A 230,686-nucleotide genomic window follows, 5' to 3' on the forward strand; every position below is an offset into this window, starting at 1 on the left:
AATTCGGTTTCTCTTGAATTGCTTTCATTTAGAACGACTAGTTTACCACTTTTTGTCATATTCCCAAGGGGGGAAATTTAGTAATACCAATCTATCGTTCACTGAAATAGTAAAAATGTTTACTTATTATGGAGATATAGAAGCGCTCGGTGATAAGCCAAGCGCCAATTGAAATGCTTAAGCAAAGAAGCCTTGTTTGCTTACGGCGAGATGCGCGATGGCCATTAGTACTAATGTTGCAGCGCCTAGCGCCAAGTATTTGGTCTTTTTAACACTTGCTTTTGCAATTACAAAACCCAGCGCAATATAACCAAACACTAAAACGATTTTTTGTAGCAGCCAAGGTTGTTGTGCAGGATTCAGCCCCGCCGTTACCGCCAAAATAACAGCCGTAACTAGCAATAAAGTGTCTACACTGTGGCTGGTAATAAACACACCTTTATTTGTTGCTAACTTACCAGAGCCCAAACGCGAAAACGCGCGAGTGTAAAATAGTACAATACTCAATACCACAAATAATAAGTGCGTATGTTTTAACGCCATGTAATCCATATCATTCTCTAATCAGGGAAACGTTGTAGGATCAATTCTAACTCATTAATACAACGGTTGAATACATCTACGAGTTTAGGGTCAAAGTGTTTTCCCTTTTGCGCAGTAATCTCTTTTTGCGCATCTTCTTGGCTCCATGCCTCTTTGTAGCAACGTTTATGGCGTAAGGCGTCATACACATCGGCTAGTGCCACTATACGACCATAAAGGTGTATTTCATCGCCTTTTTTGCCTTTCGGATAACCGCTACCATCCCATTTCTCATGGTGGTCTCGAGCGATTAACGCGCCCGCACTGACAATCTCGCGACGAGAGTCTTTTAATAAGTCAAAGCCTTTGTCTGTATGAGTTTGCATGACTTTCCATTCTTCATCATCCAGCTTGCTAGGCTTATTTAAAATCGTGTCGGGAATACCAACTTTACCCACATCGTGCAGTGGTGAAGCCATTTTCACCAGCTCAGCCTCTTTATCAGAAAGCCCCATTTCTTTGGCAAGCGTATGACAAAGATATGCCACCCGCTTCACATGATTGCCAGTATTGGTTGAATGAAGTTCAAGTGCTTCACTTAAACGGATCACCAACTCTTGCTGAGTATCTTCAATTTCGGCTTGTAGCTGTACATTTTCGTACGCAAGCTGCATATTCTGGGCAAAAATATCAATTAAATGACGCTGGGTTTCAGTCAAGAACTCAGGGATCCCAGACACAAACAGCATTGAGGCGTGATTGTAGTCACTGGAGCAATACGCAAATAGATAATTATCTTTGTATACAATGTCTTTATCTTGTAGTGCTTTTAAGCAAGCATCCATTTGATCGCTGCTGAGCACTTCCGAAATTGGCTTACCCTCGCTACTTTCAAACTCTCCACGCCCTGCAAATACAACCAGTTGATCGTTCGTTTGACCAGCTTCTTTACCCGCTGCAAGTGATGTGGCATACATAGCTTGGTCGACCGTGCCTATCAGCGAAGTAAGTTGCTGTAGCACGCCCTCAATAAAGCTCTCAATGGAGTGAGTTGCGAAAATATCACGAGAGGCTTTAATGATTTTCTCAAGCCCTTGTCTTGATTGGTCTATAGCAAGAATGTCACGATATGAACGCAAACTCGACATCACCACAGTAAAGAGTTTTTGCGCGGTGAGTTCTGTTTTCGACTTATAGTCATTGATATCATAGTTAACGATAACTTGACGCTCTGGTGCTTGACCTGGCTGGCCGGTCCTCAAAATAATACGGATATGGTTATTTTTGGCAGTTTCACGAATGTATTTTGCGACCTGCAAACCCGCATCGTCGGTTTCCATAACCACATCCAGCAACACCACCGCAGCATCGGGATTGGCATCAACGATTTTCTTTGCTTCTTCACCGGAATAAGCGCTAATAAATTCCAGACGCTTCTTTTGAAACTCAAAGTCACTCAGTGCCAATTTTGTCACTGCATGCACTTCGGGCTCATCATCGACAATAATGACCTTCCAAGTGCCTACTTTTTCAGGTTCAACTACGTCAGCGGGTTCGTCTGAAAACAAAAAATCATCCATATTGCGGATCCTATTGAAGCGCCTAACTTTCGTGTGAGTTCGTAACTTTACGGTAACACTGCCAAAGTCACTCTATCACACCCTGCCATATCTTTTATTGTAAGTATATTAATATACGCCATTTCTGCAAAAAACTGTTGGATCTTATCTGCTTGCTCAAAGCCATGTTCAAGTAGCAAATATCCCCCCGAGTTCAGGTGTAGCTTGGCCGTCCTGATGATATGAAAAATATCAGCATAGCCATTGTCATCCGCAACCAGCGCGCTGAGCGGCTCAAATCTCACATCACCTTCTGACAAGTGATGATCGGCTCTATCAATATAGGGTGGATTACTCACAATCAAATCAAACTTTTGCTCTGCAATTGCGCTAAACCAATCACTTTGCAAAATCGACACGTTATCGAAGCCCAACTGAGTTTGGTTAGACTTCGCAAGCGCCACGGCGTCTGCTGAAGCATCTAGCGCAGTGATCTGCCAAGCGGGATATTCACTCGCCAACGCCAGAGCAATCGCACCTGTACCTGTGCCTAAGTCTAGCACCTGAGCGTCATTTGGCATATTGAGTGTTAAAACATGCTCGACCAGAGTTTCAGTATCTGGCCTTGGGATAAGCGTACTGTTGTTGACTTTTAAAGGCAGGCTCCAGAACTCCCTTTGACCTGTAATGTGTGCCACGGGCTCTCCCGAAACACGGCGTGCGATACATTCTTCGAATCGCTGCAGCTCTATTGCAGAAAGCTCCGCTTCGGGCCAAGTAAAGAGATAAGTGCGGTTTTTATCGATAACATGGAGCAATAACACTTCGCTATCGAGCTTTGCTGACTCGGAATGTGGTAGCAGCTCAGAGGTTGCCCAAGTAACGGCTTGGGCAATGTTAAATGTTGACATTAATCGCTTTCGCTCATTGCTGCTAGCAGATCAGCCTGATATTCAATAACCAGCGGGTCGATAACAGCACCCAACTCACCAGAGATCACTTCATTAAGGCGATAAAGTGTCAGGTTGATACGGTGATCGGTTATACGGCCCTGCGGGAAGTTGTATGTACGAATGCGCTCAGAGCGGTCACCGCTACCTACTAGATTACGACGTTCAGAAGCTTCTGCTGCCGCACGTTTTTCATCTTCAGCTTGCTGTAAACGCGCACTTAGTACAGACAGTGCTTTCGCCCTATTTTTATGTTGTGAACGTTCGTCCTGACATTCAACCACAACGCCTGTCGGCAAGTGAGTGATACGAATAGCAGAATCGGTTTTGTTGACGTGCTGACCACCGGCACCTGACGCACGGAAAGTATCCACTTTTAGATCCGATGGATTAATTTCAATGGCTTCTGCCTCTGGGATCTCTGCCATCACGGCAACCGTACACGCAGAGGTATGAACACGGCCTTGAGATTCGGTTTCAGGAACTCGTTGCACACGGTGAGCGCCGGACTCAAACTTAAGTTTGCCATAAACTCCATCGCCGCTTATGTTAGCGATCACTTCTTTGTAGCCACCGTGTTCGCCTTCGTTAGCGCTCACGATTTCAACGCGCCACTTTTGCGTTTCTGCATAACGGCTATACATACGGAATAAATCACCAGCAAAAATCGCCGCCTCATCACCGCCCGTTCCCGCGCGCACTTCCAAGAATACATTGTTATCATCTTTTGGATCTTTTGGTAGCATCAATACTTGAAGGTCATCTTCAAGCGCAGCAATGGCAGCTTTTGCTTCTTTATACTCTTCCTGTGCCATTTCACGCATGTCAGGATCCGAGTCTTTTAGCATTTCTTCAGCAGTTGCAACGTCTTCTTGAGCCTGTTGATAGGCTGTAAACGCTTTAACTACGTCTTCTAATTCTGAAAACTCTTTTGACAAGGCGCGAAAGCGGTTCTGATCGCTAATCACCTCAGGCGAGCTTAGCATCGCTTGAACTTCTTCATAGCGCTCTACTAAGGTTTCTAACTTACGATATACAGACTCTTTCATTTACTCGTTATTCCTGCTCAATACCTAATGTTTGCTTGAGTTGCGCTAACTTATCTATATCGCCTTCTTTCGCAGCCTCTTGAATGGCGCGTGTTGGAGCGTGTGTTAGTCGATTACTCAGCTTATTTGCTAATTCAATAATAATTTTATCTGCTTCTTTGCCCGATTGTAGCTGATTTAGTGCTTTGTCCACGAGCTCATTTTTAATTTCTTGCGCGCTTTGTCGATACTGCCTAATGACATCCACTGAATGCAGCGAACGTTGCCACTCGGAAAACTCTTGCGTGCGTGTATCAATGATTTGCTGCGCTTCGATGGCCGCTTGTTCACGGCTGGCCAAGTTTTCATTGACTATTGCCTGAAGGTCATCGACTGAATAAAGATAAGCGGCATCCAACTCTGACACTTGGCTTTCGATATCGCGAGGAACCGCAATATCGATAAATAACATTGGCTTATGACGACGCTTTTTAAGCGCTTGTTCGACTACTCCCTTACCTATTATTGGCAAGGTGCTCGCAGTAGAACTGATAACAATGTCTGCGCTTGGCAGCGCATCAGGCAACTGCGCCAGAGAAATAACACTACCGCCAACTTCTGTTGCTAGGTTTTGTGCACGCTCAATTGTGCGGTTTGCTACGGTGATTGACTTTGGATTGTGCTGTGATAAGTGCTTAGCGACTAACTCAATTGTCTCACCAGCACCGATAAGTAACACCTGAGTTTTATCCAATTGACCGTAAATATGCTTTGCCAAATTAACAGCGGCATACGCCACTGAGACAGCACTTGCACCAATATCAGTTTCGGTACGCACTTGCTTCGCCACCGAAAAAGTTTTTTGGAATAAGCGTTCAAATGTTGGCTGAATTGCATGGTGCTGTTTGGCTGTACTAAAAGCTTGTTTAATTTGGCCAAGAATTTGTGGCTCACCTAAAACCAATGAATCAAGACCGCAGGCAACTCGCATTAAATGGTTCACCGCATCCTGATTCATATGCACATAGACATTTTCTGTTAAGTCTCGTTGCTCTATGTTATGAAAATCTGACAACCAACCGAGTAGTGCTTGGGGATCAGCAGACTCAAGGCTACAATAGATCTCGGTTCGATTGCAGGTCGACACAATCACAGATTCTTTAAACTGCGAAGAATGTTGGAGTTGGTGCAATGCTTCTGTAAGCTGTTCTGGAGAAAACGCCACTTTTTCACGTAATTCTACAGACGCGGTTTTGTGATTGATACCAAGTGCGATGATGGTCATAGATGCCAGTATTGCTCGAGCCCTGCTTTAAAGCTGGCAATTTTACCAAAAATCAATCGAATATGGAAAGTAAGGAAAGACCTTTGAGACAACTTCATTTGATTTTACTCATATTTTTATTAATTTTAACCGGTTGTGCGCAACAATTACCTCAGCAAAACGTAGCACAAGACTGGCAATCTAAGCTAAAACATCAAAAGAATTGGCAAGCGAGAGGTAAACTTGCATTTATTGCCCCAGACAATCGTCAATCAGCTAACTTTAATTGGTATTTAAAAGAAGAGAAACAAAATCTGATTTTAACCAGCTTTGTTGGCACCCGCATATTCGAACTAGAAGAGTTAGACACGCACTCAGAGCTGACCTTTGAAGACAATGTCCATAAAGGCATGGACAGTAGCGACTTGGTTAAGCGGTTAAGTGGCCTCTCTCTTCCGGTCAATCAAGCCCCTCAATGGCTAACAGGCTTAGTCGAAGCACCAGCCAGCACACTTGATGACCTTGGCAGAATAAGCAATGCACAGTGGCAGAGCCCATCAGGCCGAGTGTGGCAAATCACCTATCAACAATATAAAATGCAAGATGGAATGTGGCTACCTAGCCGTATGAAACTCTCATCGACCAATATTGAGGTCAAAGTATTAATCACTTCATGGCAGTTTAAATGAAGACATTGACGCTAAGTGCTCCGGCAAAATTAAATCTTTTTTTGCATATCAATGGCCGTCGAGAAGACGGCTACCATGAACTAGAAACTTTATTTACTTTCTTGGATTTTGGTGATGAATTAGCATTTACGCTAACCAGTAACCAGCAAGAAATCGTCATTTGTGGTGACACCGCAGGTATTCTACTCGAAGATAACCTCATTTATAAAGCCGCCAAAATTCTTGAGCCCTATAAAAAAATTGCGGCTGGTGTCGACATCCACTTAAATAAACAGCTTCCTATGGGTGGAGGTGTTGGTGGTGGTTCATCCGATGCTGCCACGACTTTATTGGCACTCAATATGCTGTGGCAATGTCAGCTTACTATCCCAGAACTTGCAAAACTCGGTCTCCAACTAGGCGCCGATGTGCCTGTTTTTGTTGAAGGTAAAACAGCCGTAGCCCACGGTGTTGGTGAGCAACTTGAGCCCATTGACATCGCTCAAAAATGGTATTTGGTGGTTGCCCCACCCGTTCATGTCAGCACCGCATTAGTTTTTACTCACCCAGACTTACCACGCAATACACCAAAGCTAAAAAGCGGCTGGAAACTCTCGGATACGGGCAACGACTGTCAAACTCTTGTCAAAAAGCTTTACCCCGAGGTTGAAAAGACCCTCGCGTGGTTGCTAAAATATGCACCAACCAAAATGACTGGTACTGGAGCTTGTTGTTTCGCGGAGTTTGAAAATCGTGAGGCAGCGCTGCGTGTGCTCGAAATCCTACCTTCATCTTGGCAGGGCTTTATTGCCCAAAATACAAGTGAGTCAATTTGTCATCGACAATTGCGCGCTTGGCAAAACTAGAAGTAAATTGTTTAAGTTAGCTTGTTTTGACTTTTTTATTTCATGGTCATTGCATGTTAGTCCAAAAAATTCAGTGCCTGAGGAACCCTACCGTGCCCGACATGAAGCTCTTCGCTGGTAACGCAACACCTGAGCTAGCTCAAAAAGTTGCAAAACGTTTGTTTATTGAGTTAGGTGATGCCGTTGTTGGCCGTTTTAGCGACGGTGAAATTAGCGTTCAAATCAACGAAAACGTTCGTGGTTCAGATGTATTCATCATCCAATCAACATGTGCTCCTACAAATGATAATTTAATGGAGTTAATCGTCATGGTTGATGCGCTACGTCGTGCATCTGCTGGTCGTATCACAGCCGTTATTCCTTATTTCGGTTACGCACGTCAAGACCGCCGAGTGCGTTCTGCTCGTGTTCCAATTACTGCTAAAGTTGTTGCAGACTTCCTTTCAAGCGTAGGTGTCGACCGTGTTCTTACCGTTGACCTACACGCAGAACAAATCCAAGGCTTCTTCGACGTACCTGTTGACAATGTATTCGGTAGCCCAGTGCTAATCGAAGACATGAAAGAGCGTAAGTTCGAAGATGTAGTAGTAGTTTCACCTGATATCGGTGGTGTGGTTCGTGCTCGTGCGATTGCAAAACTGTTAGATGATAAAGACTTAGCGATCATTGATAAGCGTCGTCCACAGGCTAACGTTTCTCAAGTTATGCACATCATTGGTGATGTTGCTGGTCGTGACTGTATCATTGTCGATGACATGATAGATACAGGCGGTACTTTATGTAAAGCAGCCGCAGCACTTAAAGAGCACGGTGCAAAGCGCGTATTCGCTTACGCAACTCACCCAGTACTTTCGGGCAATGCTGCGGAAAATCTACGTAACTCTGTTATCGATGAAGTTATTGTGACTGATTCAATTCCACTTTCTGATGAATTGAAAGCGCTTGATAACATCAAAGTATTGACACTTGCGGATATGATGGCTGAAACAATCCGCCGTATCAGCAACGAAGAATCAATCTCTGCGATGTTTCAACATTAATCAGCAGCAAAACTGATTAGCCAAAAAGCACCTCTGGTGCTTTTTTTGTTTTATAGGTTTCATTGCAAGTGCGTTAGTGGTATATTGGCGCGCCTTTTTTAGGCAGGGAGCTTGGTCGCGAGCTCTCTGACACATTAACTTAATTATTTTGGAGACATCCATGTCTGACTACAAATTTGACGCTGAAGTACGTTCTGACCTAGGTACTGGTGCGAGCCGCCGCCTACGTCGCGCAGATAAAGTTCCTGCAATCCTATACGGTGCTGGTAAAGATGCGGTTTCACTAACTTTTGATCACAACAAAATTTTGAAAGCGCAAGAAGACGAAGGTTTCTACACTCACATCCTAACGCTTAACATTGGCGGTGAGTCTGTTGAAGCAATTCTTAAAGATATCCAACGTCACCCGTACAAGCCTAAGATCACTCACTTAGACTTCCAACGCGTTGATGCTTCTCAAAAGCTTCACACTAAAGTTCCTGTTCACTTCATCAACGAAGAGAAAGCGACTAAAGGTGGTAACACTATCGTTCACCAACTAACTGAAATTGAAATCACTTGTCTTCCAGCAAGACTTCCGGAGTTCATTGAAGTTGACGTAGCGACTCTAGCTGTTGGCGAAACTCTACACCTTTCTGACATCAACCTTCCAGCTGGTGTTGTTTCAGTTGAACTTGCTAAAGGTGCAGATCACGACCAAGCAGTTGTTTCAGTAAACGCTCCTAAAGCAGCTCCTGCTGAAGAGTCTGCTGAAGACGCAGCTGAGTAATTATTCAGGTGTTAACACCTTGAATAATATTCAAATGCTTGTGGGCCTGGCTAATCCAGGCCCCGAATACGCAAACACCCGTCATAACGCTGGCGCTTGGTTTATCGAAGAACTAGCCAGAAGATACAACTGCCTCCTAAAACCAGACACTAAGCATCACGGCCTCACAGGCAAAGTGCTCATCAATAACCAAGAGTTTAAGTTGCTGATCCCTACTACTTATATGAACTTAAGTGGTAAAGCGGTTGCGAGTCTTGCCAATTTTTATAAGATCCCCGTCGAGAGTATTCTAGTTGCTCACGATGAAATGGATTTAGAACCCGGTATCGCCAAACTCAAAAAAGGCGGTGGTCACGGCGGCCACAATGGCTTAAAAGACATTATCGCTAAAATGGCAAATAACAAAGAATTCATGCGATTGCGCGTTGGTATTGGTCACCCAGGACACAGAGACAAAGTCACAGGGTGGGTTCTAGGCAAAGCACCACAAGCTGATCAAGAAAAAATTGATGCCGCTGTGGATGAAGCAGTTCGATGTATGGAAATACTCGCAAAAGACGGTGTGTTAAAAGCGCAAAATCGACTACATTCATTTAAACCGTAACAGTTCACTGCTGCGATTGATTGAGTAATACCTAAGCTTCTCGTTCGCCATGATGCGGGCTTGAGATAATACGGTAGAAATTTAGGAATAAACACTATGGGTTTTAAATGTGGCATTGTTGGTTTACCTAACGTAGGTAAATCTACTTTATTTAATGCGTTGACTAAAGCGGGCATTGAGGCCGCGAACTTTCCTTTTTGTACTATCGAACCGAATACCGGTGTAGTACCAGTACCAGATGCTCGTCTTGACCAGCTAGCTGAAATTGTAAATCCTCAGCGTACTATCCCAACTTCAATGGAGTTTGTAGATATTGCCGGTTTGGTAAAAGGCGCATCAAAAGGTGAAGGTTTAGGTAACCAGTTTTTGGCAAACATCCGTGAAACGGATGCTATCGGTCATGTAGTTCGCTGTTTTGAAAATGAAAATATCGTTCACGTAGCGGGTCAAATCGACCCTGCTGAAGACATTGATGTTATTAACACTGAGCTGGTACTTGCAGACATGGATACTGCAGATCGCGCAGTTTTACGTAACGCAAAGAAAGCGAAAGGCGGCGATAAAGACGCGAAATTTGAACTGGTTGTACTTGAAAAAGTAAAAGCGCACTTGGACGAAGGTTTAACGCTTCGCTCACTTGAGCTAAATAAAGAAGAAGCTGCAGCAATAAGCTACCTAAACTTTTTAACGATCAAGCCAACTATGTACATCGCCAATGTTAACGAAGATGGCTTTGAAAATAACCCATTTCTAGACAAAGTGCGTGAAATTGCGGCTGCAGAAGACGCGGTTGTGATCCCAGTATGTGCAGCAATTGAGGCTGAACTTTCTGAACTTGAAGACGAAGATAAGAAAGAGTTTATGGATGACTTAGGCTTAGAAGAGCCGGGCCTGAACCGCGTAATACGTGGTGGCTATGAGTTGTTGAAATTGCAAACTTACTTTACAGCTGGCGTAAAAGAAGTACGAGCATGGACTATCCCTGTTGGCGCGACAGCACCGCAAGCTGCAGGTAAAATCCACACAGACTTTGAACGTGGTTTTATTCGAGCACAGACTATTGGCTTTGATGATTATATCGAGTTCCGTGGTGAATCAGGTGCGAAAGATGCGGGTAAAATGCGTCAAGAAGGTAAAGAATACATCGTAAAAGATGGCGATGTGATGAACTTCTTATTTAATGTGTAACCATAGTTACTACACGCTATCGCAATAAAAGGAGCTTCGGCTCCTTTTTAGTTTTATCAACTCTGCTTTTTAATCAAATAGCGCCTTTTCTTCAAAGCAAGTTATAGACTCTAAAGGAATAAAAATTCACAGGCATTGTTAAACATTTGCAATTGCCCTGCATGATTTGATATAAAAACAAGCCGTTTCGCTTAATTTATCTGCAAACAAACTGTGTTAGCAGATTTTTTGCAAAAAAGGTGTTGACGGCTTGGGGGCATATACGCATAATACGCCCCGCATCAGCGATGATGAGAAGTTAAATAGATGGCTATGTAGCTCAGCTGGTTAGAGCACATCACTCATAATGATGGGGTCCCCTGTTCAAATCAGGGCATAGCCACCATATTTTAACTACTACCAAAACTTATCGTTTTGTTGTTGCAAAAAATGTGCAGAAGTAGCGGAATTGGCAGTTGTCTTGATATAGACGCTGGATTTAGGTTCTAATAACTAATGCCAAAAGATGTGCGGAAGTGGCGGAATTGGTAGACGCGCTGGATTTAGGTTCCAGTATCTTCGGATGTGAGAGTTCAAGTCTCTCTTTCCGCACCATGTTCTTGATTGGAACTAAAACAATCAAATTTTCGTTGGAGTATCGCCAAGCGGTAAGGCAGCGGGTTTTGATCCCGCCATTCCCAGGTTCAAATCCTGGTACTCCAGCCATCTCTTTGAGATGTTAGCTACGCTGTGCGGAAGTGGCGGAATTGGTAGACGCGCTGGATTTAGGTTCCAGTATCTTCGGATGTGAGAGTTCAAGTCTCTTTCCGCACCATGTTCTTTTAAATCAGAACTCAAAAGATTTTATTTCGTTGGAGTATCGCCAAGCGGTAAGGCAGCGGGTTTTGATCCCGCCATTCCCAGGTTCAAATCCTGGTACTCCAGCCAATGGCTATGTAGCTCAGCTGGTTAGAGCACATCACTCATAATGATGGGGTCCCCTGTTCAAATCAGGGCATAGCCACCATTTACAAATGCGGAAGTTTTGGAATTGGTCGATGTCTTAATATAGACGCTGGATTTAGGTTCTAATAACTAATGCGAAATGATATGCGGAAGTGGCGGAATTGGTAGACGCGCTGGATTTAGGTTCCAGTATCTTCGGATGTGAGAGTTCAAGTCTCTCTTTCCGCACCATGTTCTTGATTGGAACTAAAACAATCAAATTTTCGTTGGAGTATCGCCAAGCGGTAAGGCAGCGGGTTTTGATCCCGCCATTCCCAGGTTCAAATCCTGGTACTCCAGCCATCTCTTTTGAGATGTTAGCTACGCTGTGCGGAAGTGGCGGAATTGGTAGACGCGCTGGATTTAGGTTCCAGTATCTTCGGATGTGAGAGTTCAAGTCTCTCTTTCCGCACCATGTTCTTTCAAGTAGAACTCAAACTCTTGAACTTACCTCTATTGCTGGGTATCGTCTCGACACGAAGTGGAAGCGGTAAGATAGCCTAACTCAAATCTGGGCTAAATAAGATTTGAACTTACCTCTATTGCTGGGTATCGTCTCGACACGAAGTGGAAGCGGTAAAATAGCCTAACTCAAATCTGGGCTAAATAAGATTTGAACTTACCTCTATTGCTGGAGTATCGCCAAGCGGTAAGGCAGCGGGTTTTGATCCCGCCATTCCCAGGTTCAAATCCTGGTACTCCAGCCATCTCTTTTTGAGATGTTAGCTATAAATAGAATATCTACTGTGCGGAAGTGGCGGAATTGGTAGACGCGCTGGATTTAGGTTCCAGTATCTTCGGATGTGAGAGTTCAAGTCTCTCTTTCCGCACCATTTAGTAACAATCTCTTTCCTATCTATTCATTCCTAGCTCATTTTTCTAATGTTACTTTTAAACTTTCTTCATGTTAGGAAAGAAAGTGCTAAAGTCTTTATTTCTTTTATTCTCATTAATTATTTTCAGTATACCTAGCTTTGTAGAAGCAAGTGCTAGCTCAATTTGCTCTCCATCACACATAGAAATCGCACTCAAGCACTTTAGCTACTGTCAGCCCTCAGAGCAGGCAAATAAAGTTTCATTCCAAACTTTTACTAACGATACCTACTCAGTTGTGATTAACGACAACTCTTCTGAACTAACGTTAAGCTGGATAACTGGCGCTACCGCACTTGCTGGTCTACCGAACAAGTATGATTTAACACCTCTTGAGTTTATGACACGAGCTTTCAATGGCACCTTTGATATACAGAGTGAAGACATGCAGAAAGTCAGTGCTGAGCTTGGCGTTATAGACGAAGCAAATGTATTTACCGCTACTCACGGAGCAAAACATATTTTTTCTTCTATCAGACCTTCAGGAGTTCAAACTGCTTACATTTTGCAGCCCAACCGTGATTGGTTATTAAGGCTAGATGGCAAATTTGATATTAATACATTGATGTATGTCGTCGATAAGCTAACACTGATGAGATAATCTCGGCACTAAACAATGAAGCGTGCAGTAATACCAATTTATCCTAATACTTGCTCCTTCAAAAATATCACTTAATTAAGTAAATTGGTGTAACACGCTCAGTGTAGAGAACAAAGATTAAAAACCAACACCTCCCATGGCGTGCTTAAGCACTTCTTTCTTTAACGGCCCAGCTTTATTCGCCACATTCAGAGCCAGATTTCTCAAATGCTTTAACGGTGTTACTTGATTCGAAAAGCCAAAATAACACGCATCCATCATACTCATCATCAAGAGATTGTCTTTCCTACGCTTTGACTCGTAGTGATGTAGTGCACTGATGTCACCAATATCTTCTTTTGACTCAATCGCTTCAGCAAGCGCCGCTACGTCTTTAAAGCCAAGGTTTACTCCCTGCCCTGCTAATGGATTAATGGTATGAGCTGCATCTCCTACTAATACCACTCGTTCGCTCACGTACTGGTTGGCATGCTGCCTTGCTAAAGGAAAAACCGCCACTTCTTCAATCTCAAAGTCACCGGGTAGCTCAAAAAATGCAGCTTTTACTTCTTGTTTTAGCGCCTGCTTATCTAGTTGCTTAAGTAAATTGAGTTTATTGCCGTTGTCATACCAAATCAGATTGGCATACGGATACTGCATAGGTAAAAAGGCAATGGGACCTGATGGCTTAAATTGCTGCCATGTTTTTTCTTGTTGCGGTGCGTCGAGTTTAATCAGCAGCCCCATACAATGTTGCTCATATTGCCAGCCTGTCACGCCTATGCCACTCATTTGTCTGACGATGGAGCGACCTCCATCAGCTGCAATTAATAAATCGGCGGTAAAAGATGCAGCTTGATACTCAATCGTCACAGAATCATCATTATGAATAATGCGCTTTGGGCTCCCCTCAGGTGAAACCACCTTGATATCAAATTCCTCGAACTGCTGCCACAAAGCAGCTTGAATGAGGTTATTCTCAATTAAGTGGCCTAAGTGCGAGGCGTTTAGCGCTTCACAATCAAATACTAATTGTCCAGGCTTATCCTCATAGGCTTCTAGCTGCTTGTAAACCGCGGCTCTGGTGTTTCTTAACACAGGCATAGCACCGAGCTCATCTAGTAACTGCTCGGAAAAGCGATTGATAGCAGAAACGCGAATATCTACCTTATCACTTGAGAGTATTGCACCTGGTGAGATGGGAGAATGTTCAATAATGGTTACATCAACACCTTGCTTCGCTAGCTTAACGGCACACGCCGCACCAACCATGCCACCACCGACTATCAGAGCCTTGTTTTTCATGCCATATTCCACTTAATTGAGTCTGTACGCATTGTAACGCATATAAAAACAGATGTTTGCTTAAAACACTCTGTATTGATCCACATTTTGAAAGTTAAAATCTATACTTGGCTAGACAAGATAGGTCATATAAAATACGCGTCCTTTAGGCATAATGATATCAATTCAGCATCGCCTGCACGAGAAACGCGTAGTGCTAAACACCGAGTTGTAAACGAGGCAATATTTAAATGAGTAAAAAACTGCATATTAAAACCTGGGGTTGTCAGATGAACGAGTACGACTCCCAGAAAATGGCGGATCTTTTGGATTCAACAAATGGCTATCAGCTTACAGAAGAAGCTGAGCAAGCTGATGTGATCCTACTCAATACTTGCTCGATTCGTGAGAAAGCACAGGAAAAAGTATTCCACCAACTTGGTCGTTGGAAACTACTAAAAGACACAAACCCTGATCTTGTTATTGGTGTTGGTGGCTGCGTAGCATCACAAGAAGGCGACACCATTCGTCAGCGTGCGCCATTTGTTGATATCGTGTTTGGACCACAAACATTGCACCGTCTACCAGAGATGATCAAACAGGTGCAAAGCAAAGAAGGCTCCGTTGTCGATATTTCATTCCCTGAAATCGAAAAGTTTGACCGTTTGCCAGAGCCAAAGGCTGAAGGCCCGAGTGCATTTGTTTCGATTATGGAAGGTTGCTCTAAGTACTGTACTTTCTGTGTTGTACCCTACACGCGTGGTGAAGAAGTAAGCCGACCTTTAGATGATGTGATCCTTGAAGTTGCTCAGCTTGCGGAGCAAGGTGTGCGTGAAGTGAACTTGCTTGGCCAGAACGTAAATGCTTACCGTGGTGAAATGCACGATGGTGAAATTTGTTACTTCTCTGACTTAATTCGCTACGTTGCAGCAATTGACGGTATTGACCGTATTCGTTATACAACATCTCACCCTGTTGAATTTACACCAGATATCATTGAAGCCTATGCGGATGTGCCAGAGCTTGTTGACCATTTACACCTACCAGTGCAAAGTGGTTCAGACCGTATTCTAAACCTAATGAAACGCGGTCATACTGCGCTTGAGTACAAATCAACAATCCGCAAGCTACGTAAGATCCGTCCTAACCTAAGCATGTCTTCAGATTTCATCATTGGCTTCCCAGGCGAATCAAACGCAGACTTTGAAGCAACGATGAACCTGATTAATGATATCGGTTTTGATATGAGCTTTAGTTTCATCTACTCAGCGCGACCAGGCACGCCAGCAGCAGACTTACCTGATGATGTTGCAGAATCAGAAAAGAAAGAACGTCTATACATCCTACAGAACCGTATCAACCAAATGGCGCAGGATATTAGCCGCAAGATGCACGATACCGAGCAGCGTATTTTGGTTGAGGGCCCATCGAAGAAAAACCCAATGGAACTGCGTGGAAGAACTGAAAATAACCGCGTTGTAAACTTCGAAGGTCCACACTCAGTGATCGGCCAATTCGTCGACGTACGTATTACTGAGGCGTTACCAAACTCGTTACGTGGTGAGCTTATCCGTACTGAAGCAGAAATGGATTTACGTCGTGACGTAAAACCGTCGGATATCTTAAATAAAGCCCCACAAGAACCTGAAATTAATGAATTAGGTGTTGGTACTTTTACCCCCTAGCATTTTTAAATTGTGCGCTAGCTTCGGCTAGCGTCGTTTTTATAGGAAGACATTTTGAGTAATCAGATAAAGAATATAGAAATTTACTTAGAACCCGCAGATAATCACCGCCTTTCTTCACTATGTGGTCCGTTCGACGAAAATCTAAAACAAATAGAACGTCGCCTTGGAGTTGAAATCGCGCACCGTGACAATTGGTTTAAAGTGACCGGACAAGCGGTAACGGCAAAAGCAGCTGTGGATATTCTAAAATCTCTATATGTTGATACTCAGCCTGTGAAAGGAAAAATGACAGAAATTGAACCGGATCAGGTTCATCTGGCCATCACAGAAGCGAACGTACTCGAACAAGACGCCCCAACCGTATGGGACAAAGAAGTCTATATTAAGACTCGTCGCGGTGTGGTTAAGCCTCGTAACCCAAATCAGAGCCAATATGTTGCTAATATCTTAACTCACGATATTACCTTTGGTGTTGGTCCTGCTGGTACAGGTAAAACCTATCTTGCTGTTGCAGCAGCGGTTGATGCGCTAGAACGCCAAGAGATCCGTCGCATCCTACTCACTCGTCCAGCGGTTGAAGCTGGTGAAAAACTGGGTTTCTTACCGGGTGATTTAACACAAAAAATCGACCCTTACCTTCGTCCTCTTTATGATGCCCTATTCGAGATGCTTGGTTTTGAAAAAGTTGAGCGCTTAATCGAAAAAAATGTCATCGAGGTTGCACCTTTGGCATATATGCGTGGTCGAACACTCAATGACGCGTTTATTATCTTGGACGAGAGCCAAAATACCACGACTGAACAAATGAAGATGTTCCTAACGCGGATTGGCTTTAATTCAAAAGCGGTGATCACCGGTGATATCACGCAAATCGATTTGCCTCGCGGTGCGCGCTCTGGACTTCGCCATGCGATAGATGTGCTCAATGATGTAGAAGAAATTTCATTTAACTTCTTTAAATCTCACGATGTAGTTAGACACCCAGTGGTTGCTCGTATCGTCGAAGCATACGAGAAGAAAGAAGAACAAGAGCGTCTTGCTAAAGCTGAGAAGCATCAAGCGAAACAGCAACCTTCTGAGGAATAAACCATGGACTTAATGCTAGATTTGCAATTGGCTTGTGAATTTGACAACTTGCCTTCCGAAGCACAATTCCAATTATGGGCAGAACATGCATTAACGCAATTTCGCGAAGAAGCAGAATTAACTATTCGCATCGCTGACGAGCACGAAAGCCAAGAGCTCAATAGCCAGTACAGAGGCAAAGACAAGCCAACCAATGTGTTGTCTTTCCCATTTGATGCGCCACCGGGAATTGAGTTGCCACTTATTGGTGATTTAGTTATCTGTCCCCAAGTGGTATACCAAGAATCCATAGAGCAAGAAAAGACCTTTCATGACCACTTCGCCCATATGGTTATCCATGGTTGCTTGCATTTACTTGGATTTGACCATATAAATGAACAAGACGCGGTAGAAATGGAAACAATAGAGAAGCAAATTCTCGCATCTTTGAATATCGCAGACCCTTACAGAGACGATTGTTAAATTAACGGAGCAGACACAACTAATGAGCGACGATAACTCGCAAAGTAGTCAGGGTTCTTCTAGCAAGACCTGGCTGGGACGCATCACACAGATGCTGCAAGGGGAACCCCAAAATAAAGAAGAACTGGCTGAAGTCATCGCTGATGCGCAAGAGCGCCAGTTGATTGACCCAGAAACCAAAGACATGATGGAAGGTGTACTCAGCGTTTCAGAGCTGAAAGTTCGTGACATCATGATCCCACGTTCGCAAATGATTACACTTGATGTAGATGAGCCGCTCAGTGCTCAACTCCCTATGATGGTAGAATCTTCACACTCGCGTTTTCCTGTGATTTGTGAAGACAAAGACCATGTAGAAGGCATCTTACTTGCCAAAGATCTCTTACCTTTGATTTTGCGTGAAGAGAGCGATTTGCCAAGTATCCGCGAATACCTTCGTCCCGCAGTGGTCGTGCCTGAAAGTAAGCGTGTCGATACTCTGCTCAACGAATTCCGTCAAAAACGTTACCATATGGCCATCGTGATTGATGAATATGGCGGTGTGTCTGGACTGGTTACTATCGAAGATATTCTCGAAACCATTGTTGGTGAAATCGAAGATGAACATGATGACGACGAAGAACAACAAGATATTCGTCAGCTATCCAAACATGTTTATACCGTGCAAGCACTCACGCCGTTGGATGAATTTAACGAATTCTTCAAAACCAGCTACGACACCCAAGAAGCAGATACCATTGGTGGTATCATTCTTCATGCATTTGGCCACATGCCAAGCCGCGGTGAAACCATAGACATAGATCCCCTTCAGTTTAAGGTAACTAACTCCGATAACCGGAGGATCTTACAAATTCAAGTAAGTGTACCTAAATCTGAACATGTTGAAGACTCTAGTATCTAACCTGAGTAATCTCGCAAAAGATAAGTTTGCATGGCTGGCACTCATTTCTGGCTGTGCACTTACTTTTGCTTATTCCCCTTTTGGTTTTTGGCCTATCGCTTTTGTTAGCTTGATTATAGCGGCTTGGCTTACCGATAAACCCAGTCCAAAGCTCGCGGCCAAATATGGCTTTTTATTTGGCTTTGGCTGGTTTGCACTTGGCATAAGCTGGGTGCATGTCTCTATCGCTGAATTTGGTGGTTTACCCTTACCTGTCTCGGTGCTGTTGATGGCATTGCTATGTGCTTATCTTGCCATCTACCCGGCATTGGCATTTGCTTTTGCCAGCTACTTTTCTCGCACACCATGGCAACGGGTGCTGGCACTTGTTGCGGGTTTTGCCATTACAGAATGGCTGCGAGGTCACATGCTCACAGGCTTCCCTTGGCTTAGTTTTGGTTACACGTTAACTGACTCGCCATTGAGCAGCTTAGCCCCTTGGATCGGTGAATTTGGCTTAACATTACTAGTTATTTTAGCGACAACAAGCCTTTACTATCTACTTAAACAACGTGCGATTTATCTCGCTATAGCCTGCTTTGCTGGCATTGCAGGTCTATACAGTGTGCCAGTCACTCAAGGTCCATTGAAATACTCGGGAGATGAAATCACCACTTTGCTTGTACAAGGTAATATCAAGCAGAGTCTGCGCTGGGAGCCTGAGCAGTTTTGGCCGACCATGTCTAAATATCGAGATATGACTAGACCTAACTGGCAAGGCGTTGATTTAGTGGTGTGGCCGGAAGCTGCTATTCCTGAATTTGAAGATATCGCCTACCCATTTTTAGAAGGGCTGGACAAAGCCGCCGCGTTTAATGGCACAGCGCTGATAACGGGCATTCCCGATTATCAGTTTGATACCAGAACCGCGTACAACACGCTGATCACGCTTGGTAAAAAAGAAAAAGAAGACAGCGAAGGGCAATATCACTATCTGCACAAAAACCGCTACCAGAAGCACCAATTGTTGCCTATTGGTGAGTTTGTACCGTTCGAAAACCTATTGCGCCCTATAGCGCCTCTTTTTAACTTAGCGATGTCGTCATTTACTCGAGGTGATGCGGTACAACCAAACCTACTTGCGAACGGTTTGCATGTGTTACCCGCTATTTGCTACGAAATCGCGTTTAGCGAGCTTGTCAGAGGTAACTTTACCTCTGAGTCAGATATTCTTTTTACTGTGAGTAACGACGCCTGGTTTGGAGATTCCCACGGCCCGCATCAGCATATGCAGATCGCTCGGATGCGTGCCTTAGAATTACAGCGCCCATTAATTCGAGTAACGAATAATGGTATCACTGGTGTTTACGATCCACTTAGCAAAGTTCAGCATGCCATTCCACAATTCGAAGCCAATATACTGAAAAGTGATGTAAAACTCATTAGTGGAGTGAGCTGGTATGCAGAGCATGGTAATCGCCCCGTCTGGTTTATTGTCGCTTTTATTATGCTGATACTCACCGCTGCAAAGGTAAAGCCCATAATGCTTAAGCGATTTGAACGCAACTTTTTGTAGTTGCGGTGATGTACCTACCGCGATGTAAAATCGCTCCTACACTCGATATATAGCCTCTGGTGGGAGCCGCTTTACGCGGCGAGCTTTTGTTCCATATCGCGATGTAAAATCGCTCCTACAGGCAATATAATATCTGGTAGGAGCCGCTTCACGCGGCGAGCTTTTGTGCCGTATCGCGATGTAAAATCGCTCCTACACTCAATATATAATCTCTGGTAGAAGCCGCTTTATGCGGCGAGCTTTTATCATATCGCGATGTGAAATCGCTGCTACACTCGATATATAACCTCTGGTGGGAAGCGGCTTTATGCGGCGAGCTTTTATACCATATCGCGATGCAAAATCGCTCGACACGCGATATATAACCTCTGCCGGGAGCCGCTTCACGCGGCGAGCTTTTGTGCCGTATCGCGATGTGAAATCGCTCCGACACGCAATATAATATCTGGTGGGAGCCGCTTTACGCGGCGAGCTTTTACTATATCACAATGTGAAATCGCACCGAGTATATGACCTCAGGTTAAGAGCAGGTTTTTGTTATTACTCACAAGGTAGAATCACACTCACTTTCAGGCCACCTAAATCGCTGTGTGCAACTGTAATACTGCCGCCATGCAATTCAACCAACTTTTGACAGATTGATAAACCTAAGCCAGAACCACCAAGGTCTCGGCTTCGAGACTTGTCGCACCGGAACAAACGTTCAAACAACCGGCCCAACGCTTCATCGTCCACACCGGGGCTCGAATCTTCAATAACACATTGAATACGGTTGTGCTGATTTTGATAGCGAATTTCCACAAAGACTTCTCCAGGCTTGTCGGTATAATTCACACTATTACGAGCTAAATTATTGAATATCTGAGCGAACCTAGTCACATCAATGTCGATCTCCAGCGTATCAGGGAGTTCAATATTGGCATTAAAATCAAGTCCTTCATCTGTCACGAAGTCATCAATATCTTCAACAAGGCCAATAAATGTGTGCTTGGCATTTACGCGCTCTAACGCTAAGTTTAGGCTGCCAGTATCCGCCTGCGCGAGTTCATAGATGTCTTTAATTAAGGTATTAAGTGTATCGAGACGGCGGTTAAGCACCTTGTAGCTCTGCTGCGGATTTTCCACCAAATTATGTTCCAGAGATTCAATATGCAACTTAAGTACGGTAAGCGGTGTTCTCAATTCATGAGAAATATCTGCCAGCAATTGCTGTTTTAAGTCTAAAGTTTTATTAAGTAGCTGCTTCTCGAGCTCCAGTGCGCGGCGTTTGTTTCTCGCAAGTAATAAAAATGCGCTCAACAGAATGACCAACACTCCTACCACAGCAGCTGTTACTATTTGTTGTACACGCTGCTCAGCCTGCTCCATATCACGCTGTGTTTTCAAGCTTTGTAGTTCATACTGATTCTTCTGGTATTCAGTGTCCAGCTGATACGCCAAAGCTTTTTGACTGGCTTCTTTTTCAAGCTGAGAAACCTTGGACTCCGCGTACTGTAGGTGATAATTAAGCGCAGTTTCAAAGTCGCCTTTTGCGCTATATGCGTCCTTTAATACACGTAATGCTGTTTCCTTGAGGCCAAGGTAGACCTCATCTTGAGCAATAATTTGCTCCATACTTTGAATGAAGAAATCAGCTCGCTCTGGTAAAACAATTTGTGCGTAAGTTGTCATCGTCTCTTGATAAAGCACTTTGCTTTGTATCGGATCGATTAACTCAAGTGCCTCTTCAACATATGCTCTTGCTTCAACTTTTTGATCTTCCCTCAATTTAAGCTCAGCTAAATTACTCAGCGCCCAACCTTGATTTCTAATATGTCCGTGTTCCTCAAATATCGTGAACGCCTTTTTAAAGGACGCCTCGGCACTGCTATATTGGGCTAGTTTTTTTTGCTCTCGGCCAATGCGGATCAAAGTATAGGCTGAGTAAACCACATTACCCGCTTTAACGTCATAGTCATAAGCGGTTTGGTAGGCTTCAAGCGACTTCTCATGGTCACCGATGACCTGATGAGCGCCTCCTAAGTTGTAGTAAACTTGTCCGAGTAATACTGTATTTTCCTGCTCTTGGCTTTTCAGTACCGCAATTGATCGCTGTAATAATTCAAGTGCCTTATCTGGTAACGAAAGATCAGAATAAACATCTGCCAACTGAGTGTTCGCAGACACCTGTAAGTCTGGAAATTCATACTTTTTTGCCACTTCTATAGAGAGCTCGTAACTCTCTATAGAATCTTTATAACTACCATTGTTTTTGTACGCAGCGGCCCGAAAGCGATAGGCGTGACTTAACAGCCGATACATATCAAGCTCAGATAGCTGCGATACGGCTAAGTTTAAGTAACTAATCGCGTCGCTAAATTTCCCCTCTTTGAGCATCAAATCTCCATACGTTAAGGAGTATTTAGCTTCATAGTCAGGCAAATGATGTGTGAGTAACACTTGCTTAAAACGCTCAGCCCATTTATGTGCCTGTTCGAGCTGAAAAGCATTTTTGAGTGCTACCGTAGTTTTATGGTGAACATCTGCAATTTCTTCTGGCGTTAAATCCGACTCTAATACTTGGTCAACGTTTTGAAGCGCATTATTTCGCGTTTCTTGCTGCTCTATCTCTTTGATAAAAGCGTCATATAACCGTTCATTGGCGCAAATAAAGGGGCTAAAAAGCAAAAAGAAACTAAGCAGCAGTATTTTATAAACCAACACGGTACCGTCCTTTTATTTTAGTTATTATTGACTACAAAAAAGCGAGGAATATACCTCGCTTTTATTTTCTATTTTTACTATTTAAAACCAGTAAGGTTCACTAAGCATAGAAGACTGTCGACTTTGCTCCATGGCACTTATCAAAAAGTCAGATTTTTGCTTGAGCCATGCCTGCACTTCCTGTAATTCGTCTGCATTTTGGTTTTGGCAAAGCTGATATAAATACGCAAGAGTTTCTAGCTCGTATATACCATAAACGATATCAATCCAAGGCGTTCTAAACGCTTTGCGCGCTTCTTTATCGTAAAGCTTGCCCAGACAGTTACCGCTTAGTAGCGTGTTTTCTAGCTTTATTCTCACCTGCAAATAATCTCTTTCAGAAAGCGATTTATCCTGTGGAAGCAAGTTTTTAAGTTCTTGCCAGTCTTTATCAAATAATTGGCTCGCGATTTCTGTGACGGGTAGCTCAGCTGCACTTAGTGCTTTTTGATCCCAATTTTTACGCCATGCTCTATCAACAAGCCAACGAGTGAGAGAAAGGATCAAACGGTTATAACGAGTACAATGAAATAAATCTTCAATGTCCGTCGGTGTCGGCTGAACATCTTGCAAATCGGTAATGACCTGCGCCAATTCTGGAAACTGATTAAGTTTCTTATGATAAGCATGACGCTTTGAGGTATAGGTTTTTAAATGAATCGCATTTTCGACCCAAGCAAGTTCTGACAGCAACCATTTTAATTCGTTACGAATACTCTCGGTCGAGCTTTTATCAACAATGTCATCGAATAACCAAAACGCGTGACGAATAAGCGAAACTCCATCAATAACGCGCTTTAAAGTCTTGAGACTCGGTTTATTAAAATAGCATTGCTCGTGTTTCTGGACGAACTGAATACCATAGCTGACCGTCGCTATGAGGGCTTGCTCTTGTGTTACCTGAGATTTTAGCGGTACAAAACCTATAAACTTATTTGGTTTTAGAGGCTTATCATCGGCAATTCGATATCCCCTAGCAGCTTTTGAGTATAACCCCAAACGCATACCTGCTTGCTTAATTAGGTGGTCGGCTAATAAGAAAAGATCTTCTTTGTTTCCTTCAACTAGCTCAATTTCAAGCTCATTGATTGGCTCCATCTTCCCTTGGGCTGATATTTCCCCTTTATCCAACACTACTTCGATTTTAGTTCCTGAGTCCGTTTCGATTAACCAAGTACGACGAATGAAATTCGTACTGAAGACCGGAAATATGTTCTCTGCGATAGACTCAAGCTGCATGCCATGAGGCCAAATATTCGCGTCAAACGCTAACAAGTCAGGACGTCCTGACTGAATAGGTAAATTGTACTCAGGTCGTTGATGTAACCCTCCTACAACTTCTCCCGCAAGTTTGATGGTTTGCTCGCATTCATCATTGCAACAACGCGTTCTTAGGCCGATATCTAGCGCACGCAATTCACGATTTGGCGTGTCAAAGTAGGCGTTAGTTAAGTTTTTAGCAGGCTTGTTAGTGACCGTTTTTGCAAACTGTGTGATGAGTGCAGGGATCAGCGGAACTTCATTATCTGAAACCAAAAATTTCAGTTCTATTTCAGTGTCCATTAGGGCTGTGTTTTACCTATTTGTCTAAGGGAGGATCAAAATATACAAAGGAGGCAAAGTTTGCAATCTTTTTATCCGATGATAACTGCTTCAAACATGAGCTAAATCAATAGATAGTTGGGCTAATTTCGCTGAACATCAACGGATTAATAACACCGTATCATTGCGTTAAATGTTGCAATTTTCATTATGTAATCAATCATTTCACCCCATTCAAAATAAACAAAGCCTTGCTATTAGGCCGCGAAATCCCTACTATTTTGTAAACTTTACGACCCAAAGAATAAAAGGCCAACGCATGTTCAACTTTAAGCAATTTATCATTGCGAGCCTGCTCTTCACCAGCTTTGTAAGCTTTGCTGAAGAGCCAGACGAAAATAGCGCAGCAAACGCGACAACACCAAACGGCTATATTAGTGACAATCTTTTTATTTACATGCACACAGGTCCAAGTAAGAACTATCGAATTTTAGGTTCTGTTGATGCTGGTACGCCAATCACTATTTTGAGTGGTGCTAACGACGAGTTTGTCCAAATCAAAGATGATAAAGCAAGAGAAGGTTGGGTAGAAAGTAAATTTGTCACCACGGAGCCAGGTTTAAAGCAACAATTAGAAACGGTTAACCAAACCTTGGTGGAAACTCAAGAGGCACTAAACGATGCCCAGCAGCAACTTCCCATGTTGCAGCAAAACAATACCAATTTACTAGCTGAGAATGCTTCACTTCAAGACACTATATCAGGGCTTGAAAAGCAGCTACAAGATGAGCGTCTAGCACAACAGCAAAAAGTCCAAAAAGAACAACACCTACTGCTCACTTACGGTGGTATCATCGGGATCAGTGGCATTATTATCGGTGTAATTCTGACGCTATTTTTATCTCGTAGAAAACGCTACGACGGCTGGTAACTGGTTATATACCTATTGAGGTTAGATAACTTCGTCACTGACGGTGCATCTAAGCTTTCTTGTCAAAATTAATGGGGTGAATTGTTCAATTCGCCCCACTCTAAATACAGTTCTAAAAATAACCTTTCTCTACTCCGAATATCAGCGTATTAAAAAGCCCAACCAAGTAACATGGATATATCGTGCAAATTATGCTCATATTGAACTACGCCTGTGTTGTCATATTCTTTCGATTCTTTAATATTCAAAAGAGAGTACTCCAAACCAACATAAAGATTATCTGTTAGTCGATACTCAACACCTATCGAGGTATAAATATCATTACCGCTATCACCTGAACTATTGCTGCCTGTAGGAACCAACTGTGCAGGGATCACATCTTTGTATTGCCAATGTGCCATTCCAACTCTTATATTTGCATTAATATTGGTAGACACCTCAATCTCTCCCTTAATCCCCAACCGTAGAGATTCAGTATCAATAGGAAACCTGGCTCTATATGAGTAGTCATATGGGTTTTGATAGATTCCAGAGTGTGTGTTAGAAACATGAACGGAATATTCAGCTAGTGACTCTCCATGAAAATGTTGTGCGACTTCAAGTGCTAAACGATCTGTAAGCCCAACACCGAGCCTCAACCCCCATGAATCAGAATTAGCAGATGGCGCACGCTTATATCCTAAATCAGATTCTTGCTCAGCATAAAATTCATTATTGGCTTTACCAAAAAGTACTTCTGAAAATATGGCAATATCAGCCTTCGCGTACATAGGCAACGATAGTACTGCCAGTCCAAATAATTGTTTTTTCATTATCACATCGGTGTTTAAAGATTAAAAAGGAAGCAATATTTAGTTTGAAATATTGAAGTGAAAAGCGGGCGGAAGTATACACTGAATATAAAAAATTTAAACAAGGTGATGATTGAAAGTTTGGCGATACTTTTTAATTTAAAAAGTTAAAGAATAAATAAAGGCCGGAAAAATTCGGCCTTTATTTATTCCATCTAAAACGTATTAGACTGAACTCTTTGCATTAATTTCCCCCCAAATGCCAGACTCAGTAACTCCTTGCACTTTGACCTTATCGACTTCGAATACAGGCTCTTTCCCTTTTGCTCTTTGCTGATGATAATCAGCCGTCACCGCCAAGATAGTGGGAGTAAGACGCACGATGGCAATAACATTAACCACCGTCATTAAACCCAATGCGATGTCGGCAAGATCCCATACCTGTTTTAGCGTTGCCGAAGCGCCCCACAACATCATAGACAAGTAGCATGCGGTGTAAATTGAACGGCCAACTTTATTATCCAGATGAAATAAGTGTAAGTTACTTTCAGCATAGGCGTAATTAGCGACTACAGAGGTGAAAGCAAACAAAGTGATCGCCGCCGCAACAAAGTACACGCCCCCAGTTGCTAAATGCGCGGTCATCGCAGATTGTGTTAGCCTTATGCCTTCCATCTCACTGCCAATATCTATGTCTGCCAATAGAATTATGACAGCAGTGCAACTGCACAAAACGATGGTATCAAAGAATACGCCCAGCATTTGAATATAACCTTGGGTCACGGGGTGATTGGGAATTGGCGACGCACTGGCCGATGCGTGCGGTACACTACCCGCTCCCGCCTCGTTAGAATAGAGCCCGCGCTGAATACCATTTTTGATAGCTGCGCCAAGTGCGCCTGCGCCCGCTTCTTGCAAGCCAAAAGCTGAAAGCAAAATATCTTTGATCATGGCAGGGACTTGAGAGTAATTCATCACGGTAATAATAATGGCCGCAAGGACAAAGACTAATCCCATTACTGGCACTACCTTTTCAGCAAATCGTGCAATCGCTTTGAAGCCACCAAGAATAATAGAGCCAGCGAGGACTGTGATCACAATACCTGAATATAAGGTTGGAATATCAAACGCATTGTTGAGCGCATCGGTGATGGTATTGGTTTGCATCGCGCTAAAGGTAAATCCATATCCCAAAAACAAGCAAAAGGCGAAGCATACTGCAAACGCCCGACTTCCCAATCCCATGTGAATATAATAAGCAGGACCACCTCTAAACTCACCTTGGCTATCACGCACTTTATAGACTTGCCCAAGTACACTTTCGGCAAAGCCTGTTGCCATACCCAAAATAGCTATCATCCACATCCAAAATATCGCACCACTGCCACCAAGAGAGATAGCAACTGCAACACCTGCAAGATTACCAGTTCCAACTCGAGCTGATAGCCCTGTGCATAAGGCTTGAAATGAACTGATTGTATTGCTATCACCCTGACTGCTGCCCCGTAACAGGCTAAACATGTGACGAAACTTTACAACTTGTATCCCTCGCAAAAGAATAGTGAACCAAAACCCTGCAAATAGCAGGATATAAATAAGTATCTGGCCTTCTCCCCATAAAAGCCCATTGATACTCTTAACTGCACTTTCAAACATAGGCGATTCCTGTTTTATTATTATTTGCCGTTTATCTAGGGCCTGTTGACCTTCTTAAAAGGTCAACAGGCCCTAGTATTATTTAACGGTTATTTAAATGGACTCCAGCAATCATACAACGCACCGAGCCACCTGCGGCTTCAATTGTCGGTATATCAATAGCAACTAGCTTAGCTGACTTTTCAATGACAGCAATTTGCTCAGGCAACAACGCCTGATAAGCCGTTGTGGAAAGCGCGAGTATGCGTCCCATACTGCCTTGCAACTCAATCGCGTTGCCGCAAAAATGTTGGATCTGCTGATAAGATAGCGCAATCAGGGTGTGGCCGCTTTGCGTAAAACGGTTAATAAGCTGTGCCCGCTGATATTCTGGCACCATATCTAGGCATATCATGGCGAAATCGGTGGCGACACACATTAAGACATTGGTGTGATAGACAGGCACTTCATTCTTATCATAGGCATTAAATATTTCTGCCTGTAGTCCCAACTGCTCACAAACCTGATTAACTAACACGGCGTTAGTGCGCTTGGACTCTACCGCATAGGCCACTTTTGCTTGATGATCGATAACCATAGAGCCGGTGCCTTCAAGGAATACTTCTTCAGCGGTTAGATGACTATAATCATTGATGTTTGTCACCTGATAGTGAGCACTCAGAAAATCAATAATATCGCGGCGGATCTCCAATCGTCGATTCAAAGCGTACATAGGATAAATCGTTAACTGACCATCGTTATGCGTCGAAAACCAGTTATTTGGAAAGACCGAGTCTGGCGTGTCTGTGGAGGTATCTTCAAATAAGTGTACTTTCACGCCAGCCAATTCTAACGCTTGCACGGCGTTGCTGACCTCAACATAGGCTCTGTTGTTAGGGTTGTTTTCACTGCATGCTTGCTGAAATGCGTTATCTTGCATGGTTTGCGGGTTCGAAGTGAAATGGTGTGGGCGGATCATCACCACCGCTCGTGGTGCTTGAAATATCGTTGTCATACTGCACTCATTATTTGATTTGGACCTTGTCATACACAATATCAGTGTAACCACACCATAAGACGATTTAAATGCCAAAATCTTATACAATTAGTGCAATTTTCTATCACTTTGCTAAGTTGAATTATACAAATAGACTAATCATGACAAAAACCACAAAGCTGTACTATGACTCCTTACTTATATGATGCGCTTGACAAAGCCTTGATTGCTGAATTGCGCAAAGATGGCCGAGCAGCCATTTCAACTTTAGCCACTACGCTCGATGTGTCTCGCGGAACCGTACAAAACCGTTTAGATAGACTCATTTCCAGTGGTGCAATTCTAGGCTTTACAGTGCGGGTTCATGAATATATCGAGTCCGAGCTGGTGCGCGCTATCATGATGATAGAAGTGATCGGTAAATCCACTACTCAAGTGATCAATGCACTGCGTGGGATCCCCGAACTCAGTAAAATTCATACCACGAACGGGGCATGGGATTTAATCGCTGAAGTGCAAGCTGCTAACCTCAGTGAATTCGATGGTGTACTGAGGCAAGTTCGAGAGATTGATGGCATTTTAAATAGTGAAACCAGTATTTTGCTATCGAGTACGTAAAGCTCGATAGCGTTGTTTATCTAGATCAGGGTGATGAGTCGACGGTCCGAAATAAACTAAATCAGCCATGACACATTTCAACACTTAACCTAATTTACTGCTAAATTATATTATCCCCTTCTTCTGGGCTTCGAGCATGTTCAGCTTGTTCTCTGATCTCATCTGCATCGCTACTTACATCGTCAATATCCGCATCTACTGCTGTTATTGTGGGTTTATGCTTTTGTTTCACGGAGGCTCCGTTGCCACTCGAATTACTAGTCGCTTCTTTAATTGATCCTGATGTTTCATTATTTGCAGCTATAATTATCCGCTCTCTAGCATCGTCAGGCATGCTAATTCCCTGTTCGGTAAAGCAATTAACGGTTTCTCGCATAAGTTGAGACGCCACTTTTATCGGACTATGTTGTTCGCTATTGACCCAAAAATATATAGTAAGATTGATAGTCGCGGAGCCTAATGCTTCGAGTAGAGCCTGTGGTGGCGGGTCGTTTAAAACCGCACTTTGTTCTTTAAGTAAGTCAATTGCAATTTGCTGCGTCAGGCGAATATCGTTGTCATAGCCAATACCAATCTTAAAGTGTCCACGTGTTTTGGGATTGGCAGTAAAGTTTTTAATTACATTCTTGTAGACGGTAGCATTGGGTATTTGAATGTGATTGCCATCGTAATCAACTAAGGTGGTTGCGCGGGCAGTGACTTTTTTAACGATCCCCAAACGGTTATCGACTTCGATAACGTCATCAATTCTAAATGGGCGCTGGACACTAAGTAACATACTCGAAATAAAGTTCTCAGCGATATCACGAAATGCAAACCCAAGAATAAGACCGACAAGCCCAGTGCCACTCATTACTGCAACTGCAAACTCACTCAACCCAGCCAAACGCAAAAAGATATAAATACCAAAAAATATGACTAACACGCTGATAAAACGGCGAGTGACTAGATGTAATAATCGACTTTTACTGACATAACCTATGGGTTTAATCAAAAGATAAGAGATTGGCCTTGCTAAATAATAACAAAGCACAATAACCACAACTCCCAGCGCCAGAGCAGGTAATAATTGCCATGCAGTTTGTAAAAAGTGCACAACTTGTGTGCTTAAACTTAGCGTATCTGATGTGCTCACGGCTTCAGTCGCTTCGCTAGAAGCTGCCGTCTGAATCATATTAATAATTTGATTTTTAATAAGATTATTGATTTCCATATTGCACTCTTTGGGTTTTTATTGACAAGATCACGAGTTAACTAGTAGCAAATATAACGCCAAACGAGATTGGCAGACCTTTTGCTGTATATCACTTTAGAACAACAGGCCCAGAATTGATTTAGGAAAGACCAATGGCAGCTCATAAACATGGCTTTAATGCAGATAGGCCAAGTGATATTCCAGCACTCGGTTGGTGGGATGTCAGTAAACGGCTATATCACAGCTTATCCCAGGATAATTTATCTCTGGTTGCCGCTGGAGTGGCATTTTATGCCCTTCTGGCAATATTCCCCGCATTAGCAGCCGTCGTTTCTATCTACGCCTATTTTTCTTCTCCTACAGAAATGGTTGATCAGCTACTGCCGCTAATAGAGCTCTTACCAGCATCCAGTCAAGAAATTATGTTGCAACAACTCAAGGCGCTCACTCAAAAATCGCAGGCGAGCCTAAGTCTAGGTGCTATTTTTACCCTCTTTTTAACAATCTGGAGTAGCAGTAAAGGCTGCCAAGCGTTGATTACAGCCTGCAACATTACGTATCATGAGCACAATAAAAGGCAGTTTTTGCAAGCGCTAGTGGTGCGCTTTTTGTTTTCTGTGGGGGCGATTTTCGTCGCGATTGTGGCACTGTCTATTATCGGAATTTTACCGATTGTGCTTAACCTCGTAGGATTTACCACAGCACTGGACTCTGTAATACAGCTAATTACTTGGTCTATTTTAGCGGTACTATTTCACTTTTCCTTAGCGTTTGTTTATCGTTACGCGCCTCATCGCAGAGCCGCAAAATGGCGCTGGATAACACTCGGCTCGTTTACCGCAACCGGCTTATGGATCTTAGCGTCATTGGGATTTTCATATTATGTCGCGCAGTTCGCTTCTTACAATGAAACTTATGGTTCATTGGGAGGTGTCGTCATTATGATGATGTGGTTATACTTGAGTGCATACATCATTATTTTTGGTGCTGCATTAAATGCCAGTGCTGAGCTACAAACTTTAAAAGATAGTACCGTTGGGCCAGCAAAAACCAGAGGACAACGAGGCGCATTTGTGGCTGATAATTTGACGACAAGACAACGTAAAGAAAAGGAGCCTCATTGATAATAGCATCAATATCAATAGCTCACTTTCACGATTTAAATTTTGCTTAGATTACTCAGCAGCAAGTTGAGCGTCGCGACCAAAATACACTTATGAGAACATAAACCAAATAGCGAAAAGATCAACAAGCCCTAATTCAACAAATTAAAATTAGAGAGGCTCTTTATTTTTTGCTTGATTAAAGTGCTCCCATGGCCCCACAATCGCCAATGTTGTCGTTGGTGAGTACACATTAACAAATAAAGTCTTGCCGTCTGGTGAAAAACAAGCACCGGCGAGCTCAGTTTGCTTAGCTAGCCGTGCAAAATTATAGAGTTCTCCCTCTGGTGTTACGCCTCTTAGATAGTTATCTACAACATCGGAATACTGATCCTCACAAACAATTAAATGTCCTTGTGGCGACACGGTAAGATTGTCACCAAAGTTATAGAGAGACTGGCTAGCGCTTTCCACGAATAAAGACAACTTTCCTGGATTGAGACGTTCTTTTTCTGTTCCCTCAAACTCAGATGGCTGATACTTCATGATTTGCCCTAGCTGCTTTTTTCCGCCATTGGTACAACAAAAGTACAGCTCGTTTTCACCCCAATGGATCCCTTCACCTCGAGCAAATAGCGCGGCTCCACTTCGATAAGCACGGATCCGTAAATCGTCTTTAGCACTTTGCGGGTCGTCCAAATTTATCCACTCAACGATAAACTCCTGATGAAGTGGCATCGCTTTTTTATTCCAATTTCGACTATCAAATTGCGGGCTTTCTTTCACAGCCAACGCTTGTAGTTTCCCGCCTTTGTGGAGCTTTGCTTTTTCGTTTGGAATAAAGCGGTAAAACACACTGTCTCCCCGGTCTTCCGTGAGATAAACAATACCTGTTTTGGGATCAACAGCAGCAGCTTCATGATTAAACCGCCCCATTGTTTTTAGAGGTTGTGGCTTAATTAAACCCTTTGCAGTCGCTGGTACTTCAAAAATATATCCGTGATCTTGTGTAAAACCATCATTTTTAGTTGCAGTTGTTTCTTCACAAGTAAGCCAACTCCCCCAAGGCGTTATTCCACCAGAGCAGTTACGAATAGTGCCAACCAAGGATAAATATTCTTGTTCTTTTTGGCGTGTTTTTAGGTTATAGACAATATGACTTGTGCCACCTGGAAGTGCGATGCCTGAGTCATTTGTATCAAAAGCAAGCTCACTTTTATGCTGGCGAATACTGTTCTCGGCTTTTGCTAAATCTGTTGGTTTCAATTCATGATTGCGGACCAATGCAACTCGCTCTCCATCTAAAGCAATACAACCCATACCATCGGCTTTGTCAGGTACAGTAAAACCATCGGACATTTTATCTCCAAGGCTTGATACTATTTGATAACTGAAACCTTGGGGCAAATCGAGTAAACCATTGGGGTCGGTGATCAACGGTCCATACCCAGCTATCATTGTGTTAAAGTCTAATAGTGACACTCTGCCAAATGCGCTTTTAGAAAGGCCGATAAATGCGAGGGTGCCAGCCCCCCTTAAAAACCCTCGACGTGAAACCATAATTTCTCCTGCTGATCGTAGTCGTGTCGGTAATAATCTCGTGCTACATATAGATAAGATTTATGTTGTTGTACAACTCAGTGACTTGTGTACCTGTGTGGCTTTAACCAGCAGGTACACAATGGTTTAACCTGCTAAAACTAAAAATAGCCGCGAATACCAAGCGCGAAACTGCGTCCCGGACGAGGGCCTATATCTTTTAAGAATGAACTATGTACTCGTGCTTCTGTATCCGTCAGATTGCTCCCTCTAAGATAAATAGAGAGATCTTGATTTAACACAGAAAGATCATAAGAGATGCTAGCATCAACTAAGGTATATCCGTCGGTCGCGGTCTCTTCTGGTGCAATCCGGTCCTGCTCTTGATATCGAGTAATGTGGATATGTGCACTGAGATTATCCGTCTGATAGCTTAACTGCGATCCAAAGCGCAGAGGTGGTGTACGAGGTAAATCGCCGCCTTCTTCTAATCTGGCGCGCACAAAGTCAGAGAAAACATCAACTTTCAACTCGTCGGTCAATTGCCAAGCAACTTGCGCTTCAAAACCGTGCAAAACCACATCATCTGTCTTGAATAAATAAATAGGTAATTCGGAAGCATGATCGTGCTCATGTTCATGATTGTGGTCGTGACTATGGCCGCTCTGGGCGTACAACCCAGTTTCTATTTGATAGTAGTAGTTATCTACTTGGTTGTAAAAAGCGTTAAAAATAAAGCCTATATCACCTTGGGTTTTTCGCAGTGTAATATCAATATTGTGCGACTTTTCTAGCGCTATGCCTTGCTCATCGAGTTCAAAATGACCGTGCTCATCCATTTTGAACAACGCTCCTACCTCGTAAGTGCCAGTTCCTATGTGAGGACCAAAGGAAAATAACTCCGATGAAGAAGGAGCGCGTTCAGAGTGTGAAACAGATAACCCCAGGTTATAATTTTGCGCAAAGTCCCATACAAGACCCGAAGATAAACTGACAGGGGTAAACTGATGCTCAACCGCATATACCTTTGTTGCTTCTGAATCGTGACCGATGTGGTCATGCATTTCAGCATCGTGCGAGTGGGCATCAATACTCGGTAAAGGCACATTACTTGCGGTGATCTCCACTTGCTCAATACGACCACCTAACTGCACTAAAAAATCACCAAACCGCCTTTCCTCCATTACCCCTATCGCAAGTGTTTGGGTATCAGATGGCGGCGTAAACGCCTCACTACCTTGAGCCTCAACATCACTGTGTTTGTAATGTAAGCTTACGCCACCAGTCCAAGCGGACAGAGGCTGATGTAGTAAATCAACCTTTAACTCATTGGTATCATTCTTAAATGTTGTTCCAATCATGCCGTGCTCAACTTCAGCATGTTCATACTCTGTAAAACCAGCACGCACATTCACTTTATCAAGCCAACCTTTGTTAAACTTGTACTCGCTTAATAGTTGCACTTTTGTTTGTGCTAAGTCGGCAAAAACCTGCTCTTCAGCCTCATTATGTGCTTCTTCATCACCATGCGTATGCCCCGGAATGCCGTATTTGCGGTTAAATTTCTCAACAGCCACACCGACATAACCTTGGTCAAATAAGTAACTTGAGCCAACAGTAAAACCATCAGACTCTTCAGCACTATTTGCTACTTTATAGTGATGTTCATCATTGTCATTCCCTTCACTATGCTCATGAATTTCAGCAGGAACAGGTACTTCGTAATCATTAGATTCTCGCCAGAATGCATCAACATATAAGGCCACAGAACCAATACCCGATGTCGCATTAAACGAGGCTGTATTTTGGTCATCAACAGAGTTACTTTCCAGATTCCATTCTCCGCGAGTTGTATTATCGGTTGGCACTCTTGTATCGACGACGTTAACCACTCCCCCAATCGCACCGCTACCATAAAAAAGAGTTGCAGGTCCTCGCAACACCTCGATTTGTTGAGCCGTTGAAGCTTCGGAGGCGACTGAGTGATCAGGACCAACTCTAGATACATCACTGACATCTAATCCATTTTGCGTCACCAACACTCGCGGGCCACTCAAACCTCGAATAATTGGTGTGCTTGCTACTTTGGCGTGAAAATTTGTATTGACGCCAGGCAGTTTTTCTAAGCTATCCCCTAGTGTAGCGGTTTGCTGTCGACGCAATGTTTCACCTGACAAAACACTAACTGGAACTGCCGATTCCATCGCTGACATATGTACAGGAGTAGCAACAATATCTATAACTTCTATTGGAGAACGATTTAACATTAGCATTGCGTTTTTAACGCCACCTTGCTCCAGAGTGAGCGCCTTATGCAGATGAGCAAAACCAGGTGCTCTTACATGGATTTGTTTATTTCCAAGCCCAACACCCGAAATTTGAAAATGACCATTGTTATCTGTGAGTACGCGAATATCAGTTCCTTCGACCTCAATTGATGCATTTGCAATCCCTTTACCAGCTTTATTGACGACTGTACCTTCTATAGACTTTGCTACAAGGCTTGGTGGTAACAGTGCAGCAACGAGCAAGGATATTGTTGATAGTTTAGACATAACGACTCCAATAAATGTTATATTGTATCGATTATGCTTGATATGTTATATTGTATCAACAGTTGAATGGATTATGTCGTCATTGCCGTGAACAAAACTCAACGAAACTTTATTCTCAAACAGGCTCAAGCAAAATGCCAATCGTTAGGGCTGCGTTTAACTGAAAAACGACAGGGCGTGCTTGAAATATTATTGCAAACAGTCGAGCCGCTATCAGCGTATGAACTTACTAGCAAATACAATAAAAGCACCAACTCTCCTATTCTAGCAATGTCCGTGTACCGCATTCTTGAATTCTTAGAATCAGTCAATCTGGCACACCGGATCCATTCTGCAAATAAATATATAGCCTGTAAGAGTCTAGATGGTGCGTGCCATCACCATCTATCCGTGATCTTAGTCTGCAAATCCTGCCATCAAATAGAAGAAATAGATTCTGTTCAAGAGGCTGCCAAGCATCTATTTAAAGCGGTAGAAAGCACTGGATTTTCAGCTGCAAATGCACGCTTAGAGTTGCCTGGCTTATGTAACCTTTGCAAAGCCAAACTTGACAAATAGGTCCCTACAATATGAAAAACACACTGATAAAAAATGCAATTGTGGTCAACGAGAATCAATCACAAGAATGTGATGTACTTATCGTTGATAACAGAATAAACAAAATTGCAAGCTCAATAACTGCGCAGCCAAATGACAATATTGTGGATGCGACAGGTTATTTTCTACTCCCTGGAATGATAGACGACCAAGTACATTTCCGTGAGCCCGGCTTAACACAGAAGGGGAATATAGCCTCAGAATCGAGAGCTGCTGTGGCAGGTGGTATCACCAGCTATATGGAAATGCCAAACGTAAGCCCTGCGACTACAACCATTGAAGCTCTTGAACAGAAATACGCGATTGCGTCTAGAAGCTCGCTGGCAAACTATAGTTTTTACTTAGGGGCAACCGAAGATAATTTAGAACAAATAAAACGTTTAGATGCGAAGAAGTACTGTGGTGTTAAAGTTTTTATGGGGGCATCAACAGGCGATCTACTCGTTGAGCATCCACAAGCACTCGACGCAATTTTCAGAGAAAGTCCAACCCTAATTGTCACCCACTGTGAAGATGGAAGAGTGATTGAAAAGAATTTATCCATGTGCATCGGACGCAGTGGCAGTTTAACAATTCAAGATCACCCCATCATTCGTGACGTCGAAGCGTGTTATTCATCCTCTTCGTACGCTGTATCTTTAGCGAAACAATATCGTAGCGATTTACATGTACTGCATATCACAACAGAAAAAGAATTGAGCTTATTCCCTTCAGGCGATATTCGCGACAAACATATTACGGCAGAAGCATGTGTTCATCATTTGTGGTTCAGTCAAGAAGATTACGCACAGCAGGGTAACCTAATAAAATGCAACCCAGCGATTAAAGCGAAAAGCGATCGTGATGCTTTATTAGCAGCGGTACGAAATAATCAAATAGATATTATTGCTACTGATCACGCGCCTCATACTTGGCAAGAAAAGCAACTCCCCTACCAGCAAGCACCTGCGGGTTTGCCTTTAGTTGAACATGCATTGTTAAGCTTGCTCGACCATGTGCATCATCAGCGTTTATCTATAGAGCAGCTCGTTGAGAAGGTGGCACATAATCCAGCGTTAAGATATCACATTGTAGATAGAGGCTTTATTCGTGAAGGATACTATGCTGACTTGGTACTCGTGAACCCTCATCACGAAACACCCACTTGCCATCAGAAAACACACTATCACTGTGGCTGGACCCCGTTCGACGGTCACCGTTTTTCAGCAAAAGTTTTAAAAACTTGGGTGAATGGCAGTCTCGTTTATGACGGCCAACAACCGCTTAATACACCCACAGCCGCTATGCCACTAATTTTTAATCGCTAGGGCATGTTTACCTTTCAAGTTTGTTTTTGCAGCAGTTTGATTGGTATTTGTACAAGGCAGAGCCTGCGTAGCATAGTTATTCTACGTGAGTCAGGCGAGAACACAGTAGAAATGCTAATCAAGCGCTGCCCTTTGGGTTCACCTGAGTGCGCTTTGTTCATTGTTGCTCAACTTTTGCCTAGATTACTAGGCGGCAAGTCGAGCGTCGCGACCAAAACACACTCAGGAGAACAAAAATCAAACAGCAAAGTTCAACAGGCCCTAGAAACCTCGCCGGAAATAAATATGACAGTATCTTTACCTGATGTTGCCTCTGGGCAACTTGCAACAACAGCCTTACCGCTAAAGTGGGTGGGTATGGAAAAAATTGCCATACCTTTAGAAGTGGAAATATCAAGCACTTCCAGCCAAAGAGTTAACGCTCTTGCAAATATTTTTGTTAGTCTTGATAAACCTGAGGCGAAAGGGATCCATATGTCCCGGTTATACATTCGCTTGAGAGAGATACTAAGTACGACTCCTTTGAATATTAAAACGATTGAAGCGTTATTAAAAGAGTCGGTTCAATCTCAACAAGGATTGAGCAAAGCAGCCAAGCTTGAGTTACAGTTTGAAGTAACCATAGATAAACCAGCATTGTTGAGCGATCAATTCGGCTATCAAAGTTACCCTATCACGCTTAATTGTGAGTATATAAACTCAGAGCTTAGCTATGAGTTATCACTTACTATTGCCTATTCAAGTACCTGCCCTTGTTCAGCGGCACTTTCTAGACAAGCATTAAGTGAAGAGATCGAAGAACAGTTTTCCCAACAGATGATTTCAAAACACGAACTAATGACGTGGATAACCTCTCTACAAGGGAGCATTGCCACACCTCATAGCCAGCGCTCTTTCGCTTACGTAACGGTAAAACTAACTGAACGGACGTTGCCACTCATTCCAAGCCTTATAAAAGCGCTAGAACAAGCCATTGGCACGCCAGTTCAAACTGCGGTAAAACGTGAAGATGAACAAGCATTTGCGAAGCTAAATGCAGAAAACCTAATGTTTTGTGAAGATGCCGCACGACGAGTCAAACAATTTTTAGAGCAAAACACACAGTTTGTTGATTATTGGTTCAAAATTGAACACCAAGAAAGTTTGCATGCTCACAATGCTGTCGCCATTGATAATAAGTTTCCGGCCCAAAAACTGACTTAAGAAACACTTATCTGCCTAAGATGCAAGAATCACGATACCGCCATTATTATGCGATAAAACACAACTAAAAATACACAATAGATACACTATAACATTACATCAAATATTGAGAAGTTTATGAAAAAAACCATCATCGCCGTTACAATTTACTCCACGCTTTTTGTCTCTGGTTGTTCAAATTATACAACGGAGGTGGCATCTACCGTGCCTAAGAAAAGTGAATCAGTCCGTCACAATCCACTGTTCAAAGCCAGTACTTTAATCTATCAAACCCCAATGTTTGACCAGATCAAAGATGAACATTTTATGCCTGCATTTAAGCTGGGTATGGCAGAGCACCTCAAAGAAATCGAGCGTATTGCAACTAACCCTGCAGCGCCTACGTTTGAAAACACCTTAATTGCAATGGAAAAAAGTGGTGCACTGCTAAAGCGAACCAGTAGCGTGTTTTTTAACTTAATAGGCACAGATAGCTCAGTAAAGCGTCGTCAATTACAAAAAGAGCTAGCCCCAATGCTCGCAGAACACCGCGATAACATCAATTTGAACGCCGCATTATTTGACCGTATAAAGTCGCTTTATGATAATCGCAACACACTCGAACTGGACTCAGAATCAAAGCGTTTATTGGATGTTTACTACACCAACTTTGTGCGAGCTGGCGCAAAACTAAGTGCTGAAGATAAGGAGAAAATTCGCAAAATCAATGAAGAGCATTCCTCTCTGACTACCCAGTTTTCACAAAACCTATTAGCAGAAACGTCTGCCATATCAGTGATTGTTGATGATAAAGCCGCATTAGACGGTTTAACAGAAAGACAAATTCTTGCCACTAAACGTGCGGCTGAAGCTGCAGGACATAAAGACAAGTACTTAATCGGTATTACCAACACCACTCGTCAACCTATTTTAGCGTCTTTAACCAACCGAGCACTTAGGCAACAGATTTGGCAAGCTTCTGCTTATCGTGCTCAGTCAGGTGATAATGACAACACTCAAATTATCATTCGGCTGGCACAGCTAAGGGCCGAAAAAGCAGCGCTGTTAGGGTATAAAAGCTGGGCAGACTACGGCCTAGAAAAGCAAATGGCTGGAAACCCTAAAGCAGTTTACAACATGCTTGGCAGCATGGTGCCGGCCGTTGTTTCCAACGTGGAAAAGGAAGCAGCAGATATTAAAACGCTTATTCAAAGCGAAGGGCACTCGTTCGACATCAAACCTTGGGACTGGGCATACTACGCTGAAAAAGTTCGTCAATCTCGTTATGATCTGGACGAAACAGAAGTGAAAAAGTACTTCGAATTTAATAACGTCTTAGAAAATGGTGTTTTTTATACCATGAATAAGCTGTACGGCGTAAGTTTCAAAGCTCGCCCTGACTTACCTGTGTATCATCCAGATGTTAAGGCTTATGAACTGTTCGATAACAATGGTGAAAGCCTCGCGATATTCTTTGCCGACTATTTTGCAAGAGAAGGTAAACGTGGTGGAGCTTGGATGAATTCATTTGTAGGGCAATCTAAGTTATTAAACCAAAAGCCTGTGGTTATCAATGTCATGAATATTGCAAAGGCACCTGATGGTGAACCAACCTTTGTGAGCTACAGTGAAGTGACAACTATGTTTCACGAAATGGGACATGGCTTACATGGGATGTTTTCTGACGTAAAATATCCGAGTCTTGCTGGAACCGCTGTTTCTCGTGATTTTGTTGAGTTTCCCTCAACCTTTGAGGAAGACTGGGCTGCACACCCTGAAGTTATCAGTAACTATGCAAAGCATTACCAAACCGGGGAGCCTATCCCAAAAACACTGCTTGATAAAGTGATCCGCTCACGAACTTTTAATATGGGCTACGATACATTGGAGTACATGGCATCTGCGCTCTTAGATATGGAGTGGCATACAATTTCACCTGAGCATGCACCCACTGATATCAATGAATTTGAACAAGCGGCACTGAAGAAGCATGGAGTCGCCCTCGATTACGTTCCACCGCGTTATAAATCAGCATTTTTTGCGCACTCTATGGGAGGCGGCTATTCTGCTGGTTACTATGCTTATATGTGGAGTGAAATATTAGCAGCCGACGCCTATGCATACGTGCAAAAGCTCGGTGGACTTAAACTTGAAAATGGCGAAAAATATCGTAAACATATTTTATCGGTTGGTAACTCAAGACCTGTAATGGACTCTTACAAAGCATTCCGCGGAAAAGAGCCAACGACTGAAGCGCTATTAAAACGCAGAGGACTAGCCCCTAAATAACCATTTAGTTTACCCAGCCAAAAAGGGAAGCTGCTATGCTTCCCTTTTATCAATCTTATACCAGTTGTATTAAGTAAATGATCTATCTTGAAGCGGGAAAATAGCTTTAGTAGCACCGCTCTCGCGTCCTGCTACCGCTAAGGTACCTATATCCATATAGGCAAGGCAAAAATTTTGCTATTTAGTTGTTCTAAATGAGAAATTTTTAACGAAGCTAATATGCTATTTCACCCTTCAAATTGATTAGAGAATTAATTCAATTGGTATTAAATACAATACCGAGCAAACAAACTTGCAACGGTTGCAGCGGTTGGTTTGCCATGTTGCCAATCGCCACCTTCAACACCGCTACCTGCAATATCCATATGTACATACGGAATTGGCAACTCAGCATTACAACCATGCTTGTCTAAACCACCAACAATTGCCAAAAATGCCATTGGGAATTGGTGACCACGAGCGGTAACCGCCGATGGAGCGTTGTTGCTCGATAGCACATCATCCGCAAGGGTGCGTGGTTTTACAAAGTCATAGTCTTCGCGTCGGCTACGCGACACTTCCGCGCAGTCAGCCCATAAGTCGCCCATATCTGCAATCTTGCGAGATACTTGCGCTGCTCGTGCAGGACCATTCTCAACGTAAGCACTGTAAGGACCCATAGCGCGCGCCGCATGACCTGTCAGTGTTGCAACCGTAAAGATCTCAGGGTTTTTCTCACCCAGAGCTAAGTCTTTCGCTTCGCTGAGTAAATCCCCCATCGCCAAGCGACCTTCCGCATCGGTGTTACCAATACGAACACGAACCCCTTCCCTGCTCTCAATGATTTCATCCGGCACGAAACAGTCAGAACCAATCGAGTTACGAACCACGGCAAGGTAAGCAATAACCTTAACGCCTTTTGGCTGATACTTGGCAACCGCTTCCATAAAACCAACCACTGAAGCCGCACCACCTTTATCTCGGCTCATGCCCGCCATAAAGCCACCTACTTTAAGGTCGGCACCACCGGTATCGTAAACAAGACCTTTACCAACAAAAATAAGAGTACGCTCAACATCACCTTCAGGCTCGTATGCCATTTTTACAACACGAGGGTGATGGCGTTCAACGGCGTAAGAGGCACGCGCCACCGTGCTTAAAAGTGGATACTGCTCATCCATAATTTTACGATCAGCGATAACTTCAACGCTTACCGCTGAACCTTGGAACAGCTCAACGCAGTAGTCAGCAAAACGAGGCGGTGCCATGCGCTCAGGTTCTGTACCACACAGATCACGCGCAGCATATTGGCCTGCAGCGATTGCGCTTAGTTGATCGCAGCATTGTGCTGACGCTTCAAAAACATAAATCGCTTCGATTGGTTCAATCGCTTCGCCACGGTACTCACGTGCCTCTAATGGCTGCCATAAGCCTTGGCATGCACCTAAAAAGCTTACAGCACGCGCATTTTCGTAACGATCATCGGCAGGCACATTAACAACAGCAAGCACAGGTTTTACCGCACCAGCCGCTTTCGCTTCTAAAATACCAGCCTTTGCCGCTTCAAAATAACGACGAACGTCATCGTAATCTCTGTCTAGTGATCCGGTTGGCGCAATCACCAAACGCTTGCCAGGTACTTTGTCCGAAACAAGCAGGCTTGCCTTTTGTGCAATGCGTGCATCAACGGCTAAAAATGGCGCAGCAACTTCATCAAGCTGTGCACTGCCGAGATTTTGGATATCATGAGTAACAACAACGATAGCATCTGCATCGCTTTCAAATAGGGTGTTACAAGGTAATGCGATTGGAAAAGACATAAAAACGGCCCTTTTCTATATTAGAATTAGGGCCGACTATAGGTGATTTGTGGTCAAGTTCCAAGGGAACTACGACATATCACGGGCTTCATCTGGTTTCGCTTTGGTTTTGCTGATCACAGACCAAGCTTCTAACATGACTAAAATACTGACCACTAGCACGATAACGTCAAGCACAACCAACAACCAATTGCCTTTTTGATAGTATTCACCTAGCTTGATCACACCAGCAAAAAACGCCATTACCAGTACAAACACCATAGGGATCAAGGTGTACTTAGCAGGACGACCTAGTTTGATAAGGTATACTGAGATAACCAACAAAGTTAAGCTTGCCAAGATTTGGTTGGTTGAACCAAACAGCGGCCAAATTACCATGCCACCGCTACCTGAAGCACCACCAGCACCAAAGGCAAGTAACAAGCAGCATCCTACAGCAAATAAGGTTGCGACAATACCGTTATTGAGTAGTTTGATATTATAAATTTCACCCCACTCTTGAATAATATAACGCTGAAGTCTAACGCCAGAATCCATAGTGGTGCCTGCAAAAAGTACAACCATAACGGCAAGTAAGGTTGATGCGATTTCAACTGGTAGTCCCCAACCTGTGCTGATAAGGTTTGAACCCCCATTAATAAAGGCTGATACGCTACCGGCACCAAGATGACTATAAATTTCGTGCCACTCTTCTGGCGATACTGCGAGCATCACACCACTTACGGCGACCAACGTAATAAGTGCTAATGAGCCTTCACCAACTGCACCTAAGTAGCCGACAAAACGGCCGTCTTTTTCTTTATCTAGTTGTTTAGAACTCGTTCCCGACGAAACAATACCGTGGAAACCAGATACCGCACCACAGGCAATCGTTACGAATAATAGCGGGATAATACTTGGGGTATTCTCCACGGTTTGGGTATTAAATGCAGGCGCGGTGATATCTGGCATCACTACAAATACCGCACCGTATAATAAAACCAAACCAACCAGTAACTGCATACCATTAATAAAATCACGAGGTTGTAATAGCATCCAAACTGGCAGCAATGACGCCACGGCAGCATAGATAAACAGAATGATGATCCAATTAGCTTTATCACTTAGACCGAACATTTCGGTTGGTAAGGTAATCGGCATACTACTGCCCATATAAATGGTCGCGTAGAGCACAATAACCCCGATAATACAGAGCGGTACTAGCGGCACTTTTCGTTTAAGCAATTGACCGATGATAAGTGCCACGACAATAGCAGACCAAGCAGGGAATACCGCATTTGGGTTGCCCACGAAGGAGTTTGCGATCACCACGCCGAACACGGCATTCACCATGAGCAGCACAAGGAAGACCACAATCATAAACAATGAACGAGTGCGCTTGCCAATTACGCTTTCAGACAAAGCGCCCATCGACTTACCTTTATGGCGAGCACTTGCCCATAGCGCGCCCATATCATGGACACCCGCAAAAAATATAGTGCCAAATACCACCCAAAGTACCGCAGGCACCCAGCCCCAATACACGGCGATAGCAGGACCAACAATTGGTGCAGCACCTGCGACTGAAGTAAAGTGATGCCCCCACAATACCACTTTGTTAGTGGGAACATAATCTACGCCGTCCTCAAGTTCATGAGCCGGCGTGACAAAGTTGTCATCCATTTTAAATATTTTTTCAGCAATAAATTTGGAATAGACAAACCATCCAAATAACATCCCTATGATGCCGAAGAGTACGATCATTATGGATTGCATAATGCTTACCTCTTGTTGTTGTTTTAATTACACGCAGTTGGCGTGATTAGTTTGTTGCACGACAACTTCGAAGCTAGCACAAAATAAACTAATTGCAGTTATCTTTTAGTCTAGGTAGGTCAGAATTAGCCATCAAAAAGTCCCAGTTGAGCATGAGTGTTAGATTTTTCATTTAGCCCTAAGTGCAAACCCACGAGGCGCACAGGTTTAAACTTTTGCCGTGCCATCGCTTCAATCAATAGCTCTTCAAAAACCGGCAAGTCAATATGCTGGTATTGGCATTCTTTGGTGGTTTGGGTGAAATCGTAAAACTTCACTTTAACGCCAAGCTTATTAAAGCCGCGCTGTAAATAAGGCTGTGCTCGGCGAGTCAGTTCAGGTAACAACTTTTCTTTTATGACTTGCTTTAAGGTATCAAGGTCGAGCGTGTCTTCTGCAAATGTGGTTTCAACGCCTATCGATTTGCGCACTCTGTCGGTTTCAACTCGGCGCTCATCAATACCTTGACAACGCCGCCATAATACAGTGCCAAACTTGCCAAATGACTGGCGTAACTGAGTTTCAGACAGTGCCTTAATATCTCGGCCATACTCAAGTCCCATGGCAAGCAAACGTTGTTGAGTCACTTTACCTACACCTGGGATTTTTTTGAGAGGTAACGCATCGATAAAAGCGCTCACTTGGTGAGGCGGGATCACACACTGACCATTAGGCTTGTTTTCATCGCTGGCAATTTTGGCTAAAAACTTGATTGGCGCAATTCCCGCCGAAGCTGTAAGGCCCGTTTCAGCAAAGATATCCGCTCGTATCTGCTCGGCGATAAGCGTTGCACTGCCATTACATTGCTGACACTCAGTAACATCTAGATAAGCTTCATCTAAAGACAGTGGCTCAATTAGCTCAGTATAGCGGGCAAAAATAGCGCGAATTTGTTGCGATATTGCCTTATAGACCTCCATTCTCCCAGGTACAATCACCAGCTGAGGGCAGAGTTTTTTCGCTTGATAATTCGACATGGCCGAGCGCACGCCATATTGCCGAGCAATATAGTTAGCTGTGGATAGCACCCCGCGATGGCTACGACCACCAATCGCCATCGGCACCTTTGCAAGCTCGGGGTTATCGCGCATTTCTACTGATGCATAGAACGCGTCCATATCAATATGAATAAATTTACGCACGCTAAAAACACTGTCTAAATAAACAGTGTTTATTATGTGCTAATTTTCCAACTGTTGCAATCTTGAACGTAGGCCTTAGTGTTCTAAGCTATACTTGTGTGGATGTCTGTTGCAACTTGCACTGCAAAACAGAGATAATGCTAACAATATCAATACTGTTCAAAGTACTAAATCCGTTACTTTGACTTTATCTAATCATTCAGCAATCAGGAGCCTGCATGGAGTACTCACGACTTGGTAGTAGCCCACTTGAAGTTTCACGCATTTGTTTAGGAAGCATGACTTGGGGCGTACAAAACAACCAGCATGATGCCGACGAGCAAATCAATTATGCACTAAGCCGTGGTATTAACTTCATTGATACCGCTGAAATGTATGCGGTCCCTCCCTCACCTGAAACCTACGGTAAAACCGAAGCCATCATTGGCAATTGGTTAAAGCGCCATCAAGAAAAGCGCGAAAAACTTGTACTTGCCACAAAGATTGCGGGAAGCGGTTTGCCTTGGATCCGTGAAGGCGGCCCTATTACGGGACAATCAGTGATCCAAGCGGTGGACGATTCGTTAGCGCGCCTGAATACCGACTATATTGACCTTTACCAACTACATTGGCCAAACCGTACTTCACCGCACTTTGGTAAACAATGGCCTGGCATGGTTCCTCTGACTGCACTTGACCGCGACGAAGAGCGCGCGGGCATGCTAGATATTTTGGAAGGCTTAGCAAGCTGTATTCAAGCAGGTAAAATTCGCCATTGGGGTCTTTCTGATGATACACCTTGGGGCATTCACACTTACCTTAATTTGGCGATGCAGCACAACCTACCTAAGCCGGTTTCAATTCAAAATGAGTTTAGCTTGCTACATGCCAAAGATTGGCCTTACTTGATTGAGACTTGTGTAAACGAAGATATTGCCTATTTACCTTGGTCGCCATTAGCTGGGGGAATGCTAAGCGGTAAGTATTTAGGGGGCGCAAGACCTGAAGGTAGCCGCTGGACTTTGGTACAACGGCAGGGCTTATTCAGAGATACGCAATTAGCTCAAGAAGCCGTTGCAAAATATCTAGAAATCGCCAAAGAATTTAATATGACTGCGGCGCAGCTGGCGCTAGCTTGGTGCGACCAAGTAGACGGGGTGACTTCAACCATAATCGGCGCGACAACCATGGCGCAGCTTAAAGAAAATATCCAAGCGTTTGAACAGCCGCTATGTGCAGAGTCTTTAGCCGAGATTGATACGGTATTTAAAGCGTACCCCTCTCCGTTTTAATATCTTCTTTCGCGATACGCCGCTTTTACGCTAGCGTATCGCATTGTAAACCCATCCTTGTTAACTAGATCGAAGTTAAAACCCCATGCAAAGCTTAAATAACACCCCAGTCATTCCGCTTCAAGGCAGCTGCTTTACCAGAAAGACCACTCGCGCCATTGTCCTTAGAGGCAACGACATCCTTATGCTTTACACCAAACGTTATGACGATTACACCTTGCCAGGTGGCGGCGTCGACGAGGGTGAAAGCTTAGAAGCAGCATTGGAGCGCGAGCTAAAAGAAGAAACGGGTGCAGTATCCATCACAGGGTTGACGCCGTTTGGCCGCTATGAAGAGTACCGCCCTTGGTATAAACCCGATCATGACAATGTGCATATTATTTCTTATTGCTACGTTTGTGAGATTTGTGGCGAATTTGATGCGCCAGCGATGGAGGATTATGAACACGCCAATGGTATGAAACCGGTGTGGATCAATATAAACCAAGCCATCGCGCATAACGAAGCAAAACTCAATGATGCGAATAACAAAGGGATGTCCGTTTTACGTGAACTCACCTTGCTAAAACATATTTCCGCGCAATTAGTCACAGATTAATTTGCCTATTGAGGGAACAATTAAGTCTTTATTAAGCTCTAACTCCGCATGACTCAAGGATTTAATAAGAATAATGCGGCTGCTCCAACACAACCTGATTAGTTTCACCATTATCGCCTCTATTGTGCTGCATCTACTGCTCGGCTGGTATCTGCAGCAAAGTATTTATATCCCCTCAAAGCCTATAGAAATTAAGGCAATGAAAACCTATTTGGTTATTGAGCCTGCCAAGCCCAAGATGGAGCGTATTGGGACACCGACGATAACTGAAGATAAGCCAGTAGAGAAGTTAAAACCGACGTTGCCGGACGATACGGTTGAAATACTAAAAACTGCGCAAACGGAACCAAAAAAACCTGCGATTGAAAGTAAAACAAAGCACATAACCAAAGCAGCGATCGTCACGCAACCTAAAAAGCTAGATCATCGCAAAGCAATCTCTCAATTTCGTCAGCAACTTTTAGAACGCGCTCCGAGTGACGCTGTACTCAGCCAAAACCAAGAAAAGCCACAGCGGCTCACCGTGCCTAAAACACATCAAACCACCGCTGCGAGCATGCAAAGGGAGCAACTCGAGTCTACGTCTCAATATACAGTCTACCGTGAAAATGGCCTATGTTACGCTGAAGTTAGGCCCGATCCGAGCATTCCTACACCGGAAGGATTAAATAAGAATTGGCGTACTGCGCCTCGCCCTTGCGATGGCGGAGCCATTAAAAAAGCCTATGATGCCGCGATGAGTAAATGGCTAAACAAACGCTAATCTTGCTATCATAAAGCAAATTTATTGCTATGAGCCCGTTATGGAAAAAGTCACCATTTTAGTCGACGCCCAGAATGTTTATTACACTACCAAGCAAGCCTACCAAACAGGCTTTGACTACAATGCGTTTTGGCGCAAAGCAACGGCTAATCGCGAGGTATATCAAGCCATTGCCTATTCCAGCGAACGAGGTGACGATAAACAAAGACAGTTTCAAAATATCCTGCGAGCAATTGGCTTTGAGGTGAAGTTAAAGCCTTATATTCAACGTGCCGATGGCTCGGCGAAATGTGATTGGGATGTTGGCATTACCATTGATGCCATGGAGTGTGCGTCTGGATCCGATGTAATTATTCTAGTAACTGGCGATGGTGATTTTGATTTACTCGCAAGTAAACTCAGAGATAAATACCATACCCGAGTTGAAGTTTACGGCGTGCCGCAGCTTACCGCTGCTTCTTTGATCCGTGCTGCCAGTGAGTTTATACCAATCGAAAACGAGTTATTAATTGGCAAGAAATAAGCAAGCAAAACCCCTTTGATAGAAGGAGCTTTGCTTGTTTGACGAATTTGTCATTTTTGCTAGCTTAGCCGCGCAATAAACGCGTTTTAATCCGATAAGTAATATTCCACGCTCGTCACGACACGCACAATTTTTATCTGTGGCGTATTACTGTCTCTATCGCGAATACTAAATTGTCCTTGTCTTGCCGATTTTATTTTGCCAAGCACAGAGTCAGAATCTTTAGCAAATTTTACCGCCACTTCTCGAGCTTTTTGTGTGGCTTCTTGCACCATTTCAGGCTTAATATCATTAAGACCAGTAAACAAATATTCAACTCGGTTTTGATAATCATCTTTAGTGATGGCAATACCTTGTTTGGCCAGTTCACTTAACTGCCCAAGTGCTTGCGATACTTTATCTGGATTATTAGAGTACACAGTCACACCGGCTTTCGCTACGTAGCGAAACCCTTGATTATTTTGACCGTACTCTTGGGCGTACTTATCAGTAATAGAAGGCGCTGATATGGACAGCTCTGATGCATCAAAGCCTTGCAAGGTCAAAAACGCACGAATAGCCGCATTTTTCTTTTCCGTGCGCTCTACCAAGGCCTCCAGATCGTTATCTGCATCACGATAAAATACGGGCCAAATCACCGTGTCTGCTGTTACTTCCTTTTCCGATAACCCTTTTACACTTACCGTCCGTTCCATTCCCTTCACTTCTAGAATGGTCGATTTTACCATCCAGCCACTTACTACCACCGCCAGTGATAGTAAAGCCGCAGGAGCCAAATATTTAGTCATAGTAGACATATCTCTGTCCTCAACGTTACGCCTCAGTCATGGTTTTCAAACAATTATAATGGGGATAGATCAAAGTCTACCTTAATTGCACTCGAAAACTGCGAGCAAAATGGTAGAGTGTTTCGTATGAGCTGTGGCTGAACTAGGAAACAGTATGAGCGTAAAGCGTATTAGCCAATTTTTTAACCCCCAATCTATCGCGGTGATTGGCGCCTCTAACAATCCTGATCGCGCCGGCTTTATCGTAATGCGTAACTTGCTACAAGGCGGATTTAAAGGGCCCATTATGCCCGTCAGTCCAAAGCACACCGCCGTGCATGGGGTGCTTGCCTACAGTGCCATCGAACAGTTACCCAAAGTCCCTGATCTCGCCGTTATTTGTACCAATAAACAAACCTTAGTGCAAATCATCAATGAACTTGGTGATATTGGCTGTCAACATGCAATCATCATCGCAGCAGGTCTTGATAATCAGCACAAACAACAATTAAAAGAAGCTGCCAAAATAGCGAAGGTCACTTTACTTGGTCCTAACTGTCTCGGTTTACTCATTCCTCACTTGGGTATTAATGCCAGTTTTTCTCATACGGTTGCAGCGCCCGGTAAGCTTGCATTTATTTCACAATCGGCGGCGGTATGTTCAACCATACTGGACTGGGCACAACATAAAAAAATTGGCTTTTCTTACTTTGTTTCTGTCGGGGACTGCCTTGATATTGATTTCGACGAACTACTTGATTTCCTTGGACGAGATCCAAAAACCCAAGCTATTTTGCTTTACATTGATAATATCGATGATGTAAGGCGCTTTATTTCCGCAGCTAGAGCCGCGGCATTTAGCAAGCCCGTCATCGCCATAAAAACAGGAAAAACCAAAGCTGGTGCAATCGCTGCGCTGAATCACACCGGCGGCAATACCTCCGATGACGCGGTTTATGATGCCATGTTCCAACGAGCAGGCATGCTAAGAGTAAACGATCTTAGGGAGCTCTTTGCTGCCACTCAAACCCTTGCTTTACATCCCAAACTGCTGCAAGTAGAACAGCTGACCATTTTAACCAATGGCGGCGGCCCTGGTATCATGGCAGTGGACACCTTACTACAGAACTCAGGCAAACTGGCAGTACTAAGCGAGCAAACCAAACAAGCGCTCAGCGCCTTGATCCCACAAACGGATCATGCTTGTAACCCTGTAGATATTTTTGGTGATTCCTCACCACAGCGTTACCAACAAGCACTAGAGATTTTATTAAAAGCTGACGAAGTCAAAAATTTACTGATAATTCATACTCCATCAGCGCTTGCGCCAAGTACCGCTTATGCTGAGATCATTGCGCAGACGCTAGCCAAAATTCCAAAAATGGCACGTCCTTATGTGATGACAAACTTCATGGGTGAAGAAGCGGCATACGCTGCAAGACTTGTATGTGCAAACGCTCAGATCCCAACTTATCGTACCCCAGAAGGTGCTGTTGGCGCCTTTATGCACTTGGTAAGCTACCGCCGAAACCAAAAGCACCTTACGCAAACGCCAGAATCCTACAGTGACGAAGGGCAGCTACAACACCTGCAAAGCAAACGTTTAATCAATGACTTTTTAAACTCAGGCGCCAATAAACTCGCGACCCATTTGGCCTCCCAAGTGCTGGCTAATTACGATATAGAATGTATAGAGACGCAAATAGCACTCACCCCCTCAGAAGCAAAAGAGCAAGCTCAACAATTAGGTTTTCCCGTTGCACTTAAACTGATAAGTCATGATATTCCCTCTAAATCGGAAGTGGGTGGGGTTGTACTTAACCTCAACGACGCCGAAGAAGTAGAACAAACCGCATTTTCGATGTTACTACGGATCCGTGAGGCAGCCCCCGAAGCTGAAATAGAAGGCTTCTCTTTGCAACGCATGGCAAAACGCGCTGGTGGACAAGAATTACGGATAGCGGTAAAAACAGAACCCGGTGTTGGCCCTGTTATTTTACTGGGGGAAGCGGGCACTGGGCTTAATTTCTCGCAAGCAGCGGTGGCATTACCACCTTTGAATATGAACCTTGCAAAGTACCTGATTGCAGCCGCCCATGATAAAGGCTTTATCAAAGAGCGAGCGCTGCCTGAAAAGGTCGATAAATACCGCCTGTGCGCCCTACTCACTCGTGTCTCTCAAATGGTAGTCGACCAACCTGATATCAGTGATATGGAACTCAACCCTATTTTAGCCTGCTCGGGTCAGTTTCAAGTGCTCGACGCCAGCATTACGCTAAGGCGATACGAGCCGGTATCTGGACGTAAACGCTTAGCCATCCGACCTTACCCTCGGGAGTTGGTAAAATCCGTGACATTAAAGAATGGTCGCCCTGCAACCTTAAGACCTATTCGTCCTGAGGATGAAAGAGCACACCAAGAGTTTGACCAGTCTTTAAGTAAAGAAGATAGATACCGCCGTTTTTTTGGCGAGCTGCCACAATTTAATCATGAACAGCTCGCCAAAATGACGCAAATTGATTACGACAGAGAAATGGCGTTTATTGTCACGGTCCCTAACAAGTCCAGCTATCAAACGCTTGGAGTATCACGCGTGTTGATGGACCCCGATAACCAAGTAGCTGAATTCGCAGTGGTTGTGCGCTCAGATTGTCAAGGACTTGGGCTTGGAGGAATACTCATGGAAGCTGCTATAAAACACTGTCGTAAACAAGGCGTGCAAAGTATAGAAGGGATCACCCTCCCAGAAAACAGCGGTATGATAGGACTTGCCAAAAAGCTTGGGTTTACCGTATCTCGAGATTTTGAGGAAGGCACCATTCAGATGGTGTTAAACTTAAACTAAATACAAAAAAAAGATAAGGGATGTTGGCAACTTGATGCAACTTCACATCAGAGAAAAAACGGCTGCGGTACTTGAAGCCACAGGACAATATCGTAAGCTTGGTCGCGCAGTCGACATCTTCCTTATTACCCTGATTTTAACCAATGTCGTTGCTATCGTGTTGGAATCTGAGCGCGATTTAGCAAAGGTATACCATCATTACTTTCTCACCCTGGAGCTAGTCAGTGTGGCTATCTTTGCCGTCGAATACTTACTGAGATTTTGGTGCTGTGTCGATAAGCTTGATTATCGCCATTTGGATATACCCAATTGGAAAAAACGCCTAAAGTATCTGATATCGCCGCTGGCAATCATTGATCTCATTGCTATTTTGCCTACCATATTGATGGCCTTTATCACTTTTGATCTGCGCTTTTTGCGTGTTATCCGATTACTTAGGATCTTTAAGCTAACACGCTACTCTCGGGCCATGCAATTGCTGCTCGCAGCATTTAAAGAAGAGTCGAGCTCACTGCTTGCCGCCTTTTTTATCATGAGTGTGGTGCTAATCATGGCCTCTTGCGGGATTTATCTTATTGAACACGATGTACAACCGGATAAATTTGGTTCTATTCCTAAAGCTATGTGGTGGGCGATGGCCACTCTAACTACCGTGGGTTACGGCGATGTAGTGCCAATCACCCCACTCGGGCAATTCTTTGGTGGTCTTATCACTTTACTCAGTATGGGCATGGTCGCAATCCCTACAGGTCTTTTGGCCTCAAGCTTTGCCGACCAAATGCGCAAACGTCGAGATGCATTCAACGAGGCTGTGCTGCATGCATTAGTCGATGGCGATGTCGATAAAAGCGAAAGAGCCCATCTAGAAGCGCTACGAATTGAACTTGGTTTAAGTCAATTAGAAGCAAATCAAGCGATTAAACTAATGAGTAGTCAACGTGTCCATCATATGTACTGTCGTCACTGTGGCAAAAAGCTGTAACCAAAGAGGCTACAGCGATTTTTCAGTGAGTAATTGCGCTACTTGTTCGCCACTAATCGCCGAGCTGAAACGGTAACCTTGATAATAATCAACTTGCTCGGCTTTGATACGTTGATACTGGAGGTCGTTTTCCACTCCTTCTGCAACACATTTTAGTCCTAAACCATGAGCTAAATTCACGCATGAGCGTATAATTAAATAGCTTTCTGGATCTTCTGCAATTTGTTGCACAAAGCTTTTATCTATCTTGATGACATCCACTGGTAACTGTTGCAGGTAAGTCAAAGAGGCGTACCCCGTACCAAAGTCATCCATGTAGATTTGGCAGCCAAGTGCTTTAATTTCTCTCATCACCTTTGCCGCGCTGTCAATGTTAGACAGTAAGGCACTTTCCGTTATCTCAAAAGCCACAGAGCGACCCGACACTTTGCTGCGGCTCAGTGCTTGTTGAATATTATCGACTAAGCTTGAGGATTCAAAATCAATGGCTGATAGATTAATAGATATATATAAATCGCGCTCAATAGTTTGCCAATGTCTCAATTCAACCAATGCCCGAGAGAGGGTTTGCAGGGTAAGTTCAGTCACGACGCCAGCATGCTCAGCTGCAAGCGCATATTCCTGAGCACAAAACTCACTATTTTCCGGCCAGCGTAATAAGGCTTCAAACCCAAGCAGGGTATCGCTCTGCACATCAACAATAGGTTGATAGTAGTTACTAAACTCACCATTTTTTAGCGCCCTCATAAGCGCTTGTTCGACTTCCCGAGAACGTCTGACCTTACCATTCATCTCTTCGCGGAAAAACTGATAACTAGAGACTTGTTGTACATTGACATGCTCAAGTGCCGCCTTTGCTGCTTGATTGAGCTCAAACGCATCAGACGCATCATCGGGGTACATAGCAATTCCTATCGCAGGTTGCATCAGTACAGTATGTCCAGCGACCTCCAAAGGTGTACTAAACGAGTGAACTAAACACTCTACATATTGATGCACCTTTTCAGGGTTGTCGAGATGCTCCATCAGCACATAAAATGACTTGTCGTGCCCCGTTGCTAAACTGTCGAGTTCACGGAAGCAACAGCGTAGCTTTTTTGCCAGCAGCGGAAGCAGCTCGGCCACAAAGTCTGCACCATAAATATCGTATAGATTCTGTAAGCGATTGAATTTAATCACCAGCAGCGCAAAATGTGTCTCTTGAGCCTGCGACTGTTTGATTGCATGCTGCACTCTATCCATCAGTAATGCTTTATTCGGCAACTTAGTTTGTAAGTCGTAGTTAGCGAGCTGATATAATTCTTTTTCAGTGCGCTTCTGTTGGCTAATATCGGTTAGCACTACAACATAGCTGTGGAGCTCACCATCACCATTCGCCACAGCACTTATCTTAATGAGCACATCTCTTTCGTCACCATTCGGCAGGCTAACAACTTCCTCAGAACTTAAGTGCTGGTGTACCTCCAACGCCAGCGTTTGGCGTAGATACATCATCCGTTTTTGTCTCGACATACCAAGCTTGACGGCGGTGCTTGAAGGCGGGATGGAGTCGAGATTAAAGGCATTTTGCATCGCCCGATTACATGCTTGAATATGAAGTCTTTTATCTAAAATCATGACCCAATCACGGGTCTGCTCAAATGCTGCACCAAATAGTGCTGCGCGCTCTTCGAATAAGCGTTCACGGGTTAAGTTAGTATAGGTGCCCGCAACTTGTGTTGGATTTCCCTCATCCCACTCAAGCACCTTGCCAAAGTCCTTATACCAGCGCCACTGACCTTTGCTGTCTTTTAACCGATAGGTACAATCAATAAACCCTTTATCAGTCGTAACAAATTCCAGCCACTGTAAGCGGAACATGGCTCTATCCGAGGGGTGAATCTTTTGCAGATAGTCATCTAAACCAACACTCTCAAGCTCATAATCGAGCTCATTAACCAATCGAGGTTGATAGATTAAGGTACTTCCAGCATGCCACTCCCATACACCTGAGTTACTACCTTCAAGTGCCATCTTCAACCTAGCTTCTCGGTCTTGTGTTTCCTTATGAGCGGCAAGAATAAGTTGTTCAACACGGTACTTCCGATAACTCCAAAGAGACAATAGTAGGAGCGTAAGAAACACATACCCCGTGAGCGCAACGGGTGAGCGCCATGCTGGGTAGTTCACATTAATTGTTAATTTTGCAGGTGGCGTGTAATCTCCAGTTAACGGATCTTTGGCCCAAACTTTTAATGCATATTCGCCTGGATTAAGCTTAGGAAATACCACGCGATTTTGGTTGCGACTTAGGATCTTCTGCCCACCGGATATTTGGTATTCATAAATGATCCTATCTTGATAGCTAAACGCCATTGCTGAGAAAGACACTTCAAGCCCAATATCATCATGTTCAAGTTCAATATGTTCAAACTGCTTTAATCCCGCCTTTTGGTTTGGACGAGAAATAAGATCCACACTGGTGATATTTACATGGTCAAGCAGTGGTTTTTTAGGGCGGTTGTCATCGGGAGAAAACACCACAAACCCTTTCAACATACCATATGCTATGCGACCATCTTTTAGCATCACAGACGCGCCGCCATTAAACTCGTTGGAAAGAATGCCATCTTCGGTTGTGAACTGTTGTAAGTGCAAATTATCTGGGTCTAGACGCCAAATGCCTTTGTGAGACGACATCCAAATCATTCCCTCTTTGTCTTGGCGCATTTCATACATTAAGGTGTCGATTTTATGGGCTTTTAGATCAATATTGTAGATAGGCTCATAACCATCTAAAGTCATGCCTATTAAGCCAAACGACGACAATGACAGCCACAAAATATTATTTTTATCTATGGTGTAAGTGGTGATATCAACCGCTAAATGTTTATTTGCCCTAGGAGCCTTGTAAATCTCCGTTAAGGTTTCAAGTTGTGGATCATATTGATACAGCACCCCAGCGTTGTAATAAAGCGGCTTAGTAGGATCATTAGGTAAAGGAGGGTAAAAGCCATAGGTCAGAAACGGATCTACTTTTTCAAATGATTGAGTTAAATGCTTTAACTCTGCTGTATTAATATCATAAACAAACATGCCAATGTCGCTATTGACGAAATAAAACTTACCGTCTGCTAATAGCTCACCGCCCTTTGCAAAAGACGTTAATATTTCCTTATCTTTAGCATTATTCGCTTTTGGCCTTTCAAGCTCATGTGTGATTGGGTCAAATACAAACAAACCCTTACCCGTGGTTAACCATAACTTATTTTGATATTCAGCAATCTTCCATATAATAAACTCCGAGAGAATTTCATCTCCCAAGTATCCTTTTAAAAACTGCTTGGTTTCTCTTGTTTTTGGGTTGTATCGTGTTAAGCCATCATTGGTTGCTAACCATAAAAATTGATTGGATTCATGCATCGCCCACACATTACTGTGTGAGAAACCTTCCCCTTTGACAGTGAGATCGCTGACATTATCAAACGCCAGCGTGCTATCTGGTAAGTAAAATGCGCCATCTTCTTTGGTAGCAACCCAAAGCCCACCATAGTTATCTTTTACGATATCGATAATGCTGGTGTTGGATGGCAAAAATATACTTGAAGATAACCGTTTGTCTCGTACAGCATTACCATCCTCAATGTGATAATGCACCAACCCTTTATCAGTACCGAGCAGCAAAGTATGCTTATCATGTCTAAGCATTTTCCAAATATTAAGTTCTGGCAGTAGCGTTTTAAACGGTACTTCGGCATCAAAGTCTTTATTTAACATGGAGATGTCTAGTTCATACATTCCTTGAACTGCGCCAACAAGCAAAGTGTCTTTATTCAAAGTAAATAGAGACTTGGTATTCATTTGATAAGGGTGCGTTACTGGGGAGAGGTGCTCGATCGCTCTTAATGTTTTCGTTGGTAAGTGATAAGCGAATAGACGTTCGGAGGTCGCGATAAACAAGATATCATGATGGTGGTAAACTGCCCGAATAAAGCCGCTTTCTTCATCCAAAGGAAGCGTCACCTCACTCTCGAGCTTGCCACTGTGAATATTGAGAATAGCGACATCATTAGTGCGCACAACCCACATGTGGTCATCGTCTTTAGTTAGAATAATATTGACCAAATTGGAATAGAATTCATCTTCGGTAGAGGGTGGCTCAATGTATTTTCTGTACTCATCTTTTGCGGGATCATATCGCAAAAGGCCAGCAATCCCCGTGGTGATCCAAATCCCGCCCAAATTATCCTGGTAGATGTAGTTCACTTGTACTTTGTCCAGAACCCCGTCGGGTCCATTCACATCTAAGACCTGATAACCATCATAACGATTGAGGCCTCCCTCTGTGGACAGCCACAAGTAACCTTGCTTATCAATAAGCAGAGTATTGACGTAACTTTGTGATAAGCCTTCCGCAGGTGAAAGTCGGGAAATTTGGGCCGCACTTGCCAATGTAGAAAATAGGTAAATGCAGATTATAATGCACAGGCGAAACATAAAAAGCCGAAGTTGTTAACTAGACGTAATACATTGCCATGAGTTTACGATTTTGTCCAAGATAACTAGATAAGCGAGAAGCAAGTTCAGGAGGTAATTCTCGTGAATTGCGTTGAAACCCAAGGGAGAGATAAAAGTCACTTAAATGGCAATACGCAAAAGTATAAATTATCTGTCGTGACTGCTCACTGCGAAACTGCTTAATTGCGGATTCAATGAGTGTTTTCGCGATACCTTGGTTTCTGCGCTGTGGCGCAACATAAACGCCAACAAGCAACCAGTTGCCGTCTACAGGTTGCAAACGGCAAGCTGCGATAATTTCACTGCCATCTTTTACCACTGACACTTTGTCGTGTTTTGCAGCACGCCCACGAACTCGGTGTGCATCATAAAATTTATTTACAAGCGGCGTCATAATAGCCGGAAGCAATTCAACTTTATACATTAAGCAAGCATTAGGCTCAGGTAATATTCAAATTTTTGCTTTAGCGTGTCCTGCTCCGATAGCGGCCTTTGATTAATCGTGTCATAAATAGCCTCCCTGCTTTTTTTGCCTCGTTTAATTTGATAAGCCCAAAACGACGCTTCATATTCAAGTTGAATTTGGTACTTTTCTTGTCTGGGCAGCAAACACAGATTATAGCTCATTACACATCATTCAATTTTCAGCAAAGGATAGACCAAGTGTATCACAAGCCACTACCGCTATTGCAGCAAAATCGAGTTTTATCTGGTTTTGAGTAAAGCGTGATACTGTGCCTTTTATTGTAAAAATTATGTATACTTAACGACATTACAACTTTAGGGTAGCGCATCAAAGGAGTTGGATTGAAAGCGGTATTACTGTGTTTATTATTGATAGTTTCGACTGTGGTTCATGCAGCCAATGACATACCAAATGTGATGCGCTTCAATAAGCCACCACAAACCCCCCAAGCACGCTATGTAATAGAACTCATGGGAATGGTTTATCATGAACTTGGCGTAGAGCTACGCCTTGAAGAATTTAACCATAAGGGCTCTTTAATTGCAGCTAATGCAGGTAATTTAGATGGGCAACTGGCTCGCGTTGCCAGTGTTGAAACAGAGTATCCGAACCTACGACGGGTTGACTACGCTTTGTTTCAGTTTAACTTACAATTTTTAAGCCTTTGCAGCCACTGTGATCTAAAAGCGGTTAGCTCTTTGACCATCCGAAGCGGCTACCCCGTAGCCACGGCCTATTTGGCTGAACACCATATACAAGCTTATATTATTGATGTTAAAAGTGCGGTGACACAACTCAACCTAGTTGTGCAACGGCAGGTTGAAGGCGCGCTTATTCTTGACTTTCATTTGAAGCCGCATTTAAAAAATATCAACGAAGAAACATTGCAAATAAAAAACTTAGCTGTTGTTGAAAGTTTTCATTTTGTGCATAAACGCTATGAGCATTTAATCCCACTTATCAAAGCAAAACTAGAAGAGTTTGAGCATGAAGGAATAATAGAAATGCTTAGAGCTAAATATCAAATTTAAAGTTCTCTGCTGTTTGATCATCAGCTTGATCCGCTTTTGATTTACGTTGCAAGTACCGTTTGTAACGCTGTTGACACAACGCAATAACTCTACGTTTTTGCTCGTTACTAAGATTATTCCACTCAAAACGCTCCTCTCGACTACGATAACAACCTTTACAATAGCCGCGATTATTTACCTGACAGATCCCCTTACACGGACTTGGGATCTCAAATATCTCAATTTGTTCCATGTACACTCAACACCTTTGCCCCTTGTCTAAGCATACTGGTTAGAAACTAGTCTGCCAAGGTTATAAGGAGCGAGTTACAACCTTGGGCCCCAAAAACAAAAAACCCAGCGCGAGGCTGGGTTTTTGAAAAGCTTAGAAAAACTTACTTTTTCTTCACGGCTTTTTTGTTTGGAAGGTCAGTAATTGAACCTTCGAAGATTTCAGCAGCTAGACCAATTGACTCGTTCAGCGTTGGGTGAGCGTGGATAGTAAGCGCTAGGTCTTCACCATCAGCACCCATCTCTACTGCTAGGCCGATTTCACCAAGCATTTCACCAGCGTTGATACCAACCATAGCACCACCGATCACACGACCTGACTCTTTATCAAAGATAAGCTTAGTTGAACCTTCAGTACGTGCAGAAGCAATCGCGCGACCAGAAGCCGCCCACGGGAATACCGCAGTTTCAATGCTTAGACCTTGCTCTTTTGCTTCTTTCTCAGTCACACCAACCCAAGCAATTTCTGGATCTGTGTATGCAATTGAAGGAATACATTTAGGATCGAAGTAGTGCTTCTTACCAGAGATAACTTCAGCAGCAACGTGACCTTCGTGAACCGCTTTGTGTGCAAGCATAGGTTGACCTACGATGTCACCGATAGCGAAGATGTGATCAACGTTGGTTTTCATTTGCTTGTCAGTGCTGATAAAGCCACGCTCATCAACATTTACGCCCGCTTTGTCAGCGTCGATTAGCTTACCATTTGGTGTACGACCAACAGCAACTAGTACTTTGTCATAACGAACTTGGCCTTCTGGTGCTTGCTTGCCTTCGAAAGATACGTAGATACCGTCTTCTTTCGCTTCAACAGCAACCACTTTAGTAGAAAGCATCACGTTAAACTTGTCTTTAACGTACTTTTGGTAAATCTTGATAACGTCTTTGTCAGCCGCAGGTACTAATTGATCAGCAAACTCAACTACGTCAATTGCTGAACCTAGTGAACGGTAAACAGTACCCATTTCAAGACCAATGATACCACCACCTAGTACAAGTAGCTTTTCAGGCACGTCTTTAAGCTCAAGTGCACCAGTCGAATCAATGATACGATCATCTTCAGGAATGAAAGGTAAGCTTACAGGCTGAGAACCTGCTGCAATGATTGCATTATCGAAAGTTACCGTCTTCGCGCCGTCAGCACCTTCAACCGCAATGGTGTTAGAACCTGTGAACTTACCGTAGCCGTTAACTACAGTAACTTTACGCATCTTAGCCATACCGCTAAGGCCGCCAGTTAGCTGACCAATTACAGACTCTTTCCATGAACGGATTTTGTCTAGGTCGATTTGTGGAGCACCGAAAGAAACACCGTGAGAAGCCATTTCAGCTGCATCGTCGATTACTTTTGCAACGTGAAGAAGGGCTTTTGAAGGGATACAACCAACGTTCAAGCACACACCACCTAGCGTGTCGCGAGATTCGATTAGTGTAACGTCTAAACCTAAGTCTGCTGCACGGAATGCCGCAGAGTAACCACCAGGACCACCGCCTAGTACAACAACTTGAGTTTTGATTTCGTTGCTCATGTTATTACCTTAACTGTTATTTGAACGGGTTTACTCGTCGAGAGTAGCCGACCCAAAGTGCCTGCCAAACACCCGATTCGGGGCACAGGGCAGAGAGAGTTATTATTGCTCGAAAGTGTATCATTCACACTCTCTATTGTCCCGCCTAAATATCAAGCGGAACAACAAAATACAAGAAAACCGCATCACCTAAGTGATGCGGTTTCTATTCTTACATTACTAACTGGCGAATATCGCTTAGGTAGTTTGCAAGTGTCACAGTAAAGCGAGCTGCTAGTGCGCCGTCAATGACACGATGGTCGTATGAACAGCTTAGCGGCACCATTAGGCGCGGCTCAAACTCTTTACCATTCCATTTCGGTTTGAAGTCTGACTTAGACACACCAAGAATCGCCACTTCAGGAGCATTAACGATTGGCGTAAACGCCGTACCGCCGATCCCGCCAAGGCTTGAGATAGTGAAACAGCCACCCTGCATGTCAGAAGATGTCAGCTTACCATCACGTGCTTTCTTAGAGATTTCCATCAACTCGCGTGATAACTCAATGATGCCTTTTTTATTCACGTCGCGAACAACAGGAACTACAAGACCGTTTGGTGTATCAACTGCGATACCGATATGAACATACTTCTTCAGAATTAAGCTCTCACCATCTTCAGATAGTGAAGAGTTAAACGTTGGGAAGTCTTCAAGTGCTTTTGCAGCGGCTTTCATCACGAATACTAATGGCGTGATCTTCACACCCATTTTCTTCTTCTCAGCAAGCACATTCTGTTCTTTACGGAACGCTTCAAGCTCAGTGATATCGGCTTCGTCAAACTGTGTAACATGTGGGATTTGTACCCAGTTACGGTGAAGGTTTGCACCTGATAGCTTATTGATGCGAGAAAGCTTCTTCTCTTCAACTTCACCAAACTTGCTGAAGTCTACTTTTGGCCAAGGAATAAGACCAAGTTCACCGCCACCGGTGTTGCCGCCTTTTGCGACTTGACCAGACTCAACTTGCTTAACCAGCTCTTTCACGTAGTTTTGTACGTCTTCTTTTAGTACACGGTTCTTACGACCTGTACCTTTAACGCGAGCTAGGTTAACCCCAAACTCACGCGCTAGACGACGTACCACAGGTGATGCGTGGGCATATTGATCATTGGCCACAAAATCATCTTTTTGTGCAGAAGCTTTTGGTGCTTCAGATTTCGCCGCTGGAGCCGCTGATTGCGCTGGCTTTTCTTCAGCTTTAGCTGCTGCCTGAGGTGCAGGTGCCGCGCCTTTCACTTCGAATACGAAGATTAAAGAACCCGTTGATACTTTATCGCCAGCATTAACTTTGATGGCTTTAATCGTACCTGCGAACGGTGCTGGCACTTCCATTGAGGCTTTGTCGCCTTCAACCGTAATAAGCGATTGCTCTTCTTCAACGCTATCGCCTACAGCAACCATGATTTCAGTGACTTCAACTTCGTCACCACCGATATCTGGTACGTGTACTTCTTTTTCAGCTGATGCTGCTGGCGCTTGTTCCTGTGCTGGTGCTTGCGCTTCAGAAGCTGCTGGCGCATCACCGCTACCTGCAACTTCAAAAGTGAAGATCAATGAACCCGTTGACACTTTGTCACCCGCGTTGATTTTCACCTCTTTGATAGTACCAGCGAAAGGTGCAGGTACTTCCATTGAAGCCTTGTCGCCTTCAACCGTGATAAGTGATTGCTCTTCTTCAACAACATCACCAGCTGCCACTAAGATTTCTGTGACTTCAACTTCATCGCCACCAATATCTGGTACATGAACTTCTTTTACTTCTGTTTGACCTGAAGTGCTGGCTTCTGGCTTGGCTTCTTCCGCTGGCTGTTCTGCAGCTGTTTCTTCACCTGCTGCTTCAAAAACCATAATCAAAGAACCTGTCGAGACTTTATCGCCTTCGGCTATTTTGATTTCTTTCACCGTACCTGCCACAGAGGCAGGTACTTCCATTGATGCTTTGTCGCCTTCAACCGTGATAAGCGATTGCTCTTCTGCAACCGTGTCACCTACGCTTACTAGGATCTCGGTTACTTCAACCTCATCGGCACCAATATCTGGAACATGAATTTCGATTGCCATTACTCGTCCTCTTATGCGTAAAGTGGGTTAGTTTTGGTGGTGTCGATATCAAATTTCTTGATAGCGTCAGTCACAGCTGATTTTTCAATCTTGCCTTGCTTAACTAGCTCACCAAGTGCAGCAACTACTACGTAACCTGCGTTCACTTCAAAGTGACGACGTAGGTTTTCACGGCTGTCTGAACGACCGTAGCCATCTGTGCCAAGTACTTTGTAAGATGCGCTCGGCATAAATGCACGTACTTGATCAGCATAGTTTTTCATGTAATCGGTAGCTGCAATTGCTGGCGCATCACCAAGCACACTCGTGATATAAGGTACTTTTTGCTCTGCTTCTGGATTTAGCATGTTAAAGCGCTCAGCATCTTGACCGTCACGAGCAAGCTCGTTGAATGACGTTACAGAGAATACATCAGAACCGATACCGTAGTCGTCGCTTAGAATTTGCGCCGCTTTACGTACTTCGTTCAAGATAGTACCAGAGCCCATTAACTGAACCTGTGCTTTGTCGCCAGTGTAGCTTTCAAGCTTGTAAATACCCTTACGAATACCTTCTTCAGCGCCTTCTGGCATTGCAGGTTGATGGTAGTTTTCGTTCATGAGCGTTAGGTAGTAGAACACGTTCTCTTGCTCTGGACCGTACATACGACGGATACCATCTTGCAAAATAACCGCTACTTCAAATGCAAACGTTGGGTCGTAAGAAATACAGTTAGGCACCGTACCTGCTTGAATGTGCGAGTGACCGTCTTCGTGCTGTAGACCTTCACCATTTAGCGTTGTACGACCAGCGGTTGCACCAAGTAGGAAGCCGCGCGCTTGTTGATCGCCCGCCATCCACGCCATATCACCTACACGTTGGAAACCAAACATTGAGTAGTAGATATAGAACGGGATCATTGGTAAATCGTTGGTGCTGTATGAGGTTGCCGCAGCCACCCATGATGACATTGCACCTAGCTCATTGATACCTTCTTGTAGTACCTGACCAGAGGTTGCTTCTTTGTAGTAAGAAACAATATCGCGGTCTTCAGGCTTGTAGTTTTGGCCATGTGGGTTATAAATACCGATTTGACGGAATAAACCTTCCATACCAAAAGTACGTGCTTCGTCAGCAATAATAGGTACGATATTTTTACCGATGCTCTTATCTTTTAGTAAGATGTTTAATGCACGAACATATGCCATCGTTGTAGAAATATCACGCTTTTGCTCTTCTAGAAGCGGTTTGAATGCATCTAACTCTGGTAGCGTTAACGTTTCTGTGAAATTAGGCAAACGCTTAGGCGTGTAACCATGAAGGGCGTTACGGCGAGCATGTAAATACTCGTGCTCTTTTGAGCCCTCTTCCAGCGTTAAGTATGGTAGGTCTTGTAATTGCTCGTCAGACACTAAGTCATCTAGACCTAGACGTGAACGTAGATGCGCTACGTGCGTCATGTCCATTTTCTTAACTTGGTGAGCAATGTTCTTACCTTCAGCCGCAGCACCCATGCCGTAACCTTTTACCGTTTTAGCTAAGATAACTGTTGGACGACCTTTGGTGTCTTGCGCCGCTTTAAACGCCGCGAATAGTTTAGACGGCTCGTGACCACCGCGCTTCAACGCAAAGATTTCTTCGTCAGTCATATCAGCAACCAATGCTGCAGTTTCTGGGTAACGACCAAAGAAGTGCTCGCGTACGAACGCACCATCTTTTGATTTGTAAGTTTGGTAATCGCCATCAACTGTTTCGTTCATCAGTTGTAGTAATTTACCTGTGGTGTCTTTAGCCAGTAGTTTGTCCCAACCAGAACCCCAAACCACTTTGATCACGTTCCAACCAGCACCTTTAAATAGGCCTTCTAGCTCCTGAATGATCTTACCGTTACCCATTACTGGGCCGTCAAGACGCTGTAGGTTACAGTTGATTAGATAGCATAGATTGTCTAGCTTTTCACGGGCAGCGAATGAAATTGCACCACGTGATTCTGGCTCGTCCATTTCACCATCACCAAGGAAGGCATAAACGCGTTGCTCAGAGGTGTCTTTTAGTCCACGGCCATCTAGGTATTTAAGGAAGCGCGCTTGATAGATAGACGCGATTGGACCTAGACCCATAGAAACCGTTGGGAACTGCCAGAATTCAGGCATTAATTTAGGGTGTGGGTATGAAGAAATACCGTTACCGTCTACTTCCTGACGGAAGTTGTCTAGCTGTTCAGCGCTTAGGCGGCCTTCGACAAACGCACGAGCATAAATACCCGGAGAAATGTGGCCTTGGTAATATACTAAGTCACCACCGTCCTTCTCGTTTGGTGCACGGAAGAAGTGGTTGAAACACATTTCATAGAATGCAGCTGACGACTGGTAAGAGGCCATATGCCCGCCCAGCTCAAGATCTTTCTTCGACGCACGAAGTACGATCATGATCGCATTCCAACGGATGATAGAGCGAATACGACGCTCAAGGTTCACATCCCCTGGATACGCAGGTTCTTGATCTGCTGGGATAGTGTTGACATAGTTAGTCGTAGTGCCTGTTGGCATATCTACGCCATCAAGACGCGCTTGCTCTAATACTTGCTCTAACAAGAACTGAGCGCGCTCTACGCCTTCTTCTTTTACGACCGACTCAAGCGCCTGTAACCATTCTTGGGTTTCTAGCGCGTCTACGTCAATTTTATTGACTTCAGACATATGGAGTGTTCCTTATGTTTAAAATACGAATTTATTCTATTTGTGCCAATTCTTACTGAATCAAGCCCGATTACTGCTGTTTTGTTCTACGCAGTGAGCGCTCTATTCGCGAACGCTCTTTACCGGCTTCTAATAACGCTTCTTCGATAAAGGCTAAGTGGGCGTTACTAGCAAGTCTTGCTTGTTCAGGATTACCATTGATCACCGCATCTAATAACAACTTTCTGTGCTCACCGAGCTGCTCACTCACGTCTGATTTTTGCACCAAGACGGTTAAGTTTTGCAGCACGTTTTGCTCAAGCAATGACTGCATCCCTTTTACAAGATGAAGCAGGACGACATTGTGCGACGCTTCTGCAACGGCAAAGTGAAAAGCATTAATTGCCCTTGCCTTTTGCATCAGGTCATCACCTATCTGTGCTATGTTGTCAAAGCTTTGTTGTACCTTTGCAAAGTCATTCTCTGTGCCCCTGAGCGCCGCATAGTAGGCTGCAATGCCCTCTAGTGCATGACGGAACTCAAGTAAATCGAACTGAGATTCAGGGTGTTTACTGATCAAGTCGAATAATGGATCAGTTAGCCCCTCTTCGAGCTGATTCTTAACATACGTACCACCACCTTGACGACGGGTTACAAGCCCCTTTGCTTCCAATTTCTGGATAGCCTCACGTAGTGATGGACGCGACACTTCAAATTGCTTAGCTAGCTCACGCTCAGGCGGCAACTTTTCACCCGGTAATAACGAGCCCTCGAGGATCATATTCTCAAGCTGTTCTAGTATTACGTCCGATAGTTTTGCTGCTTTAATCTTTAAAGACATTGAAATAACGCCAATTTTTTATGATGTGACCTAGCCAGACTGCTGACTTATTTTAATCAATTTGGTAAGAATTAACTTCATAGGTAAATTGGTCATACCAAATTTGCACAATACGTTATCAAAATCCATGACAACTGTCAAAATTCAGCCCAATTCAATAAATAGCTGAGTGTAAAAACAACAGTTGAAGTGCATAAACTTTAACCAAGAATTAGCAAAATTTAAAAGGTGATTTAAATGGTCAGACCAGATGGTAATATTCTATTTAACTCTAAATAAAACTATCAGAAAGGCGCTTTGGATAGGCAAGTCTTAATCTAAAGCAGCCAATGAGATTCAAGATAGCCTTTACGGTTGTTGGCTGCAAAGCATGCTTTAAAAACCACTGAATACACCATTAGGCTTTACGTGTAATAACATTCTTTATGCTTGATATATCGTTAAAATAGGCAACAGGCTATGAAAAATATTAAAACCGAATTTGGGTTCTCACTTATGAATGATTTTGCAACGAATCAGGACATTATTTGGTTTTAGCAAAGCCAAAAAGCAATCAATCGGTAAACACACGAGAGCAGCGAGCACGATATTGAGCAACATAGTCTTCATCCCCCCACAGCTTTTTAAGCCCTTCATTATACAGTTCGACATATTCACTGTGATGCTTATTAATAAGCAAATAGCCTTTTTGAATAAAAGCCGGGACCGCTTGCGCCACTAATAACTGGGCTTCTTGAGCTGGCAGCTCCTGCTGATAGGATTTCGCCGACTTTTCATCCATAACCATTATATCTGCACGGTTTCGTAGGATCAGTGCCACATTTTTACTGGTATACGTGGCGTATGAGGTTTTGATTTCAAGCGTCTCTATCGCCTCTAGCATAGAGGGCGGATAAGTTAATCCTTGATTGAGCAACAACCTAAATGGCTTAAGATCTGCGTAACTCGTATAGGTAAATGCTAGATCTCGATGATGATAAAAACGTGCTGTTTCTTCGGTAAGTGGATATTGTGTATAAATATAGTCTTTGCTCCTTTGCTCACTATAATACCAATAGGCGCTACCAATGTAAGCCGCCTTCATACCTTCTTGATAAGCACGCTCCCAAGGCATAAATAAAAACCGAACTTTAATATCAGAGAGCGCAAAGACATCTCTGATCACCACAGCCACACAACCTTGATCTTGTTTTGTTTGATCTAAGTACGGCGGCCATTGCCCCGTCGTAATATTCACCTGAGCCTCGAGTGCGCTCGTACTCGCACAACACAGCAAAACTAACGGCCAAACCACTTTCATCTGCATACTCTGTTATTTTTTCAAAAAGTATAGGCAACGAATTAAGTTATGGGTACATTGTTGTAGAAAAAAGAATGATACATAAAGCAAGCAATACACTTTATGACACACTAAACTGACTGTTATTTAACGGTTTGGGAATAAGTAGATAATCAAATTACCCATTGCCAAACTTACCGATAATCGAGTATAACCAAAGTCTCCGGACAGGTATTACACAAGGATATCACTTTGGTTTGGCGGATCTTTGTCCTACTATTTATCATCACACTGATATTGTTTGCACTTTATTTTATCTATCCAAGTGCAGCAGCAAACTCGATGAGGTCTATCAAACCTTTATTGACGGAATTTGGCATACAGCTAGACACCCATACCGAAAAACATTTAAGTCAGCCAGACATCACTCCTCACCTAACGGTTGCATCACCAAAAGCAACAAGACAACAGCTATCTGAAGTACCAGACAAAACCTTTTATAGCCTAAACGGACACAGTGATATTGTTAATATGTTCAGTGGTATCTCAACACCTACCTGCGGAGCACTAAAGCGCGAGGTATTTTCCTTGCAAACACAATTCAACGACATTGAGAATTTTAAACTTAATCTAACGGGTGAACCCGTGAGCCCTTATGTTGAGTATCAGGCGCAGCAAGCTCTCAACGTGGTGTATATGATGTTTAAGCACTTTTTTAACCAATTAGCGCATAAAAAAGCCTTATCTCCCATACAATTGAACATGCATATTACCGCCAATGATACTGACTACAATGAGTTAATTCTCTCTCGCGATGCAGAGCCAGCCGGTACTTTAGGCATGTACTTCTTGTTTCAAAATCAGGGCTTTATTAATGGCAGTCGCACTGAGGAAGAAACGCTAAGAACACTTATCCATGAGTCCGTGCATGCCCTAGTTTTTTACTATTTCGGCGTAACCCCTCGCTGGGTAACAGAAGGCTTAGCCGAGTATTTTGAGCACCTAAGAATTACCGATACGGGTCAATTTTCGATTTACCTCTCTGATGAAGACTGGTTGACAAAAGAAGGGATTTTGAAATCCCGCTTTGCCAAGCTTGATATTAACACCCTATTCAATAGCGAAAATCAGTGGCAAACCATGCAAAGTACCACCTTATATGCCAATAGTTACCTGTTTACGGGATTTATGGTCGAGCACAACAGCAACGCTTTTTTCGAGTATTTACGACAAGAAAGCAGCAATCCGTGCAATATTGTACCTGCACAAAACATCGAACAGCTCTTTCGTAACTTTAATGAAAACGTCGAGTCACAATTTGAGGGATGGCGCAGCACGCCTCGCCAAATTCAAAACGGCGCATGGCAATAACTCTCCCTATTTAATATCAAAGTGCATCCATGTGCTCCTCGTCCATTCTTTTTAAACGACGAAAAAGAACGAACCAAGAAAACGTCGCCCCAACATCACACTTAATCCTCAAACCTTAAGCCGATATATAATACCAATTGCACTAAGTCTCCAATCAATTTGAAGGGTGAAATACCATATTAGCGTCGTTAAAAATTTCTCATTTAGAGCAACTAAATAGCAAAATTTTTGCCTAGCTACTAAAGCTATTTCTCCGCTTCAAATGGCTCATTTACCTAATACAATTGGTATCGCAACCGTCTTGTAAGGCACGTCCATGATACCTGACAAGACTTGGCCGACATCCTGTCGGCACATTGCATATCGGCTTATGCTTTTCGGGTGTGATGGAGGGGGAATAAAGTTGCTTGTAAGATCTTCTACGATTTCAGCAAGTAAGTTGTTTGTAACAGCTAAAATAAACTATCAGCATAGCCTCCTAACTCACGGTGCAAATAGTTTTGTGGGAGGCAGTTCACCTGCCGAGAAGTATGATTTTCAGGTAAAGAGGAACAGCCCTTTCTTTTACGCAACGATTCTTTGGGCATCAAAGAAAAGTAGTTCGTGACCCATGGATGGGCCTCGAAGCCTGCCAGAAACGCGGACTGACTTAACTCATAGTCTCGAATAACTGAAGAAATCACCTTCCATGGTACGTCTCATCGCGCATATTATTTCGGCACACTTAGCAAATATAACAGTTGTAGCAAAGACCCTTCACAAACCGCCGCGTCGGCATTTTCTACCACTTTTGGCTTACCATGGATCGCCACACCTAGTTGGGCTTTTGCCATCATTACTAAGTCATTTGCGCCATCACCTATGGCAACAGTTTGAGTCATTGGGATCGCATACTGGGTTGCAAGTTGACCTAGCACTTCCGCCTTTTTGTCGGCATCTACGATATCACCTTGCACTTTGCCGGTAAGCTGCTCATTTTCCACCTCTAGAGTATTAGCAAATACAGCGTCTAGTTGGAGTGGCTCAATCAATGATTCTGCAAACCATGTAAAGCCACCCGAAGCGATGGCAAGGTGCCAGTGATGCTGCTTGAGCGCCTGACACAACAGTTCTATGCCGAGCATTAGCGGTAAGTTTTCTTTTAATGATTGAATTTGTGATAACGGTACGCCAGAGAGTGACGCAACGCGGCGATGTAGGCTTTCAGAAAAAGAGAGTGCACCCGCCATCGCCTGTGCGGTGACAGAAGCCACTTCGTCATATCGGTCGGCCAATCGAGCAATTTCGTCAATACATTCAATTTGAATTGCGGTGGAGTCCATGTCCATCACAAGTAGCCCCGGCTCTTCTAGAGTAGGTGCTTGTGTTATCACCGCACCTTGCGTATTAATGCTTTTGGCAAAATTTCTTACCTCAGCCTTACTCGGCAATTGCGATGCATTAAAGCGAATACCTAAAGCAACGGGGAGCTGTTCATGAGGTTGATATGCCGTAAAATAAGCCTGCTCGATAGCAAATGTTCGAAGAAATTTAGCAACTTCTACAAGGTGTTGTAATTCTATATTTGGGCCAAAAAAGCATATTGATTGAGTCGTCGTCTCAGGTAGTTGATTTACTTGAGTGAGGCTTGTGTTACCTTGGTAGCTATACCAGCGCGCTAGCGCCATGTATTCCTGAATTGGTGTGTTTAGTTCACTATTAGCGAATTGAATGATTGACGACATAAGTTGCTCCTTGATAGCGTTAAGCCGATTTTTAACATGATTGCGCTAAGCTGTCAGCACTGGACCTTAGCAAAAGCGGGCAATATGCGATAAATATGAAAAATTTACATGTATTAGAAGTGTTAAACTCGACCAGAGGACGCAGATTATTTCGTTTATGTATTGCTGCGGCTTGCCTGATCATGGTGACATGGCTTGCGTTTAATACCAGTTTTGAATCTCATCGCTTGCTCCATAACGGTGCAGATCTTACTGCAAGAAGCCTCACCAAGCAGCTCGCAAAAAATGTGGCATTGCCTCTTTCTCGTAGTGATACGCCAAGGCTGAGCGCTCTGGCAAATCACCTCGCTGGCGATGACTTTGTACTTCAAGTTGCGATTTATGATTATCAAGGGCGCTTTGTTGTGGGGAGCGACGGAAATTCCTCACCCACAGATTATCAGCAGCTACCTCAAACCTTACCGGGACTCAGTAAAACCAAGAGTATTATTTCTGAACCCGTTTATACGCCCACCGGACAGCCTCTTGGGTTCGTCAATATGGTCTATTTAACAGAAGCTGCCATGTCACAAAGCCACTCGCATTTCCACGAACTTGGACGAGTCGTTTTGCTGATGCTAGTGATCACAATGGTGTTCACATGGCAAATAGGACGGGCATTAAAACGCTGGGAAGTAAAACGTAAAATTCGCAAGAAAGTAAAAATGCTACCAGCGCCAGACAAAAGTAGTAATAAATTAGAACAAGGCTAACGCTGTTAGCTGTGTAAATAAATTGATAATATAACAACCAACATAAAATAAGAATTAATGACAAAGGATATGAACAGCAAGCTTTTTGTTACCCCAAAACCAAATCCAAATGCCGAACTTAGGTTATTTTGCTTCCCATATGCTGGTGGCTCTCCCACTATATTTTCATCTTGGATCGAAAAAGCAAATGACAATATTGAACTCGTTTTTGTTCAGCTTCCTGGGCGTGGCGCCCGTCTCGTAGAGCCAGCCATAGATAACATGTCCGATGTAATTGAAGAGCTGATGTTTTACCGTGACTATCTTACCAGCAAGCCATTTGCATTTTTTGGTCACAGCTTGGGCAGTCGTATTTCTTACGCTTTGGCTTCTCAATTACTCCTAGAAAACTTACCAACGCCTCAAAAAATATTCGCATCCGCAAGCCGCGCGCCACATTGCAAGTCCGGTAAACGTATCTTGCATGCTTTGCCACACGATGAATTTATCGCTGAGCTTCGTGACTTAAATGGCACGCCAAAAGAAGTGCTCGAAAGCAAAGAATTGATGGAGCTACTTATCCCTTTGCTACGCGCGGATTTTAAAATCGCAGATACCTATGTCGCAGAGCAACGAGCCTTACCGCTTCCCATTCATGTATTTCATGGCAGCGATGACGAGATAGTAGATGAGCATATTGCAGCTTGGCAAGAGCTAACGACACAGCCATATCAGCTTACCGAATTTGCCGGTGGGCACTTTTTTATTCACCAATACGCTGATGAGGTGATCTCAATTATTAATCAGCAATTGGCTTAAGTAGCTTTAATGCTATGCCAGAAAAGCATAAAGATCGCCGGGTAAACCGGCTCCTACACCTGCTTTTCTATTGCTGCTAAGTATGGTTTTATATCGCGGTAACTGCGTAAAGATCGCCGGGTGAACCGGCTCCTACACCTATTTTTCTATTGCTGGTAAGTATGGTTTTATATCGCGGTAACTGCATAAAGATAGCCGGGTGAACCAGCTCCTACACCTGCTTTTCTATTGCTGGTAGGTATGGTTTTGTATCGCGGTAAAAGCATCAAGATCGCAGGGTGAACCGGCTCCTACACGGGTTATCTATTGCTGATAGGTATGAGTTTATATCCCATTTATGATATTGACTCGTAGGTCGAGATTTATCTCGACATCATCAATTTAGCTCAAGCCAAACAACTGTGTGGTATTTCGATAGAGCGCTGAGACAAGCTCGCTTGGTGTTTCGCTTCGATATTCACAAAGCCTGTCAAATACTTGGACGACTCGCTTGGGAGAGTTCGGCTTCCCTTGATAACCATGTAACGGCATCGACGGCGCATCGGTTTCCAATACAAGACTTTCAAGCGGCAACTGTGATATTACCTGCGCTGTTTTCTCGCCTCTTGGGTAGGTGATTGTGCCACCTACTCCGAGCTTAAAACCCTGACCGATATAATATTCAGCCTGCTGTTTTGAACCTGAAAAGGCGTGGATCACCCCACCATACCGTGGTTTAACACGTTTAAACGCAGCGGCAATTAAATGATGACTTTTACGGTGATGGACGATTAGCGGAAGCTTTACTTGATTACTCAGTGCAATATGCGCTTCAAACAGTGCAATTTGCCGTTCAAGCGCATCACAGGTTGTATCAATGCCGCACTCTCCTATCGCACACAGTTGGGTACGATTGTGTATGACATGCTCGACCAACGCAGTCATATCGTCGTCCCGATGTTCGCCAATAAAATAAGGATGTAACCCCGCGGCGATTTCACATTGAGGATGATGTGCTTGAAACTCAATAAGCTCAAGAGACTGCTTAAGGGTAACGCCGGGCACCACGAAGCGTTCAACACCATTGCTGTGGGCAGCTTTAATATGCGTAGCTAAGTCATCTGCCAACTCGTTAAAGTCGAGGTGACAGTGACTATCTATAAAGGCGAATTTATGGATTGAGCCGCTCAATTTCCCAACTGCCGTCGGCTTGCTTGACATACATAAAGCGATCGTGAAGACGGTGTTCTCCACCTTGCCAAAACTCAACTTTAGTCGGTTCCACGCAATAACCGCCCCAAAAATCAGGTAGTGGGATTTCGCCTTTAGCGAACTTGTCTTTCATGCTACTAAAGGTTTGCATCAAGGCTTGGCGAGATGACACAGGGCGCGATTGCTGAGACGCCCACGCTGCAAGCTGACTTTCTTTTGGTCGTGATAAGAAATACTTGGCAACACGACTGGTTGGTAACGGAATAGCTTCACCGTACACGATAACCTGACGCTCAATTTCATGCCATGGAAAGTGTAAGCATATCTTGTTGTTTTGCTTTAATTCTTGCGCTTTGCGTGAACCGGTATTGGTAAAGAAGACAAAACCGTCCTCGTCTACATGCTTGAGTAAAACAATGCGTTGAGACGGCTGACCATGCTCGTCAACCGTAGCAACAACCATCGCAGTTGGGTCAGTAAACTTGGCATCAATCGCCTGCTGCAACCAGGTTTCAAACTGCGCAACGGGTGTGTCTTTTAGCATCTCACGACGTAAACCGTCTTTGGTATATTCTCTGCGAATGTCTTCAAGTTTCATCACAATTTCCTTAACAAAAAAAGCCGCTATAAAGCGGCTTTTAGTATACCTTAATGCAAGTTAAAACGAACTTACATTTGCTCCATCACTTCAATACCAAGCAAATCTAGGCCGGTTTTCAGTGAGTTAGCAACCAGATTACATAACACTAGACGACTTTCACGGACGTCTGCTGCTACATCATCTTTCAAAATTGGGCACGCTTCATAGAATGTCATATACAAGCTCGCGAGCTCATATAAATAACTACATAATACGTGTGGCGTTGCTTCGCTGATCATCAGATCAAGTACTTCTTCAAGTTGCAGCAGTTTAAGTGCAAGTGCCTTTTCCTGCGGTGCTTGAATTTGAATGCAACCAGTTAGGCTGGCGCTATCCATGTTTGCCTTACGGAAAATACTACGAACACGAGTATAGGCGTACTGCAAATATGGCGCTGTGGCTCCTTCAAAACTCAGCATCGTATCCCAGTTAAAGATATAATCACTGGTTCTGTGTTTTGACAGATCGGCGTACTTCACCGCACCAATACCCACTTTACGTGCTATTTCTTGGCGTGCTTCATCAGATAGGTCAGAGGCTCTATCAGCAAGCTTTTCTGTCGCACGACTCACCGCTTCATCAAGTAAGTCTGATAACTTCACCGTACCGCCAGTACGAGTTTTAAACGGTTTGCCGTCGTTACCCATCATTGTACCGAACAGGCTTGGCTCGTAGCTAGTTTTGTCTTTTAAAAGACCCGCTTTACGTGCTGTGATCTCAACTTGGTTGAAATGTAAGCCCTGACGCGCATCAACAAAAATTAGGATACGATCAACATCTAGCTCATTTGAGCGGTAATCACAGGCTGCTAAATCAGTCGTCGAATATAAGAAACCACCACCTGATTTTTGCACGATAAATACGGAAGGTTCACCGTCTTTATTTGCCAATTCGTCAAGAAATACAACTTGAGCGCCCTGATCTTCAACCGCAATGCCTTTCTCTTTTAGCAGCTCAATCACGCCAGTAAGACGGTCGTTGTAAGCACTTTCTGCCATGATATCATCACGCGTAAGCGTCACGTTTAGTTTACCGTATACTTCTTCAGAATGTTTAACTGAGGTGTCGATAAACATTTCCCATAGCTTCTTACAATGCGCATCACCGCCTTGTAGTTTTACTACGTAATCACGGGCTTTATCGGCAAAACCAGCTTCGTCGTCAAAGCGCTTTTTGGCATCACGATAAAAGCTTTCAAGATCCGCAAGGGCGACGTTTTCAAGGTCAACACCTTGGTTCAGCAAATCTTCAAGGTGTGCTATCAACATACCAAACTGGGTACCCCAGTCACCCATATGGTTTTGGCGAATAACAGTGTCACCACGGAACTCAAGGGCACGCACTACGGCATCACCAATAATAGTTGAGCGCAGGTGACCTACGTGCATCTCTTTAGCAAGGTTTGGCGAAGAAAAGTCGACCACAACTTTGTCAGGTGTAGCATGTTCAGCAACACCTAGTTTGGCATCATTATTTGCCGCTTCTAGGCTTGTGGCTAAAAACTCAGGCTTGAGGTGAATATTAATAAAACCAGGGCCTGCGATTTCTGTTTTTTCAGCAAGTTCGGCAACGTCTAGATTATCGATGATCTTCTGCGCAAGCTCTCTTGGGTTAGTTTTTAGTGCTTTAGCAGCCCTCATCGCACCGTTAATTTGATAGTCACCAAACTGTGGACGCGTGCTTTGTGTTACCGCAGGGTTTGTACCTTCAGGGATACCAGCCGCTTGCATCGCAGCATTGGCTTTTTCAATTAAAATACTTTTGATGTTCATCTGTTTTCCTTTAATGCGCAGCGATTAGTGTTCACGAGTTTCATGGAACTTCACGTCAGGGTAACGTTCCATCGATAGGTTCAGGTTTACGCGGCTTGGTGCGATATAAGTTAGGTTATCACCACCATCTAGTGCCAAGTTTTGCTCGCACTTGCGGCGGAACTCTGCCATTTTCTTCTCGTCATCACAGCTTACCCAACGCGCGGTTTGAACCGTTACGCTCTCGTAAATTGCATCAACGTTGTATTCAGACTTTAAACGTGCCACAACCACATCAAACTGTAGCACCCCAACCGCACCTACAATCAGGTCGTTATTGATAAGTGGTCTAAATACCTGTACTGCACCTTCTTCAGAAAGCTGTACCAACCCTTTAAGGAGCTGTTTTTGCTTCAGTGGATCTCTTAGGCGAATGCGACGGAATAGCTCAGGCGCAAAGTTTGGAATACCACTAAATTTAAGCGTTTCACCTTGTGTGAAGGTATCACCAATTTGAATAGTACCGTGGTTATGTAGACCGATAATATCACCCGCGAACGCTTCTTGAGCACGCTCACGGTCACCCGCCATAAAGGTTACTGCATCTGCGATACTGACTTGTTTACCAAGGCGCACGTGGTTCATCTTCATGCCCTGGCTATATTTACCAGATACAATACGCATAAAGGCGATACGGTCGCGGTGTTTTGGATCCATGTTTGCTTGGATTTTAAACACGAAACCAGAGAACTTTTCTTCATCGGCTTTTACTTCACGCTCATCAGTTTGACGCGGCAGTGGCGTTGGCGCCCACTCGGTTAATCCGTCAAGCATGTGGTCAACACCGAAGTTACCAAGTGCCGTACCAAAGAATACAGGAGTTAATTCGCCAGTTAAAAACAATTCACGGTCAAACTCGTGCGAGGCACCCATAACTAACTCAAGCTCTTCTCGAAGTTGTTCCGCAAGGCTTTCACCCACGGCGGCGTCAAGCTCGCTGTTATCTAGCCCTTTGATCACGCGTTTGTCTTGGATCGTATGACCTTGACCAGTTTGGTACAAAATCGTTTCATCACGGTGAATGTGATAAACACCTTTAAATTCTTTACCACAGCCAATTGGCCAAGTCACCGGCGCACACATGATGTTCAGCTCGGTTTCTACTTCATCAAGTAGCTCCATTGGGTCACGAATATCACGGTCCAATTTGTTCATAAAGGTAACAATTGGCGTGTCACGTAAGCGCGTTACTTCCATTAATTTACGAGTACGGTCTTCTACACCTTTTGCTGCATCGATTACCATCAAGCACGAGTCAACAGCGGTGAGCGTACGATAAGTATCTTCAGAGAAGTCTTCGTGTCCCGGAGTATCTAGTAAGTTTACTAAGGCATCATTGTATGGAAACTGCATCACAGAAGTTGTTACCGAGATACCACGCTCTTTTTCCATTTCCATCCAGTCAGATTTGGCGTGTTGGTTTGAGCCACGGCCTTTAACCGTACCGGCTTTTTGTAACGCCTTTCCGAATAAAAGTACTTTTTCGGTGATGGTGGTTTTACCCGCATCCGGGTGCGAAATAATCGCGAAAGTCCGTCTTTTTGAGACTTCCTGAGGAATTGAAGCGTTTGACATCGGTTAAAATCTTCTCTTATTTTGAGTACAGTACAGAGGACTGTTTTCTGCCCTACTCAGGCTATGAATATCAGTTAATCGTCTATTTTCGCTTATCTTGCCAAGATACTCAATCGCAGAGCGATTTTTCTACGATATTTATTCTGTTTTATCGCAAACGATATGACTGAACTTGCCTAACTCATGCGCAAATACCCATACAATTGAGTATGTGGTTCTTGTATTTTTGTAACAAACAAAATAAAGTAATAACGATTTGCATTTAAATTAGTAACGGATGTACGTAGTTGTGCCTACCTCACACACAAAAGCTTTGCGACTGCAATCCCCTGACGTCGCGTCCTTAAGTTCATGTTTCCTTGTTATTGCTATTCATATCGGAGGCATTGCTTTTGCGTGGACAACTACCTCAACACCTGAGCCAATAGAAATATCTTCTCAGCACTCAAGTATTAAGGGCAAGTTTATCAACTTACCAGCGCAAACAAAGGAAAGCACAGTTCAGCAATCTGAACCTGTTGTAGAGCCTGAGCCTGTTGTAGAGCCTGATCCTGTTGTAGAGCCTGAGCCTGTTGTAGAACCTGCTCCAGTCAGCTCCGCAGTCCAACCAGAACAAAAAGATGTTAGTAACACAGCTGAGGCGGCCACCACTTCTCAGGATCCGAGTTTACCGCCAGGACTTGTATTGCCGCACATGAGTGACGCTAATGCATTAAACAATCCGGCACCTATTTACCCAAGATTATCCCGTAAATTTAAAGAACAAGGGACAGTCTTATTAAAAATTTATATTGAAGCGGACGGCAGCGTCTCTGAGATAGAAATACATGAGTCGAGTGGTCACGGTCGCCTAGATCAGTCTGCAAAAGCAACTGTAAAACACTGGCAATACCAACCGGCAACTCAAGACGGACAAGCGATCGGTTATTGGTACCTACAGCCTGTCAATTTTGCATTAAATTAAATAAGGAACAGTCATGGAGAACCCATACGGAATCGCCGCCATGTGGGCACAAAGCGATATCGTCATTAAAGCAGTAGCGTTTAGTTTGCTGTTTATGTCAATCGCAACTTGGTGCGTCATATTAATCAAAGGCATTAAGCTTTATAAATTAAAACAGCCACTTGTTGGCTCCAAGCAGTTTTGGCACGCACAAGATGTGCAGTCAGGTATTTTATTACTCGAAACGCCAACGGGCCAAGCAACGCCCTTTAGTTCACTGGTCAACGAAGGCATGCATGCCAAGGCACATCATGAACAACACAAAGAAGATTTGCATGGTAATTTACCTATCGCTGAATGGTTAACAGCCAGCTTACGGACTTCTATTGACGAAAGTAAATCGGAACTACAGAGTAACTTAGCGATACTTGCTTCCATTGGTGCCACCGCGCCCTTTATCGGCTTGTTTGGCACGGTATGGGGTATTTACCATGCCCTGATCAGCATTGGCGTTAGTGGCCAAGCAAGTATCGACAAAGTGGCAGGTCCTGTAGGTGAAGCATTAATTATGACCGCTTTTGGCCTTGCCGTCGCTATCCCTGCGGTATTGGGTTACAACGCACTCACCCGGGGCAACAAACGCGTCGTGAACCGCCTGAATCACTTTGCTCACGAATTACATGCATTCTTACTGATGGGCTCTGCACCAAGTGCAAACGCAAAGCGCCCAGTATTTAAGACCGTAGGAGGCAAATAATGGCGTTTGGTCAGGGGTTTGAAGATGACGAAGAGGTCATGGCTGAAATAAACATGACACCTCTTGTGGATGTTATGTTGGTATTGCTGATCATTTTTATTATCACCATGCCTGTGATCACTCAGTCTATTGAAGTGGAGCTGCCCAAAGCAGCCTTGCAAGAAACCAGCGCAGAGATATTGCCCGACAGCGTCTCTTTGATAGTACAAGCAAATGGTGATATTCAATGGCAACAGCAAGCCATTACGCTCGCGCAACTTCAACAACGTTTAGTGGAAGTTGCCGCACAATCACCGCAGCCTCCGATCCAATTACAAGGAGCTGCCAAAGTTCCCTATGAAAAAATAGTCGAGGTTATGGCACTGGCGCAACAATCGGGCGTTAACTCACTGAACTTTGTGACGCAAACCAAGTAATAAAAACCAAGATAGCGCTAAGCGGGGTGTCGCCTTGTTATAGCGCTATGAAGATAGATAAATAGACAGAACTTAGCTTTTTTAACACAGTGCAACGGGCAGAGATTAAGCACTAAACGACGAAGGATCTCGTTAGACAGTTTAAATACGAATTAATTTCATAAATATTTAAATAAATTAAATTCTCACTCGTCTAATCCAAAACATAATTTTAGTTGAGCTTCTGATAGTCATACCAATTTGCTTAATTAAGTGATCTATTTTGAGGCGAGAAAATTTTGTCGATAACAAGGCGAAGGTTTTTCTATTTAGTTGTTCTAAATGAGAAATTCTTAACGCAGTTAGCGTCAGGTTTGCTCCTTCAAATTGAGCAAGTATTAAGACTAATTGGTATTAATAGCGCCCTGTCGGTCTTGACGCTCAGCAGGCCCTAGGACAATAGCAGTAGCTGACCGTAACTGTGAGGATTAAGTATGAACAACACATCTCGCTTTTCATTAGTAGGTATTGGCTTCGGACCTTCTAATATTGCACTAGCAATCGCACTTCGCGAGCAAGGTCTAACGGATTGGGCTAACCATGCCTTGTTTATGGAACGTCAGCCAGAGTTTTCATGGCATAAAAATATGATGCTCGAAAACACCCACATGCAAATTTCCTTTTTGAAAGATCTGGTCACTATTCGTAATCCTAAAAGTGAATTTACGTTTATTAACTATTTGCACCAAAAAAACCGCTTAGCAGACTTTATCAACCTGCAGACATTTTTCCCAAGCCGGCATGAATTTAACGACTACTTAGCCTGGGCGGCTTCACATTTTAAAGATCAAACCAGCTATGGCGAAACCGTATTTGATGTCCAACCGATTATAGAAAACGAGCAAGTTGTTGCACTACAAGTGCACTCTAGAGGTGTTGATGGCAGTGAAAAAGTCGTCGAAACAGATAACCTAGTCGTAAGCATTGGTGGCGGTGGATATATACCAAAACAATTTAGAAAGCTGGCAGGCGACACTCGCGTATTCCACAGTAATGATTACAAAGTCGCTATTGAAGCAAATAACACAGCTAAGAAAATTGCCGTAATTGGCGCAGGTCAAAGTGCCGCCGAAATATTTATGGATTTACACGGCCGCGCAGATGATAACCAAGTCGACTTTGTTATTCGTGCAAACTCTATTAAGCCATCGGACGACAGTCCATTTGTAAATGAAATTTTCAACGCAGAATATACTGATAAGGTTTTCTCTAAATCCGATATCGAGCGCGAAGCCTTCTTAAAAGAATACCGCCAGACCAACTACGCCTGTCCTGACTTACCACTTATCGAACAAATTTATGGTGTATTTTACGAACAAAAAGTACGCAGTCACTATCGTCATCGCTTCCTTTCAAGCACAGAGGTCGCGGCGGTTGATGCGGACGAAAACGGTATTCATTTAACTCTCACAAACCGCAAAACTGGCGACACTAAAGTATGTACCTACGATGCGGTAGTGCTAGCAACAGGCTATGTACGTGATCAGCACAAAACGCTATTGGCGCCTTTATCGAAATACTTAGGTGACTTTACCGTAGGACGCGACTACCGCATTCAAAGCACGGAAGACTTTAAACCGAATATTTTCTTGCAAGGCGCATGCGAAAGTTCCCATGGACTGAGCGATACCTTGTTATCAATTTTGGCAGTCCGTAGCCAAGAAATTGGTGAGGTACTTAAACAACTAAAACAAACATCAACGCCTCAAGTTACTGATAACACGGCGCTAGTGGACTAGCCTCGAACTAAAACGGGTGATTGAGAAAAGCTCTGCTCAATCACCTCATAAATAAATCTGCTTCTCAAAAATAATAAGGAGTCTTTGTGAAACAACAACGCTCAACCCCATTGTTAACCCTATCACCCATTGCTGCCGCCATTTTAGGTTTAACACTGGTATCAACTGCACATGCTGAAGGTAACTCGCCAAGCAAACTAAAAGCGGTTACCGTCAATGCTGATGCCGACCAAGAAACGGCAACAGGTCCGGTTGAAGGTTACAATGCACGCCGCAGTGCAACTGGCTCAAAAATCGATGTTGCAATAATTGAGGTGCCACAAACCATCAATGTTGTCACCGCAGACAAAATTGAAGCCATCGGCGCAACGCGTGTGACAGAAGCATTATCATATACCGCAGGTGTAAATACCGCACCTTGGGGTGACTTACCACAATACGATTGGTTATACATTCGTGGCTTTGATGCTTATGCACCTGGTTTCTACCAAGATGGTCTACAGATCCGTAACAGTGGTAACTGGGGTTTATGGCAGACCGAAAGCTACGGTATGGAGCGTATAGAAATTCTTAAAGGCCCCTCTTCAGTATTATATGGTCAAAATGGCCCAGGTGGCGTCGTTAACCTAGTTAGTAAAATGCCAACGCCATTTTCGCAAAATGAGCTGCAGATCAAGCTTGGCAATAACAGCCTCAAACAACTAGCCGTTGATATGTCAGGTCCAATTGACGACGATAGCGAGTATTTATATCGCGTGACAGGCTTAACCAAAAAGTCTGATTTGAGTACCGATCCACTAGAAAACGATCGCGACTACTTAGCCCTATCAATGACTTGGCAACCAAGTAGCCAAGGGAAAATCACCTTTTACTCACAGTATTACGACATTGAGTCTGGCGCTGCTTGGCACGCCTACCCAACAACAGGTACTATTTTACCGAACCCTAACGGCCAAATCCCGTTTTCAACATTGATTGGTGAGCCTGATTTCAACCGCTACAACCAAGAACAGTGGGTAGTAGGTTATAAAGGCGAGTATCATTTCAATGACAGCTGGCAAATCAAGCAACACGCACGCTATGCGGAATTTGACGTTGACTATGGCATCATTTGGGGTAAATGGGCGCAAAAAAATGCTGATAACCCAAATGACCCTGAAAACTTCCGTTACTTAGCCCGTACTCCACTATCAAGTAAAGAGGAAGTCAGCGGCACCACTATCGACACGCATTTGATCGGTCAATTTTCACACGGTAACGTAGAGCATACCTTACTCATTGGTGCCGATTATCAAGATACTGAGATTGAAGTGAGAGCGCGCTACGGCGGTGTGTTAGCTGATCTTGATATATTTAACCCGACTTACGGCTCAAGTGTGATCCAGCCTGAACCTAACATCAAGGGTATTTCCAAGCTAGAGCAGTTTGGTATTTATATCCAAGACCAAATCAAAATTAATGAGAAGATCATCGTTTCTTTGGCTGGTCGTTGGGATGAAGCAAAACTAAAAAATGAGACGCTAGAAGGCCAAGTAGACCCGACATCAGTGCGTACAGACAGAGAATTTAGTGCTCGCGCAGGTGTTGTTTATTTAGCTGATAACGGCTTAGCTCCTTATTTTAGCTACTCTGAATCTTTTGCACCGACGACCAATGTTGACCCTGCTACCGCTCGCCCTTTCTCACCTGAAACAGGTAAACAATACGAAACCGGTGTGCGCTATCAACCAAAGGACTCAACTTCAAGCTATAGTGCAGCGGTATTTGAGATTGAACGTAGTGACTTCACTCAGTGGGTATGGACAACCGAACCTGCTGGCTACAAACAAACCGGTGCCGTCGTTGTGCGCGGTTTAGAGTTTGATGCCTTTGTGCAACCAACTGAAAAAATGAACTTAACCGCTTCTTACGCTTATATTCCAAAAGCGGATGTCACTGAAAGTGGTCTAGATCCAAGACTTGCTGACGAAGTGGGCAAACAGGATAAAGCCGTTTCAAAGCATCAGTTTAATATCTGGAGTGACTACCAACTTACCGACAACTTCACTGTAGGTTTAGGTGCACGTTACACAGGAAGTAACAAAGGTACTGGTGAAAAAGCACCTAAAACCGTGGAGGGTTACACCCTGTTTGATGCCATGGCAAGTTACGATCTGGCACAATGGCGCTTTGCACTGAACGTACGTAACCTAACTGACAAAAAGGTTATCGCTTCATGTGGCGCGACATCATGCTCTTATGGCAGTCTCCGAAACATCGCATTAACTGCAACTTACCAATGGTAAGTGCTAGCAACTAGATAAATTAACTCTCGCAAAAACGGCGCTACTCAGCGCCGTTTTTATACCAATTGTATTAAGTAAATGAGCTATTTTGAAGCGGGGAAATAGCTTTAGTAGCAAGGCAAAAATTTTGCTATTTAGTTGTTCTAAATGAGAAATTTTTAACGAAGCTAATATGATATTTCACCCTTCAAATTGATTGAAGAATTAATTCAATTGGTATTATTTCCAAAGACAAACCTAAAGATAAAAATAAAGCGACTTATAGCCGCTTTATACTTTAACTTTAAACTTCGCTAGACACGTTCTAATACGGTGCGCTCTTTAACCACCGCGAAATGCCCAACATCCAAGTCGTGAGACGAAACACTTTGGCTATTCAACCATTCGTACCACCATGCTTTATGCGCTTGCTCTCGACCTTTCATCCAAAACAGTTCGGCCTTACCGGTGTAAACAGGTAGCGTCTCAATATTGACAGCAGCCAAGAATAACGGCTGGAAGGCCAGATATAAATGGTATAAGTCTTGAGCCGTTAACTGTCCGTAACCCGTCATAAACTCCGTCCTTGGGTGCTCAAACACTTGTTTCATCAACCTTTGAATGTCATCACTTGATATCAGCTGTTGAGCAGAGCATTCAGCCAGCGTACTTTGTATTTCAACGTCTTGCATCAAGGCAAACCCACTTTCTTCGCTCAGTAATAAGCTAAAGAAGGTTTGTAGCTGCATCAGTGGGCCTATTTGCTCTGCCAGTGTTGAGCGCTGTGCACTTGCATGAGGTGGCGAGTAAGGGTCAAGTAAAAGCAGCTGCTCTACTTGCTCACCTTGTTGTTCTAATTCAGCGGCAATAGCGTGCGCCAATACGCCACCTAAAGACCAACCACATAAACGGTAAGGTCCATGAGCTTGCACTTTACGAATTTCGCTCAGATGTGATGCCACCAGCGCAGATAAATCAGCAGCTTGCCCAGTTAAGGGATCAGGCTGATAGGTCAGCCCGTACACTGTGCGCTTGCCATCGAGATGCCTTGCCAAAGTGGTGTAGTCCAACACTTTACCAAAACCATCATGTAAGCAAAATAGCGCACTTGCAGCGGCTGATTTTTGATTCAGTGCGATAATAGGCTCGCTACAAAGTGTATTTCCGGAGCCTGTAGTGCCTTGCAACTCAGTTAACTGCAAGGCTAACTGGCTCAGATCCGCAGTTTCAAACATGTGTTTTACCGCCATTTCAAAACCACGTTGGCGCATCAATGACACCACTTTTAGACACGCGATAGAATCGCCGCCAAGCGTAAAGAAATTAGCAAAACGACTGATATTATTGATACCTAAAACCTCAGACCAGACTTGCGCCACACTTTGCTCCATATCGTTTATTGGCGCAACAAACTCTCCGCTATCTTGCCAAACCGGTTCCGGTAAAGCGTCGCGGTCAATTTTACCATTCGGGCTAAGTGGTAAGCGTTCAAGACTCATAATGCTGTTTGGCACCATATAGTCGGGTAAGACTTTGGCTAAGATGCTTTTTAGCTCATCACTTGACTGTACTTGTTGAGACTGCACATAGCCAACTAAACGGTCGCCTGACGGCGAAGGCTTTGCCAATACAACAGCTTTTTGAATACCGCTAATACTTGCAAGCTGAGCTTCAATTTCTTCAAGCTCAATACGCAGGCCTCGGATCTTAACTTGGTGGTCGAGTCGACCCATGTATTCAATCAGCCCTTCTTTATTCCAACGCACCAAATCACCGGTACGGTAAAGGCGACCACCTGATGCAGATATCGGATCGGCAATAAATCGCTCTGCGGTTAAGTCAGGACGGTTAAGATAACCTCGGCTCAACCCTACTCCGCCTAAATAGAGCTCACCTACTACCCCTTGAGGAACTGGCGTCAAGTATTCATCGAGTACATAACAGCTGGTGTTTGAGATAGCACGACCGATTGGAATTGTGGTTCGTGGCGCTTGCGTAAACTCCCAGTTGGTCACATGAATTGTGGTTTCTGTTGGTCCATATAAATTATGTACCTTGGCATCTGGCAACGCGGCGAACATGCGTTGACGAAGTTCCGGTGGCGCAGCCTCTCCTCCTACCATAATGTTACGTAAATAGTTCTCTTCACTGGGGTTTGTTTGCTCAATAAAGGCTTGTAGCATCGTAGGTACAAAGCTTGCGGTTGTAACTTGTTGCGCCTTGATAAGTGCAATTAGCTTGTCTGGATCTTTATGATCTCCGGGTTCAGATACCACAATGCGGCCGCCTTGACTCAGTGGGAAAAATAGCTCCCAACAAGAGACATCAAAGCCAAACGGCGCCTTATGTAACACCGCATCTTCCCGTGTAAGTTGATACTCGCGCTGCATCCACTGCATACAGCTAACCAGTGAGCGGTGACTAATAGCCACGCCTTTCGGTCGTCCCGTCGAGCCGGAGGTATAAATCACATAAGCTAGCTGCTCAGGGTGAGCATCGACAATGAGATTATCTTGGCTGTATGGCGCTAAGTCTATCTGTTGCCATACACACTGCATGATCTGCTCAGGGAATGGCGGCAGTGCATCTACCCCTTCAGCATGAGTCAATAGCCACTGTACGCCACTTGACGCCACAATATATTGCAGACGCTCTGCTGGATAATCTAAATCTAGTGGTACGTACGAGGCCCCCACTTTCATGATTGCCAACAGACTTATCACGGTTTCAACACTACGCCACATGCCCACAGCGACTCGGCTTTCTATACCCACACCTTGTGATTGTAGATAATGCGCCAGCTGGTTTGCTTGTTGGTTAAGCTCAGCGTAACTCACATGATTGTTTTTAAATGTCACGGCGATAGCGTCAGGCTGTTTTTTCACCTGTGCTTCAAATAAGCGGTAGACCGCTTGCTGGGTGTTCTCTTTGATGGGGTTTTCACTCCACAAGCGCTGAGTTTGCCACGCATTGTCAGTCAACGCTTGCCAATCACCTAGCGGCTTTAGTTCCGGCTCTGCGACAAGCTGAGTCAAAGCATTCAGTAAATAGCCACACAACTGCGCAGGTTCAACACTCGGTAGTGTTTGCGCTACGATGTTAAAGCCATCTCCAGCATCGTCAATAGAAACTCCAATAGGGTAATTGGTGCGTTCCTCACCGCCAAACACTTGCCAGCCATCATCGGTAACATAGAGCTTTTTCGAATCACCATGTTTGTGCGCATTTGGGCTATAACGATAATTCAACAGCGTCGAAAACAACGGCGTTCCTTTCGCTACGCTGCTGCAAGATTGTGCTTTGGATAAGCTCGCACTTTCATGGCTAATAAGCGCAGTTAACAGTTGCTGCGCTTGTTGCAATCCTGATTTAAGATCTGCTTGGCGCAATCGAAAACGGATCGGCAATGTATTGATAAACATGCCAACAGCCCTATCGGCGCCTTCTCCACCTTGTGAGCGGCCAAACATCACCGTGCCAAATACCGGATCATTTAGTCCGGTCAGCTTTTGTAGCACCATCGCCCAAGCTAGGTGGAATACCGCAGCAGCACTGGTGTTTTGCTTTATGGCAAGGTGGCGCACTTGGGCGGCCAGTGTCTCAGGTACGGCAGTTTCGTGGGTTAGAATGTCCTCACCTGTCCCCTTAATATCTAACAATCCAAATGGCGCAGTTGGCGTTTCTATGTCCCCTAATAATTCACTAAAGAAGGTATTTTGCTCCGCTTCGGCCTCTGGATTTTGCTGCGCTAGCGCCACAAAACGTCTAAATGGTACAGGCTCTGGCAGTAGCGCTGCATTACCCGCTAAAATCATCTGCACTTCTTCAACGAGTACTTCTAAGCTAGTGTGATCCATCACTAAATGATGACTCGGCAATTGCAACCAGCAGGTCTCGTCTTGCACTTCGGCAATAGCAATGGCGGCAATTAAAGGCGCACACTGTGTGTTTAGCCTAAAGTGAGTTGGATCTACGGCCTCATTTAAGCGTCTTGCTGCTGCCGTTAAGCCTGCCTCATCAACAGCTAGTGGCGCGTCACAGGCACAATCTAACCACTTGATTTCTACTTTGGCCTGACGCTGCACGACTTGCACAGGCTCTGGCAAACCCTGCCAAAAAATGGCTGTACGCAGAATATCATGGCGGGCAATAACAAGGTTAAGCGCATCAACAAATGCACTTAGCTGCGCGCGGCTTTCAAAACGTAATAGGTTAGGCGTAATGTAAGCGTCGCCTTTTTCTTGCAAAGTATGGTGGAATAAAATTCCCGACTGCAGCGGCGCCAGCGGATAAATATCTTGGACATTTTGTACGCCCCCATCTACTTGCTCGACGACTTTAGCTATCTGATCATTATCCAGCCTGACCAATGGCAGCATTTCACTGGTGATAACAGCGGTATCCGTCGCAATCCCTGACCATGCGGTTTCTGGTGCTGCATCTTGGCGGTATGGCGTAAGGGCAGCCGCGAAGTGTTTGAGCACTGGCTGACTAAATAAGGTTTTCACTTGTGCTTGCCAACCAGCTTGGCGTGCACGCTCCACCAGCTTAATCGCCAACAGTGAGTGGCCACCTAACGAAAAGAAGTTGTCATCCCTGCCCACTCGCTCAAGGCCGAGTAAATCTGCCCATAGGTGTGCAGTCATGGTTTCAGCCTCACCTATCGGTGCGCTGTATTCCTGCGCTTTGGCCCATTGTGGCTCAGGCAAAGCTTTGCTATCAACTTTACCATTGGCTGTCAGTGGCATTTTATCTAACACCACAAACGCATTGGGCACCATATAATCCGGTACATTTTCACCAAGTGCTTGAGCTAATTGCTGCTCATCTTGAATATTACCGGTAACATAAGCGACCAATTTATCGCCGGTCGCCAAGTGTTTCACTAATACTTTGGCTTCGCGCACTTGAGGTAAGCGTCTTAACTGCTCAGCAATTTCACCCAGCTCTATTCTAAACCCTCTGATCTGTACTTGATCATCGCTACGACCTAGGTATTCAATCTCACCGTTTTGATTCCAGCGCGCCAAATCACCAGTGCGGTACATCCTTTGGCCATTACCTAACACGCTGTCTGCAACAAAACGTTCGGCGGTTAAATCTGGTCGGGCAAAATACCCTCTGGCCAGCTGGATGCCTCCTATGTATAACTCTCCAGTAACGCCCTCTGGCACGGGGTTTAAACTGGCATCTAAAATATAGGTATGGGTTTGTGAAATACCTTGGCCAATAGGCGCTAAGCTTCTATTGTCGTTAATAAAAGGCCAGTGGGTTACATGAATTGTGGTTTCTGTTGGCCCATACAAGTTGTTCATCACAACATCAGGCAGTGCCTTGTATGTGTCACGGAATAATTCAGCAGGCACGGCTTCACCACCACACATGATATGCCGCAGCGAGGTGCATTCGGCCACATCAGGTAGCTCGATAAAGGCCTGTAATAAAGCAGGAGGAAATGAGGTTATTGCAACGCTTTGTTGTTGGATAAGTCGCTTCAGTTCGAGCGGATCGCGTTGGTCACCAGGTTTTGCAACCACCACCGACATCCCTTCACTCAGAGGGAAGAAAATCTCCCAGCAAGACACATCAAACCCAAAAGCGGCTTTGTGCAATACCGCTTCCTCAGGTTGTGGAGAATATTGTCTTGCCATCCATGCCATGCAGTTACTCAGTGCACGATGGCTGATCGCAGCCCCCTTCGGGCGACCCGTTGAGCCCGAAGTATAAATCATATAAGCCAATTGCTCGGGATGAATAGCCACGTCAAGCGGCTGGGCTGACAACGTTTGCCAAGGCAATTGTGCTAAGTTGACGACAGGCAAAGAAGCCAAATGGTGTGTGATCTGCGTATCTTTCAGCACCTCGGTTAATTTCGACTGTGCGTCAGGGTGAGTTATAATGGCTGTGAGTTGACTATTTTCTGCGATGTAAGCCAGTCGCTCTGGCGGATAATCTTGGTCCATAGGCACAAAGGCTGCGCCAGTTTTTAACACGCCTAATAACGTCACTACCGTATCCATACTGCGCTGTAGCGCCACACCGACTCTATCTTCGCGACCAATATTTAGGCTTTGAAGGTGCTGCGCAAGCTGATTTGAACGTTCATCCAGTTGTTTATAGCTCAAGGTTAAATCTGCAAATACCGCTGCCACTGCATCTGGCTGGGTGTCAGCCAAACGGCTAAACTTTTGCTGCACTGGGGTGGTGTCTTCTAGTTGTGGATTTAACCCCCAACGCTGCCATTGCTGCGTTTCACTATCGTCTAGCAAGTTAATGTCACCAAGGGCCATAGTCGGCTCAGTGAGCAAGGCAGCAAGCACCCGCTCAAAGTGCTGACTCATGCGAACAATGCGTTGCGTGGAGATGGCCTTTTGATCGTAAGTAAAAGTTAAAAAGCAAGCGCCCGCTCGGTTTTCATGAGCATCTAATACCAACTCAAACTGCACTTCTCCTGTGGTTGCAGGCAATTCACCCACTTTGAGCCCTGGCAACTGTTGTAACTGGCTTAAATCACCAAACTGATAGTTAAACAATATCTGAAATAACGGATGCACCTCACTACTTCGCTCAGGTTGCAAGGCTTCAACTAATTGCTCAAAAGGTAAATCTTGATATTCTTGTGCTCCAAGTGTGGAAGCCTTTACCTGTGCTAAAACCTGTTGCAATGAAGTGCGGCTGTCAAAGCGGTTATCCTGCACTTGGGTGTTGACGAATAAGCCGACCAAATTGGCGACTTCAGCCCGTTGTCGATTCGCGATTGGCGTACCGACACGGATCTGCTCCATCCCGGTATAGCGCTGTAGCAATACCTGAAATGCCGTCAGCAATACCATGTAATGAGAAACCTGATGGCTGGTGGCAAAAGTACCTAGCTGCTGCGTTAAGCTCTGTGGTAATTGCCAAGCGTGTGAGGCACCGCGAGCATTGCCGTGCTCTGAGTGTTGAGCTAAACCATTATCCACCTTTAGTTGTAACACAGGCTGTTCGTCACCGAGCTTTTGCTGCCAATACGCTAACTGGCGCTCAAGCTCACCGGCCGTCATCCAGTCTTTTTGCCATTTAGCATAATCACCATAAGCAATATTCAGTGCCGGTAACGCTGATTGGGCCAACTGACTCGATAAATCTCCCGGTGCAATTTCAGCGCTAAGCAATTGGCTATACAGCGCGGCAAATTCTCCCACTAAAATCTGTAATGAACCACCATCAGCAATAATATGATGTAGTACCACCACCAGTTGATATTGATTTGGCGCAAGCGTGAGTAATCCCACGCGGATTAAGTTGCCTTGGGTTAGATTAAACGGTGTGATTAACCATTGCTGACGCACCGCATCAATGTTATCACCCGCTCCTACCTCTACCTGAAAATCATTGGCAATCTCGATTGGTAGCACCTGCTGCTTTACCTCAGCATCAACTTGTACAAATTGCGTGCGAAGCGAACTGTGACGAGCAATTAATAGCTGAAAAGCACGTGTCAATGCACTCAGGTTTACCTCACCTTCAAGCTGTAATCCCCCAGTGATGTGATACGCTGCACTGTCTGGGTCTAAATGCCATAAAAACCATTGACGTTGCTGTGCATAAGACAGCTCAGCAGCCTCAGCTGAGTGATGAAAAGGTAAAACGGGAAACTGACGCATGTTCAGCCCATCGGCTTGCACCTTTTGATAGACCAGCTGACGTTTTTCTTGAGGTAACTGATGAAAGCGCTCAGCAATGCGTTGGATGACCTCACTGCTCATTATAGGTTCTCCATAAATGCTTCTAAGTCGAGCAAGGCATCTTCTTGCTCTGGATTTGTTTGTGCTGAAATAATTGCAGCTAAGTCTTTTAGTATTGGATTAGCAAAAGCATCGCGCACCGCAATGTCTACACCAAATTGTGCTTGGATTTGGCTCAGGGTTTCCACCGCAAGTAAAGAATGTCCGCCAAGTGCAAAAAAGTTGTCGTCACGTCCGACTTTTTCAAGTTGCAGCACCTGCTGCCATATCTTGGCCAGCCCACTTTCGATTTCACCTTGTGGTGCCGCAAACGTTGAAAATTGTTGTAACGATGGCTCAGGTAAAGCTTTACGATCTAGCTTGCCATTCACGGTGAGCGGCAATTTTTCAAGCTGCACAAACACACTAGGGATCATATATTGCGGCAACTGAGTAGTAAGTTGCGAGTTAAGCGTATCAGGCTCAAGCTCAGCGCCATTTGCTAGCACCAGGTATGCCACTAATTGCTCGCCACCAACGCTACTTTTCACTAACACCGCAGCATCAACTACATTGGCTAATTGCCTTAGTTGGCTCTCTATTTCGCCCAATTCAATCCGCAAACCACGGATCTTCACTTGCTGATCTAAGCGGCCTAAAAACTCAAGTTGACCTTCATCATTCCAAACTACCTTGTCGCCAGTGCGATACATTCTAGCGCCTTGGCTGTTACTATCGGCAAATGGATTCGCGACAAAACGATCAGCACTGAGATCCGGTCTAGATAAGTAACCGCGCGCCAAGCACTCACCGGCGAGATATAACTCTCCTGCCACCCCTATCGGCACTTGATTGAGCGCACCATCCAATACATAAGCTTGTACGCCAGAGATAGGTTTACCAATTGGAATAACGTCATCTTGCTGGTGACACTGCCAGCTTGTCACCTCTATCGCCGTTTCTGTCGGTCCATAAAGATTGTGCAGTGCCGTTTGTTCAAAGTAGCTAAAAAATTGCTGTTGGGTTTGCAAGGTAAGCATTTCACCGCTCGTAAATACTTGGCGTAAACTTGGACATAAGGTTTTTCCGCCCAGCGCTTCGCGTGAGCTGCTTATCCCCGTCATAAATGCTTGCAACATGGAGGGAACAAAGTGACAAACCGTCACCGCTTCTGTTTCAATAAGTTGCCGAATTTGTGTCGGTTCTTTGTGTTGTTCTGGCGCTGCTAATACTAGGCTTGCACCTTGCGTTAATGGCCAGAAAAACTCCCAAATAGAAACATCAAAACCAAATGGCGTTTTTTGCAACACCCTATCACTGCCTTGAAGCTGATAGCGAGCTTGCCCCCAAGCCAAACGATTTGCGACGCCGCGATGTACACATGCAACCCCTTTGGGCTTGCCCGTCGAGCCTGAGGTATAAATCACATAGGCTAAGTTATCTAAATGGATTGTCACATTGGGTGCTGTGGTTGGATAAGCGCTTAACTCTAAGTGCTCAAGCCATGTTACTTGAGCGCAGATATTCTCTGCCAGCTGCGCTTTTACTGGAGCATGACTCAAGATACATGCACAGGCGCTTTGCTCAATAATATAGTGTAAGCGAGCCTCGGGCAGTTGAGGCTCGATTGGTACGTAAGCCGCGCCAGCTTGAAGCGTAGCCAGCATCGCCACCACCATCTCAATGCTGCGCTCAAATAGCAATGCCACTTTCGACTCACGGCTGATATTTTGCGCCACCAAATACTGTGCTAATTGATTTACCCGTTGCTGTAATTCAGCATAGGTGACAGACTCGCCCGCAAACCTTAACGCAATCGCGTCTGGGGTTTTCTGTGCCTGAAGCGCAAATGCTTGAGGTACGCTAAGCAAGCTTGCTGAAGTTTTACCGCCGGATTCAAGCGCCGCTAAAGCCGCTTTCCGTTCGGCACTGTTCAGTGAAAGATCGCGAATTTGAGTCTCTGGAGCTTGGCAAAAGGTGCGCAGGAGCGACTGATATTGCTCATCAAATGTGGAGATCCAAGCCGCTGAAAGTTTACTACTATCAACACGCCATTGTAATTGCACGCCACCATCACTTAGCTCGGTTGTATCTAACGCAAGGTCGCACATTACGCCCTGAGTCAAGCTAAAGTAATTGGTCAACGAGACACCGTGCAATTGTGCTAAACCACTGCTGCTATCTTTGAGATGATTGAACATCACTTGATAAGGCGTTGCGCCCTGCAAGTTAGGTTGAAAGCGCTTCATCAGTGAGTCTATGGGGATGTCTTGTTGCGCTTGGATTGCTAATGACTGTTTGGCACAGTTGCGCAATAGCTGCTGCAGCGTTAATTCACCAGCAACAGGCAAGCGCATCAGCTGTATATTAACAAAAAAGCCAACCACACTATGGGTAGCAAACTGGTTCCGATTTGCCACCGGAACCGCCGTCAGCAGCTCATCTTCGTTTGTGTATCTATGCAGCAAAGCTTGATACGCAGTCAATAACACGACGAATAGCGAGACCCCTTGTTCACGCGCAAATTGTGTGACTTGTGCTGCCAATTGCGCGGGTAACTGAGTAACGAGTTGCTCTGCCTTAGGTACGTTATTCGCTGAGTTTGTCACACCGAGTTCAACCACAGGCAAGGAACCTGTGAGTTGTTGCTGCCAAAATTGCCACTGCTGCTGCACTTGCTCAGCATCACTGTTAAGCCAATCATTTTGCCACTGAGCAAAGTCAGTATAATCTAACCGGTTCACGTCATGGGTGATGGGTTGAGCGAGACTCGCTTTTTGATAAATTTCAACGAAGTCTTTAATAATCAAACTCTTCGACCACGCATCACTAATTATGTGGTGCATCACGACTAAGAGTACATGCTGCTCTGGAGCAAACTGCAACCACTGCATTCGCATCAAAGGACCTGTCCGTAAATCAAAGGGCGTTGCAGCGAAGCGCGCTAACCTTGCTTTATAAACCTGTTCCTGCGCTTGTTCGCGACTCAGCTCTGTATCATGTGCTTGCAGTGCTGCAACTTCAGCGACTAATTCATGTTGCTCTACCGATTCCAGCGGTAAGCTCAGTGTCGGCAAAACCACTTGCGCAGGTTTGGCGCCTTCCCCTTCAACAAACTGAGTACGCAACCCAGCATGGCGCTCGGCTAAGTGTTCTAAGCTTGCACGCAGCGCGCCTTTGTCTAGATGGCCACTTAAACACATCCCCCCACCAAGGTGGTATGCGGTATTTTCAGGGTTGATCAACCACTCAAACCACAGCCTTTGCTGTGCCGCCGATAACGGCGCTTGAAGTTTGCCAAGTTTTTTAATTACTGGCGCACTCGACTGAACTGGCTGTTTATCCTCGAGCTGTTTAAGCATGGCTTTTTTCTGCGCCAGTGTCATATTGCCTTTGCGCGCTGCCAATAGTGCATTGATCGACATACTTATTTCGCTCCCTCAGCCAGCTCTTCAGCCAGCTCTTGCTGTAGCTCTTGTATTAGAATGGCTTCTATTACTCGAGCAAGCCCCAAAATGGTTGGATCTTTAAAAAAGGACGCTGGTGACAAGGTCACTTCAAATTTATTGCTTAGTTGCGACATGATTTGTACCCCCATTAAGGAGTCACCGCCCAGCTCAAACAAATTATCGTGAATGCCTATTTGCTCTATCCCCAACATGGCGCTCCAGACTTGCGCAATACCAACTTGTAAATCATCTTCTGGCGCAACATATGGCGTTGATAACTCAGGACGCTCATAGCCACCACTGCGAGGTGCCGCATCTGCCATAGTCAATTCTGCATCTAACAGGTTACCTTTGGTGGCTTCTAATCGTGCAGGAAGGTCGAGCGTTGAAACCGCAACTTGCGGCAATATTGGTGCGCTGAGTATGCGCTCCATAACTTCAATCCCTTGCTGAGGCGCGATGCCAACTCCGTCAGGCATATCCATATCACCAGCCATGCCGACCTCTCGCCAACTGTCCCAGTTAACAGCCAGTATTGGATAACCGCCCGTTTGCACCAATCGCTGTGCGTATTGTTGTGCGATGCCATCTAGATAGGCATTAGCTGAAGCGTAGGCGGCCTTAGATAAACCACCTGCAATGCTAGCAAGCGATGAGCACAACACCATAAAGTCCAGTGACTGCTCGTTAAATAAAGCCAACAAATGTTGCGTACCCACAACTTTGGCAGCAAACATCTGCTCGACAAACGCTGCATCCGTCGAACTAATTAAGGACGTTGCACCACTCCCAGCGGCGTGGATCACCCCATTGATCTGCCCAAACTGCTGATGTGCTTGTGCGACAACCTCTGCCATTTGTTCAAAGTCCGCCACATCCGCTTGTTTAACCAGTACCTGCGCACCAAAAGATTGCAATTGTGCTAATTTTTGCTGTTGTGCCTCTGAAGGCGTGCTGCGACCAAGCAACACTAATTTAGCCTGGTAGTGCTCCGCCAAATGCTCAGCCATTACCAAACCAACGCCACCTAAACCGCCGGTAATTAAGTACACCCCACCTTGGCGATAAATCGCTTCATTTTGCTTAGGTTTGGCCGTTGCTTCAAAGCCCATCAGCCAACGATGATAAGACCGATAAGCAACCACCTCGCCCGCTTCGCCATGCTGCTCTGACAACAACCAATCTACCCAGTCACCGTAAAGTTGTGCACCAAAATCAACCAATTGACATTGAATGTGTGGGAACTCCTGCGGGATGACTTTACATGGGCCAAGTAACATCGACTGAGCGGGTGAAATCTCATCATTACCCGACACATCGGCCAACCCTTGGCTCACTACGCTCAAATTAACCGGCTGACCTAACTGTTGCGATTCAAGTGCTTGAGCAAGTGCGATTAAACTCATCATGCCCTGTTGTTGAGTTTGGTTTAAATCAGCAGGCTCGCTGGTCGGCAAGCTCCACAAATGGAATATATGCGATACAGGACCGTGAATTTGATTCACGCTTGCAATAAGTTGCTGATAGTCGCTCAACTGAGCCGCGCGGATCACAAACTCATTATCCGATTCTTGCTGAAATGCTTGCCCTAATTTGACCCGAATTAGCTTATCGCTCTGCGTGTGCAGCTTATCAAGGAGCAGATCGCAGGCCTTATGCTGTGTTTCAAATAGCAAAGTACAACCCAGTTCAACGGGCTGAGTTAAATCAGGAACCGAGCGCTTATACGAAGGGATGTAACACCACTGTTCAATCGGCTTTGGTGCTAAGGCGTTATGGTTGTTTTGCGCCACAATATTTGCATCGGCTTCAATCCAAAAACGTTTTCGCTCAAACGGGTAAACAGGTAAGGCGACGCGATGAGGCGTCTGCTCATACAAGGCATCCCAATCAATCTCTACGCCCTCAATCCATAAACGACCCAAGGCTAAGGCAAAGTGTTGCTCTGTCTCTTGCGCTTTTCTTGGGTGTGGTAGCGAAGTGACAATGCTCGTTTGCGCTTTTACTTCTGCATCCCGTCCGGCAAGTTGACTTAGCGTATTACTTGGTCCCACTTCGAGTAGCACAGTTTGCTCTAAGCCATTTTCTGACGCTGGATTGTCAAGATTGACGATAGTGCGCAGACCTTGGTTAAAGCGCACCGCTTGTGCTAAATGCTGCGCCCAATATTGAGGGTCGGTCGCTTGTTGATCGGTTATCCAAGTGCCTGTTACATTCGATACAAATGGAATGCTTGGGGCATTGCGCTGAACCTGGGCAATCAACTTAGCCAGTTGCTCACCTGCATCACTCACCAAGGACGAATGGAATGCATGGGAAACATGTAAAGGCTGTACTACGACTCCTTGCTCTGTGAGCCTATTTGATAGTGCCGCTATCGCTTGCTCTGAGCCCGATACAACACAGTTTTCAGGGCTATTCACCGCTGCCAGCTCAACTTTATGCTCAAGATTGTCGGTATCAAGATAAGGAGCTAAAGCGGCTTCTGAGAGCGCCACCGATAACATACAGCCCGGTGCTTGCGCCTGAATAAATTCGCCCCGCTTGGCGACTAGATATAATGCATCCTCTAAACTAAACACCCCCGCAATACACGCGGCGACGTATTCGCCGATACTGTGGCCAATCATAGCGCTGGGCTTCACTCCCCACGCCAACCATTGCTGCGCCAATGCATATTCCACAGCAAATAATACCGGCTGAGTGACTGAGGTTTGTTTTAGTTGTGCCGCACCGTGCTCAACGTCCGCTTCATCAACAAAAATAAGGTCTTTAATATCTTGCCCAACGTGCGCTATCAGACCCTCTCGGCAGCGGTCAAATGCATCTCTAAACACACTTTCTGACTCATACAGTGCGCGGGCCATATTGATATGCTGCGAACCTTGCCCTGGGAACATAAAGGTAACGGGTCTGTCACCCGAAACTGTTAACTGCCCTTGCGCTCTTAATGTGCTGGTGTCGTCAGCCAGTGCTGCAATCGCTTGCTCATTATTTTGCGCCACCACGACGGCACGATGGGTTAGGCCTTTCCTACCGACTTGCAAAGTGTAAGCACTGTCTTGCCACAAAGGCTGAGTGCTTGCTTGCTTAAACCAAGTTGCTAACTGCTCGCGGCGACTGGCCAGTGCAGTTTTGGTATGGCCTGACAGCGGTAAGATTTGCCAGTTGCGCTGCGACTGCGTCGCACGTTGAACAGGTGGCTCCTCAAGGACCACATGCACATTGGTGCCACCAATACCGAATGAACTCACCCCAGCACGGCGTGGGCCTGTTTCATTTGACCAAGGCGTCAGCTTATCCGCGACATAAAACGGGCTATTGGCAAAGTCAATTTCTGGGTTAGCTTGCTTGTAGTGCAAACTCGGCGGGATTTTTCCGTGCTTCACTGTCAGCGCGGCCTTAATTAGCCCGGTAACCCCTGCGGCTGCATCTAGGTGACCAACATTCGATTTTACCGAGCCTACAGCACAATATTGCGTTTGCTCAGTATCCATTCGGTAGGCGCGGGTGAGCGCAGCAATTTCAATGGGGTCCCCAATCACCGTGCCGGTACCATGCGCTTCAACGTAACCAATGCTCTCTGCTGGGGTGTCAGCCATTTCCAGTGCCGCGGCGATAACTTCAGCCTGCCCATCCACACTAGGTGCGGTGTAACCTGCTTTAGTATTACCGTCATTATTCATTGCAGAGCCTTTGATCACGGCATAAATGGTATCGCCATCAGCCATCGCATCTTCAAGGCGTTTGAGCACCACGACACCAGAGCCAGAACCAATTACCGTCCCTTGAGAATCTGCGTCAAACGGACGACAGTGACCATCTGGAGACAAAATTGCGCCAGGTTGATATACATAACCGCCCTGATGCAAAAAGTTCAACCACGAGCCGCCAGCCAAGGTCATATCTGACTCATAATTCAATAATGAACGTATCGCCATGTGGACTGCAGCCAAAGAGGTTGAGCACGCTGTTTGTACCGTTACTGCCGGACCCTTTAGGTTTAGTTTGTAGGCCAACGTCATGGTCATGGCATCTTTGTTATTGCCGTTCATCAGCGCTTGTAGCTGCGAGATATTACCAAGATCGCTAAAACGGCCACTTTGCATCAAATTAGAGATTAGATAAGTGTTTACGCCACAGCCGCCATAGACACCTATTGGAAAGTCACACTTGTCACCATCGTAGCCAGCATTTTCCAGCGCCTGCCAAGCAGTTTCTAAAAAGAGACGTTGCTGTGGGTCAAGCTCTTCGGCTTCACGCGGTGAATAGCCAAAAAATGACGCGTCAAACTTGTCTTGATCAGGCAACAATGCACACCGAGGGACAAAGTTGGGGTCAGCAATAGTCGCTTCCGGCACCCCAAGTTCACGTAATTCTGCCTCTGTGAAGGTTTTGATTGATTCCACCCCGTTTTTTAGGTTTTCCCACAGGGCATCTACGTTCTCAGCTCCTGGGAAACGACCTGCTAGGCCGACAATGGCAATATCTGTGCTTGAATAAGTTTCTGTAGTCATGCTTAGCTTTCCACTTTAGTGCGTGTTTTTTTCAAGAAGGCTTGGCGCTGGCGTTGACCGCGCGCCGATGCTTTTTTCATCTCTTTGGCAACTGCTTGCTGTGCATTTGCAGCGCCTTCAGGTGTACGTTGTTCAAAGTAAGTGGCCATGGCACTTACGGTTGTCATATGAAACAGTTCTAACATGGTCAATTTACAGCTAAATTCGGCTTCAAGACGTTGCTGAATTTGACCAAACAATAGGGAGTGACCGCCCAAGTCAAAGAAGTTGTCATGCAGGCCAATTTGTTTCGCATCTAGACCTAGCACTTCCGCCCAAATCGCAGCGACTTTCTTTGCTAAGCCGCCTGTTGGTACTTGATGGCTTTCACCACTCCCCCACTGAGGTTCGGGTAAATGATGACGGTCAATTTTGCCATTGGCCGTCACTGGCAAGTTTGCCAATACGGTGATACAGCTCGGAACCATGTAGTCTGGTAGTTTTTGCAGTAAACTTTGCTTCAGTGTTTGCGCGCTTGGTAATACGCCTTGGCCATTCGCCTTAGCGCCAACATAAGCCACTAAATGTGTCCCTGAATGACCATGTTGACCATCCCCATCTTTGGCCAATACAACCGCTTCTTTAATATGTGGGAGTGCCATTAATTGCGCTTCAACTTCACCAAGCTCTATTCGGAAACCACGAATTTTGACTTGATGATCGATACGCCCTAAATATTCCAGTTCATCGTGTTGATTCCAACGAACCAAGTCTCCCGTTCGATATAAGACTTCGCCATCGCTACTGAATGGATTGGCAACAAAGCGCTCTGCGGTCAGGGCTGGACGCCCCAAATAACCACGAGCAACACCTCGACCACCCACGTAAAGTTCACCGCTTGCTCCTTGTGGTACAGGATTCAGATCGGCGTCTAAAATATAGGCCTCACGCGCACCAATCGGCTTGCCAATTGGTACAGTGCTAACCTCATGTAGCTCACCCGGCAAACTGATCCATGCCGTTGGTGTAATAATGGTTTCAGTTGGCCCATAGGCGTTGACAATCCGAGGCGCGGAAAACGCCCGATGAGCGTCTTGATAATCTGTGCGGCTAAATTCTTCACCGCCGACAATACAGGTGCGAATTTGTTTACAGTCGTGTAAATGCGGCGTCAAAAGGCGCAAATAGGCGGGCGGTAGATGCAGTGCCGTCACCTTATGCACGTTTATTAATTCACTGACGGCCTCCACATTGAGTTGCGCTTTAGTCGCCAGCACTAACGCCCCTCCTTTGATCAGTGGCGTCATCCACTGCTCACCTGCGGCATCAAAGTTAATCGAAAAGAACTGCAGCTCCGTGTGCTCGCTATCCACTCCGTATACGTCAACCATATTTTGAATATGCATGGACAATGGGCCATGCGTAACGGCAACCCCTTTGGGCAACCCGGTCGAACCTGAGGTGTAAATAACATAAGCCAAGTGCTGGGAGTGTGATGCAATCGTAGGGTTAGTCGTTGCAAAGTCGCCAAGCGCTATATGCTCGTATGCAAGCACAGGGATGTCGTTTTCAGCGTTTGGAATATGCGCCACGAGCGCAGCATTCGTCAGCACCAACTTCACCCCGCTATCCTTCACCATATGAACAAGCCTGTCCTCCGGGTACGTCGGATCGAGTGGCACATAGGCGGCTCCCGCTTTCCAAATCGCAAATAGGGTGACATACATCTCAATACCGCGCTCAAGTGCCATACCAACGCAATCTTCCGGCCCAATACCTCGACTTTTTAAATAGTGCGCGAGCTGGTTGGCTCGTTGATTTAATGCGTCATAACTTACGGTTTGTTGGTTGAAGATAAGCGCGGGCGCATCTGGCGTGCGCTTCACTTGCTGCTCAAACAGTTGATAAATGATGGAGTCATCCGTTGCAACCGCAGGCCCTTTGGCAACCTGAGTCAACCACGCTTGCTCTGCCGTAGTTTGCACACATAGCTGCGCAAGTGGCGTTGCGCCAGACTCAAGCTGGGCATGTAGTAGAGCAACATATTGCTCAGCCATACGCGCTATCGTTTGCGGCAAAAATAGTGCTCTGGGATAAACAAACTCTAGCGCTACTTGATCCTCTTCCAGCTCGTAAGTTTCGAGCGTTAAGTCAAATTGCGGCGCCACTTCTAGCGGCTGCCAAGCCCGAGCTGATAAGTTAGTATCCGTTGCGACCAACGGCTGCCATGCACGAGTATCATGCTCCGTATGGCTAAACATTACCTGGAAAAGCGGATGCGTATCGACGCTACGTTCCGGCGCTAGTGCTTCGACTAGATACTCAAAAGGAACATCTTGATTTGCTTGTGCGCCCAAGACTGCAGTTTTGACTTGCGCCACAATATCTTGCAAACAAACCTGACCCGAAAACTTCGCAGGGATCACTTGGGTATTTACAAAAAAGCCAACTAACTCTTGGAGTTGAGGCAAATGGCGGTTCGCAACTGGTATCCCCACTCGAATATCATGTTGCCCAGTATGACGATAAAGCAACGCATGAAAACTGGCTAACATCACCATAAACAAGCTGGCGTTTTGTTTGGCCGCTTGGCGACGAAGTTGCTTAACCAGTTGAGCCGGTAAGACGACACTGTGATTTGCACCTAACAGTTGCTTGTTACTTTCAGGAGAGTGCGCTTTATTGACTCGAGGGAAATCCGTGCATAACTGCAAAATAGGTTGCTCATCGCAGGCGAGCTGTGCTTGCCACCACGCTAATTGTGCTTGCGCTGCATCGGAGGTGAGATATGAGCGCTGCCACAAAGAAAAATCTTGATAGGTGATTGCGTCCTCTCGCACTTTACTCGCGCTCAAGGTTCCCAAATAAATATGTGCAAGTTGGTCTAGTAATATTTGCATCGATACGCCATCGGAAACGATGTGATGCATCACTAGGATCAACTGATAGCCTTGCTCACCGAGATTAATTAGCGCCGCGTTGACGACATCCCCTTTAGTTAAATCAAATGCGTATTGACTCACTGTGGCAACCAATTCAGCCAATGCCGAAGCTTGCTGCGGTGCTTCAACATTACTTAAGTCAAATTGTTGCAGCGGCCAATGACCCGTTTTCGCAACCACTTGGATTGCCGTACCGAGTTCATCGGTATCAAAGCGTGTGCGCAGCGCTTGGTGTTCAGCCACCAGAGTATTTAATGCGTTTTGCAAGCGCGTAGCGTCTATATCTGAGTGTAGGTTGATGCGCGCACCAATATTGTAAGCACTGCTATGGGGCTCTAGTTGCCATAAAAACCATAGTCTCGCTTGCGCATGAGACATTGGAACGGCCTGCTCAACTCCATACTCATTGGCAATAATGGAATTGATTGATGACACGTCGGAAGCTTCTTTAGCCACCAGCTGTTGACGTTGTGACGCGGCCAAAATAGCATCGGCTTGCTCGCCTAAGCGCAAACAATGAAATATTTCTGTAGGATCAAACTTCACTTGCCAGTGCTGCTCAATGGCGTGAATTAACTGCACCGCTTTTAACGAATTACCGCCTTCTGCTAGAAAGTGTGCGTCGCGACTAAAGTCACTCTTACGGTTGAGTACGGCTTGCCAGATATTGGCCAGTGCTTGCTCGTGTTCTGATAAAGGTGCTGGGGCCAAAGTATCTGCCAGTGTTTGACCACGCACCAGCTGATTATGTGCATAAATCGCATAAGCCTTATCAGCATTATCTTCTGACAGTTCCGCAGCAGCACTCAGTTCAGCGGCTTGCGTCCACATTTGCTTGCAGGCGCTACGCTGCAATTTGCCACTGGACGTTTTTGGCAAGCTTGCAGGTTGCATCATCAAAACGCCTGTGACGGACTCATCACAATATTCTGCAACGATTTCCTTTAAGCGATTAACCAACAACTGCGGACTCACTTGGCGCTGAACCTTGCGCGCAATTTCTAGGGCCACGCCAACGCCTTCACTATGGTTATCCGTGGCTGCAAATACCGCGATCCGACCTTTACGGGCGAACTCAAATTCAGCTTCGATAATTTTTTCAATATCCTGAGGATAGATATTGCGACCATGAGAAATGATCAAATCCTTGATGCGGCCAACAATGTATAGTTGATTATCTTGCCACACTCCTAAGTCCCCGGTGCGAAGCCAGCGCGCTTGCTCATGTTCTACAAAGGTGTCAGCCGTTGCAGCTGGGTTTTGCCAATAGCCCTGAGCAATACTCGGCCCCGATACCCAAATTTCACCCACATGTCCTGCCGGCAATGCCGCCTTGGTCGTGCTGTCAGTGATCCGTATACTATGATGTGAAGCAGGTACGCCACAGGCTACCTGTTTTACGCCGTGCTCAGCTTGTTGTGCGATACCTTGTGCAAGTGAGGCAGCAGAAAGTGACTGTACCATTAGGCCAGATTGTCTTTTTGGGCCAGTAACAAATAAGGTTGCTTCAGCCAATCCATAACAAGGGTATATGGCTTGAGGATTAAAACCTGCAGGCGTGGCTTGTGCAAAAAAGCTATCAAGCGTATCAACCCTTACAGGCTCTGCGCCACTAAAGGCCACTTGCCAAGAAGACAGATCCAAATTCGCCATTGCGCTTGGTCTTATCCTTTCAACACACAAGCGATAACCAAAATCTGGACCACCGCTTGACGTACCTCGGTGTCTAGCAATTGCTTCAAGCCAGCGAATTGGTTTTTCAAGGAAGTAGCGAGGCGACATCAAGACACATTTTGAGCCATTGAATAAAGGCAAAATCAAGCCAGCCATTAATCCCATATCGTGGTACAGAGGCAACCAAGACACCACAACCTCGTCAGCTATCACCCCACTCCCTTCGCTAATGGCAATTTCATTTGCAATCAAATTACCGTGACTCACCATAACGCCCTTTGGTGCTGCCGTTGAGCCTGAGGTATATTGTAGAAATGCCAACTCTTGTGGTTGTGGCGTATGCGCTTGCCAGTAGGTATTCTCTTGATAATTTAACTGGTCAACAAACATTAAACTTGCAGCATTCAGACCGCTGTTGCTCATTTCTTGTTTGGCTAGTTCAACTAACTGATGATCTGCAGAATGCGCTAAAATAGCGGTTGCTTGACAATTTAACGCAATCCCAACAACGCGCTGAATATGCTGAGAACGTGAAGATTCGGGAACAAATAAAGGGACCGCGATAAGACCTGCATAAAGGCATGCGAAGAAGCTGATAACATAGTGCTCATTGTTATCTAGCATCAACAGCACGCGATCACCTTGACGACACTGTAGCTGCAGCTCGGCCGCAAGTCTTTTAATCTGTATATCTAATTCACCATAGGTAAATGAGCGCTCATCCAGCACACCTTCTTTGTCACTAACGACCACCAGCGCGGTTTTATCCGCTTGGATCTGGGCAAGGTGTTGTAAACGCTCAACCATGCTGTGGGGCGTCTCGCCCGTGAGATACGGGTTTAGTTGTAATGGCTTGTGTTGCATATTGCAGCTCTACCTCAATTTTTCTAAATGGGCTCGCGACTAGAGACAAGATTAAAAAGCGAACCGACTAAACAATTAATGTCACCAAGTGTTTAATGCTGTGTGATAACCCAAGTCCTCAAGTGCAGCGCTTGGTTTTACTCTCAACAACTGACCAAAGAAGCCGCTGATGCATTGTTGCGACTCAATGTTTGCTCAAGCGCGGACAACACTGAGGCTTGGGCACTGTGAATATAAAAATGCCCACCAGCGAAACCTTGTTGCGATAATGGATGACGGGCGTGTTGCTGCCAGGCCAGTACTTCGCTTACACTGATTAAGTCATCGTGACCATAAAAAGTGGTTACCGGCACGGTTATTTGCGAAGGGATCGGTGGCGTAAACGAGCGCAATGCGCGATAGTCAGCGGCCAGCACCTCAAGCGTCATCTGCAATAAATCAGCATTATCAAATAACATGTCTGGCGTTCCTCCCTGCGCTCGCAATTCAGTAATGAGCGCTTGCCTATCGTTAGGCTCTGGGTAGCGCTCGGGATGAATAAACTGTGGCGCAGGACACGCCGATAGCATCAAGGTCTTAGGCAAAGGTAAATTGCGCTGTTGCAACTGCAGTGTTACGCCATAGGCAAGCAAAGCTCCCATGCTATGGCCAAAAAAAGCATAATCACCGGTCATCTCATGCTGATAACATTGGAGGATCGCATTCACTTGTTCGCGATAGTTTTCGACTTTCGGTTCATCTAACCTTGGGCCTCTCCCTGCAAGCTCAATGGGTACTAACTTTATCCAGCTAGGTAATTGCCGACTCCAACGTAAGTACATGGAGGCACTCGCCCCAGCACAAGGCAGGCACAGCAGCTTGATGCTTGGCGTGCTCACGCGTCACCTTGTTGCGCTTGCTCAGCCATCCACTGACGCAAAGAGGCAGGACGCATATCGGTCCAGTGCTCGTTAATGTAGTTTTGCACGTGGGCCTTATCGCCCTGAACGCCAGCTACGGCTTGCCAACCTGCAGGTACTGCTTTCCACTCGGGCCAAATTGAATATTGTTCTTCTTGATTAATAAGCACGATGAAGGTTTCATCTTCGCGGTCAAAACAGCTCACAGACATGACATCTCCTGATAAATATTGCACTGCTACTAGAGGCAGTTGGTTTACATTCTGATGAGATTGGGTAGCCATGAGGTATGTATCTCCGTGCTACCTTCTCAACATGCCAATAAATTTGGCGATATTGCCTCTGTAGACGAATAGAAATGCGAATTGTTTAAAGAAAAAAGCGCCTATATTCTGATTTTTTACCAGTGCAGATAATTGAACGCGTATAGGAGGGGGGGTTGCGGACTGAATATGCTTAACTGCCAGGCTGTTATCAAGTTGAACGCAGTGGCAGTGTCAACTGGCACTGCGCTCAACTTTAACCACTCAGGCTATTTTTGCAGCGGCCTCTTCATGCTGATAAAGTTGGCCGTGTTCCATCCGCAATAGTCGATCGGCACAGTCAAAATACTTATCGTCATGAGAGATAACCAACAGCGTTTTACCCTGCGCTTTAAGCTCAGGTAATAACTGGCGATAAAACACCTCTTTAAATATAGGATCTTGATCCGCCGCCCATTCATCAAAGACCAAAAACGGACGCTGCTCTAAATGGGCAACCACCATTGCCAAGCGTTTTCTTTGCCCCTGAGATAACGCACGCGTTGAAAATGCGCCGTTGGCGACATGCACTTTACGATTAAGTTGGAGCTTTTCTAGCAATGAGTTTGCAGCCGCATCTAATTCAGCCGAAGGGATATCCAGTAACTCTTCAAACAAATAAAAATCAGAGAAAATTGCGGTGAAAAGCTGCCTATACTCATCTAGATCTTCTGGGTTAATGGTTTTGCCATCTAAGCGAAGTTGACCAGTATTACTCTTGTATAATCCGACCAACATCTTAGCCAGCGTGGTTTTGCCACTGCCATTACCGCCAACCAAAAAGACAATTTCCCCCGGTTTAAACGATAAATCGATAGGCCCAAGTGTGAATAAATCATCAGAAGGTTCATGATAAAACTGGTGTGTTAATCCGCTTAATTCAAGCTGCTTAAACGAAGATGGCGCATTCGGTAAGTGCTTTTCTTTCGCTCCTTCGGATAAATGCGCGGTGACAGCTTCAATGCGCTCAGCTGATGCTTTCGCTATATTGGCCGCGGGCAGAGCCTTTAGTAAATTCTCTAAAGGCGCAATCATGTATATAAAGACCAACGCAAAGCCCGTTAGTATTTGAGTGCGCTGCGCTGAGTCTGCTACCAGCGCGAACAAAACCGCGCCAATAAATGCGTAGATTAAGAAATTTCCCCAAGCGGTAGAAATAACAAAGACAGACATGCCCACCGTCCGTTGCTTACGTACAGACTCAATAGAGTCTCCAAGCACGTTATCTGCAAATCGCTTTCTTTTACCAGCATGTAAGCGTAGCTCTTTGGCACCGTCAACCAAAGCACTAAAGTGTCCAAACAAGCGATCTTGCTCTTTTGCGGCACCATTTAAATAGCCAATGGCCTTGAGATGAACCAAGTGATAACCAATAGAACCTAAGCCCAAGACCACCAGCGCCATCACAAATACATCCATCGATAACCAAGCGATATAAGCCATACAGCCTATTACAATAATACCGTTGACGACGATCACCGGTAACCGGACGAAAAACTCGGCAACTTTTAAGCAGTGTTCAGACAGCGCTGATTGCACCTTGGCTCCACCCACTTCTTCAAGTTGGCGATAATCTGCTTGCAGCACCTTGTCTGAAATATGTCTTCTCAGCACAGCGTGCGCCTGTTGGCTCAATCGCTCAAACAATGTTGAAGCCACCACCTGAAAAAACAACACAGCCACCACCAAGGCGACAAAAATACCAAAAAATTGATTGGCTTCTTGTTGTGATGAATTCAATACATTATTAATTTGCGTGAGTAACAATACGGCACACACACCGCAGATTGCACTCGTGAATACAGCCGCACCTAACAGCCATTTTGATTGACGAATTAAATACCCAAGCACACGATTTCCTCATAATTCAATTACTGAGTCTGATAGCAACAAGACGAAGCACTTATAAAGTTGTTTAACGAAAGTCTAAAAAAAACTAAATTTATACCAATTTACCTAAATGTTAAGGCAAGAAAACCTTATCGATAGTCCGGCCTAAACTTTGCTATTTAGTTGTTCTAAATGATAAATTTTTAACACAGATCGCGTCAGGTTTACTCCCTCAAATTGAGCAAGTATGAAGTCAAACTGGTATTGTCTGCCTGACAGCGAGCAACTTACTCACCAGCGGGCAAGTTAAGGTGTTGCTTAGCGCCAAAAAAATCACTGAGCACCGTTAAATAAATCTGCTCGATTTCCAGTAAGTCATTTATGGGTAAACACTCATTGGCTTGGTGTATCGTGTCGTTTTTAACACCACATTCAATCGTTTGGGTGTGGCCATTGGCAAAAAAACGCCCATCAGACGTGCCTCCAGCGGTGTTTACTATGGGGTATCTCGCAGTACACTGCACGATGGCGTTTTCCACTAGGTTTAAGAACGAATTTTCCATATCTGCACTGGTATAGTACGGGTTACATGCCCTTGACCAATCTAGACTCAGGTTGTCTTTAAATCTTGCTAAGTGATTTTCGATAATGCCGATGATCTCTTGATTACTATACCCATGGCTGTATCTAATATTGAAATTAACCTGGCACGCTTCAGGTACGATATTATCCACATCAGTCGTCGTATTGACGCCCGTGACTTGAAGGGTTGTTTTGACATCTGGTTGGTCTTTTTGCCACTTTAAACCGCACAGTGTCGCCACTATTTTACCCGCGATATGCGCCGCATTGACCGTTTGTTCGGGATAAGCGACATGACCTGCTTTCCCTTCAATTTTTATGGCACCTGAGATTGAGCCGCGGCGACCATTTCGGATCACATCACCTACTCGATTGTGCGACGTAGGCTCTCCAACAAGGCAAGCGTCAATCGTTACACCATCTTGACTGAGTCGCTCAACTATTCGCTTGGTACCAAATTCAGCTTCCCCCTCTTCATCGGATGTCAGCAACCAATAGAAAGTGCCTTTAAGCTTTTGCTTCGAAGCCAGTAAGACTCGTGTGGCACTCAGCATGGCAGCAATGCCCCCTTTCATATCGGACACGCCCCTGCCATAAATAACATCGTTTACGACAGTCGCTTTAAATGGATCGGAATGCCAATGCTCCTGCTCAGCGGGGACAACATCAACATGACCAGAGAATGCAAAACTTGGCCCTTCAGAAAAAACCTGCTTGGCTATAAGGTTACGCACTCCATTTTCTTCAAACCATGAGGCTTCAAACCCGAGTTCCTCAAGATATCGAGCGATTGTTAAAATCAACCCAGCATCACAAGGCGTCACCGACGGCGCTGCAATGAACTCCTGTAAAAGACTTATAGAGGTACTTATTTGGGTTATTTTTTTAGTTAGTTCTTGCATGTAGAGCCTAGTTCCCAAGCCGAATATTTGTTTTTGTTGCACACCACTTTTAGGCAGCAACCACGACACTCAGACTAGTGACGAAACTAAACTAAATTTTTTTACATAAGATTATTGATTTGTCGGCGTTCGGTATTTTTTACCCCGCCAAAACATCTAATTTGACCATTAACTGCATTTTTCTAGCGCCATTTTTGGTAGATAACAACCGAACAAAATAAGTACTAAGGTAATGTGGCATTTTGAGACTAAAAAACGGTATTAAATTAATGAAGTTGCGCTTCGTCATTAACCATAAACCTCTATAGCTGTTCGTTTCAATGCTGCCGAATTTAGTGCCTTTTTTTAAGCCACCTTATGATACATATGCACAAGGTGTTGACCTCAACCCTTTACGATCTACTGCGACTTTTTCTGAGTTATTAGAGTCACCACATTTTATCGACCATGTAGCTCGTTTTAGCCTAGAAAAAGGCGTAACGAAATCAAGGGCTCAAGCCTCCGTGTGGCATATGTATTACACCTTCAATATTTTCCCAAGCATCATTGTGAGCCATTCGTTATTGCTAACACCATTGCCACTAAAGCTTTGCGAGTTGAGCTACCACCCTGAGCAGCTCAGCATTTTATTGCCTCATCAAGGCAAAGCACTCGTAAACAGTGACACAGAAACACGCTATCACGATTTATTATTCAATCACTTATCACCGCTTCACGACCTGCTACATCAAGCTTTTGGCGTAAAAGAGCGGACGCTATGGAGTAATTGCTTTTATCGCTTGAATGACTTTTTCGATATTATTATGGGGCTTGTGGGTGCGCATCCAACATTGCTTGAAGATAAACAAATATTGACTAAATCCTCCCACTTTGGGGCGCTAAATAATCCGCTAAAGTTTGCCGAAATAGTCGCGCATGATCCGAGTGGCAAGTATCAAATCCGTCCTGAATGCTGCCTTCTACACAACCGAGAAAATGGCAATTACTGCCGCGACTGTCCCAAACACAAGCACAATGTGGTGCAAAGAAAAGCCGCGTTAAGTAACCTAAGCAAACTGAGGAAAAACGTCTCGATAGAATGAAGCTTTCTCAGCCATCACTAACGCAGCACGCTTATGAGGAAAATCAAATTCAAACTGGCTATGATAGCCAAGTTCTGCAATGCGAGTGAGTAACCTTGCATTATCATGGCGAGGCTCTAGTACAATGCGCTGAGTATCTTCATGCCCTAAATAAATAAGGTGACTTAAACTGGTCATCCAAGCACGAAAATTTTCGGGACCTCTGCATGATTGCTCGCCAACTAATAAATGGATGCCTCTATCTTTGGGCTGCCACTCATAATAACCAGCTAACTTATCTAACTCAGCCCAATAGACTTCAACATAGCCAAATGGCTGTTCATCAAAATACATGATAAGCGGCAAACTATAGTTGTCGGCTAAGCGTTCGCTAAGATACTGCCACTGCTTTTCTTCTGACCACGCCTGCTGCCAAAAATGTGCAACTCGAGGATCGTTCATCCACTGACAAAATAATGGTAAATCCGCTTTTGAGATCAACTTAAAGCGCACAGTCTTATTGAGCTGTGAGTTGTAATACGAGGCGAGCTCTGTACCTTGCTGCACGGTTTTGCCGGCACAAGGAAATTGCTGCCACAAAGGATGAATTGAATACATACTCTTCCATTTAAATTATACAAACGACCGTCATTAAAGCGACAAAGTGCGTTTGAAAAACCTTAATTAAATTATCTATTTTGAGGCGAGAAAATCTTGTCAATAACACCACTATCGCATCCTGCTATCGCCAAAGTACCTACATCTATGTAGACAAAGCAAAAATTTCTTATTTAGTTGCGCTGAAAAAGAAATTTTTAACGCTGTTAGCGTCAGGTTCGTAGCTTCAAATTGAGCAAGTATTATGACAAATTGGTATTAATAACAGAGCCATGAGATCACATGTACTCTGCTTAGTGGACGATGACTAAGGGAATTAATTTAAGGAAAGCACTATTTTGTCGGCAATCTAGGTCATTTTTTTCTGGTACATATGTTTGTCCGCTCGAGCAAATAAGCTAGCCATACTTTCGAACTTATTATCGCTCTTGGCAAACCCAGCTGAAAAACCACACTTGGGGAGTTTTTTCTCTTTTAACGCTTGATAGAAATTAGCCTCACTTTGAAAAATAAAGTCGTTTACTTCCTCTTCATTATCTCGTTGTACAATAGCCAAGAACTCATCACCGCCATAGCGCCCGATAATATCATCTTCGCCGCTTGTGGCCCTCAACGCTTCAGCCAAGCTTTGTAACACTTGATCACCAATCTTATGACCATAGCTGTCATTTATTGGTTTAAAACCATCTAAATCAAGAAAGATACAGTAAATAGCTCCGCCAAGTTTTAAGACAATATCACGCTTATGTTCACCGAGTATTTCGGTCGCGCGACGATTCAACACTTCAGTCAACGGGTCTTGCATTGCAATAGCTTTGATTTTGCTATAACGCTCAATCATCACCAAATCATCTTCTAGCATATCGCGTAAGTGCTCTATAAACTCGACCAACGAAGCGTTGTAATTTGTAGGCTTAAAATCCATCACACACAAAGTGCCAAACGACTTCCCATTGGGCCAGTGGATAGGTACGCCCAAGTATGACTCAAAACCATCATCGGCAACCTCAGGGTTATCGTCCCATTGATAGTTCGCACTAGCATTTTGCTCATATAAATTACGGTTATTAGCAACAACATGCTTGCAGAAAATATTGGTTTCTTGCGGTATAAAACCACCAGCAGGATACGGATTTTCTTCTTGGTTGCTTGCAATCATCACTGCAAAACCATCTTCTTTTTTTTGCACTACAAACGCAGCAGGCGCCGAAAAAATCTTTGCCATTAAATCGACCGTTTTTTGCCATTTTAATAATGTTTGTTGCGAGGACTCTGGTTTGAGCAAGTCTGCATAGGGCACAGTGATACCATTTCGTTCAATTACAATGTTATCTAAACAGTATAGCGAACAGCTGAAAAGAGGATGAATTATTGTTTAAAAAGAAAGCTGTATAAACAGCACGCTGACCGGTAAATCAGCGTGTACTACAAAATTATGGCTTTAATGCTACTTTTCTATCGTTGTAATAAGCAATCAAATCATCAACGGTTTGCTGACAATACTCACGGATCCCTGAAACTAACATGTGCTTTTCACCATAGCCGACTTTAGTGCCGTTAGACAGCAAGTTAAAACGCAGGTTGATCTTGCCACGTTTGCCTTCATAGCTAAACTCTGGCTTAGCTGCTTCCAATGTTACTTCCGATACCGATATATCATCCATATGGATAGACATAGATTCGTAAATCACCATTGGCCTTGCAGGATTGATCATTACTTCTTGCTCACCCATCAATGGGATGATCACATGAGGAAAGGTAGTGCCTGAAAATTCAACGTAATTTCTCGTCAAACTATTGATGAGTGTTGGACAAGTGCTAGTTTCGCCAGTGCGCGACACAGACAGCATCACTTTATCATTTGCGGTAATATCAAATTGTGCAGCACCATCTGGCAATACGAGCTTTGTCGTTTCGTCCACCATGCCCACAAAGCTAAACTCCATATTTTCGCTTAAGCCGTAGTGCTTTAACACTAAGGAGAAAAGTAGATCACCCGGTACACAAAACTTCTTTGCATCGATGTCGTGCAATGGGTTGTAATCGTCCGCGACTCCTTTTGCAAACAAGCTCCCCTGTTCTCTGGTAATGGTGATTTCATTTGCTTGCTGTTGATAATACGGCTCTAACATCGCTACTTTTCTCTAACCTCTATGATAAAACTGCGCCATGTTACCAGAATTTTCTGAAATAGAGGTCATATCTGTTACGATAATCTGTTAACAAATATTACACTAGCCGGACTTGGTATTAAAAATTAGCGAGGTTATTGAAAACAATAACCTCGCTAATTTTTGTTTAGAGTAGAGTTACATTAACCCTTGTAATGGCTCGGCGCCCCACGTAAAGAGTAATAAAGCTGAAAGTGCAATAAAGACAAGGTATGCAACAACACCCGATTTCATAACAGGCGTGCTGACTGCATTTTCTTGCTTACCAGTAACTAACGTCTTTACTAGGTTTTGACCTTTTAGGCGATACACCACAATAGCAAATATATGCAGTGCAATGGCCGCGATTAACAGCTCAATATTGGTGTGATGTATATCACCTGCTAATTCAACTAAGTCGTAAGATACATATTGTGCAAGCGGTCCTTCCACCAAAATATCATCGGTTGTCATCAAGCCAGATACGAGCTGTACAAGGATCAGCACAAAAAATAGTAGCACCATCAAACTGCCTGCGGGGTTATGCCCTACATGACTTTGTTTTGATTTAATGGCCGATAAAATCGCTTTAGGTGAATGAAATAAAGCGCTTAATTTAGCGGTTTGGCTACCAATGACACCCCAAATTAATCGCGTTGCCATCAGTGCTAGCACTAAATAGCCAGTAACAAAGTGAAGATCCATCATGCCTTCTTCACCGGTAATATATAAGGTTACTAGTCCTGCTACGAGCAGCCAGTGAAACCCGCGGATAAATCCATCCCACACTTTGGTCATCATTTATTTGCCCCATAGGTAAAAATCATTGCAATGATGACAGGTTATAAAACTCAGCACAAAGAGTTAAGGTTAAATAACCGCTTATCTTGATATAGCACCCAATTTTGAATGCTAATTAAGCATAATGTTCTATAGTAAACAGGAGTCAGCTTTACTTAGTTGGAGCAATAATGAAATATTTACTGCCAATGCTGCTGTTGTTTTGTGTCTGCTGCAACGCAAAAATATTGCTGATCTCGAATGAGCCTGCCGATGAGCAAAGACTCTTTACCAAACAACCCCATAGTTTAGAGTCCGATACCAACAACTTGCTTTTAAACCAGTTCGGCCGAGATTACTTCGATTTTAACATTGTCACCCCAGCCGAACTCAACCAATTGCTGGCAAGTGAAGACCCAGTGTGCGCAGTGTCTCGCCTAAAAACCCCAAGCCGCCAGCAAGCCTTCTTGTTTACCATCCCCATTCACCTCTATCCAAGCCATAGATTATATTACTTCAAGCAACGCACTCCTATTGATGCCAGCCTTGTGAACAGCACCGGTAAGCTGACGTCGCTTGCAAGCTTAATGGCTTACTATCCTCAAGCCACCATCATCAAGGAGATCGGCAAGTCTTACGGTAATACCATTGACTCCGCATTAGCGCTACTTGACCCAAAAAATGTTGCCACCAAACCATATAAAACGTCAGCACAAACCATTATGGAACACTTCAGCGCAGGAAGGGTCGACTTTATATTAGCCTACCCCGCTATTTTTCAGCAAAGCTTTCCTAAGGACAAAGCCCATCAAGTGGGGTCATTACCAATAGCAAATAATCTTCCTCACCTGGAGGGCCATATCGCTTGCAGCCATACCCAAGAAACCCAAGCATTTATCGAAAAGGCCAACCACATGATCCGTGCACTTTACTCCACTAATACCTACCTCAACACACACTTAAAATATCTCCCTAAACAAGATCACGCTTTGATCACCAGACGACTTGCGATGCTAAACGCCAAGTATCAACGTACCGCAGCAAAATAAACTCAACAGCTATTGCACAAAGGTCATACCTGGTTTAAATTAAATCGTACACGACCAAATCACAAGAGATTAAAAATGACGACGCTATATCAGTTTGAAGCAAACACATTACAAGGTCAGACATATCACTTTACCGACTTACAAGGTAAAGCTGTGCTTATTGTTAACACGGCCAGTGAGTGTGGATTAACCCCACAATACGAAGGGCTACAAAAATTACATCAAAAATATGCGGACCAAGGCCTTGTTATCATCGGCTTTCCCTGCAACCAGTTTGGTAAACAAGAGCCTGGTGATGCAAAACAAATTCAACAAGGCTGTTTAATCAACTATGGTGTCGATTTTCAGATGATGGAAAAGATAGAAGTTAATGGCGACAACACACACCCACTTTATCAATACCTAAAATCTGCACTTCCAGGACTATTTGGTAATAAAATCAAGTGGAACTTCACTAAGTTTTTATTCAACCAACAGGGTGAACCGATTAAGCGCTATGCTCCAATCACCAAACCAGAACAAATAGCCAAAGATATTGAAAAGTTATTAAATGAGTAAATCGAATCCGCAGCTCAACCTCGATAATCAGATCTGCTTTCGGCTATATAGTGCATCAAGACAGGTTACCCGACTCTACCAGCCGTTACTCAAAGAGATTGGGCTCACGTACCCGCAATATATAGTGTTATTGATTTTATGGGAGCAAGATGGACTGCTCGTGAAAGAAATAGGCGAGCGAGCTGAACTCAATAGCAACACCTTAACACCGCTTCTTAAGCGATTAGCAGAACGAGGTCTAGTTACCCGCAGCAAAAACCCTGATGACGAACGGCAAACCTTCATTTACTTAACTGAAGCAGGTAAAGCACTGGAGCAATCATGCACATGTATCCCAGCACAAATGATGGCAAAAGCGGGCTTAAATATGGAGCAAGTTCAACAGTTAAAGCAGTCTCTTGATATGTTATTAAAGTCCAGCGCTGCAACACCATAAGAAAAAGCAAAACACAGCAAAGCTCAATCTGAGCATTCAAGCATAAAAAAACCCATGCATAATAGCATGGGTTTTTTCTCTTTCACTTGATTATGCAAACAATGCGTTTGCTTTTTCAACGATATTTTCTACCGTAAAGCCAAATAGCTTGAATAGCTCATCAGCAGGCGCTGACTCACCAAACGTTGTCATACCAACGATCGCACCATTTAGGCCTACATATTTGTACCAGAAGTCCTCGATACCCGCTTCGATAGCGACGCGACGCGTTACTGAGCTTGGTAGTACACTTTCTTTGTATTCAGGAGATTGCGCATCAAAAATGTCAGTTGAAGGCATAGACACAACACGTACCTTTTTACCTTCTGCACGAAGCTTATCCGCAGACTCAACCGCAAGTTGCACTTCAGAACCTGTCGCAATAAGAATAATTTCAGGCTCACCATCACAAGATAGCACATAACCACCTTGCTTAATTGCTGCAACCTGCTCAGCGGTACGTGGCTGCTGCGCAAGACCTTGACGAGTAAATACAAGTGCAGATGGACCATCAGCGCGTTCAACCGCTTGCTGCCAAGCAACTGCTGACTCAACTTGGTCACATGGACGCCAGCTCGCTAGGTTTGGCGTAGTGCGTAAGTTCGCCATTTGTTCTACTGGTTGGTGCGTTGGACCGTCTTCACCAAGACCGATTGAATCATGGGTATACACAAAGATACTTCTTTGCTTCATCAATGCAGCCATACGTACGGCATTGCGTGCGTATTCCATAAACATTAGGAATGTCGCACCGTAAGGGATAAAACCTCTGTGCAATGCAATACCATTCATGATGGCAGACATACCAAACTCGCGCACACCGTAGAAGATATAGTTACCCGCAGCATCTTCTGCCGTTAAGCCTTTAGATTGATCCCAAAGTGTCAAGTTAGAACCCGCAAGGTCAGCAGAGCCACCCATAAACTCAGGTAGAATTGGACCATAGGCATTCAATGCATTTTGTGATGCTTTACGTGTTGCAGGGTTTGCAGGATTCGCTTGAAGCTCTGCAATATACGCTTCAGTTTTCTCTGACCAATCTGCTGGAAGTTCGCCTTTCATGCGACGCTCAAATTCAGCAGCAAGCTCAGGATAATGCATTTGGTATTCAGTGAACTTAATCAACCAGTCACTTTGTTGATTTTGACCACGTGCTGTTGCGTCCCATTTAGCGTACACATCTTCTGGTATTTCAAATGCACCGTGTTCCCAACCAAGGAATTCACGAGCAGCTTTGATTTCATCCTCGCCCAGTGGTGCACCGTGACAATCATGGCTACCTGATTTATTTGGTGAACCATAACCAATAACCGTTTTACAACAAATAAGCGTTGGCTTGTCAGACTCTGCTTGCGCCGCTTCGATTGCAGCTTTAATCGCATCGCTATCGTGGCCATCAACACCGGCGATAACATGCCAGCCATAAGACTCAAAGCGTTTTGGTGTATCGTCGCTAAACCAACCTTCAACTTCACCGTCGATTGAAATGCCGTTGTCATCCCAAAATGCAATCAGTTTGCCAAGACCAAGCGTACCCGCAAGTGAACAAGCTTCGTGTGAGATACCTTCCATCAAACAGCCATCACCTAAGAATGTATAGGTATAGTGGTTAACGATGTCGTAATCTTCACGGTTAAACTGTGCAGCCAATGCTTTTTCAGCAATCGCCATACCTACCGCATTAGTAATACCCTGACCTAATGGGCCTGTAGTCGTTTCAATACCTGGCGCGTAACCATATTCTGGGTGGCCTGGTGTTTTTGAATGTAGCTGACGAAAGTTTTTGATGTCATCAATTGATAAGTCATAACCCGACAAATGCAACAATGAATAAATTAACATTGAGCCGTGACCGTTTGACAATACAAAGCGATCTCTGTCGAACCACTCAGGGTTACTTGGGTTGTGCTTTAAAAAATCGCGCCAAAGTACTTCTGCGATGTCCGCCATGCCCATCGGGGCTCCTGGGTGGCCAGACTTGGCCTTTTGTACAGCGTCCATGGAAAGAACGCGAATTGCATTAGCAAGTTCTTTGCGAGATGGCATGAATTCTCCTACCTTTAAATGTGTTTCGCGGGGTTTGAGCCCATTCTTACTTATTTATATGGCTAACTGCAACGGCAAAGGCCATAAAAAAACGGGTACAGACAGACTTTTTCCGACCAATAAAAAAGTTTGCACAATTTTGGACGTCTAGGCGTAAAATAACTAGTCAATGCCTAGGTTTTTTGGTTAGAATACGCCCCTTAATTTTTCGCGCTGTCCCTGATGTTTGTGAAGCGCAATATTTGTGAGCATAAATACAATGGCTAAACATTTATTTACTTCTGAATCTGTTTCTGAGGGCCATCCAGATAAAATCGCCGATCAGATCTCTGATGCGGTTCTAGATGCCATCCTTGAGCAAGATCCAAAAGCACGTGTTGCGTGTGAAACTTACGTTAAAACCGGTATGGTTATGGTTGGTGGTGAAATCACGACTAGCGCTTGGGTTGATATCGAGGAATTAACTCGTAAGACCGTGCGTGAAATTGGTTACACGCATTCTGACATGGGCTTTGACGCTGATTCATGTGCAATCCTAAATACCATTGGTAAGCAATCACCTGATATTAACCAAGGTGTTGACCGTACTCGCCCAGAAGAGCAAGGTGCTGGTGACCAAGGTCTAATGTTTGGTTACGCGTGTAACGAAACCGACGTACTGATGCCTGCTCCAATCACATACTCACACCGTTTAGTTCAGCGCCAAGCGCAAGTTCGTAAAGACGGCACACTACCTTGGTTACGCCCAGACGCTAAGTCTCAGGTAACATTCGCGTACGAAAACGGTAAAGCTGTAGGTATCGACGCAGTTGTATTATCTACACAGCACTGTGATTCTGTTTCACAAGCAGACCTTGTAGAAGCTGTGATGGAAACTATCATCAAGCCTACATTACCTGCAGAGCTTATCACTGAAGCAACTAAGTTCTTCATCAACCCAACTGGCCGTTTCGTTATCGGTGGCCCTATGGGTGACTGTGGTCTAACAGGTCGTAAAATCATCGTAGATACATACGGCGGTATGGCACGTCACGGTGGTGGTGCATTCTCTGGTAAAGATCCATCAAAAGTTGACCGTTCTGCAGCGTACGCAGCACGTTACGTTGCGAAGAACATTGTTGCCGCTGGCCTTGCTGACAAGTGTGAGATCCAAGTGTCTTACGCAATCGGTGTTGCTGAGCCAACCTCTATCAGCGTAGAAACTTTCGGTACAGCTAAGCTTGATGAGTCGCGTTTAATCGAACTTATCCGCGCGCACTTCGACTTACGCCCTTACGGTCTAATCACTATGCTAGACCTTGAGCGTCCAATTTATCAGCCTACTGCTGCTTACGGCCACTTTGGTCGTGAAGAGTTCCCTTGGGAAGCAACAGATAAAGCTGACGCACTGCGTGCAGCAGCAGGCCTATAATCCCCTGCTGCAAAAAGTAAAAAAGGCGCCTAGTGCGCCTTTTTTAATGCCTACGGTTAATCCCCTACCCGATAAATACTTCGTCGACATCATCTTTTAAGTTTTGATACTCATCTTCATGCAGATTAAGCTCAATCATCACCTTATCTTTAAATAAATACCAATCTGCTGCGCTTCTAAAGTGTTTTGCTTCAAAACAGAGATTTTCAGCCAGTTTAAGTGCCGCAAAGGTTTGCACATATTGCGCATTTTTTTGCTCTTCAAGATAGCTTACGTCATGGTGACGCAAAATCATCTGACATATTTCTTTGGGTAAGTGCCAAGATGTCGCAAGAAAGTAACCTATTACTGTATGTGGCACTGGATATTTTTGCTGCTCATAATAAATCAGTGTTTGCTCAGGTCGCTCTATGGACTGTTTTATTACCTCAGCGTAATCAGGGTATTTTACGGCCATTGCAGGGATCCCGGCGTCATGAAACAGTCCGAGCAACTGCAAATTCTCCATCGGTAATGATGACTTTAAGTGATGTCCAACAACCATTGCAGCTTTTGAAATATCAGCAGCGTTATCCCAAAATTGCTGCAGTGAAATACAGCATTTGGACTGCTCAAACGCGTTTTTCAGCAAATATCCTGTCACGAGCTGCGTAATACAGGTAACGCCCAAAAACATCACAGCTTGTTTAATGTCTGTAATAGTGCGGGCAAGGCCATACGCAGGTGAATTAATCACCTTTAACACCGCAGCTGATGCACCAACATCTGCTGCAATAATATCCGCAACAGCAAATAACTCAGGTTCTGGTTTTGATAATTCATTTTGTAAGGCTTGTAATATTTCAGGCTTAGCAGGTAAGTTAAACCCGCCGCGCAGATCATTCAGCACTTTATCGTCAATATCGATCATTGGGCTACCTCTGAATTGATAAATCCAAGTTTAGTTCATCGCCTGATATTTGCAGTATTGAAGTTAAAATACTCGAGTGAATAAGCTATCATCGAGATTAAGTATTAAATAACAAAGTGTATTTAAATGTCGAATGGTAGCTTAGCACCGTTTTTACTGGCGTTAAAAAGTGCGAACATCGAAAAAATAAAAGCCGTGTACACAGACGCTCCCAAAGACGAGCAGATTGAAGTCCTAAAGTTTCTTTTCAAAAGCGCACAGAGTGACGATGCACGCTATGGCCACTATCAAGATATAGCGAGTATTTGCTTACAAGCTGCGCGCTTTCCAGAAGCGATGATAGCTGCGATTAACTCCTTAGAAAAGTTTGCCTTTTTCTCACCCCCTTTGATCCAAGCTGAGCAAATCAACAACCTCAACCAGCAAGGGAATAACATACTGCATATTCTTTTATCGCAAATAGCAGCGAAAGATAACGGCCTCAACTACCTCAGAACCTTATTACACTTTGAAAGTAAAGAACTACTACAAAACGCACTTAGTCAAAGAAATGCAAAAAAGTTAACACCTCTCGAGTGCTACTTAGCTTTTAATAGCCATACTACCCCGCTTAGCATTCAAGAATTAAGTGCGTTACTCGGCTTGATAGAAATCGAACGACGACATATAAGCGTTGTAGAACTCCACAACGCTAAAATGATTGAGTCACATCTCATACAGCAAAATCGATTCAGCGAGTATAAACAATTTCTGTTAGCTACTTACTACCAAGGCAATACAGGATGACTTTTCCCAAACTTTGGATTAAGAGGCTGGCAAACTGGTGATGTATTCACTTGCCGTCATACGGTGATAAGTGACTTGCTCGTAAAGTAAGTGCGCAGGGTTTGGGTCAACCACTTCAATTGGAATAGCTTTGTGCCTTGCTATTTCCAAGGCCATTTGAGTGATATTGACACTAAAGGAAGTACCTATAAAAATCATGCGATCCGCAGCATACATTCGTGACTGTGCTTCGCTAATACGATACAGATCGGTGTAGTATTCGTCGAATAGCAATACATAGGGTTTAAGTGACACGCCTTTTTCTGGGCCTCGCTGCGCGATCTTGAAAAGTGCTAACAGCGACTCAGCTAATCGACTTTCGTCCACCTCATCCCAAGGGGCAGTAAAGCACTCCGTGGGCTCACCTTGGGTATGAAAGGGAGTCACCTGATCAACACGGCCATGGATCGCAATAAAATGATTATTTCCCGCTTTACCATCTAAACCGTCGATATTTTGCGTGATCACATTTTTATCACTAAGCCATTGATGAACTTGATTGGGGCCGTGATTACGATAAGTCACAAAACGATGGTAATACCATTTTAAGAATTCCGCCGGTTGTGATTTATACATTGCGCGCGTAGCCATTTCTTGAGGAGTGTAGTTAGCCGAACCTATCGTCCAAAATCCATCCTCTCCCCGGAAAGTCGGAATACCACTTTCAGCACTTACACCAGCACCTGTGATATATAACGTTTGCGACATAATACGCCCTCAATCCACGTAAGTTCGACTCACGATAACGTAAAGTAAACACCCACAGCGAGTAATACAAGTATGCCCACAAGCCCAAACATTGGCAGCTTACTGACTGACTCGGGTTTTTTGAGTGCATTATTCGTGACTGTGGCTTCATTCTCAGAAGGTTTATCATCTAGCACTCCCCCTGCGGGGTTAGTTGATTGAGGCAAAGACTGCTTTGAGGTCTGAGCTTCTGTCGTTCCCTCAAAGGCCGTACATGGGATCTGCCATTGATACCCTTTTCTCGAAAAGGTTTTGATAGCATCATCCCCAAATAAAGCGCGTAAATGCCCGATATTTTGAAATACGACCTGATCCGTTACTTTTCTATCTGGCCATACCTTTTCTAAAATATCTTCTTTACTGTGAATGGTTTGAGGAGCAGTTAAAAATAGCTCCAATATCTGAGCTGGCTTTTGTTTTAGATTTAGCTTTCTATCATCTTTATAAAGCTTGAGTTCTTTGCTATCAAACAAAAAATCCTTAAAAGCAAATTTCATTTCCCTAGTTCCCAACTTGGTCTTAAATACTATAATAATTATTGTTTTTTTCGAATTTACTACGACATAGCATTGCATTTATAACGAAACATGCCACGAAAATACAGGCTAATGTTACATCGGTTTACAAACTATTGATAAAATCGGCCCTTAGTATAGAGCGATCGTTCAGAAAATCACTACCTAATCCTTAGAATAATTCGAATAGACTCAAAACCTAAGCGTATATAAACTGCGTTTCTCGTAATTGTAGGACTGACGCATGTTACTAGCTTTCATCTATTCCATCGTGTTGATTAAAACCTCATTACTGGGTTTAGGAAGCGTGAGTATTTTGCTCTCAGTAGTCTTTACCGTCGCGTTACACCTCCACCTCCCAGCGCTACCTGTCAATGCAAAAAGTAAATTTATAAAATCCTTTAGGTTTGCGCTCTTCGCACACCTGCTCGGGTATTTGCTGTTATTGAGTAAACTTTTGTTTATTGCTGGCTGGCAAGATGTGCCTATGTTCATTGCAAGTCATTTGGTCATGCATCACATATGGAGTGGGCTTATTGCTGCAATTTTAACATTTTTCACCATAATGAAATATCAAATATTCATTGCAAAACCTAAGACACCAACAAGCACTTAGCAAGTGCAACTATTTAGATTTGTAAAATAAATAAAACCAAATTCGACGCCTTCTTACACTTTATGACAGCCCCCCAACAGACCTTGACACCCACCCTATTTATACTGTCTTCAAGTTAACCACAACGGACATTGATTATGAAACTTAAAGCGCTTTTATCTCTTGCATTACTCACAACAAGCTTATCGTCTTTTGCAGAGCAAAAGGACGAGACACACCGTGTCGGTTTAGACATTTCTGGCGGTGGCGCCTCTTATAAAAGCTCAAGCAAAGATGGTGATGGTGTAGGTCAAGCCTACCTGTATTACAACTATCACTTTACGCCAATTTTGGCGCTTGAATTAGGTTATAACAGCGGTGAAGACTTAGATGATTGGAAGTGTGAAGACGAAAACGATCGCAAATTTACCTGCACACAAAACAACAAAACTTTGTTTGGTCTTGGTGCTAATAACTTAGAATTTGATAACTTCGTCGTTGCGGCTAAAGGCTACTATCAAATTTCTGACAATAGCTATTTTTACGGTAAATTAGGGGCGAACTATTACGATTACGAAATCACTCGTGGCCGCACCAAATTAGTTACTGACGACGGTATCGGTTTTGTTGCTGAGGCCGGTTGGCAATATGACTGGGATAACGGTATAGCAGTTAACCTTGGCTACAAGTACCTTGATATGGGTGACTTGGATACATCAAACTTATCTCTTGGTGTCAGCTATCGCTTTTAATACCAGTTGTATTAAGTAAATGATCTATCTTGAAACGGGGAAATAGCTTTAGTAGCACCGCTCTCGCGTCCTGCTACCGCTAAGGTACCTATATCCATATAGGCAAGGCAAAAATTTTGCTATTTAGTTGTTCTAAATGAGAAATTTTTAACGAAGCTAATATGCTATTTCACCCTTCAAATTGATTAGAGAATTAATTCAATTGGTATAAAGCAACCTACCCAACCAATAAAAAAGCATGTGATGGCCACATGCTTTTTTATTCTTTAAAGCCGACGTTTTAGCCCTAAGCTTTAATCAAACGCTTTTGTAAGATCTGAACTTGATCTCGCGCTTGAGCTGCTTTTTCAAACTCAAGCTCTTTTGCAAACTTCATCATTTGTGCTTCAAGTCGGTCTATTTCTTTGGCGATCTCTTTCGCATCCATTGCAGGCATACCAGGTTTAAATTTGGCATCGATATCCACCACTTTGTCATCAGCCACTTCCTCACCGAGGTCCATCACATCCGTGATCTTCTTATTGAGCGCCGTTGGTGTAATGCCATTAGCCTCATTATACGCCTCTTGCTTTTCTCTACGTCTTTGCGTTTCATCTATCGCTTGGCGCATCGAGTTCGTTACTCTATCGCCGTACAAAATCGCTTTACCATTTAAGTGACGTGCCGCGCGGCCAATTGTCTGAATAAGAGAGCGCGTAGAACGTAAAAAGCCTTCTTTATCCGCATCAAGTATGGCAACCAATGAAACCTCAGGCATATCCAAGCCCTCTCGTAACAAGTTGATGCCGACTAGTACATCAAAAACACCTTTACGTAGGTCTCGAATGATCTCCATACGTTCAACGGTATCGATATCAGAGTGTAAGTAACGCACCTTAACATTATGATCGTTAAGATAATCGGTCAGATCTTCTGACATGCGTTTTGTTAGCGTAGTAACCAGCACACGCTCATTCACTTCAACCCGTTTGTAGATCTCAGAGAGCAAATCGTCAACTTGAGTTGCAACTGGACGCACCTCTACTTCTGGATCTAATAGCCCAGTTGGGCGGATCACTTGCTCGGCAACATCACCCGCTGATTTATTCAATTCATAATCACCGGGAGTCGCCGAAACATAAATGGTCTGTGGCGAAATCGCTTCAAACTCTTCAAACTTTAGTGGCCTATTATCCAGCGCAGACGGCAACCTAAAACCATATTCAACTAAGTTTTCTTTACGACTGCGGTCACCTTTGTACATTGCCCCTACCTGCGAAACGGTAACGTGAGATTCATCGATGATCATAAGCGCGTCATCCGGCAAATAATCTAACAAAGTTGGGGGTGGCTCGCCTGGTGCACGTCCCGATAAATATCGACTGTAATTCTCAATACCAGAGCAATAGCCAAGCTCTGTCATCATTTCAATATCGTACTGTGTACGTTGAGCAATGCGCTGCTCTTCGACTAAGCGACTTTTATCCAGTAATTGAGTGCGGCGCTCTTTGAGTTCGACCTTGATACGCTCAATGGCATCAAGGATCTTTTCTCTTGGCGTCACATAGTGAGTTTTTGGATAAATAGTCGCGCGAACGAGATGTTTTTCAATGGCACCCGTCAAGGGATCAAACAGGCTGATCCTCTCTATCTCATCGTCAAACATCTCGACTCGTACCGCGATGGTTTCTGACTCGGCAGGAAAAATATCAATAACTTCACCACGAACTCGATAAGTACCACGGCTAAAATCCATATCATTACGTGTGTACTGTAGCTCTGCCAAACGTCTTAACATGTCACGCTGATCGATAGTTTCACCGACTTTCAGTAACAGCATCATTTTCATGTAAGAGTCGGGATCGCCAAGGCCATAAATCGCTGAAACTGAGGCTACGATGATAGTGTCTCTGCGCTCAAGCAAGGCCTTGGTCGCAGATAGACGCATTTGCTCTATATGATCGTTGATAGAGGCGTCTTTCTCAATAAATGTGTCGCTAGCAACAACATAGGCTTCGGGTTGGTAATAGTCGTAATAAGAAACGAAATACTCAACCGCATTATGAGGAAAGAACTCTTTCATTTCGCCGTACAACTGTGCAGCCAGCGTTTTGTTATGCGCCATAATAATCGTCGGACGGTTGAGGTTATTAATGATGTTAGCCATGGTAAAGGTTTTACCCGTCCCGGTAGCCCCCAGCAAGGTTTGATGTGCAAGGCCTGATTCTAAGCCATCGCACAGCTGAGCAATCGCTGTTGGTTGATCTCCGCTTGGCTGAAACTCAGAAACTAGCTGAAACTTATCTTCCATTATGCCTCCTTTTGAACCTCACTTGCTGCAATTTCATTAATGACTTTCTTAAACCAATTGTAGGCAATGGCTGCAGTAAATAAATTTCCCAAAGCAGCGCCAGCAAATAATCCTGGCAATCCAGCCAACAGTGAGCCTAAATAAGCAATAGGTACATAGAATATGAACAACCGGATCACACTTAGAATGAGTGCATTCATCGGTTTATGCAACGCATTAAATGACGAATTGGTTAATATGATCACGCCTTGAAGACCGTATCCTAACGGCATGATATAAATAAATAGCTGTATGGTTTCAACAACAGCCGGCTCATTACCAAAAGTATGACTTATATAGTAAGCGCTCAATACCAGCAATAAGTAGACCGCAAATTGAAAACCAAGCACAAATTTAAGTGTTTGGGTATAGGCATCAGACACACGCTGATAGTGCTTTGCACCAAAGTTCTGGCTGACAAATGGCGGCAAGGTCATAGAAAGCGCTAAAACCACCAGACTTGCGATCGACTCAATACGACTGCCAACACCAAATGCGGCCACAGCTTCAGGTCCATAACTAGCTATAAGTGCTGTCATTACCGCCATTGCTAAAGGTGTCAGCATATTTGCACCAGCTGCAGGCAGGCCTATAGTGAGAATTTTTTTCGCCGCATTTGTGAAGCTGGTGTATTTTGCAGACAGTGAGATAAGACGCTTTTTAACTATCAGCAAATATAAAATGATAGTTACCCCAAGACTCCAAGACAACACACTGGCCACTGCAGCCCCTTTCACACCCATTGCATCAATAGGCCCAAATCCGAAGATTAATATCGGGTCCAGCACCGCATTGACTAATCCTCCGAGTCCCATGACTAAACTTGGCGTTTTGGTGTCACCACTGGCACGCAACACTGAATTACCAATCATCGGTGTTATCAATAAAATCGAGCCAATAAACCACACCGACATATAGTCGTGGATAAATGGCATAACCGCTTCACCTGCACCGAGGAGAATAAAGATCTCATCGACAAAAATAAAACCAAGAATAGAAAGTAATGAAACTAATATCGCAGAGATAATAATAGCCACTGCGGCATCAAATTTAGCTTCATCAAGCAAATTGCTACCCAAAGCCTTAGCGATAACGGCAGATGTTCCGATGCCTAGCCCAATGGCCAAGCTAATTACAGTAAAGGTAACAGGGAAAGTGAAACTGATCGCTGCGAGCGGCTCGGTGCCTAGCATACTAATAAAGAAAGTATCAACGAGATTAAACATCATCAGCGTGATCATCCCGAATATCATGGGGATCGTCATTCGCTTTAAAGTCGCCCCAATATCACCAAAAAGGATATCGTTGCCATTGGAATTTGACTTAGCTTGAGTCATAACAACCTATTTCTGATACTTTAAGCGGCTCATTGTATGCTATTCAAGATGTTGACGCTATGCGGGAAACGTCAAGAGTCGTGATAAAGTCTAAATTAGCAACAGTTACTTATAAAAAGCTGGTATTAAGTCATAGGATTAAGATTTAGTGTTAAAAATAACGATTCAGTAAGTTTTGACAAAAAAGTTACAATCCACCTCGCAAAGTAGCATGTTTTTTGCACAACCAAATTGGCCAAAAGTTCATAAAAGCTTCACACTGAATAACAAATAAACAAAAATACCCAACCAAACATAACCCATTGATATTAATAGATTTAAATATTTATCGAATTTTACTTGAAACGGCCGCAGCGCCCTATTTTCATAGTCTTGCAATACTTCTCAAATAATAATAAACAATGTTATCCACAGATTCCGTGGATAAGTCGCTCCAAGCCAGTAGAATAAAGGTTTTCAGCTTGGAGTAATTTTGATCAACGGTGCATTTAGTATGATCGTTCTTAAAACAACAACTGGATCAATTTAGATCTGTAGACTAACCTTGCTTCTGGAAGTAAAAATCTTCATATATTCCAAAATTAACCAGCCAAACATATCCATTTGTTTTAACTGGTCTTTTTATTAAGTTATTGATTTTCAATTTATTGATAGTAACTACTTACTGCTAGCCCCACTGCACTTAAGTCGAGATTATTAATACAACACTATTTATACTCAATGATCCCATCCAAGTGACAATTGCACTAATTTAAAGATCTTGAGAAAACATCATAAAATGAGCTGTTAAGGATACAATTCGAGCAAAACGTTCAAAAAATACATGAAACTAAAAAACCAACTGTACGAATACACAGTGAAGATTATATATGTTAATTTTATTCGTTTTAGCTTTGGTTCGACTCTCTTACTTGGTATCGCGAGCCACATTCACACAACAAGTAAATGTAAAATGCGCCGTTTTAACGCGATAAAATGCGTTGAACAAGCTAAAAAGCCAACAAATAGCGCATTAATTCATCGCTTAGTAGAGTTTTTTACGTTTCTGTGATTTTAGTGGTTGACACCTTGCAATGTCGTCATTAATATTTCGCCCCGTTGAGAGATACGCTTCCCCCTTAGCTCAGTTGGTTAGAGCGACGGACTGTTAATCCGCAGGTCCCCCGTTCGAGTCGGGGAGGGGGAGCCAATTCCACGAAAGCATTAGACTTTTTCAAGCATTTACACTACTCTACAAGCAATATTCTCACTGCACTTGCTCAAACAACAACCTGCTCTGTAATTTATCGCTCAGACGAAAATCAAACCGATGAATTTGATAAAGAATTTGGCAATGCACCCGATACTATGGAATAACCCTCTTTAAGAAGCGTACTATGGCTGGTTTTAAAAAACTTATCGTACTCCAAGTCACCTCTTGGCTATTATTCTCCTTGATTGGTAGCTTTTTTTTCGCAACAAGTTTTGACTCTGCAATAAATAAAGCGCAGCAAAGCGCACACACTATGGTAACAGAGTATATCAAAGACAAAAAAATCACTGAAGTGACCCCAGAACACATTCGCCAAGCACTAAATAGCGGAGATGTTTTCTCAACTTTTATTATAAGAGATTTTGACGGTCAAACCGTTTTACAAGTCAATACGCCAAGCAATCTTCCTTTTATCGCTGAAATTATTGAATCAAACATCAATGCTATTCGTCCTCAATTTGCTGTTAACGATAGCAAAGACATCAAAATCGAATTCTTGATCAATGCACAAAGCCAGGCGCAACTACTGCAACAAGCCCTACTATTGCTCATTATTATTTCTGCACTGGTCGCTTTTATTCCCGTCTTCTTTATGCAAGGCGTCTATAAGAAGCTTAACCGTAACGTCAGTATGACCGTCGCCAGTGCTGTAGATTCATACATCACACAAAACCAAGTCACCGACAACATTGAGTTTGATTTTAACGATGGCAAAGTAGCAGAACTTGGGCATGATTTAGTCCCCTCTTTTAAACGCTTAGCCAGCTTTTTAAAGTCAAAGCAAGAAGACATTAAAAATGCCGCCCACACTATTAAGCAAGAAGCGTATAAAGATGTCGTCACCGATCTTGGCAACCGCAATATGTTCGTTGAATACTACGAGCAATATATTGAGTCGTCTGCCAAAAAGGCATTTGGCTCACTGGCGATGATCCGTTGCTCTGAATTGCAAGTCATTAACCAAACCCGTGGCTATCAAAAAGGCGATGAATATATTAAGTCAGTATCGGATATCATCAAGCACGTCACCGGTACTTATGCAGGCAGCCAAGTGTTCCGTTTAAATAGCTCGGATTTTGCGGTGATTTTACCCAACGTGCCAAGTAAAGAAGCGGAAGAGTTTGGTGAAACTCTGCAAGCGCGCTTCACTCAGTTCCAGCAAAACCAAGAACTATCATCGGTTGCAAACACTGGGATTGTGCCTTATGAGAACGGTAAACCACTTGGAGAGCTACTCTCAGTTGTTGATAATGCGATGAGTATGGCGCAGAGCAAACAAGCCAATGCTTGGCATATTCAACGTGAGTCTGACTTAGTGAATAATGTCAGTGCTGGATTTGGCAACCAAAACTGGCGTCGCGTGATCCGCGATGTGATCAGCAGCAAGCGTGTTAGTTTGATGATGCAAAATATCATGCCAATTGGTAAAAATTCTAAGGCCTATGCAGAGATCCAATCCCGCTTCAAAACCGAAGAGGGGCAAATGCTACCAACGGCCTCATTCCTTGCCATGGCTGAAAAGCTAGAAATGGCCATTGAGATTGATCAGTTGATCATAGACACTTCGCTAGAACTTATTAAAACGCGTAACTTTAACGAAAAGTATTTTGGGATCAACGTTACCGCATCGAGCGCTCATAACGATCAATTTGTGATCTGGTTAGAGCGTCGTTTGTTAAAAGAAACCAATCTAGCCTCTAAACTGGTATTTGAAGTTAGCGAGTTTGGCTTACAGCAAAATATTAAAGCCAGTAAGCGTTTTATTGATATGGTGCATCGTGCTGGCGCTCGTATCACCGTTGAGCGCTTTGGTGTGGGCTTAACATCGTTTAAGTTCTTTAGAGACCTAAAGCCTGACTATATCAAAATGGATGCAAGCTATACTCGTGGCCTTGAAGAAGACAAGAATAATCAATACTTTATGCGCTTGATGGTTGACCTTGCACACCGTATCGGTGTCAACGTATTTGCCGAAGGTATCGAGAGTCAAGAAGAGAAGCACATCGTCGAAACGCTCTGTTTGGATGGTGTACAAGGCTACTACATCGAAAAACCGAAAGAAATCTAGGTAACCTGAGCTCGGATAATTCAAGGCTTATCCGAGCTCAACAAAAACTCCAAGGGCAACTTGTTTGCCCTGCCCTATTCTCCAGCGTCATTGCGCTTACTTTCATACACTATCATTTGCCACACCTATTGCAATCTGTGTTACTATTGGCAGGAATTATCATTCAAATTTATCCATGCACTATAAGAAGTTCACAAAGATAGTCATGGAGATTATTTCGGCACTAACAACTAACCAGAGTTCAGTAAGATTAAAACATCTATCACATTGATTTTTATAAAATAAAATCAATAAACTGCTTAGTAAACGAGCTCTGAGTTAGGGTTATTTGCCAATAATAAAATGAAAACTGCTAGCATGAGACCTTAAGCAAAAGCCTTACGAAATCAGAGACCATAACTCTGTTGATTGCAAAGTATGCTTTTTCATTTAGAAACACAGAGCGAAACGGTGCTATCGATTTAATTATACTGAAAAGTGCTTTTAGCAAAATTAAATCAAATCAAAATTTGCACCCAGTAAATTCTTTAATACAGTTAACTATCACCTCGATTTATCGGGAATAGCCCGAATAAAGTGACTAAGTTATAGAGGCAGGAATGACCGAATACATTTTGTTGCTCATTGGCACAGTGCTGGTGAATAACTTCGTTTTAGTTCAGTTTTTGGGTTTATGCCCATTTATGGGGGTATCTGGAAAATTAGATACCGCAGTGGGAATGTCTTTAGCGACAACATTTGTTCTCACCCTAGCTTCAGTCACCAGCTATTTGGTCAATCAATATATCTTGTTGCCGCTTGACCTCACTTTTTTAAGAACGATGAGTTTTATTTTGGTTATCGCAGTGGTTGTGCAATTTACTGAAATGGTGGTGCGTAAAACCAGCCCAACCTTGTATCGGTTGCTGGGAATTTTCTTGCCTTTAATTACAACTAATTGTGCAGTACTAGGTGTTGCATTACTTAATATTAAGAAAGACCATACCTTTTTAGAGTCTGCAGTTTATGGTTTTGGCGCAGCGGTTGGTTTTTCTATGGTTCTGGTGCTATTTGCCGCCTTGCGTGAGCGCTTAGCTGTCGCTGACGTGCCAACCCCCTTTAAAGGAGCATCGATAGCGATGATCACCGCAGGACTCATGTCGCTTGCGTTTATGGGCTTTTCTGGATTGGTTAAGTTTTAGATATGACATTACTTTACGCATTACTTGCACTTGGTGCGCTGGCGCTCATTTTTGGTATTGTGCTTGGCTATGCAGCAGTGAAATACCGAGTTGAAAGCAACCCAATTGTTGAACAGATAGACGCCATTCTGCCACAAACTCAATGCGGCCAGTGCGGCTATCCCGGCTGTCGACCGTACGCTGAAGCGATTGCGAATGGCGATGACGTAAATAAATGCCCTCCCGGCGGTGAAGCTACAGTGAAAAAACTGGCGGACTTAATGGGCGTAGAAGCAAAGCCATTGGCTGGTGGAGAAGACGCTGAGCCGGTCAAGAAGGTGGCTTACATTCGTGAAGACGAATGTATTGGCTGTACCAAATGCATTCAAGCTTGCCCCGTTGATGCCATTGTTGGTGCAACCAGACAAATGCACACCGTACTCGTTGACGAGTGCACAGGCTGCGATCTGTGTGTCGAACCCTGCCCGGTTGATTGTATTGATATGATCCCAGTTGCACAGACCAAGCAAACGTGGAAATGGCAGCTAGACGCCATTCCTGTGACACAGATTGATTAAGAGGTTTAAGTGGAAACATTACTTGAACAAATAGAAAGTGGAAAACTGTGGCAGTTCCCAGGTGGCATCCATCCACCAGAGCAAAAAACGTTATCTAATCAACAACCGATTGCTCGTTTACCTTTGCCGGATAAACTCATTCTCCCGTTAAAGCAACATATAGGTGCAAACGGCAGTTTACTAGTACAGTCGGGCGAGCACGTGCTTAAAGGGCAAGCATTGACGGCTCCCGGCACGAACTGGTCGCTTCCTATTCATGCGCCCACATCTGGCATCATTGAAGCGATAAAACCGATGCCATCGGCGCATCCATCCGCGCTACCTGAGCTCAGTATTATTTTGCGCCCAGACGGTGAAGATAGATGGACACCACTGAATCCTATTAGTGACCTAAACACGCTTGATAACAAACAGCTTATTGATATTATCCACCAAGCTGGTATTGCCGGTATGGGCGGTGCGGGATTCCCAACTTATGTCAAAGCTGACAGTCCAAAACCTATTGAGTTTTTAGTCGTTAATGGCATTGAGTGCGAACCGTATATCACAGCCGACGATCGTTTGATGCGTGAACACGCCAAAGAAATCGTCGCAGGCGTCGAAGTGCTACAAGGTATATTGAAACCACAAAAAGTGTTGTTTGGCATTGAAGATAATAAACCTGAAGCCATTGCGGCGATCACCGCAGCGGCTCAGCATAATCAGGATATCTTAGTCCGTAGTGTGCCAACCAAATATCCCTCTGGCGGTGAAAAGCAACTGGTTAAGGTATTAACCTCTAAAGAAGTACCGAGTACTGGGATCCCTGCTGATATCGGCGTACTAGTGCAGAACGTCGGAACGCTGTTCGCAATTTGGCAAGCCATTTTTGAGGGGAAACCCCTTATTGAGCGCGTAGTTACCGTGACCGGTAATACCATTACTCAACCAAGCAATGTGTGGGCTTTACTCGGCACTGAAATAAAGCATCTGCTTGACTCGCAAGGCTTTTCACCAGTAGAGGCGCAGCGCGTCGTCATGGGCGGTCCAATGATGGGCTTTACCTTGCCATCGGTTAGGATCCCTGTGGTCAAAACCACCAACTGTATACTCGCGCCAGACAACCAAGAACTTGCGATCCCAGGTGATGAAAAGGCATGTATTCGCTGTAGTGCCTGTGCAGATGCCTGCCCTCAAAGCTTATTACCACAACAGTTACAATGGTTTGCTAAAGGCAAAGAGTACCAAAAATTAGAGGAATACAACCTCTTTGACTGTATCGAATGCGGTGCGTGCTCTTATGTTTGTCCAAGCGAAATCCCCTTGGTGCAATACTACCGAGTGGCCAAAGCCGACATTCGCGAACAAAAACTTGAACAAGTCAAAGCTGAGCGTGCTAAAGAGCGTTTTGAAGCAAGAAAAGAGCGCTTAGAGCGAGAACAGGAAGAGCGTCAAAATAAACATAAACGCCGTTCAGCTGGTGCTGCGCCAAAAGCCGCAGATAAAGAAAAAGTGCAAGAAGCACTATCACGCGTTAAAGATAAGCAGTCAGATAAATCCGCGGTCCAAGCTGCGATTGCACGCGCCAAAGCCAAACAGGGTGAGAATGGTGAGTTAGAGCCGGACAACAGCGCCATTGCTGAAGAGCGTGCAAAACGCAAAGCGCAAGCGCGTAAATATAAAGAAGAAAAAACTGACCAGTCTGAAAGCACAGATAAAAAAGATGCAGTAGCCGCCGCCATTGCCCGTGCAAAGGCGAAAAAGGCCGCAGCCCAAACCGCGCCTGAATCTGAGCCAGCTGCAGCAGATGATAAAAAGGCAGCCGTAGCTGCTGCAATCGCCCGGGCTAAAGCCAAAAAAGAAGCCGCAGAAGACACCCCAGAACCTGAAGTCAATGCAGCGCCAAGCGATAAAAAGGCAGCTGTTGCCGCCGCAATTGCAAGAGCTAAGGCCAAAAAAGCCGCTAAACAGGCGGAAGAAGCTGACGAAAGCAATCAAGCAGACGCTTCACAAAGTGCTCAAACCGATAATACTGACGAAGATCCACGTAAAGCCGCCGTTGCTGCCGCAATTGCCAGAGCTAAGGCCAAGAAAGCTGCTAAAGAGGCTGAAGAAGCTGGCGCAAGCGTGAGCGAACAAGCAGAAGCCGCTCCAACGGAAAGCGCCGAGGAAGATCCACGTAAAGCCGCTGTTGCTGCAGCAATCGCTAGAGCCAAGGCCAAGAAAGCCGCTAAAGAGGCACTAGAAGCTGGCGAAAGCATGAATGAGCAAGACAAAGAAGTAAATGAGCCAACGGCGGGATCAGAAACAGACTCCAGCGGTACAGAGCAAGATGCTGAGGGCACATCTGAGCAGCAACGAGCACTTAGCCCTGAAGCACGTAAAAAAGCCGCCGTTAAAGCCGCAATTGCGAGAGCAAAAGCGAAGAAGCAAGCGAAAGAACAAGAAGGAAATGAACCGTCATGAAACTAACCATGGCCTCATCCCCGCACAATCATAGCCATAAGTCGGTCAACAAAATCATGATGACCGTCATGGCAGCCTGTATTCCCGGGATCTTAGTTCAAACCTACTATTTTGGTTTTGGTGTATTGATCCAGTTGGCTTTGGCGCTTATTACCGCAAGTCTTGCTGAAGCGCTAGTGCTAAAGCTAAGAGGTCGAGCGATATGGCCCAGCCTCAGCGACGGCAGTGCTTGGCTCACCGCTGTGCTGCTGGCCATCAGTATTCCGCCGCTAGCCCCTTGGTGGATAACCGTCATTGGTGCATTTTTTGCCATCGCTATTGTAAAACAGCTATACGGTGGCCTAGGCTTTAATCTTTTCAACCCAGCCATGGCGGCCTATGTATTATTGCTGATCTCCTTCCCTGTACAAATGACTTCATGGTCACCTATTCAAGCGCTCATGTTAGAGTCGCTAAGTTTTGTTGACCAGCTCGCGATGATCTTTACTGAATCCACCAGCCAAGGTGTCACACTTGACGTATGGCGTGCAGGTGTGATTGACGGCGCGACTGGTGCAACGCCATTAGACTCGGTAAAAACCGCAGTCTCACAAGGTTTAACCGTGAATGAGGCGATGAGTAAGCAGGGTTTTGGAGCGCTTGCAGGAATTGGTTGGCAATATGTTAACCTCGCCTTTTTGCTAGGCGGCCTTTACCTGCTAAAAGCCAAAGTGATCAACTGGCATATTCCTGTAGCCTTTATTGCCAGTCTTGGCCTTGCTAGTGCAATTGGCTATATCATTGCCCCTGAATCAGAGCCGGGCACCCTATTCCACTTGTTAAGTGGCGGCGCTATGCTTGGTGCCTTCTTTATTGCCACCGATCCGGTGTCGGCCTCCACCACTAACTTAGGTCGCCTGATTTACGGCGCGGCAATTGGCTTTACTGTCTATGTTATTCGTCAATTTGGTGGCTATCCAGACGCCGTTGCATTTGCAGTTGTGATCATGAATATGGCAGTACCACTTATCGATCATTACACTCAGCCTCGTACTTATGGTCATGGAGCTAAATCATGATAATTCAATCGATGCAGAAAAATGGCCTTATCCTCGCGGCATTTGCACTGGCAACAACTGGAGCGGTCGCACTGATTAATGACCTCACTAAAGATAAGATTGCCAGCCAAGAACAGCAACACCTGATGCAACTACTTTCTCAGGTGATTGCAGCAGATAAGTACGACAATACTCTGTATTTGGATTGCACCACCAGCAACGCCTTAGAACTCGGCCCAGGCGGTCCGCACACGATTTACAGAGCCAGACTCAATGACAACCCCTCAGCTCTTTTAGTGAGACACATCACCCCAAAAGGCTACAGTGGCAATATTGATGTCTTAACCGCTGTCGATAGACAAGGTCTGATCTCAGGCGTGCGTGTAACGCGCCATGAAGAAACCCCTGGCCTTGGTGATAAGGTAGAGCTGGCAAAATCGGCTTGGGTAACGACTTTTAACGGCGTTCAAGTTGAAGGTGAAGCAGACCCTAAAATGAATGTGAAAAAAGACGGCGGTCAATTTGATTCATTTACCGGCGCAACCATTACCCCACGCGCCGTGGTAACCTCAGTAAATCAGGCTGCATGGTTTGCCAAAACTCATTTTGATGCGCTATTTAACGCGCCTAATACTTGCGAGGTGTCACAATGAGTCAGTTAAAATCGCTCTTTCAAGAAGGTACATGGCAAAATAACCCTGCACTGGTACAACTTTTGGGCCTATGTCCGCTCCTTGCGGTGACTTCAACGGTAACCAATGCGTTAGGGCTTGGTATTGCCACATTACTGGTACTGGTTGGTTCTAACTTTACCGTATCCGTGGTGAGAAACTGGGTGCCAAAAGACATTCGTATTCCCGTGTTTGTCATGATCATCGCCGCCTTTGTTACGGTTATTCAACTACTCATGAACGCTTATACCTTTGGTCTGTATCAATCCCTTGGCATATTTATACCGTTAATCGTAACCAACTGTGCCATTATTGGTCGTGCCGAGGCGTTCGCTTCGAAGAATAGTCCGTTGTTATCAGTTTGGGATGGGTTAATGATGGGGCTGGGTTTTGCACTGGTGCTATTTGTACTGGGTGCAATGCGCGAATTGATTGGCCAAGGAACACTATTTGATGGTGCCGAACTACTCCTTGGCAACTGGGCAAGTGTATTGCGTATTGAGATCTTCTCATTCGATCATCAATTTTTAGTTGCAATCCTGCCACCGGGCGCCTTTTTAGGCCTTGGTTTTTTGATTGCTGCGAAAAACATTATCGACGCTCAGCTCAAAGCCAAAGCTGCACCAACAGCCGAAGAAGTAAAAGGCCCAAGAGCACGGGTCACTAACTTAAACTAATGCTAATTTGCAGCGATACCGTCACTATCGCTGCTTAATGAAATAACCGCATGCTACCGTCATTGAATTTAGCAAGTAAATCTTATGAATAAACAAAAACGTATAGAAATACTCACGCGACTCAGGGACGAAAATCCGCACCCTGAAACTGAGCTAGAATACTCGTCACCATTCGAGCTTTTAGTTGCCGTTACCCTCTCAGCACAAGCCACTGATGTTGGGGTAAACAAAGCGACACGCAAACTCTTCCCTGTTGCCAACACACCGGAAAAGATCCTTGAGCTTGGCCTTGAGGGCTTAAGAGACTATATCAAAACCATTGGTTTGTTTAATTCAAAAGCCAATAACGTCTATAAAATGTGTCAGATCCTCGTCGACAAACACGGCTCCGAAGTCCCCGAAAACCGTGAAGCACTAGAGGCACTACCAGGCGTGGGTCGCAAAACCGCCAACGTGGTACTAAACTGCGCCTTTGGCTGGCCGACTATCGCTGTAGACACCCACATCTTTCGCGTTTCTAACCGCACTAAGTTTGCCATGGGTAAAGATGTAGTGGCAGTCGAGCAAAAGCTAGAAAAGGTGGTACCAAAAGAGTTTAAAGTGGATGTCCACCACTGGCTTATTCTCCATGGCCGCTATGTGTGCACCGCGCGCAAACCTAAATGCGGTTCATGCCTCATTGAAGACTTGTGTGAGTTTAAAGAGAAGACTGATTAGTCTTCTCTTTTTATGGAGCTTTAATTTTTTAAAAAATAATTAATCTACCGCTTCAATTGGCCGATTAATTTTTTCATGAAAGTGACTAAGAGACCTCCCTCCTGTTTGAACTAAAATAAACTCACCTAACTTTGTTTTTATAATATAACCGTTTCCTAAATTTATAACCTCTGAAACGCCCTCTATTTGATTAATACCATTTGAAAAGTAATCTGCATCTAACTCTCTTTCGCTATCACGTTCATAATAGGTAGTGAGCTTACCTTCTTTATCCGTAATTAGCATGAAATTGTCTACTAGGTTTATATCTTTAACAGAGGGTAATGTCTTTGGATTATTTTGTGTAATAAGTAAAGCCGAACCGTCCTCTTTAACAACTACGCCATTAGAATGATCAGAAGGAACACTATACGCTATGTTATCAAAAGAAAACTCTGGGAACTGTTCAGGTAAGTATTCGCTCCAATAGCTATCTAAATAATGAATATTACCTTCAACATCCAACAGAACATACATCCAACTAATTTTAAGTAAGTCTTTTACCTTAATCTCAGTGTTTAGACTCGAAACATGGTAGGTTAAACCAGAACCTCTGATTGAAAAGCTACCATCTTTTTTTATCGCAAGAATAGCTTTTGAACCTAACGGACTGATAATACGGGCTACATTTTGTAAATCTCCAAAACCTGTAGCATATTCTCCATTTTCTAGTGTAGATAAAAACGGCTCATTACTACATGTCCAAATTTCTACATTATCTTGTTCATCAAATATTGCGACAGCATCGTACCCACCACCGCCAGCATAGCTAACGGCTTGAATCTTACTTACACCCGTTTTTTCTACTCGCTTATAACTATGTTGGTGCGAGCCTTTTTTATCCCACCAAAATCCGTCGATAACAAGAAGTCCAGAGTTGTAAAGCACTGCTGAAGTATTTGCAGAGCTGCTACAGTCATAAAGTGAATGCAAAACTTGTTTTACATCGTTAAGCTCTGTTTGGGATAATTGGGCTTTACTGTATTCAAAATTACCTGAATCATCGAGAGTGTTATCCCAAGTAATAATTTTTCCATCACTTGTTAAAACGTGCTCACCGTAGAAATCTAGCCAGTAACTTTTCACGTTATTTATTTTTTCTTTTATATCTTCAAAGCTACTTTCTTTTTCATGAGAATAAAATTCTCTGCCGTCACCATATTTAAAAAACTTCCCTTTAGTATCTTGAGCTAAAACCGTCCCCCATACATGTTTTCCATAATAAGCATTAACGAAGTCACTCTTGCCATCTTCCGGCTGTATTCCATGGCTACTATCAAAAATCAGCTCGCCGTTAGACATCAAAACATACTTATCTGATAGGTATATATTTCCACTGATTGGAGTCGGCTTGATAAAGTCAAATGAAGTTGTTTCACTAACAATGTTATCAATACTAGTCACCTTTGCTTTTATAGTGATTGGCTTATCAAAGTTATTTAAGTCTGGTGTAAACGACGTTCCAGTTGCAACCAACTTCTCGCCTATAAACCATTGCATTGATATTGTTTCTGACAGGCAATTATCACAGGTAAAATCCGCTAGGGTTGTCGTGTTTGGCGTATGTTTCCCTGTAAGTTCTAGCGACTCGACTTTGGTTTTGCGTGAAATAATCTCAGCCTGATAGGAAATTTCATCACTCATCACCTGATCAATACTTGGTACTTGAACCGTGATCACAACCGTCTTATCCAAATGCTCAAAATCAGGAGTAAATGAACTAGATTGACTCACAACAACATTATCAACTTCCCAGCGATAAATAGCTTTATCTTTCAAACAATCAACACACTCTATTATTGCGCTGGTACTTTGGTCTCTGATCAGTTCAGAGTTTAAGCTAATTTTTTCTATTTTAGTTTTACGTGAAATAACCTCAGCCTGATAGGAGACTTCATCACTCATCACCTGATCAATACTTGGTACTTGAACCGTGATCACAACCACCTTATCCAAATGCTCAAAATCAGGAGTAAATGAACTAGATTGACTCACTACAACATTATCAATTTCCCAGCGATAAATGGCCTTATCTTTCAAACAATCAACACACTCTATTATTGCGCTGGTACTTTGGCCTCTGACCAGTTCAGAGTTTAAGCTAATTTTTTCTATTTTAGTTGTAAGTTTAGGTTCATCCGAAGACGAGCTACCTCCACAAGCTACTAAAAGGAATGTGGTGATTAATATAATATATTTGAAAAGTTTCATATCTAAGAGTCCATTACAGTAAGTAAATAGTGTGCAAATCCGGTTTATATCTTCAAAGCGGCTTAGTGTATATTTTTATTAAAAAATTGACAATATTCATACAGTTAAAGCAGGTGATTACGAACTTAGTTATCTACTTTCCTTATACTTCGGCAAGCCGACTATTACTGTAGACACCCATATATTCCGCGTCTCCAACCGCACCAAGTTTGCTATGGATAAAAATGTGGTGGCAGTCGAGCAAAAGCTGGAGAAGGTTGTACCAAAAGAGTTCAAGGTAGATGTCCACCACTGGCTTATTCTCCATGGCCGCTATGTGCACACCGCGCGTAAACACCAAAGTGTGGTAGCTGTATTATTGAAGACTTATGTGAGTTTAAAGAGAAGACTGATAGTTAATCTTTGTTTTAGCATAAGCACAACTTTTATTTATGGGGATTGTTGCTACTTTTTTGTTTCGTTGAATTATCTGGAAACACAGATCGCTGCGTAAAGCATCTCCTAGACGCGATACATAACCTCTGGTGGGATCCGCTTTACGCGGAGGGCTTTTACTAAATCGCGATGTAAAATCGCCCTACATCCGTTTTACAATTTCTGGAACATTTTCAAAGTATTGATTTCACAAATCACTGCGCTTTCTTTATGCTAATGAAAGTCTTTAAATTTTAATGCGAATATCATTATGCTACCTGTCCTTCGTATCTTGTTAATAGAGCAAGAGCCGGCCGTATTACAAGCGCTCTCGAGCAATCTATCAAAAACGATCCCTAATTTTGAGCGAGAGGATGTTCAAATCGATATTATTGAATGCCTCGAACTTTCAAAAGCCTTGGAGCATGTCACTGAAGATGGTGATATTCAAGCTGTCGTGCTGAGTTGGGATGTGCACAACAAAAGTGGCGAGCAAACCTATAGTCGCTTTATCGAGCAATTAAAATGTATTCGTCTAGAATTACCGGTTTACGTTATTGGCGATGACACTAAAGGGCTTGAGATAGTCAACGAATCCGAGGAAATCGAATCTTTCTTCTTTAAAGATGAAGTTATCTCAGACCCTGAAGCCATTTTGGGATATATGATCAATGACTTTGATGACAGAGCCGAGACGCCATTTTGGACCGCGTATCGCAGTTATGTCGGCGAAGCGAACGACTCCTGGCATACTCCGGGTCACAGCGGCGGTTCGAGCTTTAGAAACTCTCCTTATATCAAAGATTTTTATCAATTCTATGGCCGTAATGTATTTGTCGGAGACTTGTCTGTATCGGTTGATTCGCTAGGTTCACTGTCAGACAGCACCAATACCATTGGCCGCGCTCAGGAATCTGCAGCGGCAACGTTTGAGGTTAAACGCACCTACTTTGTAACTAATGGATCGTCCACCTCGAATAAAATCATTTTGCAAACCCTACTTCGCAAAGGCGATAAGGTGATCATCGACCGCAACTGTCATAAGTCAGTGCACTACGGCATTTTGCAATCGGCCAGTTTCCCTATCTATTTATCGAGTATTTTAAATCCAAAATATGGCATATTCGCACCGCCCTCACTGGCTGATATCAAGCAAGCGATAGAACAAAATACCGATGCAAAACTACTGGTGCTCACAGGCTGTACCTATGATGGTTTGCTGAGCGACCTGAAACAAGTCGTAGAATTTGCCCATCAGCATGGCATCAAAGTCTTTATTGATGAAGCTTGGTTTGCTTACTCGCTATTTCACCCTAGCTTGCGCCATTATTCCGCCATTCATGCAGGTGCAGATTATGTCACTCATTCGGCGCATAAAGTCGTATCGGCATTTTCGCAGGCGTCTTATATCCATATTAACGACCCTGATTTTGATGCTGATTTTTTCCGTGAGATTTACAGTATCTACGCCAGCACCTCGCCCAAATACCAGCTTATTGCGTCTTTGGATGTGTGCCAAAAGCAGTTGGAGATGGAAGGCTATAAGTTACTCAATGCGCTGCTGAACCATGTTGCAGAGTTTAAACAGCAGATGTCCTCGCTCAAACATATTAAAGTGCTTGATAAGCAAGACTTTATGAACATATTCCCACATTTTAGTGGCGATAATATGGGGCATGATCCGCTTAAAATCCTCATCGATATTAGTGAACTACCGTACTCATTAAAGGATATTCATAAATTCCTGTTAGACGAAATTGGGCTGGAGATTGAGAAATACACCCACAGTACTATCTTAGTCTTACTAACCTTGGGTGGTACACGCTCAAAGATCATTCGCTTATACAATGCCTTAAAGAAACTTGATGGCGGCAAGATAAAACTATCGAAGTCAACGCGACGCTCGCGCTTGCCTGAGAATTTACCCGCAATTGACCTTGCTTGTATTCCTAGCGATGCCTTCTACGGTGAACGTGAATCTGTGCCTATTAGCAAGAGCAACAACCGTATTTGTGCAGGTTTAGTCACCCCGTATCCTCCGGGTATTCCGCTTTTGGTGCCGGGTCAACATATTACCCAAGAGCATATTGAATATCTCAAGGAACTGGCAGGGCAAGGATTGACCATTCAAGGTAGTTTTGATGGTGAGATCTACGTGCTGAAAGAAGACAAATAACGCGAGCTAATACCATTATCCAGTACTAGGCAGCCCTGCTGTAAGATATCGCTGCCTAGTATAAACAACTTAAAGCACTTTATTTTTCTCTCCATATCCCAAATACTTATTAACCGATTTAATGTTAACTACCCACTAATTCAAGCACTCTTTTGGCACAGCTATTGCTTATAAAATCACAGATGTCATTTTTTTGATTTGGAGTTTTGTATGGAATTTGCGTTGCTTGCTATTTTGGCTCTAGTGGTCGTTGCTTCCATTGTCGCTTCTAAGTACACCGATGTGGGTGGCAATCCTTATCCGTTTAATCGTAAAGAATCAGTTTTTACTACCGTTGAAGCATCGTTTCTACATTTATTAGAACGTGCTGTTGGCGATAGATATAAAATCGTAAGCCGCATTAAACTCATTGATGTGATTGAGTGCAAACCGGGGATCTCTCCAAAAGCACGTCGTGCCGCGGTAACTAAAGCTAAGAACAAACAGCTGGATTATGTCTTGGTAGATAAAGAGACACTGAAAATTGTTGCCGCTGTTGATTTAGTTAACAACGCCAATAAAAACGGCCATAAAGCACAAAAAGATTGGTTTGTCAGTGGCGCTCTGGAATCTGCGGGTATTCCACACATTCGCATGAAAATCAAAAGTGGCTACCAAAGTGCTGAGGTTCGTGCGGCAATCCTATTCAAGCTTGGCCAAAAAGTGGAGATGCCAAAGAAAACCAGAAATCGCACCTACAAACCTGCGGTACTGTCCCCTTCACAGGCAAAAGCACAGTCAACTCAGTTGGCAGAAATATAGCAAAACGGGCGTCAGCCCGTTTTTTGTTTTACCTATCAAAACCCCTTTCGTATAATAAAAGCAATTTTGACACTGGGGCTTTCCCCACCACAAATTAGGAATCTTTTGATGAAAGTAGGCATTATCGGCGCAATGGAGCAAGAAGTTACCATTTTGCGTAACACCATGGAAAACCCGCAAACATTGACCAAAGGTGGCTTTACTTTTTATACCGGCAAACTAGCTGGTCTTGACGTAACGCTTGTACAGTCTGGCATTGGTAAAGTGGCAGCAACAGTTGCGACAACTTTGCTTATCGACAACTTTGCGCCAGATTGCGTGATCAACACGGGTTCTGCTGGTGGTTTTGAGCCTTCACTAAACGTCGGCGATGTGGTTATTTCAAATGAAGTACGTCATCACGATGTTGATGTTACTGCATTTGGCTATGAAATTGGTCAAGTTCCACAAATGCCTGCTGCGTTCACTTCGCATGCAAAATTAGTTGAGGCAGCAGAGCAAAGCGTACATGAACTTGAAGGCATTCAAACTATGGTTGGCTTGATCTGTACGGGTGACTCATTTATGTGCGATCCGGTACGCATCGACAAGGCGCGTGCAGACTTCCCTACTATGTTAGCAGTAGAAATGGAAGGCGCAGCAATTGCGCAGGCTTGTCATTCTCTAAACACGCCATTTGTTGTGATCCGCTCGCTATCTGATATCGCCGGCAAAGAATCACCGCAATCATTCGAGGAGTATCTAGAAGTCGCTTCGGTTAACTCTTCTAAAATGGTGATGGCACTACTTAATAAGCTGGATAAGGTTACGCTTTAGTGCTCGACAGCTTGCTTCAGGCCCATGAGGGCCTGATCATTTTCTTACTGGCGATTTTTGCCAGCCTAGGGGTAAGGTTATCAACACTTTATCACCCTAATCTTATTCTTAGCCTTGTTTTTAAAGCCATTGCCGAAAGAGTTTATCGCCCCAAAGCGGCTTCTAGTTATCAACTATTATCAGGCACACTGGGATTCTTCCTCCCTATATTAACCATCACCGTATTAACTTATGCGATTATTAGCTTTGCTTTTTATCCTAATTGGCTCGGTGGGCTGGTGTTGTTTTTATGCTTAGATATTAGCCATGAAAGCCGTGCTAAGCGTATTTCCGCGCTGATAAAATCAAAGCAAAAAGTAACCGCAAGAGCGGTGTTGCAAGGAATGGTAGCAAGAGATGTCGAGAAGCTAACAGAGCTTGGTATTTGTAAAGCCGCCATAGATAGCACCGCATTAAATACCCTGCGCCATTTTTTTGTCATTGCTGTACTGTATCTAGCAGCAGGCCCCTATCTCGCGCTATTTTATAAGCTATTACTGCTATGCGACCATGCATGGCGGCAAGTAATGCCCCCCTCAACCCGTTTTATGGCAAGCCTTTCCCGCGTAATTTGGCTTATAGAGTTTATGCCTATTCGGTTGTTAATTACCTGCTTTTCGTTGCTACTTAGACCGAAGCAAACTTGGCACTACATTAAATACTACGGCCGTCACTTTAGCCAAACAAATACGGGATGGGCACTGAGCTTTTTTGCCGCAAATTTACATACGCAGCTCGCAGGGCCACGTTTTTATTTTGGCGAACGTTATGATGTGATGCGGGTGGGTGCAAAAGCGCAGCCCTCTGCTGAACATATTCAGCATTTGCTTGGACTACTCAATCAAATGCGCTGGCTATTTATTGCCACTTCCGCCTTACTACTCGTGATTATAAATTTTGCTAGCTTAATGTTGTAACAACCACAAAAAAGGCCAGTAAAGCACTGACCTCTTCGGCTATAACAAGTAGATTAGCTTGTTTAGTTTACTGTTACTTTCGCAAACTTACGCTTGCCTACTTGATAGATTTCGCAAGAACCTTTAGTAACTTCTAATTTGGTATCCGTTACTTTGTCTTCGCCGTTAAGTTTTACTGCGCCTTGCTTGATCATGCGCATCGCCTCTGAAGTACTTGCCACTAAGCCAGCTTCTTTGAGCAAATTAGTGATAAACGTGCTTTCACCCTCAATAGTTACAGTGACTTCAGGGATTTCATCAGGTAAAGCATTTTTTTGGAAACGCTTGATAAAGTCTTGATGTGCCGCTTCAGCGTCAGCTTCACTGTGGAATCGAGCAATCATTTCTTTTGCAAATTCAATTTTAATGTCACGAGGATTACGGCCGCCCGCCACTTCTTCTTTAAGTGCGGCGATATCATCCAGTGTTTTCGCACTTAGTAATTCGTAGTAACGCCACATTAAATCATCAGAAATCGACATCACTTTACCAAACATGTCGTTTGGCGCGTCAGTAATACCGATGTAGTTACCTAATGACTTAGACATTTTCTGTACGCCGTCGGTGCCTTCAAGTAGTGGCATCATCAGTACTGTTTGCGGCTTTTGCCCTTCGTCTTTTTGTAGCTCACGACCCATTAATAGGTTAAAGCGCTGATCGGTACCACCGAGCTCAACATCCGCCTCTAATGCAACCGAGTCCCAACCTTGAACCAGTGGGTATAAGAACTCGTGGATTGCGATTGCTTGGCCATTTGCATAACGCTTTTTAAAGTCGTCGCGCTCAAGCATACGTGCCACAGTTTGACGTGCAGCAAGCTTGATCATACCGGCTGTGCCTAGCTTTTCCATCCACTCTGAGTTGAATGCAACTGTGGTTTTGGCAGGATCAAGGATTTTGAAAACCTGTTCTTTGTATGTTTCTGCATTTGCCAGTACATCTTCACGAGTGAGTGGCTTACGAGTTACATTTTTGCCCGTTGGGTCGCCAATCATACCGGTGAAATCACCAATCAAGAAAATCACCTCATGACCTAAGTCTTGAAAGGTTTTCATTTTATTGATTAGCACCGTGTGTCCTAAATGCAAATCAGGCGCTGTTGGATCGAAACCCGCTTTAATACGTAGTTTTTTACCTGACTTCAGCTTTTCTTTTAATTCATCCTGCAACAGAATTTCTTCTGCACCACGGCTAATCTCTGCAAATGCAGTTTCTAAATCCACAATTCTCACTCCAACAGCTATAACTTGTAATCGCTCGATTCTAGCCTATATTTATCCGAGTTTAAATGCACAAAACGCTGGTATTACGGGTTTATTACGTATATCCTGCAATATTATCTACAATAATTCTTGACAGCAGAAAAGGCGCATTATGGTTCATGTGGTTCATAAGCTCCCCAAAAAGCACAAAGTGCTCATCATCGGCTTCCTATCTGCGATGGTCGGAATTGCCCTGATCCCCTCTGAAAAAGCAACGGCTTCAAAAGACAATGACGGAAAAGCTTTAGAAGTTGGGAAACGTTATGAGTTGCCAGTAAAAATATCAGAAAAAACAGAGCAACTTACTGAATTAGATGCAGCGCCAGCCATCACGCCTGAGTCTGCCCCTAAACAACCTGTATTTGAATTTAAAGACCACAAAGTTAAGTCTGGTGACAGTCTAGCCGTGATTTTTAAACGCGCAGGTTATTCTGCCAAAACGTTACACAATCTGGTCAATACCAACGCAGAAACCCGCAAGCTGACTAAAATCCACCCGGGAGAAGTGCTTAGCTTTGCTAGCAATGATGGTGGTGAATTAGCTCAATTAAAATACATCTTGTCAAAAACGGACACCTTATTGGTGACCTTAAACGACGAGGGTAGCTACGAAACTAAAATCGAAAGTAAAGAAATCGAAACTCGCGAAAAATCAGCAGGTGGCGAGATCAGCTCCAGCTTCTGGAGCGCAGGTATTTCAGCCGGTCTTAGCGAACGTCAAATAATGAACTTTGCCGATATTTTTGGTTGGGATGTCGACTTTGCAAACGATATTCGTAAGGGCGACTCTTTCGCATTAGTGTTTGAAAAGCACTATGTAGACGGTGAAGAAATCGGTAATGGCAAAATTATTGCAGCCGAATTTATCAACCAAGGCGAGCGCTACAGTGCGGTTCGTCATACTGATGATGAGTTCTATACCCCTGAAGGCCGCAGCATGAAAAAAGCCTTCTTAAGAGCACCGGTTAACTTCAAATATATCAGCTCCAGCTTTAATCCGCGTCGCCTTCACCCTGTGACTGGTCGGGTGTCGTCTCACAATGGTATAGACTATGCGGCACGCGTAGGCACACCGGTGGTTTCCTCAGGTAACGGTAAAGTACTTAAGTCTGGCTACAATAGGCTCAATGGTAACTATGTATTTATTCAGCACGGTAGCAAGTATGTGACCAAGTACTTACACCTGAATAAACGTGCCGTGAAAACAGGTCAAAAAGTGAAGCAAGGACAAAAAATTGGTACCGTCGGTGCAACCGGCCGTGTGACGGGTCCTCATCTTCATTATGAGTTTTTAGTAAACGGTGTACACCGTAACCCTAAAACGGTAAAACTGCCGAAGTCTGAACCATTACCTCAGTCTGAGCTCGCTAAGTTCAAACCCATTGCGGATGCAATGCTGGTAAAACTAGAGCGTAATAGAGAGTTAATGCTTGCAGCAGCAAACAAAGACTAAAAACTAAAAAAGGTAGCCGCGGCTACCTTTTTACTATGCTAGCTAAAGTTTATTTTTGATTAAATAAAGCAAGTGCACTATTGGTCATTGCTCTTACTCCTGTCGCGATGGCGATAGGATAATCCGGCGCAAATTTACTAGAGTGTAATGAAGGTAAAGGCTCACCGCTTTTTTGTGCCGCATCGAATACCGCTTGATTAACCCCCCCTAGCCAAAAAATGGTAATTGGAACATTGTCATCAGTACGGCCATATAAGCCAAAATCTTCACCAGCCATCACCGGCTGAGATTGTTCAACATTTTCTGCACCAATTTCCTGCTTAATGGCGCTAGTTACAAATTCAGCCAACTCAGGGTTATTATACGTAGATGGAATGCTTTCGCTTTCATGAACAATAACCTCAGGTACAAGACTGTCTTCCAACCCTGCACTTTTTGCTATACCTGCTGTCAGGCGTTTGATAGCCGCAATTTGTTGCTCACGCACATCTGGATTATAAGAGCGTAGAGTCAGTTGTAGCTTGACTTCATTTGAAATGATGTTGTGCTTAGAGCCACCGTGAATAGAGCCTACCGTGATCACTGACGGTTCTAACGGAGAGATCTCTCGTGATGTAATGGTCTGCAGCCCCAAAACAATCCGCGATGCCAGTACTACAGGGTCGATGGTAGTATGTGGGTAGGCTCCATGTCCTCCTTTACCCTTAACGATAATGTCAACTGAGTCAACATTAGCCAATGCATAGCCAGGTGCAATCGCCACTTTACCGGCAGGAACGGCCGCGCTTACATGCAAACCAAGCACATGATCAGGTTTAGCAAACTGAGTATACAACCCTTCCTTTAACATCGCTTTTGCGCCGCCTCCCACTTCTTCAGCGGGCTGAGCAACGAGCATCAATGTACCTTGCCACTTTTCCTTATTAGTCATTAGCTGTTTTGCTGTACCGACTAGGCTGGTCATATGAATATCATGACCACAACCGTGCATCACACCGACTTCATTCCCCGCATCATCTTTCACTTTTACTTTTGACGCGTATGGCTTTCCTGTTTCTTCAATAATTGGCAAACCATCAGTGTCGGCTCGGATCATCACAGTTGGACCATCACCATTTTTCAGCATGCCAACAACACCAAAACCACCCACATTTTCAGTCACGTCATAACCTAGCCTGCGCATTTCATCCGCCAAACGCCCTGCTGTTTTTTCTTCTTTATAAGAGAGCTCAGGGTTTTGATGTAAATGTAGGTACAAAGATTCAAGTTCAGGCATAGACTCTGCAACTTGTTGTTTCAAATTAGCAGTTGCATGCCAAGATAAAGTGGCAATGAGACCTAATGCCAAGGGAGATAAGCGCATAAGTGAGACTCCTTTTTGTTTCTTTCAGGATGCGGGTTTCTTGGGGGAAAATCAATCATATTTACGCTTTAGTTCTTTCTATTTGACCAAGCTTTGCTACGCTTAAAGACACAACCAAAGGAACCACCATGCCAGAGATTAATATTAATATCAGTGAGTTAGAGCCAGGTATGTTTGTTGTCGGTGTGACCAAACAGACAGGCTCAGTTGCGATTAAAACCAAGGGCTGGGTGAGAACGAAAGCAAGCATTACAAAGCTACAAAAGAGTGGTGTTTTAGAGGTAACGGTCGACCCCAGCAAACGCCTTTCAGAGCACGATCCTCATGACGAACCACCTCATGATGACCATATAGAAGAGCCACATAAACCAGACCATGACCCTTGGCAAACCAAGTGTAGTGTCGACGCAGAAATGCAACACGCAGTGACACTTTACGACGAAGCAAAAGCAATTCAAAGCAAAGCGTTTGCAGATATTAAAGCGGGTAAAGCGATAGAAATAGAGGCTTTTAAAGCAACAGCGAACGGCTTTATTGACTCCGTATTTCGCAATCAAGATGCGCTTTCCTGCATTGCTCGGATCAGGGAAAAAGACGCCTATTTATTGGAGCATTCTATTAATGTTTCTATCTTAATGGCTATTTTCTGTAAGCACCTTGGTTACTCAAGAGAATTAACCGAAGAGATGACCACAGGAGCACTTCTTCATGACATTGGTAAGATAGAAATTCCCGACAATATTTTACATAAGCCTGGAAAGTTGAGCTTAGATGAATACGGCATTATGAAATCACACGCAAAATATAGCTTTGATATTGTGCTCAATGCAGGTCTAGGACGAGTTGCATGCGAAATTGCGGGCTATCACCACGAGCGCCTAGATGGCACCGGGTATCCTTATGGCAAAACCGCGGACGAACTACCACAGCATGTCAGAATGGCCGCTATTGTGGATGTTTATGATGCATTGACCGCCGAGCGCGTCTATAAAGAGGGCATGACACCAATTAAAGCTTTTAAGTTAATGCGTGAAGGCTGCCCTCACCATTTTGACGAACAACTACTAAGCCGGTTTATTGCTTGCATTGGCGTATACCCTGTGGGCACCTTAGTAAAACTCACTAGTGGTAAGGTCGGTGTTATTGCCCAAAGTAACCCCAAAACGCCTTTAAAGCCTGTCGTGAAAGTATTTTATCACGCTAAGCACATGCATTACATTGAAGTTCAAGATATCGATTTAAGCGCGAAAAAAGTAAGCGATGAGCTAGAGTCAGCGATCAAGCCTGAAGAATTCAAGCTTGATCTTATCCGGTTTTTTAAACACTCAATGCTGCCTTGATATTAAGGCAGCCAGTCCTCCATTGCCTCGAGACTGAATTCAATGCCGTCGAAATCAAAACGTGTTTGCTCCGGTGTAATTTCTACAACGGTTAAAGCCCCTAAACTATCTCCCTCGTATAAAGGTCTATTGTTGATTTTTATCCACCTTTCATGAGAGTCAGTAGCATAAATATGCGCTTGATACCGCAAGCTTGGAATACTATTTTGCAATTGAGCAGGCAACAGCGCGATGGGTGTAGCAGAAGCCGAATCTTTGGTGGTAGATAACACTTCAGGTTCTTCATGCGGTGCGGTTTCCTTCACCGCCTCGGCAAACGCTTTTTTCAGCTCCTCCGATACCCCGGCAAGTTCATCATCTTGCTGTTTTGGTTTAGCACCAAATACGCGATAGCCGGCATACTCACCTGCCGTTTGAATTTCTCCAGGGGATGAATCTTGAATAACTTGAGTTGTTTGCACTGTATTTTGAGTCGGATGTGGCACGACTGAAGCCGCCTTAACAGATCCCACAGGGACTAATTGTTGTTGATATAAAGGTTTACCTTGATTATCAACGCCAATTTGCACAGATACCCACTGAAAGTGCTGCTCAGGCTCAGCTGCTTTTGTTTCTGGATTTGAGTTAAGATTAATATTGCTGTTTTGCGCTTGGTCAATAGTAGGTGTACTTACCTCTTGACTGGCAATATGGGCATTTTGCGCTTGCTGGTTTTCCGCAACCGGTTGCTCCGGTGTAAGTGTAGCTGAAAGCGCTATCTTACTTTCACTTGTAGGCTCAACTTCTGAAGTCAGTTGTAACTGTGCTTTTTCTGAAGTAGTGATCTTACCTATATAGTAACCAGCACCAAGTGATACTAAAGATAAAATACCTGCACCAGCATAGATGACGAGCTTCTTATAAAAAATGAGCTGGGCGTCTTGGCGTTGACTCAAATAGTCCTGTTCAGCATCTGCGCCTTGTTGCGACTGTTTCATTGCACTTGTTAAATACGACATGTTTCCCTCTACACCAATTTTGCCAAGCCAAAGCCTGCAACAAATAACACACCAAGCCAAGCTGTAAAAAATAGTGGCACTCGACTCTTTTCTTGTCTTGCTACTGGTACTAAATTAGTGGGTAGCGCCTCCTTTGCAGCTTGAACAGCAATTGCCTTTGTTACCTGAGTTTGTGAGGCCGAGTACGCTCCCAATAAACACCTGTCGGCCAGCAAATTTATTAATCTTGGGATCCCTGCTGTCACTTGATGTACATAGGCTACCGCATCATGGTGAAACAAAGCTTGCTGACAACCGGCTTTTTGCAATCGGTGCTGTATATAAGCAAACACTTGTGATTCGCTAAGTGGTAACAAGTGGTAACGCGCAGTGATCCTTTGTGCCAATTGACGCAGCTCGTTACGCTGTAACAAATGCTGTAGCTCAGGCTGACCTACTAATACTATCTGGAGCAATTTTTTATGATCTGTTTCCAAGTTTGTCAGCAGTCTTAGCTGCTCTAACACTTCTGGTGCTAAATGCTGAGCTTCATCAATGATCAGCATAGTATGCCCACCGCTGTGGTGGTTCTCTAATAACCTATGCTTTATGACATCAGTGAGTGATTTTAACGTCGCATTACTGTTGTCATAATTGATCCCCAACTCGTCACAAATCGTCGCAAGCAATTCAAGCTCCGATAGCGATGGATTAAGAATAAATGCGACTTGTGTCGATTCTGGCAATTGAGCCAACATACTCCGTGTGACTGTTGTTTTACCCGTACCCACTTCACCAGTTAGTAGTACAAAACCACCCGCGTCACCCAACCCATAGGTTAAATGTGCAAGTGCTTCCTTGTGACGTTCGCTAAGGAATAAAAATTCAGGATTTGGCGCAATCGAGAAGGGTTTTTCAGTTAAACCAAAATAGCGTAAATACACGACTTGTCTCTTTATTGTTATGATGCGCTCTATAATGGCAAAATCCGGTTCAAGATAAAACCTCGAATCGCAGAAAATGGAAAATTGCAAATGAAAATCTATCTCGTCGGCGGTGCAGTTAGAGACGAACTGCTAGGACGACCAATAAAAGAAAGAGATTATGTGGTGGTTGGCAGCACACCTGAGCAAATGAGCGAGCTTGGCTATCAGCAAGTCGGCAGCGACTTTCCCGTATTCTTACATCCTATCACCAAAGACGAACATGCTCTTGCTCGAACAGAGCGTAAAAGCGGTCAAGGATATACCGGATTTATTTGTGACTTCGGCCCTGAGATCACACTGGAAGAAGATTTACTTCGCCGAGATCTTACCGTTAATGCAATAGCTAAAGATGATGATGGTTCACTAATCGATCCTTATGGCGGTCAAAAAGATTTAGAAAGCAGAATATTACGCCATGTGAGCAAAGCGTTTAGTGAAGATCCACTTCGAGTGCTGCGAGTAGCTCGGTTTGCTGCTCGTTATCAAGATTATAATTTCACAATAGCTACAGAAACTTGGCAGCTGATGAGAACTATGGTTGCTCATGGCGAGTTACAAACCCTAACAAGAGAACGTATTTGGTTAGAAATAGAGAAAACAATACAAGATAACGGTCTGGGGCACTTTCTAGATACTATTTCAACGCTAGGTGCGCTTAAGTTGGTTGCTCCTTATATTCTAGCGTGGGATAAAACGGTATACAGGAAATTTCAAAACGCACTCTCGAAACTTGAAGGAAACAATGAATTTGATGTTTTCGCCCAGTTTAGCCTTGCTGTTTTTTACTCAGGTGCCACCTTGTCATCTCTAGATGAAGCAAAACAATTTAAGGTTCCTAATCTTTATATTGAATGTAGTAAGGAATTACTTTCAAATATAACCTTGTTACACAAAGACAATAAAGCAGCAGAAGATTGGCTCAATATTTTACAAAATATTGATGCATGGCGCAGACCACACAAGCTAGCGCGATTTTGTTATATTTGTAGCAAGGTAAGTGATAAATTAAGCGTGCTTTGTGACAAACTTAATCAGAACTTTTTAGCAACTAGCAACATTGATGTACAAGAGATAATAGCCGAAGGATACCAAGGCCAAACAATCCAAGAACAATTAAAGTTGCGTCGCTTAAAAGCTATACGAGTTTAGTCCGAACGAGTTAAAAGGTAGGCTACTCTTTAGCCTATCTCAAAAAGTTCCCCACAAAATAAAGCCAAAAATGCTAAATGAGCACTTTTTACACACCACAAATTACACTCAAGTTACAAACCTGGCTACAAATCGGTTCAAATTTAGTACCAAAACTTGTACCAACCCAATCAAAGATAAAATAATTGTTTCTAAATTACTAACAAGCATTGTAAGCACTTACTCACCGTAAAAAATACATTACACAACAACAAATGATAAGCAATTGATTTTAAAATAAAAAATCAAATTAAACACACTAAAATCACAGATTAAACGTTCTATACACACCTTCAACATCATCACAAAATCCATATTTAACAATTGTTTATGGTAAAAACTCAGCACCTATATTGCGGAACGCCTGTTTTGAGAATGAACAGGGCTATCGCTATAAACAAAGTAAATAAGGGTCAAAATGTTGAAGAAGTTAAATCTAGTTACTGCCAGCATCCAAATGGCGCTAATCGCCGGAGCGGTAAGTAGTTCGGTAGCTGTTGCTAATGAACAGACGGAAACCAAATCAGTTGAACGTATTCAAGTTACTGGTTCTCGTATCAAGCGCTTTAACCTAACGTCTCCTACTCCTGTTACCGTAATCGGTGGCGTAGAGCTTGAAAACCAAGGTATTACAAACGTAAACGACCTTTTAGCTGAAATGCCTCAAGCAACAGTTGGTTTATCTCCAGAAAACACAACTAGCTTTATTTATGCTTCGGGCTTGAATACTACTGACCTACGTGGTTTAGGTTCTGAGCGTACATTAGTACTAGTTAACGGTCGTCGCTTTGTGCCAGGTTCCGTTGGTGATACAGCCGTAGATTTAAACAACATTCCTACTAGCATTATTGAGCGCGTTGAAATTGCAACTGGTGGTGCAGCGGCGGTATATGGTGCCGACGCTGTTGCTGGTGTTGTAAACATCATCACTAAAAAGTCATTCGATGGCATAGAAGTTGATATCTCGACTGTAAAGCCTGAGCAAAAAGGCGGGGAAGACCACACATTCTCAATTACCGGTGGCCAAGAACTAGATAAGCTATCGTTCATTGCATCGTTGAACTACACAAAGAACGAAAGTTACGCAAAATTAGACCGCGATTTCTACAGAAATTCAATGCGCTCTATTGCTAACCCAGCTGATACAGGAAGTAAAGACGGTATTCCAGGTAATATCGCACTAAACGGTCAAACTGCCCTTGCTCGCTACTCTGAAAAAGGTGACTTCTTTGCTATCGCTCCTGGTGCAGATAAGACCCGCGATGTGTATTTAAATGACCACTTTGCCTTCCAAGAAGATGGCTCGTTGCAGCCATTTAACTATGGTCTAGGTTTAATCCCTGATCCAAACCCTAAAATTTCAGAGCTTGCTGCAGGTCGCTACTTCCATGACGAATATAACATGGGTGACGGTGTATTCACGCAAGGCGCAAAAAGCTATTTCAGAACCCCGCTAGAGCGTGTTATTGCTTCTACCTACGGTACATACGAGATCAATCATGATCACGCATTAACCTTCGACGCTACTTGGTCAAAAACAGAGTCAACAACTCAAAGTGGCCCTGCGTTCTTCGCTTATAAAATTCACCGTGATAATGCGTTTGTCAGTGACGAAATGGGCAAAATCATGGATGATGTTACCTACACAGATAAAGACGGTAACTTGGTGGAGGGTATTGATAGCGTTACATTATATCAAGCAAACTCAAACCTTTGGGGTGACCGTAATTACGAGCAGGAGCGCGAAGTATTCCGTTCATCTATTGGTCTTGAAGGCATCATTAATGATGACTGGGGTTACAGCACTTACTTCCAGTTTGGCCGCGTAGAGCAAGATACTACATGGACAGGCGAAGTGCTTGAGCAAAACCTACTAAGCGCGGTTGATGCAACAGTGATCAATGGTCAAACGGTATGTGCTAAGCGTAACAGCGAAGGTGACATCATTGGTCAAATCGATGGCTGTGTACCGTTTAATCCGATGGGGGCGACTTCGGCAACCGCAGAGCAAATGGGTTATATTTCAACCGTTGCCACTCGTTTTGCAAGACATGACCAAGCTGTTTTTGCAGCAACCGTTGACGGTGTACTATTCGAACTACCAGCAGGATATGTAAGCGCAGCATTCACAGCTGAACATCGCCGTGAAGTGGCTGAAAAGACACCATCTGAGAACATGGCAAAAGGCCTGATCTTCGGTAACTCAAGCTTGCCTATGCATGGTGAAATTGAAGTCGATGAACTGTCGATGGAGCTTTCTGTTCCAATTCTTGTTGACGAGTTCCTTGCGTTAGATTTGACCTTCGAAGGCGCTTATCGTTACATGGATTACTCTGTAACAGGCGAAGATGATGCATGGAAACTTGCACTAAACTGGGGCGTAACAGAAGAACTAAGATTACGTGTAAACCGCTCAAAATCTGTTAGAGCACCAAGTTTAGGCGATCTGTTTGCACCTGCATCAACTCAGTTCAGTTCTGGCCGTGCTGATATTTGTCGTGCAGACAGTATCAAAAAGCTAAGCGATAGCTACGAGTATAAGAAAAATATCATTAAAAACTGTCAAGCAGCTGGTTTACCTGAAGGTTGGATGCCATCTTCAGAGTGGCTGGCTGGTGGTAGTCTAGAAGGTTCAATTGTTGGTAACACTGAGCTTAAGAACGAAGTTTCTAACGACTTAACAGTTGGTCTTATCTATACTCCTGAATTTATTGAAGGCCTTGACTTTACAGTCGACTACTGGTCATTTGAAATAGATGGAGCAATTCAATATTTTGATCGTAAAAATACTGTAGAAAACTGCTACGAAAGCGAGTCACTTGACAACCTATTTTGTAAAAACGTAATACGTGGTGAAAACGGTGATATCGAACACTTCTATCAGCGCCCAATTAACTCAGCACAAATCGTTAAAAAAGGTTACGACTTTGAGTCAGCATACCGATTCGACGCGATGAATGGTGAAATGGCGCTGAAATTAGCTGCAACATACATTGCAAAAGATACCCAAAACTCAACTGGCTTAGCCAACGACCTGCGTAGTTTCACAGGACTTACTGACGACTCTCCACGTTGGAAAGGTCGTTTCACTGCAGTATATTCGCAAGATGAGTCAGTTTACGCGCTAACCGTGAACTATCGTCATAGCACTGTTGATGACAAAGGTTGGACAATTGAAGCCAACAACTTTAACGAAGTGCCTTCTTATACCACGGTAGACTTTATGTATAAGTCTTATGTGCTAGAAGACCTACAACTTCGTTTAGGCGTTAGCAACCTATTTGATAAAGAGCCACCTCGTACGCCTGAGACGTTTGACTCTGGCGAATTTTATGACGTAAATGGACGCAGATTCTCTTTGGGTCTGAAGTATAACTTCTAAGCCTATTTAGCATAATGTTCCTAAAGCCTCCAGCCGGAGGCTTTTATTTTTACCCCTTTTATCGTATTTTCAGCGCAATTGAGCAAACTTGAGTATTCACTTCTTCGTGCTTATGATTTAATACCAGTTGCATTAAGTAAATGAGCTATTTGAAGCAGGGAAATAGCTTTAGTAGCACCGCTCTCGCGTCTTGCTACCGCTAAGAAACCTAAATCTATATAAGAAAAGCCTAAAACTTTACTGTTTGGCTATTCTAAATGAAGGGTTTTGCAATGCGAATCGAAGGTATTTCACCTTTCTAATTGGTTTGAGAATTAATTCAATTTTGATAATAATCTGGCCTATGTTTTTGTAACCTGAATTTCGTGTAGCAAGGTAGCTAGTCATCCATGAAAACAAGTAAGTTAAGTATTCGACTCCTATGGTATATCACACCACTTGTGATACTTCCCTTGCTGTTTCTTGGCGGATTCACACTTACTAATGTAACAAGTTCAACACAAAAACAAGCAAAGCTTATTGTCAGCCGCTTCGTAGAGCAACAACAGCAAAAGATGTTCAATTACATTGAAATCTATCAATCTACAACTAAGCTACTTTCTACCTCTCCTGTACTCAGTGACTTTCTCAATTCAGCTAATCTTGAAAGGCTAGAAAAGACCAGGCGCTTGGGTGCGTTAATGGATGTATTTGCGAGCTATAGTGAAGCCTACCCAGATATTATTAGTATCAACCTGTTATCCCCCAAAGGTGGCAGCTCAGCCTTTTACTCCAGTAATTTAGGAGAAGCGCCAAACTTGTACCCTTTTGCGAATCAAATAATGCAGAGTAACCTCCGACAACATCAGTTTATGGTTGCATCCAGCTCAGGGACACAACTCTATTTTGTCCAGCAGGTTTATAGCGTTGACTACGAGCTAAAACAACCCAAACAGCAAGGTTACATTGTCGTTCAGGTTTCTCCCTCTTTACTTAGCACCAGCATTCTCGAAGCGCCCTATGACAACACACTCAACCTGTTGATGAGCATTGATGGTGAGGTACTCTTTAGTTCAGATAACAACCTTATTGGCCACTTTTTAAGTGCCAGCGAAGTTGAAGCTATTAGCGCGATTGCTGAATTAGGACAGTTAGATGCAATGAAGATAAGTAGCATAGATAATATAGAAAGAATGACCTATAGCGCGCAACTGAGTGGCGGGTACTTTTACATTTCTACTATTCCAAAATCTCTACTTTATCAGGCTGGCAAAACAATCAGTTTAATCACCGCGTTAATCGTTATTTTGTCTATTGTTACCTTGCCAATTTTAATCTTTATTGTTGTACGTAATCTTCTTCTTAATCCTATTGAATTACTTGGTGAAGCCAGCCAACGAGTCGGTGATGGCGACTTAATGGTCGCGCTGCCAGAACACAATACTGACGAAGTTGGGATATTGTTTAAAGATTTTAACCATATGATAGGGCAAATTCGTAACTTCCAAAGGGAACTTGAAGATTATAAAGAACACTTAGAAGAAAAAGTGGAAGATAGAACCAAAGAGCTTGAGAAGACCAATAGAAAACTTGAAGTGGCTATCGTTGAAGCCGAGCAGGCTAACCAACTTAAGAGTCGATTTTTAGCCAATATGAGTCATGAAATCCGTACCCCTCTCACCGCAATTATGGGCTTTACCGAACAACTGATACAGCATCCAGACTCAATAACTGCGAACCAGCATCTAGACACCATTTTAAGGAACTCTAAACATCTTCTAGAGCTAATTAATAACATCTTAGACCTCTCGAAAATTGAAGCTGAAAAACTAGATGTTGAAGAGTCAGAAGTCATACTTATGCCGCTCATCAATGATGTTGAATCCATCATTGAGCCAATGACCAATGAGAAGCTACTTAACTTTTCCACCGAGTTTGTCCTACCGTTACCTAACAAACTCTACACAGATATTACCCGTTTAAAGCAAATATTGCTTAATATCGCGACAAATGCGGTGAAGTTTACCGAGTACGGTGGCGTTCACCTCAAAGTAGAATTTAAGCCAGAATCGGAGATGTTTATCTTTAGTATTAAAGATACAGGTATTGGTATGTCACAAAGTGAGCTACAACGTGCTTTTAAACCTTTTGAGCAGGCAGATACAACCACGACTCGACGTTTCGGGGGCACGGGGCTTGGCCTTTGTATTTCTAAAAACTTAGCTCAGTTGCTTGGTGGTGATGTTCATGTTCAAAGCCAACCGGGTGCTGGCAGCTTATTTTCGATTGAAGTTTCAGGTAACTTCCGTAACCGCACATTTACTTGGCTTAATGCGCTGGAACGAAGAAAGCAGCCTGAAGAAGATAAAACAGCGGTCGCTGCAGTGAAAGAGTTCGATGCCAAAGTATTAGTCGCTGAGGATAACCCTGACAACCAAGAGCTTATTACGCTGCTACTGTCTAACTGGGGCATAGTTCCTGATATTGCTAATAACGGTGCTGAAGCCGTTGAAATGGCGCTGGTTGAGGACTATCAGCTGATCCTAATGGATATGCAAATGCCCGTCATGGGTGGCGAAGAAGCAACACAAATGCTTAGACATGCAGCGTATGATGGACCAATCATCGCACTTACCGCAAACGTGATGAAACATGATATAGACAACCATATTAAATCCGGATGTGATGCAACACTCGGCAAGCCTATAGATAAAGAGCTATTGGGCAAATTACTACTTCAGTATCTTGAAATTCAAAATAATAAATCATCTTCTTGGGATGCTTTGCTACAAACCGAAAAGTTCTTGCAGATTAGCCGAAATTACGTTGAAAAGTTACCATCTCAGCTTGATGAATTACAAAAGCTCTATGAAGCACAGGAGTGGGAATCTTTAAGATCGCTGGCACATAGCATCAAAGGCAGCGCAGGTTGCTTTGGCTTTATGAGTATTCATGAAGCCGCAGGAGAACTAGAAACAAGTTTGCAAAAAACACAAAACAGTAACCGCCATTACTATTTGCTTAAGCTCACTGAGGCTATGCGCTATACACTATCAATAGACCAGCCAACGGATAATAGTCACTTAGGCTAATGGTAAAGCCATGAGCATGGCGTCTTCACGACCACTCGCGCTCGGGTAATAGTTTTTTCTCAAGCCCATTTCGACAAAGCCATAGCGATGATATAACGCGATTGCTGCAGTGTTTGACGCTCTTACTTCAAGGAAGATATTTTCTGCCTGCAAGGTCTCCGCTTGCGCTAATAAATCTTCCATTAATGGCTTCGCGTAGCCCTTCCCTTGGTAGTTAGGACGAATACAAATATCCATCAAGGTTAAGTCTGGGCCCGCACGCTCTGCAACGTAGAAGCCCACCAGCGCATTACCATCGACAATAGCCGTGTTAAAGTAACGACCGTGAAGGCAAGACTGCATGGTTTTCTCACTCCAAGGAAAAGCATGACAAGCTTGCTCTACTTGCATAATCTCATTAAGTGGAAACTGCAGTAAACCACCTTGCTTAACTTGCATCTTGCTGACTCCAGATTAATTGCCACAACTCACGCTTTTGAGCCGTACTTAGTTGTGCACTCGGCAAACTTAACTGGTTATTCTCAAGTGCAATCGTGTTGCCCATGACAACCTCAATTTTTCTACCCATTGCCAATTCAAAGTCCTGCAACAAAACAGTCGGTAAAGCTATTTGCTGAAGCTCATTCACATCAGTAGCAACAACAGCGTTAGGGTCAAGATGTGCAAATGTAGAATTTAGCTTTAGCGGTACAATATCAAGAATATCTGCGTAAATCGGATTCATGGCTAAGCAGTTTACTTTTTTAAGGGAGTTTACTTTGAAAAAATGCGAAGTGCAAAATAAGAAGTGGCAGGGGCGGCAGGACTCGAACCCGCAACCATCGGTTTTGGAGACCGCTGTTCTACCAATTGGAACTACGCCCCTGCAATGTCGACGCATTATAAAGCGCTTTTTTGAAAGGTAAAGTGAAAAAATCACTTTTTTGATTCAACTGCTTCTAAAACAAGCAAAATGGCGAATATTTATCATATTCGCCCTTTTCTTAAGCGGGGTGCTAACTCATTTTAGAGTCATTATTCCCACTCGAAGATCACAGAAGAAAAATATATCTACATAGCAGCTAGCTAGAAAGCTAGCTGTTCTCGATACCATCACCTATACCATGCGCAGAACTTTTTTGATTTTTTGCTGATCGGCGCTTTAGTTCAGCTTTGGCCCAAGCTTCGTCTTGCATACCAAGACGAAGCTCTTGTATCTCTTCAACACTCAGCCGTCGCGGACCCGAGGTAATCCTATCCATCTTGTGCCTCCAACTCATCGCAGTACATTCTAAAACGCATTAAAGCATAAATGGAGAAGCCAAAGACAGAAAATGTGACATTGATACCGAATTGGCCTTGTCAGCATTGTAAGGTAGGTATCTTGCGGCTAATTGGCGTATTCAAGTTAGATGCAACACCGACCAAAGTAGACCGAACGAGTTAGCAGCTTGATAGCTGCTCAAAATCAATTAGTTAACCTGCTTAATTGCTCAGGCTAGCGGCCTCTGTACGCTAAAAAATATAATTGCTTATTAAGGTAAATTTAGGTGTAATGAATACATAATGAGCGCTGAGCAATGCAGGGAAAGCTTACATAACACTAGCTAAACTGAATACACTAGCTAGGAAAGTGAGAGCCTCCAAAAAGCAAATTCCCTTAGCATAAATAACACCAACTCTGAGACATCGAGCGGGTAGCGGCTCAGTCCAACAAGCGATTATGCAACACAAACTGCGTGTCGCATAAATACTAAATTGTTAGGTAACCATGAGAGCTTTGAGCAAAATTTTATTTTCCCTACTTTTTGCCTATCTATCGGTATTGCTGTTAGTTGTAGGCTGGGAATATTACATGCTCGGAATTATAGAGCAGCCGAAAATGATTGAAGAATATAGGTTCGGATCTGAAGCAATGGTGTCAAATGGTGGAATGAAATATAAAACACACCAAGCATATGTTGCGCATAGCTTGAAGTTTGTTCTCATTACACTAACCTCCATTTTAGCTGGTTTATCAGTTCTAAAGTTCGCAAAAAAGAACAGTGTTTGGAAAGCTAATGCAATATTTGTGTTATCTATCTTGGTTCTGTTTATGTCGGGGTAGTTGGTTACCTAATCGGGTAGCCGAGGGTATCTAGCCCTCAGCCCCCACAACACCCTGCATGCGGGTCCGCACAGGGCGTTTCATCTAACAGATTACCCGTTTGGGTAATGCACTTTTATCCATCCGTCTCTGAGTGAATATAGTCCCTCGTTTTTCAGATAATTTAAGCTTAAAGCCTGTTGAATACCGGGTGTTTTGGAACTGCGCCAAGGCCCTTTACTTGTGATGCCACAGGCAACGGCTGCTTGCACATGAACTCCACGCTTCATCAGGTTTCTCACTTTAGTTCTCGGTTTTCGCCATTGTCGCCAGTAGCACATCCTGATCCTGCGCCTTATCCAGTGGTCTAGGTCAACACATTGCTGGTATGCGTTTGCAATACCAAAATAATTGATCCATCCGCTTAGATATTGGCTTAATTTAAACAACTGATATTGCATGCTCACGCCCCAATTACGGTTAGTTAGAATGCGTACCTGTCGCTTAAATTTATGCAGGGTTTTGTCATGCCATTTGATTGCACCACGTTTAAAGGTAAACCCTAAGAATTTACTTTGTGTGGTTTTAACCACCTGACTTTTATCCGTGTTAACAAGCAATTTGAGTTTAGTTTCAAGGAACCGAGTAACGCTGGCAAGTACACGTTCGCCCGCACGTTTTGATTTTATTAAGATTATAAAATCATCAGCGTAACGGGCAAATTGGTGACCTCGTTGCTCCAATTCTTTGTCTAAATCATCCAACATAATGTTGGATAATAAAGGAGAAAGAGGGCCGCCTTGCGGTACTCCTTCTAAACTCGGAATTAGCGTGCCATTGTCATCAATTCCAGCTCTGAGATAACGGCCAATGAGTTTGATCAAGCGTTTATCTTTGACATGACGTGATAAATTTCGCATCAATAAGTCGTGATTGACTCGGTCAAAGAACTTTGACAAATCGACATCTACCGCAATATTGCGTTTAGATTTAATGATTTGTTGAACTTGCTTCACAGCTTGTTGGCCGTTACGGTTAGGACGAAAACCAAAGCTGTTATCTGAAAATGTGTTATCAATGATGGGCGATAAAACCTGAGTAATGGCTTGCTGGATAACTCGGTCGACCACGGTGGGTATTCCGAGTTGCCGCTTTCCACCATCGGGTTTATCAATTTCAACGCGTTTGACCGGCTGAGGACGATAAGTCCCATTTTCGAGTTGAGCTTTGCACTGTTGCCAGTGTTGTTTTGCCCAGTCGATAAATTGGGCTATTTTCATACCATCCACACCCGCTGCGCCTTTGTTGGCTTTAACCTGCTTCCATGCGCGTTGAAGGTTATCGTTTGATAAAACGTGTCCGAATAAATCAAAGTTGAAGGTTGATTGCACTGCATTACGCTGCATATCAGAACCACAGGGCTGTGGCGTATAGTTATGTAAGTAAGACATGAAGTATTCCTTCGGTTAAATGTTCAGGCCTTCACCGTGTCTCATCCATTACGATGGGTGTTTGGCTACTATGCCGTCTGCTGACTGCTGGATAATCACAAAATAAATTGCTCTAAATTGCGCTGCGTGCGTATCGGTGGGTGTTGCAGTGGTTTCGCTCGTAGACTATTTCGCAACCAAATAGCAACGCCAAGGGGTTGATTGACCAGCCACTTACTGGTATTTTCCGCAGCGATAGCGCAGGCCGCATGTCATCCAGCTCTCCCCGAATAAGAACATTAACTTTCATTGCACAACTGCATCATTTACGGTGGCCGTTAGATCACGTGACTTCGTTATCTTGTGCTAACTCGTCTTCAGCCTACGCCTAGTATGATGTTTTTGTTCATCAGCTCGCAATTTTGCTAGCGGCTTCCTCCATACAAACCCTCGCGGATTTGCACTTGCCATTCGCTAGTAGTTATCTTTTAATAACAATCAGTTATTTAAACGGTGATCTTCCTACAGAGGACTTTCACCTCATTAGTTAATGCCCATGTCGGGCGTACACAAGTGCCTAAACCAAAGGACGCAAAACAGCAGGCTTGCGCTCCTTTGTCGCTAATTGTAGCCTGCTATTTTTCGCCGGTTAGGCAAGCGCTAGCCCATAGAAATTTTTATGCGAAATTCGCCTAATAAAGCCGGCGACCTAAAACGTTTATGTTCAGAAACAAGTTACAGCTTCACCATAATCGGTTTGATATATGTGAAATGCGGTGCTGTGTAGCCACGGCCTCCAAAAAATAGCAGGCCAGCATCACTATAAACATCACTACGAAGAAACAAAATACCTCCGCAAGGTTTTTTAAGAAAGTAAGAATTCATAAAAAAAGCCAGTCAGAAATACTGACTGGCCTTTTATTAATCTAACGAAAGCTAGGTTAGGTTTTTACAACCAAGTCTATTCCCACTCGATTGTCGCTGGCGGCTTACCTGATACATCGTAAACCACGCGAGAAATACCATCAATTTCATTGATGATACGGTTTGAAACGTGGCCTAGTAGCTCGTATGGTAGGTGTGACCAACGTGCCGTCATAAAGTCGATAGTTTCAACACAACGTAGTGAGATCACCCAGTCGTATTTGCGTGCATCACCCATCACGCCAACAGAGCGTACTGGTAGGAACACAGCAAATGCTTGAGATACTTTGTGGTATAGATCCGCTTTATGTAGTTCTTCAATGAAGATAGCGTCAGCACGGCGCAGTAAGTCACAGTATTCTTTCTTGATTTCGCCAAGTACACGAACACCAAGACCTGGACCTGGGAACGGGTGACGATAAAGCATGTCATACGGTAGGCCAAGCTCTAGACCAATCTTGCGAACTTCATCTTTAAATAGTTCACGCAGTGGCTCAACCAGACCAAGCTCCATATCTTCAGGTAATCCACCCACATTGTGGTGAGATTTGATCACATGCGCTTTACCGGTTTTAGATGCTGCCGATTCGATAACATCAGGGTAAATTGTACCCTGCGCTAACCATTTCGCGTTTACGCGCTGGCTGGCTTGCTCATCGAATACTTCAATAAAGGTGTGACCAATTGCTTTACGTTTGTCTTCAGGATCATTTAAACCGTTAAGCGCGTTAAGGAAACGATCTTCAGCTTCTACCTTGATGATGTTCAGACCAAACTTATCACCGAACATATCCATTACTTGCTGGCCTTCATTCAAGCGTAGTAGGCCATTATCAACAAATACACAGGTTAGCTTGTCGCCAATCGCACGGTGAATAAGCATTGCAACCACTGATGAATCAACACCACCAGATAACCCAAGGATAACCTCGTCATCCCCTACTTTCTCTTTGATACGCTCAATTGCATCTTCAATGATTTGCTCAGGCGTCCATAGTTTTTCACAACCACAGATATCAATTGCAAAACGCTCTAGTAAACGCAAGCCTTGCTGAGTGTGCGTTACTTCTGGGTGGAACTGTACACCGTAGAAACGCTTTTCTTCCCAAGACATTGCCGCATGAGGGCAAGTATCCGTTCTCGCTGAAGTTTTGAATGTATCTGGGATTTTAGCAACCTTATCGCCATGGCTCATCCACACGTCTAGGTAACCTGCACCATCTTCGATGTGATCTTCAATCGCTTCAAATAGCTTACAGTCACCCACTTTCTCTACTTTTGCGTAGCCGAATTCTTTTTTATCTGAGCTATGTACCTGACCACCAAGCTGCATTGCCATCGTCTGCATACCGTAACAGATACCCAGTACAGGCACACCGGCTTCGAATACGTAATCTGGTGCTTTTGGGCTACCTTCAAGCGTTGTTGACTCTGGGCCACCTGATAGAATGATACCTTGAGGATTGAACTCACGGATTTGCTCTTCTGTCACATCCCAAGCCCAAAGTTCACAGTAAACACCAATTTCACGTACACGACGTGCAATTAGCTGAGTGTATTGCGAACCAAAGTCTAAGATCAAAATTCGGGAATCGTGGATATCTTTGCTCATTGATAATCTCGTTAGTTAGGAACTAAACAGGATAAAGCCGCATTGCGTCTCTATCAAAAGTAATAAGGGCTAGCAACTTGCTAGCCCAGAAACACGCCTTGAGGCTTAACCCATACGGTAGTTAGGCGCCTCTTTGGTGATCTGCACGTCATGTACGTGAGACTCACCCATACCCGCAGAAGTTACACGTACAAACTGCGGCTTAGTATTTAATTCTTCGATGGTTGCACATCCAGTTAAACCCATTGCACTGCGAATACCACCGATTTGCTGATGGATAATCGTTGCGATTGGTCCTTTGTATGCTACGCGACCTTCGATACCTTCGGGTACTAGTTTGTCAGCAGCATCACTCTTCTGGAAGTAACGGTCAGATGAACCTTCTTTTTGGTTCATCGCACCAAGAGAACCCATACCACGGTAAGACTTGTAGTAACGGCCTTGGTATAGTTCAACTTCACCAGGAGACTCTTCAGTACCCGCCAGCATTGAACCCACCATTACACATGCAGCACCAGCAACTAGCGCTTTTACGATATCACCAGAGAAACGGATACCGCCGTCGGCAATCACTGGAATATCACGACCTTTTAGGCCTTCTACTGCGTCTGAAATCGCAGTAATTTGTGGTACACCACAACCTGTAACGATACGAGTAGTACAGATAGAGCCTGGGCCAATACCCACTTTAACGGCGTCTGCACCAGCATCAGCCAATGCAATTGCGCCTTCAGCTGTTGCTACGTTACCTGCAACGATTTGTAGTTCTGGATAAGTTTCGCGCGTTGCTTTAACGCGATCAATAACGCCTTGAGAATGGCCGTGAGAAGTATCGATTAGTAGTACATCAACACCCGCTTCAACCAAAGCAGCAATACGCTCATCAGTGCCAGCACCAACACCAACAGCAGCACCAACACGAAGACGGCCTTGCTCATCTTTACATGCATTTGGTTTATCTTGCGCTTTTTGGTAATCCTTAACAGTGATCATGCCTTTTAGTGCAAATGCGTCATCAACCACAAGGATCTTTTCGATACGGTGTTCGTGCATTAGGCCAAGGATCTCTTCACGAGATGCCCCTTCTTTTACTGTCACTAAGTCATCTTTCTTAGTCATAACCGTTGAAACCGCTTTTTCTAGCTTAGTTTCAAAACGCATATCACGGCTAGTCACGATCCCTTCAAGTTGGTTGTTTGCACCAACCACCGGGAAACCTGAGAACCCTTTGTCCTGTGCAAGCTCCATTGCTTCTGCAATGGTAAGATCAGAAGTAACTGTCACAGGGAAAGAGATAATACCCGCTTCATACGTCTTAACTTTACGTACGTTGCGAGCTTGCTCTTCGATAGTCATGTTTTTGTGGATAAAACCAATACCACCTTCTTGTGCCAGAGCGATCGCTAGGCGCGCTTCTGTCACTGTATCCATTGAAGCGGAAACAAGCGGTAAGTTTAATTCAATCCCACGTGTCAAACGCGTTTTCAGGTTTGCGGTGTGAGGAAGAACAGTTGAATGAGCTGGTACTAAAAGTACGTCGTCAAAGGTAAGGGCTTCTTTTGCAATTCTTAGCATGTTCGCGGCTTCTCTCAAGTGAACTGAGTATAAGGAATTGCGTGCGAATTTTATCAGCGTTCCTTATGGGAGTAAATAAAATTTAGCAAAAAATGTGATAAAGTGACTGTGAATTTTTTATGGAGGCCAACATGGGATACCCCAATAATAACAAAACCTATTCTGTATCAAGACTTAACAGAGAAATACGCGCGCTCTTAGAACAAGGTTTTGCCTCTGTACAACTCACCGGAGAAATTTCAAACTTTGTTGCTCCGGCCTCAGGGCATTGGTATTTTTCTCTAAAAGATGACAAAGCCCAGATAAAAGCAGCCATGTGGCGAGGTAATAATCGTTATTGTAACCATCGCCCAGCCAACGGTCAGCAGGTAATGGTACAAGCTAGAGTATCAGTGTATGAGCCTCGAGGCGACTATCAATTGATAGTCGAACAAATGGCCCCTGCCGGTGAAGGTTTGCTCAAGCAACAGTTTGACGCCCTTAAAATGCAGCTAGCCGCAGAAGGCCTGTTTTCGGCTAGTCACAAAAAGCCTTTGCCAAGTGTCATTAATCGCGTGGGGGTCGTCACCTCAGCGACAGGCGCTGCCATCAAGGATATTTTGACTGTACTCAAACGTCGCGCCCCACAGTTACAAGTCGTTATTTACCCAGCCCTAGTGCAAGGCGATGAAGCCAAGCAGCAGATTTGCAAACAAATCGCTCAGGCGAATGCTAGGCGCGAGGTAGACGTATTGATCGTTGGTAGAGGTGGCGGCTCATTAGAAGATTTATGGAGCTTTAACGAGGAGCCAGTCGCAAGGGCCATTTTTGCCAGCTTAATTCCGGTGATAAGCGCAGTAGGGCATGAAATAGATACTACCATTTCCGACTATGTCGCAGATATCAGAGCGCCAACCCCATCGGCGGCCGCCGAATTAGTGAGCCCAGACTCTGAAGCGCTAAAACAGCGTACTTCACAGTTACTACAATATCTCAATCAAGCTTTTAAACGTCGCCTTGAAGGTGCATCACAGCGTTTGGCAAACTTTGAAGCCCGACTGCAGCTACAACATCCTAAAAATCAACTAATGCAGCAAACACAGCGAGTTGATGAATTAGAACAGCGATTAATTCGTGCTCAAGCCCATCACTTACGTCAAAAGCAATCGCAATTTCATCTACTGCAGCATAGATTTGACCGATTACATCCAGAGCAAAGGATCGCTCAATTCAAGCAATTGGTCGCACAACTCGGTGATAAGTTGCAGTATGCAATGGAGCAAAAGCTTAACACACAAAGACATCAACTCGCGGTATCAAGCGCAAAACTAGACAGCGTCAGCCCACTGGCGGTGTTAGCTCGGGGTTATAGTATTGCCAAGCAGGAAGATAAAGTGATTAAGTCTGTGGCGGATGTCGACCCAGAAAAGCCGATAATCACACAACTTGCTGATGGTGAGGTGGTGTCTACGGTAAAAGCAACCCAATAAGAGGGTATAAAAATGGGGAAGTGATTTCCCCATTTTTAATCTAATAACCTTACAGCATCGCCGAAGTGATAGACTCATTTTCGAGCCTATCATCGTCTTCTAAGAAGTTTTGGTTCATACTCTCAGCAGGACATGGGCACGACGGCTTACCAACCACCTTAGCTGGAACGCCCACCACAGTGGTATGCGGTGCAACAGGGCTAAGCACAACGGAACCGGCTCCAATTCGAGCGCCCTCTCCTACTTCAATGTTGCCAAGTACTTTGGCACCCGCACCAATCAATACGCCGGCACGAATTTTCGGGTGACGGTCCCCCTGCTCGTTACCCGTACCACCCAGTGTGACTGATTGCAGGATAGAAACATTGTCTTCAATAACTGCGGTTTCACCAATAACTATACCAGTCGCATGGTCAAACATAATACCATGACCGACTTTACAAGCAGGATGGATGTCAACACCAAATACTTCAGAGGTTCTACTCTGTATAAAGCGAGCCAACTCCTTTCTGTCTTGACGCCAGAGGCAGTATGCCAATCTATGTGCTTGGATTGCATGAAAACCTTTCAGATTTAAGATTACGTTGAGATAACTATCGGCAGCCGGGTCGCGATCTTTAACGGCTTTTATATCATGTGCAACATGAGTCAGCATGGTATCGCAGTGCACAAAGGCTTGATCGAATAGCTCACGAATTGTAAATGCTGACACCACGGCATCCGCCAATTTATTTGCAACGATAAAGCTTAATGCAGAACCAAGACACTCGTGATTTAAAATACTCGAGTAAACGTGACTAGCAAGTAATGGTTCGCGAGCAACCAATTCATTGGCTTCTTCGCGTAACTTATTCCAAATCTCATGTCTCATGTGACAAACTTCCGATAATACTGATACTGCTCATAGTGTAACGCTTAGAGTCATTAAGTGTCATGTATTATAAAAAATCAGACTTCAAACTCTTGGTTATATCTAATAACCAACATATTTTAATACCGTTTTAAATGCACCAAATTAGACCAAAGATTCTTACAATTTAGTACTGTCGAACTAGACAGATCTTCGTATAATAACGCCCCATTGAACACTACCAACGCAGGATCGCGAATATGTCGATAAAGATCAAGACAACGGATACCAACAAACCAAATGGCACAGGGCTTGCGCGAATAATCAAAGCAACGCATTGCTCAGCGAAAGGAATGAAAGCGGCATACAAAGAAGAGTCGGCATTTAGACAAGAAACGTGGTTACTGGTGGTGAGTCTTCCTTTATCAATCATATTGGCACAAAGTATTGCTCAATGGGCCTTATTGGTTGGTAGCGTATTGCTGATATTAGTCATCGAGCTTATCAACTCAGCAATCGAAGCGCTGACAGATAGAGTGAGTACCGAGCACCACTTGCTATCTGGTCGTGCAAAAGATATGGCATCAGCGGCCGTGACATTGACACTATTAATTAGTTCGTTAATTTGGATAGCCGCTACAGTGGAGTGGTTCAACACCATAAGCTAAAATTACGCGTGGTTTTGACACAAAAAAATGGCGGCTAAATTTTTAGCCGCCATTTTTTATTAAGCTGAATAATCGTTATTCAAACACTTTTTCTACATCTAACGTTTTAATATTCTTACTTGGAATATTTAGCGGGTATGTAGCAATTTCAGCATCTTCAGCCAGTAATGCGTCAGGCTTTTTCGTGTTATAAGTCATAGGAGATGACTGCTCAGCACTTAGACGCTTCGCCATATCTTTCGCATCACCTGTGATAAACACATAGTGAATATCTTCGGTTTGCAAATTCTCTTTGATAACACGGTTGATGTCTTCAACAGACAGCGACGCTAGCTGCTTTGTTACATAGGCAACAAATTCGTCGGTATTATAGAACTGGCTATCAAGTGCATAACCTAGCTGCCTATCTTGGCTCGCCACCAATTGCGGCACAAAGTTGATTAAGAAGTTACGTGTTGCTTCAAAGTCTGCTTGGCTCATCCCTTCTTTGATCAGCTTATCGAGTTCAAACAATGCCGTACGCGTTGCAAAATGGGCATCGTTGTTAGAACGAAGTGGGCGCAACCAAACTTGGAAAATTTGCTCACTACGACCTAGGTTTGCATCAGGCTTAGTTTGGAACATACCACGAGGGAAGTATTCAATATAAGCGTAGTCACCATAGTTCATACCACGAACCTGACGGATACGCTGGTACAAGTGGCTATTTGAACTGCGGTGCTCACCAAAGTATGAACGCACTAACCAAAGCGCAGCCCAGTCTTTGCTGCTACGAACTGTGTCGATTGGAAAACCAAAAGAGACCGCTGTTGATTTTGCATTCTTTTCTACGATGGTTGCATGATGACCTGATAACTTAGGGGCATCAGGCACTTGTAAACGCGCTTCTTCGCCTTTAGGTAAAGCCGCAAGGTCGTTAAACATCGCTTCTTTTAGCTGTTTATCGAGTGCACCTGTGATACCCACGTTGAGTTTAGCTTGAGTAAACTGCTGAGCGTAAAAAGCCTTAACGTCATCTAGAGTAATTGCTTCCAAGTCTGATAAATCACCAAAGTTATAGCTTTCGTATGGATGGCCTTTGTACAGCTCGTGATAAAGCACTTCTTTACCTAGCTCTTCATCATTTGACGCTTTCAAACCAGCCTTGATGCCATCAATTAGCTCTTTTTTCAGACGTTTAAAATCATCTTCTCTGAACCCTGGGCTCAAGAGCTGCTGGCTCACAATGCCATACCATTGATCAGCATTGTCTTTGTGAATACGACCACGTAAAGAAATCATTTCTTTATCGATTTGATAACCAAAGCTACCAGCGATCGGGTACAGCGCCTTTTGAATTTCTTTGTATGATTGCGACTCACTTCCGCCCTTGGCAATCATAGCCGCAGTAAGCGCAGCAAGACCTTTTTTACCCTCAGGATCTGCGGCAGCACCTGTGTAAAAAAGAAAATTCACATCTACCAGCGGTGAATTATTGGTCTTGTCTAACACGTTGAAATGGCGCGTAACTGGCTTGTCCATTTTTGCGACTAATTTATCTAAGTTAACTTCCTTATCAAAACCAGAAACAGACTCAAGTGCAGACATAGTCACCGTGGTGCGGCTGCTGTCCACAAAGTATTTATTGGCAATATCACGAATATCTTTTGCAGTGACTTTATCAGCACTTGCATATAGCTCATTTATCACTTCAGGGTCACGCTCAAAGTGCATGTAGCGCGCGAGTGTCGAAGCAATAGATTGTGATGAGTCAAGGCCGTTAATAAAGCTGTACTTTAGGTTTGATTTAAGTGCAGCAAGTTTGTTTTCATCTACCAGCTCGGTACGTGCTTTTGCGTAAGTGTTATTGATTGCATCACGCACGGTTGCCAAATCCTTTTCGTCTTCTACTTTAACGAAAACATGCAGAAGACCAGGGTCTTTGGTTTCAGGATTATAAGTAAACATTTGGCTTGCAAGCTGTTTGTCTACCACAAGCTCTTGATACAGCGCTGAGTTTTCAGAGAAATATAGCTGCGAGATGAGATCGAGTGCCGCACGGTCTTTTTTCTTCGGCTCCCATGCAGCGCCTTTATACGAAACTAGCAACCAGTGGCCCGGTAAGCCATCATATTTTTCGTGAACATAACGCGCTTTTTCTTGCTTTGGCTCAACAGGAATATCAGCTTGGTAGTCACCCTTTTTCCAATTACCCCAATGCTTTTTCACCATAGCCATGGTTTCTTTTGGATCTACGTCACCCACAATGACAAGCGATACGTATTCTGGCTTGTAAAAACGCTCAAAGAAGGTTTTACCATAGGCCATTTGATCTGGCATTGCTTCGATGTCTTCAAAAAAGCCCATTGTCGTGTGTTTATAGGTATGTTTGTCAAATGCTTCTTTTCTTACCGCAGAAAGTAGCTTTCGAATTGGACTGGCGTTATTTTTAAGGTATTCACCTTTCACGGTTAATGCTTCGGTGCGGAACTGCTCTTCACTGTAAGTTAGGTTTTGAAAGATATCCGCTTCGATTTCTAATACTTTATCTAAATGCTGCTTTGAGAAATTTAAATGGTAGTTCGTGTAATCATTGGTGGTGTAGGCACGATTATCAACACCTGAATTTTTCAAAATGTCCGAATAAACGTCTTGTGGATACTTTTCTGAGCCTTTGAACATCATATGCTCAAAGAAGTGAGCAAAGCCGGTTTTACCCGCTTCTACTTCATTACGCGAACCAACAGAAACCGGAATTTGTAGCGATACCACATCAGGATAGTTAGTTTTAACTACCATGACGCGAAGGCCGTTTTCTAGCTCTTCCAAAACATAATCTTGGGCGAATACTTTATTGGATTGGGCAGCTTGAGTACTTACAGCTGACTGTTGAGCTTGGTCTGAATTCGTCGCTGCACAGCCACTAAGCGCTAAGCTTACGGCAAAGCTGGTTGCTAGTAATTTGAATTTCATGAATTTGGTCCTAATCATATTTTTTATTCTAAGTAAGTCGTGTTCACTTACGTTAGTAAACCTCCTGATTATGCCCCAAAGCCATACTAATTCGCTAATTTCCAAGGTGATTTACCATCCTAATGTGTAAACAAATATGAAATTTTGATTAGAGTGCTTGAGATAAATTCATAATTATTGAAATTCTTTCATTAAAAAATCTATCTAGACGTCTAAATGGCTGCTATATTAATAAAGAGATACAGAAATGCTTTTGTGGAATGAGGATTATGGCTTTAACGCTTCAAGAGAAAATCATTGACCCTAACCAAGGGGTATATTTAATTGGTACCACACCACCTAAGATTGGCACTGACCCAGAGCAGTTAAAATCAATTGCCGCTAAGCTTTTGGGTCGTTTACATGAGATTGAATACGACGGCGTGATCATCTATGACATTCAAGATGAAAGCAGCCGTACTCAAGTACCACGTCCATTTCCTTTTAAGCACACCGTTGATCCGTGTGAATATAGCCAGTTGATCCGCGAATTATCACACCTTGATGTAATTACGTATAAAAGTGTGGCACAGCGCGATAGTGAAGCTTTTGGCAATTGGTTAAGCAGCACCAAACAGCAATATGGGTTAAACAATCTAGTATTAGTGGGCAGTCCGTCTTCACAAGGCGATATTAAGTTACCGCTTTCTGAAGCCTATGATGTATTGAAGCATCACCAAGATGACTTTTTCTTGGGTGGTGTAACCATCGCAGAACGTCACGCCAGTAAGCGCAATGAACACGAAAGATTAATTGATAAAACAGAGCAAGGCTGCCAGTTCTTTGTATCACAAGCGGTGTATGACGCTCAGGCAACCATAGATCTAATCACAAGTTATGCCCGCACTTGTAAACAGCAAGGGCAAACACCAAAACGCATTATTCTTACCTTTACTCCATGTGGTGGAGAAAAGACCTTGCAGTTTATGGAGTGGCTGGGGATCTCAGTACCTGAAGCAACCAAATGGCGCATGTTAGATTCGGAAAACACACTAAGTGAGTCAATTCGTATTTGTAGAGAGAATCTAGATCAAATCTTAAAAAGCTGCTCACATCTAGATATTTCGCTGGGCTTAAATATTGAGAGCTTAACAAACCGCAAAGAAGAAATTGACGCGTCGATAAACCTTTATAGACTATTAAAAGCGACCATGGAATTATGCCTTGCGGAAAAGCAAATTGCTTAATGCAGTCTAAGCCAGCTCCATCAAGCTGGCTTTTCTGTTAACCTTGCTGACTTATCCAAAGCCCAGATTAACTTAGGCTCAAGAAAGCGATTAGCCCTACCCCAAGTAACAAGCGGTAAATGACAAATGGCATCATGCCCATGCGCTCTATGATTTTCAGGAAAAAGAAGATGCAGGCATAAGCTGAGATAAACGACAGTGCCGCACCACTTAATAGCGCATTCCAATCAACCACTTCATCGCCTGTAGCAAGCTCAAAACTGTAATACAGTCCCATCATTGAAATGACCGGAATAGACATTAAAAACGAAAAGCGCGCCGCGCTTTTCTTATCAAGCCCGAGTAATAAACCTGCGGTGATGGTAATACCTGAACGCGATGTGCCGGGAATAACAGCGGTAATTTGCGCAAGTCCCAATATCAGCGCGCTTTTCCAGTTTAAGGCAAATTCGTCTTTGATTTGTTTCGCTTTCACGTCGGCATACCAAAGCAGTAAACCAAATACTATCGTCGATGTTGCAATCACCCATGCACTACGTAAATAAACTTCTACGATGTCTTTAAGTAGTGGGGCTAAGATCACGAATGGAATGGTGGCAACCACAATACACCAAGTCAGCCGGCTTTCTTTCGAATGCGTACCTGAGAACGACTTGAACCATCCTGCCAGTAGGCTGACAATGTCTTGTCGAAAATAAATAACAACAGCCAACAAAGTCCCAACATGAACAGCAACATCAAAGGCAAGACCCTGATCTTGCCAACCTAGTACCTGAGAAGGTAGCAGTAAGTGGGCAGAACTCGAAATAGGTAAAAATTCAGTGAGACCTTGAATAATTGCAAGGACGACAATCTCAATAAAGCTCATTGCTTGGGAAACTCCACTTTCCATAATTTTTGAGTTGGGTTGTGATACTCCTGCCATAACTGAGCAATGGTTTTACCCTCAACAGGATGGATAAAATCAGGAGCTAGTTCAGCTAATGGCTGAAGCACGAAGGCATTTTTGGTTATTTCATCCCGAGGCAACTGAGCGGGTGATGAACAAATAAGGTGGTCATAAAAGAGAATATCGAGATCTAATGTGCGTGGACTAAACTTCTTTTCACTACAGCGACGACCATGATCGTATTCTATCGACTTGAGCAGTTTATACACTTCATCTAAAGACAGCGGTGTTTGTGCCGCAAAGACCGAGTTATAGAAGTTATTTCCTGCAAACCCGACGGCTTCACTCTCAAAAACACTTGAATGTTGAAAATCGGGAAAGTGTTCTATCAATACGCTCAAGCCACTCAGCAAGTTTTTTTCTTTTTCTATATTTGAGCCGAGGCTGATAAAAATTTGTGCCATGATAATTCTACTTCTTACGCACAATTTCTACACCAACCGTTTGTGCTTGTGGCACGGCAGCAGGTTTACTCACTTTTATAAGCACTTGTTGTACATTAAATTCATTTAGGATCATTGCAGCAAGTTGTTCAACTAAGGTTTCTAATAGCTCAACTGGTTTTGCTTGGGTATGCGCAATAATACGCTCACTCACTTTGGCATAATCAACCGCCAAATTAATATCATCATGACGAGCAGCAGCGCTAATATCGGTCAACATCTCAACATCAAAGTAAAGGCTTTGTTTACTTTCTTTTTCAAAGTCGTACACTCCTATTATGGCTTCGACGTGTAGCTGTGAGATATAGACTTTATCCATGTAAACTCCAAACATGTTTATCGCTGTAATTCACCCGCATTTTCTAATCGCAACTCGCGATCTGTGCAGGACTTAAGACCGCCGATCATAGCCCAAAACAACGCAATAAAAAATAAGGAAGACAGTGTTAATCAGTTTAATGTGCGTATGTGCTTATTTATTGGGATCGATTTCCTCAGCGATTCTGGTGTGTCGGTTATTCAACCTACCAGATCCACGCTTTAATGGTTCTAATAATCCGGGCGCAACCAATGTATTAAGGTTGGGAGGAAAGATCCCAGCTGCGCTGGTGCTCGTCTTCGATATTCTAAAGGGAACCATCCCAGTGTGGGGAGCCTACTTTCTGAAAATAGAGCCTGTATGGCTAGGTGCAATAGCCGTAAGCGCATGCCTTGGTCACATTTATCCTATTTTCTTCCACTTTAACGGTGGTAAAGCAGTAGCAACAGCATTCGGCGCGCTATTACCCATCGGCTTGTCATTGGGTGGGTTATTGATCAGTACTTGGCTCGTGGTGCTAGCGCTAACACGCTATTCTTCACTCGCAGCGATTGTCGCAGTCGCAGCTGCTCCACTCTACACGTGGTGGATAAAACCGCTTTATACGGTGCCGGTAAGCTTTTTAACTGTGGTGATTATTATTCGTCATAGGGCAAATATTAAAAGGCTCTTAAGTGGTAAAGAGCCCAAGGTGGGGAAAAAGTCTAAAGACTAGACTTTTTCTAGACTATCCAGCGGCCAACGCGGTTTAGTCTTCATATCAAGTGGCGCATGCTGACCTGCTTTTAGGCGCTGCATTCCTGCATAAGCTATCATCGCCCCATTGTCTGTACAAAATTCAGTGCGCGGGTAATAAACTCGCCCTTTCATACCAAGCATCATGCGCTCAAGCTTTTGCCTAAGTTCAGTATTGGCGCTGACGCCACCTGCAATCACTAGGCTTTTAATGCCTGTTTCTTTCAGTGCCCGCTTGCATTTAATCGCTAGCGTTTCGACGACCGCAGTTTGAAAGGCATGGGCGATATCTGCTTTCGTTTGCTCGTCATCGCCTTCATTACGAATCGTGTTTGCCGCTGCGGTTTTTAATCCACTGAAACTAAAATCCAGACCTGGTCTGTCTGTCATCGGTTTTGGAAAAGTAAATCGCCCCGCTTGGCCCTGTGTCGCCATTTTCGCAAGCATTGGACCACCAGGATAATCAAGACCGAGTAGCTTGGCAGTTTTATCAAATGCTTCACCAGCGGCATCATCCACTGACTCACCAAGTACCTCATACTCACCGATACCTGAGACTTTGACCATCATGGTATGGCCACCAGAGACTAGCAGCGCAACGAATGGGAACTCTGGTTTATCGTCTTCAAGCATTGGGGCAAGCAAATGGCCTTCCATATGATGTACGGCAACGGCTGGGATCCCCCAACCAAACGCTAGCGAGCGACCAATTGAAGTGCCAACCAACAAAGCACCGACCAAGCCCGGCCCTGCGGTATAAGCAATGCCGTCAAGGTCTTCAGGACCACAACCCGCTTGCGCGAAAGCAGCTTCAATAAGGGGAATTGTTTTGCGTACATGATCACGAGAAGCAAGTTCAGGCACTACCCCACCATAATCGGCGTGTACTTTTACCTGAGAATATAATTGATGTGCCAACAGACCTTGCTCATCATCATAAATAGCAATACCCGTCTCATCACATGAGGATTCTATACCCAAAATACGCAAGTTACTTTCTCCAAACTCTTTACTGCAGCCGCTGATTATACGAAATCAACTACTCAAGTTCCAAACCAATATTTGTTTGGCCGTCAGCTAGTGCCAAGGCCTTTAGCGACTTCACCGATTCGCTGCTAATACGCCCCATATTTTCCACATGTTCGATAAGCTCAGCGAGGATTTCAATTTCATACTGCATCTGCGGGTGCTCACGCACTAACTCATTCGTAGGAGATATATCTTCCGCCATCAACATAAACTCGATGTATTTAGCTACCGTTGCCTGAGAAATTTTGGCAACACTTACAAACTCATGTTCATCTTTTGTCATCAGGCCTTGTAACATGCCTAACAGCGCAGTCGCTACGTCGATTGCGGGATAGGTACCAAACATATCAAACTCACTGAGCTCAGGTACATTTGGTTCTACCTTTTCAACCAGCTTCTCTAAGCTAATTTTGCTCTTTGGCAGTAATATTTTCTCCCAAATTAAATTCAGCGCATTTCTGAGTACTTGCTCGTCGCCAAAACCCGTTGCCTCACTAAATAGTGAATAATTTGGCAACATACGCTCAATAATAGCAGCGCCTAAGACTGCCTTTTGAAGATAATTTAACTCTCTAATTCTTTGAAAGTTATTTGCTTTGCTCATGCTTATTTCCACATTGCCAGCAATATTCAAACGCTGGTCCATTTAATTCTGCACAGTGGTTACATAGCCAATCCGACAGTTCGGCAGCACTGCGATGACGTGATTTGTTATAGTTTACCAATATTTCCTGAGCCTCGGGTAATTTTATTGCATAAACAAAGAGCTTGATAGCAGCTTGATCTGCTGGAATTTCACCAATTGCACCTGATAAATGCTCACCTTGTAAGCGAACCTGAATATTCGCTTGCTCTAGTTGCCCTTTGAGTAAATGCGCTTCAACAAAGCCACTGATAGCGCACAATTGCACCCAATGAAAAGACTGTTCACTCATTGCATTATCTTCACTATTGAATTCGCACTCAATGTGCTCATTTGTTTCTTGATAAAATCATTCATTGTCATCACACTTAAACATCAAGCTACTTCATTAAAATACAATTATGACTCTAACAACACCGGGCCTATTATTCCCAGCAATTTCTTTATTGCTACTCGCCTATACCAATCGTTTTTTGGTACTCGCACAATTGATCCGTGAATTAAACGCCCGAGAAGGCGACACCATAAGAACCTTGGTTAAAGCGCAAATCGAAAATTTAAGAAAACGAATTAGACTGATCAGACGAATGCAAGTATGGGGCGTAATCGCGTTTTTACTTTGCACATCTTCAATGTTTGCCTTATTTCTTGAAATATCCCTACTTGGCGTTACATTATTTGGTGCGAGCCTGTGTAGCTTGACCCTGTCATTGCTACTTTCTCTTTATGAAATCCACATTTCTTGCGATGCAATCGAACTAGAATTGCAAAATATCGAGAAAAAACCTCAACAAGATTAGCGGCCTTGTTACTGCCGACTATACTAACGTTGAGTCAGCATAAAAAAGAGGAGCGATCTGTGAGCGGATTTTTGTTCTCAGATGAAGTGCAAGAAAGCCCTACAAATAAAATGGCCGATACTTACTGGGATATTCTAGTTGTAGATGATGAAGAAGATATTCACCAAGTGACCAAATTGGTATTATCTGGCTTCAAATTTGAGAATAAAGCGCTGAGATTTCATCACGCCTACTCCGCACAGGAAGCAAAAGTCATCTTAGCTGCCGAGCAGAATATCTCTGTAGGTCTCATTGATGTCGTGATGGAAAGTAATCATGCAGGACTTGATTTGGTGCGATATATTCGCAATGAGTTAGCAAACTTTGATATTCGACTAGTCCTGCGCACAGGCCAGCCAGGTGAAGCCCCGGAAGAATCAGTCATTCGTGACTACGATATTAATGACTATAAAAACAAAACTGAGCTTACAGCCGTCAAACTCAAAACACTACTCTATTCCGCTTTACGCGCTCATCGGGATATTCAAACCATAGAAAAGCACAAAATGGGACTTGAACGCATTATTGATGCATCCTCTAATTTTTTGAAGTGTAGCAATATTCAGGATTTTGCATCAACTATATTATCCCATGTATCCGCTGTAATGGGATTATCTGACTCGGAAATATACTGTGCAGCAGCGGTAAATCACCAAGCCAACGAACCGACAAAGTTTAAACTACTTGCAGCCTCAGGAGCTGGCGTAGAGCCAAGTCACGTTACTTTGCCTGAAAACGTACAAAACCTGTTTATCGAAACACATAATAAAAAAGCATCGCTCAAAACCCGTAACGAATATATTGGTTACTTCCCGTCACGAGAAGGAAGTGAAACGATGCTTTATGTGAGTAAGGATAGCGATCTTCAGAGTATGGACTTTCAGCTACTTGAATTTTTTGCAAACAATATCGCACTAGCCTACGACAACTTAAAGTTGCGTGAAACCGTCAAAGACTCTCAAAAAGAGCTTTCTTACATTCTGGGAGAAGCCGTTGAAAAACGCTCAAAAGAAACGGGCTCCCATGTAAAACGAGTGGCACATTATAGTATGCTGCTGGCGCAGTTATATGGGCTTTCTAACTACCAAGCAGAGATCATTAAATTGGCCTCTCCACTTCATGATATTGGCAAAATCAGTATTCCAGATCAAATCCTAAATAAACCCGGAAAACTCACTGATGAAGAATGGATAATTATGCAGACCCATGCGCAGCAAGGGTTTGAAATCTTAAAAAATTCAACAAATGAAATTTTGCAATGTGGCGCATTAATCGCTCATCAACATCATGAAAAGTGGGATGGTTCAGGGTACCCTAACGGCTTAAAAGCAGAGCAAATAGACATTGTTGGTAGGATCACAGCACTGGCTGATGTCTTTGATGCACTAGGAAGCGAGCGCTGTTACAAGCCAGCTTGGCCACTGGATAAAGTGATTGAGTTGGTCAACAAAGAGAAAGGTAAACAATTTGAACCCAAATTAGTTGACCTTTTTCTAAAGAATCTGGAACAATTTATTGAGATACGTGACAGGTATCCTGACTAGCTTTGTAATCAGAATGTAAAAACTTCACTTTCTTTTTCCCACTTCGTGTATTATTATTGGGAAAAGACGTAATAAATGTGTTTTAGTTGAAATTAAAAGGAATTTCACATGAGATTTGAACAACTCGAGCAGTTCGTAGCATTAGGCAATCTTAGACATTTTAGACAAGCCGCAGAACAAACCCAGATCAGTACTTCAGCGCTTACTCGAAGCATCCAAACCCTTGAAGATGAAATTGGTTGTGAACTCGTTAAACGCTCTACGCGTTCAGTAAAACTCACTGAACAAGGTGAGCTTTTCTTAAAGTATTGCAAAACAACCTTATCTGAACTGGATTTAACCAAGAAAACCATCAAGCAAAGCTTATTTGGTCGTGATAATCAAAAGTTAATTATTGGTTACACGACTCAAGCTAGCAGCATCGTACCGGTTTCTTGCGGTCAATTTTTAGCTCAGTATCCGAATGTTAAGATTGAAATGCAGTTGCAAGATGAGTTGGAGCTTACTCGTAAGCTACAACTGGGTGAAATTGATATTAGCGTGTATCTGCAGAGCGCCAACAGCATAGTGAGTGATATTCACCTACCAGATCAATTAGTCTTGTTCGTTTCGAGAAACCACCCTCTCGCAAATCAAGATAGTATCCGAAAAGCTGAATTAACCCATTACCCAATGTATGGTTGTTTCTCACAGTCAAAACAAGTTCAAAATATGCTAAATGAAGCTGTTGATTCATTAAATAAATCAACAAACGTTAAGATTGGTAATATTGAGCAAGTAATTGATGGCTTGAAGAACAGCAATAGCTTTGCGATTGCGAGTATTGAACATTCAAAGACAATCGCACAAGACCCTAACCTAGTTTTCTTAAAAACCAATAAAGCATTGGACAGAGAGCAATTGATTGTACAAACCAACCACCAAATTGGTTCGAACGCACATATAAACCACTTGCTTGAGCTAATTGAAGATGCTGCATCTTCATCTAGCAAACAGACCGTAACTTATTAGTTGCTAAAAAAACGGGCAAATAATCTCAATTATTTGCCCGTTTTTTAATAACTTGCTTTAGAGCGGTAAAAACCCCAGAACAACGCCTGCAAAAATCACCAAGCCAACATAATTATTATTTAAAAAGGCCCAAAAACACCTGTCTCTATCTCTATTACGTATGGCATATTGTTGCCTAATAAGCAGTATAGAAGCGGCGAGTAAGGCGCCCCAAAAAGCGAGATTCAATTCAAACGTTACACCAACAGCCGCCATCATCGCGATAAATGTGATGTTGAGCAGCGCAATAATACAAAGATCCCATTTGCCGAATAAAATCGCTGTAGATTTCACCCCAATTTTCAAATCATCATCCCTATCCACCATGGCATACATAGTGTCATAAGCAACCGTCCAAATTAAATTAGCAAAAAACAGTACCCAAGCGAGCATAGGTACATTCTGATTTACTGCCATAAATGCCATGGGTATTGCCCAGCTAAAGGCAGCGCCAAGTACGATTTGCGGTAAATTTGTATAACGTTTCATGAAGGGATAGACAGAGGCCAATGCAAGTGCTCCAAACGATAATGCGATGGTCTGCCAGTTTAAAAAAAGCACCAGAATAAAAGCGATTGCAACCAAAATAGCAAATAAACCTAGCGCTTCTTTACTTGTCACAGCGCCCCTTGCAAGCGGCCTTGTCGCGGTCCGCCTCACCGCACCATCAACCTTACGATCAGCAAAATCATTAATAACACAGCCCGCACTACGCATTATAAATACACCCAACGCGAAGATAGCAATAAGCCAGATACTTGGAACACCTCCAGCTGCAAACCACAGTGACCAAAGCGTGGGCCATAATAGCAATAAAGTCCCGATTGGCTTATCTAATCGCATAAGTTGGCTGTAAGCCTGCCATTTCTGATTATTAATCATAAAAGCTTTCCGATATAAAGACTTCACAAACTAAAATTTTTGCTTTGCCATTTTTAAACCAGCTTCTTCTTGCAAATAAACTCTCAGGGATATTGCGAGTTGGTGTTATGAGCTCAATAAGCGCTGGATAGTCAGAAGTAGATAAGCGAAAGTATTCGAGTGCGCCGCGCTGCCAATTTAAATCAGTAAACAGTAATTCACCCAGCGGCGTTTCACCAATTGCATCCATACCAACAATACATGCTTCCTCATTAAGCCAACTTTGCCCAAATACAACCGCTTTACCGTTACAATTTAACGTAACCTCTCGACACCAAGCCTGTTCAGAAAGCTCTGTACGTAGCGCATCTGGGGCGCATCTGAACTCATTAGCAAGTACAGTCACAGAAAATCTTTCACAAGTTTCTTTTAGTCTTGCGGTCAGAGACTGGGTCTCTAATAAATAGGGAGAAAGTGCAGGCTCAATATCTACCAACTGCGTGTTCTTCAGCCATGAGCGCTCTAAAGGTAATAGCAAAGGCAACGTTCTATTTCCGTTTTAAAAATTCGCCGTCATCATAGCAGAGCCGAGGCTTTCTAAAAAGTTTATGTTTGTGCTGAAGCCAGCTGTAAAATCAACGCAATTATGTATAAACTAAGTAAAAAGTAATTTGCATTAGGATACCTGATAAAACATGAGACTGTTGGCTGTTGTACTCACTTTGTGCATTGCATTAACCGCGGCTTCCCCTGTAAAAGCGGATTCGACTATTGGGTATTTCGGGTTTGAGCCAGATATCATCACGAATTATATAGGCCAATCTAATAAAAAGCTTGGCTATGTCCGAGTCACTGTTGATCTAATGCTGAATGATGTCGCAAATATCGCTGTGGTTGAACACCATACACCTTTACTAAGAGATGCAATAGTACAGATCCTAAGTAAAGAAAACGAAGAAACCATTAAGTCATTAACTGGCCGAGAAGAAATCAGGAAGCGCTGTGCTGAAAAGCTAAAAACACTGTTAAAAGAAGAGACTGGGCAGGAAATTGTTCGAGATGTGCTTTTTACTAAATATTTATACCACTAAGCGAGCCAACTCTTACAAGAACTCGGAAGCGCTTGCTCCCGAGTTCGAAGTAACTAGCTATTCTCTTTGAATTGCCTGTTGATAGGCCAAAATACCGCAACCAACATACCTGATAGCAATCCAAACAAGTGCGCCCAGTTAGCCATGTTGATGAAAAACATATCCGTAAACCCAAACAACATCCAAAGCAGCATAAAACCAATTACAGGCTTAGAAACCAAAGCAGCTCCGGCAGGATTTCGATGACCAATTACCCAACAAAAACCCAGTAGTCCATAGACCACACCACTTAGCCCACCAAAATTAGCGTCAACGAATAGGAACTGCATAAAATTACTGGTTAAGCCCGTTACAAGGTAAATACAGACTAACGCCCAGAGCCCTAATTTTTCTGAGATTTGCGCCCCTAAATGAAGCCACCAGCTTAAATTAAAAATTAAATGTATGGCGCTAAAATGTATGAGTGTAGGCGCTATCCAAGTCCAAGGTTTATCTAGGGAAAAACGTAGCGCAGAAAAGATGCCATTAGCGTCGCCAAATAGCATGGCGACAAAAACAATAATACTGACACCAAAAACGCCCTGTAATAACCAGTTCAATCCCAAAAAGCGCTTTACTAAGTTTAAGTTTTGGCCTTGGTAGCTAAATAACCCTTGTGTACTTCCTGTTTGCCAAGAAGCCGCTTGGTATAATTCTGCGTCGGGTTGCTCCAAAAACGTTTGCCAAAGACGCATAGCAAGTGCTTCGTCACCGCGTTCTAGCCAAACTTCAACTTGTTGCCCATCGTGACTTTGCAAAACACAATAGATCCCTTGCGTCTTAAAATAATCGACCGCACCCTGTGCTAGTCGTGCATTGTGATAATGGGCTATTAACTTCACTTTTCAATCTCGTTAGGCAACTCACTTGCCCACTGCGTAAAACCACCATCCATGCTGTAAACATCTTCAAAGCCTTGCTCAACTAGGTAGTTCGCAGCGCCTTGTGAGGAAATACCATGATAACACACCACTACAATGGGCTGGTCAAATTCTTTCTCCTGCATAAAATGCGCAAGATTAGCATTAGATAAATGTTCAGCACCTGGAATATGCCCTTGTGCAAAAGTACTTTCATCACGGATGTCTGCTACCACTACATCATCATTGCCTAAAAGCGCTTGCGTATCTGCTACTGAAATATGTTTAAAAGACATGTGTTACCTATTTAATACTAAAACAAAAGACGGCTTAAGCCGTACCGACCTAGCCGCCTTTCTATTATAACTACTCATTCATGCACTAAGCAAAGTTGAGCATTAATCCCAATTCAGAATAACTTTACCTGATTGCCCTGAAATCATCGTATCAAAGCCAGTCTGGAAGTCATCAATATGGAACTGATGTGTAATGATTGGGTCAAGGTTTAAACCTGACTGGATCAAACTTGCCATTTTGTACCAAGTTTCAAACATTTCACGGCCGTAAATCCCCTTGATCACAAGACCCTTGAAGATCACTTGGTTCCAATCCACCGCCATGTCAGAAGGAGGAATACCCAGCATTGCAATCTTACCACCATGGTTCATGCTGTTTAACATGCCCTTAAATGCAGAAGGAACACCTGACATTTCAAGTCCAACATCGAACCCTTCTGTCATGCCAAGGTCTTTCATAACCGTTTCGAGGCTTTCGTTGGCAACATTTACTGCTCGCGTAGCACCCATTTTAGTGGCAAGTTCAAGTCGATATTCATTTACATCTGTGATCACCACATGACGCGCACCGACGTGTTTAGCCACTGCTGCAGCCATAATACCAATTGGGCCCGCACCGGTAATTAGTACGTCTTCACCAACTAAGTCAAATGACAATGCAGTGTGCACTGCATTACCGAATGGGTCGAAGATAGAAGCGAGTTCATCAGAAATGTTGTCGGGGATCTTAAACGCATTATAAGCAGGAATAACTAGGTATTCTGCAAATGAACCTTCGCGGTTAACGCCTACCCCAATGGTGTTACGACATAGGTGAACACGACCAGCACGACAATTACGACAGTGACCACATGTGATATGACCTTCACCAGATACTCGGTCACCAATGCTAAAACCACGTACCTCTTGGCCCATATCGACCACTTCACCTACGTATTCGTGCCCCACAACCATTGGAGTTGGGATTGTGTTTTGTGCCCACTCATCCCATTTGTAGATGTGTACGTCAGTACCACAAATTGCTGTTTTACGGATTTTGATCAATAGATCGTTGTGCCCTACCTCCGGTTTTGGCACATCCGCCATCCAAATTCCTTCTTCAGCTTTCAACTTGGATAATGCTTTCATAGTATTCGCTCGTTAGCTGCACCGGCTTAATGCCGGTGGCAAAATTAAATGACGCCTAGGTCTTTACCAATACGGGTAAAGGCTTCGATTGCTTTGTCTAGCTGCTCAGTCGTATGCGCAGCTGAAATTTGTGTTCTGATCCTAGCTTGGCCTTTTGGCACGACAGGATAAGAGAAACCGATCACATAGATCCCTTCAGCTAACAGTCTGTCAGCCATTTCTGAGGCCACTTTGGCATCGCCTAACATAACCGGAATAATCGCGTGATCTTTACCCGCACAAGTAAAGCCAACAGCTTCCATCTTAGTACGGAAGTAAGCTGCGTTATCCCATAGTTTAGCACGTAGGGCATCACCTTCTTTCATCATGTCTAGTACTTTGATTGAAGCTGTAACAATTGAAGGCGCTAGCGAGTTTGAGAATAAATAAGGACGTGAACGTTGACGTAACCACTCTACGATCTCTTTCTTACCAGAGGTATAACCGCCCGATGCACCGCCAAGTGCTTTACCAAGCGTTCCTGTAATAATATCCACTCGGTCTAATACACCACAGTATTCCGGTGTTCCGCGGCCATTTTCACCAACAAAGCCCACCGCGTGTGAATCATCAACCATCACTAATGCGTCATACTTGTCCGCTAAGTCACAAACCGCTTTTAAGTTACAAATAACGCCATCCATTGAAAATACGCCATCGGTCGCGATAAGCTTGGTTTTCACACCAGCTTCATCAGCAGCAATTAACTGCCGCTCAAGATCAGCCATATCGTTGTTAGCGTAGCGGAAACGCTTAGCTTTACATAAACGCACACCATCAATGATAGAAGCGTGATTTAATGAGTCCGAGATAATCGCATCTTCAGGGCCTAAGATAGTTTCGAATAAACCAGCATTGGCATCAAAGCATGAAGAGTAAAGGATAGTATCTTCTGTTTCTAGAAACTCACTGATCTTTGCTTCAAGCGTTTTGTGAATATCTTGCGTACCACAGATAAAACGCACCGATGCAACACCAAAACCATGATCATCAAGGCCACCTTGCGCCGCTTTAATTAGCTCTGGATGATTCGCCAAACCTAGATAGTTATTAGCACAGAAGTTAATTACACTTTCGCCAGTCGATACTGCAATTTCAGCTTGCTGCTGAGAAGTGATAATACGCTCTTTTTTATATAATCCTTCAGCTTTTACTTCTTCAATTTGTTGCTGAAGCTGGCTGTAGAAGGCCGATGCTCTCATCTGGGAGTCTCCATTTTTTGCACGGTGATAGTAAGCTACGCATCGCCATAGGCGGATGTCATTCTCACTATCAGAAGTTAACGCCTAAGCTTATTAGCTCAAGTTAATTGGAACGTACCAATTCAATCATACCTAGTACGTAAAAAGATATCTTTATTTTAAAAGGTTCACACAATAAATGCACGATTTGCGACAACTGGCAGCAAACTTTATTTTACTCAGACAAACATAGTGCGGCTGGTACCTCCGCCAACGAAGCACATACTTTATCCGCGAGCTGTTGTTGCTCTTGACTAAAACTCTGCCCAGACTCAACTAAAATGGCTGTTTTTACGCCAGCAGCACGGGCAGCCTTGATGTCTGAGACTTTATCACCAATCATAATACTTTGCTTGGGATCCAAGTCATGCTCGGCTATCGCTTGTTGCAGCATTCCGGGTTCTGGTTTGCGACAGTCACACTCTACTTTATATCGGCCTTGTGCCTTTTCAGGGTGGTGAGGGCAAAAATAAACACCAGCGATGTCAACACCATGTGCCTTAAACTGCGCGCACATCCACTCGCTTAAGGCGTGAAATTGTGCTTCATCATAATAACCTCGACCAATGCCCGACTGATTCGTCACGACCACAATTTTATAACCGGCTTTGCTAAATGCTTGGCAGGCACTAAATACCCCGTCAATAAACTCAAAATCCGCGATTTTATGAACATAGGCGTGATCTTTATTAACAACGCCATCTCTGTCTAAAAATACAGCCTTATGCATTAGTCACAATCCCCTGTTCTTTTATTACCCGCTCAAACATCGTAATTACAGCATCAACGGAAATTTGAGACATGAGTTCGCTACCTTTTACCCGTGTTCCCCAGGGTAATTGGTCTGCGGTTTTGCCCTTTTGCGCAATGAGGTTTTGATGATAAACCTCAACCACATAGTCTTGATACAGGTATGGCCCTGTGCGAGTTGGATTGGAGTGAGCATACAAACCAATCACCGGCGTTCCGACTGTCACTGCCATATGAGCAGGTCCGGTATCAGGTGCTAGCACCAATTCGGCTTGCTCCAACACACAAAGTAGGGTTTTCAAGTCAGTTTTTCCCACTAAGTTTAATAACTCAGCTTGGCTGTGTTGTTGAATTTCGGCTGCTAAATTTTGCTCAAGCTCCGTTGGACCACCCGTTATCACCACCTGAAACCCTAATGCAGCAGCATGATCTGCAACCCTAGCATACCGCTCAGGAAGCCAATTGCGCTCAGCTTTACTTGCCGCGGGGGATATTACAAACACCTTACCTTCAGGTAATAGCGATTTTGCCACAGCTCGATGAGCTGCCGTCACTGGCATCTGCCATGTCGGCTCACCGCACTCAGCCCCAATTGCACGAGCAAAGTTTTGGAAACCTTCGAGCACATGTGGCGACTGTTGAGGTGCGATCCGCTTATTAATAAACAAGCTGTGTAACTCTTTTGAGCGTCCTTTATCAAAGCCTATTTTTTGCTTTGCAGGAATAACTCGTGCAACAAGATTGGCTCTTAACGCAACCTGCATATGTAGTAATACGTCAAACTTTTGCCCTTTGAACTTTGCCTTTAACGCCTTGAGCGCGGCTTTACCCTGTTTTTTGTCAAATACGACGAGCTCAACACCGGGTAAGTCAGCCAATAACATAGCTTCTACTTTTCCTATCACCCACGTAATTTTCGCTTGCGGATGTGCACGTTGGATCGCCTGTACAGCACTCACGGCATGGCACACGTCGCCAATCGCAGAAAGTCGCAAAATACAAATAGAGGTCAAGGATTTGCTCAAAACAATAGTTCTCATGGAAAGTAACAAGCGCTTGATCTTAAATTAATCAAACAAGTTTGCAAGTTTCACTGAGGGTGAAAAATCGTTAGAATGTCACAATTGACTCTTAAGAATCCTATATTGTGCAAATCACCAAACAGCCGCATAGCTATTTACTAACGCCTTCAGCCCTAGATTATGATATTTCAGAAGAAATGTTTAACCCTGAATATTGGCAGAAAAATAATGCGATTGTCGGCTCGAAAGAAGGCCGAGCAACGGCGTGGTTCGTACGGTTTAATCAAGGCATAGCGGTACTCAAACACTATTATCGCGGTGGCTTAATCGGCAAGCTGTTGAGTGATCAGTATATTTTCACCAAACTAGAAAATACTCGCGTATATCAAGAGTTTGCTTTGCTAGAGCAATTACAGCTAATGGGTTTACCAGTTCCAACACCACTTGGCGCAAGAATTTCGCTTCATTTTGGTATTTATCGTGCAGATATTTTGACCGAAGCGGTGCCTGAAGCCACCAGTGTTTGCGAAGTTTTGCAAGCAAGAGCGCTTAGTGCAAATGAACTGGAAAGTATCGGCCACACCATTGCTCAGTTTCATCGAGCCGGAGCCTATCATGATGATTTGAACATCAACAATATTTTGTTTGATGCCAACGGCAAAGTATTTCTAATTGATTTTGATAAGGGCAAAATCATGCAGCCAAACTCAAGTTGGCAGCACGCAAACATGGAGCGTTTGCAACGTTCATTTAAAAAAGAGGCCGGCAAATGGCCGACCTTTTATTTTGATGAAAATCAGTGGCAAGTATTAATGCAAGCCTATCGCAGCGCACGTTAGCTTTTTTGTAACTGTGCCTTTTTAATCACATTGGAAGTCGAGCAGCCATCCAAAAATGCTAACACCTCGACTTTTCCACCTTGATTAAGCACATGCTCTGCGCCAGCAATATCTTCCACTTTATAGTCACCACCTTTGACCAAAATGTCAGGGCTGACCATTTCTATCAACTTAGCTGGTGTGTCATTTTCTTCAACACTGCCAAACGGAATAACCCAATCCACAGAAGCGAGTGCGGATAACACCATAGCTCGCTCTTTCAATGGATTGATTGGGCGTTCAGGTCCTTTAAGACGCGAGATCGATTCATCATTATTTAACCCAACAACGAGCCTGTCGCCCATCGCTTTAGCTTGCGCTAAATAACGCACATGGCCTGCATGGAGAATATCAAAGCAGCCGTTGGTAAACACAATGGTTTCGCCGTTTTGCTTGGCAAAAGTAATATGCTTAAGCACTTCTTCAAACGGTGTTTGGTAGTGCTCGCCCGTTTCTCTAAGATATTGACCCAGTTTGCGACTCAACTCTTCCGGTGACACCGTTGCAGCACCTAACTTACTCACGGCAATGCCTGCGGCAATATTTGCAACTTCCACCGCGTCTTTAGCTGACATTCCTGCGCCTAACATCGTCGTCAGCGTGGCGATCACGGTATCGCCAGCTCCCGTAACATCACTTACTTCCTGTACTTGAGCTGGGAAATCAAACTTTTCAGTATTGGTTATCAAAGACATGCCTTGCTCGGAGCGCGTCAGCAACATAGCGCCGATCCCCGATGTTTTCAGCAGTTCACGCGCACTAGAGGTGAGTGCCTCCTCGCTGCTTATATCTCCACCAGCAAGTTTAAATTCGTTTAAGTTAGGCGTGATAAAATCAGCACCTTGATAGAGGCTCAAGTCACTATTTTTAGGGTCAATAAGTACCGTTTTACCGGCACCTTTAGCCACCGCAATCATGTCTGAAATGGCGCACAAAGCGCCTTTGTTGTAGTCGCTAAACAACACAAAGTCATACTTATCAACTTCTTGTTTCAGACGCTCAAGCAGGAGTTGACTGTGAGATAACTGAAAGGGCTCTTCTAAATCGAGTCGGACTACTTGCTGATGACGGCTGATCACACGCATTTTTGCGATAGTCGGCAGCTCAACGACGTTAACTAGGCTAGATTCAATGTTTTCTTTGGTAAGGATAGCCTCAAGCGTTTTGCCATTATCATCTTCGCCGATAAGCCCAAGCAAACCCACTTTACCATCTAGGTGAGCGATGTTTTTGGCAACGTTCGCCGCACCACCAGCTTTGTCTTCCAATGCGCTGACTTTCACCACAGGCACTGGAGCCTCAGGAGAAATGCGCCCGGTATCTCCATGCCAATATCTATCCAACATCACATCGCCAACCACCAATACCTTGGCTTGATTTAGCTGTTGAAGCGCCGTTAACTTCATGCCTTTTGCTCCGCCGCAACCAGCATATCGACCGCTTCGCATAGCCAGTGACCAATAAACATATGCGCTTCTTGAATACGCGCTGTCTCGTCGTTTGCGATAATAATCGGTAATTTAGCAATATCCTTCACTTTGCCACCAGTTCTACCAGTCAGTGCCACGGTAAACGCGCCAATTTCATTTGCGGCTTGAAGCGCCAAATTGATATTAGGGCTCGTACCTGATGTGGTTAACCCAATCACCATATCTTCCGGTTTACAAAGTGCCTGAACCTGACGCTCAAATACGGAGTCAAAGTGATAGTCATTGCTGTGCGCAGTCAAAATTGAAGTGTCGGTAGTTAATGCAATCGAAGCCAAAGGACCACGCTCTAATTTGTAACGCACCACAAATTCTGCAGCTAGGTGCTGCGCATCTGCCGCGCTGCCACCATTACCAAACCAAATGACCTTACCACCGGCTGCTAACGTGCTTTGGCATGCTTCAAGTAGCTCGACACATTCTTGGTGATAGTTTGCCATTGTTTCAAAAACATCAACATGGCGCTGTAAGCTTGCGAAGTAGCTTTGTGCTACTTGTTCATTCAATGACATATTTGTTCCTAAACTATTCTATGCTTGTCCCGCGTGATACTTACCAGTATACATGGACTGATAACCAAGTGTAATTCTCACCGAAGACATCTTTACCCAAGGTTAATTTCGTTTCGACTTGCTTGCTATAGGCTTCACCAATATGCGCCAACTCAAACTCGTAGCCTCGTTCATACTCAGCACCAAGCTCACCAAGTTCATTCAAATAATTACTTTCATTATCGATAATTGAAAGCTTAGCTCTCCATAATGAACGATAATCTGATTGGTAAGTACCTTCTAAAACGTGAATTTGCGTCGGTGCACCATCATCGAACTGGCGATGGTTTGCAGCAAAATGCCCAACGCCAAATCCGTCGATCGTATTGCCATAAGTATCGTAAATTTCGTTTACATACCATAAGCTTTCCATATCAGTAAACTCATAGCGTAATGAAGTCGTTGAAGTCATTTGAGGGAGAAAAACGCCAACATTGACAACCGTATTACCAAACAAATAGTTTTTATGGTTATTGCTATCCTCACCACCGTATTCTAAATACCATTGTGCTTGAGTGCCGTAATTTGTGGTAAAGCTGGTCGTGATAGTTGCCCATTGATCGCCCAGTTCATCATCTTGAGTGAGATCACCTATCTTATTATCGTTTCCAACAGGGTCAAAATATGCCTTAACAAAGTCCTTAAAATCTACTTTTCTAGGCCCGCCTCCGAATTGCATGACTCTGTTTAGACCGATTTTCCATCCAGCTAATGGCTCTATACTAAAGTGACTACCCGCTATTTTAGGTGTTCCATCGTGAAGCGTGCCTTGAAAACGAATCCCGTCATGGACTTTCTCAAGTTCAGAATAAAACAACTCAAAATCGAAGTTCCACCAATTTCGAATAGGCACAACTAAACCCAAAGAAGCTGATAATGAAGGTCTAGCGTTATTAGAATATACCTGAGCCGAATGCTTAAATGGTGAAAACCAATGTTCTTTATATCCTAAATTAAGCTGCAAATTACCGTAGGACATGCCATAAAAAGTATTGTATGGAACAAGTTTGTTTGCATCTACTCGATACTCAGCACCAATTTGTAGAATACTCGAGTCGCCTCCTCGCCAAACACCACCGAGCCCCAGTTCAGCATACTCACCGCTGTAATTACCTCTGTCGTTGGCAATTTGTTTTTCCTCACCACTATCAACACGTAGTGTTATCGACCTTTGCGTCAACGCATCATCCTGCAAATAAGGTGCAATTCCCTGACTAATACTCTGCTGTAATGTGGCGTCAATATGCCTAAGCTTCATCAAATGCATCTTGATTTCACTGATACGGTAAGGCTTTGCCATAGGCGTACCAACGGTCAACGCAAACATTTTATCGATTTGATATTCCAACAGCGGATCTTGCCCAATGGGTAAATAGGCTGTTGGGCTCGCAAAAGCGAGATTCGAAGCTAATAAACTACAGCAAGCGAGTACTCGAGCTAAATTCATTTTGTTATTCCATTACTTTTAATGCGCTAAATACTACCAAACCAAAAGCCCATAGGCATCTGTTGAACTGTGTAAAATTGTGTTGTTCATTCAATTTCGCCCAGGAACAAGGTAAAATACTGATTTTTGAGCTTAAGCGACTCCTATGGCGCGCCGACTATATTCCTTATTGTTGCTAGTATTAGCACCTATTTTATTGAGTTATCTGTATTTTATTAGAGGTAGGAAAAACCCTGACTATCGAGCTTATTTTACAGAGCGTTTAGGCTTTAATCTAAACAAGCTGCCGCCACATGCTGTTGTGATCCATTGCGCCTCTGTTGGTGAAGTGCTTGCAGCCACACCTCTCATAAAATCAGTACTTAAAGAACAAGCTGCTGCTCCAATCATTGTCACTTGTAACACCCCAACAGGTAGAGAAGAGATAACAAAAGCTTTTCACAGCAATATACAAGTACATGTCTGTTATTTACCTATAGATTTTGCTTTTGCGGTCAGAAAATTTTTCAATACCTTGAAGCCCAAACTCCTTATTGTGATGGAAACTGAGCTGTGGCCTAATCTTTTTCATTATGCCAAACAAAACCAATGTAAAACCTTGGTAGTCAATGCCAGACTCTCTGAAAAGTCATACCAAGGTTATAAAAAGCACGCTTGGTTAACGAAAGACTTAATGCACAACATAGATCTGCTTGCAGCCCATAATGAAGAAGACGGCGAGCGTTTTATCAAGCTTGGGCTTGTTCAATCTAAACTTCACATTACCGGCTCAATCAAGTTTGATATTTCAGTCACTGGAGAAGAAACTGCAAAGGCAAAACAGTTTCAAGCAAATTACCCCGAGCGGTTAATTTGGCTTGCTGGATCTACGCACCCTAAGGAGCATGAACAAGTCATCGCTGCACATCAGCGAGTATTAAAGCAAGTAAGTAATGCGTTACTCATTATCGCGCCTCGTCATCCCGAGCAGTTTCAAGCAGTTGCTGACCACCTCAGTGAGCAAGAGATCGCTTTTACCAGAAAGAGCAGCGACAACATAAACACAGAAGCCTCGGTCTTGTTAGCGGATACTTTAGGGGAATTAAAGTGGCTATTTGGCAGTGCCGATATCGCCTATATTGGTGGTAGCTTGATTGAGCGCGGCGGTCATAACCCGCTAGAAGCGGCGGCTCACGGCGTACCTATTTTAACTGGCCCACATACCTATAATTTTGCGCATATATACCCTCAACTTATCGCGCAACAAGGTGCCATCATAATCGATGATGAGGACAAGCTTGCCGCTCAAATTATTACGCTATTTGAAAATAAATCGCTTCGAATGCAAATCGGTGCTAACGCTCAATCGGTACTAGTTGAAAATACCGGGGCTATTGCTAAAACCATGAAACTAATCAATAAGAGCTTGGAATAATTCATGAATACAGTCATCTCTACAATGCAAAACTGGGTTAGCCAAGTCATTGTAAAATACAACTTTTGCCCGTTTGCTCGACAGGAAGTTGAAAGTAACAGCATTCATTATTTCGTGTCTCAAGCGATAAGCCACGACGATGCCGTGATGGATATGTTAGAGCAGTGCTCAGAGTTAAACCATGAGCCAGAGCGAGAAACAACACTAGTTATATTTGATAAGGGTTTTAGCAATTTTGACGACTTTTTGGATCTCGTCGACCTAGCAAACGCTTTATTAGTCGCGCAAGGGTTTGAAGGCACTTATCAAATTGCTACGTTTCACCCAGATTATGTGTTTGCTGATAGCGATGAGCATGATGCGGCAAATTACACTAACCGAGCACCATATCCTACACTCCACTTGATCCGCGAAGAAAGCATGGCTCAAGCATTAGCTGAATATGACGACCCGGAGCAGATCCCGGAAAATAATATTCGTCTGGCAAGACGAAAAGGGGAAGCGTTTTGGCAGCATTTGCTTCAGCAATGCCACAAGCCTAAATAGTCAAAAGGCTGGTTTAGCCAGCCTTTTCTTGTAAGATTTTGGAAGTATTACTTTTTCACCCAGCTGCCATTTACTTGAATATAATGACCTGATTGCGTTTTGTTATACGCTTTTTTAGCCGCTAAAGCCTCTACTTGCTCAAGCGTGATCCCGTTCTTTTTCGCTAATTGCTGGTATTTCTGTTTGCGCTTTTCATTCACTTCATCAACTAGCTGCTGTACGCCTTGACCACTTTTTACTACACCAAGATAGCCTGATGTAGTCTCACCAACCAAACCCTGTGATTTAGCATCGTCAATAGAAATTGCGAATGCGGCGAAGCTCATACTGAGCCCAATTATTAGGGTAGAGATTGCTTTAAGCTTCATAAATCCTCCTTAGAATAGCTCACTGTCTTCGCTGAATAAGTTGTCGAGTTCTTTATCCACCTTCACGCGGATCTCGTGATCTACTTTTACATTTAAGTTGATCGTTATGGGCTCTTTGGTTTCCACTTGCACCTTATGAGTACAAGCACTCAACACCAATAAAGCTGATATCACTAGCATCCATTTCATTCACTAACGCTCCTCTTTATTTAACGCATTTTCCACTTCGCGCGTGATCTCGTCGCTCAAGCGTAGGGCTCGTAATAAGGTAAACACATTTTCTGAGTGTGTATAGTTAAAGTTTACTGGTTGTTGTTGGAGTTTGTTAATTCCTGTAATTTTAACATCTAAGTCCAACCAGCCGTCTTCATTTAAATTTACGCCACTACTCAATTGCTCAATGGTCAACTCGTCAAGTACACCAATCACCGTTTGTAAGCTAGGTTGCTGCTCTTTTAACGCATTAATTGATGCATTGTTTTCAACCTTTAACAGCCCTTCACCAACATTATGGATATGACCAGATTCAATACGTACCCCAGATGAAGACACTTGTACTGGTAACTTGCCTGAGATCAGCCCTCTCAGCTCAACGCCTGCATCATGCCCAGAGGCGGCAATAAGATCTAAACTCAGTTTATCTAGCGATACTCGAACGACCTGCGGCGTTGGGACCAAACTAACTTCATCAACCCCCACGTTACCGGCAAAAACTTGTGCGTTAATATCTTTTAGTTTAGCCACGCCTGCTTCGCTGAGCAGTTGGCCTGTTATTGCTTGAACGATAACACCAGCTCTCAACTCTTCAACGCTCAGTGTGGTTGGCTTGAGTTGAATATCTGCTGAACTTAATAGACCAAAGACATCAATCGTTGCATTTTGAATAAGCCGTTCATTAAATAACGCAGATCCATTTTGAACGCTCCCGTCTAAGGTAAATATGCGCGTGGATAAATCCCCTTCGAGTATTGCATAGAAGTTACCATGGGTAACTTTTAAGTTCGGTAAAAGCGCGTCAATATATGGCTGAAGTTGAGTGAGCTGCTGCTTGGGCACGTGTAATTGTGCTGGATGTTTTAAGCTTGAATATTGATGCTCAAGCAACACCTTTACACCATCAATATTAATCACATGTGACGCCATCAATCCACGGCTTTGCTGCCCTTTGCTATCAATGCTTACGTTTTTCAAACTGAAATCGGCTAAGTTAACTTCTGCTACCTTGGTATCGCCAGACAGGGTTGAAAAGATTTCTCCTGTCGCGACTGAGCCTTGCCAGTGGAGCGTCTGCGCTAACTCATTTAGTTTGTAATTCTGCTGTTGTATTTGTGTACTGGTTAAGGTGAGGTTGATATCAAAATCGTGTGTAGGCTCAAGCACAACTCGCCCGCTCAACGCACTCTGTTTTGCTGTCACATTCTCAACACTCAGGTTTTGCAGTGTTGAATCAAGCGTTATCGCAAAACTCATTCCTTCAGGTAAGACTCTGTGTAGTAAATGCCCACTTTTGAGTTTTGGCACATCTAGCTGCGCATGTAAGTCAAGCGTCAAAGATGGATTATCAATCACCAAATCTGATGTCGATAACTGGGTTGAGAATATGCTCGGCTGAGCCTCAACTGTAATTAGCTCGGTTGGATCACCCAATATTTTGAAGCGGCTATTGAGCTCAAGGTTCTCAGCAATAACATCTTGCAGTGTAAGCTTTTGAAGGTCACTTGTGATTTCCCCGCTCATATCAACAAAATTTGGCCGCGCACTAAGCGCTCCCGCCAGTGTATGCGCGCCCCACTTTTCATCGGCAAATTCAAGGCGAATATCACCATTGACGAAAGGCTCAGTTAAGTCGACTGCCAACTCGTTCACTTCAAGCTGTAACGGTTTATCTTTACCTGTCACTTCAAGTAAATCTGTCGCGATTGAATCGGCAGAAATAGTAATTTCACTCGGTAAACGGAGCTGCCAAGTGGTCGGTAACAGTTTGTTATATTCAGAAGTAAGACAATTAAGCGTTGATTTCGCTGAAATCGGCTCGGCAAGTGCTATCTTCCCCTGCTGCGAGGCTAAATCATACCGCCCTGACACAGCACCAATATACGCAGCACTACCTTTACACTCATCCTGTTCGAGCGCCACTAAAGTCTCAAGTTCTAGCTCTGCGTCCATAGCTAGACCATCGAATTCAAGTTTGCTAGTTCCTGAAAGGGCTTGGATCTGAGGAGGTAACAAAGCACTGAGGTACTTGCCACTTAGGTCAATATTTGCAGCAATACGCTCTGGCTGCAACGTAACTTCTGCAGCAATGTCACCTGAAACTACAAATTGATTCAGTTCGGACTCCGAAATCGACACAACTAATGGCTTTGGTAATGGCTCGCCAGAAATAGACAGCTCAGCAACATGCATTTTGGGTCTGGTGATGTCGAGTGGCAACGCAAGGCGCTGTGGTTTAGTTGCACCTGACTTTTTGGGCGGAAGAAGTTGCATGTCCGCTTTTTCAATATTGACTTGTTGCATGCTGAGTTGTGCGTCATAAAGCTGGGCATTAAACGCATCTGTCTGCACACATGCTTTTGTAATATGGATACGATTGAAGCTCGACAAACGCCAGTCAAGACAACTGATCTGAAGTTCATTAACTGGTATAAAATGTTTAATGGCCCAGAGCGACAAAGGAACTCTGGCAAAGTAAACACCCACTAAAACACTGAGTATCAACACTAAGCTCCAAAGCCATTTTTTCATTCGTATCCCTAAAACATGATTGCTATTTCCCTTTCAGTGTACCCGATAGATAATTATCGAGCCATGAATAAAAAAGGCCACCGAAGTGACCTTTTTCAAATATATGTCGTGTTAGCCTACTAGCTTACGCGCATTGCGGAACATACGCATCCAAGGGCTATCTTCTTGCCACTCATCAGGGTGCCAAGAGTTTGCTACTGCTCTGAATACACGCTCAGGATGCGGCATCATCACAGTTGCACGGCCGTCTGTTGACGTCATGCCCGTAATACCAGCAGGAGAGCCATTCGGGTTAGCTGGGTACTGAGTGGTTGGATCACCGTAGTTATCAACAAACTTCACAGCAACTGAACCTGAATTCAGTGCAGTTTGTACCGCTGCTTCACTTGCAAACTCAGCATGACCTTCACCATGTGATACCGCGATTGGCATACGAGAGCCAGCCATACCATCAAAGAAGATTGACGGGCTTTGCTGTACTTCAACTAAGCTGAAACGCGCTTCAAAACGCTCTGACTTGTTCGTAACAAAACGTGGCCAGTTTTCCGTGCCAGGGATCAGCTCTTTTAATGTAGAAAGCATCTGACAACCATTACACACACCTAAGCTGAAGGTATCTTGGCGTTGGAAGAAACCTTGGAATTGCTCACGTGCTGAGTCATGGAATAGGATTGATTTAGCCCAGCCTTCACCAGCACCTAAAACGTCACCGTATGAGAAGCCACCACATGCCACTAGGCCTTTGAATTGCTCTAGCGTTAAGCGACCTTCAAGGATGTCACTCATATGTACGTCAATTGCCGCAAAGCCAGCACGGTTAAACGCTGCTGCCATTTCAATATGTGAGTTAACACCCTGTTCACGTAAGATAGCAACTTGCGGCTTCACCCCTTTTGCAATGTAAGGCGCTGCGATATCTTCGTTTAGATCAAAGCTTAGTTTAACGTTTAGGCCCGGATCTTTGTCATCGAACTTAGCATCAAACTCTTGCTTCGCGCAATCTGGGTTATCACGTAGTGCTTGCATCTGGTAAGTTGTCTCAGCCCAGATAGTGCGAAGCTCTGTGCGAGTATTTTCAAGTACTGCCTGACCGCCACGAGTAAAGATAACCTTGTCTTCACTGTTTAGCGTACCGATGCGATGTGCAATATCAGCAATACCGTGCTCAGCAAACACCGCTTCAACCGCAGCGATATCGTCATTGCGAACTTGCAATACTGCGCCAAGCTCTTCATTGAATAGCACTTCTAAGTCTGTACCTTGCAGCGCATCTAATTCAATGCTCACACCTGTGTGGCCTGCGAACGCCATTTCCGCAGCAGTGGTGAATAGACCACCGTCAGAGCGGTCGTGGTAAGCGATAAGCTTGCCAGACTCAACTAATGCTTGTACCGCATTGTAGAAGCCTTTTAACAGCTCAGGGCTGTCAACATCAGGTGTCTTGTCGCCAAGTTGCTTATACACTTGCGCTAAGCTTGACGCGCCAAGACGGTTTTGACCAGCACCTAAGTCAAGTAAGAATAGGCTGGTTTCACCCTTGTCTGTACGAAGCTCAGGCGTGACTGTTTTGCGAATATCTTCAACACGACCAAATGCAGTGATGATAAGTGATAATGGCGCAGTCACTGACTTTTCTTCGCCATTCTCATCCCACTGAGTCTTCATCGACATTGAGTCTTTACCAACTGGGATTGTAAGGCCTAATGCCGGACATAATTCTTCACCAACCGCTTTAACCGCTTCGTAAAGACCTGCATCTTCACCTGGGTGACCCGCAGCCGCCATCCAGTTTGCAGAAAGCTTAATGTTGTTGAGGCTACCGATATTAGCACCAGCGATATTAGTTAACGCTTCTGCTACTGCTAGACGAGCCGATGCTCCATAGTTAAGCAGTGCCGCTGGGGTACGCTCACCCATCGACATCGCTTCACCGTGGTAAGTATCGTAAGTTGCCGCCGTTACCGCACAGTTAGCGACTGGTACTTGCCAAGGGCCAACCATTTGGTCACGTGCGACCAAACCTGTTACGGTTCTGTCACCAATCGTGATAAGGAATGTTTTCTCAGCAATCGTTGGTAGGCGAAGTAAACGCTTAGCTGCATCTTCAAGCTCAATACCAGCAGTATCTAATGCTGTACCTACTACACGCTTTGACTCAACGTCACGATGCATTTTTGGTGGCTTGCCAAGTAATACGTCTAGTGGCAGGTCCACAGGATTATTATCAAAGTGGCTATCAGCGACTGTTAGGTGACGCTCTTCTGTCGCTTCACCAATTACTGCATATTGTGCGCGCTCACGCTTACAAATTGCTTCAAAGCGAGCAAAGTCTTCAGCTGCAACTGCCAATACATAACGCTCTTGCGACTCGTTACACCAGATTTCGTGTGGTGCCATGCCTGGTTCATCGTTCGGGATGTTACGCAGCTGGAATTTACCACCACGGCCACCGTCGTCGACAAGCTCAGGAAATGCATTTGATAAACCACCCGCGCCCACATCGTGAATAAACGCAATTGGGTTATCATCACCAAGCTGCCAACATTTGTCGATCACTTCCTGACAACGACGTTCCATTTCAGGGTTTTCACGCTGAACAGAAGCAAAGTCTAAATCTTCGTTTGATTGGCCAGATGCCATTGATGAAGCAGCCCCACCGCCAAGCCCGATGTTCATTGCAGGACCACCAAGTGCGATTAGCTTAGCACCTACAGGGATTGAGCCTTTTTGCACGTGATCTTCACGGATGTTACCTAAACCACCAGCGATCATGATTGGCTTGTGGTAACCACGTACTTCAGCGCCATTATGGCTTTCTACTTTTTCTTCGTAAGTTCGGAAGTAACCCAATAGATTTGGACGACCAAATTCGTTGTTAAATGCAGCGCCACCAAGTGGGCCATCAAGCATGATGTCTAGTGCATTAACAATGCGCCCTGGTTTACCAAAGTTAGTTTCCCAAGGTTGCTCAAAACCAGGAATACGAAGGTTAGAAACCGTGAAGCCAACTAAACCCGCTTTTGGCTTAGAACCACGACCGGTTGCACCTTCATCGCGGATCTCACCACCTGAACCTGTTGATGCGCCAGAAAATGGGGCAATCGCCGTTGGGTGGTTGTGCGTTTCCACTTTCATAAGAATGTGGATATCTTCCTCGTGGTAAGCGTATTCGCCGTCAGTATTTGGGAAGAAACGACCCGCTTTAGAGCCGGTCATTACCGCGGCGTTATCTTTATACGCCGAAAGTACGTTGTCGCTATTGGTTTCGTAGGTGTTTTTAATCATTTTAAACAGCGACTTAGGCTGTTCTACACCATCGATAGTCCAATCAGCGTTGAAAATTTTGTGACGACAGTGTTCAGAGTTTGCTTGAGCGAACATGAACAGTTCGATGTCATTAGGGTTACGGCCAAGCTTTTCAAAGCTTTCTACCAAGTAGTCGATTTCGTCATCAGCAAGTGCAAAGCCTTGCTCAACGTTCGCAACCGCGAGTGCTTCACGGCCACCGCCAAGAATATCCACTGAAGACATTGGGCGGGGCGTTTCCGTGCGGAATAATTTAGCTGCATCATCAAGCTCTGCATGAACAGATTCGGTCATGCGGTCATGAAGTAACTGTGCAACTTCTTCGAACTGAGCTTGTGTTAGTTCACCCTCAACATAATAAGCAATACCACGCTCAACACGGTGTACTTGCGTAAGACCACAGTTGTTTGCAATATCTGTCGCTTTAGAAGCCCAAGGAGAGATAGTTCCGATCCTTGGTGTTACCAAGATCAGTTTGCCCTCTGGCGTGTGCTCCGTAATAGTTGGTCCATACTTTAACAGGCTGTTGAGCTTAGTTAACTCAGCCTCTGAAAGCTCAGCCGTTAAGTCAGCAAAATGCATGAACTCGGCATAAACATTGGTAACTGGTAATTGAGCTGCAGCGCAGGTTTTAAGGATCTTTTGGACTTTGAAATCTGAAAGTGCAGGTGCACCACGTAGGATTAACATAGGTATTTTCATCCGGGGTTAAGGATTGAACGATATCTTTGGGCGCTCATTATAGTGGAAATAGCGCGCGGAATTAACACTAATTTGTCAAAACTAGAAAATATCATGCAAATCTATCATTACCTTAAGTTAATTCGGCTTTTGCAATTATGATTTTGCTGCGGTAAGTTGAGATTTCAAGCGCAAAAGAGAACCTAGGTCATGTTTAAATACGTCTTTATGTGCTTTGTTGCCATCTGTTTAGTTGGGTGCGACAAAGCCCCTCTTAATCAGTTGCAACATGTAAAACAAAATAAGGTATTACGTGTTGGCACGCTTGCGGGCCCGGGAAACTACTATCAAGGTACTACTGGAGAACAAGGGTTTGAATATGAACTGGCGAGTGAATTTGCCAATGAGCTTGGTGTTGAATTACACATCGTTCCTTACTTTAATCTAGATGAGTTATTTGCACGGCTAGATGCCGGAGACCTAGATATCGTTGCCTCCGCGGTGAGCTTTCACCCATCAAGAACAGCGAAATATCGTTTTGGCCCAACGTATAGAATGATCAGTCAAAAGCTCGTGTACAAACAAGGCAGAGAGTGGCCAAGAGACTTTGATGATATTAAAGCGCCAATTACAGTACTTGCACACAGCAATCATGTTATCGCGCTTGAAGAGGCTAAAACAAGCCATCCTCATTTGAGTTGGGAGGTTGTCTCAGATAAAGGTGAGGAAGAGCTGCTGCAGGCTATCATTGATGGAGAGATTGACTACACTATTACAGACTCACATTCACTGGCCCTATTTAGGCGCTACCACCCGACCGTCAGTATTGCGTTTTCAGTTACAAAAGATGAACATGTGGCGTGGATGATGCGTAACGAAAAAGACGATTCGTTATATGCATTGCTACCTGCATTTTTCGCTCGAGTACAACAAAACAACTTTCTGGCTACGCTTGAAGAGAAGTATTTTGGTCATATCGAAGAGTTTAATTATGTAAACACCTTAGCGTTTGTCGAAGCTGTACATAGCACCCTACCAACCTATCTCAAGTGGTTTAAAAGTTATTCGAAACAGCACAATATCGATTGGCGTCTACTTGCTGCGGTCAGCTATCAAGAATCGATGTGGGATCCCAGAGCTAAGTCTCCTACAGGGGTCCGCGGTATCATGATGTTAACGCAACCCACAGCTAAAAGAGTTGGCGTGACAAATCGTCTCAATGCCCAGCAAAATATTGAAGGTGGCGCCAAATACCTACGTATTTTATTTGACCGTATGCCTGAAGAAATACAGCAGCCCGATAGTACTTGGCTTGCCCTTGCTTCTTACAATGTGGGCTGGGGACATGTGCGAGATGCGCGTAGCATTACTGCAGATCAAGGAGGCGATCCGAATAACTGGGCAGACGTTAAAAAACGACTACCACTACTTACTAAAAAGCGCTACTATCGAAATACAAGATATGGATATGCTCGTGGTGATGTCGCGGTAACGTATGTAGATAATATCCGCCGCTATTATGATGCACTTGTGTGGTTGGAAGATAACGGTGCACTCCTACCTGACAGCAGTAAAGCCTCTTCGCAAACGACTCCTGTTGATAATCCAGACAAAGTCAGAGAAGTCGAAAAGCAACAGTAATTAATATTTACTAAGCTGGCTTGATAAATGCTTCAAAAGGTCATAAATCTGTCACAAGCATAGCGTATTTATACTAAATTAATATCTGGGGAGTTTCCCCAACTAATCTCTCACATTCGGAGGTTCTATGTTGAGAAGACGTCGGAATCATCAATTTAAACGTAACACTAAGTACACGTCGCCAAATCGTCGCCGTGTAATGATGAAAAATGCACATCGCAAAATGCTCCTGCGCCATCGTATTTTTGCGCTAATCCAAATGGAAGAGCAAAGGGATGCAAAAGCAGCCACAGCGGTAGTACAGCCCTAAGTACTACCGTTTTTCAATTTTTTTGCCGCTTTAATCTCTTGGCGTCTGCGCTTAAAAAATGCAGACAGCTTTTCGCCACATACTTCACTCAATACGCCCGATGTAACTTCTAATTGGTGGTTGAGCTTTTCATGCTGTAACAGGTTCATTATCGAACCAGCAGCGCCCGTTTTTGCGTCAGATGCCCCAAACACCACTCTGCTTAAGCGACTATGGACCAGTAAACCGGCACACATAGGACATGGCTCAAGCGTCACATATAAAGTGCAATCTATCAGCCGATAATTTTCAACGACTTTGCCAGCTTCTCGAATGGCAATCATTTCAGCGTGAGCCGAAGGATCATGACAGGTAATCGAACGGTTCCAACCCGCAGCTATCATTTCACCATCTTTCACTACAACAGCGCCGACAGGAATTTCGTTTTCGGCTTCAGCTTTGTCAGCAAAAGCTAACGCCACTTTCATCCAATATTGATCATCTTTTACTTCTGACATGGTAATTTTATTATCTTCCTCATCTAAAATGGAGTATATCACCTCCAGCAGAGCTCTGGTTAAGCTGCTATTCTTAAATAATCATAGTCACCAATACAGCTGCTTTTATAAGCAAACTCAGGATGTTACCAACATCTTTTTAATATTTTGCGGACATTATTGATAATTTTCGCAATTTTGCCGTGGCTCACAGGGTTGGATTTACGCTATAATTCGCCGCTTTTTTTATTTCGTAAGCTCAAAAACACACGGGTAGAATATGAAATTTCCGGGACGCCGTAGGCATAAACACTATTTTCCGGTGGAAGATAAAGATCCGCTTATTAACCAGTTACACGCTGATGATCGGCTAAAAAGGAGCTATATCTGTGGTATAGATCAAATCGTCGTTGATATCGAAGCGAAAGTGGATCAAGCTTTTCTTGATGAGTTCCACTTACAGCGTGGTATGTCACAAGTGATAGACAATGATGTCACCAACGCCCTTTATGATAGGCTAAAACGTGATGACATGATCGACTATGAATTTGCCGGCGGTACCATAGGTAACACCATGCACAACTATTCGGTGCTAGCAGATGATCGCTCAGTCCTACTTGGGGTGATGAGTGAAAACATAAAGATTGGCAGCTACGCCTATAAATTTTTATGTAACACCTCAAGCCGAGTGGATCTGGACTACTTGCAGCCAGTTGATGGTCCCATTGGTCGTTGCTTTACACTTATTGATGACAGTGGTGAGCGTACTTTTGCTATCAGCGCAGGATTAATGAACCACCTACGTCCTGAGTCTATTTGCCAAACGCTTATCGAAGAGTCCTCGGCATTAGTGATCAGCGCTTACTTGATGCGTACGAGTGGCGACGAAACCATGACACAAGCGACGATGCAGGCGGTTGAGTATGCCAATAATGCTGGCGTACCCGTTGTATTAACACTTGGCACTAAGTTCTTAATTGAACAAGACCCAAAATGGTGGGCTGACTTCGTTGCTAAACATGTTGATATCCTTGCGATGAACGAAGAAGAAGGGGAAGCGATAACAGGCTTTAGCGATCCACTTCTCGCCGCGGATAAAGCATTGGACTGGGTTGATATGGTCATTTGTACTGCGGGCCCCAAGGGGCTATTTATGGCGGGTTATGTTGATGACTGCTGCAAGCGTGTGACTGAATACCCATTGCTGCCTGGTGCTATTCCTGAATTTAATCGCTACGAATTCTCACGCGCAATGAAAAAAGCCCAGTGTGAGAACCCTATCAGAGCATACAGCCATACCGCTCCTTATATGGGTGGACCAGACATCATCAAGAATACTAATGGTGCAGGTGACTGCGCTCTTGCCGCTGTTCTGCATGATATTTGTGCCAATGAATACCATAAGCTGAATGTACCAAACTCAGCAAAACATGAACAAAGTGCAATTACTTATTCATCGCTGGCACAGATAAGTAAATATGCAAACCGTGCAAGCTATGAGGTACTCGTTCAGCATTCACCTAGGCTATCTAGAGGCCTACCTGAGCGTGAAGACTCACTAGAGCAATCATACTGGGAACAATAACGCTCCTTAGACCGTTTAAGATTGGTAAAAATAGCGACTTCGGTCGCTATTTTTATGTTCTATAACTTGGCTGGTATAAATACCTTGGCTTTAAAAAATAGCAGTACCAAGTTCGTTGGATAGATACTCTAATGCTGCAATCCCAGCCAAAGAATTACCAACTTTATCAAGTCCAGGTGACCATACCGAAATTGTAAAACGGTTAGGTACGATAGCGATTATCGCCCCTCCGACACCCGACTTACCAGGCATCCCTACTCGATAACCAAAGTCACCTGCGGCATCGTAAAGACCACTTGTAAATAACAGCGAGTTCATTTGCTTGGTTTGTTTTTTGGTAAGTATCCGCTGTTTTGATAAGTTGCAATATCCCTGACTAGACAGATACGAAAATGACTTCGCCAACTCAGTGGTATTCATTTCAATTGCGCAAAAATTGAAATATGACCACAATACGTCCTCAACTTCATTATTAAAATTACCAAATGACTTCATCAAATAAGCCATCGCCGCATTTCTGTACCTGTGATCATACTCAGACTGCGCCACAACCTTATTAATACACAGCTTGTCGTTACCAGACATCGCTCTATAGCTTTCTAGCATGGTATGAATTGGAGCGGATAAACGAGAGTAAAGTGCATCACAAGTTACAATAGCACCTGCATTTATAAAGGGGTTTCTTGGGATACCATTTTCGAACTCAAGCTGAGTTAACGAGTTAAAAGCAGTACCCGAAGGCTCCTTCCCTACCCGACTCCAAAGCTCGTCGCCATAGCGCTGTAACGCCAACGTCAATGTCATTACTTTAGATACTGATTGAATCGTAAATTTGGCTTCAGTATCTCCGGCACTATAAGTTTCGCCATCTACCGTATGCAGTGAAACAGAAAATTGTTCTAATGGCTGCTCAGCTAAAGCGGGAATATAGTTAGCAACTTTGCCTTCGCGTAACAACGGTTGAACTCGCTGCGCAGCCTGTTCTAAAATTTCTTGGTAATTTGGCATATGCTCGTAATTAAGGCTAGCTAGGATGATTGAGGAAGTGTATCAAAAAAGGCCCCGTAGGGCCTGATGTTTATCTGAAACTAAGATTATTTCAGCTCCATTTCCTGAATAATCTCGTGGGCAATAGGTGGCGTTGTACTCACCGGCTTCTGATGTTTATTGGCTTTTAACTGGCCTTTTCGGTGCTTCAACGCTGCATCGAGCTTTTTAGACGCTTTAGCAATAGCAGGATACATCACTTCGTCTTCACCTTTTACCGATATTCGGCTACCTGCGTAGTTTGTACTTATCTCCGTGTAAAATTGTTTGTGTTCTTTACTGACGATGATGTCTAGGGATAACAACGACGGGAAATGGTTAGCGATCTTGGCAAACTTTTCATGAACGTGGTTTTTAACAGCATCGGTTACATCTACGTGATGGCCAGATAAATTAATCTTCATATGCAATCCTTCTTTTGCGTTTACCCTTAACAATAGTATTGGCACGATTGCTCGATTTCTCAAGAGCCCTAGCAGAAATTTATTACAAAAATTGGAAGGAAGCTGACTCTAATCAAAAAATAGAGAGGTAGAAAAATTACACGCTAATTAGGATTGTTAGAAAACTCAGGCATAAAAAAAGCCCTAATAAGGGCTCTTTCATATTGCGTAAACTTTACAATTAAAGGCCTGCACGCTCTTTAATAACAGCAATCAATGCTGAACCACCGTGGTTTGATTCAGCCCATGCTAAATCTTTACCGTCTTCTAATGCGCTTTTTGGAATACTTTTAATAATGTATTCACCAGCATCACTTGCGTTGCTAGCAATAGCATGTCTTAGTAGGTTGTTACCGTTGCACTGGATTGCATCGTAAACATTACGCATTTTAAGGCGCGATGTTTTCAACACGTTACGAATGCGATTTTTATCGTCCGCAGCGATATATTCACATATAGAAAGCGCCAACTGATCGTTTGCACTTACTGGTTTGCTAAAAGAAAAAGCTGCAACAGCGATAGTAGCTGACAGTAGCACGGTAGTTAATTTCATTACACAGACCCTTTAATACTTTATTCGTAGCATATAACTGGCTATATTTTAGCAACCTAAACAATTGTTAGCAAGAAACTCATAGTTTTTTGTTCAGAGTTACGAATTTATAACTATGATTATTTCTTTCATCAGGTTCGTTACACTCAGTTTCAAGCACTTCCCATTCGGCAACTTGCTCGTAATCAGGAAATTGAGTATCCCCATCAACTTCTAAATCAATGAAGGTCAAATAGAGCCGCTGAGCATAAGGTAAGAATATGTCATAAATATGACCACCGCCAATTATCATAATTTCGTCACTATCTTCAACTGCACTCAGTGCGGCTTCAGGCGAAGTGACCACTTCTATACCCTCTTTAGTGTAGTCAAGGTTTCTGGATATCACTATGTTTCTGCGGCCCGGCAGCGGTCTACCAATAGACTCAAATGTTTTTCGGCCCATAATCACTGGCTTCCCTAGCGTAACCTTTTTGAAATGTTGAAGATCTGCAGGCAAGTGCCACGGCATATCGTTATCTTTTCCGATAACACGGTTATTTGCCATCGCAGCTATCATTGAAATTACCACAACGCACCTTTATAGTATTTTAGTATTAGTTTTTCACACACAATTAGCATGCAAGATGTTCGGTTAGTATATCATCTTCAACACAATTGCGGCGAGAATACTGAGTTGAAGTAATATACCGTTCAAATAGGCATAAAAAAGGCCCATATAATGGGCCTTTTAAAATAAACTCAATGCAGCTTAACGCTCGTAAATAACTTCAACATCGTAGTCGTCGTCATCCCAATCATCCCAGTCATCATCATCGCTCTTATCATTTTTAGTTGCATGTCTGTGGTATGTATCCCACTTAAATTCAACTTCTTCTTGCTGCTCTTCTTCGAATTTATCTTTTGGCATGCTTTCAAGAAGGTTCATGATATCAAAGCACAAAGGTTGCGTATTTAACTTGTTTGCAGCAGAGATCATATAAAAGTTTTCAGCGTCTAGCTCTTCAGCAATACGGGCGCACACTTCTTCTCTTTCTTCTTCAAGCAACAAATCCACTTTATTTAGCACTAACCAACGAGGCTTTTCTGCTAATTTAGGGCTATATTGATGCAGCTCGTTAATAATAGCGAAGCCATTCTCAACAGGATCACTACCATCAACCGGCATCACATCAATAATGTGCAATAACACTCGACAGCGCTCTAAGTGCTTTAAGAAACGAATGCCAAGGCCTGCACCGTCCGCAGCACCTTCAATTAGGCCTGGGATATCAGCAATTACAAATGACTTGCTCGCCTCAGGTCTTACAACGCCTAAATTAGGCACTAGCGTGGTAAATGGATAGTCAGCGACTTTCGGTTTGGCAGCAGATACACTGCGGATAAACGTAGATTTACCGGCATTTGGCAGACCTAACAAGCCGACGTCTGCAAGCAGCATTAATTCTAAGCGAAGGTTACGAATTTCACCTTGAGTACCTAGGGTTTTCTGTCTTGGTGCGCGATTAGTACTTGACTTAAAACGCGTATTACCAAGGCCATGATATCCACCTTTCGCTACGATCAGCTTTTGTCCATGCTTGGTTAAATCACCAAGGCATTCTTCGGTATCAACATCAGTAACACGAGTACCTACAGGCACTTTGAGTACCAAATCCTGGCCTTTCTTACCGGTGCAATTTCGGCCTTGACCATTAGTACCGCGTTCGGCTCGGTGAAAGCGTTCAAATTGATAGTCGATAAGCGTATTTAAGTTTTCATCAGCCTCAAGGAATACACTCCCGCCATCACCGCCATCACCTCCGTCTGGGCCACCATCTGGCACAAACTTTTCGCGGCGAAATGAAACGACACCACTGCCCCCATCTCCGGCTTCCGCTCTAATCTCTACTTCATCGACAAACTTCATGGTTTAAACTCTTTAACTCTGCCTGAATTCACTACATCATTATAGCAGCAGCGACAAATCGCTCCTAATACCAATTGTATTAATACGCCTTGATATAGCTAATTTGGTAATTGATGTGCTGAAAACAAAAAACCCCGCCTAAGCGGGGTTTTTTAGTATTTAATACCGATTACTCAGCAACGATGCTAACGTATTTACGGTTTAAAGGACCTTTCTGCTCAAAAACAACTTTACCGTCTGCTTTTGCGAAGATTGTGTGGTCTTTACCGATACCTGCGTTAGTACCTGCGTGGAAACGTGTACCACGTTGACGAACGATGATGTTACCCGCTAAAACTGACTCGCCACCAAAACGTTTAACACCTAAGCGTTTACTTTCTGAATCGCGACCGTTACGAGTACTACCAGCTGCCTTCTTATGTGCCATCTCTTTGTACCTCTAAAAATTAAGCGCTAATGCCAGTGATTTTAACTTCAGTGAACCACTGACGGTGGCCCATCTGCTTACGAGAATGCTTACGACGTCTAAACTTAACAATCTTAATCTTCTCGCCACGACCGTGAGATACAACTTCAGCTGTAATTTTACCACCGTTAACAAACGGTGCACCGATCTCGATCTTTTCACCATCAGCAATTAGAAGTACTGAATCAAATTCAACTGCTGCACCAGTCTCAACGTTTAGCTTTTCTAAACGAATTGTTTGACCTTCAGTCACACGGTGCTGTTTACCACCACTTTGGAAAACCGCGTACATAATTAACTCCGTCTGTGCGCCCTCAAATCGACGCAACTTAATATTCTTCAATAGGGCGCGAAGTTTACGCTAATGCGTATCTTGGCGCAAGAGTAAATTTGAAGAAAGTGAATAAAATTTAGCTCGTATGAGGGCAATCAAATATTTTCACCTATTCTAGTCAAAAAAATGTCAAAGCCAAGCTCTTTTTTTCTCTCAATTCATAAGACAGGAGGCGAACCTATGATTTACCTATTACAGTTCCAAGCGAGATTTCATCGTACCTATTTCACTCATTACGCAACCTTTAAAAGAACAAAAAGTAGACATAAAAACGTTTTTTTATAAGCAACTACGACAATTTATCGAGTCGATGATTTTTTTGTAGTACAATCGCCAAGTTTATTCATTTTCGGTTAATAGATTGGCTCGGAGCGCAATGGATATAAAAACTATCCAAAATTTGGTTGAGCAAGATATGCTTGACGTCAACCAACTTATACATCAACAAATGCAATCTGATGTTGCACTTGTAAAACAGCTAGGTTTATACATTGTAAATAGCGGAGGAAAACGTATCCGCCCAATGTTAGCCCTTTTGGCCGCGCGAGCATTAGGTTACGAAGGTGATAAGCATATCACGCTAGCGACAATTGTAGAGTTTATTCATACTGCAACCTTACTCCATGACGACGTGGTTGATGAGTCATTGATGCGCCGTGGAGAACCGACTGCAAATGCAGAGTTTGGAAACGCAGCAAGCGTATTGGTCGGTGATTTTATCTACACTCGCTCATTCCAGTTGATGGTCAGTTTGGGCAATATGGAAGTCATGCAGATTTTGGCCGATGCGACTAATATCATCGCTGAAGGCGAGGTGTTACAGTTAATGAACTGTAATGACCCAGATACAACTGAAAAGAGTTATATGCAGGTTATCTACAGCAAAACGGCAAAGCTATTCGAAGCTGCAACTTTGCTACCTGCAGTGGTGTTAGAGCAACCAGACGAAATTAAAACTGCACTTAAGCTTTACGGTATGCATTTAGGCACAGCCTTTCAACTTGTAGACGATATTCTTGACTACAGTGCTAACGCAGAGCTGCTAGGCAAGAATATTGGTGATGATCTCGCCGAGGGGAAACCTACGCTTCCGCTTATTTATGCAATGCAGCATGCAAATGCCCAACAGTCAGCTCAGATCAGAACAGCTATCGAAAGTGGTAATGGGCTTGATTATCTTGAAGATATTTTAGCAACATTGGCTGAAACTAAAGCGCTTGACTTCACAATGGCTAAAGCCCAAGAAGAAGCTCAAAAAGCAATTGCACAATTAAACGTTTTACCAGATTCAGTACATAAAGAGGCCCTAATAGGACTTGCTGAGCTTTCTGTTGATAGAGAGTACTAATCGAGTTTATTAGTTCTAAAAAGGTCGCTGATGCGACCTTTATTTTTCTTATTTTTCTGGTGGTCTGTAACCTTCAATTTCGACTTCTTTATCTTCAAATAAAAAGCCGACCATCTGCTCTTCAAGCATTTGCCTATGCTCAGGGTCCATCATGTTAAGATGCTTTTCGTTAATAAGCATGGTTTGCTTATGCTGCCATTGCTGCCAAGCTTCTTTGGAGATGTTATTAAATATGCGCTCACCAACTTCTCCTGGATACAGTTGAAAATCCAGTCCAGGCGCTTCCTTTTGTAACTTTTGACAAAATACCGTACGTGCCATGAGTATCTACCTCTTCAATTTTAATCGTGCACTCAATGAGAGTCAGCACCAGTGATAGTGTCAGTTTACCCTATTGCGGTTAATACTTTAACCAACTTTTTAGTCGGTGCAGCGAGCCCAACCTCTGGCGGGTTCCGAGTATCGAACCACAGCAGTTGCTGATCATGTACACAATCTGGCATGCTTTTTACTTCCACAACCACGGGAGTAATAGTTAACTCAAAATGCGTAAAAATATGCACAAAGGGTTCAAGTGTATTTGTACATTCAAGTTTAAGTTCTTGCTGCTTAATAAACGCGTCTAGTTCATTTCGCTCTGCAAACTCAAAAAAGCCGAATAACCCACCCCAAATTCCACTCGAAGGACGCTTCTCCATCAGCACTTTATCATCACATTTAATTATTAAGTGGTGAGCACGCTTTTTTGGTTTCTCTTTCTTAGGTTTGGGGTTAGGAAACTCTTTTACCCGGTTATTTTTGAACGCTGCGCACTCCTCAACTAGCGGACAAGTCTCACAACTTGGCCTGCTTCTGGTACATACGCCAGACCCTAAATCCATCATAGCCTGATTAAACGCTCTCACATCACCGCTTGGCGTGACGGCATCACTCAAAGACCATAACTGATTTTCGACCTTTTTTACTCCGTACCAGCCCTCAACCATATAAAACCTAGCTAGTACTCGCTTTACATTACCATCTAGTATTGGGTGGTGCTGGCCAAGCGCAAGGGAGAGTATTGCGCCAGCTGTTGAGCGGCCTATTCCTGGCAAATCTATAACGGCTTCTAATGTTTCTGGAAATTTGCCATGATATTTATCTCTGATCACTTTGGCGGCTTTGTGAAGGTTTCTCGCGCGAGCGTAATAACCTAAACCAGTCCAATGGTGTAGCACTTCATCTTCTGGCGCATCAGCCAGTTCAATTACCGTTGGGAAGCGCGTCATAAAGCGCTCAAAATAAGGAATAACTGTAGTTACTTGAGTCTGCTGTAACATCACCTCAGAAATCCATACTTTATACGGTGTTTTTCCGAGTTGCCACGGCAGTGTTTTTCTACCATGAAGGTGATACCAAGACACAACTTGCTCACCAAACCACTTAGCTTGTTGCTGGCTAACTTTCATAAACCTGACTAGTACTTACTACAAAAGCCGCCAGTGTAATCACAATTGCTTTAATAGTCACCACGTAAAATTTCACTCTATACTTGTTTATTACCAACTGAATGACGATAATGTGCGACCATTTTCACGAGCATAGAAATGACCATGAACGAATCAAGCAAAAGTGCGCTCGAACAGGCGCAGGAAGAAGGCAAGTACATCAGAAAAGTGCGTAGCTTTGTTAAGCGTGAAGGACGTCTTACTAAAGGCCAAGCAGCATCGCTAGAAAAATGCTGGCCAACGATGGGACTGGAGCACCAACAAGGCTTGCTGGACTTTACAGAAGTATTTGGTAACAGCAATGAAGTCGTTCTTGAGATTGGGTTTGGAATGGGTAAGTCGCTCGTTGAGATGGCAAAAAATAACCCACAACAAAACTTTATTGGCATAGAAGTGCACCGTCCAGGTGTAGGTGCTTGCTTGATGGACGCAGATGAACAGGGCATCACTAACTTACGTGTTTTTGAACATGATGCAGTTGAAATCTTAGCGGATTGTATCGCAGATGGCAGCCTTACTAAATTACAGCTATTCTTCCCTGATCCATGGCATAAAAAGCGTCACCACAAACGTCGCATTGTACAACTGGAATTTGCTGAGAAAATACGCCAAAAGCTTAAAGTAGGTGGCGTGTTCCATATGGCAACTGACTGGGAAAACTATGCCGAGCATATGCTTGAAGTGATGAGTGCAGCCCCTGGCTATAAAAACCAGTCGCAAAGCAATGACTATGTTCCTCGCCCAGATTTTAGACCACTTACTAAGTTTGAACAGCGAGGCCATCGTTTAGGTCATGGCGTTTGGGACTTAATGTTCGAGCGTATTAGCTAAACAACCCCGCTTTATTATGGAGCGGCTCAACAAGCTGCTTCATGCCCATCAGTCCATCTATTTGAGTACATTCACTAGGAGTTAGCGTTGCAGTTTACCAACCCAAGTTTATTACTACTTCGTAATGAAGAAGAGCTTATTGCCAACAATATTCTGGTTATTAACCATCAGCGCGATGGCTTCCTACATGAATTAAAAGCGCTCAATCCAAATTCGGCAATTCATGCTTTTAGTTTCGATTTTGCAGACCACCTGCACGCCGATAAAGTCAGCGATGTTAAGAGCTATGTAGATCATCAACTACCTCAACTACAGGACATTGATTTAGTTATTTATTATTACCCTAAGTCAAAACCCGAAGCGCAAATGGTATTTGATAATATCCGCCACTTGAGTACAGCTGAAACTAGGTTACTCGTTGTTGGCGAAAACAAAAGTGGGGTGAAAAGTGCGGAGAAACAACTTAAAGATCACGCCGCACACTGTTATAAATTAGAAAGCGCAAAGCACTGCATTTTATATGAATTTGATAGGCTTACTGCCAACCCAAGTTTTGATGTAAGCCATTATGTACAGACATTTTCGGTACGTATCGCCAAAACCGAGTTTACTGCCGCAAGTTTGCCCGGTGTATTTAATCATGGGAAGCTCGACGCAGGTACTCAACTATTACTAGAAAATGTCACCCTTCCCTATAAAGGTAAAGTGTTAGATTTTGGTTGCGGTGCAGGGCTTATTGCCTGCTACGCTTTATTGAACAGCCCAACACTTAAATTCACCTGTTTAGATGTCAATGCACTTGCGCTGTTTGCCACGCAGCAGACCCTAGCTTTAAACAACCTCAGTGCAACCTTGCTACTTAGCGATGGTTTGAGTGAATTGAGCGGTAAATTCAACCTTATTTTGAGCAACCCTCCATTTCATACCGGTCTTTCAACAAACTATGATATTGCAGAGCAATTTCTACATAACATCAAGCGTTACATGGATACCAAGTCTAATATTCAGCTGGTTGCCAATAGCTTCTTGAAGTATCCTCCGATTCTAGAAACTCATTTCGAACAATTCGAAGTTGTCACTAAAAACACTAAATTCGCCATCTACAAAGCGCAGTAGTTTACTCACACCAAGGTTTACTTGCTTATGTCAAGTAAACCTTAACGCAAACCTACCTTTTATCTTTTCATTTTCAAAGATTTGCTCTACTTTATTATAATGAGTTATTGGATCTCAAAAGCTCTGTGGCCATAGCTAAGGCTGATCATACAGCTGGAATAAGAATGAGTAAGCAATTAACAAAAACAAGCATAAGAAAAGTATTGATCAGCGCAGTGATGCTTGTAACCGCGCTGTGCCTCTCTTTATCCATATCTATTTCCACTTACCTCGATGTAAAAGAGCAAAAACAACTTATCATCAACAAAATAGAGATGATAGCCGACATCGTTGCTTTCAATTCTCAGATCACAATTTTGTTTGATGATAGAAAAACCGAGGATGCACGCCTTAAGTCTTTCCAAAATGTAGATATCATCAAAAATATCCATATTTATGCCATGGATGATGTAACTAATAGTCCGGTATTTTTCACCAGCTATAATGCTAGTCGTACACCTCCTGTGCCACTCAAAGTGAATCAAATAGAGGAATTAAAAACCCCGAAGGTCTCAGAAGATTACATAGAGTTAATTAAACCAGTGGTTTATGAAGGCAATATTGAAGGCTATGTTTATATTCGCGGGGGACTTGAGCGGCTTTCTAACTATATAAATAAAAAAATACTGGTAGATATTGCACTCACCTTATTTGTCCTTGTTCTTGTTCTACTCGTATCTAGGGGGATCCAAAAGCGCATCGCTACGCCAATTGAAGAACTTTCCTCACTACTGCAGGACGTTTCCAAAAATCATAATTATAGTGCCAGAGCGCCAGGTAGTAATATCTCAGAATTAAATGTACTGGCCAATAACTTAAATATTATGCTTGCGCGCACCGAAAACCAACTTGAGCGTCATAAAGCCGATAAGCAAGAAATAAAACAACTAAATCAGAGCTTAGAAGAAAAAGTGAATCAGCGCACGATTGCCCTACGAGAAGCCAATCAAGAATTACTAAACGCTTTAGAGCGAATGCATCAATACCAAAACCAAATCATTGAGAACGAAAAAATGGCCTCGCTGGGGCAAATGGTCGCAGGCGTTGCCCACGAGGTAAATACACCTATAGGTTTAGGGATCACAGGCTCAACATTGTTAAGAGATAAATTATCTGACATTAGAGAAGCTTTTCAAAATAAATCATTAACCTCAAAACAACTAGAGCGTTTTGTTAGTGATGGTATCGAAAATCTTGATCTCATCTACCGAAACCTAAATCGAGCAGCAGAGCTTGTTTCAAGCTTTAAACGACTGGCGGTAAGCCAAGATCTTGAAGTTAACTCTAAAATTGATTTATCGAACTTGATTACGGAAGTCGTTGCTTCAATGCGTGCAGACCTAGCGGCCAAAAACCCCGAAGTTACTATTGATTGCGACACAGAACTTGCAATTAATAGCAAAGCAGGCCCCTTACAGCAAGTTTTAGAACAATTGATTACAAACTCCCTGCTTCATGCTTTTAAAGATCAGATAAATAACACAATTTTTATTGCAGTCAGACAAAGCCTCGACCAACTCGTAATAGAATATACAGATAACGGCATGGGTGTGCCTAAAGCCATTAAAAAACGTATTTTTGACCCGTTCGTGACAACTCGACGCGGTGAAGGAGGCAGTGGCCTTGGTATGCATCTAGTCTATAATTTGGTTACTCAAGCACTTGGGGGCTCAATCACTTTGGATGAGGAGTTTAGCCAAGGCGCTAAGTTTATTATCACTCTCCCACTCTCAGGGAGCTTGTAATGAAACTAACGAGCTTAGCCTTGTTGCTTATTTTTATGCCTTTTATCGTTAATGCAAAATCACCGGATCAGGTTCGTTCAGCGTTTCTCTATCAAATGGCTAAATTTATCGAGTTTCCAGAAGAAGAAACAAAAAATAGCATTCAGTTTTGCTTTTATTCCATGGACTCAGGACCCGCATCTAACCTAAAAAGCGCAACAAATCTAAGCATTCGAAACAAGCCTATAGAGTTGCTTGAAGCGAAAAAAACATGGACTTACAGGGAACTTTCCAGCGCTTGTGATATCACATACATTGATGAAACAAATGAAACTGATATACTGTCTGCTTGGACCGATACAATAGAGTCAAACATGTTGACCGTGGGCGAAAGTATTGAGTTTTTAGAAAGAGGCGGGATTGCTTCTTTGGTCCAAGAAGGGAGCAAAATTCGACTGTATATAAATAAGCAAGCACTAGAAAAACAGTACTTCATCGTGCGCTCAAGGCTGCTTGCCGTATCCAAGTTTCATCCCAACTGATTTTACTTGTTAACAATTGGATAAGCTCCTATAATCGTAAATATTCGGATTTATTATATAAGTCCGGACACATTGTAAATTATATATTCCGAAAAGGTTAATTAATAATGCAAACGCCAGTCATTCTAATTGTAGAGGATGAAGACGTAACTCGACTGAACCTCGTTAGTTTATTTGAAGCGGAAGGTTACAAAGTAATCGAAGCCATTGATGGCGACGATATGCATGACAAGCTGACATCGAATGATGATGTAAACCTTGTAATCATGGATATCAACCTTCCTGGTAAAAATGGTTTAATCTTGGCACGTGAACTACGCCAGAAGAAAAACATCGGCCTTATTTTCTTAACAGGTCGTGACAATGATGTTGACCGCATTCTAGGTCTTGAGATTGGTGCTGATGATTACATCACAAAACCATTCAATCCACGTGAACTAACGATCCGTGCTCGCAACCTTATTTCTCGTACTGGCACTTCAGCAGAAGAGTCAACAATAGATAGCAACGGCGTTATTACTTTTAATGGTTGGGAATTAGATGAGAACAGTCGTTGTTTAACATCTCCAACTGGCGATTCAAAGCGCCTACCTAAAGGTGAATATCGTGCACTTCGTCTAATGTTAGATTCTCCAGGTCGTATTTTCAGCCGTGAACAACTTATCAAGCATATGACAGGCCGTGAACTTCGCGCGAATGACCGTACTGTTGACGTTACAATCCGTCGCATTCGTAAGCATTTCGAAACAGACAATAACACGCCAGAATTGATCAGCACAATTCACGGTGAAGGTTATCGTTTCATCGGTAAAATCGACGCTCAATAATCTCTTTTACTGATCTTCAGCGAGTTTTGCAATTAATGGATGAAGGGCTTTTTGCCCTTCTTCTATTTTTGCTTCTAACTCAGATATCCAATCCAACAGTATCTCTTTCTCTTTTCCATCTGACTCTAACTCCATTTTCTTTGCTTGTAATTGAGCTAATTGCAATCCTACTGAGCCAGCAGCCCCTTTAACTTTGTGCGCAACCGCAGCATATTCCTCGATATCAGTTTGAGCAACGGCGACTCTAAGCTCTTCGCAATATTTTGGGTTAAGTTTGGCAAATAAATCACAGCTTCTTTGGAACGCAGCAGCCCCCATCGACTCTACAAAATCGCAAATCGTCTCGATATCTAAATCCGCGTATTCAGGTTGAGAAAGCGCATCACGGATATCGATACTTTGCTTATTCTTCTGAGCTTCAATACCAAATAACTCAGCAAGCATCTTATCAAGTTTTGTTGTGTTTATAGGCTTGGCTAAGGCACCTTGGACATTAATCCCTTCTAGCTCTTGTTCAGCGCTTCTCACATTGGCAGTTAGAGCAACAATGGGTAGGTGATCAAAGTGGCTATCTGCTCTTACTTGGCGTGCGACTACGTCGCCATTAATATCTGGTAGCTGCATATCCAATAGAATAAGGTCTAAGTCATCCTCTGTCTCAACAAACGAGAGTGCATCCTCACCGGTTTCGGCCCAGATTACCTCGTGCCCTCTTTGCTCTAACAAGTTCGTTGCAATTTCTGCGTTAAGTGGCACATCTTCAACAAGCAAGATGTAGAGGCTTCTCCCTGCGTAGCTTTGTTCCTTTGGAGCTGTGCACAGCTGTAGCGGGATCTCCACATCAAAGCGACTACCTTTGCCTTGTTGACTTTGTACTGCAATCGTACCTTTCATGGCTTGAACTAGCGCCTTGGTTACTGCGAGTCCAATCCCGGAACCAATCGCATTACTTCCTGACGCATCAGGGGCTTTATAATACATCTCAAAAATTCGTTCTAGTTGTTCCACGGGTATCCCCATTCCCGTATCAATAACGCTAATTGTGAGCCAAGGACCATCCTCTCTATTCTCGCGACGGCATTCCAACGTTACATTGCCTCTGTGGGTAAATTTCACCGCATTATTAATTAAATTCCATAAAATCTGGCGAAGACGCGTAGGGTCAAGCAAAGCATAGACATCCAACAAGCCTGACCGATTTATCGTAAACTCCAGTCCTTTTTGATCGGCAATTAAACCTGCAAAGTTTACAACATCATTAATAAAGTCCGACACATTAATACTGTCGGTGGCAATATCTAGTTGTTCGCGGTCAATCTTATCGAGGTCAATAATGTCGTTAAAAATATTGCCAAGCGTCTCTGCACTTGAAAATACAGTATTACACCAGCTTTTTTGTTGAGCCGTTAGCTCAGTATCTAACATCATGCGTGTTAAACCGACAATGCCATTAAGTGGAGTACGTAATTCATGGCTTAAGGTAGCAATGAACTTACCTTTATCCTTATATGCCGTTTCCAGAGCTTGTTCAGCTTCTTTACGGCTAGTAATATCACGACCAAACGCCAATAGACCAATATACTCTCCATTATCATTAATAAATGGCAGTTTACGCATTTCAAACCATCGAGGCTCGCCTTTAACGGGGTATTCAACATCGAGAGTTAGGGGTTGTTGTGTCTTCGAAACCTGCTGATCCGTTTCAAGTACTTTAGGCAAATATTGGGTGGAGTAAATTTGCTCCACAGACTTGCCAATTAGCTCTTCACTGCTCTTCCCCATCACCATTTCAAACATTTTATTACAGCCCGCGAATACGCCGTTTTCATCACGGTAATAAAATAAGTCTGGTGAGGAGTCAACAATACTGCGTAATAACATTCCTTGTTGTGCTAACTCTAGCTGCGTCTTTTTACGTTCAGCGATTTCTTTTCTTAATTCATCAATCGCTCGGTGTTTGGCATGCAGGGCTATCTTTCGTTCATCAATTTCACTGTTTAAGCGATTGATGTTGTCCTTTAACGTTTGATTCAGCATTTTTTCCTGTTGGGTTGCAGAGTCTAGGTATGCTTTAGAAGAGTGAACCTCTCGCATCGCTGCGACTGAAATCATAATTAAGGCAGGAGAAATTACTGCGGTTAAGAAAAATAGCGCAGCAATATTTACAAGGTCAACTACGCCTAAGGCGACATAATAAAACATGCAAGATAGAATAACTGCAACAAAGAGCGTAAACGCATAAGCGATGGCGAATGCCCGCTTGTTACCATATTTCTCTACCAAGTTTGATAAAATTCGAGCCCACGAGCCAAACGAATTTTCTGTCATATTAATACTTCACCATTGTTAAACACTTGTCAGGCAAGTTTATGTGCTACCGCTTGAGCCTGTTAGAATTGCTTTTCAAGCCCTCAAAGTAAATATTATACAAAAGCCCTAGTAATAAGCGAGTATAGAAATTGCGGAGCCTCAACATTCACTCTATTACATGCACACTAAGCAAAGCGGTAGACAACAGTAATGAGACTCTGTATCTCTAAATGCACAAATCCGCTAATTTAGCGTGGATAGATTTAAGCGCATCATCCCAACTTAATCGGATTTCGTGTAATATGCCCGTTTTTTATGTTGTGAGAAAAGAGAGCGTCGATGCAAAATAACATGCCAGACATTGCGCACAGTGCTAGTGCGTTACAAACAGGAACTTTAGACTGGGTAGGCATGGGTAATATAGAGCTACCTTTAGTATTAGAAAGTAAAGGCCTAAATCAAGTTACTGTTACAGCCAAAGCCGATGCATTTGTTAATTTGCAAAAAGAAGACGCTAAAGGTATTCATATGTCACGCCTTTTTCTTGCTCTTGACACTCTTTCTTGTGAGCAAGTACTTACACCAAAAACTTTAAAACAGTTGTTAGATAACTTTTTAAGTACGCATAGCGACTTAAGTACAGGCGCAAAAGTTACACTACAGTTTGAGTTGCCAATCAGGCGCCCTTCACTTTTAAGTAAAAAGATGGGGTGGAAATCGTACCCAATTACCCTTGATGCAACTTTGATAAATGGTAGTTACAAACTCGAGCTAGCGCTTGACGTTGCTTACTCGTCGACTTGCCCCTGTTCAGCCGCTCTATCTCGTCAGCTCATCCAAAACGCTTTCCAGCAAGCTTTTGATGGTAAACAATTAGATTTCCACAGTGTACATGATTGGCTAGGCAGCACAGAAGGTATCGTAGCAACACCTCATTCCCAGCGCTCAATTGCAAATATCAAAGTTAAACTTAGAGATAATTGTGCTGAGTTTGAGATATTAGATCTGATAGAGTTGGTTGAAAACGAGCTAAAAACTCCTGTTCAAGCTGCAGTTAAACGAGAAGATGAACAAGAATTTGCGCGCCTCAACGGTCAAAACCTAATGTTTTGTGAAGATGCAGCGAGGAAGTTAAAAGCATTGCTAAACCAGCAAACTTATTTAGATTTCTACGTGAAAATCAACCATTACGAATCTCTTCACGCTCATGATGCTGTGGCTTATGCCGTGAAAGGGGTTGAAGACGGCTATCGCGTTTAATTATAGCGATAGATATTAGATCCGCTCCGTTGACGACTATTATTAATCAGAGCTAAATAGCTCTGATTAGCCTCCCCCATAAACAACCCTGTCGGTACTGTTTTACTTTCAATCGCCTATTCAACGGTGAGCACTGTTTAATTTTCGAATAAACTGCTCAACAAGTACCTCTTGGTTTTCTAAAGCCTGCTCTGTGTTTCTCATCGTTTCATGCGTTTTACGCGCGCTTTTCATAGATTCATCCGCAAGACCTGAAATTGTCACAGCATTAGCATTTAGCTCATTAGAAACACTCGACATCTCTTCTGCCGATGTCGCAATTTGATAGTTCAACCCTGATATTTCATTTACAATTGTATTGATTGTTTCAAGGCTCGCTTTAGTGCCCTCAGCCTTTACAACACACTCCGAAGAGCGCTCTACTCCACTTTGAATAGCTGAGACAGCTCTTTCTGCTCGTTGCCTCAGATCGGCAATAATGCTATTAATTTCGGCTGTCGAATCTTGCGTCCTTTGCGCAAGCGCTCTTACCTCATCAGCAACAACCGCAAACCCCCTACCCTGCTCACCAGCCCGTGCAGCCTCTATAGCGGCATTTAATGCGAGTAAATTAGTTTGCTCGGAGATCCCACGGATCACGTCGACAACCCCTTCAATGTTAACTGTTTGCGTATTAAGATCTTCTATATCTTTTTGCGTGCGCGATAGCTCTTCCGATAAGGCATAATTATTCTCCATATTGTCATCAACGGCTTTGTTGCCTTTAACAACGGACTCAAGCGCAGCTTCGGATTGCTGCGCTGCATTGTTAGTATTAGAAGCTATTTCACCAATCGACACTGACATCTGATTAATAGCCGTTGCTAAAGAGCCGGTTTGCGCTTGCTGTCGATTTAAAATATCAGAACTCGTTTTGCATTCTTGCATCGTTTTGGTTGCGTACTCAGAAACTGTGGCACTAGCATCTTTAACACGCCCAAGCACAGCCCGAAGCTCAGATTCTCTAACGAGTAAAGCAAGCTCAATAGATGCAACATCATTAACCTTATTAAGATACACTTTTTGCATCAGAGGGTTATTGTATACCTTCTTTGCTTTTTCACTGAGCGACCGCACTGGAGCAAGGCGAGAGTAAGTAGTAAATAAAACAACAAGAGTAAGCAGTGTTTCAGCGAGGTAATTCCAAGGTGGTGATAAAGTTGAAATCAGCATGGTTAAGGCATAGAAAACAAGGATTATTGCCATCATTTGAGCTGACAAAGACCAAGAGGCTCGAGTAAATTTACTTGGTGACACACCGTTATTTAAATCAGTGTAGATTTCCTCTGCACGGTTAACGACCTCACGGCTCGGCTTTGTCCTCACCGATTGATATTCGACAGTCTTACCTGCAGCATCTTTAATAGGAGTGACAAAAGCATTCACCCAATAGTGATCGCCATTCTTGCAGCGGTTTTTAACCATTCCCATCCAAGGTTTGCCCGCTTCGATATAATCCCATAAGTTCTTGAAAGCGGCTTTAGGCATTGTTGGGTGCCGAACGATATTATGGGGCTTCCCCTCTAATTCACTAAGTGAAAACCCTGCAACCTCACAAAACTGTGAATTTGCATACTTTATCTGACCTTTTACATTTGTCGTTGAAAGTAGATTGTAAGAACTTGGATAATCGTACTCTTTTCCTGTGTGATCAGCTCTACCTTTTGCCATAGCTCGCTCTCGATTAAAAAGGGCAATAAATTATTACTTTCCTAAAAATCGTAAGAAATTTCACTGGAAGGCCGGATTGGAGCATAGTGAAACATGATTTGATACCAACTTACTTAGTTAATTGCTCTATTTTGAAGAAGCAAGTACTAAGACAAGTTTGTATGAATATTTAACGAACAACAGAAAGTTAATATAAAAGCTAGCAGAGTTCTGAGCTTAAACAACTAAGAGAAGCAGAAATGAATATGATGAGAATAGAAAATGAAAAGTGAGTGGCGTCCCCTAGGGGATTCGAACCCCTGTTACCGCCGTGAAAGGGCGGTGTCCTAGGCCTCTAGACGAAGGGGACACAGATGTGTCACTAGGACTTTATTTAGCTGTTTATTCTCTTGCTAACCGAGTTACCTACCGAAGTAAGTGGCGTCCCCTAGGGGATTCGAACCCCTGTTACCGCCGTGAAAGGGCGGTGTCCTAGGCCTCTAGACGAAGGGGACACAGATGTGTCACTAGGACTTTATTTAGCTGTTTATTCTCTTGCTAACCGAGTTACCTACCGAAGTAAGTGGCGTCCCCTAGGGGATTCGAACCCCTGTTACCGCCGTGAAAGGGCGGTGTCCTAGGCCTCTAGACGAAGGGGACACAGATGTGTCACTAGGACTTTATTTAGCTGTTTATTCTCTTGCTAACCGAGTTACCTACCGAAGTAAGTGGCGTCCCCTAGGGGATTCGAACCCCTGTTACCGCCGTGAAAGGGCGGTGTCCTAGGCCTCTAGACGAAGGGGACACAGATGTGTCACTAGGACTTTATTTAGCTGTTTATTCTCTCGCTAACCGAGTTACCTACCGAAGTAAGTGGCGTCCCCTAGGGGATTCGAACCCCTGTTACCGCCGTGAAAGGGCGGTGTCCTAGGCCTCTAGACGAAGGGGACGCAGAAATTGTTTTGCAAATCATTGATTTGCAACTTCTGCGTTAGATGAGACCGAGCCTGCGAGGCAAATGGCCTTATCAAAAACAGAAAGTTTTTCTGTGTCACTAGGACTTTATTTAGCTGTTTATTCTCTTGCTAACCGAGTTACCTACCAAAGTAAGTGGCGTCCCCTAGGGGATTCGAACCCCTGTTACCGCCGTGAAAGGGCGGTGTCCTAGGCCTCTAGACGAAGGGGACACAATAATAAACAACTTCGCACTCGAGGCGTTGCCATTTGAATTATGTACTAGGACATATGCACTAACGATAAATTGGTGGAGCTAGACGGGATCGAACCGTCGACCTCTTGCATGCCATGCAAGCGCTCTCCCAGCTGAGCTATAGCCCCATAATAGTCAGACCTGAACTGCTAGCCTGTATCGCTGAGTGCGGGGCGCATTCTATGCAGGAGCAAAAATAAAGTCAACAACTTTTATGAAAGTTTTTTCTAACTGATTCATTTTAAATCAAGAAGCGTAGAATATAACCAAACGCCTCCCGTTTGCAAGCCTAACACCTTGAATTGGATTATTTATTACACAATTTAAAACGCATAGTTATCGCACCTCAGCCTTTTTGTTTTAAATCCAATTAGGTCAGAGTGATTTATGGCTCTTTTCTTTTTCTGCATGTTATCCAATCCCGCGTTATAGCATGCAAAGCTCAGCAACTTATTTTCCCCAAAATAAGGTGGCTTTTGGATCAAACATACAAGACCACTCTCTCCCTTCTATAATGAAGAACTTAAAGCGTTGAGCATAAAAACATCACACAGTATAGTTTTTTAAAGTTAAGTGTTGACTCTTTTCAAACTAAACCTATAATACCGCCCCACAACGGCAGACGTTGTAATACAAGTTGGGTTGTTAGCTCAGTTGGGAGAGCATCGCCCTTACAAGGCGAGGGTCACTGGTTCAAGTCCAGTACAACCCACCATAACTCTGTTCAAGAGTATAAATTGAAACACAATTTGGGTTGTTAGCTCAGTTGGGAGAGCATCGCCCTTACAAGGCGAGGGTCACTGGTTCAAGTCCAGTACAACCCACCACTTCTACTCTTAGATTAGAATTGGACATTAAACTCGATTCAAGAGTATAAATTGAAACACAATTTGGGTTGTTAGCTCAGTTGGGAGAGCATCGCCCTTACAAGGCGAGGGTCACTGGTTCAAGTCCAGTACAACCCACCACTTTATTTTCTAGATAGAGTGGCCTATGCCTAAACAAGGCTAAGATCTCAGATTCAAATCCAGTATAAGAAACCACTTCACTTTCAGTACAATCGTTATTACTTTTTACATACTCAAAAACCACATCAAACTGAATAAACTTAAACCTGCCATAAAGTCCATAGAAACAACCTCGTTTTTCTCATTTATTAACTAATTAGTTACTCTTCTCAGCCTCCCAAATTTTTGTTATACCCTTAACTATTTTGCCGCTAACCTCAGTAAATAGTTGGAATAAGCTAAATAGACTAACCTACTAAAAATGAGTTAATTTTTGTTTTCAAAACTACACCTAAGTACTAGACTAGAAGCAAAGCCATTGCCTAAAAATTGTTTCTATGTCAGCTCCATCTATTCAAAATGCCAAAATGTTAATCGTTGAAGATCAACCATTAGCATTGAGCTATATGAAACAATCTTTAGAACAGTTAGATTTCAGAAATTTAAAATTTGCAGAGAGTGCAGACAGTGCAAAAGAGCTTTGTACCATCAATAAGTTTGATCTCATCGTATGCTCTTTTGGTTTAGCAAAAAAGCAAAATGGCTATCAATTTTATGAAGAATTACGCTCCAAACAGTTAATTCGCTCAAGTACCGCTTTTATTTTTATTTCTTCTGAAACTAGCCCCGAGTTAGTCCATAGTATTATCGAACTCCAGCCCGATGACTTTTTAGTTAAGCCCTTTTCAATAAAAGAACTACAAAACCGTATAGAACGAGTTTTAAAGCGTAAACAGGCATTAAGACACATAAACTTGCTTGTAGACGATAAAAACTACTCAAAGGCCTTAAAAGCGCTAGATTTAGAACTAGATAACAAAGATCATAACTACACTTCCCTACTTCTAAAGCTAAAAGGAGAACTTCTACTCAGGCTCAATCAATTAGAGGAAGCAAAGTCTTTTTACAAATCGGTTTTGGCTCTGCAAAAGTTTACCTGGGCAAAGCTAGGCTTGGTCGAGGCGCTCATTACCAACAATGAAGATGTTATCGCTCAAAAGATGTTGAAAACTTTAATAGAGCGACCGGAAACTCGTCTTCCCGCGCTCGATTTATTGAGCAAACTCGAAATAAAGCTTAACCAATATGAGAATGCCCAACAATTGTTAGAGCAAGCAATTGAAATGGCGCCCAGAAATATAAATAGACAACAGTCACTTGGTCGAGTTGCGCAAATCAATCACGACTATGAGGCCAGCTATAAAGCACATAAAGATATAGCAAGTTTCGCGCGTTACTCGATCCATGACAAACCAGAGGTATATTTGAATGCAGCACGCGCTGGGATAGACTTTGCTCTGAGTACCGATCAATCAGACCAAGTCACTCGTCTCACAAGGCAAACGCAACAATACTTGAGTGATTTAAAACAGCAATTTCCAAATGCACAAACCCAAGCGCAAATCGATGTACTCAACGCCCGTGTCCATTATCTAAAAGATGAGCATAAAAAAGCGAAACAACTGCTCGAACAATTAGAAGATGAGCCCGTTATTCGCTCGGTAGATTCCACTTTAGACAAAGCAAAAGCACTACATGAAGTGGGATTAAACCACAAGGCTCAAGAGCTGTTTAGCCAAGTAATTGCACACTGTGAGCGCCACAACTCAAGCGCAGATCCCGTCACAATGCACTATCTATATCAGCAACAGCAAGAGAAAAAAGAGATCACCATGGGTCCTAGAGAGCTAAATAACCATGCGGTTACTCAGTTTAACAAAGGTCATTATGAAACCGCTTTAGAGGCATTCACTCAAGCGTTTAGAATTATGCCTAAAAACTCAGGGATAGCACTGAATTTGCTACAATGTATGAGTGATAGTTGCGCTAAGTCAGGGAGTACTTTTAATTCCAATTTAGCAAAGCGGTGTACTACCTTGCTAAATCAGTCTGAGTTGGACAGTGAACAGCAGATCCGCTTCGGTAAACTCAAAGCGAAACTAAGTGAAATGAAACTCGACTTTGAGTAATCGATTATTTTATCGCAATTGGGCTATTTCTTTTCCATTGCAAGAGCATTAACGCAATAACGCAGTCCACTTGGCTCAGGGCCATCAGGGAATACGTGACCTAAGTGGCTATCACACACGTTACAAGTGATTTCAACGCGCGTCATTCCATGGCTCTTATCGCTATGATAAGCCACCGCTTCCACTGCTGCAGGCTGTGTAAACGAGGGCCAACCAGAGCCACTATCAAACTTTTCTTCAGCATCAAATAACAACTCGCCACAGCATACGCAGTAGTATTTACCAGGTTCAAAAAGCTGACAACTTTGTGAACTAAACGGTCGCTCAGTCCCCTTTTTCCTAGTGATTATATAAGCTTCTGGAGCAAGTTCTGATTGCCATTGCTGGTCCGACTTTTCAACTCTGCGAGGAGCAACAGGATTACCATTTCTGGCAAAGTTTAGTATATCTAACCACTTTAACATCTCAATTCTCTCTCTTGTTTACTTCTGTCTTTTGCTCTTCAACAGGAAGTGGCCAATCACCAAAAAAGCAACTT

At 43.7% G+C, this 230,686-nt stretch carries 179 protein-coding genes, 23 tRNA genes and 3 pseudogenes (2 of these 205 only partly in view); 98 read left to right on the forward strand and 107 right to left on the reverse strand.

Annotated elements, in window-relative coordinates; translation table 11 throughout:
* The 6 genes from CWC29_RS12275 to hemA form a co-directional block, all read right to left on the reverse strand.
* Nucleotides 1-28, reverse strand: the beginning of a protein-coding gene (locus CWC29_RS12275) for a tetratricopeptide repeat protein (protein WP_128725965.1). It extends 839 nt beyond the left edge of the window; 28 of the gene's 867 nt are visible here — the first part of the coding sequence; it begins with the start codon at nucleotides 26-28; its stop codon lies beyond the left edge, outside the window.
* A gap of 149 nt (nucleotides 29-177) precedes the next feature.
* Nucleotides 178-552 (reverse strand): SirB2 family protein, encoded by a 375-nt coding sequence (locus CWC29_RS12280; protein ID WP_029215915.1) that lies wholly within the window; start codon nucleotides 550-552, stop codon nucleotides 178-180.
* A gap of 8 nt (nucleotides 553-560) precedes the next feature.
* Nucleotides 561-2,102 carry a response regulator gene (locus CWC29_RS12285; RefSeq protein ID WP_128725966.1) on the reverse strand — a complete coding sequence of 514 codons (1,542 nt, stop codon included), beginning with the start codon at nucleotides 2,100-2,102 and terminating at the stop codon, nucleotides 561-563.
* 47 nt (nucleotides 2,103-2,149) lie between these two features.
* On the reverse strand, nucleotides 2,150-2,992 hold the full coding sequence (gene prmC / locus CWC29_RS12290) for a peptide chain release factor N(5)-glutamine methyltransferase (protein WP_128725967.1): 843 nt from the start codon (nucleotides 2,990-2,992) through the stop codon (nucleotides 2,150-2,152).
* On the reverse strand, nucleotides 2,992-4,080 hold the full coding sequence (prfA, locus tag CWC29_RS12295; RefSeq protein ID WP_128725968.1) for a peptide chain release factor 1: 1,089 nt from the start codon (nucleotides 4,078-4,080) through the stop codon (nucleotides 2,992-2,994). The genes prmC and prfA overlap by 1 nt, the downstream gene beginning before the upstream one ends.
* Before the next feature lie 7 nt (nucleotides 4,081-4,087).
* Entirely contained in the window at nucleotides 4,088-5,344 is a 1,257-nt protein-coding gene (gene hemA / locus CWC29_RS12300) for a glutamyl-tRNA reductase (RefSeq protein ID WP_128725969.1), read from the reverse strand.
* Nucleotides 5,345-5,427: 83 nt separating this feature from the next.
* Here hemA and lolB point away from each other — a divergent pair, with 83 nt between their 5' ends.
* The 18 genes from lolB to CWC29_RS12390 all read left to right on the forward strand — a co-directional run bounded on the left by lolB (nucleotide 5,428) and on the right by CWC29_RS12390 (nucleotide 12,916).
* Nucleotides 5,428-6,012 (forward strand): lipoprotein insertase outer membrane protein LolB, encoded by a 585-nt coding sequence (gene lolB, locus CWC29_RS12305; RefSeq protein WP_161568673.1) that lies wholly within the window; start codon nucleotides 5,428-5,430, stop codon nucleotides 6,010-6,012.
* Entirely contained in the window at nucleotides 6,009-6,857 is an 849-nt protein-coding gene (ispE, locus tag CWC29_RS12310; protein WP_138524933.1) for a 4-(cytidine 5'-diphospho)-2-C-methyl-D-erythritol kinase, read from the forward strand. Before lolB ends, ispE begins: the two co-directional genes overlap by 4 nt.
* 92 nt (nucleotides 6,858-6,949) lie before the next feature.
* Complete coding sequence (locus tag CWC29_RS12315; protein WP_010370444.1) at nucleotides 6,950-7,897, forward strand: ribose-phosphate pyrophosphokinase; 948 nt, start codon at nucleotides 6,950-6,952, stop codon at nucleotides 7,895-7,897.
* Between the two features lie 160 nt (nucleotides 7,898-8,057).
* Nucleotides 8,058-8,666, forward strand: coding sequence for a 50S ribosomal protein L25/general stress protein Ctc (locus CWC29_RS12320; RefSeq protein WP_128725972.1), 609 nt, complete (start codon nucleotides 8,058-8,060; stop codon nucleotides 8,664-8,666).
* A gap of 19 nt (nucleotides 8,667-8,685) precedes the next feature.
* Complete coding sequence (gene pth / locus CWC29_RS12325) at nucleotides 8,686-9,270, forward strand: aminoacyl-tRNA hydrolase (protein WP_128725973.1); 585 nt, start codon at nucleotides 8,686-8,688, stop codon at nucleotides 9,268-9,270.
* Between the two features lie 96 nt (nucleotides 9,271-9,366).
* Nucleotides 9,367-10,458, forward strand: a complete 1,092-nt coding sequence (gene ychF, locus CWC29_RS12330; RefSeq protein ID WP_128725974.1) for a redox-regulated ATPase YchF — start codon at nucleotides 9,367-9,369, stop codon at nucleotides 10,456-10,458.
* A 308-nt stretch (nucleotides 10,459-10,766) separates the two neighbouring features.
* A tRNA-Met gene (locus CWC29_RS12335) sits at nucleotides 10,767-10,843 on the forward strand.
* 124 nt (nucleotides 10,844-10,967) lie between these two features.
* Nucleotides 10,968-11,052 (forward strand) — tRNA-Leu (locus CWC29_RS12340).
* A gap of 36 nt (nucleotides 11,053-11,088) precedes the next feature.
* Nucleotides 11,089-11,163 (forward strand) — tRNA-Gln (locus tag CWC29_RS12345).
* A gap of 26 nt (nucleotides 11,164-11,189) precedes the next feature.
* Nucleotides 11,190-11,272 (forward strand) — tRNA-Leu (locus CWC29_RS12350).
* A gap of 38 nt (nucleotides 11,273-11,310) precedes the next feature.
* A tRNA-Gln gene (locus CWC29_RS12355) sits at nucleotides 11,311-11,385 on the forward strand.
* Nucleotides 11,386-11,387: 2 nt separating this feature from the next.
* A tRNA-Met gene (locus tag CWC29_RS12360) sits at nucleotides 11,388-11,464 on the forward strand.
* Between the two features lie 85 nt (nucleotides 11,465-11,549).
* Nucleotides 11,550-11,634, forward strand: a tRNA-Leu gene (locus CWC29_RS12365).
* A 36-nt stretch (nucleotides 11,635-11,670) separates the two neighbouring features.
* A tRNA-Gln gene (locus CWC29_RS12370) sits at nucleotides 11,671-11,745 on the forward strand.
* A 27-nt stretch (nucleotides 11,746-11,772) separates the two neighbouring features.
* Nucleotides 11,773-11,857 (forward strand) — tRNA-Leu (locus CWC29_RS12375).
* 217 nt (nucleotides 11,858-12,074) lie between these two features.
* Nucleotides 12,075-12,149: transfer RNA gene (locus tag CWC29_RS12380), tRNA-Gln, on the forward strand.
* A 41-nt stretch (nucleotides 12,150-12,190) separates the two neighbouring features.
* Nucleotides 12,191-12,275, forward strand: a tRNA-Leu gene (locus tag CWC29_RS12385).
* Nucleotides 12,276-12,361: 86 nt separating this feature from the next.
* Nucleotides 12,362-12,916 (forward strand): hypothetical protein, encoded by a 555-nt coding sequence (locus tag CWC29_RS12390; protein WP_138521640.1) that lies wholly within the window; start codon nucleotides 12,362-12,364, stop codon nucleotides 12,914-12,916.
* Between the two features lie 117 nt (nucleotides 12,917-13,033).
* Here the strand turns inward: CWC29_RS12390 and CWC29_RS12395 are convergent, their stop codons facing one another.
* The gene (locus CWC29_RS12395; protein WP_138521638.1) at nucleotides 13,034-14,200 is read right to left on the reverse strand and encodes an FAD-dependent oxidoreductase; all 1,167 of its coding nucleotides are present in this window, start codon (nucleotides 14,198-14,200) and stop codon (nucleotides 13,034-13,036) included.
* A gap of 230 nt (nucleotides 14,201-14,430) precedes the next feature.
* Between CWC29_RS12395 and miaB the strand changes: the two genes are divergently transcribed.
* Genes miaB through lnt form a run of 5 tightly spaced genes read left to right on the forward strand, consistent with a single transcriptional unit; the run spans nucleotide 14,431 to nucleotide 19,871 of the window.
* Nucleotides 14,431-15,864, forward strand: a complete 1,434-nt coding sequence (gene miaB / locus CWC29_RS12400) for a tRNA (N6-isopentenyl adenosine(37)-C2)-methylthiotransferase MiaB (protein WP_128725248.1) — start codon at nucleotides 14,431-14,433, stop codon at nucleotides 15,862-15,864.
* A gap of 54 nt (nucleotides 15,865-15,918) precedes the next feature.
* Nucleotides 15,919-16,953 carry a PhoH family protein gene (locus tag CWC29_RS12405; RefSeq protein WP_128725247.1) on the forward strand — a complete coding sequence of 345 codons (1,035 nt, stop codon included), beginning with the start codon at nucleotides 15,919-15,921 and terminating at the stop codon, nucleotides 16,951-16,953.
* 3 nt (nucleotides 16,954-16,956) lie between these two features.
* Nucleotides 16,957-17,415, forward strand: coding sequence for an rRNA maturation RNase YbeY (gene ybeY, locus CWC29_RS12410; protein WP_138521636.1), 459 nt, complete (start codon nucleotides 16,957-16,959; stop codon nucleotides 17,413-17,415).
* A 22-nt stretch (nucleotides 17,416-17,437) separates the two neighbouring features.
* Nucleotides 17,438-18,316: a CNNM family magnesium/cobalt transport protein CorC gene (gene corC / locus CWC29_RS12415; protein WP_128725245.1), complete on the forward strand. Its 879-nt coding sequence runs from the start codon at nucleotides 17,438-17,440 to the stop codon at nucleotides 18,314-18,316.
* The gene (gene lnt, locus CWC29_RS12420) at nucleotides 18,294-19,871 is read left to right on the forward strand and encodes an apolipoprotein N-acyltransferase (RefSeq protein WP_138521634.1); all 1,578 of its coding nucleotides are present in this window, start codon (nucleotides 18,294-18,296) and stop codon (nucleotides 19,869-19,871) included. Before corC ends, lnt begins: the two co-directional genes overlap by 23 nt.
* A gap of 540 nt (nucleotides 19,872-20,411) precedes the next feature.
* On the opposite strand, the gene CWC29_RS12425 is transcribed toward lnt, so the two are convergent.
* Both CWC29_RS12425 and CWC29_RS12430 read right to left on the reverse strand, forming a co-directional pair.
* Nucleotides 20,412-22,574 (reverse strand): ATP-binding protein, encoded by a 2,163-nt coding sequence (locus CWC29_RS12425; protein WP_128725243.1) that lies wholly within the window; start codon nucleotides 22,572-22,574, stop codon nucleotides 20,412-20,414.
* A gap of 81 nt (nucleotides 22,575-22,655) precedes the next feature.
* Nucleotides 22,656-24,176 (reverse strand): CYTH and CHAD domain-containing protein, encoded by a 1,521-nt coding sequence (locus CWC29_RS12430; RefSeq protein WP_128725242.1) that lies wholly within the window; start codon nucleotides 24,174-24,176, stop codon nucleotides 22,656-22,658.
* Nucleotides 24,177-24,474: 298 nt separating this feature from the next.
* Between CWC29_RS12430 and CWC29_RS12435 the strand changes: the two genes are divergently transcribed.
* Nucleotides 24,475-25,086: a TIGR04211 family SH3 domain-containing protein gene (locus tag CWC29_RS12435; protein WP_235956572.1), complete on the forward strand. Its 612-nt coding sequence runs from the start codon at nucleotides 24,475-24,477 to the stop codon at nucleotides 25,084-25,086.
* Nucleotides 25,087-25,235: 149 nt separating this feature from the next.
* On the opposite strand, the gene CWC29_RS12440 is transcribed toward CWC29_RS12435, so the two are convergent.
* From CWC29_RS12440 to ctlX, 3 genes are all read right to left on the reverse strand, one after another.
* Nucleotides 25,236-25,898, reverse strand: a complete 663-nt coding sequence (locus tag CWC29_RS12440) for an outer membrane beta-barrel protein (protein ID WP_138522667.1) — start codon at nucleotides 25,896-25,898, stop codon at nucleotides 25,236-25,238.
* 204 nt (nucleotides 25,899-26,102) lie between these two features.
* A complete protein-coding gene (locus tag CWC29_RS12445; RefSeq protein WP_138522665.1) occupies nucleotides 26,103-27,533 on the reverse strand; it encodes an alanine/glycine:cation symporter family protein in 1,431 nt (476 codons plus the stop codon).
* Nucleotides 27,534-27,615: 82 nt separating this feature from the next.
* A complete protein-coding gene (gene ctlX / locus CWC29_RS12450) occupies nucleotides 27,616-28,527 on the reverse strand; it encodes a citrulline utilization hydrolase CtlX (RefSeq protein WP_138522663.1) in 912 nt (303 codons plus the stop codon).
* A gap of 168 nt (nucleotides 28,528-28,695) precedes the next feature.
* Here ctlX and CWC29_RS12455 point away from each other — a divergent pair, with 168 nt between their 5' ends.
* Entirely contained in the window at nucleotides 28,696-29,127 is a 432-nt protein-coding gene (locus CWC29_RS12455) for an Lrp/AsnC family transcriptional regulator (RefSeq protein WP_128725236.1), read from the forward strand.
* A 100-nt stretch (nucleotides 29,128-29,227) separates the two neighbouring features.
* Here the strand turns inward: CWC29_RS12455 and CWC29_RS12460 are convergent, their stop codons facing one another.
* The gene (locus CWC29_RS12460; RefSeq protein ID WP_138522661.1) at nucleotides 29,228-30,340 is read right to left on the reverse strand and encodes a mechanosensitive ion channel family protein; all 1,113 of its coding nucleotides are present in this window, start codon (nucleotides 30,338-30,340) and stop codon (nucleotides 29,228-29,230) included.
* 134 nt (nucleotides 30,341-30,474) lie between these two features.
* Here CWC29_RS12460 and CWC29_RS12465 point away from each other — a divergent pair, with 134 nt between their 5' ends.
* Nucleotides 30,475-31,446, forward strand: coding sequence for a YihY/virulence factor BrkB family protein (locus CWC29_RS12465; protein ID WP_138522659.1), 972 nt, complete (start codon nucleotides 30,475-30,477; stop codon nucleotides 31,444-31,446).
* A gap of 150 nt (nucleotides 31,447-31,596) precedes the next feature.
* Here CWC29_RS12465 and CWC29_RS12470 read toward each other — a convergent pair whose 3' ends face one another.
* Nucleotides 31,597-32,985 carry an alkaline phosphatase PhoX gene (locus CWC29_RS12470; RefSeq protein ID WP_138522657.1) on the reverse strand — a complete coding sequence of 463 codons (1,389 nt, stop codon included), beginning with the start codon at nucleotides 32,983-32,985 and terminating at the stop codon, nucleotides 31,597-31,599.
* Between the two features lie 140 nt (nucleotides 32,986-33,125).
* A complete protein-coding gene (locus CWC29_RS12475) occupies nucleotides 33,126-35,519 on the reverse strand; it encodes a TonB-dependent receptor (protein WP_138522655.1) in 2,394 nt (797 codons plus the stop codon).
* A 66-nt stretch (nucleotides 35,520-35,585) separates the two neighbouring features.
* Here CWC29_RS12475 and CWC29_RS12480 point away from each other — a divergent pair, with 66 nt between their 5' ends.
* From CWC29_RS12480 to CWC29_RS12495, 5 genes and pseudogenes are all read left to right on the forward strand, one after another.
* Nucleotides 35,586-36,077, forward strand: a complete 492-nt coding sequence (locus tag CWC29_RS12480) for a Fur family transcriptional regulator (protein WP_138522653.1) — start codon at nucleotides 35,586-35,588, stop codon at nucleotides 36,075-36,077.
* A gap of 11 nt (nucleotides 36,078-36,088) precedes the next feature.
* Nucleotides 36,089-37,423, forward strand: a complete 1,335-nt coding sequence (locus CWC29_RS12485; protein WP_138522651.1) for a dihydroorotase — start codon at nucleotides 36,089-36,091, stop codon at nucleotides 37,421-37,423.
* A gap of 111 nt (nucleotides 37,424-37,534) precedes the next feature.
* Nucleotides 37,535-37,690, forward strand: a pseudogene (locus CWC29_RS24210) (GTP cyclohydrolase FolE2); the annotation flags it as partial.
* An 18-nt stretch (nucleotides 37,691-37,708) separates the two neighbouring features.
* Complete coding sequence (gene folE2 / locus CWC29_RS12490; RefSeq protein ID WP_128725229.1) at nucleotides 37,709-38,626, forward strand: GTP cyclohydrolase FolE2; 918 nt, start codon at nucleotides 37,709-37,711, stop codon at nucleotides 38,624-38,626.
* Between the two features lie 117 nt (nucleotides 38,627-38,743).
* A complete protein-coding gene (locus CWC29_RS12495; protein WP_138522649.1) occupies nucleotides 38,744-40,894 on the forward strand; it encodes a M3 family metallopeptidase in 2,151 nt (716 codons plus the stop codon).
* 266 nt (nucleotides 40,895-41,160) lie between these two features.
* Here the strand turns inward: CWC29_RS12495 and CWC29_RS12500 are convergent, their stop codons facing one another.
* The 3 genes from CWC29_RS12500 to dinB all read right to left on the reverse strand — a co-directional run bounded on the left by CWC29_RS12500 (nucleotide 41,161) and on the right by dinB (nucleotide 45,629).
* Nucleotides 41,161-42,693 (reverse strand): M17 family metallopeptidase, encoded by a 1,533-nt coding sequence (locus CWC29_RS12500; protein ID WP_138523508.1) that lies wholly within the window; start codon nucleotides 42,691-42,693, stop codon nucleotides 41,161-41,163.
* A gap of 69 nt (nucleotides 42,694-42,762) precedes the next feature.
* On the reverse strand, nucleotides 42,763-44,448 hold the full coding sequence (locus tag CWC29_RS12505; protein ID WP_128726701.1) for a carbon starvation CstA family protein: 1,686 nt from the start codon (nucleotides 44,446-44,448) through the stop codon (nucleotides 42,763-42,765).
* Nucleotides 44,449-44,573: 125 nt separating this feature from the next.
* Nucleotides 44,574-45,629, reverse strand: a complete 1,056-nt coding sequence (dinB, locus tag CWC29_RS12510) for a DNA polymerase IV (protein WP_128726702.1) — start codon at nucleotides 45,627-45,629, stop codon at nucleotides 44,574-44,576.
* Nucleotides 45,630-45,847: 218 nt separating this feature from the next.
* On the opposite strand from dinB, the gene CWC29_RS12515 reads away from it, so the two are divergent.
* From CWC29_RS12515 to CWC29_RS12530, 4 genes are all read left to right on the forward strand, one after another.
* A complete protein-coding gene (locus CWC29_RS12515; protein ID WP_128726703.1) occupies nucleotides 45,848-46,900 on the forward strand; it encodes an aldo/keto reductase in 1,053 nt (350 codons plus the stop codon).
* A gap of 85 nt (nucleotides 46,901-46,985) precedes the next feature.
* On the forward strand, nucleotides 46,986-47,498 hold the full coding sequence (locus CWC29_RS12520) for an NUDIX hydrolase (RefSeq protein WP_069022598.1): 513 nt from the start codon (nucleotides 46,986-46,988) through the stop codon (nucleotides 47,496-47,498).
* A 73-nt stretch (nucleotides 47,499-47,571) separates the two neighbouring features.
* Entirely contained in the window at nucleotides 47,572-48,261 is a 690-nt protein-coding gene (locus CWC29_RS12525; RefSeq protein ID WP_128726704.1) for a hypothetical protein, read from the forward strand.
* Between the two features lie 40 nt (nucleotides 48,262-48,301).
* A complete protein-coding gene (locus CWC29_RS12530; RefSeq protein ID WP_128726705.1) occupies nucleotides 48,302-48,784 on the forward strand; it encodes a LabA-like NYN domain-containing protein in 483 nt (160 codons plus the stop codon).
* A gap of 86 nt (nucleotides 48,785-48,870) precedes the next feature.
* On the opposite strand, the gene CWC29_RS12535 is transcribed toward CWC29_RS12530, so the two are convergent.
* Nucleotides 48,871-49,581 carry an SIMPL domain-containing protein gene (locus CWC29_RS12535; protein ID WP_128726706.1) on the reverse strand — a complete coding sequence of 237 codons (711 nt, stop codon included), beginning with the start codon at nucleotides 49,579-49,581 and terminating at the stop codon, nucleotides 48,871-48,873.
* Nucleotides 49,582-49,726: 145 nt separating this feature from the next.
* Here CWC29_RS12535 and CWC29_RS12540 point away from each other — a divergent pair, with 145 nt between their 5' ends.
* Together CWC29_RS12540 and CWC29_RS12545 are read left to right on the forward strand one after the other, a co-directional pair.
* Nucleotides 49,727-52,396 (forward strand): bifunctional acetate--CoA ligase family protein/GNAT family N-acetyltransferase, encoded by a 2,670-nt coding sequence (locus tag CWC29_RS12540; RefSeq protein ID WP_138523510.1) that lies wholly within the window; start codon nucleotides 49,727-49,729, stop codon nucleotides 52,394-52,396.
* 34 nt (nucleotides 52,397-52,430) lie between these two features.
* Nucleotides 52,431-53,378 carry an ion transporter gene (locus CWC29_RS12545; RefSeq protein ID WP_138523512.1) on the forward strand — a complete coding sequence of 316 codons (948 nt, stop codon included), beginning with the start codon at nucleotides 52,431-52,433 and terminating at the stop codon, nucleotides 53,376-53,378.
* 9 nt (nucleotides 53,379-53,387) lie between these two features.
* On the opposite strand, the gene CWC29_RS12550 is transcribed toward CWC29_RS12545, so the two are convergent.
* The 3 genes from CWC29_RS12550 to CWC29_RS12560 are packed head-to-tail and all read right to left on the reverse strand — an operon-like array spanning nucleotide 53,388 to nucleotide 58,502.
* On the reverse strand, nucleotides 53,388-57,854 hold the full coding sequence (locus tag CWC29_RS12550; RefSeq protein WP_209319053.1) for an EAL domain-containing protein: 4,467 nt from the start codon (nucleotides 57,852-57,854) through the stop codon (nucleotides 53,388-53,390).
* Nucleotides 57,855-57,873: 19 nt separating this feature from the next.
* Nucleotides 57,874-58,299 carry a GNAT family N-acetyltransferase gene (locus CWC29_RS12555; RefSeq protein WP_128726709.1) on the reverse strand — a complete coding sequence of 142 codons (426 nt, stop codon included), beginning with the start codon at nucleotides 58,297-58,299 and terminating at the stop codon, nucleotides 57,874-57,876.
* The gene (locus CWC29_RS12560) at nucleotides 58,299-58,502 is read right to left on the reverse strand and encodes a DUF3283 family protein (protein WP_010374667.1); all 204 of its coding nucleotides are present in this window, start codon (nucleotides 58,500-58,502) and stop codon (nucleotides 58,299-58,301) included. The genes CWC29_RS12555 and CWC29_RS12560 overlap by 1 nt, the downstream gene beginning before the upstream one ends.
* A gap of 180 nt (nucleotides 58,503-58,682) precedes the next feature.
* On the opposite strand from CWC29_RS12560, the gene CWC29_RS12565 reads away from it, so the two are divergent.
* Nucleotides 58,683-59,372, forward strand: coding sequence for a hypothetical protein (locus CWC29_RS12565; protein ID WP_235956573.1), 690 nt, complete (start codon nucleotides 58,683-58,685; stop codon nucleotides 59,370-59,372).
* On the opposite strand, the gene CWC29_RS12570 is transcribed toward CWC29_RS12565, so the two are convergent.
* The 6 genes from CWC29_RS12570 to CWC29_RS12595 all read right to left on the reverse strand — a co-directional run bounded on the left by CWC29_RS12570 (nucleotide 59,356) and on the right by CWC29_RS12595 (nucleotide 68,070).
* Nucleotides 59,356-59,604: a DUF1289 domain-containing protein gene (locus CWC29_RS12570; RefSeq protein ID WP_128726710.1), complete on the reverse strand. Its 249-nt coding sequence runs from the start codon at nucleotides 59,602-59,604 to the stop codon at nucleotides 59,356-59,358. The two genes, CWC29_RS12565 and CWC29_RS12570, sit on opposite strands and share 17 nt — an antisense overlap.
* 142 nt (nucleotides 59,605-59,746) lie before the next feature.
* On the reverse strand, nucleotides 59,747-61,171 hold the full coding sequence (lpdA, locus tag CWC29_RS12575; RefSeq protein ID WP_128726711.1) for a dihydrolipoyl dehydrogenase: 1,425 nt from the start codon (nucleotides 61,169-61,171) through the stop codon (nucleotides 59,747-59,749).
* Nucleotides 61,172-61,382: 211 nt separating this feature from the next.
* A complete protein-coding gene (aceF, locus tag CWC29_RS12580; protein ID WP_167815427.1) occupies nucleotides 61,383-63,272 on the reverse strand; it encodes a pyruvate dehydrogenase complex dihydrolipoyllysine-residue acetyltransferase in 1,890 nt (629 codons plus the stop codon).
* Nucleotides 63,273-63,283: 11 nt separating this feature from the next.
* Nucleotides 63,284-65,950: a pyruvate dehydrogenase (acetyl-transferring), homodimeric type gene (aceE, locus tag CWC29_RS12585; RefSeq protein WP_128726712.1), complete on the reverse strand. Its 2,667-nt coding sequence runs from the start codon at nucleotides 65,948-65,950 to the stop codon at nucleotides 63,284-63,286.
* 70 nt (nucleotides 65,951-66,020) lie between these two features.
* Complete coding sequence (pdhR, locus tag CWC29_RS12590) at nucleotides 66,021-66,770, reverse strand: pyruvate dehydrogenase complex transcriptional repressor PdhR (protein WP_125250480.1); 750 nt, start codon at nucleotides 66,768-66,770, stop codon at nucleotides 66,021-66,023.
* A gap of 553 nt (nucleotides 66,771-67,323) precedes the next feature.
* Complete coding sequence (locus CWC29_RS12595; protein ID WP_128726713.1) at nucleotides 67,324-68,070, reverse strand: substrate-binding periplasmic protein; 747 nt, start codon at nucleotides 68,068-68,070, stop codon at nucleotides 67,324-67,326.
* Nucleotides 68,071-68,301: 231 nt separating this feature from the next.
* Between CWC29_RS12595 and CWC29_RS12600 the strand changes: the two genes are divergently transcribed.
* A complete protein-coding gene (locus tag CWC29_RS12600; RefSeq protein WP_138524828.1) occupies nucleotides 68,302-69,420 on the forward strand; it encodes a DUF1570 domain-containing protein in 1,119 nt (372 codons plus the stop codon).
* Nucleotides 69,421-70,130: 710 nt separating this feature from the next.
* On the opposite strand, the gene serB is transcribed toward CWC29_RS12600, so the two are convergent.
* Nucleotides 70,131-71,144: a phosphoserine phosphatase SerB gene (gene serB / locus CWC29_RS12605; RefSeq protein WP_167815428.1), complete on the reverse strand. Its 1,014-nt coding sequence runs from the start codon at nucleotides 71,142-71,144 to the stop codon at nucleotides 70,131-70,133.
* Nucleotides 71,145-71,239: 95 nt separating this feature from the next.
* Here serB and CWC29_RS12610 point away from each other — a divergent pair, with 95 nt between their 5' ends.
* Both CWC29_RS12610 and CWC29_RS12615 read left to right on the forward strand, forming a co-directional pair.
* On the forward strand, nucleotides 71,240-71,896 hold the full coding sequence (locus CWC29_RS12610; protein ID WP_128726721.1) for an AhpA/YtjB family protein: 657 nt from the start codon (nucleotides 71,240-71,242) through the stop codon (nucleotides 71,894-71,896).
* Between the two features lie 69 nt (nucleotides 71,897-71,965).
* Nucleotides 71,966-72,694, forward strand: coding sequence for a thioesterase II family protein (locus CWC29_RS12615; RefSeq protein WP_138522852.1), 729 nt, complete (start codon nucleotides 71,966-71,968; stop codon nucleotides 72,692-72,694).
* Between the two features lie 381 nt (nucleotides 72,695-73,075).
* Here the strand turns inward: CWC29_RS12615 and CWC29_RS12620 are convergent, their stop codons facing one another.
* From CWC29_RS12620 to prfC, 4 genes are all read right to left on the reverse strand, one after another.
* Nucleotides 73,076-73,894 (reverse strand): TatD family hydrolase, encoded by an 819-nt coding sequence (locus CWC29_RS12620; protein WP_128726724.1) that lies wholly within the window; start codon nucleotides 73,892-73,894, stop codon nucleotides 73,076-73,078.
* The gene (gene pdxH / locus CWC29_RS12625) at nucleotides 73,845-74,486 is read right to left on the reverse strand and encodes a pyridoxamine 5'-phosphate oxidase (protein WP_205125730.1); all 642 of its coding nucleotides are present in this window, start codon (nucleotides 74,484-74,486) and stop codon (nucleotides 73,845-73,847) included. Before pdxH ends, CWC29_RS12620 begins: the two co-directional genes overlap by 50 nt.
* A gap of 68 nt (nucleotides 74,487-74,554) precedes the next feature.
* Nucleotides 74,555-76,297 (reverse strand): arginine--tRNA ligase, encoded by a 1,743-nt coding sequence (gene argS / locus CWC29_RS12630; protein ID WP_138525028.1) that lies wholly within the window; start codon nucleotides 76,295-76,297, stop codon nucleotides 74,555-74,557.
* Between the two features lie 24 nt (nucleotides 76,298-76,321).
* The gene (gene prfC / locus CWC29_RS12635; protein ID WP_128726727.1) at nucleotides 76,322-77,911 is read right to left on the reverse strand and encodes a peptide chain release factor 3; all 1,590 of its coding nucleotides are present in this window, start codon (nucleotides 77,909-77,911) and stop codon (nucleotides 76,322-76,324) included.
* A 289-nt stretch (nucleotides 77,912-78,200) separates the two neighbouring features.
* Here prfC and CWC29_RS24100 point away from each other — a divergent pair, with 289 nt between their 5' ends.
* From CWC29_RS24100 to CWC29_RS12660, 5 genes are all read left to right on the forward strand, one after another.
* Nucleotides 78,201-78,875, forward strand: coding sequence for an energy transducer TonB (locus tag CWC29_RS24100; protein WP_167815429.1), 675 nt, complete (start codon nucleotides 78,201-78,203; stop codon nucleotides 78,873-78,875).
* Nucleotides 78,876-78,888: 13 nt separating this feature from the next.
* Nucleotides 78,889-79,611: a MotA/TolQ/ExbB proton channel family protein gene (locus CWC29_RS12645; protein WP_128726729.1), complete on the forward strand. Its 723-nt coding sequence runs from the start codon at nucleotides 78,889-78,891 to the stop codon at nucleotides 79,609-79,611.
* Nucleotides 79,611-80,027: an ExbD/TolR family protein gene (locus CWC29_RS12650; RefSeq protein WP_128726730.1), complete on the forward strand. Its 417-nt coding sequence runs from the start codon at nucleotides 79,611-79,613 to the stop codon at nucleotides 80,025-80,027. The genes CWC29_RS12645 and CWC29_RS12650 overlap by 1 nt, the downstream gene beginning before the upstream one ends.
* A gap of 473 nt (nucleotides 80,028-80,500) precedes the next feature.
* Nucleotides 80,501-81,805 (forward strand): lysine N(6)-hydroxylase/L-ornithine N(5)-oxygenase family protein, encoded by a 1,305-nt coding sequence (locus CWC29_RS12655; protein WP_128726731.1) that lies wholly within the window; start codon nucleotides 80,501-80,503, stop codon nucleotides 81,803-81,805.
* Between the two features lie 86 nt (nucleotides 81,806-81,891).
* Nucleotides 81,892-84,090, forward strand: coding sequence for a TonB-dependent siderophore receptor (locus CWC29_RS12660; RefSeq protein WP_138524975.1), 2,199 nt, complete (start codon nucleotides 81,892-81,894; stop codon nucleotides 84,088-84,090).
* 293 nt (nucleotides 84,091-84,383) lie between these two features.
* On the opposite strand, the gene CWC29_RS12665 is transcribed toward CWC29_RS12660, so the two are convergent.
* From CWC29_RS12665 to dapE, 8 genes are all read right to left on the reverse strand, one after another.
* Nucleotides 84,384-91,817 (reverse strand): non-ribosomal peptide synthetase, encoded by a 7,434-nt coding sequence (locus tag CWC29_RS12665; protein WP_138524565.1) that lies wholly within the window; start codon nucleotides 91,815-91,817, stop codon nucleotides 84,384-84,386.
* Nucleotides 91,817-95,200: a non-ribosomal peptide synthetase gene (locus CWC29_RS12670; RefSeq protein WP_138524567.1), complete on the reverse strand. Its 3,384-nt coding sequence runs from the start codon at nucleotides 95,198-95,200 to the stop codon at nucleotides 91,817-91,819. Before CWC29_RS12670 ends, CWC29_RS12665 begins: the two co-directional genes overlap by 1 nt.
* A 2-nt stretch (nucleotides 95,201-95,202) precedes the next feature.
* Nucleotides 95,203-99,741, reverse strand: coding sequence for a type I polyketide synthase (locus tag CWC29_RS12675; RefSeq protein ID WP_138524569.1), 4,539 nt, complete (start codon nucleotides 99,739-99,741; stop codon nucleotides 95,203-95,205).
* A gap of 2 nt (nucleotides 99,742-99,743) precedes the next feature.
* Nucleotides 99,744-105,200 carry a non-ribosomal peptide synthetase gene (locus tag CWC29_RS12680; protein WP_138524571.1) on the reverse strand — a complete coding sequence of 1,819 codons (5,457 nt, stop codon included), beginning with the start codon at nucleotides 105,198-105,200 and terminating at the stop codon, nucleotides 99,744-99,746.
* Between the two features lie 143 nt (nucleotides 105,201-105,343).
* Nucleotides 105,344-106,078, reverse strand: coding sequence for a thioesterase II family protein (locus CWC29_RS12685; protein WP_138524573.1), 735 nt, complete (start codon nucleotides 106,076-106,078; stop codon nucleotides 105,344-105,346).
* On the reverse strand, nucleotides 106,075-106,383 hold the full coding sequence (locus tag CWC29_RS12690; RefSeq protein WP_438270139.1) for an MbtH family protein: 309 nt from the start codon (nucleotides 106,381-106,383) through the stop codon (nucleotides 106,075-106,077). The genes CWC29_RS12685 and CWC29_RS12690 overlap by 4 nt, the downstream gene beginning before the upstream one ends.
* 243 nt (nucleotides 106,384-106,626) lie before the next feature.
* The gene (locus CWC29_RS12695; protein WP_138524574.1) at nucleotides 106,627-108,252 is read right to left on the reverse strand and encodes a cyclic peptide export ABC transporter; all 1,626 of its coding nucleotides are present in this window, start codon (nucleotides 108,250-108,252) and stop codon (nucleotides 106,627-106,629) included.
* A 266-nt stretch (nucleotides 108,253-108,518) separates the two neighbouring features.
* On the reverse strand, nucleotides 108,519-109,715 hold the full coding sequence (gene dapE / locus CWC29_RS12700; RefSeq protein WP_128726739.1) for a succinyl-diaminopimelate desuccinylase: 1,197 nt from the start codon (nucleotides 109,713-109,715) through the stop codon (nucleotides 108,519-108,521).
* Between the two features lie 320 nt (nucleotides 109,716-110,035).
* Here dapE and CWC29_RS12705 point away from each other — a divergent pair, with 320 nt between their 5' ends.
* Entirely contained in the window at nucleotides 110,036-110,797 is a 762-nt protein-coding gene (locus tag CWC29_RS12705) for an IucA/IucC family C-terminal-domain containing protein (protein WP_128726740.1), read from the forward strand.
* Here the strand turns inward: CWC29_RS12705 and CWC29_RS12710 are convergent.
* The 4 genes from CWC29_RS12710 to CWC29_RS12725 form a co-directional block, all read right to left on the reverse strand.
* The gene (locus CWC29_RS12710) at nucleotides 110,762-111,394 is read right to left on the reverse strand and encodes a GNAT family N-acetyltransferase (RefSeq protein WP_128726741.1); all 633 of its coding nucleotides are present in this window, start codon (nucleotides 111,392-111,394) and stop codon (nucleotides 110,762-110,764) included. The genes CWC29_RS12705 and CWC29_RS12710 overlap by 36 nt on opposite strands.
* A gap of 349 nt (nucleotides 111,395-111,743) precedes the next feature.
* Entirely contained in the window at nucleotides 111,744-112,694 is a 951-nt protein-coding gene (locus CWC29_RS12715; protein ID WP_128726742.1) for a sensor domain-containing diguanylate cyclase, read from the reverse strand.
* A gap of 133 nt (nucleotides 112,695-112,827) precedes the next feature.
* The gene (locus CWC29_RS12720; RefSeq protein WP_128726743.1) at nucleotides 112,828-113,526 is read right to left on the reverse strand and encodes a DUF3581 family protein; all 699 of its coding nucleotides are present in this window, start codon (nucleotides 113,524-113,526) and stop codon (nucleotides 112,828-112,830) included.
* Nucleotides 113,527-113,703: 177 nt separating this feature from the next.
* Nucleotides 113,704-114,342, reverse strand: coding sequence for a cytochrome b/b6 domain-containing protein (locus CWC29_RS12725; protein WP_138522172.1), 639 nt, complete (start codon nucleotides 114,340-114,342; stop codon nucleotides 113,704-113,706).
* Nucleotides 114,343-114,515: 173 nt separating this feature from the next.
* Here CWC29_RS12725 and CWC29_RS12730 point away from each other — a divergent pair, with 173 nt between their 5' ends.
* The 3 genes from CWC29_RS12730 (at nucleotide 114,516) to CWC29_RS12740 (ending at nucleotide 116,367) form a co-directional block, all read left to right on the forward strand.
* On the forward strand, nucleotides 114,516-115,373 hold the full coding sequence (locus CWC29_RS12730; protein WP_138522162.1) for a transporter substrate-binding domain-containing protein: 858 nt from the start codon (nucleotides 114,516-114,518) through the stop codon (nucleotides 115,371-115,373).
* A gap of 75 nt (nucleotides 115,374-115,448) precedes the next feature.
* A complete protein-coding gene (locus CWC29_RS12735) occupies nucleotides 115,449-115,931 on the forward strand; it encodes a glutathione peroxidase (RefSeq protein WP_138522164.1) in 483 nt (160 codons plus the stop codon).
* Nucleotides 115,924-116,367 carry a MarR family winged helix-turn-helix transcriptional regulator gene (locus CWC29_RS12740; RefSeq protein WP_138522166.1) on the forward strand — a complete coding sequence of 148 codons (444 nt, stop codon included), beginning with the start codon at nucleotides 115,924-115,926 and terminating at the stop codon, nucleotides 116,365-116,367. Before CWC29_RS12735 ends, CWC29_RS12740 begins: the two co-directional genes overlap by 8 nt.
* Before the next feature lie 90 nt (nucleotides 116,368-116,457).
* On the opposite strand, the gene tkt is transcribed toward CWC29_RS12740, so the two are convergent.
* Nucleotides 116,458-118,452 (reverse strand): transketolase, encoded by a 1,995-nt coding sequence (tkt, locus tag CWC29_RS12745; protein ID WP_128726747.1) that lies wholly within the window; start codon nucleotides 118,450-118,452, stop codon nucleotides 116,458-116,460.
* Nucleotides 118,453-118,711: 259 nt separating this feature from the next.
* Between tkt and metK the strand changes: the two genes are divergently transcribed.
* Entirely contained in the window at nucleotides 118,712-119,863 is a 1,152-nt protein-coding gene (gene metK, locus CWC29_RS12750) for a methionine adenosyltransferase (protein WP_045962687.1), read from the forward strand.
* Nucleotides 119,864-119,927: 64 nt separating this feature from the next.
* Here the strand turns inward: metK and CWC29_RS12755 are convergent, their stop codons facing one another.
* Nucleotides 119,928-120,773, reverse strand: coding sequence for an HDOD domain-containing protein (locus CWC29_RS12755; protein WP_128726748.1), 846 nt, complete (start codon nucleotides 120,771-120,773; stop codon nucleotides 119,928-119,930).
* Nucleotides 120,774-120,899: 126 nt separating this feature from the next.
* Here CWC29_RS12755 and CWC29_RS12760 point away from each other — a divergent pair, with 126 nt between their 5' ends.
* Nucleotides 120,900-121,559, forward strand: a complete 660-nt coding sequence (locus CWC29_RS12760; RefSeq protein ID WP_128726749.1) for a hypothetical protein — start codon at nucleotides 120,900-120,902, stop codon at nucleotides 121,557-121,559.
* Between the two features lie 18 nt (nucleotides 121,560-121,577).
* Here CWC29_RS12760 and CWC29_RS12765 read toward each other — a convergent pair whose 3' ends face one another.
* Together CWC29_RS12765 and CWC29_RS12770 are read right to left on the reverse strand one after the other, a co-directional pair.
* Nucleotides 121,578-122,306: an SIR2 family NAD-dependent protein deacylase gene (locus tag CWC29_RS12765; protein ID WP_128726750.1), complete on the reverse strand. Its 729-nt coding sequence runs from the start codon at nucleotides 122,304-122,306 to the stop codon at nucleotides 121,578-121,580.
* 29 nt (nucleotides 122,307-122,335) lie between these two features.
* Nucleotides 122,336-122,842: a winged helix-turn-helix domain-containing protein gene (locus CWC29_RS12770; RefSeq protein WP_138522168.1), complete on the reverse strand. Its 507-nt coding sequence runs from the start codon at nucleotides 122,840-122,842 to the stop codon at nucleotides 122,336-122,338.
* Between the two features lie 771 nt (nucleotides 122,843-123,613).
* Between CWC29_RS12770 and CWC29_RS12780 the strand changes: the two genes are divergently transcribed.
* Complete coding sequence (locus CWC29_RS12780) at nucleotides 123,614-124,207, forward strand: porin family protein (protein WP_128726753.1); 594 nt, start codon at nucleotides 123,614-123,616, stop codon at nucleotides 124,205-124,207.
* A 286-nt stretch (nucleotides 124,208-124,493) separates the two neighbouring features.
* Here CWC29_RS12780 and uvrB read toward each other — a convergent pair whose 3' ends face one another.
* A complete protein-coding gene (uvrB, locus tag CWC29_RS12785) occupies nucleotides 124,494-126,497 on the reverse strand; it encodes an excinuclease ABC subunit UvrB (protein WP_128726754.1) in 2,004 nt (667 codons plus the stop codon).
* The gene (locus CWC29_RS12790; protein WP_128726755.1) at nucleotides 126,497-127,873 is read right to left on the reverse strand and encodes an MATE family efflux transporter; all 1,377 of its coding nucleotides are present in this window, start codon (nucleotides 127,871-127,873) and stop codon (nucleotides 126,497-126,499) included. Before CWC29_RS12790 ends, uvrB begins: the two co-directional genes overlap by 1 nt.
* Nucleotides 127,874-128,985: 1,112 nt before the next feature.
* On the opposite strand from CWC29_RS12790, the gene CWC29_RS12795 reads away from it, so the two are divergent.
* From CWC29_RS12795 to nth, 9 genes are all read left to right on the forward strand, one after another.
* A tRNA-Asn gene (locus CWC29_RS12795) sits at nucleotides 128,986-129,062 on the forward strand.
* A gap of 187 nt (nucleotides 129,063-129,249) precedes the next feature.
* The gene (locus CWC29_RS12800) at nucleotides 129,250-131,193 is read left to right on the forward strand and encodes an EAL domain-containing protein (protein ID WP_138523742.1); all 1,944 of its coding nucleotides are present in this window, start codon (nucleotides 129,250-129,252) and stop codon (nucleotides 131,191-131,193) included.
* A 599-nt stretch (nucleotides 131,194-131,792) separates the two neighbouring features.
* Entirely contained in the window at nucleotides 131,793-132,374 is a 582-nt protein-coding gene (rsxA, locus tag CWC29_RS12805) for an electron transport complex subunit RsxA (RefSeq protein WP_010370383.1), read from the forward strand.
* A gap of 2 nt (nucleotides 132,375-132,376) precedes the next feature.
* A complete protein-coding gene (rsxB, locus tag CWC29_RS12810; protein WP_128726757.1) occupies nucleotides 132,377-132,931 on the forward strand; it encodes an electron transport complex subunit RsxB in 555 nt (184 codons plus the stop codon).
* A gap of 9 nt (nucleotides 132,932-132,940) precedes the next feature.
* A complete protein-coding gene (gene rsxC / locus CWC29_RS12815) occupies nucleotides 132,941-135,376 on the forward strand; it encodes an electron transport complex subunit RsxC (protein WP_167815430.1) in 2,436 nt (811 codons plus the stop codon).
* The gene (gene rsxD, locus CWC29_RS12820; RefSeq protein WP_138522533.1) at nucleotides 135,373-136,434 is read left to right on the forward strand and encodes an electron transport complex subunit RsxD; all 1,062 of its coding nucleotides are present in this window, start codon (nucleotides 135,373-135,375) and stop codon (nucleotides 136,432-136,434) included. Before rsxC ends, rsxD begins: the two co-directional genes overlap by 4 nt.
* On the forward strand, nucleotides 136,431-137,066 hold the full coding sequence (gene rsxG, locus CWC29_RS12825) for an electron transport complex subunit RsxG (protein ID WP_138522535.1): 636 nt from the start codon (nucleotides 136,431-136,433) through the stop codon (nucleotides 137,064-137,066). Before rsxD ends, rsxG begins: the two co-directional genes overlap by 4 nt.
* Nucleotides 137,063-137,761 carry an electron transport complex subunit E gene (locus tag CWC29_RS12830; RefSeq protein WP_010370368.1) on the forward strand — a complete coding sequence of 233 codons (699 nt, stop codon included), beginning with the start codon at nucleotides 137,063-137,065 and terminating at the stop codon, nucleotides 137,759-137,761. Before rsxG ends, CWC29_RS12830 begins: the two co-directional genes overlap by 4 nt.
* 84 nt (nucleotides 137,762-137,845) lie before the next feature.
* Nucleotides 137,846-138,478 (forward strand): endonuclease III, encoded by a 633-nt coding sequence (gene nth, locus CWC29_RS12835; RefSeq protein WP_128726761.1) that lies wholly within the window; start codon nucleotides 137,846-137,848, stop codon nucleotides 138,476-138,478.
* Nucleotides 138,479-138,517: 39 nt separating this feature from the next.
* Here nth and CWC29_RS12840 read toward each other — a convergent pair whose 3' ends face one another.
* Nucleotides 138,518-140,728 carry a hypothetical protein gene (locus tag CWC29_RS12840; protein WP_128726762.1) on the reverse strand — a complete coding sequence of 737 codons (2,211 nt, stop codon included), beginning with the start codon at nucleotides 140,726-140,728 and terminating at the stop codon, nucleotides 138,518-138,520.
* A 133-nt stretch (nucleotides 140,729-140,861) separates the two neighbouring features.
* Here CWC29_RS12840 and CWC29_RS12845 point away from each other — a divergent pair.
* The 5 genes and pseudogenes from CWC29_RS12845 to CWC29_RS12865 form a co-directional block, all read left to right on the forward strand.
* Nucleotides 140,862-141,127 (forward strand): annotated as a pseudogene (locus tag CWC29_RS12845) (endonuclease III); the annotation flags it as partial.
* 286 nt (nucleotides 141,128-141,413) lie between these two features.
* Complete coding sequence (locus CWC29_RS12850; RefSeq protein ID WP_138522539.1) at nucleotides 141,414-143,318, forward strand: aminotransferase class V-fold PLP-dependent enzyme; 1,905 nt, start codon at nucleotides 141,414-141,416, stop codon at nucleotides 143,316-143,318.
* Nucleotides 143,319-143,528: 210 nt separating this feature from the next.
* Nucleotides 143,529-144,119: a DUF2726 domain-containing protein gene (locus tag CWC29_RS12855; RefSeq protein WP_010605979.1), complete on the forward strand. Its 591-nt coding sequence runs from the start codon at nucleotides 143,529-143,531 to the stop codon at nucleotides 144,117-144,119.
* Between the two features lie 108 nt (nucleotides 144,120-144,227).
* The gene (gene mtnN / locus CWC29_RS12860) at nucleotides 144,228-144,935 is read left to right on the forward strand and encodes a 5'-methylthioadenosine/S-adenosylhomocysteine nucleosidase (protein WP_017217969.1); all 708 of its coding nucleotides are present in this window, start codon (nucleotides 144,228-144,230) and stop codon (nucleotides 144,933-144,935) included.
* The gene (locus CWC29_RS12865; RefSeq protein WP_128726764.1) at nucleotides 144,935-145,891 is read left to right on the forward strand and encodes a cobalamin biosynthesis protein; all 957 of its coding nucleotides are present in this window, start codon (nucleotides 144,935-144,937) and stop codon (nucleotides 145,889-145,891) included. The genes mtnN and CWC29_RS12865 overlap by 1 nt, the downstream gene beginning before the upstream one ends.
* 62 nt (nucleotides 145,892-145,953) lie before the next feature.
* Here CWC29_RS12865 and tyrS read toward each other — a convergent pair whose 3' ends face one another.
* Nucleotides 145,954-147,153: a tyrosine--tRNA ligase gene (gene tyrS, locus CWC29_RS12870; protein WP_017216498.1), complete on the reverse strand. Its 1,200-nt coding sequence runs from the start codon at nucleotides 147,151-147,153 to the stop codon at nucleotides 145,954-145,956.
* A gap of 151 nt (nucleotides 147,154-147,304) precedes the next feature.
* Here tyrS and CWC29_RS12875 point away from each other — a divergent pair, with 151 nt between their 5' ends.
* Entirely contained in the window at nucleotides 147,305-148,645 is a 1,341-nt protein-coding gene (locus CWC29_RS12875) for a peptidoglycan DD-metalloendopeptidase family protein (protein WP_128726765.1), read from the forward strand.
* Between the two features lie 49 nt (nucleotides 148,646-148,694).
* On the opposite strand, the gene CWC29_RS12880 is transcribed toward CWC29_RS12875, so the two are convergent.
* Nucleotides 148,695-150,008, reverse strand: coding sequence for a M20 metallopeptidase family protein (locus tag CWC29_RS12880; protein ID WP_128726766.1), 1,314 nt, complete (start codon nucleotides 150,006-150,008; stop codon nucleotides 148,695-148,697).
* Between the two features lie 128 nt (nucleotides 150,009-150,136).
* Here CWC29_RS12880 and CWC29_RS12885 point away from each other — a divergent pair, with 128 nt between their 5' ends.
* Nucleotides 150,137-151,348, forward strand: a complete 1,212-nt coding sequence (locus CWC29_RS12885; RefSeq protein ID WP_138522541.1) for an HD-GYP domain-containing protein — start codon at nucleotides 150,137-150,139, stop codon at nucleotides 151,346-151,348.
* A gap of 2 nt (nucleotides 151,349-151,350) precedes the next feature.
* On the opposite strand, the gene CWC29_RS12890 is transcribed toward CWC29_RS12885, so the two are convergent.
* On the reverse strand, nucleotides 151,351-152,346 hold the full coding sequence (locus CWC29_RS12890; RefSeq protein WP_138522542.1) for a general secretion pathway protein GspB: 996 nt from the start codon (nucleotides 152,344-152,346) through the stop codon (nucleotides 151,351-151,353).
* A gap of 8 nt (nucleotides 152,347-152,354) precedes the next feature.
* On the reverse strand, nucleotides 152,355-153,269 hold the full coding sequence (locus CWC29_RS12895) for an ExeA family protein (protein WP_128726769.1): 915 nt from the start codon (nucleotides 153,267-153,269) through the stop codon (nucleotides 152,355-152,357).
* A 90-nt stretch (nucleotides 153,270-153,359) separates the two neighbouring features.
* Here CWC29_RS12895 and CWC29_RS12900 point away from each other — a divergent pair, with 90 nt between their 5' ends.
* The 3 genes from CWC29_RS12900 (at nucleotide 153,360) to CWC29_RS12910 (ending at nucleotide 160,952) form a co-directional block, all read left to right on the forward strand.
* Nucleotides 153,360-154,460, forward strand: a complete 1,101-nt coding sequence (locus tag CWC29_RS12900; RefSeq protein ID WP_128726770.1) for a tRNA nucleotidyltransferase — start codon at nucleotides 153,360-153,362, stop codon at nucleotides 154,458-154,460.
* Nucleotides 154,461-154,917: 457 nt separating this feature from the next.
* Nucleotides 154,918-157,881: a TonB-dependent receptor domain-containing protein gene (locus CWC29_RS12905; RefSeq protein ID WP_138522544.1), complete on the forward strand. Its 2,964-nt coding sequence runs from the start codon at nucleotides 154,918-154,920 to the stop codon at nucleotides 157,879-157,881.
* A gap of 389 nt (nucleotides 157,882-158,270) precedes the next feature.
* Nucleotides 158,271-160,952 carry an ATP-binding protein gene (locus tag CWC29_RS12910; RefSeq protein ID WP_138524782.1) on the forward strand — a complete coding sequence of 894 codons (2,682 nt, stop codon included), beginning with the start codon at nucleotides 158,271-158,273 and terminating at the stop codon, nucleotides 160,950-160,952.
* On the opposite strand, the gene rimI is transcribed toward CWC29_RS12910, so the two are convergent.
* The 4 genes from rimI to CWC29_RS12930 form a co-directional block, all read right to left on the reverse strand.
* Nucleotides 160,944-161,390 (reverse strand): ribosomal protein S18-alanine N-acetyltransferase, encoded by a 447-nt coding sequence (rimI, locus tag CWC29_RS12915; RefSeq protein WP_138524784.1) that lies wholly within the window; start codon nucleotides 161,388-161,390, stop codon nucleotides 160,944-160,946. The two genes, CWC29_RS12910 and rimI, sit on opposite strands and share 9 nt — an antisense overlap.
* Nucleotides 161,380-161,676: a hypothetical protein gene (locus CWC29_RS12920; protein WP_138524786.1), complete on the reverse strand. Its 297-nt coding sequence runs from the start codon at nucleotides 161,674-161,676 to the stop codon at nucleotides 161,380-161,382. Before CWC29_RS12920 ends, rimI begins: the two co-directional genes overlap by 11 nt.
* Before the next feature lie 64 nt (nucleotides 161,677-161,740).
* Nucleotides 161,741-161,817: transfer RNA gene (locus CWC29_RS12925), tRNA-Trp, on the reverse strand.
* Between the two features lie 208 nt (nucleotides 161,818-162,025).
* Nucleotides 162,026-162,193, reverse strand: coding sequence for a hypothetical protein (locus CWC29_RS12930; RefSeq protein WP_165384080.1), 168 nt, complete (start codon nucleotides 162,191-162,193; stop codon nucleotides 162,026-162,028).
* Between the two features lie 50 nt (nucleotides 162,194-162,243).
* Between CWC29_RS12930 and CWC29_RS24230 the strand changes: the two are divergent.
* Nucleotides 162,244-162,378: pseudogene (locus CWC29_RS24230) on the forward strand (IS91 family transposase); the annotation flags it as partial.
* 752 nt (nucleotides 162,379-163,130) lie between these two features.
* Here CWC29_RS24230 and ltrA read toward each other — a convergent pair.
* The 3 genes from ltrA to guaB all read right to left on the reverse strand — a co-directional run bounded on the left by ltrA (nucleotide 163,131) and on the right by guaB (nucleotide 168,558).
* The gene (ltrA, locus tag CWC29_RS12935; RefSeq protein WP_138522546.1) at nucleotides 163,131-164,468 is read right to left on the reverse strand and encodes a group II intron reverse transcriptase/maturase; all 1,338 of its coding nucleotides are present in this window, start codon (nucleotides 164,466-164,468) and stop codon (nucleotides 163,131-163,133) included.
* Between the two features lie 940 nt (nucleotides 164,469-165,408).
* On the reverse strand, nucleotides 165,409-166,983 hold the full coding sequence (guaA, locus tag CWC29_RS12940) for a glutamine-hydrolyzing GMP synthase (protein WP_102057462.1): 1,575 nt from the start codon (nucleotides 166,981-166,983) through the stop codon (nucleotides 165,409-165,411).
* Between the two features lie 105 nt (nucleotides 166,984-167,088).
* Complete coding sequence (gene guaB, locus CWC29_RS12945; protein WP_102057463.1) at nucleotides 167,089-168,558, reverse strand: IMP dehydrogenase; 1,470 nt, start codon at nucleotides 168,556-168,558, stop codon at nucleotides 167,089-167,091.
* Nucleotides 168,559-168,689: 131 nt separating this feature from the next.
* On the opposite strand from guaB, the gene xseA reads away from it, so the two are divergent.
* The gene (gene xseA, locus CWC29_RS12950; RefSeq protein ID WP_128726775.1) at nucleotides 168,690-170,027 is read left to right on the forward strand and encodes an exodeoxyribonuclease VII large subunit; all 1,338 of its coding nucleotides are present in this window, start codon (nucleotides 168,690-168,692) and stop codon (nucleotides 170,025-170,027) included.
* Between the two features lie 49 nt (nucleotides 170,028-170,076).
* On the opposite strand, the gene cysE is transcribed toward xseA, so the two are convergent.
* Complete coding sequence (cysE, locus tag CWC29_RS12955) at nucleotides 170,077-170,898, reverse strand: serine O-acetyltransferase (protein WP_095729844.1); 822 nt, start codon at nucleotides 170,896-170,898, stop codon at nucleotides 170,077-170,079.
* 239 nt (nucleotides 170,899-171,137) lie between these two features.
* On the opposite strand from cysE, the gene CWC29_RS12960 reads away from it, so the two are divergent.
* Nucleotides 171,138-171,545: a diacylglycerol kinase gene (locus CWC29_RS12960; RefSeq protein ID WP_138524164.1), complete on the forward strand. Its 408-nt coding sequence runs from the start codon at nucleotides 171,138-171,140 to the stop codon at nucleotides 171,543-171,545.
* A 75-nt stretch (nucleotides 171,546-171,620) separates the two neighbouring features.
* Here CWC29_RS12960 and CWC29_RS12965 read toward each other — a convergent pair whose 3' ends face one another.
* On the reverse strand, nucleotides 171,621-174,497 hold the full coding sequence (locus CWC29_RS12965; protein WP_138524162.1) for a M16 family metallopeptidase: 2,877 nt from the start codon (nucleotides 174,495-174,497) through the stop codon (nucleotides 171,621-171,623).
* Nucleotides 174,498-174,766: 269 nt separating this feature from the next.
* Between CWC29_RS12965 and CWC29_RS12970 the strand changes: the two genes are divergently transcribed.
* A complete protein-coding gene (locus tag CWC29_RS12970; protein WP_138524160.1) occupies nucleotides 174,767-175,723 on the forward strand; it encodes a methylenetetrahydrofolate reductase in 957 nt (318 codons plus the stop codon).
* 67 nt (nucleotides 175,724-175,790) lie between these two features.
* Here CWC29_RS12970 and CWC29_RS12975 read toward each other — a convergent pair whose 3' ends face one another.
* Genes CWC29_RS12975 through folB form a run of 3 tightly spaced genes read right to left on the reverse strand, consistent with a single transcriptional unit; the run spans nucleotide 175,791 to nucleotide 177,434 of the window.
* Nucleotides 175,791-176,591: an undecaprenyl-diphosphate phosphatase gene (locus CWC29_RS12975; RefSeq protein WP_138524158.1), complete on the reverse strand. Its 801-nt coding sequence runs from the start codon at nucleotides 176,589-176,591 to the stop codon at nucleotides 175,791-175,793.
* Nucleotides 176,588-177,076, reverse strand: a complete 489-nt coding sequence (gene folK, locus CWC29_RS12980; RefSeq protein WP_128726780.1) for a 2-amino-4-hydroxy-6-hydroxymethyldihydropteridine diphosphokinase — start codon at nucleotides 177,074-177,076, stop codon at nucleotides 176,588-176,590. The genes CWC29_RS12975 and folK overlap by 4 nt, the downstream gene beginning before the upstream one ends.
* A gap of 7 nt (nucleotides 177,077-177,083) precedes the next feature.
* On the reverse strand, nucleotides 177,084-177,434 hold the full coding sequence (gene folB / locus CWC29_RS12985; protein ID WP_017216518.1) for a dihydroneopterin aldolase: 351 nt from the start codon (nucleotides 177,432-177,434) through the stop codon (nucleotides 177,084-177,086).
* Between the two features lie 124 nt (nucleotides 177,435-177,558).
* Here folB and plsY point away from each other — a divergent pair, with 124 nt between their 5' ends.
* The gene (plsY, locus tag CWC29_RS12990) at nucleotides 177,559-178,149 is read left to right on the forward strand and encodes a glycerol-3-phosphate 1-O-acyltransferase PlsY (RefSeq protein WP_029215929.1); all 591 of its coding nucleotides are present in this window, start codon (nucleotides 177,559-177,561) and stop codon (nucleotides 178,147-178,149) included.
* Here plsY and tsaD read toward each other — a convergent pair.
* Genes tsaD through CWC29_RS13005 form a run of 3 tightly spaced genes read right to left on the reverse strand, consistent with a single transcriptional unit; the run spans nucleotide 178,146 to nucleotide 180,133 of the window.
* Nucleotides 178,146-179,159 carry a tRNA (adenosine(37)-N6)-threonylcarbamoyltransferase complex transferase subunit TsaD gene (tsaD, locus tag CWC29_RS12995; RefSeq protein WP_010607631.1) on the reverse strand — a complete coding sequence of 338 codons (1,014 nt, stop codon included), beginning with the start codon at nucleotides 179,157-179,159 and terminating at the stop codon, nucleotides 178,146-178,148. The genes plsY and tsaD overlap by 4 nt on opposite strands.
* 49 nt (nucleotides 179,160-179,208) lie before the next feature.
* Nucleotides 179,209-179,802, reverse strand: a complete 594-nt coding sequence (locus CWC29_RS13000) for a YjaG family protein (protein ID WP_010374628.1) — start codon at nucleotides 179,800-179,802, stop codon at nucleotides 179,209-179,211.
* Nucleotides 179,786-180,133, reverse strand: coding sequence for a putative signal transducing protein (locus tag CWC29_RS13005; protein ID WP_138524156.1), 348 nt, complete (start codon nucleotides 180,131-180,133; stop codon nucleotides 179,786-179,788). Before CWC29_RS13005 ends, CWC29_RS13000 begins: the two co-directional genes overlap by 17 nt.
* Before the next feature lie 109 nt (nucleotides 180,134-180,242).
* Here CWC29_RS13005 and CWC29_RS13010 point away from each other — a divergent pair, with 109 nt between their 5' ends.
* The 3 genes from CWC29_RS13010 (at nucleotide 180,243) to CWC29_RS13020 (ending at nucleotide 183,235) form a co-directional block, all read left to right on the forward strand.
* A complete protein-coding gene (locus tag CWC29_RS13010; RefSeq protein ID WP_128726782.1) occupies nucleotides 180,243-180,641 on the forward strand; it encodes a DUF2721 domain-containing protein in 399 nt (132 codons plus the stop codon).
* A 59-nt stretch (nucleotides 180,642-180,700) separates the two neighbouring features.
* Nucleotides 180,701-182,224, forward strand: coding sequence for a DUF3369 domain-containing protein (locus CWC29_RS13015; protein ID WP_128726783.1), 1,524 nt, complete (start codon nucleotides 180,701-180,703; stop codon nucleotides 182,222-182,224).
* A gap of 108 nt (nucleotides 182,225-182,332) precedes the next feature.
* Nucleotides 182,333-183,235 (forward strand): LysR family transcriptional regulator, encoded by a 903-nt coding sequence (locus CWC29_RS13020; protein ID WP_128726784.1) that lies wholly within the window; start codon nucleotides 182,333-182,335, stop codon nucleotides 183,233-183,235.
* 57 nt (nucleotides 183,236-183,292) lie between these two features.
* Here CWC29_RS13020 and ubiA read toward each other — a convergent pair whose 3' ends face one another.
* Complete coding sequence (gene ubiA, locus CWC29_RS13025; RefSeq protein ID WP_138524154.1) at nucleotides 183,293-184,156, reverse strand: 4-hydroxybenzoate octaprenyltransferase; 864 nt, start codon at nucleotides 184,154-184,156, stop codon at nucleotides 183,293-183,295.
* Nucleotides 184,149-184,679 carry a chorismate--pyruvate lyase family protein gene (locus CWC29_RS13030; protein ID WP_138524152.1) on the reverse strand — a complete coding sequence of 177 codons (531 nt, stop codon included), beginning with the start codon at nucleotides 184,677-184,679 and terminating at the stop codon, nucleotides 184,149-184,151. Before CWC29_RS13030 ends, ubiA begins: the two co-directional genes overlap by 8 nt.
* Before the next feature lie 151 nt (nucleotides 184,680-184,830).
* On the opposite strand from CWC29_RS13030, the gene CWC29_RS13035 reads away from it, so the two are divergent.
* Entirely contained in the window at nucleotides 184,831-185,226 is a 396-nt protein-coding gene (locus tag CWC29_RS13035) for a flagellar basal body-associated protein FliL (protein WP_010607624.1), read from the forward strand.
* Between the two features lie 53 nt (nucleotides 185,227-185,279).
* Here the strand turns inward: CWC29_RS13035 and glpG are convergent, their stop codons facing one another.
* The 6 genes from glpG to CWC29_RS13065 all read right to left on the reverse strand — a co-directional run bounded on the left by glpG (nucleotide 185,280) and on the right by CWC29_RS13065 (nucleotide 190,619).
* Nucleotides 185,280-186,107, reverse strand: a complete 828-nt coding sequence (glpG, locus tag CWC29_RS13040) for a rhomboid family intramembrane serine protease GlpG (RefSeq protein ID WP_138524150.1) — start codon at nucleotides 186,105-186,107, stop codon at nucleotides 185,280-185,282.
* Complete coding sequence (gene glpE, locus CWC29_RS13045) at nucleotides 186,104-186,421, reverse strand: thiosulfate sulfurtransferase GlpE (protein WP_128726788.1); 318 nt, start codon at nucleotides 186,419-186,421, stop codon at nucleotides 186,104-186,106. Before glpE ends, glpG begins: the two co-directional genes overlap by 4 nt.
* 102 nt (nucleotides 186,422-186,523) lie before the next feature.
* The gene (gene tdh, locus CWC29_RS13050) at nucleotides 186,524-187,549 is read right to left on the reverse strand and encodes an L-threonine 3-dehydrogenase (RefSeq protein ID WP_128726789.1); all 1,026 of its coding nucleotides are present in this window, start codon (nucleotides 187,547-187,549) and stop codon (nucleotides 186,524-186,526) included.
* Between the two features lie 44 nt (nucleotides 187,550-187,593).
* Nucleotides 187,594-188,790: a glycine C-acetyltransferase gene (locus tag CWC29_RS13055; RefSeq protein ID WP_128726790.1), complete on the reverse strand. Its 1,197-nt coding sequence runs from the start codon at nucleotides 188,788-188,790 to the stop codon at nucleotides 187,594-187,596.
* Between the two features lie 214 nt (nucleotides 188,791-189,004).
* Nucleotides 189,005-189,559, reverse strand: a complete 555-nt coding sequence (gmhB, locus tag CWC29_RS13060; protein WP_138524148.1) for a D-glycero-beta-D-manno-heptose 1,7-bisphosphate 7-phosphatase — start codon at nucleotides 189,557-189,559, stop codon at nucleotides 189,005-189,007.
* Nucleotides 189,552-190,619, reverse strand: coding sequence for a glycosyltransferase family 9 protein (locus CWC29_RS13065; RefSeq protein WP_138524146.1), 1,068 nt, complete (start codon nucleotides 190,617-190,619; stop codon nucleotides 189,552-189,554). The genes gmhB and CWC29_RS13065 overlap by 8 nt, the downstream gene beginning before the upstream one ends.
* Nucleotides 190,620-190,726: 107 nt before the next feature.
* On the opposite strand from CWC29_RS13065, the gene CWC29_RS13070 reads away from it, so the two are divergent.
* On the forward strand, nucleotides 190,727-191,440 hold the full coding sequence (locus tag CWC29_RS13070) for a 3-deoxy-D-manno-octulosonic acid kinase (RefSeq protein WP_128726793.1): 714 nt from the start codon (nucleotides 190,727-190,729) through the stop codon (nucleotides 191,438-191,440).
* Here the strand turns inward: CWC29_RS13070 and hldE are convergent.
* Genes hldE through CWC29_RS13085 form a run of 3 tightly spaced genes read right to left on the reverse strand, consistent with a single transcriptional unit; the run spans nucleotide 191,437 to nucleotide 194,964 of the window.
* Entirely contained in the window at nucleotides 191,437-192,885 is a 1,449-nt protein-coding gene (gene hldE, locus CWC29_RS13075) for a bifunctional D-glycero-beta-D-manno-heptose-7-phosphate kinase/D-glycero-beta-D-manno-heptose 1-phosphate adenylyltransferase HldE (RefSeq protein WP_128726794.1), read from the reverse strand. The genes CWC29_RS13070 and hldE overlap by 4 nt on opposite strands.
* Nucleotides 192,882-193,478 (reverse strand): SIS domain-containing protein, encoded by a 597-nt coding sequence (locus CWC29_RS13080; protein ID WP_039491395.1) that lies wholly within the window; start codon nucleotides 193,476-193,478, stop codon nucleotides 192,882-192,884. Before CWC29_RS13080 ends, hldE begins: the two co-directional genes overlap by 4 nt.
* Nucleotides 193,479-193,518: 40 nt before the next feature.
* On the reverse strand, nucleotides 193,519-194,964 hold the full coding sequence (locus tag CWC29_RS13085) for a capsule assembly Wzi family protein (protein ID WP_128726795.1): 1,446 nt from the start codon (nucleotides 194,962-194,964) through the stop codon (nucleotides 193,519-193,521).
* 145 nt (nucleotides 194,965-195,109) lie between these two features.
* Here CWC29_RS13085 and waaA point away from each other — a divergent pair, with 145 nt between their 5' ends.
* Together waaA and CWC29_RS13095 are read left to right on the forward strand one after the other, a co-directional pair.
* Entirely contained in the window at nucleotides 195,110-196,378 is a 1,269-nt protein-coding gene (gene waaA, locus CWC29_RS13090) for a lipid IV(A) 3-deoxy-D-manno-octulosonic acid transferase (RefSeq protein WP_138524144.1), read from the forward strand.
* A 3-nt stretch (nucleotides 196,379-196,381) separates the two neighbouring features.
* On the forward strand, nucleotides 196,382-196,924 hold the full coding sequence (locus CWC29_RS13095) for a DUF1415 domain-containing protein (protein ID WP_128726797.1): 543 nt from the start codon (nucleotides 196,382-196,384) through the stop codon (nucleotides 196,922-196,924).
* Nucleotides 196,925-196,971: 47 nt separating this feature from the next.
* On the opposite strand, the gene CWC29_RS13100 is transcribed toward CWC29_RS13095, so the two are convergent.
* The 4 genes from CWC29_RS13100 to purL form a co-directional block, all read right to left on the reverse strand.
* Entirely contained in the window at nucleotides 196,972-197,292 is a 321-nt protein-coding gene (locus CWC29_RS13100) for a YdbL family protein (protein WP_128726798.1), read from the reverse strand.
* 9 nt (nucleotides 197,293-197,301) lie between these two features.
* Complete coding sequence (locus CWC29_RS13105) at nucleotides 197,302-197,481, reverse strand: YnbE family lipoprotein (protein ID WP_010374602.1); 180 nt, start codon at nucleotides 197,479-197,481, stop codon at nucleotides 197,302-197,304.
* A 3-nt stretch (nucleotides 197,482-197,484) separates the two neighbouring features.
* The gene (locus CWC29_RS13110) at nucleotides 197,485-200,037 is read right to left on the reverse strand and encodes an intermembrane phospholipid transport protein YdbH family protein (RefSeq protein WP_138524142.1); all 2,553 of its coding nucleotides are present in this window, start codon (nucleotides 200,035-200,037) and stop codon (nucleotides 197,485-197,487) included.
* Nucleotides 200,038-200,148: 111 nt separating this feature from the next.
* Nucleotides 200,149-204,033, reverse strand: a complete 3,885-nt coding sequence (purL, locus tag CWC29_RS13115; protein WP_138524141.1) for a phosphoribosylformylglycinamidine synthase — start codon at nucleotides 204,031-204,033, stop codon at nucleotides 200,149-200,151.
* Between the two features lie 201 nt (nucleotides 204,034-204,234).
* Between purL and mltF the strand changes: the two genes are divergently transcribed.
* Together mltF and CWC29_RS13125 are read left to right on the forward strand one after the other, a co-directional pair.
* The gene (gene mltF / locus CWC29_RS13120; protein ID WP_128726801.1) at nucleotides 204,235-205,665 is read left to right on the forward strand and encodes a membrane-bound lytic murein transglycosylase MltF; all 1,431 of its coding nucleotides are present in this window, start codon (nucleotides 204,235-204,237) and stop codon (nucleotides 205,663-205,665) included.
* A 127-nt stretch (nucleotides 205,666-205,792) separates the two neighbouring features.
* Nucleotides 205,793-205,975 (forward strand): hypothetical protein, encoded by a 183-nt coding sequence (locus CWC29_RS13125; RefSeq protein WP_128726802.1) that lies wholly within the window; start codon nucleotides 205,793-205,795, stop codon nucleotides 205,973-205,975.
* Here CWC29_RS13125 and tadA read toward each other — a convergent pair.
* Entirely contained in the window at nucleotides 205,972-206,472 is a 501-nt protein-coding gene (gene tadA, locus CWC29_RS13130) for a tRNA adenosine(34) deaminase TadA (protein ID WP_138524139.1), read from the reverse strand. The two genes, CWC29_RS13125 and tadA, sit on opposite strands and share 4 nt — an antisense overlap.
* Before the next feature lie 259 nt (nucleotides 206,473-206,731).
* Here tadA and CWC29_RS13135 point away from each other — a divergent pair, with 259 nt between their 5' ends.
* Complete coding sequence (locus CWC29_RS13135) at nucleotides 206,732-208,036, forward strand: inosine/guanosine kinase (RefSeq protein WP_128726804.1); 1,305 nt, start codon at nucleotides 206,732-206,734, stop codon at nucleotides 208,034-208,036.
* Nucleotides 208,037-208,126: 90 nt separating this feature from the next.
* On the opposite strand, the gene glsB is transcribed toward CWC29_RS13135, so the two are convergent.
* From glsB to rplU, 7 genes are all read right to left on the reverse strand, one after another.
* The gene (glsB, locus tag CWC29_RS13140; protein WP_138524137.1) at nucleotides 208,127-209,044 is read right to left on the reverse strand and encodes a glutaminase B; all 918 of its coding nucleotides are present in this window, start codon (nucleotides 209,042-209,044) and stop codon (nucleotides 208,127-208,129) included.
* Between the two features lie 86 nt (nucleotides 209,045-209,130).
* Nucleotides 209,131-209,487, reverse strand: a complete 357-nt coding sequence (hpf, locus tag CWC29_RS13145; RefSeq protein WP_010374586.1) for a ribosome hibernation-promoting factor, HPF/YfiA family — start codon at nucleotides 209,485-209,487, stop codon at nucleotides 209,131-209,133.
* 220 nt (nucleotides 209,488-209,707) lie between these two features.
* The gene (locus CWC29_RS13150) at nucleotides 209,708-210,079 is read right to left on the reverse strand and encodes a DUF3718 domain-containing protein (RefSeq protein WP_128726806.1); all 372 of its coding nucleotides are present in this window, start codon (nucleotides 210,077-210,079) and stop codon (nucleotides 209,708-209,710) included.
* A gap of 79 nt (nucleotides 210,080-210,158) precedes the next feature.
* On the reverse strand, nucleotides 210,159-210,650 hold the full coding sequence (folA, locus tag CWC29_RS13155; RefSeq protein WP_339143843.1) for a type 3 dihydrofolate reductase: 492 nt from the start codon (nucleotides 210,648-210,650) through the stop codon (nucleotides 210,159-210,161).
* A 180-nt stretch (nucleotides 210,651-210,830) separates the two neighbouring features.
* Nucleotides 210,831-211,988, reverse strand: coding sequence for an Obg family GTPase CgtA (cgtA, locus tag CWC29_RS13160; protein WP_138524135.1), 1,158 nt, complete (start codon nucleotides 211,986-211,988; stop codon nucleotides 210,831-210,833).
* Between the two features lie 169 nt (nucleotides 211,989-212,157).
* A complete protein-coding gene (gene rpmA, locus CWC29_RS13165) occupies nucleotides 212,158-212,415 on the reverse strand; it encodes a 50S ribosomal protein L27 (RefSeq protein WP_125253289.1) in 258 nt (85 codons plus the stop codon).
* Between the two features lie 19 nt (nucleotides 212,416-212,434).
* The gene (rplU, locus tag CWC29_RS13170) at nucleotides 212,435-212,746 is read right to left on the reverse strand and encodes a 50S ribosomal protein L21 (protein ID WP_010374575.1); all 312 of its coding nucleotides are present in this window, start codon (nucleotides 212,744-212,746) and stop codon (nucleotides 212,435-212,437) included.
* Between the two features lie 418 nt (nucleotides 212,747-213,164).
* Between rplU and ispB the strand changes: the two genes are divergently transcribed.
* The gene (ispB, locus tag CWC29_RS13175) at nucleotides 213,165-214,136 is read left to right on the forward strand and encodes an octaprenyl diphosphate synthase (protein ID WP_138524133.1); all 972 of its coding nucleotides are present in this window, start codon (nucleotides 213,165-213,167) and stop codon (nucleotides 214,134-214,136) included.
* 48 nt (nucleotides 214,137-214,184) lie between these two features.
* Here the strand turns inward: ispB and CWC29_RS13180 are convergent, their stop codons facing one another.
* Both CWC29_RS13180 and mutY read right to left on the reverse strand, forming a co-directional pair.
* Nucleotides 214,185-214,457, reverse strand: a complete 273-nt coding sequence (locus CWC29_RS13180; protein WP_010379401.1) for an oxidative damage protection protein — start codon at nucleotides 214,455-214,457, stop codon at nucleotides 214,185-214,187.
* Between the two features lie 65 nt (nucleotides 214,458-214,522).
* Nucleotides 214,523-215,584 carry an A/G-specific adenine glycosylase gene (gene mutY, locus CWC29_RS13185; RefSeq protein ID WP_138524131.1) on the reverse strand — a complete coding sequence of 354 codons (1,062 nt, stop codon included), beginning with the start codon at nucleotides 215,582-215,584 and terminating at the stop codon, nucleotides 214,523-214,525.
* 144 nt (nucleotides 215,585-215,728) lie between these two features.
* Here mutY and trmB point away from each other — a divergent pair, with 144 nt between their 5' ends.
* The 5 genes from trmB to arcA all read left to right on the forward strand — a co-directional run bounded on the left by trmB (nucleotide 215,729) and on the right by arcA (nucleotide 220,702).
* On the forward strand, nucleotides 215,729-216,454 hold the full coding sequence (gene trmB / locus CWC29_RS13190) for a tRNA (guanosine(46)-N7)-methyltransferase TrmB (protein WP_138524129.1): 726 nt from the start codon (nucleotides 215,729-215,731) through the stop codon (nucleotides 216,452-216,454).
* Between the two features lie 87 nt (nucleotides 216,455-216,541).
* Nucleotides 216,542-217,570: a methyltransferase gene (locus CWC29_RS13195; RefSeq protein WP_138524127.1), complete on the forward strand. Its 1,029-nt coding sequence runs from the start codon at nucleotides 216,542-216,544 to the stop codon at nucleotides 217,568-217,570.
* A gap of 164 nt (nucleotides 217,571-217,734) precedes the next feature.
* Nucleotides 217,735-219,354, forward strand: a complete 1,620-nt coding sequence (locus CWC29_RS13200; RefSeq protein WP_128726811.1) for a sensor histidine kinase — start codon at nucleotides 217,735-217,737, stop codon at nucleotides 219,352-219,354.
* Nucleotides 219,354-219,875 (forward strand): YfiR family protein, encoded by a 522-nt coding sequence (locus CWC29_RS13205; RefSeq protein WP_128726812.1) that lies wholly within the window; start codon nucleotides 219,354-219,356, stop codon nucleotides 219,873-219,875. Before CWC29_RS13200 ends, CWC29_RS13205 begins: the two co-directional genes overlap by 1 nt.
* 107 nt (nucleotides 219,876-219,982) lie before the next feature.
* Nucleotides 219,983-220,702, forward strand: coding sequence for a two-component system response regulator ArcA (arcA, locus tag CWC29_RS13210; protein ID WP_099642313.1), 720 nt, complete (start codon nucleotides 219,983-219,985; stop codon nucleotides 220,700-220,702).
* Between the two features lie 6 nt (nucleotides 220,703-220,708).
* Here the strand turns inward: arcA and arcB are convergent, their stop codons facing one another.
* A complete protein-coding gene (gene arcB / locus CWC29_RS13215; RefSeq protein WP_138524125.1) occupies nucleotides 220,709-223,030 on the reverse strand; it encodes an aerobic respiration two-component sensor histidine kinase ArcB in 2,322 nt (773 codons plus the stop codon).
* A 321-nt stretch (nucleotides 223,031-223,351) separates the two neighbouring features.
* Between arcB and folE2 (CWC29_RS13220) the strand changes: the two genes are divergently transcribed.
* Nucleotides 223,352-224,272, forward strand: a complete 921-nt coding sequence (gene folE2 / locus CWC29_RS13220) for a GTP cyclohydrolase FolE2 (protein ID WP_138524123.1) — start codon at nucleotides 223,352-223,354, stop codon at nucleotides 224,270-224,272.
* A gap of 120 nt (nucleotides 224,273-224,392) precedes the next feature.
* On the opposite strand, the gene CWC29_RS13225 is transcribed toward folE2 (CWC29_RS13220), so the two are convergent.
* The 8 genes from CWC29_RS13225 to CWC29_RS13260 form a co-directional block, all read right to left on the reverse strand.
* Nucleotides 224,393-225,982 (reverse strand): methyl-accepting chemotaxis protein, encoded by a 1,590-nt coding sequence (locus CWC29_RS13225; protein WP_138524121.1) that lies wholly within the window; start codon nucleotides 225,980-225,982, stop codon nucleotides 224,393-224,395.
* A gap of 273 nt (nucleotides 225,983-226,255) precedes the next feature.
* Nucleotides 226,256-226,331, reverse strand: a tRNA-Glu gene (locus tag CWC29_RS13230).
* A 69-nt stretch (nucleotides 226,332-226,400) separates the two neighbouring features.
* Nucleotides 226,401-226,476: transfer RNA gene (locus tag CWC29_RS13235), tRNA-Glu, on the reverse strand.
* A gap of 69 nt (nucleotides 226,477-226,545) precedes the next feature.
* Nucleotides 226,546-226,621, reverse strand: a tRNA-Glu gene (locus CWC29_RS13240).
* Between the two features lie 69 nt (nucleotides 226,622-226,690).
* Nucleotides 226,691-226,766 (reverse strand) — tRNA-Glu (locus CWC29_RS13245).
* A gap of 69 nt (nucleotides 226,767-226,835) precedes the next feature.
* Nucleotides 226,836-226,911: transfer RNA gene (locus CWC29_RS13250), tRNA-Glu, on the reverse strand.
* A 161-nt stretch (nucleotides 226,912-227,072) separates the two neighbouring features.
* Nucleotides 227,073-227,148, reverse strand: a tRNA-Glu gene (locus CWC29_RS13255).
* Nucleotides 227,149-227,223: 75 nt separating this feature from the next.
* Nucleotides 227,224-227,299: transfer RNA gene (locus CWC29_RS13260), tRNA-Ala, on the reverse strand.
* Between the two features lie 511 nt (nucleotides 227,300-227,810).
* On the opposite strand from CWC29_RS13260, the gene CWC29_RS13265 reads away from it, so the two are divergent.
* The 4 genes from CWC29_RS13265 to CWC29_RS13280 all read left to right on the forward strand — a co-directional run bounded on the left by CWC29_RS13265 (nucleotide 227,811) and on the right by CWC29_RS13280 (nucleotide 230,148).
* Nucleotides 227,811-227,886, forward strand: a tRNA-Val gene (locus tag CWC29_RS13265).
* 36 nt (nucleotides 227,887-227,922) lie between these two features.
* Nucleotides 227,923-227,998 (forward strand) — tRNA-Val (locus CWC29_RS13270).
* A gap of 65 nt (nucleotides 227,999-228,063) precedes the next feature.
* A tRNA-Val gene (locus CWC29_RS13275) sits at nucleotides 228,064-228,139 on the forward strand.
* A gap of 377 nt (nucleotides 228,140-228,516) precedes the next feature.
* Nucleotides 228,517-230,148, forward strand: coding sequence for a response regulator (locus CWC29_RS13280; protein ID WP_128725309.1), 1,632 nt, complete (start codon nucleotides 228,517-228,519; stop codon nucleotides 230,146-230,148).
* Between the two features lie 23 nt (nucleotides 230,149-230,171).
* Here CWC29_RS13280 and msrB read toward each other — a convergent pair whose 3' ends face one another.
* Nucleotides 230,172-230,612, reverse strand: coding sequence for a peptide-methionine (R)-S-oxide reductase MsrB (gene msrB, locus CWC29_RS13285; protein WP_128725310.1), 441 nt, complete (start codon nucleotides 230,610-230,612; stop codon nucleotides 230,172-230,174).
* Between the two features lies 1 nt (nucleotide 230,613).
* A protein-coding gene (locus tag CWC29_RS13290) for a DUF2919 domain-containing protein (protein ID WP_045990300.1) crosses the window boundary here: on the reverse strand, nucleotides 230,614-230,686 show its 3' end. The gene runs 440 nt beyond the window's last position; 73 of the gene's 513 nt are visible here — the last part of the coding sequence; its start codon lies beyond the right edge, outside the window; the stop codon is at nucleotides 230,614-230,616.

It is taken from the genome of Pseudoalteromonas galatheae (genome assembly GCF_005886105.2).
Classification (GTDB): Bacteria; Pseudomonadota; Gammaproteobacteria; order Enterobacterales; family Alteromonadaceae; genus Pseudoalteromonas; species Pseudoalteromonas galatheae.

Bases quoted from the DNA above. Each gene is read 5' to 3' on its own strand.
- prfA (WP_128725968.1), bottom strand. From the start codon at position 4,080: ATGAAAGAGTCTGTATATCGTAAGTTAGAAACCTTAGTAGAGCGCTAT.
- trmB (WP_138524129.1), top strand. From the start codon at position 215,729: ATGAACGAATCAAGCAAAAGTGCGCTCGAACAGGCGCAGGAAGAAGGC.
- CWC29_RS12515 (WP_128726703.1), top strand. From the start codon at position 45,848: ATGGAGTACTCACGACTTGGTAGTAGCCCACTTGAAGTTTCACGCATT.
- CWC29_RS12650 (WP_128726730.1), top strand. From the start codon at position 79,611: ATGGCGTTTGGTCAGGGGTTTGAAGATGACGAAGAGGTCATGGCTGAA.
- CWC29_RS12975 (WP_138524158.1), bottom strand. From the start codon at position 176,591: ATGAGCTTTATTGAGATTGTCGTCCTTGCAATTATTCAAGGTCTCACT.
- corC (WP_128725245.1), top strand. From the start codon at position 17,438: ATGAGCGACGATAACTCGCAAAGTAGTCAGGGTTCTTCTAGCAAGACC.
- CWC29_RS12905 (WP_138522544.1), top strand. From the start codon at position 154,918: ATGTTGAAGAAGTTAAATCTAGTTACTGCCAGCATCCAAATGGCGCTA.
- CWC29_RS13200 (WP_128726811.1), top strand. From the start codon at position 217,735: ATGAGTAAGCAATTAACAAAAACAAGCATAAGAAAAGTATTGATCAGC.
- ltrA (WP_138522546.1), bottom strand. From the start codon at position 164,468: ATGTCTTACTTACATAACTATACGCCACAGCCCTGTGGTTCTGATATG.
- CWC29_RS12440 (WP_138522667.1), bottom strand. From the start codon at position 25,898: ATGAAAAAACAATTATTTGGACTGGCAGTACTATCGTTGCCTATGTAC.
- purL (WP_138524141.1), bottom strand. From the start codon at position 204,033: ATGTTAATCCTACGTGGTGCACCTGCACTTTCAGATTTCAAAGTCCAA.
- CWC29_RS12840 (WP_128726762.1), bottom strand. From the start codon at position 140,728: ATGAAACTTTTCAAATATATTATATTAATCACCACATTCCTTTTAGTA.
- CWC29_RS12500 (WP_138523508.1), bottom strand. From the start codon at position 42,693: ATGTCTTTTCCAATCGCATTACCTTGTAACACCCTATTTGAAAGCGAT.
- hldE (WP_128726794.1), bottom strand. From the start codon at position 192,885: ATGAAGTTAACGGCGCTTCAACAGCTAAATCAAGCCAAGGTATTGGTG.
- tkt (WP_128726747.1), bottom strand. From the start codon at position 118,452: ATGCCATCTCGCAAAGAACTTGCTAATGCAATTCGCGTTCTTTCCATG.
- CWC29_RS12470 (WP_138522657.1), bottom strand. From the start codon at position 32,985: ATGGTTTCACGTCGAGGGTTTTTAAGGGGGGCTGGCACCCTCGCATTT.
- mltF (WP_128726801.1), top strand. From the start codon at position 204,235: ATGTTTAAATACGTCTTTATGTGCTTTGTTGCCATCTGTTTAGTTGGG.
- CWC29_RS12690 (WP_438270139.1), bottom strand. From the start codon at position 106,383: ATGGCTACCCAATCTCATCAGAATGTAAACCAACTGCCTCTAGTAGCA.
- arcA (WP_099642313.1), top strand. From the start codon at position 219,983: ATGCAAACGCCAGTCATTCTAATTGTAGAGGATGAAGACGTAACTCGA.
- CWC29_RS12855 (WP_010605979.1), top strand. From the start codon at position 143,529: ATGGAATTTGCGTTGCTTGCTATTTTGGCTCTAGTGGTCGTTGCTTCC.
- CWC29_RS12665 (WP_138524565.1), bottom strand. From the start codon at position 91,817: ATGAGCAGTGAGGTCATCCAACGCATTGCTGAGCGCTTTCATCAGTTA.
- CWC29_RS12550 (WP_209319053.1), bottom strand. From the start codon at position 57,854: ATGTTTCGCCTGTGCATTATAATCTGCATTTACCTATTTTCTACATTG.
- rplU (WP_010374575.1), bottom strand. From the start codon at position 212,746: ATGTACGCGGTTTTCCAAAGTGGTGGTAAACAGCACCGTGTGACTGAA.
- folB (WP_017216518.1), bottom strand. From the start codon at position 177,434: ATGGATAAAGTCTATATCTCACAGCTACACGTCGAAGCCATAATAGGA.
- prmC (WP_128725967.1), bottom strand. From the start codon at position 2,992: ATGTCAACATTTAACATTGCCCAAGCCGTTACTTGGGCAACCTCTGAG.
- CWC29_RS13225 (WP_138524121.1), bottom strand. From the start codon at position 225,982: ATGGCAAAAGGTAGAGCTGATCACACAGGAAAAGAGTACGATTATCCA.
- CWC29_RS13125 (WP_128726802.1), top strand. From the start codon at position 205,793: ATGTTGAGAAGACGTCGGAATCATCAATTTAAACGTAACACTAAGTAC.
- ubiA (WP_138524154.1), bottom strand. From the start codon at position 184,156: ATGATTAATAATCAGAAATGGCAGGCTTACAGCCAACTTATGCGATTA.
- CWC29_RS12645 (WP_128726729.1), top strand. From the start codon at position 78,889: ATGGAGAACCCATACGGAATCGCCGCCATGTGGGCACAAAGCGATATC.
- CWC29_RS12595 (WP_128726713.1), bottom strand. From the start codon at position 68,070: ATGAAAGTGGTTTGGCCGTTAGTTTTGCTGTGTTGTGCGAGTACGAGC.
- folK (WP_128726780.1), bottom strand. From the start codon at position 177,076: ATGGCACAAATTTTTATCAGCCTCGGCTCAAATATAGAAAAAGAAAAA.
- CWC29_RS13100 (WP_128726798.1), bottom strand. From the start codon at position 197,292: ATGAAGCTTAAAGCAATCTCTACCCTAATAATTGGGCTCAGTATGAGC.
- CWC29_RS12920 (WP_138524786.1), bottom strand. From the start codon at position 161,676: ATGAATCCGATTTACGCAGATATTCTTGATATTGTACCGCTAAAGCTA.
- miaB (WP_128725248.1), top strand. From the start codon at position 14,431: ATGAGTAAAAAACTGCATATTAAAACCTGGGGTTGTCAGATGAACGAG.
- CWC29_RS12780 (WP_128726753.1), top strand. From the start codon at position 123,614: ATGAAACTTAAAGCGCTTTTATCTCTTGCATTACTCACAACAAGCTTA.
- ybeY (WP_138521636.1), top strand. From the start codon at position 16,957: ATGGACTTAATGCTAGATTTGCAATTGGCTTGTGAATTTGACAACTTG.
- CWC29_RS13055 (WP_128726790.1), bottom strand. From the start codon at position 188,790: ATGAGAGCATCGGCCTTCTACAGCCAGCTTCAGCAACAAATTGAAGAA.
- CWC29_RS12485 (WP_138522651.1), top strand. From the start codon at position 36,089: ATGAAAAACACACTGATAAAAAATGCAATTGTGGTCAACGAGAATCAA.
- CWC29_RS13065 (WP_138524146.1), bottom strand. From the start codon at position 190,619: ATGAGAACTATTGTTTTGAGCAAATCCTTGACCTCTATTTGTATTTTG.
- metK (WP_045962687.1), top strand. From the start codon at position 118,712: ATGGCTAAACATTTATTTACTTCTGAATCTGTTTCTGAGGGCCATCCA.
- CWC29_RS12910 (WP_138524782.1), top strand. From the start codon at position 158,271: ATGAAAACAAGTAAGTTAAGTATTCGACTCCTATGGTATATCACACCA.
- CWC29_RS12460 (WP_138522661.1), bottom strand. From the start codon at position 30,340: ATGGAAATCAATAATCTTATTAAAAATCAAATTATTAATATGATTCAG.
- CWC29_RS12725 (WP_138522172.1), bottom strand. From the start codon at position 114,342: ATGACCAAAGTGTGGGATGGATTTATCCGCGGGTTTCACTGGCTGCTC.
- CWC29_RS13000 (WP_010374628.1), bottom strand. From the start codon at position 179,802: ATGAGCAAAGCAAATAACTTTCAAAGAATTAGAGAGTTAAATTATCTT.
- CWC29_RS13085 (WP_128726795.1), bottom strand. From the start codon at position 194,964: ATGAATTTAGCTCGAGTACTCGCTTGCTGTAGTTTATTAGCTTCGAAT.
- hpf (WP_010374586.1), bottom strand. From the start codon at position 209,487: ATGAAGATTAATTTATCTGGCCATCACGTAGATGTAACCGATGCTGTT.
- tadA (WP_138524139.1), bottom strand. From the start codon at position 206,472: ATGTCAGAAGTAAAAGATGATCAATATTGGATGAAAGTGGCGTTAGCT.
- CWC29_RS12930 (WP_165384080.1), bottom strand. From the start codon at position 162,193: ATGGATAGGATTACCTCGGGTCCGCGACGGCTGAGTGTTGAAGAGATA.
- CWC29_RS13080 (WP_039491395.1), bottom strand. From the start codon at position 193,478: ATGTCATTGAATGAACAAGTAGCACAAAGCTACTTCGCAAGCTTACAG.
- folE2 (WP_138524123.1), top strand. From the start codon at position 223,352: ATGCAAAATAACATGCCAGACATTGCGCACAGTGCTAGTGCGTTACAA.
- CWC29_RS12280 (WP_029215915.1), bottom strand. From the start codon at position 552: ATGGATTACATGGCGTTAAAACATACGCACTTATTATTTGTGGTATTG.
- CWC29_RS13180 (WP_010379401.1), bottom strand. From the start codon at position 214,457: ATGGCACGTACGGTATTTTGTCAAAAGTTACAAAAGGAAGCGCCTGGA.
- CWC29_RS12445 (WP_138522665.1), bottom strand. From the start codon at position 27,533: ATGTTTGAAAGTGCAGTTAAGAGTATCAATGGGCTTTTATGGGGAGAA.
- CWC29_RS12875 (WP_128726765.1), top strand. From the start codon at position 147,305: ATGGTTCATGTGGTTCATAAGCTCCCCAAAAAGCACAAAGTGCTCATC.
- CWC29_RS13020 (WP_128726784.1), top strand. From the start codon at position 182,333: ATGAGATTTGAACAACTCGAGCAGTTCGTAGCATTAGGCAATCTTAGA.
- CWC29_RS12570 (WP_128726710.1), bottom strand. From the start codon at position 59,604: ATGGAACAAATTGAGATATTTGAGATCCCAAGTCCGTGTAAGGGGATC.
- CWC29_RS12505 (WP_128726701.1), bottom strand. From the start codon at position 44,448: ATGCAATCCATAATGATCGTACTCTTCGGCATCATAGGGATGTTATTT.
- CWC29_RS12555 (WP_128726709.1), bottom strand. From the start codon at position 58,299: ATGTATAAAGTTGAATTGCTTCCGGCTATTATGACGCCGCTTGTAAAT.
- CWC29_RS12540 (WP_138523510.1), top strand. From the start codon at position 49,727: ATGAGCGTAAAGCGTATTAGCCAATTTTTTAACCCCCAATCTATCGCG.
- CWC29_RS12480 (WP_138522653.1), top strand. From the start codon at position 35,586: ATGGATTATGTCGTCATTGCCGTGAACAAAACTCAACGAAACTTTATT.
- CWC29_RS12535 (WP_128726706.1), bottom strand. From the start codon at position 49,581: ATGTCTACTATGACTAAATATTTGGCTCCTGCGGCTTTACTATCACTG.
- rsxD (WP_138522533.1), top strand. From the start codon at position 135,373: ATGAAACTAACCATGGCCTCATCCCCGCACAATCATAGCCATAAGTCG.
- CWC29_RS12960 (WP_138524164.1), top strand. From the start codon at position 171,138: ATGTCGATAAAGATCAAGACAACGGATACCAACAAACCAAATGGCACA.
- ispE (WP_138524933.1), top strand. From the start codon at position 6,009: ATGAAGACATTGACGCTAAGTGCTCCGGCAAAATTAAATCTTTTTTTG.
- guaB (WP_102057463.1), bottom strand. From the start codon at position 168,558: ATGCTAAGAATTGCAAAAGAAGCCCTTACCTTTGACGACGTACTTTTA.
- CWC29_RS13280 (WP_128725309.1), top strand. From the start codon at position 228,517: ATGTCAGCTCCATCTATTCAAAATGCCAAAATGTTAATCGTTGAAGAT.
- CWC29_RS12900 (WP_128726770.1), top strand. From the start codon at position 153,360: ATGAAAATCTATCTCGTCGGCGGTGCAGTTAGAGACGAACTGCTAGGA.
- dapE (WP_128726739.1), bottom strand. From the start codon at position 109,715: ATGCAAGAACTAACTAAAAAAATAACCCAAATAAGTACCTCTATAAGT.
- CWC29_RS12670 (WP_138524567.1), bottom strand. From the start codon at position 95,200: ATGTCGATCAATGCACTATTGGCAGCGCGCAAAGGCAATATGACACTG.
- CWC29_RS12680 (WP_138524571.1), bottom strand. From the start codon at position 105,200: ATGCAACACAAGCCATTACAACTAAACCCGTATCTCACGGGCGAGACG.
- CWC29_RS12800 (WP_138523742.1), top strand. From the start codon at position 129,250: ATGGCTGGTTTTAAAAAACTTATCGTACTCCAAGTCACCTCTTGGCTA.
- lnt (WP_138521634.1), top strand. From the start codon at position 18,294: ATGTTGAAGACTCTAGTATCTAACCTGAGTAATCTCGCAAAAGATAAG.
- CWC29_RS13205 (WP_128726812.1), top strand. From the start codon at position 219,354: ATGAAACTAACGAGCTTAGCCTTGTTGCTTATTTTTATGCCTTTTATC.
- argS (WP_138525028.1), bottom strand. From the start codon at position 76,297: ATGAACATCAAAAGTATTTTAATTGAAAAAGCCAATGCTGCGATGCAA.
- CWC29_RS12705 (WP_128726740.1), top strand. From the start codon at position 110,036: ATGCTGCCGAATTTAGTGCCTTTTTTTAAGCCACCTTATGATACATAT.
- CWC29_RS12475 (WP_138522655.1), bottom strand. From the start codon at position 35,519: ATGTCTAAACTATCAACAATATCCTTGCTCGTTGCTGCACTGTTACCA.
- CWC29_RS12430 (WP_128725242.1), bottom strand. From the start codon at position 24,176: ATGGACACTGAAATAGAACTGAAATTTTTGGTTTCAGATAATGAAGTT.
- CWC29_RS12790 (WP_128726755.1), bottom strand. From the start codon at position 127,873: ATGACTCAAGCTAAGTCAAATTCCAATGGCAACGATATCCTTTTTGGT.
- nth (WP_128726761.1), top strand. From the start codon at position 137,846: ATGAATAAACAAAAACGTATAGAAATACTCACGCGACTCAGGGACGAA.
- CWC29_RS12655 (WP_128726731.1), top strand. From the start codon at position 80,501: ATGAACAACACATCTCGCTTTTCATTAGTAGGTATTGGCTTCGGACCT.
- gmhB (WP_138524148.1), bottom strand. From the start codon at position 189,559: ATGCATAAGGCTGTATTTTTAGACAGAGATGGCGTTGTTAATAAAGAT.
- msrB (WP_128725310.1), bottom strand. From the start codon at position 230,612: ATGTTAAAGTGGTTAGATATACTAAACTTTGCCAGAAATGGTAATCCT.
- CWC29_RS12545 (WP_138523512.1), top strand. From the start codon at position 52,431: ATGCAACTTCACATCAGAGAAAAAACGGCTGCGGTACTTGAAGCCACA.
- CWC29_RS12610 (WP_128726721.1), top strand. From the start codon at position 71,240: ATGAAAAATTTACATGTATTAGAAGTGTTAAACTCGACCAGAGGACGC.
- CWC29_RS12525 (WP_128726704.1), top strand. From the start codon at position 47,572: ATGCGGCTGCTCCAACACAACCTGATTAGTTTCACCATTATCGCCTCT.
- xseA (WP_128726775.1), top strand. From the start codon at position 168,690: ATGGGATACCCCAATAATAACAAAACCTATTCTGTATCAAGACTTAAC.
- lpdA (WP_128726711.1), bottom strand. From the start codon at position 61,171: ATGAGCAACGAAATCAAAACTCAAGTTGTTGTACTAGGCGGTGGTCCT.
- CWC29_RS12760 (WP_128726749.1), top strand. From the start codon at position 120,900: ATGTCGAATGGTAGCTTAGCACCGTTTTTACTGGCGTTAAAAAGTGCG.
- CWC29_RS12730 (WP_138522162.1), top strand. From the start codon at position 114,516: ATGAAATATTTACTGCCAATGCTGCTGTTGTTTTGTGTCTGCTGCAAC.
- mutY (WP_138524131.1), bottom strand. From the start codon at position 215,584: ATGAAAGTTAGCCAGCAACAAGCTAAGTGGTTTGGTGAGCAAGTTGTG.
- CWC29_RS12465 (WP_138522659.1), top strand. From the start codon at position 30,475: ATGGCAGCTCATAAACATGGCTTTAATGCAGATAGGCCAAGTGATATT.
- CWC29_RS12520 (WP_069022598.1), top strand. From the start codon at position 46,986: ATGCAAAGCTTAAATAACACCCCAGTCATTCCGCTTCAAGGCAGCTGC.
- waaA (WP_138524144.1), top strand. From the start codon at position 195,110: ATGGCGCGCCGACTATATTCCTTATTGTTGCTAGTATTAGCACCTATT.
- CWC29_RS13105 (WP_010374602.1), bottom strand. From the start codon at position 197,481: ATGAAATGGATGCTAGTGATATCAGCTTTATTGGTGTTGAGTGCTTGT.
- rimI (WP_138524784.1), bottom strand. From the start codon at position 161,390: ATGCAAGTTAAGCAAGGTGGTTTACTGCAGTTTCCACTTAATGAGATT.
- hemA (WP_128725969.1), bottom strand. From the start codon at position 5,344: ATGACCATCATCGCACTTGGTATCAATCACAAAACCGCGTCTGTAGAA.
- CWC29_RS12880 (WP_128726766.1), bottom strand. From the start codon at position 150,008: ATGCGCTTATCTCCCTTGGCATTAGGTCTCATTGCCACTTTATCTTGG.
- CWC29_RS13035 (WP_010607624.1), top strand. From the start codon at position 184,831: ATGAGACTGTTGGCTGTTGTACTCACTTTGTGCATTGCATTAACCGCG.
- glpE (WP_128726788.1), bottom strand. From the start codon at position 186,421: ATGTCTTTTAAACATATTTCAGTAGCAGATACGCAAGCGCTTTTAGGC.
- aceE (WP_128726712.1), bottom strand. From the start codon at position 65,950: ATGTCTGAAGTCAATAAAATTGACGTAGACGCGCTAGAAACCCAAGAA.
- ychF (WP_128725974.1), top strand. From the start codon at position 9,367: ATGGGTTTTAAATGTGGCATTGTTGGTTTACCTAACGTAGGTAAATCT.
- CWC29_RS12530 (WP_128726705.1), top strand. From the start codon at position 48,302: ATGGAAAAAGTCACCATTTTAGTCGACGCCCAGAATGTTTATTACACT.
- CWC29_RS13150 (WP_128726806.1), bottom strand. From the start codon at position 210,079: ATGAAATTAACTACCGTGCTACTGTCAGCTACTATCGCTGTTGCAGCT.
- CWC29_RS12320 (WP_128725972.1), top strand. From the start codon at position 8,058: ATGTCTGACTACAAATTTGACGCTGAAGTACGTTCTGACCTAGGTACT.
- arcB (WP_138524125.1), bottom strand. From the start codon at position 223,030: ATGACAGAAAATTCGTTTGGCTCGTGGGCTCGAATTTTATCAAACTTG.
- CWC29_RS13010 (WP_128726782.1), top strand. From the start codon at position 180,243: ATGACTCTAACAACACCGGGCCTATTATTCCCAGCAATTTCTTTATTG.
- mtnN (WP_017217969.1), top strand. From the start codon at position 144,228: ATGAAAGTAGGCATTATCGGCGCAATGGAGCAAGAAGTTACCATTTTG.
- prfC (WP_128726727.1), bottom strand. From the start codon at position 77,911: ATGTCAAACGCTTCAATTCCTCAGGAAGTCTCAAAAAGACGGACTTTC.
- CWC29_RS13005 (WP_138524156.1), bottom strand. From the start codon at position 180,133: ATGAGTGAACAGTCTTTTCATTGGGTGCAATTGTGCGCTATCAGTGGC.
- CWC29_RS12495 (WP_138522649.1), top strand. From the start codon at position 38,744: ATGAAAAAAACCATCATCGCCGTTACAATTTACTCCACGCTTTTTGTC.
- CWC29_RS12455 (WP_128725236.1), top strand. From the start codon at position 28,696: ATGACTCCTTACTTATATGATGCGCTTGACAAAGCCTTGATTGCTGAA.
- CWC29_RS13110 (WP_138524142.1), bottom strand. From the start codon at position 200,037: ATGAAAAAATGGCTTTGGAGCTTAGTGTTGATACTCAGTGTTTTAGTG.
- CWC29_RS12770 (WP_138522168.1), bottom strand. From the start codon at position 122,842: ATGAAATTTGCTTTTAAGGATTTTTTGTTTGATAGCAAAGAACTCAAG.
- CWC29_RS12620 (WP_128726724.1), bottom strand. From the start codon at position 73,894: ATGTCAAGCAAGCCGACGGCAGTTGGGAAATTGAGCGGCTCAATCCAT.
- cysE (WP_095729844.1), bottom strand. From the start codon at position 170,898: ATGAGACATGAGATTTGGAATAAGTTACGCGAAGAAGCCAATGAATTG.
- glsB (WP_138524137.1), bottom strand. From the start codon at position 209,044: ATGCCAAATTACCAAGAAATTTTAGAACAGGCTGCGCAGCGAGTTCAA.
- folE2 (WP_128725229.1), top strand. From the start codon at position 37,709: ATGACAGTATCTTTACCTGATGTTGCCTCTGGGCAACTTGCAACAACA.
- cgtA (WP_138524135.1), bottom strand. From the start codon at position 211,988: ATGAAGTTTGTCGATGAAGTAGAGATTAGAGCGGAAGCCGGAGATGGG.
- CWC29_RS12675 (WP_138524569.1), bottom strand. From the start codon at position 99,741: ATGACTACAGAAACTTATTCAAGCACAGATATTGCCATTGTCGGCCTA.
- uvrB (WP_128726754.1), bottom strand. From the start codon at position 126,497: ATGGAAGATAAGTTTCAGCTAGTTTCTGAGTTTCAGCCAAGCGGAGAT.
- CWC29_RS12965 (WP_138524162.1), bottom strand. From the start codon at position 174,497: ATGAAATTCAAATTACTAGCAACCAGCTTTGCCGTAAGCTTAGCGCTT.
- CWC29_RS12850 (WP_138522539.1), top strand. From the start codon at position 141,414: ATGCTACCTGTCCTTCGTATCTTGTTAATAGAGCAAGAGCCGGCCGTA.
- rsxB (WP_128726757.1), top strand. From the start codon at position 132,377: ATGACATTACTTTACGCATTACTTGCACTTGGTGCGCTGGCGCTCATT.
- CWC29_RS12885 (WP_138522541.1), top strand. From the start codon at position 150,137: ATGCCAGAGATTAATATTAATATCAGTGAGTTAGAGCCAGGTATGTTT.
- CWC29_RS12890 (WP_138522542.1), bottom strand. From the start codon at position 152,346: ATGTCGTATTTAACAAGTGCAATGAAACAGTCGCAACAAGGCGCAGAT.
- CWC29_RS12970 (WP_138524160.1), top strand. From the start codon at position 174,767: ATGGCTTTAACGCTTCAAGAGAAAATCATTGACCCTAACCAAGGGGTA.
- CWC29_RS12720 (WP_128726743.1), bottom strand. From the start codon at position 113,526: ATGTTAGAGCCGTATTATCAACAGCAAGCAAATGAAATCACCATTACC.
- CWC29_RS12285 (WP_128725966.1), bottom strand. From the start codon at position 2,102: ATGGATGATTTTTTGTTTTCAGACGAACCCGCTGACGTAGTTGAACCT.
- aceF (WP_167815427.1), bottom strand. From the start codon at position 63,272: ATGGCAATCGAAATTCATGTTCCAGATATTGGTGCCGATGAGGTTGAA.
- CWC29_RS12735 (WP_138522164.1), top strand. From the start codon at position 115,449: ATGACGACGCTATATCAGTTTGAAGCAAACACATTACAAGGTCAGACA.
- CWC29_RS12615 (WP_138522852.1), top strand. From the start codon at position 71,966: ATGAACAGCAAGCTTTTTGTTACCCCAAAACCAAATCCAAATGCCGAA.
- ctlX (WP_138522663.1), bottom strand. From the start codon at position 28,527: ATGACAACGATATTTCAAGCACCACGAGCGGTGGTGATGATCCGCCCA.
- tdh (WP_128726789.1), bottom strand. From the start codon at position 187,549: ATGAAAGCATTATCCAAGTTGAAAGCTGAAGAAGGAATTTGGATGGCG.
- CWC29_RS12560 (WP_010374667.1), bottom strand. From the start codon at position 58,502: ATGAGCTATAATCTGTGTTTGCTGCCCAGACAAGAAAAGTACCAAATT.
- CWC29_RS13095 (WP_128726797.1), top strand. From the start codon at position 196,382: ATGAATACAGTCATCTCTACAATGCAAAACTGGGTTAGCCAAGTCATT.
- CWC29_RS12710 (WP_128726741.1), bottom strand. From the start codon at position 111,394: ATGTATTCAATTCATCCTTTGTGGCAGCAATTTCCTTGTGCCGGCAAA.
- CWC29_RS12755 (WP_128726748.1), bottom strand. From the start codon at position 120,773: ATGATCGATATTGACGATAAAGTGCTGAATGATCTGCGCGGCGGGTTT.
- CWC29_RS12740 (WP_138522166.1), top strand. From the start codon at position 115,924: ATGAGTAAATCGAATCCGCAGCTCAACCTCGATAATCAGATCTGCTTT.
- guaA (WP_102057462.1), bottom strand. From the start codon at position 166,983: ATGAGCAAAGATATCCACGATTCCCGAATTTTGATCTTAGACTTTGGT.
- rpmA (WP_125253289.1), bottom strand. From the start codon at position 212,415: ATGGCACATAAGAAGGCAGCTGGTAGTACTCGTAACGGTCGCGATTCA.
- ispB (WP_138524133.1), top strand. From the start codon at position 213,165: ATGGATATAAAAACTATCCAAAATTTGGTTGAGCAAGATATGCTTGAC.
- rsxG (WP_138522535.1), top strand. From the start codon at position 136,431: ATGATAATTCAATCGATGCAGAAAAATGGCCTTATCCTCGCGGCATTT.
- CWC29_RS12830 (WP_010370368.1), top strand. From the start codon at position 137,063: ATGAGTCAGTTAAAATCGCTCTTTCAAGAAGGTACATGGCAAAATAAC.
- CWC29_RS12395 (WP_138521638.1), bottom strand. From the start codon at position 14,200: ATGAAAAACAAGGCTCTGATAGTCGGTGGTGGCATGGTTGGTGCGGCG.
- serB (WP_167815428.1), bottom strand. From the start codon at position 71,144: ATGTCGTCAATCATTCAATTCGCTAATAGTGAACTAAACACACCAATT.
- CWC29_RS13135 (WP_128726804.1), top strand. From the start codon at position 206,732: ATGAAATTTCCGGGACGCCGTAGGCATAAACACTATTTTCCGGTGGAA.
- pdhR (WP_125250480.1), bottom strand. From the start codon at position 66,770: ATGTCTTTAAAGATTAAAGCAGCAAAACTATCGGACGTAATACTAGAA.
- rsxA (WP_010370383.1), top strand. From the start codon at position 131,793: ATGACCGAATACATTTTGTTGCTCATTGGCACAGTGCTGGTGAATAAC.
- CWC29_RS12765 (WP_128726750.1), bottom strand. From the start codon at position 122,306: ATGTCGCAAACGTTATATATCACAGGTGCTGGTGTAAGTGCTGAAAGT.
- CWC29_RS12435 (WP_235956572.1), top strand. From the start codon at position 24,475: ATGTTCAACTTTAAGCAATTTATCATTGCGAGCCTGCTCTTCACCAGC.